This is a genomic window from Alcaligenes faecalis, assembly GCF_009497775.1.
Classification (GTDB): Bacteria; Pseudomonadota; Gammaproteobacteria; order Burkholderiales; family Burkholderiaceae_B; genus Alcaligenes; species Alcaligenes faecalis_D.
In genome coordinates, this window is record NZ_CP031012.1 from 3823621 (window position 1) to 4054306 (window position 230686).

Here is a 230686-nt window from a genome sequence, read left to right on the forward strand (position 1 = left end):
GCATGTGGCCCAAATCAGGGAAGAACCAGACGGTGGTGTGCCGTAGCTCCAGCTTTTGCAGGCCGGGTAGACGACGATCCTGATACCAGCAGATCGCCTCCCACTGCGGCAAGCTGCCGCTCCACTGTGGCCGTTGGGCGTGTAAATGGTGCAGTTCCCAGGAACTGTCTGCGGGCCAAGAGCTTTGTTCACGCCACCACTGATCCGGTTCGGCAGCATTGAAAAAATGCGGGTCCAGACTGTCCAGCATCATGCCGGGATCGCCTTGCTGCCAGGCGGGATCGTATCGACCCGCCAAACGAAAGCGGCGTGGTCGCAAAGGCGACACAGGCCCCAAACCTGCTGGACGCCCCTGCTGTCCCGAACGATACAGACGCCCTTCCCAAGGCTCTACCTGTGGCAAGCAAAGCGGCTCGCCCGGAATGGCTGCTTCCATTCCCATACCGGCAGGGTTGTCGGGATACTGTGGCCCGCCCCAGCTACGGCTGCCATCCAAAGGCACGCGGGTAAAAGGCTCTGCCTCGCCCGGCCTGCCTTGTCGCCACTGCCGTTGCCCAAATACCGCCAGTTGCTTTTCTATCGGGCCGACGCGCGCTTGTACGGCCAGTTGGGAGAGCGCCTCGCCGCCCGGCGCGCAGGCGTGGCCAGAGACCAGAAACTCTGCACAAGGTTTGGGCAAGGCCAGGTCCAGCACATCGTCGTCCTGTATCAGACCGGATACACTTTGCCACATGCGTGCATCGGTGCTCAAGCCATGCGGGGCATCCATGGAGCACCAAGCCTGTACCGACACGCTTAGCGCGTGTTGTCCGCGCCAGCTCCAGGGGCGCGCCAGAATACCCAAGCGCAAGGGTTTTACGATGCGCATGAAATTTGTCCTTTGGGAGAGCACGAGCAGGACTGGCTTGGAGCAAGAGCCCTGCCTGACTGCACCGGACCAGCGTGTGGGTCATCCCCGATCAACTGCAAAACCAGCGCCACCATCAATCAATCCCCATAGGAGTTGGCGGCGGGCTTCAGTTGCAAGGTCACCTGTTCACGGTTCAGAGCGCACAACTGAGCATTGGCCGGATCGCACAGTACGCTGACCCAATTACCCGGCTTGAATCGCTTGTTCAGTTCGGGCTGCACCAGCACATCAACATGGGTTTTCTGGCCATCCACGTCCAGGCCCAGACGCACTAGCGGATAAGCGGATTTGAAGACTTCTGGCAGCAGTTCATCCTGAGAGACGATCACCGCCTGTTGGGGTACGACTTCGGCACGGTGTAGACGCTGATACAAAAGCTCTTCGGGACGAGCACGCCAATAGCGCATGAAGCCCCTATATCCGGCCACAAAACCACCCACCGCGATCAACATGGGCAAGATGACCAGATAAGGCAGCCAATCTCGCCATTCCAGAGCAATACCAATCGAGATCATGATGGCTCCCAGCACAGCGCTGAAAGCCATCCACATAAACTGTCCCAGCATCGTCGCGGACGTCCTTAAAAAAAGATGTGCAAGCCGGACTTGGCCAAACGCAGCGCGGAACTGCCGACGCGCACCGCCTGCTTGCCCAGGTACACGGCACTGGTCTTGATGGCGGCGTAGGCCTTCTCGTCCTTGAAGGCCGAGTGGTCCATCTTCATGACGGCGGCCTGGAAATTGACCAGATAGCCCTGCGCCCGAATACCCCAGGCATCTAGAGAGGAAATCGTGCCGTTCAGGCGAAAGCCTGTCACCTTCTCCGTATGCGGAATCCACCACTGTTCAATACCCGTGACATTCACCTTCCAACTAGGCGTGGTGATGTTCACGCCCGTTGACGCGGTAATGTCCACGGGGCCGGAAATGCTTTTGGTCAGATTGCCGGTCAGGGTGTCGGTGACATTGCCGGTAGTAGTCAGGTCCACATCACCCGTAACGGTTTCTTTGACATCGCCCGTCACGGTGTAATCCACCGCGCCGGTGATCGTGCGGGTGTAATCGCCGGTTTGAGTGGAGTTGCGGGTGCCGGTGATGGCGTCCGTGACATCCCCCGTGACGGTATGGGTGACATCGCCGGTAATGGTTCGGGTCAGGTCACCTGTCAGCGTGTCGGTGACATTGCCCGTCACGGTGCGCGTCACATCGCCGGTGTGGGTGCGGGTCTGCTCACCTTCTATAGTTTCAACCAGATCCCCGATGACCGTGCGTACGACACCGCTATTGAATGTCTCGGTTTCCAGATCCTGCACTGTTGTCGTGCGGGTTGCCATGACACTCAAGGTGTCGTGGCCTGTGACGACAGTGGTTCGGTTGCCGTCTACGGTATGGGTTTCATCGCCCTCGACTTCTGTGTCCAGATTGCGCTCGGCATGCAGCCAGATACGCTCCTGCCCAGCTCTGTCCTCGAACATGAAGGCATTAGCGTTGCTTGGGTCGCCGTCCTTGGAGCGGCTTAAAAAACCGCTTTGCGTGGCATTGTCTGGTAGGTTCCAGGGCGGCATATTACTGGCGTTATACACGCGGCCAACGGCAATGGGCCGGTCCGGGTCGCCCCCCAGAAAGTCCACAATCACTTCGTCGCCTACACGGGGCAACTGAATGCCACCAAAGCCACCTCCTGCCCATGGACTAGAAACGCGCAGCCAGCAGGAGCTGTTTTCATTGGCCTGCCCATAGCGATCCCACAGGAACTGAACCTTGATGCGGCCATATTGATCGGTCCACAGTTGCTCGCCGCTCTTGCCCACCACCTTGGCGGTTTGCGGGCCGTAGGTACGCGGGATAGGTGTGCGCCGCAAAGGGCGATACGGCTGGCTGGACGGGATCACCAGAAAATCAATGAAGTAATGGCTGGCCATGCCGCTCTCGCCGGTATGGCCTACATCCAGAAAGTCGTAGTCAACCTGAGTCACCAGATAATCGCGGTTGTCCTCGGGGCGCGGATGATTGCGCACGGACAGCAAATAACCCGGAGCAACACCACGCGCATTGGTCTGGGCTTGTGCCTGGCTGCGTACCGCCTGCAAGGCTTCCAACCGTAAGCGGGAGTAATGCTCACCGTGTTGAGGCTCGGTATAACCACCGGCCCATTCGTAGACTTCCAGATCGCCCAAGGCGTGTTCAGCCGGGTTGCTGCGGGTAGCATCCAGGCTGGCTCCTGGCTTGCAATAGTCGTAGTCAGCCGTCGCGTAGCGGCCAGGAGTGACTTGCTCATACGGGTGCCAGGCGTGAATGTGCTCGACATCAGGGTGCGCCACCCGGTCGGGGGACACAAAGGGCAATTCAGACAGCCAGGGCGCAGCGGCATGTTGACCGGCATCGTCGGCCATCACCAGGGTATGCGCACCATTGCGATGCTCAAACCAGTAGTAAATCCCCTCGCGCTCCATCAAGCGGCTGACGAACTGGAAGTCGCTTTCCTGATACTGGACGCAATAGGTTTGACGCGGATAGTCCTGCGTCAGGCGCGACTCCCAGGCAAAAGGGTAACGGCCCAGCACGTCCTGCAGAACCTCGGGCACGGTCTTTTCCTGGAAGATCCGGCTATCCATGTTCTGGCTCAAGAACCAGAGCCAGGGACGCAAGGTCGCCCTGTAGGTGTAGAAGCGGTCGCTGCGGCCGGTTTTACCCATCAGGCGAAACGCGCTGATACGGCCATCCAGAAAACGCGGCACCGCAAAAGGCGTTTTGATTTCCAGGGTAAGGGACTCGCCCAGCAAGCTGCGCAAATCCAGCAAGGGGGTATTGCAGACCACGTCCACTTGCAATTCAAAAGGCTGGGACAAAGCTTCCCGACCTTGCAGGGCCTGAAACAGCAAGACTTCCGGCCCCAGCGGGCTATGCACTTGTACAAGGCGTTCTGTCAGCATGCTTACCCCATATGGATTTGGTCAGCGTCGACTTTGACCAGTTCACGAGCAGTCATCAAAGTATGGCGGGCATGCAAACGCATTTGATGCTGGGCCTGCACATCCATGCGGCCCCCACGCCAACGCTCTTCTTTCTCTGTCAGACGAAATACGTGATTGCACACTTGGGACAGGCGATCCGCCACGGTTTCCTGAACCCGCGACAAGATCCGCAGTGTGCCCGCTGTCAGGCTCATCTCCCGGCCGGATTGGCGTAAATGGCCACCTGCCTGCAAGGTCAGGTCCGCCTCGGACTGGATATGTACACCACCCTGCGCAGCCTGCACATGCAAGCCCTGCTCGGCCACCAAATGCAAGGCCCCACCCTGGGGTCGCTCCAGCACGGCGAACACATAGGCCTGCTCACCATCGGCACCACCTACCCAGACCTTGTCACCCACTTGCGGCTGTACCAGGCAACTGACGGCCTGCGGCACAATCCAGCAATGCTCGCCGCAGTCGACTTCAAACTGCCCCGACTCCAGACGGGCCTTGACCCGTCCCTGCCAGAACAGGGGGGGAACGTGCAGGCTGGACACCATGCGCGAGGGCAATCCCATACATCCTCCGTGTGATCTGTTCAACACAATGAAAAGGACTATGGCGCGAGCCCATGTCTACTCTATGACAACAACAAAACTTTACTTTTTTGACATTTAGCGGGTTTTAAGCAAATTTGCTTACACGTATTGCGCTATTGCCCGCCGATGCAAAGGCAGCCCAATAAAAAAGCCGCCCGAAGGCGGCTTTGTCCAGCAACGATAGAACAGCAGCAGATCAGAAATTATGTGCGCTCGAAAATCCCGGCAGCGCCCATGCCTGTACCGATACACATGGTGAGCATGCCGTATTTCAGCTGACGACGCTGCAAGGCATGAACCACGGTAGCAGCGCGCATGGCACCAGTTGCACCCAGCGGGTGGCCCATGGCAATAGCGCCACCCAGCGGGTTGACGCGCTCGGGGTCCAGGCCCAGATCACGGATCACCGCCAGAGATTGAGCAGCAAAGGCTTCGTTCAGCTCGATCCAGTCCATCTGATCTTGCTTCAGGCCAGCCAAGGCCAGCGCATGAGGCACGGCTTCTTTAGGACCGATGCCCATGATCTGTGGAGGCACACCACGGACCGAGAAGGTCACGAAGCGGGCCAGCGGCGTCAGGTTGTGCTCGCGCAGGGCGCGCTCGGACACAACCAGCAAGGCTCCTGCCCCGTCCGACGTCTGCGAGCTGTTGCCTGCCGTGACCGAGCCACGTGCTGCAAACACGGGACGCAGCTTGCCCAGCACTTCCAGGCTGGTATCAGGACGTGGACCTTCGTCACGATCAACCAATTGGGTTTTTACGGAGATTTCCTGAGTGCTCAGGTTCGGTTGACGACGTGTCACCGTTACAGGCAGAACTTCGCCCGTGAACTCGCCCGATTCCCATGCCTTGACGGCTTTCTGATGCGAAGCCAGGGCAAACGCGTCCTGATCTTCACGGGACACTTTCCACTGACGCGCCACTTCTTCAGCGGTCAGGCCCATGCCGTAGGCAATACCGTAGTTCTCGTCCGAGGCGAAGATCTCGGGGCTGAACGTGGTGTTCACACCCATCACCGGCACTTGGCTCATGGACTCCACGCCCGAAGCCACAATGATATCTGCCTGACCCGTACGGATACGGTCGGCAGCAATCGCAATGGCGCTCAAGCCCGAAGCGCAGAAACGGTTGACGGTCATACCAGCCACGGTGTGCGGCAGGCCTGCCAGCAAGGCAGAGATACGCGCCACGTTAAAGCCTTGTGGGCCTTCAGGCAGAGCGCAACCGGCTACCACTTCTTCAATGGCGGTTGGGTCCAGTTTGGGTACCTCGGCCAGCATGCCGCGAATGGCTTCCGCCAAGAGCTCGTCAGGGCGGTAGGACGAAAACACACCGCGAGGTGCTTTTCCGATAGGCGTACGCTTGGCAGCGACGATATAAGCTTGTTGTACAGTCATGTCTACTCCTTGATCCGCTCTAGTTACGCACTGGCTTGCCAGTGGTCAACATCCCAGTAATACGTTCCTGGGTCTTGGGGGAATTGAGCAGCTCCAGGAAAGCCTGCCGCTCTTGCGCCATCATCCATGCTTCATCCACCAGCGAGCCTGGATCCACATCGCCCCCGCAGATCACGGTTACGACCTTCTCGGCAATATGGAAGTCATATTCCGAGATGAAACCACCTTCTTTCATGTTCACCAGTTGAGCTTTCAGCGTGGCGATGCCATCGCGACCGGCAACCGGGAAGCGACGTGGCAATGGAGCACGCCAACCGGCGCTGGCCAGAGCCTGTGCCTGACGGACGGCCACGTAAACCAGTTCCTGACGGTTCATGACGATGGTGTCGGACTCTTTCAGGAAGCCAAGCTGACGGGCATCCAGAGCGGAGCGCGACACCTGGGCGCTGGCGATAGCCAGAGCAAAACGCTTCAGGTAAGCCAGCAGCGGGGCATCAGGTGCACCCATGGCTTGCAGTTCAGCCGAGCGGCGAGCCGAGTAAGCCAGACCACCTGCGCCTGGAACCAGACCCACACCCACTTCAACCAGACCAATATAGGACTCGAAGTGAGCGACTCGGTGCGCGCAATGCACGGCCAGTTCGCAACCACCACCCAGAGCCAGACCGGCAACAGCAGCCACCACAGGCACCTGGGCGTAACGGATACGCAGAACCATGTCCTGCATGGCGCGTTCTACAGGCTCAACCCCAGCCACGCCTTCTTTCTCGAACACGGGCAAGATGGCTTTCAGGTCAGCGCCAGCGGAGAATGGATCACCGTCCTGGGCCACAACCAGAGCCTGATACGAGGCTTCGGCCAATTCAATTGCCTTGAACATGCCATTGACCACACCAGGGCTCAACGTGTGCATCTTGGTCTTGAAGGACACGATCAGCACATCTTGTGGGTGCGGTGCAGGTAGCGTCCAGCAACGTACCGATTCGTCTTCAAAAACCGTCGTGGTTTCCAGAGACTCAACCTCGCCCACCAGCAAAGGTGTGCCAATGTGACGCAGGTAAACAGGCAGATCGCTACGGCCTTCAAAGCGGCTTTGCGAAGGATTCCAGGAACCGGCAGCGGTATGCACGCCTTGTGCTTCCCACACAGGACCACGAGTCGCCCAGTCTGGCAGCGGCTGGCTACTTAGTGTCTTGCCGTCTTTAATGTCCTGGTTGATCCACTCGGCCACCTGACGCCATCCGGCAGCTTGCCAGATCTCGAACGGGCCTTGCTTGTGACCAAAGCCCCATTTCAAGGCCAGATCCAGCTGACGTGCGTTGTCGGCAATGTCTTGCAGATGAATCGCGCTGTAGTGGAAGGTGTCACGCAGCACAGCCCACACGAATTGAGCCTGAGGCTTGTCGGACTCGCGCAGCTGGCGCAGGCGCTCAGCCGGGTCACGTACGGCCAAAATGGCGGCGACATCGGGGTCGATCTTCTGGTCAGCGGCGACGTAATCGCGCTGTTGAGCGTCAAAGCGCTGAATTTCGCGGCCCTTCTTGCGGAAGAAACCGGCGCCGGTCTTTTGACCCAAAGCGCCTGCATCAATCAGGCCTTGCACTTCTGACGGCAGGCCAAAGTGGGCCTTGAAGCTGTCATCGGGCAACTGATCCTGCATGGTGCGGATCACGTGTGCCAGGGTGTCCAGGCCAACCACGTCGGCGGTACGGTAAGTACCCGATTTGGCACGACCCAGGCGAGTACCCGTCAATTCATCAACCTGCTCGTAAGTCAGGGAGAAACGGCGAGCCTGTTCGAACACGGACAGAATGCCAAAAACACCGATGCGGTTACCGATGAAGTTGGGAGTATCTTTGGCGCGAACCACGCCCTTGCCCAGTTGCGATACCAGGAAGGTTTCCAGAACATCCAGCAGCTCCGGCTGGGTGTACTTGGTGGGGATCAGCTCCACCAGGCTCATGTAGCGTGGTGGGTTGAAAAAGTGCACGCCGCAAAAACGTGGGCGCAGCGCTTCCGGCAAAACGTCTGCCAGGGAAGTGATGGACAGGCCGGACGTGTTGCTGGCGATGATGGCATTAGGGTTCAGTGCTGGCCCGATCTTGCGGTACAGGTCCTGTTTCCAGTCCAGACGCTCGGCAATGGCTTCGATCACCAGATCGCAATCGGCCAGACGGTCCAGATTGTCTTCGTAGTTGGCGGGCTCGATCAGGTCAGCCAGGTCTGGCGTACCCAAGGGAGCGGGATTCATTTTGCGCAGATTGGCAATGGCACGGATGGCGATGCCATTTTTGGGCCCCTCGCGGGCGGGCAGATCAAACAGAACTACTGGTATGCCTGCATTCACGCAATGGGCGGCAATTTGCGCGCCCATGACGCCGGCACCGCACACGGCGACCCGACGCAAGGTACGGGCACTGCCCGTCACTGCACTGGCTGAACTAGATGTCATAGGTTTGTCTCCAGGAAACTGAAACCCCACGCAGCATAAGGTCCCAAACGGACGCTCTACGATGCGAGGCAATCGAATAATCGTACACGCACAACCGGTTTTACGACCATAAAGTCTTTTTTATTTTCAATCAAAGATGGGCATAGATCAAATCCATCTTCATAAAACTGTCCATGTTTGGATCCGTACCGGCCTGCCCAACCGCGTTAACACCCGGCTCTAAATTCAAACGATCGTTTCAATCCCTTTTATTTCAACAGATTGAACCCGTAAAAAGCCCATTACCCCCTTCATTAGTGGCAGGTGACGCCAGCCCTCTCAAGCTGGCATCACACATGGTTTCAAGTTATTTTTTTAATTTTTTTCTTATTTATTTCAATTCATTTTTTATTTAAATTTTGAATCTACTTTAATTAATTTTTTTCTTTAAACATTTCAAACAAATAAGAAGCGCCGGGGGGTAGAAAAAAATTTGAGCCATCCCTGCCTGACAGCCGATTTCCTGCCGATAAAGGCCCCGCAGCACCTCCGACAAGGAGGATCAGGCCCCTGCCCGAGCGCACAAGAGGGCAAAAACGGCTTAATTTGTATGCCAGAATGTTCAAACTTCCACTTTTGACGAGCCCTATCCGCCTTCATTGCCCTATGACCCGGTCTCAAGAAGCTGCCCCTTTATCCTTAAGCGCTCTGTTTCTGATCTTTGCCCGCATTGGCCTGACCAGCTTTGGCGGGGGCTTGAGTGGCTGGTTAATGCGCGAGTTTGTCGTCCAGCGACGCCTGATGAGTCAGGCAGACTTTCTGAGCGGCCTGGCCCTGTCCCAGGCTCTGCCCGGCATCAATGTAGTGAATCTCTCTATATGGATTGGTTACCGTCTGCTGGCCGGGCCTGGGGCTTTGGTTGCCACGCTGGGCATGGTGCTTCCCCCACTGCTCCTGGCCATTTTCATGCTGATTGGTCTGGAACAACTGACGGGCTCTACCCTGGTGCCTCAAGTCATGGCCGGGATTGCCGCCGCAGCCATCGGCCTGTCGCTTGAAATGGGCGTACGCTCGGCGCGCAGCGCAGCCACCGGAGTCGTGCCAATTGCGATCATGTTGGCGGTTTTTGTCGGCATTTTCGTCATGGAATGGAGCCTGATCCCCGTTATTCTGATCTGTGCGCCGCTGTCCGTCTGGTATGCCTGGCTACAACTTGGGGATTCATCGGTGGAGCAATCATGATCACGATTTTGCTCCAGCTCATGCGAGTGTTCGCGCCCTTGTCGTTTCTGACTATAGGTGGCGGGCAAAGCATCATCCCGGAGATTCACCGGCAATCGGTGGAAATCCATGGCTGGCTCAGCAATCAGGAGTTTCTGGATCTGTTCGCCCTGTCGCGCCTGACACCCGGCCCAAAATCCTTGCTGGTCACCCTGGTGGGCTGGAAAGCGGCTGGCTGGGCCGGTGCCCTGGCCGCATCCATCGCCATTTTCCTGCCCTCTGCCCTGCTGATCTATTACCTGGCGACGATATGGAAGCGCTATGAAGGCACGCGCATCATCCGCGCCATTGAGATTGGTCTGCTGCCCATTGCCGCCGGCATGATCCTGGCCGCCAGCGGCACAATCCTGAAAGCGGCCCAAGGTGGCCTGTGGGCCTGGGGCACGGCGCTGGCCTGTACGGCCATTCTGCTACTTAGTCGCATCAACCCTTTATGGTTGCTGGCAGGCGGCGGACTGCTGTTCGCCTTGATACAACCGGCTATCTAAACCAAATTCGACACATAAAAAGGGCAACTTCACCGCCAAAACCGGTTTGAAGTAAGTGGCTGTATCAAGAGCGACAAAATGGGTCATAAAAGCGTCACGATCCCGCGTCCATAAAGCGCAAGACATTGAGCCGTCAGACGCGCAAGCGGTACAATGGCAGGTCCTTTTATCCCCTTGTGCCCGCGACATGGCTGTAAATACTGACCAAGCCGTACTAAATCTGGACTCAGCCTCGCTGGGCTACGGTACCTTTACCGTGCTCGCGGACGTGTCCATGACCGTTCAGAAAGGCCAGGTTGTCGCCATGATGGGGGGGTCAGGTTCCGGAAAAACAACACTTCTACGTGCTGCAACCGGACAAATCCGTGCTCAGAAAGGGACTGTTACGGTTTTTGGCCAGGACCTGGCCAAGCTGGACGGCGAGGCCTTGCGCCAGGCACGTCAACGTATGGGCGTGTTGTTTCAGCAAGGTGCCCTGTTTACCGATCTGAACGTATTTGAAAACGTGGCTTTCCCCCTGCGGGAGCTGACGAACGACTCCGAAGCCGCCATTCAGGACCGTGTGCTGGACAAGCTGGACGCAGTTGGCCTGCGCGCCGCCGCCCATTTGGGGGTGAATGAAATTTCCGGCGGTATGGCTCGCCGGGTGGCTCTGGCCCGCGCCATTGTGCTGGAACCCGAGCTGATTCTGTACGACGAACCCTTTGCCGGTCTGGACCCCATTTCCATGGGCATTACCGCGCAGCTGATTCGCGACCTGACCGACCGCCTAAACTGCGCGTCGGTGCTGATTACGCACGATGTGGCCGAATCCTTTGCGATTGCCGACCAGGTCTATATTGTTGGTCAGGGACGTTTGCTGACCCAAGGTACGCCCACCGAGCTGCGCGCTTCCAAGGATCCTTATGTGCAGCAGTTCCTGCGTGGCGAGCCCGACGGCCCTATCGCCTTTAACTATCCCGTCACCCCGGCTTTTGAAGCCTGGCTCCAGAATCGGACGACGCGCTCATGAATTTCATCACCGCCCCGATTAGCGCGCTAGGCGCTGCGATACGCAACAGCATTTACGGCCTGGGTGCCTTCAGCCGCCTGTTCGTAGCCTTGCTGGCCCGCTCCTCCCTGCTATGGCGTCGCCCCCGCCTGGTTTCCCAGCAAATCCACTTTATTGGCAACTATTCGCTGCTGATCATTGCCGTTTCCGGCCTGTTCGTGGGTTTTGTGCTGGGCTTGCAAGGTTATTACACATTGAACCGCTATGGCTCCGAAGAAGCATTGGGCCTGCTGGTTGCCCTGTCCCTGGTACGCGAACTGGGGCCGGTTGTCACCGCCCTGCTGTTTGCAGGCCGGGCCGGTACTTCGTTAACGGCTGAAATCGGCCTGATGAAGGCCGGTGAACAGATTGCCGCCATGGAAGTCATGGCGGTAGACCCCTTGCGCCGCCTGCTGGTGCCGCGCTTTTGGGGCGGCATTATTGCCATGCCCATTCTGGCCGCCGTGTTCTCCATGGTCGGCATCTTGGGCGGCTATATCGTCGGCGTACAAATGATCGGCATTGATGCGGGCGCCTTCTGGTCGCAAATGCAAAACGGCGTCGATGTGATTGATGACGTACTCAACGGAGTGATCAAAAGCCTGGTATTTGGCCTGATCGTGACCTTGATTGCGTTGTATATGGGCTGGCACGCCAAGGCCACGCCCGAAGGCGTTTCTCGCGCGACCACACGCACGGTCGTCAGCGGCGCTTTGGCGGTATTGGGCACGGACTTCCTGCTCACCGCCCTTATGTTCAGTTAACTATTTAGGAATTGCTCAGCTATGAATCGCGAGAAAACCGATTTCTGGGTTGGCCTGTTTGTTTTGCTGGGGCTGGTCGCACTGGCATTCCTGGCCCTGCGTGCGGGTAACCTCAGTTCTTTTTCCTTTGCCAAAACCTACCAGGTATCGGCCAAGTTCGATAATCTGGGTGGCCTGAAACCACGTGCGCCCATCAAGGCCAGCGGTGTGGTCGTTGGCCGGGTCGGCTCCATTGGTTTTGACAATCAGGACTTCAAGGCCGTGGTCACCCTGGATATGGACGAGCACTACAAGTTTCCTGTCGATACCTCCGCCTCCATCCTGACGTCCGGCCTGCTGGGCGAACAGTACATTGGCCTGACGGCCGGTGGTGACGACAAGGACCTGCAAGGTGGCAGCACCATTACCTATACCCAAAGCGCGGTTGTGCTGGAAGAACTGATCAGCAAGTTCCTCTACAACACGGCCTCCAAGGACGGCGGCTCCAAATCGGAGTAAGCAAGCCCGTTCATGCTCATTACAGACGACACAACCATGAATACAACAACTCGCCGCTCTTACTCCCTGCCTCGTGGAGTCCGTTTGAGCCTGATCGGTGCCAGTGCTGCGCTTGTAGCCGGTTGCGCCAGTGTGCCCAACCCCAATCCCCAGGACCCCTGGGAAGGCATGAACCGCGGCATCTACGCCTTTAATGAAACCGTGGACGGCGCGCTGATCAAACCGATTGCAGAAGGCTATAACGCACTGACCCCGCAGCCTGCACGCACATGTATTAGTAACATTTTCAACAACCTGGGCGATGCCTGGTCGGCCGTCAACAGCTTCCTGCAAGGCGAGCATGTTGACTTCTTCAACACCCTGGGTCGCGTACTGTTCAACTCCACCATGGGCCTGGGTGGTTGTATCGACGTTGCCACCATGAACGGCTCCAAGCGCATCCCCAACGACTTTGGCGTGACGCTGGGCGTATGGGGCATCAAATCTGGCCCTTACGTGGTTCTGCCTTTCTTTGGCCCCAGCACCGTTCGTGACGGTGTGGCACGCGGTACCAGCTTCCTGGAGGGCTTCTCGTCCACTGGCCCGATCATGGCCATCAAGGATGTACCCGTACGCAACAGCATCATGGGCCTGTGGGCTCTGGATGCCCGCGCTGGCGTACTGGATGCAGAAAAACTTGTTAACGACATCGCCCTTGACCGCTACAGCTTCATACGCGACGCTTACCTGCAACGACGTCACGCGATGGTGCAAGCGCGCCGCACCGGTGGCGACACCAGCCAGGATTTGCCTGACTACTCGGACGCAGACGAATAAAAACGCCCTGCCCGCAGAACACTCATCTGGAGTTTTTTTATGATTTCCCGTCCCGCCTTGGGCGGGACTGCTTTGCAGTCCTCTCCCTCTCGCCTGATTTCCTGGATCCTGACCGCCTGTGCAGTGCTGGCCTTGTGTTTGCATGCGGTGGCCGCGCAAGCCCAAGCCGCTGACCCGAAAGGCGAGCCCAACAAATTTGTTGAATCGGTCGGTAATCAGGCATTGCACGTGGTCAAGGAAAGCGACGCCATCCGCAAGGGTGACCGCGCTGCCATCCTGGCTGCCGTGAACGAAAACATCATGCCTTACGTGAACCTGGAAAAGACGACACGTCTGTCCGCGGGCCGCTACTGGCGTCAAGCCAACCCCGAACAGCGTCAGAAACTGGTCGAAGCGTTCAAGGGAACCTTGGTTCGCACCTACAGTGGTGCCTTGTCCCGTGTGGATGACAAGACCCAGCTGACCATTCTGCCTTTCCGTGGCGATGCCAATGCGGACGACGTGGTGGTGCGCTCCTCGCTGACCCAGTCCAACGGTGGCCCGGTTGGCGTGGATTACCGCCTGGAAAAAACACCGGAAGGCTGGAAAATCTACGACTTGAACGTGGAAGGTATCTGGCTGATTCAAAACTACCGCAACCAGTTTGCCCAGCAAATTGAGCAAGGTGGTATTGATGGCCTGATTCAGGCACTGAACAAGCAAAACAGCTAAGACAGGCCGTGGCAAGCACGGGCGCTTTGGTCGGGCTTTCCTAAGCAGACCAGAGTCGTACTCTATAATAAAGAGCCTGATCACCCCCAAACAGGTCTACGCCCATGCGTAGGCCTGTTTAGTTAACAAAGACGCTACAGCGACGACTTCCACCGCCACACCCGCGTCAGGCCAACCCAAATTGCCATGTCCGCCTTCAAACTCGATAACGTCAGCAAACGCTTCGCTCCCCAAAGCCGGGGACTCAAAAGCCTGTTTTCCCCTCCCCGTTCCGATGCCGGTTTTCTGGCCGTCGATCAGGTCAGCCTGACTATCGAACATGGTGAATTTTTTGGCTTGCTCGGCCCCAACGGCGCTGGCAAAACAACCCTGATTTCCATGTTGGCCGGCCTGACCCGCCCCACCAGCGGCCAGGTCAGCGTCTGTGGTTACGATGTGCGCACCCAGTATCAGAAAGCCCGCCAATCGCTGGGCGTGGTGCCACAGGAAATTGTTTACGATCCCTTTTTCACCGTCCGTGAAACCCTGCGTCTGCAATCGGGCTACTTCGGCCTGAAAAACAATGACGACTGGATCGACGAAATTCTGGCCAATCTGGCCTTGAGCGACAAGGCCGATGTGAACATGCGCGCCTTGTCCGGCGGCATGAAGCGCCGCGTTCTGGTCGCCCAGGCGCTGGTGCACCGCCCCCCTGTCATTATTCTGGATGAACCCACTGCCGGTGTGGACGTGGACCTGCGCCGCACGCTGTGGGAATTCATCATTCGCCTGAATCAACAAGGCCACACCATCTTGCTGACCACCCACTATCTGGAAGAAGCCCAGGCCCTCTGTGGTCGCCTGGCCATGCTTAAAAGTGGCAAGATCGTCGCCCTGGATACCACGCAAGCCATTATGGAGCGCGCAGGCGGCCACGATCTGGAGGATGCATTTGTGCGCATCATGCACAACGAAGGAAAAATGGGAGTCGCCCTGTGAACCAGAACAACTCTCCCAAACACTGGGGCGTGCCTCAAAACACGGACGCTCCCGCTGCCAAGATCGGTACTTTAAGCCTGCCCCCGCAGCCCAAGATGGGGTCGGGCTTTCCTACGCTGCTGCGCAAAGAGCTGATGCGTTTCTGGAAAGTGGGCTTTCAGACCATTGCGGCGCCTGTACTGACGGCGCTGATGTATTTGCTGATTTTCGCCCACGTGCTGGAAGGCCGCGTCACGGTATACGACTCCGTGCCCTACACGGCCTTCCTGATTCCGGGCCTGATGATGATGAGCATGTTGCAAAACGCTTTTGCGAACCCGTCTTCATCACTGATTCAAAGCCGCATTACGGGCAATCTGGTCTTTATCCTGCTGCCACCGCTCTCGCACCGCGAAATCTTCGCCGCCTATCTGCTGGCGTCCATCGCCCGCGGCGTCTGTGTGGGCCTCTGTGTCTGGCTGGTGTCCCTGTTCTTCGTGTCCCTGCCTGTGTCCAAGCCTTTGTGGGTATTGGTCTTTGCCATCCTGTCTTGCGGCATCATGGGCACCCTGGGTCTGATCGCCGGACTGTGGTCCGAGAAATTCGACCAGTTGGCCGCGTTCCAGAACTTCCTGATCATGCCCGCGACCTTTCTGTCGGGTGTGTTCTATTCGATTCATAGCCTGCCGCCGTTTTGGCAAACTGTTTCACACTGGAATCCGTTGCTCTATACCATTGACGGGTTCCGCTACGGTTTTTTTGCCGCCTCGGATATTTCTCCCTGGTTCAGCCTGACCGTTGTCGCCAGCGTCTTTGTTGCGCTGTGTCTGATTTCGCTACGCCTGCTTGCCTCAGGCTATAAATTACGGAATTGATTTCATGTTGCCGACCCCCGAACAAGTTCACCAATACATTGCCGACAACCTGCCCTGTGAACACTTGCAAGTGCAAGGCGATGGTTCGCACTTTGAGGCCCTGATCGTCAGCGCCGCCTTTGAAGGCAAACGCCTGATTGCCCGTCACCAACTGGTCTACAAGGCCCTGGGCGACCGGATGAAAGCTGAAATCCACGCCCTGTCCATGCGCACGCTTACCCCCGACGAATACAAGGCCAATCCGAATGGATAAATTACGCATCACGGGCGGACAACGCCTGAATGGCGAGATCACCGTCTCTGGCGCCAAAAACGCCGCCCTGCCCATTCTGTGCGCCAGTCTGCTGACTGCCGACACGGTGTACCTGGACAATGTCCCGCGTCTGCGCGACATCGACACCACCCTGAAGCTCCTGGGTCAGTTGGGTGTTACCCAGGAACGCAATGGCACGTTGGAGCTGAATGCGGGCAATATCACCAATCTGGAAGCGCCTTACGAACTGGTGAAGACCATGCGCGCCTCGATTCTGGTGCTTGGCCCCCTGCTGGCCCGCTTTGGCGAGGCCCGCGTCAGCCTGCCTGGTGGTTGCGCCATTGGCCAACGCCCTGTGGATCAACACATCAAGGGCCTGGCCGCCATGGGTGCAGAAATCCATGTCGAGCACGGCTTTGTGAATGCCCGTGCCAAACGCTTGCGCGGTGCCGTGGTGCGCACGGATATGGTGACGGTTACCGGCACTGAAAACCTGATGATGGCGGCTGTGCTGGCTGAAGGCCAAACCATTCTGGAAAACGCAGCCCGCGAACCGGAAATTATTGATCTGGCTGAACTGCTGATCAAAATGGGTGCCAAGATCCAGGGCCACGGTACTGACCGCATCGTAATTGACGGTGTCGAGCGCCTGCATGGTGCCAAGCACACCATCTGCCCCGACCGTATCGAAGCCGGCACCTTCCTGTGCGCCGTTGCCGCTACGGGTGGCGAACTGACCTTGCGCAATACCGATGCTGACGCCATGGGCGCCACGCTGGACAAGCTGCGCGAAGCCGGTCTGCAGATTGAAACCGGCCCGGACTGGATCAGGGCCAGCATGAATGCTCGCCCCAAGGCGGTCAGCTTCCGTACCAGCGAATACCCCGGTTTCCCCACGGACATGCAGGCTCAACTGATGGCACTGAACACCATTGCCGACGGTACCGCCTCGGTTGTGGAAACCATCTTTGAAAATCGCTACATGCACGTACAGGAACTGAACCGCCTGGGTGCACAGATTGATATCGAAGGCCATATGGCCGTCGTTACCGGCGTTCCCTACCTGACTGGCGCCACTGTCATGGCAACCGACCTGCGTGCGTCGGCCAGCCTGGTCATTGCGGGCCTGGCCGCTCGGGGTGACACCACCGTCGAACGCATCTACCATCTGGACCGTGGCTACGACCGTATGGAAGCCAAGCTTCAAGCCGTAGGCGCCAACATCGAGCGAATCAGCAGCAAGGAAACCTAATGAGTCCCGCCGGTTTAAATCAACCTCTGACGCTGGCCTTGTCCAAAGGCCGGATTTTTGACGAAACCCTGCCTTTGCTGGAAGAGGCAGGCATCAAGGTGCTGGAAAGCCCGGAAACGTCGCGCAAACTGATCCTGCCCACCAATAATCCGGACCTGCGTCTGATTATTGTGCGTGCCACGGACGTGCCGACCTACGTGCAATATGGTGCTGCCCATATCGGGATTGCCGGTAAAGACGTGCTGTACGAGCACATGGAACAGCACCCCGGCGGTCTGTACCAGCCCGTGGACCTGAACATTGCCCGTTGCCGCCTGTGCGTGGCCGTGGCTGAAGGCTTTGACTACCATTCGGCCGTCAAGCAAGGTTCGCGCCTGCGTATCGCCACCAAATACACCCGTGCTGCTCGCGAACACTTCGCCAGCAAGGGCGTGTATGTGGACCTGATCAAGCTGTATGGCTCCATGGAACTGGCTCCGCTGGTCGGTCTGGCCGACGCCATTGTGGACTTGGTCTCCAGCGGCGGCACCCTGCGTGCGAACAAGCTGGTGGAAGTGGAAGACATCACCCCCATCTCCTCGCGTTTGATCGTCAATCAGGCCGCCATGAAAAACCGTGGCGCGCAGCTGCAACCCCTGATCGACGCTTTCTCGCGCGCTTCGGTGGACGAGTAAACCCACCCCTTCTTCCTGCAAGGGGCAAACAGCCTGACAATCCTGCTTAGGCAAAAGGCGCAGACCGCCTTTTGCCTAAGCGAAATGTTATACACTGGCCCTTGAACCTTAGCTTTTTCCTATAGCGACATGTCACTGATCCATCGCCTGAACTCCCAATCCGCCCAGTTCGATGCCGAACTGCGCACGCTACTGGCTTACGAAGCGTCCGAAGACGCGTCTATCGAGCACGCTTGTGCCGAGATTCTGCATCGTATCCAGCATGAGGGAGACACGGCTTTGCTGGATTACACCCAGCGCTTTGACCGACTGGCTGTTGAACAGGCCTCGGCACTGGAAATCTCCAAGGAAGAACTGTTTGCGGCTCTGGACAGCCTGCCTGCCGATCAGCGCAAGGCACTGGAACAGGCCGCCGAGCGCGTGCGCCGTTACCACGAGCACCAGCGCACCGAAACCTGGACCTACACGGAAGCCGACGGCACCGTGCTGGGCCAACAAGTTACCCCCTTGGACCGTGTGGGACTGTATGTTCCCGGTGGCAAGGCCGCTTACCCCTCCTCGGTTCTGATGAACGCCATCCCCGCCAAAGTGGCCGGTGTTCCTGAACTGATCATGGTCACGCCTACACCCGATGGCGTGCGCAACCCCATCGTGCTGGCTGCTGCCGCCCTGGGCGGTGTCGATCGCGTCTTCACCATTGGTGGTGCGCAAGCCGTAGGCGCTTTGGCTTACGGTACGGATACGGTGCCTGCGGTAGACAAGATTGTCGGCCCCGGCAACGCCTATGTGGCCGCTGCCAAGCGCCGCGTCTTTGGCGTGGTTGGCATCGACATGATTGCCGGCCCCTCCGAAATCCTGATCATCAGCGACGGCAGTGCTCCTGCCGACTGGGTGGCCATGGACCTGTTCTCCCAGGCCGAACACGACGAGCTGGCCCAGGCCATCTTGCTGTGCCCGGATGCTGACTTCCTGGATCAGGTTGAAGCCGCTATCGAACGCCTGTTGCCCACCATGCCACGCGCGGACATCATCCGTCGCAGCCTGTCTGGCCGGGGTGCCCTGATCCACGTCCGCGATCTGGACGAGGCCTGTCGGATCAGCAACCATATCGCGCCGGAACACCTGGAAGTCTCTACCCGGAACGCCCAGGACTTGTTGGGCAAAATCCGCCATGCTGGCGCCATTTTCCTGGGCCCCTACAGCTCCGAATCGCTGGGCGATTACTGTGCCGGGCCTAACCATGTCCTGCCGACGGCACGCACTGCGCGTTTCTCGTCACCTTTGGGCGTCTACGATTTCCAGAAACGCAGCAGCATCATTCAGGTTTCAGAATCAGGCGCCCAGACACTGGGACCCATAGCCGCTACGCTGGCTCAAGGCGAGGGGCTGTACGCCCACGCTGCCAGCGCGCAATTCCGATTGAACCAATCCTGATACCGGCCTTGCCGCCGGCTCTGATATGCGTACCGCCGAGATTACCCGCAATACCAATGAAACCCGCATCCGCGTGGCCGTTAACCTGGACGGCACCGGCCGTCACTCGCTCAACAGCGGCGTGCCTTTTCTGGACCACATGCTGGACCAGATTGCCCGCCACGGTCTGATTGACCTGGACGTGCACTGTGAGGGCGATACCCACATCGACGATCACCATACCGTCGAAGATATCGGCATTGCGCTGGGCCAGGCATTTGCCAAGGCTGTGGGCAGCAAAGCCGGCCTGCGCCGTTACGGCCACTCCTACGTGCCGCTGGACGAAGCCCTGTCGCGCGTAGTCGTGGACTTCTCCGGCCGCCCCGGTCTGTTTTATTTTGTGCCCTTTACCCGCGCACGAATCGGCCAGTTCGATGTAGACTTGGCACGCGAGTTTTTCCAGGGTTTTGTGAATCACGCCCTGGTTTCTATGCACATCGATAACCTGCGCGGCGAAAACGCACACCACCAGTGCGAAACCGTGTTCAAAGCCTTTGGCCGAGCATTGCGTATGGCTCTGGAGCTGGACCCACGTAGCGAAGGCGTGGTGCCTTCGACCAAAGGGGTTCTGTAAACGTCCTTCGGACACACATCGTGACCACTATCGCTATTGTCGATTACGGTTCGGGCAACATCTTCTCGGTTGCCCGAGCACTGCATGCCGCCGCACCTGATGCGCGCATCGTTCTTGCTCAAACCCCTCAAGCCATTCTGGATGCGGACCGGGTCGTATTACCCGGCCAGGGTGCCATGCCCGACTGCATGGCCCACCTGGACCAATCCGGTTTGCGCGATGCCTTGCTGACAGCCGCCCGCAACAAGCCCTTATTGGGCATCTGCGTAGGCGAACAAATGCTGTTCGACTCCAGTCAGGAAGGCAATGTCCCCTGTTTAGGTCTGATTCCCGGCCAAGTGCGCCGTTTTGAGGGCCCGAACTACAAAAGCAGCGACCACGCCTCCAGCGCCGGGCTTAAAGTGCCCCATATCGGCTGGAACCGCGTACACCAGACTCAGGATCATCCCTTATGGGCTGGCATTGAAGATGGCGCGTTCTTTTACTTTGTACATAGCTACTTTGTCGATCCGCTGCATATAGATCAAACTTGTGGTTCGACGCACTATGGCCAACGCTTTACCTCTGCGATAGCAAACGCTAATATTTTTGCGTTGCAATGCCATCCTGAGAAAAGTGCAGACAACGGCCTGCAACTGTTCCGGAATTTCGCCAACTGGAAGCCATGATTTTTCAATAAGCCTCCCCAGCGTTTTTCCGACTTTTTCCGACCCAGTATTTCTTACGTTTTTTACGGCTAAAGACCATGCTTTTGATTCCCGCCATCGACCTTAAAGACGGGCGTTGTGTGCGCCTTCGCCAGGGTGACCTGGACGATGCCACTATTTTCTCGGATGATCCGGCCAAAATAGCAACACAATGGCTGGAACAAGGGGCCCGGCGCCTGCATCTGGTGGACCTGAACGGCGCATTTGCCGGCAAGCCCAAGAACAGCGAAGCCATCAAATCCATTATTGCTGCCATCGACGGTGAAATTCCCGTACAGATCGGCGGTGGTATCCGCGATCTGGACACCATCGAGCGCTATCTGGACGCCGGCATGAGCTATGTCATTATTGGCACGGCCGCTGTCAAAAGCCCTGGTTTCCTGCAAGACGCCTGCAGCGCCTTTCCTGGCAGCATCATTGTTGGCCTGGACGCCCGTGATGGCAAAATCGCCACCGACGGCTGGAGCAAGCTGACCCGCCACGACGTACTGGATCTGGCCAAGAAATTTGAAGATTACGGCTGCGAGTCCATTATCTACACCGATATCGGCCGCGACGGCATGCTCACTGGCGTGAACATCGAAGCTACCGTCAAGCTGTCCCAGCACGTGAAGATTCCGGTCATCGCCTCCGGCGGAGTCACCAACCTGAAAGACATCGAAGACCTGTGTGCCGTAGAGCACGAAGGTATTGAAGGTGTGATTTTGGGTCGCAGCATTTACGAAGGCACCCTGAATTTTGCCGAGGCACAAACTTTCGCTGACGAGTACCAGGCATGAGCCAGGACGTCGCCAACGAATTAGCCTGCCGCATCATTCCTTGTCTGGACGTGACCGCTGGCCGTGTGGTCAAAGGGATCAACTTTGTGGATCTGGTCGATGCCGGTGACCCAGTCGAGATCGCCCGCAAGTACAACGACCAGGGCGCCGACGAGCTGACCTTTCTGGACATTACGGCCACGTCGGATAACCGTGATCTGATCCTGCCCATCATCGAACAGGTGGCCAGCCAGATCTTCATCCCCCTGACAGTGGGTGGCGGTGTGCGCGAAGTGGCCGACATCCAGCGCCTGCTCAATGCCGGTGCGGACAAGGTTTCCATTAACAGCGCCGCCATCAGCAACCCGGATCTGGTCCGTGCTGCCAGCGATCACCATGGCAAACAGTGCATGGTCGTCGCCATTGACGCACGCCGTGTCAGTACTGAGAACGAAGCACCACGCTGGGAAGTCTTTACCCACGGCGGTCGTCGTGGCACCGGCCTGGATGTGGTGGAATGGGCAGCCCGCATGGCCGAATACGGCGCAGGCGAACTGCTGCTGACCAGCATGGACCGCGACGGCACCAAATCCGGCTTTGATCTGGAATTGACCCGCGCCGTATCCGAGGCGGTCTCCGTTCCCGTTATCGCCTCTGGCGGTGTGGGCGGCCTGCAAGACCTGGCCGATGGCGTGATCAAGGGCGGCGCCAGCGCCGTACTGGCCGCCAGCATTTTCCACTACGGTCAACACACTATTGCCGAAGCCAAGGATTTCATGGCTGCGCAAGGTATTCAGGTGCGACGCTAATGGCTGACTTACCGGCCTGGCTGGCTGAAATCCGTTTTGATGAACAAGGTCTGATTCCTGCGATTGCGCAGGACCAGGCCACGGGCAAAATCTTGATGGTCGCCTGGATGAACCAGGAGTCCCTGCAAGAGACCGTCAGCACCGGCCGCGCCGTGTACTGGTCGCGTTCCCGCAAGCGCCTGTGGCGCAAGGGCGAGGAATCCGGCCACGTACAGCATGTCAGCGACTTGCGTCTGGACTGTGATGGCGACGTCATTTTGCTCAGCGTGGAGCAGGTTGGCCAGATCGCCTGTCATACGGGTCGTGAAAGCTGCTTTTATCGCCAGCTGCAAGGCCAGAGCGATCAGGCACAATGGGTGGCGGTTGACCCCGTCCTGAAAGACCCGGAGCATATTTACCGATGAGCGAACAACCTACTGTCGAGACCATCCTCGATCATCTTGGCCGCACCCTGAAGTCCCGTCTGCCCGCGCAAGGCGGGGACCCATCCTCCTCCTACTCCGCCAAGCTGCTGGCCAAAGGACCGGATGCATTCCTGAAAAAGATCGGGGAAGAAGCGACCGAGCTGGTCATGGCCGCCAAGGACGAAGAGCGCGAGCGCATTGTCTACGAAACCGCCGACCTGTGGTTTCATAGCCTGGTGGCACTGACTTACTATGGTCTGGAGCCCCGCGATGTGCTGACAGAACTGCTGCGCCGTGAAGGCACATCAGGACTGGAAGAAAAAGCTTCGCGCCCTAAGGATCAGGTGTAATTCTGTCATTTAGACGCGCTACACTGTCCTGATACCTAGATTTTTGGCACTTGCCCAGCAAGTGCTTCGCTACCGAGATTGTTATGAGCGAGAACTGTCTATTTTGTAAAATTGCTGCCGATCAGATTCCGTCCAAGAAAGTGTACGAGGACGAGGACTTTCTGGCATTTCACGACATCAACCCAGCTGCACCTATCCATATCCTGGTAATCCCCAAGAAACACGTCGTCTCCATGCAGGACGTATCGGGCCAGGATAGCGAATGGTTGGGTAAAATGATGGCTTTGGCACCTTCCCTGGCCGCAAAGGCTGGTTGTCGCCCCGGCCCTGAAGGCGGTTTCCGCATTGTCATCAACAACGGTTTGGATGGCGGGCAGGAAATCAACCATTTACACATGCACATCTTGGGCGGTGAGCGCCCATGGCAACAACGCGCAGCCATGGCTGCTTAAGGGAGATACATTATGGGTAGCTTTAGCATTTGGCACTGGCTGATCGTTCTGGTCATCGTTGCCCTGGTTTTCGGCACCAAGAAACTGCGTAACATCGGCTCGGATCTGGGCGGTGCAGTCAAAGGTTTTAAAGAAGGCATGAAGGACGTGGGTGAAGAAGAAAAAACACCCGAAACCGTCAGCCAGCGCGCTGCCGATCCTCAAACGATCGACGTGCAGGCCAAGGAAAAATCCGATCGCGCCTGATCCCCTTCTTGTGTGAGTCTGAATGTTTGATGTCAGCTTTAGCGAACTGCTCCTGATTGGAGTGGTTGCCCTGATCGTCATCGGTCCCGAACGTCTTCCCAAAGTAGCGCGCACTGTCGGCCATTTGCTTGGCCGCGCGCAGCGCTACGTGAACGAGGTCAAAACCGATATCCAACGCGAAATCAATCTGGATGAGGTGAACAAGCTCAAAGACCAGATGGAGGACGCCGCGCGCTCGGTGCGCAGTTCGGTCGAGGACACGGGCAAAAGCATCAGCCAGCCTCTGACAGAAGCCCGCGACACCCTGCAAAATGCGTCGGAGTCCGCGCGCAAGGCCTTCTCGGACAAACCCGATAGTGCCACTGCAACGCCCGACGCCGCTACTACAGAACCGGCTGCCAGCCAGCCGAGCACGGATGCAGCCGCCCCGCCAGCGCCCAGCGCGCCGGCCAGTGACGACGCTCCCCGTCCTACGGATGCTCCCGCCCACCCCGCTAAAGGACCTACGGCATGAGCACCGACGCGCCTCAAGAAGATACCTTCATCTCCCACCTGGTCGAGCTGCGCACACGCTTGCTGCGCGCAGTCATTGCCGTGGTCGGGATTTTTATCGTCCTGTTCACGTATCCGGGCGCTTCAGCCATTTATGATGTGCTGGCCCAGCCCATGATGAGCTCGCTGCCCGAGGGCACGCGCATGATCGCTACCGGGGTGATTACGCCCTTCATGGTGCCGGTCAAAGTGACGCTGATGGCAGCCTTCGTGCTGGCCTTGCCCATCGTGCTTTACCAGGCATGGGCCTTTATCGCTCCTGGCCTGTACAACCACGAAAAGAAACTGGCTTTGCCGCTGATCATGACCAGCACCCTGCTGTTCATCGCGGGCATGGCGTTTTGTTATTTTGTGGTGTTCCGCACCGTGTTCCACTTCATCGCCTCGTTTGCGCCGCAATCGATTACGCCAGCACCGGACATCGAAGCCTATCTGGGCTTTGTCATGACCATGTTCCTGGCTTTTGGCATTACTTTTGAAGTGCCTATCGCGGTGATTTTGCTGGTGAAAACAGGCGTTGTGACCGTCGCCAAACTGCGTGAAATCCGTGGCTATGTGATTGTGGGCGCTTTTGTGATCGCCGCTATCGTGACGCCACCCGATGTGGTCAGCCAGATTCTCCTGGCCGCCCCGCTCTGCCTGCTTTATGAATTAGGGATTCTGGCTGCCAGCCTGATCAAGAAACGGGAAGCGGAAAGCAGTGAAGGTCGCGAACTGGACCTGTAAGCAATAAAAGCATCACCAGTGTCTGTAAACGCTACGCTGCGTACAGACACAAAAATGGCTCTCTGGACTGCTCCTTTCGGGGCAAGACAAGAGAGCCATTTTTTTTAGATACCTTGCAAAGCCTTTGCGCCACTACGATCTGCAAAACAGCGTAGCCAAATGCAAGTCGCCGGGCCGCAGCAACATCAACACACTGACCGAAAACCTATACGGCCTGCAAGGCCCTGAGCGCTTCCCTACGCCCTTCGATGAATTCCAACGGGAAAGGGGAAGCTACCGACCTTACTTGCGCACCTGAGGCCGCATACCGACCTTAACGGGGACATCCAGTTCCTTGCCATCACGCAATACGCTCAGCGTTATGGTCTGCCCGGGCTGCACCGGACCAATCTGATTGAGCAGGCCAATTGAATCGGCCACTTGCTGACCATTCAAGCGCAACACAATATCGCCCACCAGCAAATGCGCCTCGGCAGCCGGGCCGTGGCGCTGCACACTGGCAATAATCACACCCGCGTCGCTCTTGAGCTTGAAGGACTTGATCAGGTCCGGCGTAATATCCTGCGGCTCCAGCCCCAGCCAACCGCGCGTCACCTCACCATTACGGATAATCTCGTTCATGATGGCCAGCGCCGTAGAAGCGGGAATGGCAAAACCTATACCCAGCGAACCACCTGTTTCGGAATAAATAGCGGTATTGATGCCCACCAAACGGCCAATTGCATCCACCAGAGCACCACCCGAGTTGCCGGGATTAATGGCGGCATCGGTCTGAATGAAGTTCTCGTAAATATTGATGCCCAGGCGATTGCGCCCCAAACCCGACACAATGCCCATCGTCGTGGTTTGACCCACTCCAAAGGGATTGCCGATGGCCAGCACCACATCGCCCACCTGCAATTGATCCTGTTCCTGGGTCTGAATCACGGCCAGCTTGGGCAGATCCACTTTCAGCACGGCCAGATCGCTTTCAGGGTCCGAACCAATCAGGCGCGCCTTGGCCTGACGCCCATCGGACAAGGCCACCTCGATGGCATCGGCCGCTTCAATCACGTGGTAATTGGTCAGGATATAACCCTGTTCATGTACGATCACGCCCGAACCCAGATTGATTGTGGAGCGACGCCCCATCAAATCAGGCAGCTCGCGAAACAGGCGCTGCAGATCGGGATCTTCCAGCAAGGGAGAATTGCCTTCCAAATGCTTGCTGGTGTACACATTAACGACAGCAGGCGCAGCACTGGTGACAGCCGAGGCATAAGACAGCGGGCCTTCCTGCGCGACAGGCGCAAGCAAAGAAGGAACCGGCGCAGGCAAGACCACCGTATTAGTCGTGCGGGCGGGTGCCTGGGGTGCTCCCACCCACTGCGGTCGCAATGTCACCACAATAAAAAAGCCCGCCAGACAGATCGTCACCGCTTGAGCAAACACTAGCCACAATCGACGCATAGCACTCTTTCAGATAAGGATTTCCATGACTCAGGTTTCAACGGCCGAACTGGCCAGCTGGCTCAATAGCACCTTGGATATCGCCCGTTTCAAGGACTACTGTCCCAATGGGCTCCAGGTCGAAGGCAAGCCATACATTGGCAAACTCGTCACCGGCGTGACGGCCTCGCTGGCACTGATTGATGCCGCTATTGCCCGCCAGGCGGACGCAATTTTGGTGCACCACGGCTGGTTCTGGAAGAACGAAAACCCGTGCATTGTTGGCACCCGAAAAACTCGTATCGAACGCGTCCTGTCGCATCAGCTTAACCTCTTGGGCTATCACCTGCCCCTGGATGCGCATCCCGAGTTTGGCAACAACGCTCAATTGGCTCGGCAGTTAGGCATTGAGGTGCTGCGTGACGAAAACGGCGTAGCACAAACCTGTGGTCCGGATGGACTGGTCTGGCTGGGCGAATTGCCAAGCCCCGTTTCCCTGGAAACATTCGGCCTGACAGTTTGCAATAATTTACAACGCAAACCGCTGATTGTTGGCGATTTACAACGGAAAATCCGCCGAATAGCCTGGTGCACAGGAGGGGCACAGGGCTTTATCGATAGCGCCATTGCAGCGCAAGCCGATCTTTACATCAGCGGCGAGGCGTCCGAACAGACTTTCCACAGTGCGCAGGAAAACGATATTGCCTTCATGGCAGCCGGTCACCACGCAACCGAGCGCTACGGTGCCAAGGCCTTGGGCGAAGAAATTGCGCGCCAGTTCGGCATTGAGGTGGAGTTCATCGATCTGGACAACCCGATCTGATTACGCCAAAAACCCGCACATATGACCTTGAACAAGCTTTAAAGCGCCACAGGCTAGACAAGCCCAGGCCATGAAAGGCTAAAATCAGGCATCCGGCGCGGGCGAACTTGACTCCGCCGGAAGGTTTACATAAACAAAAAGGTGCCGAAAGGCACCTTAAAGCTTTGATAAGTTTGGGCTTTTATTTTTTCAGCGAATCCCTGATCTCACGCAGCAAGATCACGTCTTCAGGGGTTGGTTCGGGTACGGCTTCAGCGGCCTCGGCCTTGGCCACAGTGGCGCGCATACGGTTAATCATCTTGACCATGCAAAACACCACGAAGGCCAGCAAGATGAAGTTGATCAAAATGGTCAGGAAGTTACCCCACGACAAAACAACAGCACCGGCCGCATTCAGAGCTTCCAGGGTTTCTGGGCCGGTAAAGCCCTCTGGTGTACGCAAGACCGTGAACTGATTGGTAAAATCCACCTCGCCGCCAAGGATGAAACTGATGACGGGCATGACGATGTCTTTTACCAGCGAGTCGATAATCTTGCCGAAAGCAGCGCCAATAATGACACCGACCGCAAGGTCCATCATGTTGCCCTTAACTGCGAACTCCCGGAATTCGTTAAGGAAACCTCGAGCCTTGTTCATATGTTCACCTTTGATCAAGTTATGCTGCGCTGGGTAAAGCGTATAATGTGCGGTTGAATAATATACCCAGGCCCAAATCCGTAAATTGTGGTATTGCCCGAGTCGGGCAGGAATAAGGATACTAGAATGAGTCAGAATACGACACAGCCCGATGCCATAGGCGCGGTTGATTTCAACCTTCCGCCCGATCCTTCGCGCCGCACCTGGGTCGCCACCGCCTGTGCATTAGGTGGTGTCGCTGGTGTGGCGACAGCTGTTCCCTTTGTCAGCTCCTTTGCCCCTTCCGAGAAGGCAAAAGCGGCCGGCGCTCCCGTAGAGGTTGATATCTCTGGTATCGCCCCCGGTCAGATGCGCACCGTGGAATGGCGCGGGAAACCTGTCTGGATTCTGCACCGCACCAAAGAGCAGCTGGACGCACTGCCCAAGCTGGACAGCCAGCTGGCCGACCCTGAATCGGATCGCCCTGGTTACACCCCTGCGTACGCCAAGAACGAATACCGTTCGCGTCGCCCTGAAATCTTTATCTGTATCGGTATTTGCACCCACCTGGGTTGCTCCCCTACCCCGCATCTGGCCGCTGGCGCTGGCGCCGGTCTGCCCGGTGGTTGGGAAGGCGGCTTTCTGTGCCCCTGCCACGGCTCCACGTTTGACCTGGCCGGCCGCGTCTACAGCAACAAGCCTGCTCCAGACAATCTGGAAATCCCGCCCTACGAGTTCTCGGCTGACGGCACGATGGTTACCATCGGCGTAGACGAAAACAACAAGGCCTAAGGCGGCTGTAACCCAATACGTACTATTTAAAAAGATAAAGGAGCCGTTTCATGGCTGGCGAGAAAACCGTCGAAACGACAGGACTCTTGGGATGGATTGACAGGCGTTTCCCCCTGACATCCATGTACAAAGAGCACATGTCAGAATATTACGCGCCGAAGAACTTCAACTTCTGGTACTTCTTTGGCTCTCTGGCACTGCTGGTGCTGGTTATCCAGATCGTGACAGGTATTTTCCTGGTCATGAACTACAAGCCTGATGCCAAGCTGGCCTTCGAGTCGGTTGAATACATCATGCGTGAAGTGCCCGGTGGCTGGATCATCCGCTACATGCACTCCACCGGCGCTTCCATGTTCTTCGTGGTGGTGTACCTGCACATGCTGCGCGGCCTGTTCTACGGTTCTTACCGCAAGCCACGTGAACTGGTCTGGATCTTTGGCGTTGCCATTTTCCTCTGTCTGATGGCTGAAGCCTTCATGGGCTACCTGCTGCCATGGGGCCAGATGTCCTACTGGGGTGCCCAGGTGATTGTTAACCTGTTCTCGGCCATTCCTTTCATTGGTCCTGACCTGGCTATTTTCATCCGTGGTGACTACGTGGTGTCCGACGCCACCCTGAACCGCTTCTTTGCCCTGCACGTGATTGCTGTGCCTCTGGTCCTGCTGGGTCTGGTTGTGGCTCACCTGATCGCTCTGCACGAAGTGGGTTCCAACAACCCCGACGGTATCGAAATCAAAGAAGGCCCCAAAGACGCCAAAGGCCGTCCTTTGGATGGTATTCCCTTCCACCCCTACTACTCGGTGCACGACATCCTGGGTGTGGCTGGCTTCCTGATTGTGTTTGCAGCGATTGTGTTCTTTGCCCCTGAAATGGGCGGCTACTTCCTGGAGTTCAACAACTTCAGCCCAGCCGATGCACTGAAGACTCCTCCGCACATTGCACCTGTCTGGTACTTCACGCCTTTCTACTCCATGCTGCGTGCCACGACCGCCGACTTTACCTGGGTTCTGGCCGGTGCTTCCGTGCTGGGTGCTCTGGTGCTGTTCGTCAAAGGCAAGTTGCCCGGTATCTGGCGTCTGGCCGTCCCCGCTATCCTGATCGGTGTTGCCGTGCTGCTGCGCGTTATTGACGCCAAGTTCTGGGGTGTGGTGGCCATGGGTGGTACGGTCGTGATCCTGTTCTTCCTGCCTTGGCTGGACAAATCGCCTGTGAAGTCGATCCGTTACCGTCCAAGCTGGCACAAAGTGCTGTACGCGATTTTCCTGGTCAACTTCCTGATCCTGGGTTACCTGGGCACGCAAGCTCCAAACGACTTGTTTAACTTGCTGAGCCAGATCGGTACGGTGATCTACCTGGCCTTCTTCCTGCTGATGCCGGTATGGAGCCGCATGGGTACGTTCAAACCCGAACCCGATCGCGTGACTTTCCGCCCTCACTAGGCCCCCAACAAGAAACGGAATGACCATGATTAAGAAACTGCTTGGCGCTCTGGCCTTGTCCCTTACCTGCACGGTGGCTGGTGCCGCCGGAGGTGGCTATGCCCTGGAGCGCGCGCCCGACCGCATGAATGACATGGCGGCGTTGCAAAATGGCGCAAAACTGTTTGTGAACTACTGTCTGAACTGTCATAGCGCCAACTCCATGCGCTACAACAAGCTGACAGACATCGGCCTGACCGAAGAAGACATCAAGAAAAACTTGCTGTTCTCCTCGGACAAGGTGGGTGATCTGATGAAGATCGCCATGACCCCGGAAATGGGCAAGAAGTGGTTTGGTGCTGCTCCTCCTGACCTGTCCGTAATTGCACGTGCCAAGTCCACCAACCTGGGCCCTAGCGGCGCAGACTACATCTACACCTACTTGCGTACGTTCTACCGTGACGCATCCCGCCCAACCGGCTGGGATAACCTGGTTTTCCCAAGCGTGGGTATGCCTCACGCCATGTGGGAGCGCCAGGGTGGCGTTACCTTGAACCGCACGACCGTGGCTGAAACCGCCAAGGACGACGGCACCAAGGAATGGGTCAAGACCACGGCCAGCTACGATCCAACCGGCTTTTCCTCCGTCAAGACCGAAGTTCTGGCCAACTACACCGGCCACGCAACTGACTCGGTCAAGCTGGAGCCTGTCAATGCCAAGATGGCTGCCAAGTACGACAGCGATGTCGCTGACCTGGCCAACTTCATGGACTGGATGGCAGAGCCTGTGCAGCTGGAGCGCAAGAAAATCGGCGTGGGCGTGATCCTGTTCCTGCTCTTGTTCTTTGCCGTTGCATGGCGCCTGAACAGCGTTTTCTGGAAAGACATCAAGTAAAACGCTATGCTAGACGGGCAGGCCTAACTAGCCTGCCCGGCTTTTTATTGTTAAAACCCCTTGCAGGGTTTTAAATTCTGAGCCGTGAGGCTCTTGTTTTTATTTCTACGACTGGAATCTCCTACCATGATGGTGCTCTACTCTGGAACAACTTGCCCATTCTCACAGCGCTGCCGTTTCGTGTTGTTTGAAAAAGGCATGGATTTCGAGATCCGCGACATCGACTTGTACAACAAGCCTGAAGATATCGCCGTCATGAACCCCTACGGACAGGTGCCAATCCTGGTAGAACGTGACCTGATCTTGTACGAATCGAACATCATCAATGAGTACATTGATGAGCGTTTCCCGCATCCTCAGCTGATGCCAGCGGACCCCACCATGCGCGCCCGCACACGCCTGTTCCTGTACAACTTCGAAAAGGAACTGTTTGTGCACGTGGCCGCCCTGGAAGACCGCCGCAACGCGGATGCCAAGGCACAAGAACTGGCCCGTCAACAAATCCGCAACCACTTGTCGCAGCTGGCTCCGATCCTGCTCAAGAACAAGTACATGCTGGGTGAAGAGTTCTCCATGCTGGACGTGGCGATCGCTCCCCTGCTCTGGCGCCTGGACCACTACGGTATCGAACTGCCCAAGAGCGCCGCTCCTGTGCAAAAGTACGCCGAGCGCGTATTCTCGCGTCCTGCTTACATTGAAGCACTGACTCCTTCCGAAAAAGTCATGCGTCGCTAATCCATCATGCAAGAGACCTCGACCAAGCCTTACCTGCTGCGCGCTCTACACGAATGGTGTTCCGACCACGGATACACCCCACACATTGTGGTTACAGTAGACGCCAACACCGTTGTTCCACGCGGCCATATTCAGGATGGACAAATCACCCTGAATATCGGACATCTGGCCACCAATGGCCTGATCCTGGGCAACGACTACATTGAATTCCAGGCCCGCTTTGGCGGTGTTACGGAAGACATTTTCGTGCCCGTGGCGGCTGTATCGGCCATCTACGCACGCGAAACAGGCGCTGGTATGGGTTTTGAAGTGATGGAGTCCGAGCCTTACGCTGAAGACGAGGCGCAAGATGCAGCTCCTGAAGCGGCACCGGAAGCGCCCGCTGCCAAGAAAGACGCTGACAAGGTCTCGCACCTGAAGATCGTCAAATAAGGCGCGTTCGACGCAGACAAAAATAGAGCCCCGCATGGGGCTCTATTTTTTTGGGTCTACTTGGCAGCAAGCATCCGAACGCTGGCTTTGGCAGATCAGTATCAGCTACTTAAAGCCAGTCCAGGGAATATTCAGTCATCTACAAGCACTGGAAATATTACCCAAACATCCAGCCCGCCCTTTACCCTTGCACCGCCTCAGCCTGATTACGGCGACGGCCAGCCGCCACACGCCACTCCAGCAGGCTCTTGAGCATCACCGACACAATCGCGAATACCGCCAGCAGTGCAGCCGCTGTAAAAGCCGCAGCCGCCTTGTTATCGTTATTCAGCTGATCCACCAGCAGAGACAAGGTCAAAGTCTGATTCATGATGGTGCCCGACACCACGGACACAGCACCAAACTCGCCAATCGCGCGAGCATTGGTCAGCACCACGCCATAGAGCAAGGCCCATTTGATATCCGGCAGCGTCACGTGCCAGAAGATCTGCCAACCATTGGCGCCCAGACTTAACGCTGCCGCCTGAGCATCCGAACCCTGAGCCTGCATGATGGGAATCAGGATACGAGCCACATAAGGCGTCGTCACAAAGATAGTGACCATCAGGATACCCGGCCAGGCAAACATCAATTGAATATCATGCGCGCTTAGCCACTGCCCCAGGGAAGACTCCACACCGTAGACCACCAGATAGCACAGGCCCGCTACCACAGGCGACACAGCATAAGGCAAGTCCACCAAGGTACTTAGCAAACGACGGCCACGGAACTGGTAATGCGTCAGACACCAGGCCAGCAAGATGCCAAAGACCATGTTCAAGGGCACAGTCAGCACCGCCACGAACAGGGTCAGCCCGATGGCGTGAAGCATATAGTCCTCTTGCAGATTGCTCCACAAGGCAGGCAAGCCATCACCCAAGGCTTTGGAGAAAATCAGCAGCAAGGGGACCACCAGCAGACCCAGTACCAACACAATACCCAAGGCCAGAATCAGGCGGTCGGCCGTGCTTTTAGGTGTTTTTCTCATGGTGCCCTCCGCTGCCAGCCCAATAGACGATTTTGCACCAGTTGCAAAGTGAACAAGAGCAGCAAGGAGGCGATCAGGATTACCGAGGCAATCGCAGCGGCAGCCGGGTAATTGAACTCTTGCAGGCGCACAAAAATCATCAGGGACGATACTTCGGTTTTGAAGGGGATATTGCCCGCAATCATGATGACTGCGCCAAACTCACCCAGGCTACGAATAAAAGCCTGAGAGGATCCAGTCACCAAAGCAGGAATCAGCGGCGGGAACACCACTTTGCTGAAAGTCTGCCAACCACTGGCACCCAGCGTGTGAGCAACCTCTTCATATTCGGCACCCAGCTCTTCAATCACGGGCTGCACAATACGCACCACAAAGGGCAAGCTGGTGAAGGTCATGGCCAGAACAATACCGGGGTATTGATAAGCGACCTTCCAGCCCTCCGGCAGAAACTGACCAAACCAGCCACCGGGTACAAACAGCGTCGCCAGGGTCAAACCCGCTACCGACGTTGGCAAAGCAAACGGTAGGTCTACCAAAGCATCAATCAGACGACGCCCCGGAAACTCAAAACGCGTAATGATCCAGGCGATGATAAAACCCACCACACTGGCAATCACGGTGGAATAAAAGGCAGCACTGATCGTGACCTGATAACTGCTGACAACGCGTTTATCAGTCACCGCACGCCAATAATCGGCCAGGCTCATGTCACTGACGTACATGAACAAGGCCGACAAAGGCAGTAGCACAATAATGGACAGGTACAGGACGCTAAAGCCAAAGCTCAGTCCAAAACCCGGCATGACGGGGCGGCGCAGAAAGAAGATGGGCTTTAGCGCAGTCTTCGCCCCGGAATCCTGCGCCTCGCCCACAAGAGTACGGCTCATGAATTACTTGGCCAGCAACTGGTCCAACACTCCGTTTGCAGCAAAGTGACGGCTTTGAATGTCAGTCCAGGAACCCAGAACGTCGGTAGGATTGATCAGCTTGACCGGCGCGTACTTGGACTCGAATTCCTTGGCCACGGCAGGATCCGTCACACGGTAGTTGAAGCCAGCCAGCAGACGTTGAATCTCGGGGGTGTACTGGAACTTCAGGTATTCGGTTGCTTCCTTGCGAGTGCCTTTCTGGTCAACCACACGGTCCACCACGGCGACAGGGAATTCGGCCAATACGCTGACAGGTGGCACCACCACTTCCAGCTCGCTGCCCTTGAACTCGTCGCTGGCAGCAATATTGATCACTTCGGATTCAAAGGTCAGCAACACATCGCCCTGACCGTTCTGGGCAAAAGCCACGGTCGCGCCACGGCCACCTGTGGGGAAGCTCTCTACATTACCCAACACCTTGCCCACAAACTCCTTGATCTTGGCTTCATCACCGCCAAAAGCCTCGTTGGCATACAACCAGGAAGCCAGGTAGGTGTAGCGGGCATTGCCCGAGGTTTTAGGGTTCGGGAACACCAGTTTCACATCGTCGCGCACCAGATCATCCCAGGACTTGATGTTCTTGGGATTGCCCTTGCGCACCAGGAAAGCAATGGTGCTGTAGTAAGGCGAACTGTTGTTCGGGAATTTAGTGGCCCAATCCTTGGCAACTGCACCGCGCTCGGCCAGGAACTCAATATCGGTGACCTGGTTGAAGGTGACGGTATCGACTTTCTTGCCCTGAATAATGTCCTGGGCCTGACGGGAAGTACCGGCAAAAGACTGGTCAATCTTGATGTCTTCACCCGTGGTGGCTTTCCAGTGCTCGATAAACTTGGGGTTGATCGCCGCAAAGGTCTCGCGCGCTACATCAAACGAGGCGTTCAGCAAAGAAACCTGGGCACTGGCTGTGCCCCCCAGCAAAGACGCCAACAACAAGGCAGAGCCAACAACAGACTTCAATTTCATGGTGTTCCCCAGAGTTCCCGGACGCGGCCTTCGGAGCCCGTCACTGATGTTCAATCGCGTGCTATCTATATAAGCGCAGCTTGGATAGATCAGATTATGGGTAGGGGAAAAGGCATTTAAAACGACATTTTCATCATGCTCTTATAACCAGAACCTATCTATTGGCTGGGCTGGCGCGGCGTGGGCCACAGCAATATTTTTCTGGTGATTGCTTCTTTACAAAAAACCCGGCTATAATCGTCAATTCGCCGGCTTAGCTCAGTTGGTAGAGCAGCGCACTTGTAATGCGAAGGTCGAGGGTTCAACTCCTTTAGCCGGCACCACGAATACCGCGGGTAACCGCACAAAAGGGTCATCAGAAATGATGGCCCTTTTCGTTTTTGGCTTCACCCATAACATTCTGCGGGATCGCAAAAGATCCCCTTGGTACAGCACACAGCTGTTCATTACCCAGTCGGTTTGGACCTGAGCCGACCCGCAACTTTCTTGCCGATACCGGCAGACTCACACCTGCACAATCCTGGCTTAGAGGCCAGGGCATCATCAAATAATTAAAACAGCAGGCTGTTGAAAGCGATGTAGCAACAAGCTTGTGCAGCCCACTGCCATTGCAAGCAATCACAATTGTCCGAGCAGAGCACAAACCGCTTCGTCTTTCTCCGTGAAAGAAAACGAAGGAATTTCTTTAGCCCTCAACAAAAATTAATAGTTAATTAAAAAACCATAATTTTCAGAAAAGAAAATATCTGAAGATTCATTTTTATTATTTCTGATAATTTATTTAAAAATTTGTTTATTTAAAATAAAAACAAAGATATATCTTACGATATAAATCAATTGATTTTTAACCAAAAATTATTAATAACGACCACTTATATAGAAAACACTTCTATTGGTTTTTAATTAGCCAGCAAAGGGCTTATGCAATATCCAAGGTTGTGGAGTATCATGCAATTTAGTAAAAAATCATGATCTCTCTTGTTTTTTTGTAACACTACTGCTGTATTAAGCAGCCGCCTTCGTTAACTTGTTTCATGTTTACTCTTAGACAATGATTCCCTCTACACAGAAGCCGTAGGGCCAACCCTGGCAACAAATAAATCAAGAATATTGAAATTTAAACCATGTGCAGGTTTTTCTGATTTAGCACCTTCTTTTCCCTATTTAGGCAGCTAAGACGGAAATGCTTTGTAGCCAAAAAACTGGCTCTCGCAGATGGATTGAAGCTCGGAACTTCGAACAGCCAAGCAAGCGATTCAAGATGGGACACAGTAGCCTGAATCACCCCCTCCTTCTGGGCCCAGGCCTACTCCGGTAACAGCTAAAGCTATCTGCTGAGATAGCGTGTAACCGCACTTCGTAGTTCGACATTAGGCATGCCGCCACATGGCTCCAAGGCAGCCCTGCTTCTCTCGTTAAACAGTTTAGGATTGCTCTCTAATGTCAGAATTTCAACTACGTAGCGCAGCGCAAGATAGCGATATCGATTTAGTGCAACTTGTTCAGAAGCTCTGGGAAGGACGCATTATCTTGTTGGGGTTTTTGCTCGCAGGCTTGGTGCTTTCAGCAGTCTATGCCTTGACGGCCAAGGAGCAATGGACATCTGTCGCCTATGTCAGCGCTCCCCGAGTGGAACAAATTAGCGCCTACCTTGATCAACGCCGCGCAATGGCACGAGTCACTGGCAATCAGTCAATTGATACCAGCGCGCTGAGTGCCTTGCTGTTCCACACCTTCGTTGCACAAGCGGCAATCTCAAGAAATCAATGGGCTTACCTCAGCGAAACTGAGTACTACAACCGCCAAAAGACGGCAGACACAAAAGCTGACCACATACTGTTGCTAGACCTGGTCGACCAGCTGAAAATCAAAACCCCTAGCGATGATGAGATCGCGCCGCATTACAAATTCTCCTTTAGCGCTGACACAGCGGAGCAAGCCCAGGAGGTACTAACGGGTTATCTCAATTGGATCAACAAGCTTTCATTCGACCAAGTTGACAAGGAGTTCAACGATCAACTGAATGCGCAGATACTCTCTCGGCAAACCGATCTCAACAACATCGAATTCAAGCTCTCAACAGACCGACAGCACAGCATCGACAATCTCAAGACGGCCCTGCATACCGCCAAACTTGCCGGTATTACGGACTACGTCGTAGCACGCCAGACAGGCGGCTCCACGATTATTGAGCTCAGCGATAGCAGACGCCTTTTTATGCTGGGTGAAAAGTATCTGAGCGCCGAGCTCGAAACCTGGGAAAACACCCCGATTATTTACCCACCCAACTACTACGAAATAAAGCACGAGCTTACACAGCTTGAGCCACTGCGAAACTACAAAATAGATGCTATCTCTTACTTCACTCAACGGGCTCCCACAGCACCGTTAAAACGCGACAAACCTCAGCGCCTACTCGTCGTAATTCTGGGAAGCCTGTTCGGTGGAATGATGGGGATCTTATGGATACTTTGTCGAGAGGCATTTCGACAAAAAACACCAGGAATGACTACGAAAAAAAAGCTGCTTAAAACCAGCCAGATCGAGCAGGCGAAAATTACCAAAACAGCCTGACCCGCAATCAGAGAAATAGCTTTAGGTAATTAATAATATAAACCTAAAAATTAAAGGTGGTGAGTCATTAAAACCGTGCGTTTGCATGATTAAAAAACTTGATTTTGTTTATCCAAACATCGACCCAAGCTAACTCAATAAGCTCGCGTGGTGAAGCGAGCTTAAAACTCAGTGCTTAGCTACGTCGAGATACGACATTCGGATAACTCATCAAGGCGACTCGCACCCAACAAAATCATCGTCCGCTCCAGCTCCTGAGCGATCAAGCCAAGCACTTGTGCAACGCCCTGCTCGCCGCCTTGCGCTAAACCATAAGCAACGGCGCGGCCCAAGAATGCGCCGCTTGCCCCACAGGCGATGGCTTTGGCGACATCCGAACCCCGCCGAAAGCCGCTATCGATAAATACCGGTATCTGCGTTTTGACGATATCCATGATCTGCGGGAGCACACTGATTGTTGAAGGTGCGCAGTCCAGTTGTCGGCCACCGTGATTGGAAACAATCAGCCCATCTACGCCGTAGCGCAGCGCCTGACCTGCGTCTTCAGGATGCAGCACGCCTTTGATCAACAAGGGGCCCTCCCATTTGGAGCGCAGCCAGGAGACATCGTCCCACACCAGACGGCGGTCCATGCTCCGCGCCAGCAGTGCCGCCTGTGCCTGTGCAGAGCTGGCGCCCTCTGTGGGCATCAAATTGACGAACTGGGGCTGCCCGGCCAAAGCCTGCCGCCACAGCCAACGGGGCTGCGACGCCATATCCAGCAACAAACGAGGACCTGGACGAAACGGCAACTTGAAACCGTGGCGTATGTCTTTTTCTCTATAGCCCCCTACGGGCACATCTACGGTCAAAACCAAAGCCTCAAAGCCGGCTTGACGAGCACGATCCAGAATGGAATTGGCCATACCTCTGTCTTGCATCACATACAGCTGCATCCAGCATGGGCCTTCGCAGGCTTCACGCACTTCTTCCAAAGGACTATTGGAGGCGGTAGACAGGATGTATGGCAAGCCAGCCTTGCCCGCTGCACGAGCAGCGAGCAGATCCCCACGAGGGCGCACAACGTCGATCAGGCCAACGGGGGCCACGCCAAAAGGCGCTGACCATCGGCGTCCAAAAACCTCTATCTCTGTTGAAAGCGCCGAGGTATCACGCAGACTGCGTGGCGCTAAAGTCCGTGCCTGCAAATCCGCTTGGTTACGGGCCAGGCAACGTTCATCCTCCGCCCCGCCTGCCACATAGTCATAGACAAAGCGTGGCAAGCTGCTTTGAGCCGCTAACTGAAAATCCTGAATGTTGAGCCGCATGATGCAAGCTGTCTCCCACCTGATGCCGGGCGTTCAAGACCCGATTCAATTTAATTATTTAAGCATCAAGTATATGACTGAAAACGCTGCGCCATGCAAAGAAAACAAGCCTGTCTCTGCTCAGCCAGAGGGGAAGGTTTTGCCAAAATCAGGCGATACACACGATCGATTGCTCATAAAAAAGCAGCGGTTCAAACCTGAAGCTTGAAACCGCTGTTTTTCTACGCCAACCCTTACAGGTTCACCGGTGTCACAAGCCCCCCTTCCGTGACGAAGCGCTCGACATTCCTCAGCACCAGTTCACACATGGCGGCTCGGGTTTCGCGGGTTGCGCTGCCTACATGGGGCAACACTACGACTCGCTCGTTGCTCAGCAACTCGTCGGGCACTTCGGGTTCGTTCTCGAACACATCCAGCCCGGCGCCGCCCAATTGGCCGTTTTCAAGCGCGGCGACCAATGCTTTTTCATCCACGACAGAGCCGCGGGCGACGTTGATGAGATAACCGTTGGGCCCAAGCGCTTTCAAGACCTCGGCAGACACCAGATGGTAGGTTTCCGGGCTGCCGGGGCAAGCCACGATGAGGAAATCGCACCACTGCGCCAAAGCCAGCAGCGAAGGCTCGTGCTGCCAAGGCAGCTCGGGTTTCGCGCTACGTGTGTGATAGCGGATCTCCATATCAAAGCCGATCGCACGACGTGCAATGACCTGGCCGACCCGACCCATACCCAGCATACCCAGGCGCTTGCCACTGACCCGAGTGCTTGGCATGGTAGGGCCGACACGCGGCCAGTCACCACGCCTAACATGGCGGTCGGAAGCAGAGATGCCCCGCACCGTATCTATCAGCAGACCCATGGCCAAGTCGGCCACACAGTCATTCAGAACGTCCGGAGTATTGCTCAGCATCACCCCACGCGCACGAACTGCATCCAGGTCGATAGCATCGTAGCCAACGCCCAGACTACAAATCGCTTTCAGGTTTGGCAGTGCATCAATCAACGCCTTGTCTGCACCCTGCGTTCCTGTGGTGATCAGCACCGTGAATTCAGCCCCGTGTTCACGCAAGAACGCTGCTTGGTCAGGCGCATCACTCAGGGTTTCGACGTGACACAAGGCAGGCAGTTTGCCCGCCAGCGGTGGCGGCAAGGGGCAGGCTTGGAGAATCTTCTGGTTCATGGTCATTATTCGCTCGTAAAGACGTCGAAATCGACTTGTTTCAGCAGTGCATTGCTCTGGCGTATGACATGGCCGGCAGCAGAGGCTTTGCGGCGGTAGGCCAACCAGCGAGGGTCAGCTTCCAGCGCGTTACGACGGGCTTCTCGGTCGGCCATATCTTCGTATGCCCACAGATGGACCACCTGATTCAGCTCGCCCACTTCCGTGGTGTAGTAGCCGTGGCAAGCGCCCAGATGCTCGATCTGTACGGCACGCCCTTCCGTCGCATACAGGGACAGGAAATCGCGCAGCAGGCCGGTGGGGATGGTATAGGTTCTTTGGTCGATAATCATGTTGCGAATCCGTTTTTATCCAAGGTATTTGGGCAAGAGCAGCGAGATGACCGGGAAGGCCAAAAGCACGGCCAGGCGGAAAACGTCGGCTACCACGAAGGGAATCACACCCCGATACAGCGTGCTCATCTTCACGTCGGGCAGCAGGCTTTTCAGAACCATCACGTTCATGCCCACGGGCGGAGTGATGAAGCTGATTTCAGTGACCACCACCACAATGATGCCGAACCAGATCAGGTCAAAGCCCAGGTGCTGCACCAGCGGGTAGAAAATGGGCACGGTCAGCAAGACCATGGACATGCTTTCCAGCACACTGCCCAGTACGATGTAAATCGCGCAAATCAGCAGGATCACCACGATCGGGCTCATGTCGAACTGCTGCACCCAATCCTGCAAGTCGCCAGGCATGGAGGTGAAGTTGATGAAGCTGGAAAACAGCAAGGCACCAATCAGCACCATGAACAGCATACCCGTGGTACGAGCCGACTCAACCAACACGTTGGAGAGGATTTGCCAGTTCAGCCGCCCACGCAGCAACGCGAACAGGAAGGCACCACAAGCACCAATCCCAGCGGCCTCGGTGGAACTGAAGATCCCGCCGTAAATACCGCCCATGACGATGATGAACAGCACCAACACACCCCAGACATCACGCAATGCGCGCAAACGCTCTTTCCAGCTCATGCGCTCGCCGGGAGGGCCCGCATTGGGGTCGCGCCAGATCGTCCAGCGCACCGCCAGAAGGTAGAAAACAATAGCCAGCAAGCCCGGTAAAATACCGGCGGCAAACATCTTGCCTATGCTTTGTTCGGTCAGGATGGCATAGACCACCATGACAATAGAAGGCGGAATCAGAATGCCCAGCGTGCCACCGGCAGCGATGGAACCGGAAGCCAGCGCACGGCTATAGCCCAGTCTGCGCATTTCCGGATACGCCACCTTGGACATGGTGGCCGCTGTTGCCAGACTGGAGCCACATACCGCACCAAAACCACCACAGGCCACCACTGTAGACATGGCCAAGCCACCTTTACGATGCCCCAGGAAGGCATACGCAGCGGCATAGAGTTCTTTGGACAACTTGGCTTGCGTAATGAAGTTACCCATCAAAATGAACAGCGGCAGCACAGACAGCAAATACTGAAAACCACTTTCACGTACCACTGCGCCGGTCATGGCGTAGGCAGAAGGCCAATTGCGCATGATGCCCACGCCAATAAAGCCCACCAGGGCCATGGAAAACGCCACCGGCACCCGCAGGAAGATCAAGAGGAGCATGGCTGCAAAGCCAATCAGTGCTTCAGTCATTCTGTGCCTCTTCTTCCAGATGGGCCGTGTCTGCGTTCAGGTCTCGACGAAGCTGAGCCAGCTCCACGATAGTGTTGACGAACAGCATGATGCTCATGAAATAAACAACCGGGGCCAGTGGCAGCCCCAGCAAGGTGGTCTGATCAGCGTACTCGGCCGCCGACTCGGCTTGTGTCCAGCTGACCATCGCCAGCAAGGCGCTGATTCCGGCGGCCAGCAAATGGCTGGCAACATGGACCACACGGGTGCCCTTCTCCCCTCCCGGAATGGGCACCAGATCCACCACCACGTGTTCGCGTTCCATCGTGGCAAACACGATGCCGCAGAAAATCACACCCACCATCAGTACTTCGGTCAGCTCTACCGCCCCCATGACCGATACGTTGAAAATGTAGCGCCCTAATACATCAGCCAAAGTCAGCAAGGCCAGCGCGACCATGCATAACTCAGTCAGACGTCGAAGACCCGCTCTTAATAAAGAGAGAATGGAGTTCATGCTTTGTAGCTCCGGGACTGCTGGCGCACGAGGCGCACAGCAGGTTCAAGACAGTCTGCGTGTGCTGATCAGTTGGCGCTTTCCCGCTGCTTCAGGTCGGCACGGAACTCGGCCAGCACAGCAGGCCCGTCTATGCCCTTGGCCTTGGCGGCATCCAGCCATGCCTGCTCGAAGGACGCTGTGCGCTCTTTGACGGCGGCAATCAGCTCATCGCTGGCAGGATGAAATTGCACCTTGTGCTCTTCCAGAATCTTCATGGCGGCTACGTCCGCGTCACCCCAGGCCTTGCCGCCCATGCGGGCAATATGCTCACCGGACAGGCTCATCAGGATCTCGCGGTCCTTTTCAGACAGCCGGTCAAAGGCGCTCGGGTTCATGATGATGCCGTGCAGATCGGCATAGAGGCCACCGGGGAAAACCGTGGCGTGCTTGACCACTGTATCCAGGCGGAAGGAAGCAACGGACTCGGGCGGGAACAGCACGCCATCCACCACGCCGGTGCTCAACAGCTCGTACGATTCGGAAGCCGGTTTCACAACCGCGTTCACCTTCAGCGCCTTGGACAGATCAGCCTGCATGCCACCACCAATGCGCAGCTTCAGGCCCTCGAAGTCGGCAATGTTCTGCACTTGCTTCTCGGTTGTGTAGACACTGCCTGGGCCGTGGCCATACAAGCCAAGCAATTTGATGCCGCGATGCTCTTTGGCATCTTGCAGGTACTTGCTGTAGATGTCCCAGGCCGCCAGCGAGGTGGACTCGGCGCTATTGCCCGAGAACGGCAGCATGGCAAATTTCATCAAATCGAAATTGCCGGGGTAATAGGAGTAGGAAATAAAGGCCAGATCCACAATGCCATTGCGCACCGCATCCAGGTGCCCAACCGGGTTGGTCACGGCCTTGGTCAGGAAGTTGATCTTGACGCGCCCTTCAGTGGCCTGCTCCACCTCTTTGGCCCAGGGCTTCATGAAGTTCGCCACCAGAACATGCGTTTGCGGAATCCAGGCAGAAAAAGTCAGCTCCACAGGCTTGTCCGCTTTTGCGGGACCAGCGGCCACTGCCAGGCTGGTTAAGGCCATACCCAACAGGCGAGAAATCCATCGGTTCTTCATGGGGAAATCCTTTTTGGTGGTAGATCGTTATAGGTATAGTTAGCCAGGCCCGTCAGGAGACAAGGGCCTGCTCAATCAAGGTTTTGGCATCGCCGTCATGATGCATGCCCAGCTGCGTGGCGATTGCCGTTGTCAAAGGCGGCCACTGGGCAAACTGCTGGTCAAACTGAGGGTTGGACTGAAAGCTCAATCCCGCATCGGCCCCCCGGCCATAGCGGGTTTTGGCAGCCTGTACCAGCTCTGCCACCTGAAGACGCTGGGCGGGAAGATTCCACACCCGACCAGCAGGCAAGCGAGCCGCTTCCAGGCTCGCTGTTGTCAGAAGGTGCCGCACACAGGCGGGCAAGGAAAGCAGCCAGATCCACCCTTGCGGGCCGATGGGGCACTCGTAGGTGCTGCCCGCAGCCAAGGCATGGATCAAAGAACTGGCAAAGGAAGACAGCGCCGTTTCGGCGGTCATGGGTCTGGCGACCACGGTAGGCAAGCGAACCGAGCGGCCATCCAGAAAACCCCGGCGGCTGTAATCGGCCAGCAGCAGTTCCACCATCCGCTTCTGCGTTCCATAACTTAAAGTAGGTGCGACGGGCGTGTCGTCGTCCACCTGCTGGGGTAGGGGCGTCCCAAAGACGCCGATACTGCTGGCATACACCACAACGGGGCACTGTCCTTGCTGTCGCAGATGCTCAAACAAGCCTATGGTGCCGTCTATATTGACGCGCAAACCCAGTGCGAAATTCTCCTCAGCCAGCCGACTGGTCACCGATGCCAGATGAAAAACCGTATCGGGTGCTGGCGACAACACTGCTTCCAGCACGGTTTTATCGGCCAGGTCACCACTAATGCAGCGCAGGCCAGGCACGTGGTGATGGCTTTGCTCTTCAAAGGCCAGATCAGTCAGCGTCAGGCTTTGAATCTCGTTGGCTTCAAGCAGTTTGGCCACCGCACGGGCAAGCGCTTGGCCGATGTAGCCGTTGGCGCCGGTAATCAAGACATGCTTCATGGCTTATCTCCCAGCAGCCTGCGTGCAAGCAGCATCACGGCGACGTGGCGCAGCCAGCACACCGCGATCCCGCAAAGGCTGACACCAGGCCAAACCTTCTGATGGCAGTCCGCGAGGCTGATACTCGCAGCCCAGCCAGCTGTCGTAAGCCAGGGCGGGCAAGGCCGCCACGCCTGCCAGCAAATCATGTTGTGCAAGATCCGGCTCGTAGCGCCCATCGGCACCCGCGATCTGCACATAGCCGATCCACGGCGCACAGGCCGCCACACTGGAAGGGACGTCCAGGCTTTCTTTGACGCAGTGGTAGTAGTCAAACTGCAGACGCAGGCGCGGGGAATTGAAGTGCTGGAGCACCTCAATCACCTGCTCGGGCAGATAGTAGAAATACCCGGCCATATCGCTGCGGTTGAGCGCTTCCAGCGTCAGCACCAGGTCATCCGCTTCAGCCAAGGCCAAAGCCTGTTCCAGATTGCCGAGCAGTGCGGCCCGACAGTCTTCCTGCGCGAAGGGGCTGACATCCCCCGCCATCACATGGATACGGCGGCAGCCGGTAACCTGTGCCACAGCACGGGCGCGATCAAAAGCTTCCTGGAACTGGGCCTGTGCGCCGGGAATGGCCGCCCAGCCCAATCTGCCCTGCCCCTCGCCTATAGGTGTATTGATCAGCGTCAGCTCCAGCTTGGCGGCTTGCAGCTGACTGGCATACCAGGCGGGAGAATAGTCATAGGGCAGCAAAATCTCGACGCCCTGAAAGCCATCGGCCGCCGCAGCCTCAAAGCGTTCGCTCCAGTCCATATGCCGATACAACCAGCTGAGATTAGCGGATAGTTGCATGGGGCCGCCTGTCTTACGCGTTGATCTGACGAAGGAAGGCGTCACGCTGCTCGGGCAAAACAACGCTGACCAAAGCAGACACTTCGGCCTGACCCAGACCCATGGCGCTTGCCACGCGCAACATTTGCTGCACGCTGGCCGCAACCGGCATAGGCGCACCGCTTTGTTGAGCATTGGCAATCAAGGTGTCGATATCCTTGAGCATGGTCGAGAGCGCACCAATGCTTTTTGCCTGGGCCTCTATCATGCGCGGGGCGAAGATCTGCAAGGGCTTGGAGTCCGCCCATCCACCCGCCAGCGCAGGCGCCAGCTTGTCCACATTGATGTTATTGCGCTGGGCAAAGCCAATGGCTTCAGCCAATGCCGCAATTGAGGTTGCCACGATGGCCTGGTTGCACAGCTTGGTTGCCTGCCCGGTCCCGGAAGGCCCCATATGGGTGATATTGCCGGCGTAGGCGCGCATGGCGGCCTCGGCTTCGGGCATATGGGTTTCGCTACCGCCTGTCATGATGGCCAGCGTACCGGCCTCCACGCCGGGAATGCCGCCGGACACCGGAGCGTCAATCCAGTCAGCGCCGCAGCTTTCCGCCAAACGAGCGGCCAGCTTGCGTGTGGCCTCGGGGTCGATACTGGAGTGATCCACCAGCCATTTGAGGCCCGCTGCCTGAGCAATACCGTCCGCGCCAAATACCACGGCCTCGGCAGCCTTGGCATCAAACAGGCATAACAAAACGCCGTCAGCGCCTTCAGCCGCTTCGCGTGGAGTGCTTACGACCTGCGCACCCAGCGCCGCCAGCGGCTCGGCCTTTTCTCTGGAACGGTTCCAGACTTTGACCTCGTGACCCGCTTTCAGCAGGCGCTGCACCATGGCAGCCCCCATCAATCCCAAACCGCAAAAACCGAGTTTCATCTTATACGTCCTCAAGCTGTTCTTGCGGCCACTCGGCAGCACCCGAATGGGTCACAGCCCCTTCATTGGTCGGTCCAACCAGGCGTGCGTATTTCTCCAACGCACCAGCCAAACGGTCTCGTATGTAGGGTTTCCATTGCGCCCGGCGTACGGCCAGTTCCTCATCGGACACATGCAGCTGCATGCTGCTTTGGGTAGCGTCGATGGTGATACGGTCGCCATCGCGCACCAAACCGATGTTCCCACCGGCAGCGGCTTCAGGGCTGGCATAACCGATACACATGCCACGTGTCGCACCGGAGAAACGGCCATCGGTGAGCAGTGCCACTTTTTCGCCATTGCCATGACCATAAATGGCGGCAGTGACACTTAGCATCTCGCGCATACCGGGTCCGCCTTTAGGGCCTTCGTTACGGATAATCAGTACGTCGCCAGCCTCATAGGCCTGCTTGGATACCACCGCCATACAGTCTTCTTCGGTTTCAAAAACGCGTGCGCGCCCGTCAAATACCAGAGACTTCAAGCCAGCAATTTTCAGCAAGGCGCCATCAGGGCACAGATTGCCCTTGAGTACGACCAGACCACCCGATGCATGAATAGGCTGATCGCTGCTGCGCACGATACGACCATCCACATCGGGGAAGCGCTCCAGAGCCTCGGCCAAGGTTTCGCCGGTAATAGTCAGCACATCGCCATGCAGGTGGCCGCTTTTCAAGAGGGCCTTAAGCACGACGGGCACCCCGCCGATCACGTCCAGGTCACGTGCCAGATAACGGCCACCGGGCTGCAAGTCGGCAATCAATGGCGTGCGGTTGAATACCTCGGCCATATCGTCCGTGGTGAAACGAATACCGACTTCGTGCGCAATGGCGGGAATATGCAAGGCCACGTTGGTCGATCCGCCAGTCGCGGCGACAGCAGCAGTGGCATTCTCCAGGCTCTTGCGAGTGATGAGATCACGCGGCAAAGGACCACCGTTTTCCAGAATCTCCATCACACGGCGACCGGCGCGACGAGCCAGCGCGTGTCGTTGGCTGTAGACCGCCGGAGTGGTCGAGGAACCCAGAAAAGACAGGCCCAGGGCCTCTGCCACCATACCCATGGTGTTGGCCGTGAACTGACCCGGACAGGAGCCCACGGTCATGGCACAGGTGCGCTCAATGCCGTGCAGTTGCTCCAGAGAAATCGAGCCAGTCTGGTAGCGGCCCACCCCTTCAATAGCAGTCAGCACCGTGTTTTCAGTGCCATCGGGCGAGTAGCCCGGCAACATGGAACCACCGTAAATGAAAACCGAAGGGACGTTGAGTCGCGCCATGGCCATCAAGGTGCCGGGCAGTGTCTTGTCGCAGCCGCCCAAACCGACCAGAGCGTCATAGGCATGACCACGCACGGCTATTTCCATGCTGTCGGCAATCATCTCGCGCGAGACCAGGCTCATGCGCATGCCAGCGTGGTTCATGGAGGTGCCATCGGACACGGAAATCGTGTTCATCATGACGGGTACGCCACCACCCTGGGCGACACCCAGGCGCACGCTGTCTGCCTGCGGGCCCAGCGATTTGGAACAGGGCGTGTTGTCTCCGGCGGTTCCAATGATGGCGACCATCGAGCGGTCCAGATCATCATCGTCCAGGCCTGTTGCACGCAGAAAGGCTCGGTGTGGGGTGCGAGTCACGCCCTCGGTCACTGCTTTTGATCTATGTTTTTTTAGCATGGTCTTTGGTGGTGATGAGTAGTTGAAAGATCGATTTAATCGGCCAGATCCAGGCGGTCGAATATCCAGGAAACATCTTCCTGAATGTATTGGCGCGCCTCGGCAAACTTGCCCGCGCGCAGCGCTTTGACGGTGGATTCGTGCAGTTGATCGGCGGAGTCTTCGTTGTGCAGTTGCTCACGGGTTTCACGCAAATACGCGCCCGACTGCAGCCACAGGCTCTCGATCATGGCGAGCATGACGGGAGACTGCGCGGCTCCGTAAATCGTGAAATGAAAGATCCGGTTTTTTTCCAGGCTGCTGGCCACGCCTTTGGGCGTGCGGCGCTCTTGTGTAATTTCTTGCGCCAGTTGTTCCAGCTGATCCAGCACGGACGAAGTAAGGAGAGGGCCTGCCCACTCGGTGACGGTGCCTTCGATCAACACGCGGGCGCGGCGAATATCGCTAAGGCAGGCTTTGGTGATCAAGGGAACACGGGTGGTGCCGTTAGGCAAAGGCTCCAGCCCTTGCTGCGCCACCAGACGGCGCAGTGCTTCGCGCACTGGCATGGTGCTGGTGCCCAGCGCATCGGCCAGGTACTGAATGCCAAGCACTTGGCCGGCACGGTACTCACCGTGCATCAGCTTGTTGCGTAGGGCTTGATAGACCGCTTCGTTGACGGATTGCCGAACGATGGGTTGAAAAGCTTCGAGCGGAGCGCTTGTGCTTGCAGCATCTGAATGTTTCATTAAATTCCGTCACAAAGTGAATTCGAGCAAAGATTTGTGATTTTTGATCAATTCTAAGGACGGACTTCTACGACAACAAATCAGAGCTAACCCTTAGCCACCTAATTCGTGATGAAAAACGCGGCTGGCCTTGTGAGCGAGCCACGTCTCCGGTTTTGCAAGGCAGTCAATCAGCCCACAGGGGCCGCCATTGCTGGGATCGGCAGCTCGTTAAGGCCCTTAAATTCCTGCAATGAAAAGCTGGTTTGCGCTTGCCGAACCCCTGGCAAACGATGCAATTTTCTTTGCAACAATTCCGAATAGCTGTCCAGATCCTTGGCCACGACCATCAGCAAAAAGTCGGCCGGACCGGCAATACCGTGGCACATCACCACCTCCGGAATATCGCGCACGGCCTCCACAAACTGCACCGAACGCTCTTCATTTTGGAAGTCCACACTGATGCTGACGAAGGCCACCACGCCATAGCCCAGGCCGCGCCGATCCAGCCGGGCGTGGTAGCCTGAAATAAGCCCGGCTTCTTCCATGCGTCGAATCCGGCGCCAGCAGGGCGACTGCGATATGCCCACTTTTTGCGCCAGCTCGCTCGTTGTCAGCCGGGCGTTTCGTTGCAGCTCGGCCAGCAAACTGCAGTCCACCTCATCCAGTTCTATTTGCATAAAAAAACCCGTTTTTTAAGTTTTTCAGAAAAAGTTATGCTTCTATAAAAAACAGCTTGGCGCAAGACCCTTAAATCCATAAGATCAACGCATAAATTTAAGTGGGATGAAATAATGAAACCACAGACAAATTTCAGCTTTACCCCTATGCCCGCCTACTCGGGTGACCGCATCCTGCCGCTGATGGAGACCTTCGGGCACGATGCACTGCAAGCTCCCCTCGGCGCGCAACGCGACTTTGGTTTTCTATCGACCCACGCGACCTGTTCCACACGTCGCACAGGTCATTATTAACGTACCGGGAACAGAACAAATGAATGCTTCCAAAGCATCGGCTGACAAGGGAATCGGCGAGACAGAGCGCATTGTTTCGGAAGAAAAAGCGCAGTTGGATTTCAGCCAATCCATGAGCTATGGCGACTACTTGCACCTGGACGAGGTGCTGGGCGCTCAACACCCGCTCTCGCCTGCCCACGACGAAATGCTGTTCATCATCCAGCACCAGACCAGCGAACTCTGGATGAAACTGATGCTGCACGAACTGAACGCGGCCACCGCCTCGGTCGCCGCCGACCGCTATGCCGACAGCTTCAAGATGCTGGCGCGTGTCTCGCGCATCATGGAGCAACTGGTCAGTGCCTGGACTGTGCTGTCGACCATGACCCCGCCGGAATACACCGCCATGCGGCCTTATCTGGCCAGCTCCAGCGGCTTTCAAAGCGCGCAGTATCGCTGCATTGAATTTGCTCTGGGCAACAAGAACGCCGCCATGCTCAAGCCACATGCGCACCGCCCTGACCTGCTCCGCCAGGTGGAAGCGGCCTACCGTGCACCTTCGCTGTACGACGAATCGCTGCGCCTGTTGGCCCGCCAGGGTTTCCACATTCCTGCCGAATATCTGGACCGTGACTGGACGCAGCCCTACGTGGCCAGCCCCGAGGTCGAAGCCGCCTGGCTGCAGGTTTACCGTGACCCGTATGCGCACTGGGATCTGTACCAGCTGGGCGAGAAACTGACCGACATTGAGGACGCCTTCCGTCTTTGGCGATTCCGTCATGTCACGACTGTGGAACGCGTTATCGGCTTCAAGCGCGGCACCGGTGGCACAGGCGGCGTCAGCTACCTGCGCAAGATGTTGGATGTTGTGCTGTTCCCCGAGATCTGGACTGTTCGGACCGCGCTGTAATGCAGGCTCCACACGACTTACTCTCCGCGCAGGAGCGCGAGCGCGAATATTCGCCCAGCTCCTGTATAGGCGGGAACTACGCGCCCTACATCGAGGACTACGCCACGCTTAGCGCAGCGGCTCTGCAAAGTGGATCGCGCCATGCCGAGCTTGCCTACGGCAGTGCCGCCGCGCATAAGCTGGACCTCTTTTTGCCTGCGCCGCAGGACTCGGAATCCCTCCCGCCGCTGCTGCTGTTTATTCATGGCGGCTACTGGCAGGAGCTGTCCAAGGCCTCCTCCTTGTTCTCGGCCCCGGATTGCACGGACGCGGGTATTGCCTTTGCCGCCATTGATTACACCCTGGCACCGCAAGCCTCTGTCCACGACATGGTGCTGGAGTGCCGCAAGGCACTGCGCTGGCTGCATCAACACGGTGAAGAACTGGGCTTTGACCCGCAACGCATCATCGTTTCCGGCAGTTCTGCCGGGGCGCATCTGGCGGCCATGTGCTGCTTGCGTGGGTGGAAGGATGATGCCGATTTGCCGGTAGGCGCGCCTGCAGCAGCAGTGCTGGTTTCCGGCATTTATGACTTGCAACCCCTGATTGGCACCAGCATCAATGAGGCACTGTCCCTGGATGTAGCAAGCGCACAAGCGATCAGCCCGCAACTGCTTGATCTGACGGGCTTTCCGCCCACCATCATCAGCTGGGGAGAAATTGAAACTTCGGAGTTCAAGCGCCAGAGCCAGACTTTTGCTGATGCGCTGAACGCACTCGGTGCCCAGTATCTGCCCCCCATCGAAATGCCAGCACGCAACCACTTCGATGTCATTCTTGACCAGGCTCGTCCCAACACCCGCTTGGGCGATGCCACGCACGCGCTCTTTGCGTCGCTGCCGGTCACCTCTACTCGGAGCAAGTGATGAAACAAGTTGTCGACGTCGGACTTCCGCCCCTGAAGCAAGCGTTTTCCTGGGCCGTCAAAGCCAAAGGGGAAATGCTGTTCATGGTGAACGGGCCTGTGCGGCCGGACGGCAGCATCGATACGGGAAGCATTGAGCAGCAAGCTCGCCTGACCTTTGCGAATATGCAGCGGGCCACGCAAGCGGCGGGTGGCAGCCTGGAAAATGTCACCCAAGTGCTGATCTACATGACCGATGTTGCCGACATGGACATCATCGACAAGGTGTACCGGGAGTTTTTCTCCGCGCCCTTCCCCAACCGCGCCAGCGTAGGCGTTGCGGCCTTGGTGGAGCCGGGCATGAAGCTGGAGGTGGTGGCTTACGCCATGATTCCTTGAAGCTGAAAAAGGCGGGCACGCTGCGGTCAAAACCTGGCAGCACCCGCCTGATTACAGCGAGTCGAATGGGTCCTGCGTGCTTGGCAAACCTGTGTCATCCCCCAGCACAAAGCGCGGGATGAATTGCAGCACATACTGCCGCATGGCTTCGACCAGACGTTGCGCATCAGGACGCAGTTCGCGGGATCGCAAGGACACCACGCCGACCATATAAGGCACGTGGATATCAATCGGGCGCAGCACGACGTTAGGCAGTGGCAGGCCGTGGGCGGTGAAAGGGTCAATCAAGGACACGCCTACCCCTTGGCTGGCCAGAACCAGGCCTTCCAGAGACGAGGCAACCTCGATATGACGGATATCTTCCGGGGCTTCCGGACTGGCACGTAGCAAGGCGGTTGCCAGGGTATGGCGCAAACGGTGGCGGTTCTGGATGGAAATCAGGGGTGTGCCCTGAATGTCACTAAGACGTACCAGTTCCTGTTTGGCCAGAGGATGGTTCACGGCCATGCCCAGCAGGCACGGGCTTTGCCCCGACCAATGCAAGGTGCAGCCATCAATGTCCAGCGGCAGACTGGTCACTGCCAGATCTGCTCGCCCTTCGTCGATGGCTTGCACCACTTCTTCCGGTTTCACCGTATCAATAATCAGCTTTTGCTTGAAGGCCGGATCGTGCTGCTCCATGATGCCCAGCGCTTGCGGCACCAGGCCAATCGCCAAGGCGTGAGTGGTCACGATACGCAGGGGCCGCAGGCCCCCACGGGCGATTTCCAGAGCACGGCTTTGCAGCACCTCCAGATTCATCAGTACAGGCCGGGCTTCCAGATAGAACTCGCGCCCTTGCTCGGTCAGGGTGACCTGCGGACGGGTGCGGGTAAAGAGCCTGAAGCCCAATTCCTGTTCCAGCTCCTGGATCTGGCGGCTAACCACGGGCTGGGAGCGGTCCAGCAGTCGGCCGGCAGCGGTAACACTGCCAGCAGACATCACCGCTGCAAAAGCTTCTAATTGGCGAATTTCCATGTCGTTCTATGTGAATGCCGCATTTATCAACACGGAATATTCTAATGCGGAATAGTTAGCCGGACTAGCGTTTCACACCGAAACATTGATCCAGCGTGGGGAAAGAACCATCACGCACTTCAGCCGCGTATTGACCGGCTGCCTGGGAGATCAAAGCGCCCACATCCGCGTAGGGTTTGGCGAATTTGGGGATCTTGCCATTGGTCAGACCCAGAATGTCTTCCGTCACCAGAACCTGGCCATCACATGCGGGGGAAGCCCCGATACCGATGGTTGGAATGGCGATGGTTTCAGTAATACGGCGACCCAGGCCTTCTGCCACGCCTTCCAGCACCACACCCCAGGCACCCGCCTGTGCGTGAGCCACGGCATCTTCCAGCACGCGCTGGGCAGCGGCATCTGTCATGCCTTGGGCTTTATAGCCACCCATGGTGTTGACGTACTGAGGCATCAAACCCACGTGAGCCAGCACGGGCACGCCGCGCTCGACCAGGAAGCGTGTGGTTTCAGCCATGGCCTGGCCACCTTCCAGCTTCACCGATTGGGCACCGCTGATGGCGAGCATACGCGATGCATTGGCAAATGCCTGCTGGGGTGATTCCTGATAGCTGCCAAACGGCATATCCACGACAATACAAGCATGTTGAGTCGCACGCACCACGGCAGCAGCATGGGCCGCCATCATATCGACCGTAATGCTTAGGGTGTCGGGCATTGCATAGCCCACCATAGCGGTCGAATCGCCCACCAGAATCATATCCAGGTGCTCGTCCAGCATACGTGCGATAGGCGCGATGTAGGCTGTTAACGAAGCAATTTTTTGTTTGCCCTTGCAGGCGATCAGGGCGGGAACGCTAACGCGAACCTGCGTGGTATGTACGCTCATACTTACTCCATCTGGAATCCCATAGAGCTAACGCTTATATGGGATTATGAATGATGCAGATTGCATCATCTTGAGAAAATATCCAGTCGGCGCCTCTATAATCGCCGCAGGACAAAAAACAATAAGCTAATTTCCTGCCTACGTACAAGCTTCACGTGTCCATCCCATGCGGATTCAGGTCCTTTTAAGGACATTTTCTTTGACACTGCCTGTACGCTAGAGCCCGATCGTTCCCAATGCGCGGTGGTTTCAGCAGCCATGTCCTGGCTGTTTTGCCGTGCACTCAACCGAGGAGAGACCTATGTCGACTACCCCCCCAACAATCACCTTCCACGACGATAACCGTGCGCCGCAACTGGGCATGGGCGTCTGGCAGGTACCTGCCGAGCAAACGGCCGATGTGGTGTGCAGTGGCATCGAAGCAGGCTACCGCCTGATCGATACCGCCGCCATCTACGGCAACGAAGCCGAGGTCGGCCAAGGGATTCGTCAGTCCAAGGTGCCACGCGAAGAGCTGTTTGTGACCACCAAGCTGTGGAATGACATGCATGGCCACGACAATACCCGTGCGGGCTTTGAAGAAAGCATGGACAAGCTGCAGCTGGATTATGTGGATCTGTACCTGATTCACTGGCCCGTGCCCAAGAACCGCCAGTACATCCAGACCTGGGAGACACTGATCAATCTGCGCAATGAAGGCCGCGTGAAGTCGATTGGTGTGTGCAACTTCCTGCCCCAGCACCTGCAAACCTTGCTGGACAAGACGGGCGTGTTGCCCGTGCTGAACCAGATCGAGCTGCACCCCGGTTTTCAGCAGGCCGAATCACGTCACTACCATGAAGACCACGCCATCCAGACACAAGCCTGGAGCCCGCTGGGATTGGGCACGCTGTGGGACAACCCGGTGTTGAACAAGATTGCCAAGGAACATGGCCGTTCCGTGGCGCAAATCATGCTGCGCTGGCAGATTCAGCTGGGCAATATGGTGATTACCAAGTCCAACTCCCCCGAGCGCCAGCGCGACAATATGGACATTTTCAGCTTCGAGCTAAGCGAAGCCGATATGGCAGCGATTGCCAGCCTGGACCAGGCCGAAGGCCGTCTTGGCCCGGATCCAGAACTGTTCCGCCTGCCCAAAAGCACCGTCCAAGGCTAGGCCTTGGGGCGCACCCGACGCGCAGGCCCGGACAAGAAGGCTGCAAGAAGGGGCGCCAGGGCAAACAGCCACAGCAGAGCCTGCGCCGACTGGCGTGCGCCCTGCACCCCACCGGGGTCCACAAAGCCCGAGGCTGTCGTGATGATCCCCGCCAAAGCCGCGCCCAATGCCATCGTGAACAACTGCAAGGTGGTAATGGCGGCCGAGGCAATATTCTCCTGCCCCTTGGGTGCGGAATGAAACACCCGCGTCAGCAGATGCGGCCAGGCCAGACCAATTCCGACACCCACTCCCAGCAAGGCCAGATACAGGGCCCAGGAATAGTCCGCGCCTTCGCTCAAGCCCACCCACGGGATGAAAACGCCCAAGGCGGCAAGCGACAAGCCTGATAACACCGGCCCGGCAATAATCAGCCTGTCCCCGGTTTTCAGCCCACGGCTGGAACTGGCAATAGAACCCAAGGTCCAGCCACCGGACATCAAGGCTGTCAGATAGCCTGCTTTCAGCGGACTCATGTGGTGGATGATCTGCAGGAAATACGGAATGAAGATTTCCGTTGCCACCGCCACGCTGACCAGACCAATACCGGCGTACAGACTACCCAAGGCCGTGCTGATGGAATAGGTGCCCTGCGGAAACAGGCGGCTGGTGGATTTGCTGTCGGCACGCGCCATCAAATACACCAACACAGCGCCGCCCACGACTCCGGCCAGATTAATCATCCAGGATGTAGACAGACTCCCCGCCGACATGACCAGCACAGAGGCGGTCAGCAGCAATACCTTGCCCAGGGTGGAGCCGGATTTACGAGTCTCAGGCGCACGCGCATCGCGCAATTGCGTCCAGACCAGAATAGCCAGCAAAGCGGCACACGGCAGGACACTCCAGAAGGCCAGACGCCACTGCCCCATCTGGGCAAACACCCCGCCAATCGCCGGGCCCGACAAGGTTGCCACGCCCCACATGCTGGACACCAGCGCCATGACGCGCGGCCAAAGTCGCTCTTCAAACACCAGCCGGATCGAGGAATAGCTCAGACCCAGCAGCAAGCCGCCGCCCAAGCCTTGAATCGTGCGGGCAAAGAGCAGGAAAGGCATGGAAGGTGCTGCCGCGCACAAGGTCGTGCCAATGGCAAAGAACAGCAAGGACAGCAAAAAGCTGTGTCGCAGACCCAGTTTTTCCAGGACTTGTGGCGACAGGGCCGAACCCAGAATCGAGGCCACCACGAACAAGGTCGTGTTCCAGGCGTAGTACTCCAGCCCGCCAATATCCTCCACCACCGAGGGCAGAATCGTGGTCGCCACGTAGACGTTGATCGCATGGACAGCCACGCCCCCGGCCAGGGCCAGCGAGCGCAAGCCATTACGGCCAGACAGTAATTCAGACCAAGACGCTTCTTGGGTATTTGCCATTTTTCTTTATCCAAACAAAGAGCCGGCAACAGTGCCGGCCCTTCCAACACACAAGTGCGCCAGTTGCACAGAGCACAACTGACGCACTGTTTGGCGTGCTTGCACACGCCCTGGCCTGCTGCCGGGCTTACGCTTTCAACAAGCCCCGCAAAACGTACTGCATGATACCGCCGTGACGGTAGTAATGCGCTTCGCTAGGCGTATCAATTCGGACCAGGGCCTCGAATTCGATATCGCCCGCACGCACTTTGACCTTCTCGGGGATCTTGTCCTGATTCAGGGCGCTAATGCCTTCGATATCAAAGACTTCATCGCCCGTCAGGCCCAGGGTTTCGGCATTTTGACCGGCCGGGAACTGCAAAGGCATTACGCCCATACCCAGCAAGTTGCTGCGGTGAATACGCTCGTAAGACTCGGCAATCACGGCACGTACACCCAAGAGCACCGTGCCTTTGGCAGCCCAGTCACGCGAGGAACCCGAACCGTATTCCTTGCCGGCCAGAATCACCAGCGGGATAGCGGCATTCAAGTAGTTGCGCGAGGCATCGTAAATCGTTGCCACCGGTGCACCATCTTGCGTGAAGTCGCGTGTGTAGCCACCTTCCGTGCCCGGAGCCAGCTGGTTACGCAGACGCACGTTGGCAAAAGTGCCGCGAATCATGACTTCATGGTTACCGCGACGCGAGCCGTAGGAGTTGAAATCCTGCGGTTTGACATCGTGATCCATCAAGTACGTAGCCGCTGGCGAAGTACGGGCAATCGAACCGGCTGGGCTGATGTGGTCAGTGGTCACCGAATCACCCAGCTTGGCCAGCACGCGCGCACCGCGAATATCCGAGACAGGGCTTGGATCGCGCTTCAAGTCAATGAAGTAAGGCGGTTTGCGCACGTAGGTGGAATCATCCTGCCATTCGAAACGATCCCCTTTGGGGGTAGGCAGAGAGCGCCAGCGCTCGTCACCGGCGAACACATCGGCATAACCATCACGGTACATATCCGAGGCAATCGCCTTGCTGATCACGTCCTGCACTTCAGAAGCGGAAGGCCAGATGTCTTTCAGGTACACGTCCTTGCCATCGCTGCCCTGCCCCAAAGGCTCCTGGAACAGGTCGATATCCATGGTGCCTGCCAAGGCGTAGGCAACCACCAGCGGCGGCGACATCAGGTAGTTCATCTTCACTTCGGGGTGAATACGGCCCTCGAAGTTACGGTTACCGGACAGCGTGGACACCACGGCCAGATCGTTCTGGTTAATGGCCTGGCTGACTTCTGGAATCAAGGGACCGGAGTTACCGATACACGTGGTGCAACCGTAGCCGACCAGATCAAAGCCCAGCTTGTCCAGGTAGGAGGTCAGGCCGGCACGCTGGTAGTAGTCCGTGACCACGCGCGATCCCGGAGCCAGACTGGTTTTCACCCAAGGCTTGCGGCTCAGGCCTTTTTCCACGGCTTTCTTGGCCAGCAGACCGGCGGCCATCATGACGCTGGGGTTGGACGTATTGGTACACGAGGTAATAGCGGCAATCACCACCGAACCGTGATCCAGCTCGCACTGGCTACCGTCAGCCAAGGTGAACTTCACAGCAGCTTTACGCGGTGCGGGTGGTTTGTGCGAAGGCACGTCCGACGCGGGGAAGCTTTCTTCCACAGCCTCGTCATAGGTGGCCACATCGTCGCCCAGCAGGTCACGCACCGAGGTGCGGAAGGCGGATTTGGACGAAGACAGCGCAATGCGGTCCTGTGGACGCTTGGGACCGGCAATCGAAGGCACAACGGTGGACAGATCCAGCTCCAGGCGCTCGGAATAGCGAGGCTCGTGCTGCGGATCGTGCCACAGGCCCTGAGCCTTGGCGTAAGCGCGTACCAGCTCGATCTGCTCTTTGCTGCGGCCGGTCAGTTCCATATAACGCAGGGTTTCCTCGTCAATCGGGAACATGGAGATGGTGGAGCCGTATTCGGGGCTCATATTGCCGATGGTGGCGCGGTTGGCCAAAGGCACCGCGCTGACGCCGGGGCCGTAGAACTCCACAAACTTGCCGACCACGCCGTGCTTGCGCAGCATATCGGTAATCGTCAACACCAGGTCGGTGGCGGTGGTGCCTTCAGGCATTTGACCTGTCAGCTTGAAACCCACCACACGGGGAATCAGCATGGAAATGGGCTGGCCCAGCATGGCGGCTTCGGCCTCGATACCACCTACGCCCCAGGCGACCACGCCCAGACCGTTCACCATAGGCGTGTGCGAGTCCGTGCCCACACAGGTATCGGGATACGCCAGCTGACGGCCTTGTTCGTCACGCGTAAAGACCACACGGGCCAAGTGTTCCAGGTTCACCTGGTGAACAATACCCGTGCCTGGAGGCACGACCTTGAAGTTATCGAAAGCACTTTGGCCCCAGCGCAGGAACTGGTAGCGCTCCATATTGCGCTCGTACTCGATCTGCACGTTGCGCTCGAAGGAACTGGGCTTGCCGAAGTCGTCCACGATCACCGAGTGGTCAATAACCAGCTCTACCGGTGCCAGGGGGTTAATTTTTTGCGGATCACCGCCCAAGGCCTGCATGGCTTCACGCATGGCGGCCAGATCCACAACGGCGGGCACACCCGTAAAGTCCTGCAGCACAACGCGTGCGGGAGTAAAGGCGATTTCACGATCGGGCTCGGCGGCAGGGTCCCAGGCGGCCAGGGCGCGAATATCATCGGCCGTTACATCGCCACCATCCTCGGTGCGCAGCAAGTTTTCCAGCAGGATCTTCAAACCATAGGGCAGGCTGGCAACATCCAGGCCATCTCCACGAACCGCATCCAACCGATAGTAGTCGTAGGACTGCCCGCCGACATCCAACTGGTGCAAAGCCTTAAAACTATCTACGCTTTTCATATCGGGATCTCCATGGAAAAGTGCCGGCCGATACCATCCAATTTACCCAGCCAGCGAAACACATGTGGTAATTGTCTATTGGTCTAGACCATTTCACATCTTACACTCTGACGAAATCCCCTGCCCCGCGCGGCGTCCCTCCTGTGGCCTTACGTCACACCTACATAAACTCCGAAACATTCTTTACGTATAATCATTTAGGTGCCTTCCACCCGTCTTTTGGCCTCATCGCCCCCTTTTCTTCGAGCACTCGCCCACCTCATGTTTTTTGTTGATCTGCGCCGGCTGATTCTCTTGCTGGCTACCGCCAGCAGTCTGCTGACCATGGGCTACACCCTGTATGGGGCCTATTCGGCTGAACGCTCCTTGCTGATCGAGCAAGCACTGGAGAAAAACCGTGCGTACGCCCTGAAACTGGCCAGCAGCACCGATGCTTTCATTGCCAACTTGCAGCAGCAACTCAGTTACAGCGCCAGCGTGCTCTCCCGCTCTCTATACCAGGGCGAGCTTTTGCTGGGTGATGAGGTCAGGCGCCTGAAGGAACAAAACAACAGTTTTAATTCAGTCCTGATCCTGAATGCCGAGGGCCGGGTTCTGGCCAATGCGCCCCAACAGCTCAGCCTGGTGGGCACGACACTGCGGGGAGAAGGCACGCAACTGGCCTTGAAAACCCAAAAACCCGTGGTCAGCCCGCCCTATCTGTCCGCAACCGGGCGCTTGCTGATCTTCTTGTCACACCCGATTTTTGATGCGGAAGGCAATTACAAAGGCCTGGTAGGCGGTTCCATCTACCTGCACGAGCCCAATAGCCTGAACGCCTTGCTGGGCGAGCATTTTTACCGCGATGGTTCCTACATTTATGTCGTCGACCAGCACAAACGGCTGATTTTCCACCGTGATGTGGCCCGGATTGGCGAAGTCATCCACGGCAACCCGGCCATTGACGCAGTCAGCCAGGGCGAGAGCGACGCGCTATCCCTGCGCAACGTGAAAGGCGTGGACATGCTGGCCGGTTTCGCACCCAGCAGCGATGTGAAATGGGGTGTAGTGGTGCAAAGCCCCACCAAAGTGGTGCTGGATGAGTTAACCGTCCTGCTGGGCAAGGTGCTGCGCAACTCCATCCCCTTTTTCCTGGCCGTGCAAATCCTGATCTGGATGCTGGCCATGCTGATCGCCAAACCCTTGCGACAACTGGCTCGCCAGGCGCCGCATCTGGACTCCGCCAAGGCCAGTTCGCGCATCGAGCAAGTTCACGCCTGGTATTTCGAGTCCCGCCAGATCAAGCTGGCCATGTTGCTGGGCTTGAAACGCGTGAATCGCAAAATGGGCGTCATGGATGTGGAACGCAATACCGACCCGCTGACCGGCCTGAATAACCGCCGTGGCATGGCTGTTGTGCTGCAGCAATGGAAAGAAACGGACACGCCCTTTTCCGTGCTGACAGTGGATATTGACCACTTCAAGCGCGTGAATGACACCTACGGGCACGATGTGGGTGATCTGGTGCTAAGCTTTCTGGCCGACACCATGCGGGCCTGCACCCGTGATACAGACCTGATCTGTCGGGTCGGGGGTGAAGAATTCTGTATTTTCCTGCCCGATCAGGATATAGACCAGGCCGTGCAACTGGCCGAGCGCCTGCGCATTCTGATCAGCGAAACCAATAGCCCAGCTGGCTCGCCCATTACGATTTCTATTGGGCTGGCGCACTGGCCCTTGCATGCCCGCGAACACAGCACAGTGTTGAAACTGGCGGATGAAGCGCTGTACAAGGCCAAGCGCAATGGTCGCAACCGGGTTGAACTGTGCGACCCCATTGCCAGCGACACGGACGTCAACCGCGCTTAAAGACGGCGCAGGACCTTGATACGCACATCCACCTGAAGATCCAGGCTCGTCAATTGACGAGCCTGTTCCCGCCCTTGTGCGCTGGCTCGGAACAAATGCGGCGTCATCAGGAGCAGATCGGCAATTTGCTCCTGTGAATCAAGGCTGATCTGACAACGAACGCGCTCGGTGGCTTCCAGACTGAAACCGGCTGGCGGTTCCTGGTCCTCGTCCTTATCGGCCTTCAAGGTCGGATAAATAATGCGGCGCAATTCCAGCAAATGCTCGGTGCCCGCTTCCACTTGCACCCAGATACCGCCCGGTTTCAGCGCCCGCAAAAACTCCTCGGGTACGGCAAAGCCAAACATGCACAGCAAGGCATCCAAAGCGCCATCTGGCACGGGCAACTGCGCATTACTACCCACCAGCCAACGAATGTCCGAGGAACTGCGCGCCGCCGCCATGACAGCCCATTTGGAGATATCCAGACCAATCAGGGCCAACTGCCCATCCTGATCCTGCTGACGTAGATAACGCGGGTAATAGCCTTCGCCACAGCCCGCATCCAGACAGGCATAAGGTGCCTCCCCTTCCAGGCCATCCATCAAGGCACGCCACACACCGGCAGCGATGGGCTCGTACACCCCCGACTCCAGATAACGGCGACGCGCCGCCACCATTTCCTTGCTGTCGCCCGGATCACGTGAACGCTTGTTCTGTACAGGAAGCAGATTGATATAGCCCTGGCTGGCCGTATCGAAACAATGGCCCGAGGGGCAGCGCCAGCTGGGAGCCTCAAACGAGAGCGGCAAGCCGTCCAGGGGACAGCACAATTTCTCGAACAGGGGCGGGGAAAGGTCAGACATGAATGAATCGCTCTACGGCCACCGTGGCCAAGGCGATAGTGTAGCGCCCCGGCCTGTCTGTGCCGGGGCTCAGGATGAATTTACGACTCGGTCGCGAAGGCCAGCGCGTCGCGCAGCAAGGCCTCGATCAGGGGCTGAATGTTGCGGGCGGCCTCTTCTTTGTAATCAAAGGGCCACTGCTCTTCCATGTAGCAGCACTGCGCCATTTCCAGCTGCACAGCATGGATGTTCTGCTCGGGACGTCCGTAGTGGCGCGTAATGTAGCCACCTTTGAAACGGCCATTCAAGACGCTGCTGTAGTCCTTGTTGGCCGAGGCCGTTTTCATCAGGCGTTCGCTCAAGGCAGGATCACAGCTCTCGCCATTGGCAGTCCCGAAATTCAGATCCGGCAGGCGGCCTTCAAAAAAGCGCGGCACCACCGAACGAATCGAATGCGCATCCCACAGGACCACACGGCCATGCAGAGCCAGCAGACGCGTCAACTCTTCTTCCAGCTTCTGGTGATACGGCAGCCAGATAGTCTCACGACGCTGGGCAATTTCACGCTCGTCCGGCTCCTGGCCGGGCTGGTAAATAGGCTCGTCGCCAAAGGTGTCCAAAGGACAGAGACTGGTCACGCTTTGACCGGGATACAGGCTGGCATTGTCTGGCGGACGGTTCTGGTCCACCACAAAACGCGAATGCGTCGCTACCAGCACGGACGCACCCAGTTTCTGGGCACATTCATACAAGCGGGGAATATGCCAATCCGTATCCGGCACCTGACGCGCTGACTCCGTAAAACGCGCCAGCAAGTCCGAGGGCACGTAGGTGCCCGAATGGGGCATGGAAATCAACAAGGGGGCCGTGCCCGGATAAAACTCAAAGGCAGCAGGAATGGTCATGGCAGACTCCAGTCTGTTTCAGCACACAATCAAGAAGGAATAGGATACAGATCACCCCGGCGGTGCTGCCAGGCCGGAAGTGACTCACGCATGCGCTGCACGCGAACGGGGTCCAGATCGGCGCAGATATAGCCTGGATGATCAGGCATACAGGCCACAACCGTGCCCCAAGGATCAATAATCATGCTGCGGCCCAGGCAAGGCATGGCAGGACCGGGACCACCGATCTGCGCTGCCGCCAGCACGTAGCACTGGTTTTCAATGGCGCGGGCGCGCAACAGCACTTCCCAGTGATCACGGCCGGTATGCACATTAAAGGCAGCTGGCACCACCAGCACATTCGCACCACGGGCACGCAAGGTACGGAACAGCTCGGCAAAGCGCATGTCGTAGCAAATGCTCAGGCCCAGATTCAGATCCCCGACCTGCACATTTTGCAGATGCTGGCCGTGGCAGAAATCATCAGACTCGCGGTATTCCAGACCGTTCACCACCGCATCGTACAAATGCACTTTGCGGTATTGCGCCACGATCTCGCCCTCTGGCGAAAACGTCACGCTCGTGTTGCCCAGGCGATGATCATCAGGACGGCGCTCGTGCATGGAACCCAGATGAATCCAGGCACCGGTATGGCGCGCCAGACTGGACATGTGATCCGTCACCAGACCCGGAATGGGCGTGGCGTTTTGCTGCAACCACTCCGTATCACCACGTACATCGCTGTACTCGGGGGTCACAATCAGTTGTGCCCCATCTTTGGCGGCGGCCAGCACCCAATGTTCTAGCTGGTCCAGATTGGTTTGGCGGTCGCGGCCGCTATCCAGTTGAACCAGGGCAACACGTGTCGTAGACATACTTTTATCCTTTCGGACCGGCTCAGTACTGCAGGGCGCGGGCCGTTTCCAAGGCCAGGCGGGACAGGACACCCGCCCCCTGGCCACCGTATAGAGAGGTGCTGGTGCGGCCATCGGTAAAGCCATCAGCCATCACGGCCAGCACCACACTGCGTTCGCCCATCGTCAGAATACCGGCGTCATGACGCAAGCCGGGCAAGGAGCCGGTCTTGTGAGCCAGTCGAGCGACAGAAGGCAAAATTGCCGCAAAGTGACCTCGCTCGCGCTGATCGGCCAGCATGTCCAGCCCCTGCTGACGCAGGTTTTCCGGCAAGGCAGGCGAATGCAGCAGGTACAACAAGGTCGAGCAGGCATCCTGAACGGTCGTCCAGTTGTCTTTACCAGCCTCGCGCGCCTTCATGTCCATCATGTGACGCTGCAAATCCGTATGCTGCAAACCGGCCTGGGCGCTCCAGGCGTTGATGTTATCCATGCCCAGCAAGTCGATCAGGGCATTGGTGGCGACGTTATCGCTCAGGATAATCATCAGCAGGGCCAGCTCGCGCAGGCTCAGGCTGGGCACGCCAGGCAACTGGCTCAAAATGCCGGTGCCGGGGGTACGGTCACCCTCGGGCAGAGGGTAAACCGTATCCAGTGACAGCTTGCCCTGGGCCACCTGTTCCAGCAGGCACAGGAGCATGGGCGTTTTGATCAGGCTGGCCGACGGCATGACGCGCTGCGCATGCCAGTCGAACAAGGAGGTACCGTCGGTAGCGTAGACCGCCATGGAAATACGGGCGGACTCCTGACTCAGCAAAGGCTCAAGACGTTCTTGCAAGCGCTGACGAACAAGCGGCGCATCCAACAACTCGCTTCCTAAGGTAAACATACAAACACTCCTTCAATACTTAGACCAGAATCAGGAACAGGCCGGCGAACATCAGTAAGTTGACCGCCATGACCGCCCAGCCGTTATACAACATGTACTTGAGCTGAGTGGAACGCGCCAGGCCCATCTGGCCGAACATATCTGAAGAAGGGAAAGGACCAAACCAGTCAATCTGCGAGCTGCCCAGAATCACGGCGGCAGTCGCTGCAGGACCCACACCAGCAGCCGCCAGCACAGGACCAAAAATCTTCGCGGTAAAAGTCATCTGCGCCACGGCAGCACCGGGAATGTGACCGACCACGTTAAAGGCCACAATCAACATGCACAGCACCGCGCCACTGATACCGATCAGGTACGGTTGTACCGAATCCAGCAAGGCGTGATAGGCGTTCAGTTGATCCACCAGTACCAGCACCGGGTTGAACAGCCAGAACAGGAAGAAAATCCAGATCAGCTTGCCCGCACCGGCATACATAGCCTGCAGAATTTCGCGCGGATTCATGCCACCGGCCAGACCAGTGGTGGCGCCCAGGGACACCATCACGATAATGGCGTAGGCAAAACCGGCTTTGGAGGCGATACCCACAGCAGCCAGACCCACGATAGTGATGCAGAAAGCCCAGGCAGCGCGCACAGCCTTGGGCGATGCCTTGGCATTCACGTCAAAAGCAGCCTGACCTTGCGAGGCTTCTTCGTACTGGAACTGATCCTTGGTCATCTTCTGGATACGACCGGACATGAACCAGCCCGTCAGCAAGGTGGCAGCGGCCATAGGCAGACCGGCAACCAGCAGGTAGTCGGTGTAGCTCAGACCTGTCAGACCCGTTACCGTCACCACGTTAGGGGTGAATGGGCCCAGTACCAGACCGGCGGAACCGGCACTTTGGAACAAGGCAGCCACAGCAGGGGGGGACAGACGCACGGCAGCAGCAATAGGAATCACCACCGCAGCAATAATGGCGTTACCGCCAGCCAGGGTACCCAAAGCGCCACAGATCAGGGTGGAAGCCACCATGATGCCCAGACGCACACGTACCGGATTGGACAAACCAATACGCTTCACAATGGCTCGCACCAATTGCTCGGCAGCACCTGTACGGGCGGCCACTTCACCCACCCCGGCGCCCAGCACAATAATCAAACCTACAACTGCAATGAACGAGCCCAGGGACTCGGCCAGCAGTTTACCCATGGCAATGGGCGTCGTGCTGGTCATGATGGCGCCCAATACAATCGCACCAATCGTGGCCAGAACAATGTCCACACCCAACAGGGCGATAAGCGCAAACACCACTACCGGCGTCAAGCCCCACAGGGAGCTTTCACCCGGCATGTAAAAGTGGGTGTACAAGGCAATCGCCATGCCAATTAAAAACACCACCATGGCAGCATTGCGCTTGCCCGTTGGCATTTGTTGCTGAATGACACTCATGTCGTCTCCTTAACGATCCTTCCTGGCCGGTTTTCAACAACCGGCCTGCATGTGATGCAATCGCCCCGCCCTGGTTGACCGCCCCAGATCACAGCGACTGTTTTCTTGTCCGACGCGCCGCTTATAGCGGGATAATCGGCGCATCCAGGCTTTGTGCCTGAGCGGCAAAGGCGCGATTAAGCACCTGGCCGGGCCGCTGCTCCGGGGCGACAGGGTGAACCTGCACGCCATTCACAAACACGGTCTGCACACCTTGAGACGGTAAGGTGGGCTCTTCCCAGGTGGCGCAATCTTGCACCGTTTCGGGATTAAACACCACCAGATCCGCCCAGGCGCCGACTTGCAACACGCCGCGGTTTTCCAGCCCGAAGACCGAGGCAGGCATGGCTGTCATTTTGGCGACTGCCTGCTCCAGGGACATCAGGCCATCTTCGCGTACGTACCGCCCTAGAATGCGCGTAAAACTGCCCCACAAACGAGGGTGGGGGTGCGCATCCGCAGGCAATCCGTCCGAGCCCACCATGCAACATGGGTGGCTGAAAATGCGCTGAACTTCTTTCTCGTCCATCGCAAAGTAAATCGCGCCAGCAGGCAGCAAACGCCGTGCGGCAGTTTCCCGGTCGCAGCCCCACTGCTCGGCAATCTCGGCCAGATACAGGCCATTGCACTCGGGGTGGGGCTCGGACCAGGTAATACGAATCTGGTCTATGGTGTGGGCGCGCTCGGGGATCAGGATCGTGGAGCTGCCCGAATAGGGATAAATATCCAGGGTGGCCTGCACGCCATCGGCGCGGGCCCGATCAATATTGGCCAAGGTATGGCTGCTGCGGCCCCAGTTGGCCGGCATCATGCACTTGTGGTGCGACACCAGGGTGGCGCACTGCGTCTGGCGGCCTACCGCCAGCACTTCTTCTACCGACTCCTGCACCGTGTCGCCTTCATTGCGAATATGGCTGGTGTGCAAGGAACCTTTGGAAGCGGCAACACGGGCCAGACCTTCCAGTTCGGCCGGTTCGGCCATGCAGCCGGGCTCGTAAGCCAGGCCGGTACTAAAGCCCACCGCACCTTCTTGCAGTGCCTGGGCCAACAAGGCTTCCATGGCCTGTTGCTCATCAGCATTGGGCTGGGACAAGGGGTCCTGCATCACGGCCATGCGCAAATTCGCGTGACCCACCAAAGCCGCCACGTTGATCATGGGCTTGAGGTTTCGCACGGCTTGCACGTACTGCGCCATGTCTTCAAACAAGGGAGAATCACCCAGCAAGGCCAAAGCCGCTGCCGAGTTGCCGGGCAAAGGAGCCGGGAAAGCGCTGACACCACAATTGCCAACCACAACCGTCGTAATGCCCTGGCTGGTTTTCCAGTCCAGAACAGGTCGTTCGATGAACATCAAATCATCATGGCCGTGTGTATCAATAAAACCGGGAGCCACTACATGGCCGCTGGCGTCTACCGATTGATCGGCGTGCCAGGCGCTCAGGTCGCCCACGGCGACAATCCGTCCCTCTCGAATACCCACATCACCACGCCAACGCGGGGTGGCCAAGCCATCAATAATCCAGCCATTGCTGATCTTGACGTCCAGCCTGCGGTCGTCTGTCTGCATCTACGTCTCCACTAACCCTCCCACAAAAAGGGGAGTTGACCGCATTATCCAAAGGTATTATTAATATGAAAAATTGTTTAAGTTAATTGATTAATCAGAAAATGATATGGACAGACTTCCCAAGCACATCACGCTCAAGCACTTGAACGCGTTTGTCGCCGTGGCCCAGGAGGCCAGTTTTACCCATGCCGCGCGTCGCCTTTTTCAAACACAATCCTCGGTCACGGGCCTGATCCAGCAGCTGGAAGTTGCCCTGAACACCACCTTGTTCAATCGCACCAGCCGCCGCGTGTCCCTGACGCCTATTGGCCTGGAGTTTCTGCCGCGCATCACCCGCCTGCTGGCGGACTTTGATGGCGCCATCAGCGATGTCATGCGTTATGGGGAATTGAAAAGCGGACGTGTCAGTGTGGCCGCTGCGCCCTCGGCCATTACGGACCTGATTGCACCGGCTGCCGCCAATTTCTCGCAGCAGCATCCGGCAGTGCGCCTGTATTTACGCGATGACAACTCGGGACGCATTCAGCGCCAGATCGTGGCGGGGGAAATCGACTTTGGTCTGACCAGTCCCTGGGCGGATGTCCAAGGACTAGACAGTCAGCCCTTGCTGGAAGACCAGTTTGGTGTGCTCTATCGCAGCGACGACAAGCTGATCAAACCGGATGCCAACAACACCGTCAGCTGGTCTGCCCTGCATGAGCGCAAACTGGTGGGCGTAGTAGACGAAACCGGCATCATGGCCGTGCTGCAATCGCGCCCGGATCTGCCTATCGAAGCGTCGGCCCCGTTTTACGAAGCCTCCAGTACCACCTCGCAAGCCGCGCTGGTGCAAAGTGGTCTGGCCATTGCTCTGCTGCCAGCCCTGGCCGCACAGCGTGTCCTGATGCCCGGTCTGACGTTTTCCTTGCTGCAGGCCCCCACACTGGTCCGTACCCTGTGCCTGATGTTCCATCAGGAGCATGATCTGACACCGGCCGCCGCCGCCCTGGTGGAAGAAGTACGAACCTACGTGAAAAAAGCCCCTTTGCCGCCGGGATGCCGCGCTCTGTAAGCATGTGCAAATATCGTGGGAGACGGCCTGCGGCTCGGTAACAATGAGGACGACAAGTCGCGTCCCGTTTTTTCGCGACTTGGCTCTGCCTGCTCGACCCTTTCAATGGATAGACGAACAGCAAAGCCGGACGTAGAATCGCCACCAAGCCTCGCCTGATCAGAATGCCGTCATGCCAGTGCTCCTTTTCTGGTATCGATCGCACACAGGGCGAGCCTGCAGCTCATCGTCCTGCTTACCAGGAGAAGCCATATGACGCAGTCCCCCGCGGCCGCCAAGCCGCTCCATATTGACGACATTACCGTCGTAGACAACAGCAAACTCAAAAAAGCCGTGACGGCCGCTGCCCTGGGCAACGCCATGGAATGGTTTGACTTTGGTGTTTACGGCTTTGTGGCCGCCACCTTGGGTAAGGTCTTTTTCCCCGACGCATCACCCGCCGTACAAACCATTGCCGCGCTGGGGACCTTCTCGGTGCCCTTTTTGGTGCGGCCTTTGGGCGGCGTGTTCTTCGGGCTGATGGGGGACAAGTTCGGTCGTCAGAAAGTGCTGTCCCTGACCATCATCATCATGGCGATCAGCACCTTCCTGATCGGTCTGATTCCCTCCTATCTATCCATCGGCCTTTGGGCTCCCATCTTGCTGCTGCTATGCAAGCTGGCCCAGGGCTTTTCCGTAGGCGGTGAATACACCGGCGCTGCAGTCTTTGTGGCCGAATACGCCCCCGACCGGCAACGCGGATTCCTGGGTAGCTGGCTGGACTTTGGCTCCATCGCCGGCTTTGTTCTGGGCGCCGGTCTGGTCGTGCTGCTGCAAACCTCTCTGACCGAAGAAACCTTCCAGGATTGGGGCTGGCGCATTCCCTTCCTGATTGCCGGTCCACTGGGTATTTTGGGCTTGTACCTGCGCCATGCGGCTGAAGAAACCCCTGCCTTTACCGAGCAGCTGGAAAAGATGGAAAAAGAGGACCGCGCCGCCCTGACAGAGCGCCCCACGGTTTCCTTTGGCGAGATCTTCTCCAAGTACCGCAAAGCCCTGCTGATTTGTATTGGCATGGTGCTGGTCACCAACATCACCTACTACATGTTGCTGACCTATATGCCTACCTATCTGTCCAGCAGCCTGGGCTACGCCGAAGAGCATGGCGTCTTCATTATTGTGGTGGTGATGATAGGGATGCTGTTCGTGCAGCCGGTGGTGGGTTTTGTCAGCGACAAGATAGGCCGCAAACCCTTTCTGATGGCTGGTAGTCTGGGCCTGCTTATCTTTGCGATTCCAGCCTTTCACTTTATTGGCAGTGACAGCAATGTACAGATCTTCCTGGGGCTGCTGATTCTGGCCGTTTTGCTGAATTGCCTGACCGGGGTCATGGCCTCTACCCTGCCCGCTCTGTTCCCGACCCGGCTACGTTACAGCGCCTTGGCCGCTTCCTTTAACATCGCCATCATTGTGGCGGGCCTGACACCTACCGTTGCGGCCTGGCTGGTGGAGCAAACCAACAACTTGCTGGTGCCTGCCTACTACCTGATGTTTGCCAGCGTCATCGGTTTGATCACCGCCTTGTTCCTGCCTGAAACGGCGAACCGCCCCTTGCGCGGCGATACGCCTACCGCCTCCAACCGCAAGGAAGCCAAGGAACTGCTGCAAGAAGCTTATGACCACATTGAGCAAAGCGTGCAGGATGTGGAAGAAGCCATCGCCAAGGCCGAGGAAGAGCTGGAAGCCTTGAAACAAAAACGCCAGCGTCTGGTGGACCGCCACCCTGAGCTGGATTAAAGGGAAGTCTGAACGCAGGCAGTGTGCGATCTACTCAATCCATAATGCCAACCGTTCACCTTCCCATCCTTTAACTCTCCACCTAAATACAAGCACATTAAAAACGGGCCTGAGCAAAGCGCTCAGACCCGTTTTTTTGTCGCCGGGCCGCCCCAAGGCAAAAACTCCCCCTCGAGGGGGCAGCAAGCCGAAGGCGTAGCGTGGAGGTTTTTTTGTAGCCAGTATCCATCACTACTAAATAGAAGCTGCCAACTAAAGGCTACGAACGATTCAATCCATGTCTACGCGGCATTAAACCGTCAAACCACCCGACACTTCCAGCGTCGTGCCATTGATAAAGCTGGCTTCATCCGAGGCCAAAAACGCATATACATTGGCGATTTCTTCAGGCTTGCCCATGCGGCGCAGCCAGCAATGGTCACGAAAGCCTTGCAGCACTTTTTCCGGGATGGTTTTCAGAATGTCTGTCTCGATAAAACCAGGACAGACGGCATTGACGCGAATCCCTTTGGGACCCAATTCCCTGGCCCAGGTTTTGGTAAAACCAATTACCCCGAACTTGCTGGCTGCGTAATTGGTTTGGCCATAATTGCCGTACAAACCCACCACGCTGGAAGCGTTCAGAATAGAGCCGCTTTCCTGCTCCAGCATCACCGCGGCCACGGCCTGGGTGAAGTTGAAAACCGCTTTCAGGTTTACATCAATCACATCGTCAAATTGCTGCTCGGTCATGCGGACCAGCTTGGCGTCTTTGGTGATCCCGGCATTGTTCACCAGCACATCAATGCGGCCAAACTTTTGCTTCACATCCGCCACCATGGCATCAATCTGCGTACGGTCCGTCACGTCCACGGTGTAGCCCACAGCGGTAACGCCATTGCCACTTAAAGACTGCGCTGCTTGATTGACGGCATCCGCATTACGATCGCACAACACCACAATCGCCCCTTCCTGGGCAAACTTCCTGGCCGTTGCCAAACCAATACCCGCTGCCGATCCGGTAACAACCGCCACTTTATCTTTCAATCGCATTCCAGCTACCTTTTAAAAATCGCTCAACGCTGTCGTGCAAACACAAGTTTTTACAGCACCCAAACAGGCCATGGCCTGCAAGCTCGTTCACACCAGCACACTGTTTTGTACTCCGATCACTGGCAGACCGCCAGTCAAGGTAGGCAAATTTCGTCCAAAAACAATGGCCCCCAAAGGGGCCATTCAGGCAGAGCATCAGGAGCACAATCAAGGTGCACAGCGGCCTTGCAGACCGCTCAATAGAATCAGGCGGTTTCCCAAGGCAAATCAGGGGCCTGCAAAGGATCGCCGTCATAGCCCTGCACCACACCAAAACGCTCATGGGCTGCACGCCAGTCGCGTTGTGCCTGAGTGATGACCTCCTTGTTTTGACCAACAAAGTTCCACCACAGGACCAGCTCATCGGTATAAGGCTCGCCGCCCAGGACGATGACTCGGCTGCCCGCGCTTAACTCCAGCGACAGCTGCGTCAAGCCACGACCTACATAAGCCAGTTCATTGGTCTGAAACTGCTCGGTGCCGATACCCACGGTGCCTTGCACCACCAGAAATCCATACTCGAACTCTGGCTGCAGGTTCAAGGTAATCTGCCCGGCCTTCACACTATTCAAATCCATGCCCATCAGAGGCGAATACAGCTTGCTGGGTGCCTGACGCCCCTCGTAACTACCGGCCAGCAAAGTGAAGTCGCACTCGCCTTCACGCCAACACGGCAAATCGGGGTGATGATCAAAGGCCGGTTCACAGGCGGCATCCTTGAAGGGCAAGGCAATCCACAACTGAACCGCATGCAGCTTGTCCTCGCCGGGCAAGGACTCTTCGGTATGGCTGATGCCCCGGCCTGCCGTCATCAAATTCACCTGACCGGGCTTGATCACTTGCACATGGCCCAAACTATCGCGGTGCAACACCTCGCCCTGAATCATCCAGGTGAAGGTCTGCAAACCAATATGCGGATGCGGCCCAACACGCAGACCGGGACCGGAAGTGAACACGGCGGGTCCAGCGTGATCCAGAAAACACCAGGCTCCCACCATACGCCGCTGCGAGGACGGCAAGATACGGCCAACAGTAATGCCCCCGCCCACTTGTGCACTGCGTGCAGGCACGCGCTGGATCTGCTTGTCGCCATTTTGGTCTTCAGGGCAATCAAAGGATACGGAGACTTCGGAACTGAGGGTACTCATGGGTCAAACTCCAAAAATGCGTGTGCAGGGGCCAGTCCTCAAACCAGCAAAAAACGCTGCCCACCAAAGTGGGCAGCGCTGCGCCAAGGCGCTTACTTGCCGGATGTGAACTTGGTGTGGCTGTTGATCAGGTTGCGGTAGTCAGGGATGTGGTTGGAGAACAAGGCACCCAGACCTTCCACGTCGTTACGCCAGTCGCGGTGCAGTTCGCACGCCACGCCAAACCAGGTCATCAGCTGAGCACCGGCAGCCGACATGCGATCCCATGCAGAATGACGAGTCAGTTCGTTAAAGGTGCCCGACGCATCGGTAACCACGAACACATCAAAGCCTTCTTCCAGAGCCGACAGGGCCGGGAACGCCACACACACTTCGGTTACCACACCAGCAATAATCAGCTGTTTCTTGCCAGTTGCCTTGATGGCTTTAACGAAGTCTTCGTTATCCCAGGCGTTGATCTGACCAGGACGAGCGATGTAAGGCGCGTCCGGGAAGGTTTCTTTCAGCTCGGGAACCAAAGGACCGTTAGGGCCTTCTTCAAAGCTGGTGGTCAGGATGGTGGGCAAGTTGAAGTACTTGGCCAGATCAGCCAGGGCCAGCACATTGTTCTTGAACTTGTCGGGATCAATATCACGAACCAGAGACAGCAGCCCGGTTTGGTGATCTACCAGTAGTACAGCGGCTTGGTCTTTATCCAGTCGTTTGTAAGGCGTAGTCATCTCAGTTTTCCTTAACGGTGATTGAAGGGGGTGGGTGCAGGAACTGCACCCGGCACTGCCACAGCGCTAGGGGTAATCGCGCTGCAAATCAAATCGGTGAAACCTGCCAGCGGGAGCGGTGAAGGCGGACCAGGCCGCCCTCACCCACTTGCTTTACGATGCCGCCGTAGGTGCCATGGCACCGAAGCGACCGCTATTGAAGTCATCCATCGCCTGCAGGATTTCCTGCTTGCTATTCATGACAAAAGGACCATGTCCCACAATGGGCTCATCAATGGGCTGACCGCTGATCATCAAGACCACGGCGTCGTTATTGGCCTCGATGCTGAACTGGCTACCTGCCCGATCCAGCACCACCAGTTGCCCTTCACGTGCCACGCTTTGACCATTGACCAGCACCGTGCCTTGCAGAACCACCAGGGCAGCCGTCCAGCCTTCTGGGTTTTCCAGCTCGGCAATCCCGCCCTGATTCAGACGCAGATCCCATACATTCATGGGGGTAAAGGTCTTGGCAGGGCCTGCGGCACCGTCCTTTTCTCCAGCAATCACACGCACCATGCCAGCGGCATCAGGCAGTGCGACCACAGGAATCTGCTGATCGGTAATGGCCTGATAGCCAGCGGGAGCGCTCTTGTCTTTGGCAGGCAGGTTCACCCACAGCTGCACCATTTCCAAAGTGCCACCCGAGCGGGCAAAGGCGTCGGAGTGATACTCCTCGTGCAAGATGCCCGAACCGGCTGTCATCCACTGCACATCGCCGGGGCCAATGGTGCCGCCCTTGCCGGTGGAGTCGTGATGCGACACTTCGCCCTTGTAGACGATGGTGACGGTTTCAAACCCCCGGTGCGGATGCTGTCCAACGCCACGCTTGTGATTGCTGGGTGCAAACTCGGCAGGACCGGCGTAGTCCAGCAGCAGGAAAGGGCTCAACTGTTTTGCGTGTGTGTGGTACGAAAACAGGGAGCGAACGGGGAAGCCGTCGCCCACCCAGTGAGGACGGGGAGCGCTGTAGATACCAAGAATTTTCTTCATGTCCATCTCCTTGTTTCAACATAAGAGACAGAATAAACTCGGGACAACGAAGCCAGTAGCCCCCGAAATCGGCCATCTATGTTCCATTTATGGAACGATAAAACTGCCATGCAAGATTTAAACGACTTGTACTTCTACGTTCAGATTGTGGATCACGGCGGCTTTGCCCCAGCCGGTCGCGCACTGGGTTTGCCCAAGTCCACGCTTAGCCGCAGGCTGGCCGCCTTGGAAGAACGCCTGGGGGTGCGGCTGATCCAGCGTTCCACCCGCCGCTTCACCGTGACCGAGATCGGCCAGACCTATTACGAGCACTGCAAGGCCATGCTGGTCGAGGCCGAGGCCGCACAGGCAGCAATTGAGCTGACACGTGCCGAGCCGCGCGGTGTAGTACGCATCAGTTGCCCCATCACCTTACTGAACGCCCATGTCAGTAATATGTTGGCCGACTTCATGGTCAGCTACCCGCATGTGTCCGTGCAATTGGATGCCACCAACCGGCGTGTGGACCTGATCGGGGAAGCGCTGGATATTGCGATTCGTGTGCGTCCCCCGCCGCTGCAAGACAGCGATCTGGTGATGCGCGTGCTGTCCGACCGTAGCCAATGTCTGATAGCCAGCCCAGAGCTGATTGCCCGTCATGGCATACCCAATTCGCCTGCTGATCTGGCGGACTATCCCAGCCTGGCCTTGGGTCTGCCGCAACAAAGCCATACCTGGACCTTGTATGGCCCCGATGGTGCACAAGCCGTGCTGCATCACACACCCCGTCTGATTACCACTGATATGACGGCCCTGCGCTGCGCCGCCTTGAAAGGCGTGGGTGTGGTGCAGTTGCCCACCCTGGTGGTCTGCGATCAATTGGCCGACGGTTCTTTGGTGAAACTGATTCCGGACTGGGCTCCACGGCGCGAGATCATTCATGCGGTGTTTTCGTCCCGCCGGGGACAGATGCCAGCCGTGCGAGCACTGCTGGATTACCTGGTCGAGCGTTATCAGGAGATGGATGAGGATTGAGGCTGATTTTGCGAAAGTGCCAATGAGCTTCATGGACAAGCCACACGAATGCACTTTCCCCGTACCGCCCTGCCGTACAAACAAAAACGCCCTGCATATGCAGGGCGTTTTGTATGCCTGGGCAATCAAGCCTGGGGATCAGGCGCCGCCATTAAAGTCGCGGACTTGCTTTTCAGCTTCTTCACGCGCAATGCCATAGCGTTCCTGAATTTTCCCGACCAGATATTCAGTATTGCCTTCCGCAACATCAATATCATCGTTAGTCAGTTTTCCCCATTTGGCTTGAATCTTGCCAGACAGCTGTTTCCATTTACCTTTGATCGTATCTTCATTCATAGTCGCTCTCCTGTTTTAACGGGAATTCACAATTAGGATTGATGACGGAACTTTTATTCCGGTTTTACTTTCAATCCCGACGAATCGACTTTCACAACGCCTTTCACACTTTCCGTTGCAGCAACGGCTTTTTTGTGCTCAATTTCGCTGGGCACGGTACCGGTCAATGTTGCGACACCATTATTGGTTTCAACAGAGATATCCGTGCTCTTCAAATCCTTGGTGCTGGCCAGATCAGCCTTGATCTTGGTGGTGATCCAGGTATCGCTGACAGCTTCACCGGTGGTTGCCGAATGATCCTGATTCACGGCTGGCTCATTAGCCATTGCGCCGCTTTGCAGACCAAAACTCAAGGCAGTAGCCATTAGTACGCTGGATAGGATGGCGGATTTTTTCATATATGCTCTCCAATATCAGAAAGGGAATTTTCAATTTCAAAAACCCTTGCCCCTGCTATTAAAAGAAGTCCAGTTCAATCAACAAAAATTTCGTTGTTTGCAATGGATGGTTCCACCGTAACATTCCCGACCAGGCTGAAAACTACGAAATGCTACAAGCGATTTCCTTATAAGAATTTTTCCTGCTTTCCATGAAACTCTATTCGCCCTGCTTATGACAGGCTGCTTGGTTTCGTCAGATTCTGGGCTGCATGCTGGCCAAGTTCAATCAACTCCCACCTACAACACGACTGGTTTTCACACGTTTTCAACGAAGATCCCATGCCCCCTTGAGACTGGCAATCCTGAGTGAGAACAGAGCAGTAAAGCAGGGCGTCGCTCTCTGCATAGGGTTCGTCCGGGCCAGATACATCAGGTAAAAAATTTAGCAAAACTTCTAACAAAACAAGCGCCCTGGCCACGGTGCTTGCAGTGCAGATACGCCTGCTGCAGCCGGTAAACACAAAAAAAACCAGATCATCAAATTGATAATCTGGCCAAAATCAGAACAAGGTGCAGACCCACACACCTCCACTCGAACAACAAGGACTCTACCCATCAACGCAGATGGTGCACCTCCTGCATCCCGTAAACCTGCACTGGCAAGCCTGCCTGACGCGCCTTGAGCTGCAAGGCCAGGTACTGGGAGTAATGACGCGACTGGTGCAAATTGCCGCCGTGGAACCACAGATTCGGCTGCTGGGTGGGCTTCCACATATTGCGCTGCTCGCCCTCCCACGGCCCTGGGTCTTTGGTGGTTTCCGAACCCAGACCCCAGCACTTGCCCACTCGGTCCGCCATTTCCTGGCCGGCCAGATCCGCCACCCAGCCATTCATGGAACCGTAACCCGTGGCATACACCACCAGGTCCGCAGGCAATTCCGTGCCGTCTGTCAGCACCACAGCGTTCTCGGTCAAATGGCTGATGTCGGTTCGGGATTTCAGCTTGATACTGCCATCGATAATCAGCTCGCAAGCACCCACATCGATGTAGTAGCCCGAGGCGCGGCGCAGGTATTTCATGAACAAGCCAGAACCATCGTCACCCCAATCCAGCATGAAGCCTGCTGCCTCCAGCTTCTGGTAGAACCCCGCATCGCGCTCGCGAATCTTGTCGTACACAGGAATCTGGAAGTCCGCCATGATGCGGTACGGCAGGGAGGCAAACAGCAAATCTGCCTTGCGCGTGGTGACTCCCGAAGCCAGTGCCCGTTCGGAATACAGATCTCCCAAACCGATCTCCATCAAGGAGTCGGATCGCACAATGTGGGTGGACGAACGCTGCACCATGGTGACGTCCGCGCCCGCCTCCCACAGTGCGGCGCAAATATCGTGCGCCGAGTTATTGGCCCCGATCACTACTACTTTCTTGCCCGCATACGCTTCCGGTCCGGGGTGCTGCGAAGAGTGCTGCTGCTCGCCCTTGAACACATCCTGCCCCTTCATGCTGGGCACGTTCGCCTTGCCGGACATACCCGTGGCAAAGACCAACTGCTGTGGCCGTAGGGTCATGGGCTTGCCATCACGCTCGATCTCCACTTCCCAGGTCTGGCTGGACTCGTCGTAGCGCACCTTCTTGCATACGGTGCTGCTCCAGTAATTCAGCTCCATCACCTTGACGTACATTTCCAGCCAGTCACCAATCTTGTCCTTGGGCGCAAAGACAGGCCAGTTGTCGGGGAAAGGCATGTAAGGCAGATGGTCGTACCAGACGGGGTCGTGCAGGCACAGCGACTTGTAGCGCTTGCGCCAGCTATCGCCAGGGCGGGCATGTTGATCAATGATGAGCGCAGGCACATTCAACTGCCGCAGACGCGCCCCCAGCGCAATACCACCCTGCCCGCCACCAATCACCAGCACATAAGGCTGCTCGGTCGTGCCCAGCTCGGCCTGCTCCTGCTGACGACGCTCCTGCCAGGTCTGGCGTCCACGTCGAATGCCATGCTCGGCCCCCATGGGGCGACGCACGCCCAACGGTTCCTCGTGCCCTTTCAGTTCCGACATGGTGGTCAGAAAGGTCCAGATCTTGCCGTTCTTGACGCGGATATGGCCGTAGCCACGCGCCACATCAGTTTCCACACGGAACCAGCCTTCCACCAGACCTTGACCATCGTCACTAACCGGCTCGGCACTATCGCGTTCAAACCTGGCTGACACGGCACCTTGTTGCTGCTGCGTCAGCATGTCGCGGATCTGATCGCACCCTTCCATGGTTCGGATATTCCAGGTGAACATGACCAGATCACGCCAAAAGCACTCTTCGGCAAACAGGGCTGCCGCATCGTCCGGTGCATTGCTGGCAAGCGCATGGGTCAACTGTTCAAGAACCGTGTCCAACTGTCGCGCAGACGGCTGCAGTTGCTGCTGTGTTTGCATGATTTGTCTCCATATCGTTTTAATGTTGCGCCGAGCTTTTGCTGCCCAGCTATGGAGTACATAGCAAACACCGTGCCAAACCGGGAACGGCTTGTTTTAAAGGGGTCTCGCTTGTTTCAAGACGGTGAAACTGTGCCAGCTGTGGCACAGGTGGTGCATCAGGTGTCGCAGCCTGTGTCAGGGGCCGAGTCTTGCTGAGCCACACCTGCCCGCTTGATATAACGATGCAAGGTGGACCGGCTGATACCCAGCTGCCGAGCCGCCGCGCTCACGTTATCGCCACAGGCTTGCAAAACCTGCTGCCAGGACGATTCCCCGGCAGAGAGAACGGCCGTCGGGCTGCCTGTTGATATGGCCAGACGCCGCTCGCGCAAAGCCTCCGGCAAATCCTGCACTTCAATGCAGGAACCTTCCGCCAAGGCCAGTGCCAGCACCAGCGCATTGTCCAGCTCGCGCAAATTGCCCGGCCACTCGTAAGCTTGCAGCGCTTGCCAGGCCTCGGGAGATAAACCCGGCACATCGCCCTTGTTACGCCGATGCAATATCTGCTGCACCAGCCATTCCAGATCACTGCGCTGACGCAAGGCAGGCAAGGTCAACACAGCCGCATTCAAGCGATACAGCAAATCCGCACGGAAGCGGCCTTGCTCTACCAGGGCACTTAAATCATGGTGGCTGGCTGAAATCACACGCAGGTCCACACGCTTGCCGCTGCGTGCACCCAATGGCATCACCTCGGACTCGGCCAGCACACGCAACAACCGGCTTTGCAGAGCCAGCGGCATATCGCCAATCTCATCCAGGAACAGGGTGCCGCCATCAGCCGCCTCGATCAAACCCGCACGGCCCCGTGCAGCGCCGCCGGTATAGGTGCCAGCCAGATAACCAAACAATTCGCTTTCAATCAGGCTCTCGGGCAGAGCGGCACAATTGACGGCCACAAAATTCCCGCGACGACCGCTAGCCGTGTGAATCGCACGGGCCAGATATTCTTTGCCCGAACCCGTCTCACCCTGCAACAGCACCGGCATTTCCCGCGTAGCCAAACGCGCGGCCTTCAACAGCATGGATTGCATGGCTGCATCCGTGCCTGCCAAGCCTCGCAATGCCTGCGGCAAGGCGGCATCCACAGCAGCCCCATCCATCCCCACAGACCGATTGTTCAACACCCGTCGGGGTTCAATGGCATGGGCAAACAGCACACTGCCATCACGCGCCATGACGACTCGCTCCTGTGTGGGGCGATAGCGCATCAAAGTCGGTAACTGATCCACTTCCAGATGCAGAAAGCGCATCAAACCCTGCCCCAGCAAACCCGCAGGATTGCGCCAGTCCACCCCCGCTGCCCGCGCCAGAATGCGAGCACCCGTATGGGTCATGCCTTTGATACGACCAGAGCCATCAATCGCAATAGCCGCTTCCGGATCAATATCCAGAAACTCCGGCGACTGCGACAAACATAGAATCCACTCCTGACGGTGGCAGGCCATCAAATTGGCCAGCTCAATACGACGGGTCGCCGCATTGGCAAGGTGCAGAGCCAAGCCCTGGCTGGCCTTGGCCTCCGGAGACTGCAACAAGGACAAATCCAGCACTGCGGCCAGCTCGCCGTCATAGTGATAAATAGGCGCCGCCGTGCAGGACAGGGGCGCATGCATATGATCGAAATGATCGTTTTGATGAATGGTCAGAGCCTCGCCCGTGTGCAGGCAAGTGCCCACCGCGCAGGTCCCCGCGCGCTCTTCAGACCATTCCGAGCCCATATACAGACCGGCCTGCCGCAAGGCATCGCGCTGGCCATCCGAACCCAGAAAATCCACCGTGACGCCCTTGTTATCGGACAGCAGCAGCACGTAATTCAGCCCGGAAACCTGCTGATAAAGACGCTCCAGCCCGGAGCGCGCAATATTGATCAGGGCTTCGGACTGCTGACGGTGCTCACGCAACTGGGAATCGGGCACGATATAGGCCTCACAAGCCTGCGCCGGGTCCAGCCTGTGATGCTCGATGCATCGCCGCCAGCTATGGACCACAGCCTGATCGCGCCGGGACAGGCTGCCCTGCCAAACAGCCGTGATCTCTTGGACGTGTGCCACATGTGAAGACTGCATCAGACCTCATCCCGAAAACAGGCCAGACCCCGGACGGGCGTGGCCTATTTTCCAGTGTGCCGCCTTGCTTAGCTGCCGTACATGGAGGTTTTCCTTGAGATGCGGTGCAGCAAAAAAGTGCATTCACGACTACTATGATTTTTATCATCAGGAATCTTATGCATCGATGAGCCATGGTCACCGCTAAATCAAGAACAATTCAAACCAAGCCATGAACAGCCAAAAAGACTGGACGAAAATTTCCCAGGCAAGTTCAAAGATAGAAAGAATGGAGGCGTTCTTTTCTGGCTATGGATTTTCGCCCCATCGACATGACACCTACGCTTTAGGCATCACCCTCAATGGTGTCCATCACTTCAATTACCAGAAATCAATGCGGCGCAGCCTGCCAGGCAATGCCGTAATCATCCACCCGGATGAACTGCACGATGGTGAGGCCGGAACCGAGGCGGGCTTTCACTACAAAATTCTTTATCTCCAGCCTGAAACGATCCAACAAATACTGGGCGGCAAACCCTTACCATTTATCCCCGGGGGGATCTCCTCAGACCAAAGACTGGTGTCTGCGATTGCCAATCTGCTCTCCAACCTTGACCTCCAGCTGGATAGTCTTGAGGAGGACGATGGAATTTATGACATTGCCCAAGCGCTTCATGGCGCATCCCAGCCCCATAAACAACGGAAAAAATTGAATTATCAAGCCGCTGAGCGGGCTCGACAATTCATGCTGGATACCTCCAACCAAGTAGTGACAATGGAGCACTTGGAGCAAGTCTCGGGTACAGATCGATGGAGTCTATCGAGAGATTTTCGTGCTTTATTTGGCACGAGCCCATACCGCTACCTGAGTCTGCGGCGCCTTGAAAAAGCCAAAAAGATGATCATCACTGGCAACGCATTAGCCGATGTTGCCGCTGCCTGTGGCTTCACTGACCAAAGTCATATGACACACCACTTCTCCAAAGTGTATGGGCTACCACCTGGCCGCTGGTCCAAACTGATGCTGCGCGCCTAGCAACCAACTTGCACGATCGTACAAGACCCTTTTCCGCCTCAGTAACTAGCATCTCTCTGGACTACTCAAGCATGTTTAGAACAGGGCAAGATCATGGCGAGCCGCAACACCACTACCGATGGCCTCCAAACACACAGCATCAGGCAAACTTTTATCAGAGTGCTCCCATCCGCACTGGCCATGATTCCCGTGAGCATGCTGTTCGGCGTTTTAGCGTATCGAGCCGACTGGAGCGTTCTTGAAATCCTGGCCGCTGGTTTGCTGGGATTTACGGGTAGCGGGCAGTTTGCTGTACTGCCGCTGGCTGAGTCCAACACCAGTTTTCTGACAATACTGATTATTTGCGCATCCATTAACTGCCGCTACTTTCCTATTGCCCTCACAACAGGCAAGCGGCTGCCCAAGCCCTTTGTCTCTCGGGTTCTGGTGTCGCACATGCTGGGGGACGAGGCGTATGCCACGGAAAGAAATAACGATACGGTGGCAGAGACCCTCTGCATACGACTCACCATATTCACATTCTGGGTAGTTTCAGGAGTGTTGGGAGCAGTCATTGCCAAGTCCATTCCCCCTGCCTGGCTAAGCACCAATATTCATCTTGGTTTTCCCGCCAGTGTGGTGCTCGTCTATCTGTCTGTCCTGCAACTGAAGGCAAGGATCATCGGCATTTACCGCAAGCAGATTGTGTTGATTGCTCTGTGCATGGCCTTGGCAATCGCGTTCTACTCCCTGTTTGGAGCGACTTATTTTTGGCTCCCTAGCGTAATGATCAGCGCCCTACTTTTAGATAAATGGAAAGCTCGTGAATGAAGGTATCAGTAGCTCCATCGCTGCACTCTTTTTGACCAGCCTGCTCGTTCGAGTCTTACCCGTGGCTTTCAATTTTCAGTTTCCTGATAGGTTTGCCAAATGGATGGAGACGATCTTACCTTCAGCTGTTTTTCTAAATTTCCTTGTTTATATGTTCATGCAGGAGATACAAATTGCAGCCATACCTGCTCTGCTTGCTCTCAGCGTCACCGCCCTTCTGGCTTACTGGAGTCGCGGCGGGCTGTTCCTTGGCGTGCTGGGCGGCTGCAGCTCGTACTATTTGTTGAGCACTGTGCTTATTTGATAGAAAGCCCTGGTCCAGCATGACGCCGAACCAGGGCTTCGCAAGTACCTCAAATCAACGCTTTGAGGCATTTCCCGGGCACGTCCGAGTCACTACACAATGCGCATGCGCCGCAGTCCTTCAGACAACCGCTCCTGCATCAGCGATTCCAGACGAGGTCCAAGCAGGAGGCGCACCTGATCAAATTGCCCTTCTATCCTGGCCAGCAGCCCGTCAAGCATCTCCGCCGCCTCTTCATCGCCTGACAAGCCAAAGGCTTTGGCATCATGTAACGCATTGGCTCGGCTGATCTGACGGCTTCCATGACTCAACTCCATCGCCAGATACTGAGGCGTGAAATCTGTATTAGGAACGACATCAAAAGCGGGCGTCAAACGCCATCGGCCCTGATCATGAAGATAATGGATTGCATGGTTGCGGGGATGATCATCGTCATTGCCAATAACTGCATTGAAAATCATGCGACAGAACAATTCAATGGCATCCTCCTGAGGGGCGCCTATCATCGTCAACGTTCTGGCCAAGTTGGGATAACTCCAGGCCGATGAGCCTGAATGACCGGGATACTCCGTCTGCAGCAAGGAGGCCGCACTCAATGTCATGACCCTAAGGCCATGTTGGCGATCAAACCTCAATGAGCGCATCACGCTCAGTGCAGAGTCCTCACCAAAACCCGTGTACGCGGTTTGGGCAAAGTTCAAGCCCACTGCCCGGCCCCACTCTTGAGTTGCATGTTCAAGACGCGGAATATCCTCGGTATCAGATGGCAGGATCGGTTTCACCAGCCAGAACTGATCACCATCACGAACGGTTGCTTTCGGTCTTGCTCCACCCATACTGGGTGTGGCCATCAGCCGGCGACGCAAATGCGGATCCACCGGAGGGCGGCGCAGCTGCATTGCTTGCAGCTCTGCACTCAGCTTTTCAATTTCTGCGATGGGCGGTGCGGACAATTCTGCGATCGAGGGCTTAGGCGAAGAGCCGACCGCCAGTGCTCCCCAACGCTCGGCATTACCAGCCTTCAGAAGATAAGCATGGTTTGGAGAGCTATCACTTAATCCGTGTTGCCTTTGAATGAGTAACCGGCCCCAGGCGTCGGGACAAGCATCACGTAGCGCATCATGCAGGCCACCATAGCGACTCGCCTGAATTGGAACAGAGCCACTCAGCGGTAAGTTAACCGGATCAATTGACCATGGTAGACCTGCATCCTGATAGCTAGGCGCATACATGAACTGGCCAAGCTTGGCTGACGAGTCGTGAATATACCGGCCAACAGTCACCCATTGACCCGTGTCAGGCCGCTGCAAATAAACGTATAAAGGCTTAGAAATACTCATCGTCATCTCTGCCCAATCTTGCACGCCCCTTCGTATCGCCGCTACTCCAATGAGCATCAGGCATTGGCACGATGGATTCGAGCAGACCGAGTGCTGCCAGAGCAGTCAAATAGCTCCCCATCGCCACAGCCGGATCGCCTCGCTCCATTCGGCGTAATGTACTTTCCGAGACCTCGACTCTTGAACTAAAGACTTGAGCTGTAATTTTCTGAGCAACACGTTGAGTACGAATGCAGCGCCCCCAAACCAGGGCCCGTGACTCGACGGCTGGCAAGTAAAAAGGGGTAGGGGCAAGTTTCTTGGGCATGGCACAGACAACAGCTATCGTTCATAGATAACTGTTTATATCATATAAACTATGATCTATGAATGCTTTTTAACTGATCCTCCTGACTTTCAGCCCCTCAAACAAGCTGAGAATCCTTAGCCAGCTCCGCCAAGTGTTGAGCAAAACCCCCTTCTGCCCCAGCGGCATTGATATGGTCGAAATACTCGTACCAGCCACTGGCTTTGATACCAGCCAGCAATGCCTTGCATGCCTGTTGATCCGGGAAGCGCCAAACACCCATAAAGCGGTGGTCGCTGGCGTGATCAATGTCGTGCTCAGTCGCTGTCAGGGACAGCACCTCGATACCCAGGCTGGAGAGGCCACCCATCGCTTCCTGAAGGCTGGTCAAAAAATGCTGACGCTGCTCTGCAGGCAGTGCTTTCCACTTGGCATTGGGCGAATAAAGCTCGATCAGATAGTGAGACATGGCGGATTTCCTTTAGCTGAAGATGTACACAAAGTACTGAACAATTTAATTTGATTAGATATCTAATCTTATAGATTCACACTAAATATCGCAAGCAGTCTACACACGTAAAAAAAGCCCGAGCTCGGCATGACGCCGACCCCGGGCTTGGACCCACCTTGTCAATCAGTCGTGCAGCATAGCTGCCTGCAAAACCAGCTTAGAACTGGATACGCACCATACGTTCTTTGGTCCCTTTTTCCTTGCTATTGCCGTCGTTCTTCACCGACACGTACAAGGCTTTTTCAGCGGGGATGTATTCCAGGCTGTTGGGGTGCGGAGCCAGCTCAATGGTTTGCAGTGGCTTGTAGTTCACCGTGTCGAAAACACTGACCGAGCCCTTGCCTTCTTTCTCGCGCACACCGCCGCGGTTAGCGACAAACAGACGCTGGGATTCGGCGTCAAACCGCACGCCAATCGGCACTTCGCCGGTAGGCATGGTTGCCAGGGTTTTGCCGTTGTCTGCGTTCAGCACAAACACTTGGTGGCCCGAGCTGCGGCGCTTGTATTCACGCTCCAGATGCAGGTTACGTGCATCATCACGGTCGATGCCTTGGTCCACACCGAACAAGCGGTTCTGGGCGGGGTCGTAGCTCAGATTCAGCAACTGGTCGGCTTCAATTTCCCAGACCTGATCAATGTTCAAGGTCTGGGTGTTCACGACCATCAGTTGGCCCTGCATATTGGACACAAACAGACGGTTATTGGCTTCGTCCAGGGTGATGCCCACGACGTTATAGCCAAAGCCGGGCAGCACTTTTTCCAGCTCCATGGTCTGGGTATTCACCACGAACAGCACGCTGTCAAAACCCAGGCCCAGGCCAGGCGCAAACACGCGGTGGTTTTTCTTGTCCACGACCAGTTCACGCGTCTTGTACTGGAAATCCTCGGTGATCTTGAAACGCTCCATCATCTTCAGCAAACCATCTTTGCGTGCCTGACCAAAGTCAGCAGCATTGATGGTGTCCTGGAAATTGATGGTGTCCTGCACCCGAATGCGCTTGATAACCTCGTTCTTGACGGTATCAACCACCGCAATCGTGCCGTTGAAACCTTGAGTCAGATACAAGCGGTTGGCGGCATCATCCAGAGCCACCCCAAAGCTCTTGGCTTCCATGGGAATCTCTTGCTTGATTTCCAGGGTCTTGGGGTCCAGCACTAGCGTGCGCGACAAGGTCTCGTCCTTCCAGTTGGGCGAGGACACGTACAAGCTGGATTGTGCAGGGCTGAAGACAATTTCCAGAACTTCGGCGGCAGTCGGTTTTTGCATGATCTGTGCTTGGGTAACGGCTTGGTAGCCCGCAGGGGCAGGAGTCTTGGCGTGTACGTAGCCGGCCGACAAGCTCATTGCAATAGCAAGGTACAGACCACGCACAAGATGGCGAGTAGTAGACGACGTCATAATTTAGGCTCGATAAAAGTGGGTGAAGGAATTACCACTGGTAATCAATGGACAGATGCACATTGCGCGGTGCGCCGTAACGTGCCCGGAAGATCACGAAGTTGTCGTAGTAACGCTTGTCAAAGAGGTTGTTGACGGTGAGCTTGGCATTCCAGTGCTGGTTCACGCGGTAATTGGCATGCAGGCCAACCAGGGCATAGCTGCTGTGGGTGTCTTCCAGCACCTTGCCATTGCTGGCGGTGTAAGGACGACCAGCCGTCCACAGATCACGCTTGCCGAACCAGTTCACGGTGGCACCGGCGCTCAGGCCTTGCAGCGCACCGGAGAATTGGTACATGGTGCCCAGACGGAAGGTTTGGCTGGGAATGTAGGTGTTGATCCGCTCGCCTTCACCGTTCTTGGTGCTGGCGTAGCTGTAGGAGGCAAACACGTTCCAGTTATTAGTCAGCGCGCCGTTCAGCTCCACTTCAAAACCCTTGGTCTTGTTGCCAGCACCCGAGGATACGTAGGGGCGGCTGCCATCGGGCAAGAGGAAGTCATCCGGCACCGAAGGGTCCAGCACGGCCAGGTTGTTTTGACGGGTCTCGAAAGCGGCCAGGGAGAACTGCAGGGCCTCCTCCATCAAGCTGCCTTTCAGACCAATTTCACGGTTAACCCCAGTAATGGGGTCCAGGAAATTCTCGTTGATATCCTTGTAGCTTTGCGGCTGAAACAGGCGGGTATAGCTGGCGTAGGCCGTCAGGTTCGGGTTGATGTCATACGTCACCCCAAAGTACGGCGTAATTTCATTGCGGTTACGCAGCTCGTTGGACACGCCGGTGAACTGGCCGTCTTTACCGTAGTTGTCGCGGTAGGTTTTGTAATCCGACAAGCGCATGCCCATGATCACATTCAGCGGATCAATAATATTCAGGCGCGTGCCTGCAAAGAAGCCGTATTCGCGTGTGTGGGCCCGGTTCCATTCACCTGTGCGGCTGACGCTGGGCTCGGGCATATAGCCGTCCCAGTCGTAAATATTAGGGATGAACCAGTTGCGGGTATCGCTAACCTGCATGGTGTACGTGGTGTCACGCTTGCGAGTGCCGTTAAAACCAAACATCAGTTGGTGCTCACGGCCAAACAGCTTGAAAGGACCATTGGCCGACAACTCCAGGTTGTCCTGCTGGCGATAGCCATTGGCGGCCAGATTGGCGCGAATGCCAATGCCGGATCCGTCCGGGCGCACCACGGGGTTCACACCCTGCCCCAAGCCAGTAATCAGGGCATCACCATCGTCACGCTGATGGCTGTAGCTGAGCTTGGCGTTCCACTTGTTTTCAAACTCGTGCTCGACCGAGAAGAAGGCGTTTTGATGCTTCTTGTCCCAGTAGGTCCAATCCGGCACCAGCGACATGGAACGCGAAACGTCGATACGGTCACCCTCGCTGGTAAACAGAGGTACGCCCATATTGCCTTCGCCTCGCAGCTTGGCGGTCTGGTAGTCGTAGCCTGCGGTCAGCAAAGTGCGGTCGGTCAGGTCATATTCCAGCATGCCGGACAGCAAGTCGTTCTTGTTGTCCTGGCCATCCATGAAAGAGTCCGCCTGCTTGCGGGAGCCAATAACGCGCATGCGCAAACGGCCGTCGTCGGTCAGCGGGCCGGTCACGTCTGCCGTCACGCGCTTGTCGTTCCAGGAACCGTATTGGGCGCTTAACTTGCCACCAAACTCGGCTTGAGGACGTTTGCGAATCAGGTTGATCAAAGCGGAAGGTTCGCCGGTAGGAGACAGCAAGCCTGTTGCACCGCGCACGACTTCTACGCGGTCGTATAGATCCATATCCAGAGAAATTGGGTTGAACGCACCACGCCCGGCAGCACGGTAGCTGCTTTGCACGCCATCTACCTGCACATTGCTGATGTCAAAGCCACGGGCCTGAAACTGAAACCCGCCACCCACGGCCGCCGTATTAGCGGTAACGCCAGTGGTGAAGTTCATCACATCATCGAAGCTGGTCAGGCCAAAATCATCCATTTGCTGGCGCGTCATCACACTGACCGATTGCGGCGTGTGCTGGGTGTCCATATTCAAACGGGTGGCGGTGCTGCTGGTGCCATTCAGTGTGTACAGGCCAGTGTCTTCAGTCGCGCGGTTCAGAGTGCCTTTAACACGCACGGGTTCCAGCTGAGTGGTTTCCGTGACCGGCCACAAATTCACCGTATTGGCATCACGCGAGTAACGAATGCCCGTGCCCGCAAGCAAGGTATCCAAAGCCTGCGCCACGCTGTAATTGCCTTTCAGGCCCGCGCTTTGCTTGCCTTCGGCCACGCTGCCTGCGCCAACCAGATAGACACCGCTTTCTTGCGAGAAGCGCATCAGCACGCGGCTCAAGGGGCCGGCTGGAATGTCATAACGCTGGGTCTTGTCTGCCGTCGGGCTGTTTTGCGTGGCCGCCTGGGCAGGCTGAGTACTCACGACAAAGGCACTACCGGCCATCAGCACATACAGGGCCAAGGCCAGCGGACGCAAAGGGGCGCAATGCGATCCTGCATCCTTGGACAGGGAAAGGGGATCGGGGCGACGATGCATAAGGAGACATCCTTCAAAAACACGGGTCAGTCACAATAAAAACGATGAACCTGAACGATGTTCTTGCGTTGATGTTCAGTACTGAGCGAGCACTGCAGCCCGCCTCCTGCTTCATTGGCCTCACGCCAATCAGGTCCTCTTACTGTCTAAAACCACCAAGTCTCCAAAACCCGGAACCTGCTTTTGCTTCTTTTTCGGGATTTTTTGCCCAAAGCTGGGCAAGCCTTTGAATTTAATCGGATTTTATTTTTATAATTTTTACGCCTATCGCTACTGAAACGCCCTGCTCAATCAATCCAGAGCTTGCACACTGGTCCACCAGGGCATGGGCTGATCGATACGAATCGGCAATGCCGAAGCCAGCATTTTCAGCACACGGTCCGTGTCATGGATGGGGAAGCTGCCATAGACCTTCAGGTCCGCTACGGCATCATCCACACCCAGATAGCCTTTGCGGTAACGGCCCAATTCCTTGATCACGCTACGCAAGGCGATGTTGTCAGCCACCAGTACACCTTTGGTCCAGGCCTCACGCGCCTGCTCGGCGTCCATGCTTTGCCGGATACGCTGCGCACTAAAGTGGACCTGCTTGCCCGCCTGTACCGTGGCGGTGTTTTGACCTTTTGCCGTAGACACCTGCACGGCCCCTTCATAGACCGCCAACTGCGTACAGTCCTTGTCCATACGCACATTGAATTGCGTACCCAGGGCACGCATATTGCCCTGCGGGGTTTGAACGGTGAAAGGTCTTTCCGTGTCGTCCTTGGCCGTCTGGATAAAGATCTCGCCCGAAATCAGAACGATATGGCGTGCCTGTGCGGTGAATTGCACATCAATGGCAGAGGCGGTGTTCAGCCACAAGCGGGTGCCATCGGCCAGCACAATCTGGCTCTGCTCGCCGGTTTGTGTGGAATGGTCGGCGGCCAAGGCCAGCACACTGGATGGCAGCCAGGACTGACGCCAGCCCAGCCAGCTGAGAACTCCCGTTCCTGCCAGCGCAGCCACACCGGCCAGAACGCGGCGACGCTGATGCAAACGCTCGTTGGCCGTATGCAGTTTCTCCACCACACGGCGTGAATCCGGCGCGCTACGCACAGGCTCAAAACTGCGGCTGACTTCCTCCACATAGCGCCAGGCGGTGCTGTGCGCCTCATCCTGCTTGAGCCAGCTCTGCCAGGCAGAACGCTGCGCCGCACTGGCTTTACCGTCGCGCAGACAGGCATACCATTCGGCGGCTTGCATCAAAACAGCGTGGGGAGGCGTGGACGAGGAAGAAAAACTGGAACCGTGCTTCATGAGACTTAGTACTGAGGTTCCTGACGCAATTCGGCTACGGTCTGGCAAGCATGCAGACTGATGCAGCCCAACATGGCTTGTGCCACGTACTTGCGCACCATGCGGCCGGAAATACCCATTTCTGCGCCGACCTCGTCGTCTGTCATATCGCAAATGACGGCCAGGGTAAACGCCTTGGCCGCTTTGGGAGACAGGCTGCTGAGCATGGCGCTGATCTCTTCCAGCGCCTGCAAAATCATGGCCTGACGTTCTGCCGAAGGGTAAAAGTTCTCGGGCGTAGCGGCCAGAATATCCAGCCAGGCCTGTTCAATTTCCTGACGTCGCCACAGATTGATGCACAGGTTTTGCGCTGTCTTGCGCAAGTAGGCGCGGGCCTCGCCAGGACTGGCAAATTGCCAGCGGGAACGGCTGCTTAACAAGCGTACAAAGGTGTCCTGCGCCAAGTCAGCCGCCTGATCTGCGCCACCCAAGCGGTGATGCAGCCAGCGCTGCAACCAACTATGGTGGTCGCAGTACAGTGACTCGACCGACTCGGCCGAATACATGCCTGACAAGGGAAGAACTGAAGATGACACGAGGGGTACTCCGCACTGCACATAATGAGAATCGTTATCAATTATTATATGTTGCTGTCTGTCCAGTTCGCTAGCGGTGTGGGTTTGGGGCGACACATGGCCTGGCTTTCAGGCATGGTCACCCTCTTCCACTGAGCTTGTTTCCCTATGAAAACCGCTCAGAAACGGTCTAGCAACGCGGAATGCAAAAAGAGCCGCTTATGCGGCTCTTTTCGGTCGATGTAGTCTGAAAAACTTATTCGACAGTCACACTCTTGGCTAAATTACGTGGCTTATCCACGTCCGTGCCGCGCGAGCAAGCCGTGTGATACGCCAGCAATTGCAGCGTCACGGTATGCAGGATTGGGGACAGCTTGCCGTAGTGTTCAGGCATGCGGATGACATGCACACGCTCGCTGCTGCCAATGCGTGTATCGGCGTCGGCAAACACATACAGTTCGCCACCGCGTGCATGGACTTCTTCGATATTGGATTTCAGCTTTTCCAGCAGCTCGTCGCGTGGGGCGATGGTGACCACGGGCATGGCTTCGGTGACCAGGGCCAGAGGGCCGTGTTTCAGTTCACCGGCGGGATAGCCTTCGGCGTGGATGTAGCTGATTTCTTTCAGCTTCAACGCGCCTTCCATGGCGATGGGGTAATGCATGCCACGGCCCAGGAACAAGGCGTTTTCCTTGCTGGCAAAACGGTCCGCCCAGGCCATGATTTGCGGCTCCAGAGCCAGCACGGCTGCGATAGCGGTAGGCAGGTGACGCAAGGCTTTCAGGTAGTCGCCTTCCTGCTCCTGATTCAGGTGTCCTTTGACTTGAGCCAGTGCGATGGTCAGCAGGAACAAGGCGGTCAGCTGGGTGGTGAAGGCTTTAGTGGAAGCCACGCCAATTTCTACACCGGCACGGGTGATGTAGGACAGCTTGCACTCGCGCACCATGGCGCTGGTGGCCACGTTGCAGATGGTCAGGGTTTGTTCCATGCCCAGGCTGCGGGCATGTTTCAAGGCAGCCAGAGTATCGGCAGTTTCGCCGGACTGGGAAATTGTCACCACCAAAGTGCGCGGGTTGGGCACGCTGTCGCGGTAGCGGTATTCGCTGGCAATTTCCACGTTGACGGGGATTTTGGCCAGAGACTCGATCCAGTAACGGGCGGTCAGACCGGCGTAGTAGCTGGTGCCGCAAGCCAGAATCAGCACATTGTCGATGTCCTGAAAAACCTTGTAGGCCTGGTCGCCAAACAGCTCGGGCGTGACACTTTCAATGTCTTGCAAGGTATCGCCCACAGCGCGAGGCTGCTCGAAGATTTCCTTTTGCATGAAGTGGCGGTATGGGCCCAATTCAGCGGCGGCGGTATGCAGATGCACGGTGTGTACCGGACGATCAACAGAGCGGCCATCCTTGTCCATGATCCACACTTTATTGATCTGCAAATCGATCACATCACCGTCTTCCAGGTAGATGATTTGATCGGTCGTGCCAGCCAAGGCCAGGGCATCCGAAGCCAGGAAGTTTTCGCTCTGACCCACGCCCACCACCAGGGGCGAACCATGGCGAGCACCAACCACACGGTGAGGCTCGTCCTGACAGAACACGGCAATCGCATAAGCGCCGGTCAATCGACGGATGACTTGCTGCACGGCTTCGAACAGATCACCGTTGTACAGATGGTCGATCAGGTGAGCGATCACTTCGGTGTCGGTTTGGCTCTCGAACACGTAGCCAATGCTTTGCAGCTCGACGCGCAGTTCGTCGTGGTTCTCGATGATGCCGTTATGCACCAACGCAATACGTGCTTTGCCCTTGCCGGAGAAATGCGGGTGAGCATTGTGAGTAGCAGGCGCGCCATGCGTTGCCCAGCGAGTGTGAGCAATGCCGGTAAAGCCTTGCAGATGATCTGCCTTGACCTGTTCTTGCAGCTCGGCCACGCGCTGTGTACTGCGTGCCCGCAACAACTGGCCCTGCGCATGAACAGCAACGCCGCAAGAATCGTAGCCCCGGTACTCCAGACGCTTCAAACCTTCCAGCAGCACGGGGACAATATCGCGTTGCGCCACAGCGCCAACAATTCCACACATAGCCAACTCCTGTTCATGGCCCCTTTCGGTGGGCCAACTAATCAATTCAATCCGCTTATTCTGATCTGAAACACGAAAAATTTTATATCTATTTTTTTTCTGAAATGAATTAAAATTTCATTTAATAATCAATATGAAAGAAAAACAAAATTTACTTTATTTAGTGGAATTTTATTTCATCATAGATAGATAAACATTGTCATGATTGAACTGGACGAGCTGGATTTACGCATTCTGGAGCAGCTGCAAAATGATGCTTCCATCAGCAATCAGGCGCTGGCTTTGCGCGTGCATGCCTCTCCCCCAACCTGCCTGCGGCGAGTGCGTCGTTTAAGTGAACAAGGGGTGATTCGCAGGCAGGTCGCCTTGCTGGACCCGGAGCAACTGGGCCCTAGTTTGACGGCGATTGTGGAGATCACACTGGACCGTCAGGGTGAAGAATACTTACAGCAGTTCGAGCGCCTGATGGCCCCGGAAGCAGCGGTGACGCAATGCTACCGCGTCTCTACCGGGGTAGATTTCATTGTGATTTTGCAGGTCAGCGATATGACGGCGTATCACAAGCTGGCTCATGCGCTGTTCACCAGCCAGGCGAATATCCGCAATATCCGCAGCTTCTTTTCGATTCATCAGGCCAAGTTCGAGACGCGAGTGCCTTTGCCTGCGCCTAAGGTATAAGCCGGGTTCAGGCCCGTACGCGTTGCTGTACCAGTTGCTGATACAGACGCAAATAACGCTGCACCATGACGGCAGGATCATGCTCCTGCTGCACCCAGCGATACGCCAATGCGGCTTGTTGACGCGCTGCTGTCGGATTGCTCAAGGTGTCATCCAAGGCCTGGGCGATGGCTTGTGCGTCGCCTACCGCGCACAAGTTGCCGCGTCCATTATCCAAAAGCTCACTTAAGCCACCGGCCATCGTGGCCGTAACGGGAACGCCGTACACGAAAGCATCCAGAACGCTGGAGCCCAAGGCTTCATGCCGGGAACTCAATACAAAACCATCCATCAGCCGGTAAGCCTGTTCGGGGCGGGCTTCAAAACCAGCCAGCTTGTAGCAGGACTCCAGCCCTAGCTGCGCAATCAGTTCCTGTGCCGCCGAGGACTCGGAACCAGGCGCACCAAAATGCAAAAAAACAAAGTCCTGACGACGCTGATACAGGGCATGAACCGCGCGAATCAGGGTCAGAGGATCTTTTTCTGCCGTCAGTGCCGCCATCGTCCCCAGAACGTGTAAACCTTGCGAATTCCAGCGCTGCCACAAGTGGTTCACATAGGCCTCATCCTGCTCCACGTACTCAATGGCGCTGGGAATCACATCGACAGAAAAACCCAGGCGACGCGGCTCGGCTGCCGCTGCCTGGCTGATGGCGACCAGGCGGTCTGCCTTGCGCCACTTCCAGCGCGTGCGGCGCTCTTTCGAGCTCAAGGGGCTGCTGGCTTGCCGCCCACTACGTTGCTCGATACGTTTACGGTCAACCGGGAAAGCCGTGCGACGCGTAAAGACCACCCGCTTGGGCAGCCAGAAATGCAGCAAGGCCAACCAGCTCATGCAGGACGCAGTTTGGGAATGAACGATATCAAAGCCACGACCATGCACCAGCAAATAGCGCAGCGCGGCACCCACAGAGGCGCATTCCACCACGCTCAAGCCCTGCTCTTTGGCACGTTTGGCCAGTTCTTCATCGCGCCGGGCCAAGAGACTGACCTGATGACCGGCCTGCTGCATCTGCTGAATGCTCAGCAAGGTTTGCCGCTCGCCACCGCGCCAACCGCGCTCGAAATTAAGCTGCAGAATGCGCATGGCGATAATCCAGAATCAGCCCATCCGGGCACTGTGTGCCACAAAAGCACGCAGCAATGCTCCCCTTGCAATGCAAGAGGAGAAATGCCAAAGAGGGGCTAACACACATCAAGATTTGCGGACCGGGCGCTTCCAGCCGGACACGCTGCGCTGTTCCGAACGCGACAAAGTCAGCTGATCATCCGGTGCATTGCGCACCAGGGTTGTACCCGCACCAATTGTTGCGCCACGACCTACAGTCACCGGGGCCACCAATTGCGTATCGGAGCCAATGAAAGCGTCGTCACCAATCACGGTACGGAACTTGTTCACGCCGTCATAATTGCAGGTGATAGTGCCTGCACCAATGTTCACACGCTGCCCCACATCGGCATCACCGATATAGGCCAGGTGATTGGCTTTGGAGCCTTCGCCCAGCTGGGTGTTCTTGATTTCCACGAAGTTGCCCACGTGGGTGTGATTGGCCAGAACAGCACCAGGACGCAGACGTGCGTAAGGGCCGATACGGGCTTCTTCGCCAACCTGAGCTTGCTGCAGATGGCTGAAGGCTTCGATTTGCGTACCAGCACCAATCGTCACGTCACGCAGAACACTGTGAGGACCAACACGCACGCCGTCTTGCAGCACAACCTTGCCTTCAAACACGCAACCCACATCAATGAACACATCACGACCACATTCCAGTGTGCCACGCAGATCAAAGCGGGCCGGATCGGCCAGTGTCACGCCTTTTTCCAGCAAGCGACGGGCCTGCTCGGCTTGCCACAAGCGTTCCAGCTCGGCCTGTTGAATGCGACTGTTCACACCCAGGGTTTCCCAGCCAGCAGCGGGTTGAGCGGCTTGCACGGACACGCCATCGGCAACGGCCAAAGCGATGATGTCGGTCAGGTAGTACTCGCCTTGCGCGTTGTCGTTGGTGATACGGGTCAGCCAGTCTTTCAGACGAGCCGTAGGTGCCACCAGAATGCCGGTATTCACTTCTTTCACGGCACGCTCGGCTTCGCTGGCATCTTTGTGCTCAACAATGCGCTGCACGGAGCCATCTTCACCGCGAATGATGCGGCCATAGCCGGTGGAGTCTGCCAGTGTTTCGGTCAGCACGGCCACGCCTTGGCCGCGTGCTTCCAGCAAGCGGCGCAAGGTGTCGGCCTGGACCAGAGGGACATCGCCATACAGAACCAGCGTAGCGTCATCTTCCTTGTCGCCACCGACCAGTTCAGGCACGGCCTGTTGCACAGCGTGGCCCGTGCCATGCTGAGGTTGCTGCAAGGCAAAGGCCAGCTCGGCCTGTGCGAAGGTTTGCTGAACGCGCTCGGCGCCATGACCCACCACGACCACAACTTTTTCCGGCTCCAGTTCACGTGCGCTATCAAGCACGTGGGCCAGCATGGGTTTGCCAGCGATAGGATGCAGTACTTTGGGCAGGTCAGACTGCATACGCTTGCCCATGCCTGCTGCCAGAATCACGATATTAAGCATAAAAATTTACCTACTAGGTTGGTCGATCAGTTCTTTTTGGTACTGCTTGGGGTACTGCGCGTGGCGGTCTTTTTGGCCGCCGTTTTGGTGGCTGCCTTGGCCGCGGTTTTAGTAGCGGCTTTCGCTGCCGTTTTTACCGGCTTGGCTGCTGCCGGAGCACTGGTCTTGGCAGACGTCTGGGCATTGGCAGCCGCCGGTTTGGGAGGCTTGGCCGAGCCAGCCGCTTTGGCCTTGGTCGCCTGCTGCCGATAGTTCTCCACCTGCTGCATTGATGCGGCTGTGGCGGTCGCCATGGCATCAAACTGCTGTTGCAGCATGTTCCACCACGCTTGCGCAGCGGGATTACCTGCACCGGCTTCCTGCTGGGCACCGGTCTGTTTATCTTTTGGAGCATCCTGCTTGGCAGCCGTTTCGGGCTGTGGCGCAGCTTGTTGAGGCTGTGCCGATGCGGGCTGGGAGGCCGTTTGCGCTGCCGCTTCCGGCTTGCTGGCCGCAGGCTTGGCACCCGCAGCCGCACTGTCCGCCGCTGCGGCCCCTGCCGCCATGGGGTTGAAGGCCATGAAGGCTTCAAACGGATTTTTTCCACCAGCAGCCTGCGTACCTTGCTGCGCCATGGTCTTGATGGCCGCTAGGGTGGAGCGCTGAATCTCCAGACCCTGGATGGTGGTGCCCAGCATGGACAGGTTCAGCTGCAGCCAGCTTTCCACCGCACGCAAGTCGCGAATACGACGATCCAGATCATCGGGGGACAAGCTGGGCATCATGCCCGAGCTCAAATCGCCCGCCCCGCCACTGGCCATGTTTTTCCAGGCCTGCGCCATCATGTCCATGCTGCGCAGCAATGGATTGTTGCCGCCGCCCAGGGCATTGAAATCAGGTATACCAAAAGGATTCGGGTTCATGCGTAGCTCCCATCGGGTTGATGCCTGCCCGGTGACTCCCAGGTTCAGGCCAGCTTGTCCAGATGCTGCTTGATGCTGTCGATCAGCACCACTTGCGCTTCCAGGGTGAACAAATCTGCTTCTATCATTTGCCAGGCTTCATCCAGCGTCAATAAGCGAAACTCACTAACCTCGCCGTCCATATTGCGGGGCCGCACATCGTCGGCCAGCACGCAATCGCTGACCAGGGCGTTCTCCACCTGATAGCCTTCCGGCAGGCGACGGTGCATGCGCAAGGACACGCGCAAGGGGGTGCAGTTATCCAGCACGGACTCGGCCAAACCCGCTTCTTCATAACTTTCGCGTATGAGGGAGGTATGCAGAGATTCACCGCTGACCGCCAGTCCACCGACCAGCGTGTCCCACATATTCGGGTCTGTCGATTTGGTGGGGGAACGACGCGCAGCCCAGATACGGCCATCTGTGGACCAGCCATTCAAATGCACGGCTTGTGTCAAAAAACCCAGAGGCCGCACCGCACCACGTTCAATTCGGGACAGGCATTGCCCTTCGCCGACCACGTCCAGCAACTCGTCACGCCAGGCCCGAATGCAACCGCCTTCCTGCAAACGCAGGGCGACCTGATCCAGGACCTGAGCCAAGCTCAATTCCTGGCTGGGGCATTCGCTCAGACGCAAGACATCTTCTTCAATCGAGACCCCAGGCAAAGGCTCGATACAACGAGCGGCCTTGGGGGTGATCCATCCGGCAACGCGCCCATCAACAGTGACAGGACGGCTGCCCGGCGGGGGCAATTGTTGCAGCTGACTGGTCAAGCTGGCCATGCGCTGACGCAGGGCCTGAGTAAGTGATCGGTTCTGGAACAAAGTCATAGTCGGCGATTGTAATTCAAGCCTTGCCCCATTACGGCTTTTGTAGCGTTTAGTCCAACCTTGTCTTCTAGGGACATACCCTGCCCTTGAAGGCTAAAGCAAGTTCTATATAATTTCCGTGAACAGATAAGCTACTAAAAACTTCGAGCGGACCAGCACTTAGCTGCAACAAGCCCGCCACTGCAACACAGCAGTTTCTTCCAGCGTTGGATTTTTCGGAGCGTTGACGCAGCCGAACCCCGGTTTGGCATGGCAACACCAAAAGAGGGACAACAATGAAGATGTGGAGAAGTTTATTTGCTCTGACCGCCTGTTCGACGGCAGGGCCAAGCCTGGCTCAGATCACCCACATGGAGGGTGGTCCCCGTGTCAATCAGCTCAATTTGCATAACGGGGTTACCCCCATCGCCCAGGACATTGCCTGGCTGCATTGGATGATGCTGATCATCTGTACCATCATCTTTATTGGCGTGTTCGGCGTGATGTTCTATTCCATCATCCGGCACCGCAAGTCCAGGGGCGCGATTGCCGCGCGCTTTCACGAACACCTGGGTGTGGAAGTAGCCTGGACCATCATCCCTTTCCTGATCGTGATCGGCATGGCCTTGCCCGCCACCAAAACCGTGGTGGCCATGAAGGACACCAGCAGCGCCGACCTGACCGTCAAGGTCACGGGTTATCAGTGGAAATGGGGCTACGAGTATCTGGACGGCCCGGCCACCGGCGTGAAATTCCTGTCCAACCTGTCCACCCCTCGCGCCCAGATCGAAGGCCGCGAACCCATCGGCCCGAACTACCTGATGGAAGTGGACAAGCCACTGGTAGTGCCGGTTAACAAGAAAGTTCGCGTCATGCTGACTGCCGAGGATGTCATCCACTCCTGGATGGTGCCCGAGTTTGGCGTCAAGCAAGATGCCATCCCTGGCTTTTTGCGCGATACCTGGTTCCGTGCGGACAAGGTCGGCACCTACCGCGGCCAGTGTGCCGAGCTGTGCGGCAAGGACCATGCCTACATGCCCATCGTGGTGCAAGTGATGGCGCAAGATGACTACGACAAGTGGGCCAAAGAGCAGAACGATCTGCTGACTGCCCAGGCCGACGATCCCAATAAAGAGTGGACCAAGGACGAGTTGACCGAGCGCGGCAAACAGATCTTTGCGCAGAACTGCGTGGCTTGCCACCAGGCCAACGGCAAAGGCATGCCCGGCACCTTCCCCGCTCTGGATGGCGATACGAAATTTGTGCTCGCCCCCAAGAAAGGCCAGATCGACACGGTGTTGAATGGTCACCCTGGCACCGCGATGGCCGCCTTCCGCAATCAGCTGACAGATGTGCAGATTGCCGCGGTCATTACCTACACACGCAACGCCTGGGGCAACGCTGGCAAAGGGCCTGACCCTGTCGTGATGCCCGCCGACGTCAAGGAACAGCGCTAAGTCTGCGCTCGCCGCCTATCACACTATCAATCTATCCCTGACTACGGCCAGGGGGAGTGCAGCAAGGAGTCAAGCATGAGTAGCGTCACCGTCGACCATGTAGCGAACCCGAGCGGACATGATGATCACCATCATGCCCATGCCACCCCTAGCGGCTGGCGTCGCTGGTTGTTCGCCACCAATCACAAAGATATCGGGACCATGTACCTGATCTTCTCCTTTGTGATGTTGCTGGAGGGCGGCGTGCTGGCTTTGCTGCTGCGTACCGAACTGTTCCAGCCGGGCCTGCAGTTTTTCCGGCCCGAGCTGTTTAACCAGTTCACCACCATGCACGGCCTGATCATGATTTTCGGCGCGATCATGCCGGCCTTTGTGGGCTTTGCCAACTGGATGATTCCGCTGCAGATTGGCGCATCGGACATGGCCTTTGCCCGCATGAACAACTTCAGCTTCTGGCTGCTGCCCGTGGGCGCGATTCTGTTTACCGCGTCCTTCTTTGTGCCTGGCGGCGCACCTGCCGGTGGCTGGACCATGTACGCCCCGCTGTCCTTGCAGATGGGACCGGGCATGGACTTCACGATTTTTGCGGTCCACATTCTGGGCGCGTCCTCCATCATGGGGGCCATCAATATTGTGGTGACGGTATTGAATATGCGCGCCCCCGGCATGACGCTGATGAAAATGCCGCTGTTTTGCTGGACCTGGCTGATTACCGCTTACCTGCTGATTGCCGTGATGCCCGTGCTGGCCGCTGCCGTCACCATGCTGCTGACGGACCGTCACTTTGGCACCCACTTCTTTAACGCTGCCGGGGGTGGTGATCCGGTTCTGTACCAGCACATCTTCTGGTTCTTTGGTCACCCCGAGGTCTACATCATGATCTTGCCGGCCTTTGGCATTGTTTCTGCCATCGTGCCTGCCTTCTCACGCAAAGCCCTGTTTGGCTATGCCTCGATGGTGTACGCAACCGCCGCCATCGCGATTCTGTCCTTCCTGGTGTGGGCCCACCACATGTTCTCCACCGGGATGCCAGTAACGGGGCAGCTGTATTTCATGTACGCCACCATGCTGATTTCCATTCCGACCGGGGTGAAGATCTTCAACTGGGTGGCTACCATGTGGCGCGGTTCGCTGTCCTTTGAAACGCCCATGCTGTTTTCCATCGGCTTTATCTTTGTGTTCACGATTGGCGGCTTTACCGGCCTGATTCTGGCCGTGGCCCCGATTGATATTGCGGTACACGACACCTATTACGTGGTGGCTCACTTCCACTATGTGCTGGTGGCCGGTTCCTTGTTCGCCCTGTTTGGCGGTGCCTACTACTGGCTGCCCAAGTGGACGGGCCGCATGTACAACGAGCGTCTGGGCAAGATCCACTTCTGGTCCACCATGATCTCGTTCAACGTGACCTTCTTCCCCATGCACTTTCTGGGTCTGGCGGGCATGCCACGTCGTTATGTGGACTACGCCGGTCAGTTCACGGACTTCCACCAGATTGCCACCATTGGCGCCTTCTGGTTCGGCCTGTCGCAACTGCTGCTGATCTACATCGTGATCCAGGCAGCACGTGGCAAGGGTGAAGTGGCCAGTGCCAAGCCCTGGGAAGGTGCAGAAGGACTGGAATGGACCGTGCCCTCGCCCGCCCCGCACCACACATTTGAAATACCCCCTGTCGTCAAGTAACACTGGAGGAACGCCGTATGACCCCCGAACAACGCCGTCGCAACCGCCGTCTGGGATTGCTCCTGGCCGTGTTCGTCATCGCCGTCATGGCCTGGACCTTTCTGAAAGGCAGTCAATTTTTAGGACAGTGATATGGATGACGATTTTCGGGACCTCACACGGCGCAAGCTCAGTTTTTTCCAGACATTGAAAGCCATTGCCTGGGGTTTTTTTGGAGTCCGTCGTGGCAGCGACCATGAACAGGACATTGCCAAGATCAATCCGGTCTATCTGATTATTGCCGCCTTGATCGCCACGGTTGTTTTCGTTGTGGGCCTGATTATGGTGGCCCGCTGGTTCATTGGTCAGGCCAGCTGAACCCTGGCCGGATACTGCGCCCCAGGGCACATGACCCGAAGGAGAACACTATGCATGTCGAGACTACGGCTCACCCGTCCAAGGCGCCGTATTACTACGTCCCCGGCTTGTCGGGGCACCCGGTACGCGCCAGCCTTTCCCTGTGCCTGACGCTGCTGGGTGCGGCTACCTGGATCAATAACTGGCCGGGCGGCTTCTGGGTGTTTCTGGTCGGGATTCTCAGCTTCTTGCTGGTCCTGTTCTTCTGGTTCAGCGACGCCGTGCGCGAATCCGAAACCGGCCTGAACAGCACACGCGTAGACGTCTCCTATCGCTGGAGCATGTCCTGGTTCATCTTCTCCGAAGTGATGTTTTTTGCGGCCTTTTTCGGGGCACTTTGGTACACCCGCGAAATTGCCACGCCGCTGTTAAGCGACCTGGATCACCGTGCTCTGCTCTGGCCCGACTTCACTGGCACCTGGCCTAATCAGGGCCCTGCTGGCACTGTCGCCCCATTCCAGACCGTAGGACCACTGTGGCTGCCTACGATCAACACGGCCTTGCTGCTGACCTCGGGCGTCACCCTGACCATTGCTCACCACGCCTTGCGTGCCAGCAAGCGTGGCGGCGCGATCTTCTGGCTGTTCATGACGGTTGCGCTGGGCTTCGCCTTTGTGGCCTGCCAAGCCTACGAATACATGCACGCCTACGCCGAACTGAACCTGAAGTTCACCTCTGGCGCATACGGGGCCTTGTTCTATATGTTGACGGGCTTTCACGGCTTTCACGTGATTATCGGCGCCACCATGCTGACGGTAATGCTGATACGGCTGATGCGCGGGCACTTTACCGCCGAACACCACTTTGGTTTTGAAGGTGCCGCCTGGTACTGGCACTTTGTGGACGTGGTGTGGCTGGGCTTGTATCTGTACGTGTACTGGTTCTAGTGATTCATGCTCCAGGCCCGTTTCTGCGGGCCTGGATTTTTACTTCAAGCCAAGGGCACTCCGGTGCTTTCAATCCAACCCAGGTAATGGGCCAGCAACACAAACAGGAACAGGGCCACGGACAAGCCCACTCGCCAGGTCAGAGCATAGGCCATGCGATTGGAATTACCCCGGTCCCGCATCAAATACACCAGGGCCGAACCCAGCGAAACAATAATCCCCAGAAACACGATCAGGACTAGCACACGCATTACGTATCCCCCGCTTCAGGTTGAATTGATGTCCAGCAACAATCCTCGTTCTTCTTCGACTCGATCCCTGCTTGCCCTGGTTTGTCTGGGTTTGCTGATGCTGCTGTTCATTAGCCTGGGGCGCTGGCAACTGAGCCGCGCACAGGAACGTCAAAGCTTGGCGCAACAAATAGAACAAGGCCGCCAACAAGCTCCCCTTCACATTGATTCCCAGGCCAGCCTGGATAAAGGTGCCTTGTGGCAGTCTGTCGCGGTGCACGGCTCCTGGCGCAGTGAGTTAACTGTACTCCTGGATAATCGCAATTTCAAAGGTAAGCCGGGCTACTGGATTGCCACCCCATTTGTGCTGGATGAGGGCGATTTGGCGGGCTCCAGCCTGCTTGTGCTACGTGGTTGGCTGGCTCGCGTACCGGGGCAAACCCCTAGCGTTCCGGCTGCACCTTCCGGCTCCGAAACCATTTCCGGCGAGTTGATGGAACGCGTACCGCGTCTGTTTGAGCTGGGCAGCAGTCCCTTGCCCGAGCACTTGCCCGGTCCTTCGGGCACGCCCCCTGTCGTGCAGAACCTGGCCCTGGAAGATCTGCGCAGCCGCATTGATCTGCCCGTATTGCCGCGCGTACTGGCCCAGACCGCTCCTGCCTCGGAACTGCAAACCAACTGGCCCGACCCGAATATCGACTTTGAAAAGAACCGTGGCTACGCACTGCAATGGTTCGGTTTTGCCCTGATTGCCCTGTGTGCCTGGATCGGTGTAGCGTGGAAATGGCTGCGACGCTCCAGGCCCAACTCTGCCCCTACAAGGAAAACCTGACGTGGACACGACTCAAACCCCTGCCCGCCCGCGTTCCATGGCCCCGCTGTATCTGCTGCTGGCGATCAGTCTGGCGCCCGTGCTGTTTGCACTGGCCGCCTACTACATGCCTTCATTGGGACTGCGGCCAGACGAGAGCAATGCCTACGGTCAATTGATTGAGCCCCAGCGCAGCGTGCCTGAACCCGCCGCCCTGCCCCTGCGCAATTTGCAAGGCGAGGCCTTTGATCTGCAATCGCTGCGCGGTCGCTGGGTACTGCTCAGCGCCGATGAAAGCGCCTGCCCCGAAAGCTGCGTGCGCAAGCTGTTCATCCTGCGCAACTCCCACGCCAGCCAAGGCAAGAACGTGGATCGCCTGGCCCGTGTCTGGTTTGTGACCGACCAGGGCCAACCAACCGAGCAAATTCTGGAGGCCTATCAAGGTACGCATATGCTGCGCGCCGATCCGCGCCAGCTGGCCGAATTTCTGACTCCTGACGCTGCTGGCAAGGCCCCCGAACAAGCCGTCAAAAATGGCATGTGGATCATCGACCCCAATGGCAATTTGATGATGCTGTTTCCCGGCGATGCCGACCCGCTCAAGGTTCGCACCGACATACGCAAACTGCTGAACAATTCACGCATCGGATAAGTTTATGGCCGATATCCGCCAACGCTACCGCAAGCTGGTTTACCTGACCTGGTTCCTGACTTTGGACCTGATCATGTTTGGCGCTTTTGTACGCCTGACAGATTCAGGGCTGGGCTGCCCGGACTGGCCCGGTTGCTATGGCAAGCTCACGCCGCTGGGTGCGGGCGCACATATCGAACAAGCCTATCAGGCCATGCCCTATGGCCCGGTCAGCTGGGGCAAGGCCTGGATTGAAATGATCCACCGCTACGTAGGCGCGGCCCTGGGCATGCTGATTATTGCCATTGTCTGGATGGCCTGGCGGCACCGCCATACGCTGGGACATTCGGCTCGGCTGGCTCTGTTCACCTTGCTGGCGGTGTGCGTGCAAGGAGCCTTTGGCGCCTGGACCGTGACCCACAAGCTGATGCCCATTATCGTCACCACCCACTTGCTGGGCGGCATGAGCGTACTGGCCTTGATGACCTGGCTGGCCGTACGCGAGAACCCCGGCCCGCCTGTGTCTCCAGTAACCCGCCGCTGGCGACCCTGGTTGATCGGCGCATTTCTCCTGCTGACCATTCAGATTGGTTTGGGTGGCTGGGTCAGCACCAACTACGCTGCGCTGGCCTGCATGGACTTCCCGCAGTGCCACGGCCAATGGATACCCGAGATGGATCTGCACGGCGGATTCTCGCTGTTCCGCGCGCTGGGCGAGCTACCTTCCGGTGAAATGATTTCCCAGGCCGCGCTGACCGCCATCCATTGGGTCCATCGCAATATGGCCTTTCTGGTGTTTCTGGTTCTGGGTTCCGTTGCGTGGAAATTACGCGCCGATCCCGTCTTGCGTCGCCCCGCAACGCTGGTCCTTTTGCTGCTGCTGGCCCAACTCATCACGGGGTTAACCACGATCTTTTTCCAATGGCCTCTTTTGATTGCCGTCCTGCATAATGGGGGAGCTGCCGGTCTCGTTTTATGCTGCGTCACCCTGTTGGTACGGCTTTCCCGCAAGTCGACTGTCCCCCAAGGAATACAGTATGACAAACACCGCTACCCTGGCTCCCGCCTCGCTCCTGCGCCAGTATCTGGTACTGACTAAACCAAGAGTCACCCAGCTGGCTGTTTTCTGTGCCGTTATCGGCATGTTTCTGGCTGCTCCCGGCCTGCCCGATCCGGGCACCGTGGTCGCAGGTACGTTAGGCATATGGATGCTGGCGGCTGCCGCCTTTGCCATCAACTGCCTGATCGAAAGCCAGATTGATGCCCGCATGTTGCGCACCGCCCGGCGCGGTACGGCACGCGGCACCATTACCCCACCTCAAGTACTGGCCATGTCCGGCTTGCTGGGCGGCATGGGCATGCTGGTGCTGTATTACTGGGTGAATCCGCTGACCATGTGGCTGACCTTGGCCACCTTCATTGGCTACGCGGTGATCTATACCGTGATCCTCAAACCCCTGACCCCACAGAACATCGTGATCGGCGGTTTGTCCGGTGCCATGCCCCCTGCTTTGGGCTGGGCTGCCATCGCCAACGCTGTACCGGCTGAAGCCTGGCTGCTGGTGCTGATCATCTTCATCTGGACGCCCCCGCACTTCTGGGCATTGGCGCTCTACCGCCAACACGATTACCAGCGCTCCGGCCTACCCATGCTGCCCGTCACCCACGGCAAGACCTTTACAACACTGCATGTGCTGCTCTACAGCTACATCCTGATGGCCTCCAGCCTGCTGCCTTTCATTATCCGCATGAGTGGTGTGCTGTATCTGGTGGCTGCGATCTTGCTGGGCGCGCGCTTCATTCAATACGCCCATCAACTGCACCGCAACTACAGCGACGAGCTGTCCCGCAAGCTGTTCCGCTTTTCCATTATTTATCTGGCGGTTCTGTTTGGGGCGCTGCTGCTGGATCATTGGGTACGCTTGATCTGATTGAACCTGCATAAAAAAAGCGAGCCGGAATTGGCTCGCTTTTTTTTATGCCTGCGCCTCGGAAGGCTCTGCCTGTGGCACCAGCTTGGGTGGCAAGGGCGGGCCTACAAAATTTTCAGCTTCACTCAAAGCATGAGCCAAACCAAACAGCGGTGGCAGTTCTTCGTGCTGGCGTTGGCCGGACTCGAACTCCTGCCAGACCTGGTAAGCCCGCTGGCGTTGGCGCACAACGGCTTCGATTTTTTCACTGAAGCTGGGATCTTTGCCACGCAAGGTATCGAAGTCGCGTTCGGTCAGCATCAGCAGGCGGCTATAGCCCAGGGAGCGCACTTCACCGGCATGGTCGCTGTGCTCCATGACATTCACTTCGCCAATGGTCTGGCCGGTTCCCAGTTCCACCAGACTACCATCGGGTAAGGTCAGTTCCAATGCTCCGGAAGCAACGAAGAACATGACTCGCATACCGCCATAGCGTAGATGAATTTTCTGATCTGGCAGAGCCAGACGCGGACGCAAGCGCCTTGCCAGGTCTTTCTTGGCTTGCTCGGAGATGCCATCGAACATGGGCACTTGGGCAATCAGCTCCATGGCGCTCATGGTCATGTCCAGAGTGGGACGCTCGTCCAGATAGCGCCAACGCTGCGTAATCTGTTTGACCAGATCCGCGTACATCTCGCTGGTAATCAGGGAGTGCGACAGCATGGTGCGATAGTGGGCCCGCTCTTGCGCTGCCGCCACCCGTGCCAGATAAGACTCTTGCAGCCACTGCGCAAACACCGGGTACTGCAGCGTCAGGGAGTGCAAGGCATCTTCCAGCTGAGACAAGCGCAGTTTATGAGCTTGCACGATTGTGCCTGTAGCCTGTTTGCCCAATAAGGGAGCCAGTTCGGTTTCGGCAAAACGTATCAGGCGCTGGGCCACAGAGCGCTTGGCGATCAGGTTCGAAAAACGCTTGTCCAGTTCCCGCACCAGCCAACCTTGGAAGCCAAACAGATAGTGCAAGCGCAAAGCGGAGCGGAAACCTCGGGAATAGCGCAGATCATTGGCAATGGCGGCCTCAAAACCAGCCAAGCCAGCCAGACGCACCGTATCGTTCATGCGTTCGGCCCGGCTCAACAAGGACTCGGCGGTTTTCCAATCCACAATCTGCGATTTCAGCAGCTCGTAAAACAGCTCCACCTCGCGGGCCGACAGAATCGCCATGCCCATTTTCACCTTCTGTGCTTCGGTCAAACTTTGAATCTGGCCGGATGCCACACCAGCCTGACTGGCATCAAAAACCGTACACAGGCGCTCGATAACTTGGGGCTTGATCTGCTCTTGCCGACCCAGTTCCTCGGTCTTGTCGCGCAGCTCTTCCAGGGCCAGACTCACCGCCTGATCGCGCAAATGCCGTTCCAGCGGTGTCAGCTGGTTCAGGCCCAAACGACGAATCAAGGGCCGCAAACTGATCCCGTTCACAAACAAGGTCAGCAGCACAAAGCCCGTCGTCGCCACACCGATGAACTGGCGCACATCATGCGGAATGGCGTGCTGTTCCGTAACGGCCAGGGCCAGTGCCAGAGAAACTGCGCCGCGCAGGCCACCCCACAGAATCACCACCCGATAGGGGCGACTGACTCGGGTGCCAAAGCGGGTACGCCCCAGCAAAGGCAGCACCGCAAACACCATGACGGCCCGCGCCAGCAAGGTCACCACGAACAGCAAGGCCACCAGGCCAATCTGCATCCAGGTGATTTCGGCCATCAGACGCGGAATCAGCATGGCGGCAAACAAGAAGATCAGGGAGTTGGCCAGAAAGCCCATCTGGGTCCAGGAGCTGCTAAGCAACTCGAAGGTCGCGGGTGACATGCGGGTACGCCCTGTGGAGCCCACCACCAAACCGGAAATAACCGTGGCGACCACACCGGATACACCCAGATAGTGTTCGGACACAAAAAAGGCCAGGTATGCCAAGGCGATGGTCAGCGTGACTTCAGCAGCAGGCCAACCGCGCAAGAGCACGAACATGCCACTGGCCAGACGCCCCATCAGGAAGCCTGCCACACCACCGCCCAAGAAGCTGAACAGGAAGCTGCCCAGCACGGTGCTGCCGCTTAATTCGCCACCACCCGTCAGCACGGCCAGCAGCACCGAGTACAAGGCGATCGACGCGGCGTCGTTGAACAAGGCTTCGCCTTCCACCAGCGTGGACAAGCGTTTGGGTGCGCCCACTTCACGGAAGATGCCCACCACGGCTACTGGGTCTGTGGTGGCCACAATCGCGCCCAGCATCAGACAGACCACCAGTCCATAGGAAGAAGCGGCGTTCAGGGCGTAGCCCACGGCAAAGGTACAGACCACCACCGCCACGATGGCCATCATCAGGATGGCGCCTATATCGTCGAGCAGGCGGCGCAAGTTCATGGCCAGCGACGTCTCGAACAGCAGGATAGGCAGGAAAGCGTAGAGGAAAGTCTCGGAGGAGATGTCGAAAGCCTGCAAGGTATTCAGGAAGTCCGACACCATCTTGGGGGCCCAGGCATGCAGATGCAGCAAGACACCCAGAGCAAAGCCGATCAAGGCCAGAAGTACGGAGTACGGCAGTCGCAAGCGTCCAGCCAAAGGCGGCATAAAGGCAACCAGCCCTAACAGGCCTGCCAATCCAAAAACAAACTGCCCAATCTGCATCGCGACATCCTTTGTCATCGGCATTGAGTCGATCGGCATGTGCATACGCATTCAGGCATGGGCAGGCCAGATCGGCACGGAAAATCCCCCCGCTTTCCGCATGAATCAGAATAGCGCCTTTTTCCGGACTCACAGCCGCCGAATTATCTTTTTCTCGCAAAATTTACGTTTTTTGGCCTCCGGGCCCGCATTCGGAAACACAAAGAGACGGTGATACGGCGGCAAGCCAAAATCTGCGCCAGCGCAAATTCGCCTCTGACATAACTGGTTATACTTTCGCATCATGAATTTCCCGCGCACCTTCTTCGCAGCGACTCACTGGCCCCATCGTCTGGGCCTGTGCTTGTTGTTGCTGGCGGTGGTGCTGCGCGGAATCGTGCCAGCGGGCTATATGCCCAAGCAGACCGATCAGGGTTATGCACTGGCCTTCTGTCTGCCTTCAGGACAAAGCCTGCCCCCTGAAATGATTCAGCACTGGGCGGCCTTGTTAGGCGAGGACAACAGCACCCATTCGAACGAGGCCACCACCAGCGCGACCTGTCCCTTCTTTGTCATGCTGCAAGCAGCGCTAACGCCTGCTCCTGTTGCAGTCGTCCCGCCCTTGAGCCTGGGTCATTTCCGGCCCTTCCTGCTTCCTCCTCTTAGCCCCGCCCTGGCGCAGGCCTTTATTCGCGGCCCGCCTGTGGGGCAGCGCGCCCCGCCCTCTCTTCTTCCTGCCTGATTCCCCGCGTTCGGCCCTGCCGCTACGCCTTTTCTCCTTTGTTGCTATCGCCCAAGCGGGTTTGCCGCTGGACGACGGCTGCTCTTCGGAATTTAGTCATGAAGAAATTAATAAACCCCGGCCTGATCAGCGCCGGTGTGCTGGCCTGCGTGCCCTCCATTGCCCTGGCCCAATCCACCGTTATTGAACAACTGAGCCCCATTGTGGTGACCGGGGTAGCTCCAGAATCCCCTTTGCAGTTCAGCACCAACCCCAAACTGCCCCGCCTGCCCTTGCCGGCCAGCGACGGCACGGATTACTTGAAAACCATTCCTGGCTTTGCCGCCATTCGTAATGGCGGTAGCAACGGGGACCCGGTACTGCGCGGCATGTTTGGCTCGCGCCTGAACATACTGACCAATGGCAGCTCCATGCCCGGTGCCTGCCCGTCGCGCATGGATGCGCCGACCTCCTACATTTCGCCCCAGTCTTTTGATGAACTGACCATCATCAAAGGTCCACAAAGCGTGCGCTGGGGCCCAGGGGCTTCTGCCGGGACGATACGTTTCGAGCGCAAAGCGCCCGGCTTTACCGAAAACGATGCCACGCTGGACGCCAGTATTCTGGGCGGCTCGGCTGGCCGTCACGCAGGCAATGTGGACTTTGCTGCAGGCAACGCCTCTTACTATGCCCGCCTGACCGCCAATCAAGATCGTGCTCAGGACTACAAGGACGGGGATGGTGAGCGAGTACCCTCGCGCTGGAAAAAGTGGAATACGGACGTTGCCATTGGCCTGACTCCGGATGCCGATACCTTGCTGGAGTTAAGCGCGGGTACGGGTGACGGCTATGCCCGCTATGCCGGTCGTGGCATGGATGGTACGAAATTCAAGCGTGAAACTCTGGGTCTGCGTTTCAAGAAAGACATGCACGAAGGCGTGCTGCGCAATGTGGAGGCCCAGCTGTATTACAACTACGCCGATCACGTTATGGACAACTACGGGCTGCGCACCTTCAAACCGGGTGGTGGCATGTCCATGCCTATGGCCTCCAATGTGGACCGCCTGACCTGGGGCGGCCGTCTCAGCATGGACTGGGCCTTGAGCGAAGACCTGACCCTAACCACGGGTGCTGATTTGATGCGCAGCCGCCATCGCAAACGCAGCGGTATGGGCATGCAGGATTACCGCGATCAGGATTGGGTGAAAGATGCCGAGTTCGACAATATTGGCCTGTTCACCGAAGCCCGTTGGGATCTGAACGACGCCAGCCGTTTGATTGGTGGTGCACGTGTGGATTGGGCCAGCGCCCGTGACCTGCGCCCCAGCCTGGGCAGCGGCATGATGAGCAAGCCTAACCCCGGTGCAAACGAGCGTCGTAGAGAAACCCTGCCCAGTGGCTTCTTGCGTATCGAACATGATCTGGATTCCCTGCCCTTGAGCCTGTACGCCGGTATTGGCCATGTGCAGCGCATGCCGGATTACTGGGAGCTGATTTCCCCGGCCAGTGGCCCGCAAGGCAGCGCCAGTGCCTTCCTGGGCATTCAACCTGAAAAAACCACACAGCTGGATTTTGGTGCCCAGTACAAGGATGAAACGGTATCGGCCTGGGCCTCCGCCTATATTGGCCAGATTCAGGACTACATCCTGTTCGACTACCTGCCCGGCGGCATGATGGGCATGAAAACCCAGGCCAGAAACGTCAAGGCCCGCATCATGGGTGGCGAGTTGGGTGCGGACTGGAAAGCGACTCCTAACTGGACTTTGGGCGGCAGCCTGGCCTATGCCTGGGGCCGCAACAGTACTGATGGCCGCGCCCTGCCGCAAATGCCCCCGCTGGATGTGCGTTTGACGGCGGATTATGTGCAAGGCCCCTGGTCCGCAGGCGGTGTCTGGCGCATTGTGGCCAAGCAAAATCGCTATTCGCAGGGACAAGGTAATGTGGTGGGTTACGACTTCGGGCCTACGGGTGGTTTTAGCACCCTGTCGCTGTATGGCGGCTACAAGATCAACCGCAATCTGTCTCTGACAGCCGGTGTGGATAATGTGTTCGACAAGACTTACGGCGAACACCTAAATCTGGCCGGGAACAGTGGTTTTGGTTTTGGCGCAGCAAGCCGCTTTAATGACCCTGGCCGCACCGTCTGGCTACGTGCCGCTTTGACCTTCTGATCGTTTTTGCCTGCCGGGCCGGGCTGACTCGGCAGGCAAAACAGCTGAAAAATCAGGACAAAAAAAAAGGGACACCTAGCTGGTGTCCCGTAAACATCCGCTTCAAAAGGGAGGGGAAGAGGAGAAGCCGAAGCGGATGCGCAAATGCCGAATTGCATAGGTGGCAAAAATCAGCAAATGTATTGTTTAGTCCGCGAAGATCAGCTTAAGTTCTTCGGATTCCCCGAAAAGTTGTAACTCTTTAAAACGGCTTAAACCGCGGCCGCCAAAGCGACGCGCAGCTTCTTGAATGCAGCCACTTCAATCTGACGGATACGCTCTGCCGACACGCCAAATTCGGCGGCCAGATCGTGCAAGGTGGCACCGCCATCGTCCTGCAACCAGCGGGCGCGCACAATGCGTTGCGAGCGCTCGTCCAGCGTGTCGATCGCCTCTTCCAGGCCGCTGCCTTCCAGCATGTCCTGGGCACGACGCTCCAGCACGCGTGTCGGTTCCTCGTGTCCTTCGTCAGACAGGTAGGAAATAGGCGCGAAGTTGTCATCGTCGTCGTTGGCCGGGGCTTCCAGAGCCATATCGTGGCCGGACAAACGCACTTCCATCTCGCTGACGTCCTGTGGACGCACATCGAGTTCACGGGCAATCGCGTCTACCTGAGCCGTATCCAGCGTTTGTCCGTCCGGACGCATGCGGCGCAGGTTGAAAAACAGTTTGCGTTGGGCCTTGGTCGTGGCCACTTTCACCATGCGCCAGTTGCGCACGACATATTCGTGGATCTCGGCCTTGATCCAGTGCACGGCAAACGACACCAGACGCACACCGCGATCGGGGTCAAAGCGTTTGACGGCCTTCATCAGGCCCACATTACCTTCCTGGATCAGGTCGGCATGAGGCAAGCCGTAACCCAGGTACTGGCGGGCAATGGAAACCACCAGACGCAGGTGCGACAAAATCAGTTCACGCGCAGCATCCAGGTCATCCTGGTCGCGCAGACGCTGACCCAGCTCGGTTTCGCGTTCAGCGCTGAGCATGGGCAGGCGGTTAACAGCAGAAATATACGCTTCGATCGTCCCCAGTGCGCCTGGATTAGACACGGCGGCGACGAGTTCATTACCAGACGTCAGGGCCAAAGCGTTCGCTTGTTGTGTCATGGAAAATCCTTCAAAAGTCAGCCGGCGAGAGCACTAAACAAGGCCCTCAAACCGCAGAAAACGTATTTCAACAATCATTGAGTTTAGCACTCGATGGTCTGGAGTGCTAAAAATTTCGAATACAGGAATAAGAGCGTCGCAGCAAGAAAAAGTTCACTACTTGGGGGAAAACTGCGGCAAATCGGTGGGCAGAACGCCACAAACAGGCAAAAAACTGTGGCTGCCTGAGAGTAACGCCTTAATGCCCACCTGAAAATAACAAAGTGCGACCTTGTTTATCCAGCGATCACAGTCGCTCGGCGTGGAAATTCAGATGGTCCTGAATGAAGGTCGAGATGAAGTAGTAGCCGTGGTCATAGCCATCGTGACGGCGCAGGGTCAAAGGCTGTTTGGCCTGCTCGCACGCCTGCTCGAATACTTCCGGATACAGTTGCTCGGCCAGAAAGCCGTCGCTCAAACCCTGATCCACCAGAATACCGGCGGGATACGGTGTACTGGCCTTGGCCATCAAGGCGCTGGCGTCGTGTTGTTCCCAAGCCTGACGATCCTGACCCAGGTAGGCACCAAAGGCTTTTTCGCCCCAGGGGCAGCGGGTCGGCGCAGCAATAGGCGCAAAGGCCGACACGGAGCGGTACTTGCCGGGATGGCGCAGAGCCAGCGTCAAGGCACCGTGGCCGCCCATGGAATGACCAAAAATACCCACACGGCTGGCGTCGCCGGGCAGAATGGTCGTGACCAGATCAAACAGCTCCTGGGTCACATAGCTTTCCATGCGGTAATTCTTGTTCCACCCAGGCTCAGTGGCATCCAGATAGAAACCGGCTCCGGTTCCCAGATCCCAGCCTTCATCCTCCCCTTCTACCCCTGCGCCACGCGGGCTGGTATCGGGAGTGACCAACATGATGCCGTGCTCGGCAGCGTAACGCTGGGCACCGGCCTTGATCATGAAGGTTTCTTCCGTGCAGGTCAGCCCTGCCAGGAAAAACAGCACAGGCACACGGCCTTGCCCGATAGCCTCTGCCAGACTGGCAGCCCCTTTCTGGGCGCTGGCCTGTAGTTGCGGCGGCATATACACAGAAAAACGCATGGGCAGGCCAATTGTCTGCGAAGCGTGTTGGTAGTAGCGCTGCCAACCATTAAAACAGCGGTGTTCGTTGAGCAGTTCCAGTGTCTGAGTCATAGCCCCCTCTTGTTCTCAATTGCAGATCCGGTCCAAAGTTTAGGGCACGCCCAAGGGCGGCAAGGAACTCTGGAACCGGGATAAAGGGTGCAGGCGGCTGCCTGCGCCCTCCTCAAGCGACGTCTATCAGTACATCACCACCGAACGGATGGATTTACCGGCATTCATCAGGTCAAAGCCTTCGTTGATGCGCTCCAGCGGCAGGGTGTGGGTGATCAGATCGTCGATATTGATCTTGCCATCCATGTACCAGTCCACAATCGTGGGCACGTCGGTACGACCACGAGCGCCACCAAAGGCGGAGCCCTTCCATTCGCGACCCGTTACCAGCTGGAACGGACGGGTGGAGATTTCGGCACCGGCCTCGGCCACACCAATAATGATGGACTGGCCCCAACCGCGGTGGCAGCACTCCAGTGCCTGACGCATCACCTTGGTGTTGCCGATACATTCAAAGGAGTAATCCGCGCCGCCATCTGTCAGTTGAATGATGTGGTCCACCACGTTTTCAACTTCATTGGGGTTCACGAAATCGGTCATGCCGAACTGGCGAGCCATGGCTTCGCGCTCGGGGTTGATGTCCACGCCAATGATCTTGCCAGCGCCGACCATCTTGGCGCCCTGTATCACGTTCAGGCCAATACCGCCCAAGCCGAACACCACCACGTTGGCACCCGCTTCCACTTTGGCGGTAAACAGCACAGCGCCCAAGCCTGTGGTCACGCCACAGCCGATGTAGCACACCTTGTCGAAAGGCGCGTCGTTACGAATCTTGGCCAAGGCAATCTCCGGCACCACGATGTGATTGGCGAAGGTCGATGTGCCCATGTAGTGGTGCACAGGCTTGCCACCAATGGAGAAACGCGAGGTGCCGTCGGGCATCAGGCCCTTGCCCTGAGTAGAGCGAATGGCGGTACACAGGTTGGTCTTGCGCGACAGGCAGGATTTGCACTGACGGCACTCGGGTGTGTACAGAGGGATCACGTGATCGCCAGGACGCAGGCTGGTCACCCCAGCGCCTACATCCAGCACCACGCCTGCGCCTTCATGGCCCAGGATGGCTGGGAACAAACCTTCTGGATCCGCGCCAGACAAGGTGTAGTAATCGGTATGGCAAATGCCCGTCGCCTTGATCTCGACCAGCACTTCGCCCGCTTTGGGACCTGCCAGATCGACCTCTTCAATCGTTAGCGGTGCGCCCGCTTTCCAGGCAACAGCTGCACGTGTTTTCATGTGGTCCACCCTCCGGGTAAAAGTAATTATGGTTACGGCAAACTCGGTCCTTCGGGACCAAACTCTTAAAGTATAGAGAGTATTTTATAAGGCTCGGCCCGGCTGGCGGCACCTTGTATGGGTAAAGACCCGTACAAATTGCCTGGCAGGCATCAATACAAGGACGATTTGCCCGTCAGAAGCACGCCCAGACGCAACATCCCGTAGGCCAGATAATCGCCCAGTCGGCTGAACAAACCCAGGCGCTGGTACTGCTCCGGGTAGACGCGGGCGGCATTGTGTTCGATCTCGTATTCCAGCTTGGCCTGCAAATCCTGGGTGAAAGGCACATCCTGAATCAGCACATTGGCCTCGCGCGCCAGCAGCAGGCTGAACGGATCCAGATTGGACGAGCCCACCATGGAGTAATCGTCGATCACGGCGACTTTGGCGTGCAAATAGCTGGCCTTGTACTCGTACAGCTCGATGCCATGATCCAGCAACTGCCCATACATGAATCTACAGGCCCGATATTGCAGGAAGTATTCAGCATGGCCTTGCAGCAACAAACGCACCCGCACGCCTCGTTCCGCCGTCTGCTCGATACGACGGCGCAAGGTCCGGCCCGGAAAGAAGTAGGCATTGGCCAGCACCACCTGCTCCTGCGCCTTGCCAAGCAAGTGCAGATACGCCTGCTCTATTTGCTGACGATGGCGCACATTGTCCCGCAGCAGCAAGCTGGCCCGTACCCCTTCAAACACCTGCCCGGCCTGCTCCGCCTTCTTACGGGCCTGACGCCGCTTGCGCCATTCACGCCACAGGGTGAAACGCTGGGTGAAGCTATCCCAGTCCTTGCGCCTGCGCCAGGCCATGCGCAGCCATAGTGCCTGCTGGGCACGCACCATATCGTCCACAATCGGCCCTTCGCAACGCACGGCAAAATCAAAGCGCGGCCTGCCCTGCCCGTTGATCAAGGGCACTTCATCAAAGTCATCCAGAATATTGATGCCGCCCACAAAGCCAATGCGCTCATCAACCACCAGCATTTTCCGGTGCAGCCTGCGCAGGCGTCGCAAGGACAGGCGCGGTTCACGCCACCCTTGGGGCTTGGGGCGATAAATCCGGTAGCGGGCACGCATGGCCTTCAGTTGCTCGGCAATCTGCAAGGCATGCACATCGCTGCCAAAGCCATCAATCACCACGCGCACGCGCACACCGCGCTCACAGGCGCGACGCAAGGCGTCCAGAACGCTGTGACCGCTGTCATCCAGGTTGAAGATGTAGGTTTCCAGATGCAGGCGCTTTCTGGCCTGATCGATAGCCTCGCAAATAGCCGGAAAGAACTCCTGGCCGTTTTGCAGCAGCGTGATTTGATTACCTTCGTGCCAAAGTGGATCGCGCTTCAGACTCGGCATGCTTGCTAGGCCTATGCGTTAAGAAACCACTGAACGCCCTTTAAGGCAGCTCCAGCTCGGTCAGGATGGGGGCATGGTCGGACAACTGTTTCCAGGGGTCGCCCACCAGCACGCGGGCATTACGCACCGCAAAACCACGCTGATAGACACGGTCCAGACGTAGCCAGGGGAATGCCGCGGGAAAGGTCCGAGGAGGTGGCGTCATGCGTGCGGCACCATTCACGCCCAGCTGAATGCCTTGATCCGGCACGACCAGCCCGCTTTTGCGCATGGTACGCAGCCACTTGATGGGCTGACGCAGACGGAAACGGTTATCGGCCTGACCACGAGGCGAGAAAGAAAACACCTCGTACAGATTCAGCTGCTGCACAAAGATGGGGGCCAGCCGGTTATTCCAGTCGTTGAAGTCGCCTGCGATCAGCAAGGGCTCGTCCGCAGGGACAATGCGCTTGATGCGATCGAGCAAGGCCTGGACCTGGCGAACCCGGCCACTGTTGAACAGCCCCAGGTGCACCACAATGCAATGCACCGGACGGCCACCGACGTCGATAATCGCATGGAGCAAACCGCGCTGTTCCATACGGTGGTCGGAAATGTCCTGGTTTTCGTACTGCAAAATGGGAAAGCGCGACAGCAAGGCGTTGCCGTGGTCCGTATGGGGACGAACCACATTGCACCCGTAAGCCGTATTCATGCGCAAGGCAGCGGCCAGCGATTCGTGCTGGGCGTCCAGACTGCCTTGCAGCTGATTACGCCCCTGCACTTCCTGCAAAAACAACAAGTCGGGAGACAGTCCGTAAAGTCCCAGGCGCAGATCCGCCAAAGACTCCCGTTTGCCCGAAGCCGAGCGGCCTTTGTGAATGTTGTAGCTAACTACCCGAATCACTGACACGCCGTCCCCCGATCTGACTTACTTGTTTTCAACAGCCCGCAGACGAATGTGCAACTCGCGCAGTTGCTGCTCGTCCACAGCCGATGGGGCCTGGGTCAGCAGACACTGAGCACGCTGTGTCTTGGGGAAAGCAATCACGTCACGAATCGAATCGGCACCGGCCATCAAGGTGACCAGACGATCCAGACCCATAGCCAGACCACCGTGTGGAGGCGCACCGTATTGCAGCGCATCCAGCAGGAAGCCGAACTTCAGTTGTGCTTCTTCAGGGCCAATATTCAAAGCGCTGAACACTTTGCTTTGAACGTCGGCACGGTGGATACGGACCGAACCGCCACCCACTTCCCAACCGTTCAGCACCATGTCGTATGCCTTGGCAAAGGCCTTGCCGGGATCTGTTTCCAGCAGGTCTTCGTGGCCGTCTTTGGGGCTGGTGAAGGGGTGGTGAGCAGCAAAGTAGCGGTTTTCGCCCTCGTCGTATTCGAACATGGGGAAGTCCACCACCCACAGGGGTTTCCAGCCGTCTTCGGCCAGACCGTTGGCTTTACCGAATTCGCTGTGACCGATCTTGATACGCAGGGCACCAATCGCGTCGTTCACGATCTTGGCCTTGTCGGCACCAAAGAAGATCAGGTCGCCGTTCTGGGCGCCCGTGCGCTCCATCACCTGTTTCAGAACCTCAACATTGATGTTCTTGACGATAGGCGACTGCAAGCCTTCAGGGATCGAGGTCACATCGTTGACCTTGATGTAAGCCAGGCCCTTGGCGCCGTAGATGCCGACGAACTTGGTGTAGGCGTCGATTTCGCTACGGGGCATGGCGCCACCGCCTGGAATGCGCAAGGCAACCACACGGCAGGATGGGTCGTTGGCTGGTGCGGAGAAGACCTTGAAGTCCACTTCACGCATCAGGTCAGCCACGTCCACGAATTCCAGCTTGACGCGCAGGTCAGGCTTATCCGAACCGTAGCGCTGCATGGCTTCCGTCCAGCTCATGGTGGGGAACTTGGGCAGTTCCACGTTTTGCACGGTGCGGAAAATGTGCGTGACCATGCCTTCAAAGATCTCGCGAATCTGCTCTTCGTTCAGGAAGGAGGTTTCGCAGTCGATCTGGGTAAATTCAGGCTGACGGTCAGCGCGCAAGTCTTCGTCGCGGAAGCACTTGGTGATCTGGTAGTAGCGGTCAAAGCCCGACACCATCAGCATTTGCTTGAACAGCTGGGGCGACTGGGGCAGTGCGAAGAATTCGCCTGCGTTCACACGCGAGGGAACCAGGTAGTCGCGAGCGCCTTCAGGGGTGCTCTTGGTCAACATGGGGGTTTCAATATCAATGAAACCCAGGTCGTCCAGGTAGCGACGGGATTGCATGGCCACTTTGTAGCGCAGCATCAGGTTGTTCTGCATTTGCGGACGGCGCAAATCCAGCACACGGTGCGTCAGACGCGTGGTTTCGGACAGATTGTCATCATCCAGCTGGAAAGCAGGCGTGACCGAGGCGTTCAGGATTTCGATTTCGTCACAAACGATTTCGATCTCGCCCGAGCGCAGATCAGGATTAACCGTGCCTTCAGGACGAGCCTGAACGCGGCCGGTAATGCGCAAGCAGTACTCATTACGGATACGTTCGGCCACTTCAAAGGCCTGCACGTTGTCGGGGTTGACCACAACCTGCGCCAGACCCTCACGGTCGCGCAGATCAATGAAAATCACACCCCCGTGGTCGCGGCGACGATGTACCCAGCCAAACAAATTGACCGTCTGGCCCAGGTATTCTTTGGAAACCTCGCCGGTATAACACGTACGCATCTAGGATGACTCCGAAATAGTAAAAACTGCAAATTGGAAAATTCAGGTTCCAGCCAAGGGAGGTGTCCCTTCGGGACCCTCCGGCTGGTCAGAAACAGGGGGCAAAGCGATCGGCTCGGTAGGGCTGACCACTCCCATGGATACGATGTATTTAAGCGCCGCATCCACTGTCATGTCGAGCTTGTGTACATCCGCCCGAGGCATCATCAGGAAAAAACCGGAAGTCGGGTTGGGCGTGGTGGGCACGTAGACGCTGACAAAGTCATCTCCCAGAATCTGCGCCACTTGTCCGCCCGGTGTTCCGGTCAAAAAGGCAATGGTCCAGGAACCGGCCCTGGGATACTGCACCAGAACGGCCTCGCGAAACGCCTGACCATCGGGTGCCAACACCGTATCACTGACTTGTTTGACCGAATTATAAATGGAACGCACCAAAGGAATACGCCCAAGTAGCAATTCCCAACGATCCACGACTGCACGGCCCAGATAATTGGCCGCCAGCAAACCCGTGCCAAACAACACGGCCAGCACCAGCACAATTCTAAAGCCGGGAATCCGCAGGCCGAACAGGGCCTGCGAAGAAAGAAACTCCGGCACCACGCTCTCCAGCGTTTCGATCAGCAAAGTCATCACCCATACGGTGATGACCAAGGGCACCCAGATGAGCAGGCCAGTGACGAAATAACGCTTGAAGGGGCGCATAGGGAATGGTGTTAGCTGGACGATGAGGAAGAAGGTGTCGTCGAAGCAGCGGGTGTGGACGTAGAACCACTATCCGCCGGCTTGCTGCCACCCTGGTTACGAAAATCCGTTACATACCAGCCCGTACCCTTGAGCTGAAAGCCAGCCGCCGTGACCTGTTTGGTAAAGGTAGGCTGATTACATTCTGGGCAGACCTCCAAAACGGGGTCCGACATTTTTTGCAGCACATCTTTTTCGTATTGGCACGAGCTGCATTTATACGCATAGATAGGCACGACTCATCCTAACAAAAAGCCGAAACAAACTTCGAGAGACAAATAAGTAGGGTCGATACCAGCAAATTTCAAGCTGGGGACCCGCTCAAACAGAACCCGCAAAGAGTGCCCAGGGGCACTTCTGCCGTGATTTTAGCCCTTTTGGCGTTCAATCGCACTGAACTTTGCCTCAGCCAGACGGGCCGCGCCAGGCGGCCATCCGGATCAAATCAAAAATAGGCAGGCGGCAATCAGGGTCGGGACAGCCGCACTGATCAGCAAACGCAGGGGCGAAATAGCCCCGTCCGGGAAGCTGCCCTTCAAAATGGAGAAACCCGCCGGGTTGGGTGCGTTGGCAATGACGGTCAAGCCACCACCCGTTACCGCACCGGCCACCAGCATGTAGCGCCAGATATCCGAGGTGCCTTCAACCAGAGAGCCCAGATAGGTCAGGGCAGCATTGTCGGTCACAGCGGTCAACGCCGTTGCGCCCCAGAACAGCACGGTGGGCGACAAGCCGCCCAGCAGATCCTGCAACCACCACTTTTGCAAACCGCCCAGCACCACCAGACCGGCCAGAAAGAAACCCACCATCAGGCCCTCGCGCACCAGCAAAGGGTTCTGGTAATGCTTGTAGGAGTGGGCGTAGCCAATGAACAGCATCAGCAAAGCCATGAACACAATGGGGTGATGCGCGCCCAGCACGATCGCCACCAAAAAGGCTACGTGAATGGCCATGACCGTAATAGGGACGGCGCGCTGAGCCTGTTTTTCTTCCGGTATGCCCTGGCCCATTTCCAGCAAGGCCTTACGACAGATCAGGGTTACCAGACTGGCATTGATCAGCACGGCCAGAACGGCACGCCAGCCAAAGTGCGTGGACATATATGCCGTGTCCCAACCAAAGGTACTGGCGACCATCAGCACGGGCGGTGCCGCGTAAGCCGTCAACACACCACCAATAGAGACGTTTACAAACAGCACACCCACAGTCAGGTATTTGAAACCGGCATGACCCTGATGACGAAAATAGGCTTTGCGTAGCAACAAGGCAGCCAGCGTCATGGCGGCCGGCTCGGTAATCAGGGAGCCCGCCAGCGGAACGACCGACATCGTAATCAGATAGGTGGAAATCTTGTCCTGCATGGGCAAGGCACGCGCCAAAACAGAAACAGTCTTGTTCACCAGCTCCAGAATAGGACGGCTGGCCGCCACCACCATGATCGCAAACACGAACATGGGTTCCGTAAAGTTGCGCCCTTCCAGGTATTCGATGGCCGAACTCAAATCAACAAAAACAGCCATATACGCCACCAGCACACAGGCCCAGACGCCAAAAACGGCCTCGACCTCGGACAACATGTGCCACAGCCCTGCATGGCTGCCGCCTTTGTTGGCTAAACGTGCAAACACTGGAACCGAGAAGGTGTGGACGATAGCAATGGCAAAGAGCGCCGTTGCAACATACTCAAGAGGAGAGGCCATTCTTCAAACCTTTAAAGCTTTAGGTAAATTGCTTGAACGCGTTTCAAGCCAGACTGATCGTGCCCGCCAAAGCGGCTACCACCAGCAACACACCAACCCAGATATTGGCGCGGAACAGACGCAGGCCCCGCTCGGGGTAACGCACGTCAAAGTGCCGCATCTGCCACAGCAGATGAATGGCAATCACTGCCATCACCACGTAGTACAAAATCCGCTCGTTCAGCAGAAAACCGCCTACCAGCCAGCAGGCCATCGCGGCGATGTAAAAACCGCTGATCCAGGTTTTGCCTGCCTCGCGGAAACGCAGGGCCGTAGAGTGCAGGCCCAGCTTGGTATCGTCAGCCACGTCGATATAGGCATAGATGGAGTCGTAACCCACCTGCCACAAAATCGCGCCCACCCACATCAGGATGGCGCCAAAAGGCACCATATTCTGCGTGTCGGACCAGGCCATCAGCATGCCCCAGTTAAAGCAGATACCCAGGACCACTTGTGGCCAGTAGGTAAAGCGCTTGCACAAGGGGTAGATCATCACAATGGGAAACAGGGCCAGCGCCAGCCAGCGGCTGTACTCATTAATGGCAAAAAGCAGCAAGGCACACACAGCCATCTGCGCCAGCACGAAAATCACGGCCTTGCGCATGGTGAGCTGGCCGCTGGTCAGGGGCCGGAAACGGGTGCGTTCAACCTGGTGGTCGAAATTACGGTCCGCCATATCGTTAAAGCAGCAGCCAATGCCGCGCATCAACAAGGCACCCAGGGAAAAGATCACCACACGCCACAAGGTAGGAATACCGTCTGCTGCCTGCACCAGAGCGGCCAGGGCGGGCAAAAGGGTCAACCACGTACCAACGGGGCGGTCCAGCCGGCACAAGCGGGCATACGGCCCCCAGGAAGCGGGAAGATAGCGGGCCACCCAATCATTGTTGGGGCGCATATCGGACAGATCAGGGCGCGGGGAGGATTCCGAAGCGGATGGAGATGTCATAGAGGTAAAACCTAAATCCAGGCCTTGGGCCGTAGACTGAAAACAGGCATACCCTCTGGCAGAGGGTATGCGGTGGATTCCGGGAACGTGCCCATGCTCCTGGAGCACAGAAAACTGGATGGGCGGCCCTTGAAAACCACAACGCTGGCCCAGCCAGCGCATGAAAAGACGCAGACCATCAGTCTGCGTCCAGTGCCTGCCAAACAGCCATCAGGCTTCTTTGATGAGTTTACCCAAGATGGCGATGCCTTCGCGAATTTTTTCCTCAGGCACGGTGGCAAAGCTCAGGCGCAAGGTATTGCGCTTGACGTCCTTGCCCGCGTAGAAGGGCTCGCCAGGCACAAAAGCCACCAGATTTTCAATCGCTTTTTGCAACAGGGCCGTGGCATCCACGTGCTCGGGCAAGGTCACCCAAATGAACATGCCGCCTTCAGGACGGGTCCATTGGGCTGTGTCCGGGAAGTTCTTGTCCATGGCGTCCAGCATGATGGCGCACTGTTTCTGGTAAATATCGCGCACTTTGGGCAGGTGCTGTTCCAGGAAACCGTTATGTACGGCTTCGTAAACCGCCATCTGCGTCAGTGTGGACGTATGCAAGTCCGTGGCCTGCTTGATCTGCACCAGTTTGTCGATGATCTTGGCAGGAGCCACGATGTAACCCAGGCGCAGGCCGGGAGCCAGCACCTTGGAGAAGGTGCCCAAACGGATCACGGTCGCACCTGCCTTGCGGCCCAGGGACAGCAGGCTAGGCAGACGCTCGCCGGCGTAACGCAATTCGCCGTAAGGATCGTCCTCGACGATAGGGATATGCGCGGCAGCACATCGCTCCACCAGATCCTGACGACGCTCCAAAGGCAGGCGCAGGCCGGTGGGGTTCTGGAAGTTGGGCAGTGCGTACAGCAGACGGGCACCCATGGCTTCAGGAGCCGACACGTACTCGGGGATCATGCCCTGGCCGTCGGTAGGAATAGCCACGAAAGAAGGATCGTACACGGACAGAGCCTGCAAAGCGCCCAGGTAAGTAGGCGACTCCACCAGCACCTTGCTGCCTTCGTCAATGAACAGCTTGCCCAGCATGTCCAGCGCTTGCTGCGAACCGTTCACCAGCAGAATTTCATCGGCGTCCACAGGGGCGCCTTCGGCGCTCATTTGCTCTGCCAGCCATTTGCGCAGGGGCAGATAACCTTCCGTGGTGGTGTATTGCAGTGCCACACGACCCTGCTCGCTCAGTACCTTATTGAACGCGCTTTGCATTTCCTCGACAGGAAAGCCGACTGGAGTGGGCAAACCGCCCGCAAAGGAAATAATCTCGGGACGCGCAGTGACCTTGAGAATTTCACGAATTGCGGAGCCACTCAGTTTCTGGGCACGTTGGGAAAAGGTAAAAGACTGCGAGAGGGTATCCATGATTCGGGGAAGTCCTGAAGAAGAACGATTAAATACTTCATATGCAAACTTTATAGCTTGCAATAAATAACGCAGGATGCCGAAAAAACCAGGCATCCTGCACCTTTGAATGAATTATGACTCGGGTTTATTAGCGTATACCTTGCCACCAAGCGGCTTGCAGCGCAAGTAGCCCAAGGGTTTGTGCTCGGGATTTACCCTGAAAAAACGGCCTGTCCTTCAAGACGATCGTCGTGCTTTGTCTATACTCAGCTATTGTATATACAATTAAAAATCCACCCGGAGCCATGCCACCATGAGCCAGCCCCACCCTGCCACTTTGCTTCGCCTGCTGAACATCAGCAGCCTGCTCGTGCAGCCCTGGAAAAACGGTGGCGGCACCACACGTGAAGTGCTGTGCCATCCCCAACATGCCGACTACGAGCACTTTGACTGGCGCATCAGCCTGGCCCAGGTCCAGACCTCCGGCGATTTCTCCCGCTTTCCCGGCATAGACCGACACATCATGTTGATCGAGGGCGACAACATGCAATTGATTCACAACGAGCACATCCATGTGCTGCATCCGTTCCAGCCCTACGCTTTCGCGGGCGAGGACAAGATGGCCTGTTTGTTACCACTAGGCCCGACACAGGATTTGAACCTGATGCTGCGCCGGGGCAGGGCCCAGGGCAGCTTGCAAGCATGGCAGGGACGGAACGACTCCATAAGCCTGGACGCTGGCACCCACTTTCTGTATGCGCCGCAAGGCGGCTATCAGCTCCAGACCGGCACACACAGCTGGACCCTGGACGCCGGGCAAGCCCTGATGGGCAGCACACCCGCCCCCTTGTCGCTGCTACTGCAAGCCGACCACGCTGATGCCCCGCTGGTCTACGCCTATATCGCTCCCACGGAATGAAATGATGAGCTACACACTTTGGACTGATTTACGCCTGGCCCCCAACGCCGACCCCGAACACGTCATCGAAGATGCCTGTCTGGTCGAACAAGCGGGCCGTATCGCCTGGATGGGCCCACGTCATGACCTGCCCGCGCAGTGGCAACACCCCACTTACGAACACAAGCTGGGAAATCGCTGGGTGACCCCCGGCCTGATCGACTGTCACACCCATCTTGTTTACGGCGACAACCGCGCCCAGGAATTTGCCCTGCGGCTGGCTGGGGCCTCCTATGAAGAAATCGCCCGCCAGGGTGGCGGCATTGTGTCCTCCGTCAAAGCGACCCGCTCCCTGAGCGAAGACGAACTACTGGCCCAAGCCCTGCGCCGTCTGGATGCCTTGCTGGACGAAGGCGTCACCGCGATTGAAATCAAATCCGGCTACGGCCTGAATCTGGATAGTGAGCGCAAAATGCTGCGCGTCGCCCGCCGTCTGGGCGAGCTGCGCCCGGTCACAGTGCGCAGCACCTTTTTAGGTGCCCATGCCCTGCCTCCCGAATTTGCCGGGCAAACCGATGCCTATCTGGATCTGGTCTGCGATGAAATGCTGCCCGCCCTGGCACAAGAAGGGCTGATCGACGCGGTTGACGTCTTTTGCGAGCGGATCGCCTTCGATCTGAAGCAGTCCGAGCGTGTCCTGAAAGCAGCCCAAGCGCTGGGCCTGCCCGTCAAAATGCACGCCGAGCAGTTATCCAATCTGGGCGGCACGGAAATGGCGACACGCTACCAGGCCCTGTCCACCGATCATCTGGAATATCTGGATGAAGCTGGTGTCATCGCCATGAAAAAAGCTGGAACCGTGGCTGTGCTGCTGCCCGGCGCCTACTACTTCCTGCGCGAAACCCAGTTGCCCCCGATTGAATTGCTGCGCAAACACGGCGTGCCTATGGCCCTGTCCACCGACAGCAACCCCGGCACCTCCCCCTGTGCTTCCCTGTTACTCATGCTGAACATGGGCAGCACACTCTTCAGGCTGACCGTTCCCGAAGCCCTGGCAGGCGTCACCCGCCATGCCGCCCAGGCACTGGGCGCCCCGGACATTAGCGGTGAACTCAGCATCGGGTCCCGCGCCGACTTTGTCGCCTGGGACATAGACTCCCTGCCCGAGCTGGTCTACTGGCTAGGCCTGCCGCGCTGCGCCCTGGTCGTGTACCAAGGCAGCATCAGCCGTGACCTGCGTAAGGAATCACCATGAGCATCCCCCGGCAATATGAAGCACTCTGGGCCCCGTGGGCCTATCTGGACGGCCAGTGGCAAGCCAATGTGCTGCTGCGCTGGGACCAGCACGGCACACTAACAGACGTTCTACCCGAAGCCAGCCAGCAGGATATAGACGCGGCAGGCTCCGTCCACACAGCTCAGGGTGCCGTACTGCCGGGCATGCCCAATCTGCACTCACACGCTTTTCAAAGTGCCATGGCCGGGCTGACCGAGTTTCGAGGCCAAGGCCAGGACAGCTTCTGGAGCTGGCGCGACCTGATGTACCGCTTCGCCGCCCGTCTGGAGCCCGAGCACATGCAGGCCATTGCCCAATGGCTCTATATACAGATGCTGAAAGCGGGCTACACCAGCGTGTGCGAGTTCCATTATCTGCACCACCAACGCGACGGCCAGAATTACGCCCCCATAGGCCTGCTGGCCCAAGGCGTCATGGAAGCGGCCAGCGCCAGCGGGCTGGCTATTACCATGCTGCCCGTGCTGTACCAGTACAGCGATTTCGGCAGCAAAGCGCCACGCCAGGATCAACAGCGCTTTTTGAACAGCCCTACACAGTTGCTGTACCTGCTGGAGTCCTTGCACGACAGCCATCCCTTGAATGCAGACCGGCGTTACGGTGTTGCGCCCCACTCTCTGCGCGCCGCCAATGTCGGTTCTATCAATACCCTGATCGACGGCCTGCACAGTCTGCCCTCGTGCCACCCGATTCACATCCACATTGCCGAGCAGATGGCCGAAGTGCTGGCCTGCCAGGACATCAAAGGCTGCAGCCCGGTGGCCTATCTATACGACAACTTCAATGTGGACGAACGCTGGTGCCTGGTCCACGCCACTCATATCGACGAACAGGAGCGCCACCAAATTGCCCGCAGCGGTGCAGTAGCAGGCTTGTGCCTGACCACCGAGGCGAATCTGGGCGATGGCCTGTTCCCCGCCGCCACCTTTCTGGCCGAGCAAGGACGTATGGGCATAGGCTCGGACAGCCATATCTGCGTGGACTGGCGCGCCGAGCTGCGCTTGCTGGAATATGGTCAACGATTGATCAACCAGCAACGCAATGTGCTGGCTTCGCCCCAACAGCCCTTTGTGGCGGACTACCTGTTTGAAACCTGTGCGGGCGGTGGTGCACAGGCATCCGGGCGAGCCAGTGGGCAGCTCAGCCCCGGCCATCAGGCAGATTTAATGGTGATTGATCTGGAACACCCCAGTCTGGCGGGGCTGGATAAGCAGCATTGGCTGTCGGCCCTGGTCTTTTCCGAACGCGCCCACGCCAACCCGATTCGTGATGTATTCGTCAGCGGAAAAGCCTGCATTAGGGACGGACATCACCCGCAGGAAGAAGCGGCCTTTGCCGCCTATCAAGAAACGCTGGGTAGTCTACTGAACAAGGCTTAGATACAAAAAATCAGATAATGGCCTGTAAGCCCTTGTCGGCAATGATGTTCAGCAACTTGAGCGCCGGGCCAGTAGGATGGGTTTCACCTTGCTCCCACTTGCGTATGGTCGATGCCGTGGTATGCAAATAAAGCGCAAATACCGGCTGGCTGAACTTCAAGCCTTCCCGCAGCCGCTTGATATCAACCGCATCAAACTCCCGAACTGGCGGCGGACAAATTGCGTCAAACTCGCGCATCGTCACCTTGCCGATCGCTCCTACCTCCTGGAGAGCCGCCAGGTCGCCGCGTAGCGATTCGATGATCTTGCTCACAATGCACCTCCAATAACACGTCAGCCTGCAATGCATTGAACAAGGCTTCCGGGGACAAGCCCAAAAACACCTTACCGACAAATTGCAGCGTTTTCTTCTCATCCTGCGTGATGTTCCCCTTGTCACTCTTGGAGAACCCATGCAGGAACACATAACGGCTACCTATTCGGGCCGAAAGCAAACTGCGATAGCCGCCGCTTTTGCCACCACCAGGACGAGCTACCCGCTTCTTGTATAAGGCGCCCCCCAAGTCCACATCGATCAGACCGCTTTCCATCTCCTGAACCGCCTTGCACAAGGCAATATCGGGCAGCTTCTCAGCCGCCTGCCATCGCGCAAAGTCTTTGCGCTTGAGAACGCGCGTCATATCGACCTCCAAACTATACCCGTATCGGGCATACTTATCAATCTCTCGTCGTGGAGCAGCCAATTCGCAACCCGCTCGCCCCATCCCACGCGGGCTTATCCTCCTTATGAACATAGCGCATACACATCGCCACAGCCATGTGACTTGTGAGCTTTATATCCATCTTGATTGGCACGCCTTAGCTAGCAATACAGGCCGTCATGAAACAAAAAAATCCCCGGCTTGGTGATCCAGGCCAGGGACAAATTCGTGGAGACAAAAACAATCAGCAGTACTTCATGAAAACTAGAACAGATCAGCCGCCGTCGCTGCCAGGCTCTCGTCCAGCACCAGGGCTTTCAGAGCCTCGATATCGGGAGCCAGATAACGGTCCTGATCGTAGAAAGGCACGGCCTGACGAATTGCATCCTGCACCTTCTTCAAGCGCTCGGACGTCAGTAAAGGGGCATGGAAATCAATGCCCTGTGCTGCGCACAGCAATTCAATCGCGATAATCGCAGCCGTGTTCTGTGCCATGTCTTCCAGCCTGCGCGCCGCAAAGGTTGCCATGCTGACGTGATCTTCCTGGTTCGCGGAAGTAGGCAGGCTATCCACACTGGCAGGATGTGCCAGCGACTTGTTTTCTGAAGCCAAAGCCGCCGCGGTCACATGGGCAATCATGAAGCCCGAGTTCAAGCCTGCGGATGGAACCAGAAACGGTGGCAAGCCGGAAATACTGGCGTCGATCAGCAAAGCCACACGGCGTTCTGCCAGGGCACCAATTTCAGCAATCGCCAGAGCCAAGCCATCAGCAGCAAACGCCACTGGCTCGGCGTGGAAGTTGCCGCCGGAAATTACCTGATCCGGCTCGCTGTTCTTGCCTGGGAACACCAGCGGGTTATCCGTGACGGCATTGGCTTCCGTCAGCAAGCTGCGTTCGTTCTGCGTGATCAGATCCTGAATCGCGCCCATCACCTGGGGCTGGCAACGCAAGCTGTAGGGATCCTGCACCTTGTTGTCATTGTCGCGGTGCGACTGACGAATCTGGCTGCCAGCCAGCAGTTCCCGATACAGGCGGGCTGCATAAATCTGCCCTGGCTGTCCACGCACCTCATGGATGCGCGCATCAAAAGGCGCATCACTGCCTTTGGCGGCGTCCACACTCAAGGCACCGGCCAGAATCGCATTGCGGAACAAGGTCTGGGTGCGGAACAAGCCATTCAAAGCCAGGGCCGTAGACACTTGCGTGCCATTGATCAGCGCCAGCCCTTCCTTGGCGGCCAGCACAATCGGGGTGATACCCGCCCTGGCCAAAGCCTGCTGGGCAGGCATCCATTCGCCTTGCCACTTGGCTTGCCCTTCACCGATCAGCGTCAGCGTCATGTGCGACAAGGGTGCCAAATCACCCGATGCGCCTACGGAACCTTTGGACGGAATGAAAGGCACCACGCCTGCATTCAGAATGTCCAGCAAGGTCGTGACCACATGCGAGCGTATGCCTGAAAAGCCACGCGCCAGACTGGCAATCTTCATAGCCATGATCAGCCGTGCCACCGCATCGGACACCGGCTCGCCCACCCCCACGGAGTGCGACAGGATCAGGTTCTTTTGCAGCTGTTCCAGATCGTGGTCGGGAATGCGTTGCTGGGCCAGCTTGCCAAAGCCGGTATTGATGCCATAAGCCGGATTACCTTCACGGATGATCTTGGCCACAATGGCCGAGGACGCATCCATGGCCCCGATCGCCTGTGGCGGCAGAGTCAGAACAGTCGGTTCCTGCCAGATTTGGCGCAGCTGTGCCAAAGTCAGTGCGCCGGGAGAAAGCTCGATACTCTTGCTCATTTATCTGTCCTGTTTTTCTTACTTGATCATGGGCAGTGTCAGCCCGAAATTCTTGGCCGTTTGAATCGCCAGCTCGTAGCCTGCATCCGCATGACGCATCACACCACTGGCGCAATCGTTAATCAAGACCCGCTCCAGACGGGCCGCCGCCTGCTCGCTACCGTCGGCCACAATCACCATGCCAGCGTGCTGGCTGTAGCCCATGCCCACCCCGCCCCCATGATGCAGCGAGACCCAGCTGGCCCCGCCTGCGGTATTCAGCAAAGCATTCAACAAAGGCCAGTCCGACACGGCATCCGTGCCATCACGCATGCTTTCGGTTTCGCGGTTGGGGCTGGCTACCGAGCCGGTATCCAGATGGTCGCGACCAATCACAATCGGCGCTTTCAGCTCGCCCTTGCGCACCATTTCGTTAAAAGCCAAACCGGCACGATGACGCTCGCCCAGACCCAGCCAGCAAATTCGTGAAGGCAGGCCCTGGAAAGCAATACGTTCCTGCGCCATGTCCAGCCAACGATGCACGTGCTGATTGTCGGGGAACAGCTCTTTGATCTTTTGATCGGTTTTGTAGATGTCTTCCGGGTCGCCTGACAAGGCCACCCAACGGAACGGGCCTTTGCCCTCGCAAAACAAGGGGCGAATATAGGCAGGTACAAAACCGGGGAAATCGAAGGCATTGGCCACGCCTTCATCAAACGCGACTTGGCGAATGTTATTGCCGTAGTCCACAACCGGAATACCCATTTTCTGGAAATCCAGCATGGCCTGTACATGAACGGCGCAGGACTTGGCAGCGGCTTGCTGAATACGGGCGTGTTGCGCCGGGTCTTTCTGCGCCGCCTGCCACTGCTCCACCGTCCAACCCGAAGGCAAATAGCCATTGAGCAGATCGTGGGCGGACGTCTGGTCCGTCACCAGATCAGGTTTCAAACCACCAGCTTGGGCACGTCGCACCAGTTCAGGCAGTACGTCGGCAGCGTTACCCAGCAAGCCAATCGACACAGCCTCCTTGGCGGCCGTGTGCTGGGCAATCAGTTCCAGCGCATGGTCCAGATCGCGCGCCTGCTTATCCAGATAACGGGTCTGCAAACGGAAGTCGATACTGCTTTGCTTGCATTCAATTGTCAGCGATACCGCCCCGGCAAAGCTGGCAGCCAAAGGCTGTGCGCCACCCATGCCACCCAGGCCAGCAGTCAGAATCCAGCGCCCAGCCAGCGAACCACCAAAATGCTGACGACCTGCTTCGGCAAAAGTCTCGTACGTGCCTTGCACAATGCCCTGGCTGCCAATGTAGATCCAGCTTCCCGCCGTCATCTGCCCATACATGAACAGACCGGCCTGATCCAGCTCGTGGAACTTCTCCCAGGTGGCCCATTTGGGCACCAGATTCGAGTTGGCCAGCAGCACGCGTGGTGCATCACTATGAGTACGGAATACACCCACCGGCTTGCCGGACTGAATCAGCAAAGTCTGGTCGTCCTCCAGCTGGCGCAGGCTGGCCAGAATCTGGTCATAGCACTCCCAGTTCCGCGCCGCACGCCCAATGCCGCCATACACCACCAGATGCTGGGGATTCTCGGCCACGGCCGGGTCCAGATTGTTCTGAATCATGCGGTACGCCGCTTCCGCCACCCAGTTCTTGCAACTGAGCTTTGTGCCCGTCGGGGCATGAATCTCCCGCGCAGGATCGAAACGGGGATCTTGGCTGGCCGCCGAAGTGTGATGATCAGGCATGGTGATGTCCTCCATCTGAGGTGTCTCTGGATACGCGTTGGTTCTATCTGGCAGGCTGTTTCCATACACGGAAGGCAGGTCCAAGCGCCGACAAAACAACGGTTTTCTTGTAAGCTCATGCCAATGTATAGTCATTTTCCCAAGTTGTCTATACATATAAAAGAGAGCCTTGCATAAGCCAGTGAATGTAAGCATGGCAAGGCATCACCCGCGGCCTGGTGCACGACCTCAGATCTGGCCTGCGCGAGACTCTTTTGCGTGAGAACACGTCCTACAGGAAAGCATAAAAATGGATGTCCCCCAGACGAGTCATTCGTCAACTGAACCAAGCATGCCTGCCTATCTGCAAATCAAGAATTTTGTGCTGGAAAAAATCCAGTCCGGCCAATGGCGTGAAGGTGATCTGATCCCCACCGAACTGGCTTTATGCGAGCAGTTTGGCGTGTCGCGCATGACGGTCAACCGCGCACTGCGGGAACTGACGAACGATGAGCTGCTGGTCCGCATCAAAGGCTCGGGCACCTATGTCGCACAGCCCAAATTCCAGTCCACCCTGATCGAGATACGCAGCATCGCGCAGGACATACGGGAGCGCGGCCACCAACACAGCTGTCAGGTGCTGAGCATGGAGCGGCTGCAGGCCAGCCCGGCTCAAGCGCGGCTGTATGGCATTGCACCGGGCGCGGCGCTGTTTCATTCCATTATTGTTCATGCTGAAAACGGCCTACCCATCCAGTACGAGGATCGTCTGGTGGATGCGCAAATGGCACCGGATTACATGGAGCAGGACTGGAGCCAGATCACGCCTAATGAGTATCTGGTGCGGGTTGCTCCCCTGCCGACCGGCTTTTACAGCATTGAAGTGCTGGTGCCGCCCACCGGAATCGCACAGGCCCTGCACATGCAAGAGCAACAGCCCTGTTTGGTGATGGACCGCCGCACTTTTTCCAGCGAGCAGTTCACTACTCATGCCAGACTCTGGCATCCCGGCGATCGCTACAAATTCACGGGACGGATGTAAACCGCTCCCTGGCAACTGATCCCCCATGCCCAATTCCCTGACTCACTATCTGCAGCTCTGGAATCTGAACGCGGATGGCCCCACCTTTACCAGCGGCAATGCGCACTTGCTGCCGGTGCAATGGCACGGCCAGGCCGCCATGCTGAAAGTCTCGACCTCTCCCGAAGAAATCCAGGGCTACGATCTGCTGGAGTGGTGGCAAGGCCAAGGGGCCGCCAAGGTACTGGCCCGCGCGAGCAATGCCCTGCTGATGGAGCGCGCCACAGGAACCCAAAGTCTGGTGGCGCTAAGCCATGCCGATCAGGATGAACAAGCCAGCCGAATTATTTGCGATGTCGTCGCCCAATTGCACCAGGCATCATCAAGGGCCGAGAACCCTCAAAACCCCCGTGCAGCTCCCGGCACACTGACCCCGCTACACGACTGGTTTCAGCCGCTTGAGCACGTTGATACCAGCCTGCACCCTCTCCTTTCCAGCGCTCGCCACACTGCACGGAAACTGCTTGCCCAAACACGCGACATCGTGTGTCTGCACGGCGATATTCATCATCACAATATTCTGGATTTTGGACCACGCGGCTGGCTGGCTATCGACCCCAAAGGCTTGATCGGGGAACGCGCTTTTGACTACGCCAATCTGTTCTGCAATCCGGATACTGAAACCGCCCTTGATGCTGATCGATTTCTGGCACGGGTGAACACCGTATCCCACTATGCCCAACTGGACCGGCAACGGCTCTTGCAATGGATTCTGGCTTGGTGCGGCCTGTCGGCCACCTGGCATTTTGAAGACGAAAGCGATCCGGCTACTGCACTGGGCATTGCAGCGCTGGCCGCACAGACCTTGTCCTGAAACCTTAAGCCCGCCCGCTCTCGACTTCTTCGCTCTTGCGATAGCGGGTCAAAGACAGCCCTGTGTGGCGCTTGAAATAACGGCACAGATAGGACGGATCCTCAAAATTCAGCTGATCGGCAATCTGCCCGATCGCCAGCTGGCTGTAGGAAAGCAGCGCCTTGATCTCCAGAACCACTTGCCTGTCGATCAAGGCCTTGGGGCTGTCGTTGAAAAACTCTTTGGTCAGCTGAGACAGATAAAACGGGGTGATGTTGAGCGCATCCGCATAACACTTCACCTCCCTATGCTCCCGACATTGCTGGCCAACCAGTTCCCAAAACCGCCAGCTGATCATTTCCTTGCGGCTGAACTGCTGGCTGCCCTGGTATTCAGGCGGAATCTGCTCGGCAATGCGCAGAAAGAAATTCTGCAGCTGATTGCGCAACATGATGTGCTGATACAGCGTGCGGGTCCGCACAATCTCGCGCAGTTGCACCAGCCAGGCCGCCAGCAAAGCTCGGTCCTTCTGCGGCGGCACACACAGCGGATTGTCGTGCAGGAACACAAACAAGGGATTAGGCAGCTGATACGCCACTTCCGAGGCCAGATTCTTGGGCATCAACAGGAAAAACACCTTGAAACCGCGCGAACGCCGTTTCAGCAGCGCAATCGTGTCTTCCGCCAGCACCAGCACATCATGGGGCCGTACGACCTGATCCTTGAAGTTCAGGCTGACCAGGGCGCGGCCTGACAGGCAGATCATCAAGGTCATATAGGCATGACCAAAAGACAAAGGCATTCCCACACCTTCCGCCAGCGTTGTCTCGCCTGTCAGCCAGCTGTCTTGGGCGCTGAATAATTGTGGGATCTGATGCATGGTGTTCGTCTTTCCTTTACGACCCGACAATCCGCAGGACTTGCTAAAAGTACCGAAACTGCCAAGGTACTGCTCTGTTCCCCCAAGCCGCCAGGTTCTATTCTGTTTTCTGCTTAATTGTGAGTAAAGAAAATGAAACTCCAAACAGAAAGACTTATTTTACGCCCCTGGCAGGACAGCGACGCCGAGGATTTGTACGAATACGCCAAAGACGAGCGAGTCGGCCCGATTGCAGGTTGGCCGGTTCATACCAGCGTTGAGGAAAGTGCCGAAATTATCCGCACAGTTTTCAATATGCCCGAAGTGTATGCCGTCGAGCACAAGGACAATGGCCGGGCTGTCGGTTGCATTGGCATCCTGATCGGCAAGAACAGCAACTTCGAGATCAGTGAAGAAGAAGGCGAAATTGCCTATTGGATTGGCGTCCCTTACTGGGGTCAGGGCTTGATCCCCGAGGCCGTGCGCGAAGTGATGCGACACGCTTTTGAAACGCTGAAGCTGAAGGCCCTGTGGTGCGGCTACTTTGCCAACAATGCCCAATCGCAGATTGCGCAAACCAAGTGTGGCTTTCGCCATCATCACACCGAAGAAAACAAGTACAACCAGTTCCTACAGGACTACCGGACTGAACACATCAGCCGCATTACCGCTCAGGAATGGCTGGCCTTGCCCAAACGACAGGCCTGAACACCTGTCGTAACCCACACCCACGCCGCCGCTCTGGGTGTAGAACGGCCCCCAAAACCTGGATACCTGTCCCAGGCGTTTGGGGGCCGTTCACCTTGGGCATCGCGTGCAGCGCACGCGGTGTCTTCTAGACCGTCTGCAAAGCGTGCTTGGGCTGTCGCAACAAGACAAAGAGCAGACCGGCAATCAAGGCCGCCAGGCCTGCCAGCGCATGCAGCACCGTCAAAAATGAAGCGGCATAACTGGCAGCCAATTGCGCTTCCAAACCAGGCAGCTGTTGCGCGGCCAACTGCAATTCACCCAAAGCCGCTCGACTGGCTGCTTCCAGAACCGCCGCTTGTGTAAACGCAGTGCTGTCCACACTCAGGTGATGCTGAATCAAGGTAGCCAGCAGCACGCTGACCACGGCAATGGCCACACCATCCGCAGAGATCCGCACCGTATTGAAGATACCCGTGGCCATTCCGACCCGATCCGGGCTGACCACACTGACCGCCATCCCGTCCATCAAACCCCAGGGCAAACCGATACCCACGCCGATCAGCAATAAAGGCAGATGCAGGGCTGGACCGCCACCTGCATCAAAGCCTTCCGCCAGAGTCCACAAACCCACGGCTACCAGAAGCAAACCCAGGCTGGACAAGGTGCCTGCCGATAGCCAGCGAGTTAGCAAGGCCGCCACAAAAGGCACGATCAACAAGGGCGCGGCCAACCAAACCATCATCTGCCCGGCCTGCAATGCGCCGTAACCATCAATCCCCATAAAGCGACCGGGCAACAACACAATCAGCACGATGAACAGGAATGCGGGGGCTGCGGCCAAAGCCTGCACACCCACAAAGCCGGGGTCACGAAAGAAACTCAAATCAATCATGGGCTGCGCAACGCGGCGCTCTATACAGACAAAGCCCACAAAGGCGACAACAGAGGCCAGCAGGGTGGACAGCACCCAGCTATCGGACCAGCCCCGCTCCGGGATCAGCAACATGCCATAGGTAAACAGGCCCAAAGCCAGCGTAAAGCTGATGGCACCCGGCCAGTCCAATGCACCCTGCGAGCCGCCCTGACTGGGCTTGGTGCTGATCAGAACCAGCAGCAAGCCGACCACGCCAATAGCCCCGGTCGCGTAGAACACGCCTTGCCATTGCAGCGCCTCCACAATCCAGCCGAAAAACCAGGGGCCAAAAGACAGGCCCAGGCCGAAAGACGTACCTAACAAGCTGAACGCCCGCGCCCGTGCACGCCCTTCAAACAAGGGAGCCAGAGAGGACATGGCAGCGGCAAAAGCGGCGGCACCGCCCAGGCCCTGCATCATGCGCAAGATATCAATCCAGAACACGGAGGGCATGAAAGGAATGGCGATGGTGAAGGCGCAAAACCACAACATGCCAATCAGCCAGATGCGGCGCTGACCGTAAATGTCCGTCAGGCTGCCCGACACCATCATGGCACCGCCGTAACTCAGAATGTACGCGTTCATGATCCAGCTCAGTTGCGCGGCGCTGCCACCCAATTCCGCACTGATGGCCGACAGCACCACTGCCGGGCCGGTGAAGCACAAGGGGATCAATAAAGCCGTTAAACAGGCTGACAATAATTGCAGCCGACGCATGGCCGGCGAGGAAGAAGAGGAAAGCATGGTTCTCGTTGACTGCTAAAGCGTGCGTGCCCAACAGAAATGGACACGGTATGAAATACCCGCATGATCGGGGTCGATTTCAGGAGCTTAAGCGTCACCGCATCAAAGAAAAATACACTACAGTTATTAATACTTAGGAAATAAATTCTTAAATAAAGTCGGCACCATGATGGAAAACCTGAGCAATATCGGCCTGTTCGTGCGCGTGGCGGAACGCCTGAGCTTCTCGGCCGTGGCCCGCGAATCCGGCCTGTCGCCCTCCACAGTAGGCAAGTCCATCGCCCGTCTGGAAGAGCGGCTGAAAGTGCGCCTGTTTCACCGCAGCACCCGCACTCTGGCCCTGACTGCCGACGGCAAGATTTTTCTGGAGCGCTGCAGACGCATCTTGAGTGAAATCGAGGCAGCAGAACTGGAAATGTCCCAAGCCAGTGAAATGCCGCGCGGCACCCTGCGAATCAGCTTGCCGCGCTACAGCGGCCTGTTTCAGCAGGCCATCAGCCACTTCATGCAGCGTCACCCGGCCGTGGAACTGGATATGGATTTTTCCGACCGTCTGGTCGATGTGATTGGCGAGGGTTTTGATGCGGCCATCCGTGCCAGCGCCTTGAGTGACTCCGGCCTGATGCGCCGCCGTCTGTGCACCTTCCGCCGTGTCCTGGCCGCCTCCCCCGAGTATCTGCAGGAACGTGGTCGCCCTCTACAGGCCAAGGACCTGCAACACCATGCCTGCCTGCACTACCGCTTTCCCAATACCGGGCGGCTGGAACAATGGCCAATTTCCGAGACACAGGACATGCCCGAGCTACCCCGCACACTGGTCTGCAATAGCGTGGAAATGCGGGTGCATCTGACCCTGCAAGGGCAAGGCATCGCTTGTCTGCCGGATTTCACGGTGGGGGAACATTTAAGCAGCGGGCAGCTGCAAACCATTCTGGATGAATACACCCATAACACCGTGCCACTGTGGATTGTCTGGCCAGCCAGCCGCAACCTCTCGCCCAAGCTGCGCGCCTTTATTGACTGCATGAGCGAGGCGGTTTTCCAGGCCTAGCCCGGCACACCCTGCGACTGCGGCCCGGCTATCAGCCCCCGGTCAGCTCGGAAGCGGCATCCTGGGACTGGCTCACACACAAGAACAGCTCCTGAGCTTCTTCGCGGCTTAATGTCAGGCCCAAGCGTGTCTGCAAGCATTCGGCCCAGGCGGTCGCATCCGTGTATTGATGCCGTTGCGACAGGCCCGCATTATCCCGCTGCGTATACGTGTCATTGACCATCAGCTCGCGGATACCGGGCTGGGTGCGGCTGATCAGCAGGCTATTCAAGAACACCGACTGCGGATAGGTCGAGGTGTACCAATTACCGATTTCAAAATCGATCTGCGAGGCCGGAGCCAAGCCGTACTGATACACCGTCTGCCAGCCGCTACGAGTTTGGAACTGCAAGCTCAGCACCTCTCCGGCCTGCGTAATCCGATACATGCCGTGTGGCGTTGTTTGCGGCGTATCCAGCACAAATTCCAAAGGTGCCGTTTGCGTGGTGGAGCCAAAAGCCACATCCGCAAACCAGCTACGGCCTTCAATCTCGACTCGCAGCAACATATGCGTCAGGCCAGTTTCCACCTCGGCGGGGACTTGCCAGCGCACGCGGGCAATCAAGGGCGTAACGTTAAAGCCCATCTGCTGCAAAACCGCCAGAAACAGCGTGTTGTGCTCAAAGCAATAACCACCTCGTTGACGCTGAATCAACTTGTCCACAATGGCCTCCAGATCCAGAGGCACACTGTCTCCCCGGTAGGGCGCAATGTTCTCAAACGGGATCGCTTGCGGGTGCAGCACATGCAGCTGTTGCAACACTTCCAGGCTCGGTTCCACCGGCCCCTGATAGCCGATACGGGCAAAGTAAGAATCAAGAAAAGCCGCTGTAGAAATGGCAGTCATCTGACACCTCAAAAAATCGCGATTATGAAAAACGGCGGTCTGCTCCACCTGTTTATACAGGCAAAACGACCGCCCAAAGCTGTCTTGCACCCGGTGAGCCGGGCCTGCCACTCTACCGACACCCCATTGCCAGCAAAGCGACAGACCCTTGGTGGCTCAAGCGCTATGCTGACTGACGAAGTTCAGCAAATTCTGTTTGGGAACCGCACCCACCAGGCGGTCAATGACCATGCCGTCCTTGAACAGCAACACGGTCGGAATGCTCTGGACACCATAGCGCACGGCCAGATCAGGCGACTTGTCCAGGTCCACCTCGCCAAACTGGGCGCGGCCCTGCATATCGTCCGCCAGAGCATTGAAAATGGGTGCCATCACCCGGCATGGGCCACACCATTGCGCCCAGAAACGCACGGCATATACATGGGATGCCTGGCCCAGCTCGGCATCAAAATTGTCGTTATTAAGTTTCTTGAGCATGAATGAAGACTCCATAAAGTAAGGGCAAAAAGCCCGCGCCAGATCGCCACGATATCGTGGCGATCCAAGGCAATAATCAGGCAGGCAAACAACGTCCCAGCAATTGGCCGGGCCAGTCTTCTACCTGGAAAGTAGCAAGGCGTTCATAGCCACAGGACTCGTAAAAACGCACTAAAGCCCCGGTACCACCGCCGTAACAGTCCACACGCAATTGCGCGACACCAGCACGTCGGGCCTGATCATCTGCAAAGCCCAGTAAGCTGCGTCCCAACCCCTTTGCCTGCGGGTCTCGCGAGCAAATCAAGACGCGCACATACACCTCCGGCTCGGTCGCGGCGGGCACATAGGGCATGGACTCACCCAGAATCAAGGCACCCTGAACACGACCTGCCTGGTCTTCAGCCACCCAGGCTCCAGGCAAGGCACAGGCCTCGCGAATTCGGGCAATCTGGCGCTCTTGAGTTGACCAGGGCTCTGTGCCCCACTGCCCTTGATTGCCAATCTCCGTAAACCAGGCAATGGCTTCATCAAACAGGGCAAGGACAGCCGCGACGTCCTGCTCCGTCGCGCGACGTACCAGCCAAGGCCCCATGTACATACCGATATTGTTCATTGCTTTACTCCTGACTCTAATAAGGACCCTGGGCAGTAAAACACAGTGTGTTATGACCCTGCAGAGGGGTTTCAAGCCTCCAGAATCTGCCCATCCGTCTGCTAGCAGACACAGCGGTGCTCAGGCGTGAGCCGACGTCCGGCTTAGCCGTGCATCCAGTCCCGCCAACAACAAGGAAACCACCGCGATGATGACGCCTACCCAGGCAACCGAGGCCAAGCCATAGCCCAGGCTGATCGGGATACCGGCCAGCAAAGGTGCCAAGGTCAAACCAGCCTGAAAAGCGGAGGCGTTGGTGGCCCCTGCCAACATGGGTGCATCCGGTGCCAACACATACACACGCCCCCACACTGCCGGGTTCAATAGAAAACCTGCCAGGCCCAGCATGAACACCATGGCAACCGTTGCCCACACCGAAGCGGCAAACAAGGCGATGATGGCCGAGCTGATAATCAGGCCAATAATCCCCGCGACCAAAGTTCCACGCGGCTGACCATCAGCGGTACGGCCACCTATCGTCAAACCGATAAAGGCACCGACACCGAACAGGATCAGGACCGCTGGCAACCATTCCGCATTCAAGCCACTGACTTCCATCAGCAAGGCGGCGATATAGCCAAAGGTGCCCATGTACGCAGCCGTGGTGAACATGGTGGTGGCATAGGCCACCCACAGGGCGGAACGCTTCATGGCACGCAATTCAGTGACCAGATCCGGCTCTTTTGCATCGCTGGCAGTGTGCTTGGGCAAGGCCAGCAGGACGGCGACTGCGGAAATCACGGTGACGGCAATCACCGCCCAGAAACCGCCTCGCCAGCCTGTCGCCTCACTGATGTATGTCCCCGCCGGGCCGCCCAGCACCATGGCCACCGTCAAACCACTGACCACAATGGACAAGGCCTTGGCGCGGCGATCCGGTGGCGACAACTGCACAGCCGTGGCCGCTGCCACGGACCAGAAACAGGCATAGGCCAAACCCATGCCAAAGCGCGCCAGCAAAATGGCCCAGTAGCCCTGTGCCAGCAAACTGACCACCGTAGCCGCAATAAAAGCCAGCTGACTGATGAACAAGGCACTGCGGCTAGGCCAGCGCAAGGCCAGGATCGCAAAAGGCGGGCCACCAATCAGCGCCCCCACCGCAAAGGCTGAAATCAGGGTGCCTGCGGTAGGCAAGGAAATGCGCAGATCCTCCGCAATCATGGGCAGGATGCCGCCCATCAGAAACTCGGCACTGCCCATGGCAAACAGGCTCAGGGCAAGCAGATAGACGGCAGACGGAATGGTTCCAGTGGTTTTCAGGCTACTCATGACAGGTGTCCCAACAAATTACAGCGCCTTAGGCCACTTGCTTGATCAGCAAGGCCGCAAGGTACATACCCAAACCAAAAATCGCGTGTGTCAGCAAGCTGCGCAAACGATTGATCCAAGGCGTAGGGGTACGCGATGCAGCCACTCCGGCTCCCATGGCGGGCTGCATGACAAAAAAGGGCATCACGACCGTCACCGTGCCCACAATGACGGCGGGCAGCCAGCGGGGATCTTGCAGCCACGCGGTGCCATAGACCGCAACCAGCAAAAAGGCGAAAACAATGCCCACGGCATAGTGAATGAACCAGCCCAGGGCAGACTCCCCCGCAATCGGTTCAGCCTTGCCGATATTGCTGTGCGCGATCTGACCACGCAGCAAATATCCGGCCCAGCGGCCCACCATGGCGTAGTTCAGCGTGGCAACGCCCATCGCCTTTTGAATCAGGCCCCAGATATCCATAAAGATGGTGGCTCCGACCCCGATCAGAATCACATGCACCCACTCATTGATCGATAACATTGGCAATCCTTTCCGTTGATAAGCACATCGTTTTGAGCGATCATAGAAGTTGAAGTCAACTTCAAGTCAATAGGTGCAAGATGGATATTTCAGAAGTCGCCAAACAAACAGGCTTGCCCTCCTCCACCGTGCGCTATTACGAGAAGGAAGGCCTGATCAGCGCGGTCAGCGCTCCCGGAGAACGGCGTCGTTTCACCCCACAAGTGCTGGATCAACTGGCCTTGATTGCCTTGGGGCAAGCGGGCGGTTTGTCGCTGGAAGAAATACGGGCCATGCTGCCTCCCGATGGCTCTCCGCAGGTAGACAGGCAGTTGCTGCTGTCCAAGGCCGATCAACTGGATGCCACCATCAAGCGCCTGAAAGCCATGAGCGAAGGCTTGCGCCACGCCGCCCACTGCCCCGCCGCCAACCATACGCAATGCCCTCAATTCCAGCGCTTGCTAAAGGCTGCCGCCATCCGGGTGAAGAAGAACAAGACGGGCAACTCCAGCGAGGCGGTGTCACGTCTTGCCAAAACCTTGTAGGGCAAAAAACCAACAGCCGTCACGGGCCGAGGCTTCAAGGCTGTAAAAACCTCCCCCTATAATGAACAGCTGTCGCGCCACATCCCTTTGGACTGCGCCAGACGCAGCCATCAAGCGTTTCCCCCGCGACACATCTGCAAGCTATTTATGTGAGGAGCCGTCTGCATGACGAGCACTGAGTCAGCAACTGAGTAAGCCGCAACAAGCTCTTGTCTTGTTGCGGCGTTCTGTACTTCCAATCCCGCTGATTGATAACAAACAGACGCCGCCCGATCTCTTTTTCGAGTGGTAATTTTGTTATGTCTTCCTCACGCTCTTCCTGGGCTTATACGCTGCCAGCCACCCTGCTGCTGATGGCGCCCTTCGACATCCTCGCTTCCCTGGGGATGGATATTTACCTGCCTGTCGTCCCGGCCATGCCGGAGCTTCTGGGCACAACCCCAGCCGTCATCCAGCTGACTCTTAGCCTGTACATGCTGCTATTGGGTGCGGGGCAACTGATCTTTGGCCCCCTGTCGGACCGCATAGGCCGACGACCTGTTTTGCTGACAGGTGCCGCTCTGTTCGTGCTGGCTTCAACAGCCGCTGCCTTGTCCAGCTCCGCCTGGGCTTTTGTCGGTTTTCGGGTGCTGCAAGCACTGGGGGCCTCGGCCACCCTTGTGGCCCTGTTTGCCACGGTGCGCGATGTGTATGCCGACCGCCCCGAGGGCGTGGTGATCTACAGCCTGTTCAGCTCCATCCTGGCATTCGTACCCGCATTGGGGCCTATTGCAGGTGCTCTGATTGCCCGTGCGGGCGGGTGGCAAGCCATCTTCCTGAGCCTGGCCGGAATGGGGCTGCTGGCCTGGATCCATGCGCTGTTCCGTTGGCATGAAACCCGGCCTGCCAAGCCAATGCATTCACAGCAGTCCGCACTGGCCGTCTTCAAAAGCCCGGCGTTCTGGGTCTATACCCTGGGTTTTTCCACCGGGATGGGAACATTTTTTGTCTACTTCTCGACCGCGCCACGAGTCCTGATCGGACAAGCAGCTTATTCAGAAATGAGCTTCAGCCTGGCCTTTGCCAGCGTTGCCCTGGTGATGATTGCCACCACCCGCCTGTCCAAAACCTTTGTGGCTCGCTGGGGCACAGCGGGAAGCCTGAAACGCGGCATGGGCTTGATCGCCCTTGCCGCCCTATTGCTGGCAACAGGACAGCTCTTGCTGAAACCCTCCTTTGCCAGCTTTATCCTGCCCATGTGGCTGGCCGCCATTGGCATTGTGATGACCGTATCCGTCACCGCCAATGGCGCCTTGGCCCAGTTCAACGACGTGGCCGGTTCCGCCGTGGCAATCTACTTTTGCGTGGAAAGCCTGATCGTTAGCGTGATTGGCACCTTGGCAGTGACCTTGCTGGATGGGGATACTGCGTGGCCGCTGGTGGTGTTTGGTCTGGGGATGAGCAGCATGGTTTTGCTTGCTTTGATGCTGCTGGAGGCAAGGAGCAAACGCGAGGCTTGAAGTCAAAAAAGGAAGGCTTTCGATAAGCCTTCCCTTCATTTGGACCACCCGTCGCCACTGCTCATGAGTCATTTCAGGACCGAGCTACGACGGACAACAATGCAATCAAGCGTACCCATGTCCGTAATCCCAGTCCCAAGTACACATAAGGACTGGGATTACGGACATTAAGTCAGCAAGCCGTCCCCAGGTTCAAGTCATACGTCACCCACGCTGTTGCCTGAGCCAGACCATCGTATAGCCTGCGCGCCTGCGCATTGTCCTGCGCCGTAATCCAGCGCAGAAACGGCCAACCTTGTTCCTTGCCAGCCTGGGCGACAGCCTCAATCAAGCGGCGACCCAGCCCGCTGCCTCGCTGTTCAGGCGACACAAACAAGTCATCCAGAAAGCCAGCATCCTTGCCCAGCAAGGGCTCCGGGAAAGGACGGTAATGCGCCAAACCCAGCAGCGCACCATTCGCCGGAACTACCACCTTCCCCTGCAAAGGATGCTGCGCATCCAGCAGCCAGGACTAGGTACGAGCCAGGATCTCTTCATTCATGGGCTCTTTGTAAAACTCGGCGTACTGCCGATACAGCAGCTCCCAAGCGGCCCGGTCTTGGGGCTGCAAATCCCGGATCTGAATACCATCGGCTACTGGCTGTTCTGAACTGCTAGTCATGCTTGTCTTCCCCTGTCGCTACCATGCTGTTGCAAGGGCAGGCTGTTCCTGATGAGAGGCAAAATGCGGCAGCACATATTCAGCCAGCTCCTGGATAATTTCCGCCGCAGGTCGCTGCGCAAACTGAATACCCAAAGCGGCATGATTCACTCCGGCTGCCTGCCATTCCTCCAACAAGGTAATCAACCCCTTGCGCCCGGTACGCAGTGTAAAGCCACCTCGCAAGGGGGTGCGTGGATAATCCGGGTCGTCCACCAGATCCAGCCATTCATTGGTCATGTGCGGGCGGAAACCGCCATCGGGAATCCGCGCTCGCCATGCCTGAATTTTGGCAGCCAGCCTTTGCGGGCCCAGCGGTGTATGTGTGGCTTCCGGGTAAGTCAGCCAACCATCGGCATGCTCTGCAATCCATTCGGGCGACTGCCCCGAGGAACTGGTGACAATCAGGGGAATGGAGCCATGCACGGGCTTGGGTAACAGCTCTGCCGTATCGAAGCGGCCTAGCGGAGAGTCGATATTCAGTTGCCCCGCTTGTGTTAACTGACGGAAGTAGCTGACAGCCTGTGCAAATCGCTCTGCCCGTTCGGCTCGCTCCACACCATAGGCAGGAAACTCCACGGGTCTGTCCCCGGAAGCAATACCCAGCACCAAGCGTCCGCCGGACAACTGATCAATGGTGAAGGCGGATTTGGCCAGGTCGATCGGGTGACGCAAGGAGAAAATCGTGCTGCCCGTGGCCAAAGCCACCCGCTTGGTGCGAGCAGCCAGAAAAGCCAGATAGGTAAAGGGGTCGAACACCTGCCCCGCATCGCCAAAGCTGGGGTCATACAAAGGTACGTCTCGTACCCACACCGCTGCAAAATCCTGGCGGTCTATCTCCTCTACCAGCGCTGCCTGCCCAGCCAGCACACTCATATCGCCTTCATAAAAACGCAGAGGCAGGAAGATACCCATGGTCAGGCGACCCGGCGCAAACATGCGGCTATAGCCAGGGTGATTGGCAAAGGCAGGGAAAGATGCGCCTTGAGTCAGGCTTTTTTCAATCGTCATGATGTTTTCCCCTCAAACGCCGGTAGCGGGTTCAGGCAAGGTGATGCCTTTGCGAACTGCGGGGCGCTGGGCCACACGTTCATGCCAGGCGCTCATATGTAGGTACTGGCTGAAATCAAAGTCGATAATCCGCGCAATATGCGTCCAGCCAAAATGCGCAATATCGGCAATGGAGTAGTCCTGTCCTGCCAGATAAGGATGGTCGGCCAAGCGTGTATCCAGCACGGTGAACAGATCATTCACCAGACGGCGGTAGCGCTCGATAGCGGCCGGGATCTTCTCTTGGGCAAACAGCTCGAAATGCACGCGCTGGCCCAGAATCGGCCCCACGCTGGAGGCGTGAAACTGCAGCCACTTGATCGTTTCCCAGCGCTGAATGGGGTCTTTTGAAAGCAATTGGCCGGTTTTCTCCGCCAGATACAGCAGGATCGCGGCGGACTCGAACAGGACAATACCTGTTTCATCATCCTTCATCACCGGGATACGCCCATGCGGATTCAGAGTCAGAAACTCCGGCTGCTTATGTTCGTTCGCTTCAATACGCACGTGATGCAGGCGATACGGTAGCGCCAGCTCTTCCAGGGCGATGGTCGCCTTAAAGCCGTTAGGCGAACTATCGGTGTACAGATCAATCATGGTGTGGCTCTCAAACTGAAAGTTCGCTCTTCTTTTGTATATAGATAAGCTAAACTTTAAAAACGATACAGAAGCCTATTTTCCCCAGCTATAAAGACAAAGAAAAACGATTAAATCTGCTTTATAGATTTAGATAAACTAAACCATGAATCCTGTCTTTCCTTTGCAGGCTCTGCGCGCCTTTACCGAAGTCGGACGCCACGGCAGCATCAAGCTGGCCGCCCAGTCGCTGGGTGTGACCTCGGGCGCAGTCAGCCAGCAAATCCGGCTGCTGGAAGATCGCTTGGGCGTGACACTGTTTGTGCGCAGCCACCACAAAATGAGCCTGAGCGAAGCAGGTGAACAGGTCTACCCTGTCCTGCTGACGGCGTTTGACCAGATCGAACAGGCCATGCACACGCTGGAGGCCACCAAGCAGCGCAAGACACTGACGATCAGCACCGTGCCTTCCTTTGCCGCTTCTTGGCTGATTCCCCGGCTGGCCGATTTCAAGCAGCGCCATCCCGATATCGAAATCCGTGTGGAGGCCTCCCCCACGCTGGTGGACCTGCGTCGAGACAAAGTCGATATCGCCATTCGCCACGGCTTGGGCGTATACCCCGGCTTGCAGGCCGAGCCCTTGATGGCCCCTGTCTTGCTGCCTGTAGCCAGCCCTGCGTTGCTGAAAGGCAAGCCAGCTATTCAGGAACCAGCAGATTGCCTGGAGTGGCCACTGCTACAAGATGCCGACCGAGCCGACTGGGCCCTCTGGCTGTCTGCCCACGGAGTGGAGGACGATGCGCGCGCCGATAGAGGCACGGCTTTCGAGGATGATTACCTGCTGATACGCGGCGCAATTGCGGGCCTGGGGTTGGCCTTGATACCGCAAGAATATGCGCAGGATGAAATAGCCGCAGGCCGCTTGATGCAAGTGCTGAACAAGCCCTGGCCAGCCCGCTTTGCCTACTATCTGGTGACCTTGCCCGATACGACGCAAAGAGCAGAGGTCCGTGCCTTTAGTGATTGGATAGTCGAGCAAGCCCAGTTATAGCAAGGTAGCCAGGCTTCTTCCTGCTGCTGCTGCTGCTGCTGCTGCTGCTGCTGCTGCTGCTGCTGCTGCTGCTGCTGCTGCGGTGGTGGTGGTGGTGGCGACGGTGGCGGTGGTAACGATGACCGCTATCGCACAGCGGTAGGGAAAAGCAGAAAGCACTTAATCGCCTCCCGATCCGGCCTATGTAGGACCACCACTTCAACAGACCTCATTTCGACGCCCCCCTGCTCCAGACCTCAAGAATCAGCCTGACTTCCAACAAGGAAGCATATGATTTTTTGAAAAAAAAGCCCCGTCCAAAAGGGACGGGGCAAACCTCAACAAGCAAGTGAAAAACTCTTAGGGCAATTCCACGGCCACCGGCCCACGGGGACGGGAACAGCACAACAAGACTTTGCCCTCTGGCACAGGGTCCAGAGGCTCTTCAAAATAATCGACCTCGCCCGATACCAAGGTGCACATGCAGGTATTGCACAGGCCTGCACGGCAATTAAAGTCCGGGTTCAAGCCCGTTTCTTCAGCCAGATCCAGCAAGGAAGGACAATCCTCATGCCATTGGGCCTGACGACCGTCGGGCAAGAACGTCACGGTCTGCGTGGCATCTGCGGCGGTTTCATCAACTGCTGCAAGCGACTCGGGTTCTGATGCACTTGCAGTCGCACTGCCAAGCACGGCAGGCGCTGTCGCTGGCTGCTCTGGCTGAACAAGGCTGGCCGCAACATCACCAGCCAAGGTCTTTTCCAGCACCGTGGCCGGGCCAAAAAACTCGTAGTGAATGCGTTCGCGCGCCACCCCCAGACTACGCAGCACACCGTAATTACTCTGCATGAAGGCACCAGGCCCACACAGGTAAAACTCGTAATCATCCAGTGGCAGCCAACGCTGCAACTGCTCACGTGTAATCAGTCCCGCCACATGGTGCAAACCGGCTTGCTCATCATCTTCAGTCGGGTTGCGATAGCAGAAGTAAAGCTGCACGCCTTCGCGCTGCGCCACCAGCTCGCGCATCTCATCCGCAAAGGCATGCACCACGCTGTTATCACAGGCATGGATCACATACACCTTACGCTGACTGCGTTTAAGCAAACGATGCAGCATGGCCAGCAAAGGGGTCTGGCCCACGCCGCCGCTTAGCAGCACCACAGGCCGCTGGCTGCTCTCGTCCAGCACAAACTCACCCATCGGTCCGGCCGCGCTCAGCACATCGCCCGGCTGCACCTGTTGATGCAGATAGGAGGAGGCCAAGCCATCAGCCACGCTTAATCCTGCCGGGGCCTTCTCGTGTTTGACGGAAATGCGCAGACGCTCCGTGCAGTCGGGATCCCCCGACACGCTGTAATTGCGCAGCACGGTTTGCCCGTCAATCTCCAGACGGAACACCAGATACTGACCCGGCTGATAAGGCGGCATAACACCGTCCACCGGCTGCAGTACAAACGAAGTAATCACTTCGCTTTCGCGCTGCTTTTCCAGTACGCGATAGTCCCGGAAACGGCGGCTGGCCGTAGCCTCGGTGGACGCAGGTGATGCAGTCGTATTCATCACACTCAAGCCGTTGCGGTCTCGCTGGCGACGGCTTGCTCGGCCTGGATCATCTGGCTGATCTTGCGACGGAAGCGCAAGGGGCCGGAATCCAAGGGCAAGTCCAAAGCGGCAGGACGCTCTTTCAGGGCCTTATGCACTTCTTCCAGAACCACTTTGTCTTCCAGGAAAGCGTGGCGCACGTCTTCATTAAAGACCTTGGAGATGGCCTCATCATCCGGGCTGAAATTGCGCAGTTGGAACCAGAAGTAGCGGGTGTGTTCCTCGTCGATAGGCGTCAGGAAGTTATAGGAGTCCATCAGGAAAACGTCCTGGTGGTACTCGCTGGGTTCCTCGGTGGCGGCACCGGCGGGCAGGAAGATAGCCTTGATTACGGCCAGCGATGGGAAGCGCACTTCGTATTGCTGCTTACGGTCGCAATTGCCTTCAAATTTCACAAATTGCTTGTAAAACGGCGCAACTTCCACATTTTTAGACCAGCGCGAGACCGTCACGCCATTGTCTTCAACCTTGACGGTCAAGGGCAGGCCGATGATGTCGGGGCTGCCAAACGAGCTTTGGTGTACCCAGGACACGTGCGAGGGGTCCAGCAAATTGTCGGTGACGTACAGGTAATTGCAGTCCAGCTCCATGGCATCGCCACGGTTCACACCCCATTCGGCGTTGTCCCACTCGGGGATGTCGATCAGTTTGGACGGATCAGCCAGTTCAGGATCACCCATCCAGACCCAGACCAGGCCAAACCGCTCCGTACAGGGATAGCTGCGCACCACCGCACTTTTAGGGATTTGCGCCACACCGGGCGCCTTGGTACAGGAGCCGCTGCAATCAAATGTCAGGCCGTGGTAGCCACACTCCACCTGATCGCCAATCAAACGGCCTTTGGACAAAGGCAGGCGACGGTGCGGACAGGAATCTTCCAAAGCCACAGGCTGGCCGTCTTCGCGGCGATACAGCACCAGGTTTTCGCTAAGCATACGCACAGGCTGCAAGCTGCGACCGAGCTGCGTAGCCAATGCGCCTACATACCAGGCATTGCGTACAAACATGATTTACCCCCAACTCTGAATGCGGTGCATGATGGCGGAACGAGCCCACTCATGCTCTATTGTTTGTCATGATAGTCGCAATCAAATTCAGCCTACCATCCATATCGTTTAGAATTTCTAAAGTTAAATTACTTTTCTGGACGGGGTTTGACCATCATGGATACCTTGCCTCCCTTACGCGCGCTGCAAGTCTTTGAGACGCTGGGCCACAGCCAAAGCCTGCAAGAAGCCGCCCGTCGTCTGAAAATTACTCCCGGTGCCATCAGCCAGCAATTGCGCCTGCTGGAAGACACGCTGGGCTGTAGCCTGACCTACAAAGAAGGCAAACGCTTGCGGCTGACAGCGGCGGGGGTGCGCTTTCATGAAATCTGTACCCAGGCGTTTGAGCTGTTGCGCGACGGCCAGCAAGAAATGGAGCGTTCGCGCAACACCAGCCTGCTGTCCATCAGCGCTTTGCCGTCCATGCTTAAAACCTGGATGGCTCCACTGGCGTTTCAATGGCAGGAGCAGTACGACCCGGAGCTGACCCTGCACCTGAAAGGCAGCCATGCCGAGCCCGATCTGGAGGCCGAGCAAATCGACTTTCGGATTACCTACGGCCAGGCCGCCGCCCGCCCCCGCAGCTTTACCGAGCTTTATACAGACCGTGTCGTGCCCGCTTGCAGCCCGGCCCTGCTCCAAGGGCAAGCCGCCTTGCGGCATCCTCGTGATCTATTGAGCTATCCCTTGCTGTCCTCGGACTGGCAGCCACGCTTTACTTCACCGCCATCCTGGCGCGACTGGTTTGAGTCTCTGGATATAGACATAGGCGATACACCCCTGGATCGCTTCCGCGTGTTTTCCCTGTCGCATATGGCGCTGGAGTCTGCAGTGGCAGGTCAGGGTTTTGTATTGGCGCAATGCTCGATGATAGAAAAGGAAGTGCGCAGCGGGCAGTTGGTCCTGCCCTTCTCCCACTCCTTGCCCCTGCCCTGGCCCTATGTGCTGACTAGGCGAGCGGGTGCGTTTGAATCGCCCCATAGTCAGGACTTTCATCGTTACTTATTGAACCGGGCGCGGCAGCAGGAACAGATCAATCAGGAGTTGTTATTGCAAGCATGGACCTGAGCAATGTCGCAGTACGACGAAGCACGGCTGGATCAGACAAGTACGTATAAGCGCTTGTTACCACCCGATCAAAGCACCTGCAGACTACATTTCCAACACCCACAAAAAAGCGTGTTTACCGCCCCCGAAGGGGCCATAAACACGCTCTTTAATCCTGCCGGAAAGACTTCAGTGTCTTAGGCCACCACAGCAGCCAGCGACTCCGCGAAGTAATCCACGTTGGATTGGTTCAGGCCTGGCACGCTGATGCGGCCCGACTCCAGAATGTACACGCCGAAATCGTCACGCAATTTCTGGATCTGCTCTTTTGTCAGGCCGGTGTAGCAGAACATGCCTTGTTGTTTGACGAAGTAGCTGCTGTCGTACTGGGGAGCCAGTTCTTTCAGACGATCGTGCACACGCTTGCGCATGGCGGCGATACGCTGACGCATGGTTTCCACGTCTGCCGTCCACTCGGCCAGCAAGGACTCGTCGGACAAGATGGTGGCAATGGCCTGACCACCGTGCGATGGCGGGTTGGAGTAGATGCGACGCACCACAGCTTTGAGCTGACCCAGAACGCGGTCAGCTTCGTCCGCGCTCTGGCACACCACCGACAAGCCGCCGCAGCGCTCGGAGTAGTAGGAGAAGTTCTTGGAAAAGGAATTGGCCAGCAGGAAAGTCAGGCCTGCATCGACCATGGCGCGCACGGCGAAGGCATCTTCATCCAGGCTACGACCAAACCCCTGGTAAGCCATGTCCAGGAAAGGAATCAGCTTGCGCTGTTGCAGCACAGGAATCAGTTGCAGCCACTGCTCATCGCTCAGATCAGCCCCGGTGGGGTTATGACAGCAGGGGTGCAGCAGGACAATGCTGTGCTCGGGCAGGACGGAGATATCTTCCATCAGGCCGGTGAAATCCAGGCCGCGAGTGGCTGGATCGTAGTAACGGTAGGTGTGAGTAGGAATGCCCGATCCACGGAAAATGGAGTGGTGGTTATCCCAGGCTGGATCGCTGATCCACATTTCGCTATTGGGGTAGGCGTCGTGCAGGAAGTCGCCACCCACTTTCAAGGCACCCGAACCGCCCAGTGTCTGAATGGTCGCAACACGACCTTCTTGCAGCACTTTGCTGTCGGCACCAAAAACCAGTTTTTGCACGGCGCTGCGGTACGAAGCCAAGCCTTCGATAGGCAGGTAGCCACGTGGCTGGCCCTTGGCCGCCCATTGTTCTTCAGCCCGGCGAGCCACATCCAGCAAAGGCAGACGGCCTTGCTCGTCGTAATACAAACCAATGGTCAGGTTGACCTTGCGATCGCGCGGATCGGCGTGAAAGGCCTCGTTCAAACGAAAAATCGGATCGCCACCATAGGCCTGCAAATGCTCAAACATGCTTGTTCCTTGAAAAATTACGGTTGTGGGCCGCCCGGTCTGGTCGACGGTCTATTCAAATAACCATTGACCTTATACCTTGGGCCTACTTTAGCCAATATCCTGGGGATCTTTTTGCAGCACATGAGCACACGAGCGATGCGTGAATGCGTCATCAGACTTGTCCCCCCTTGGCGCGGCGCGGCACCTGTTCTTGTCTAGTCGGTGCAGGCGGTCAAACACCAGCGTCACCATGAAGTCTGTTCACAGTTCCAGTAAACCGGAGGTTCAAGAACGTGAACGCGGTGTACCAGCTTGTCTGCCTGGGCCTTGCCAGCAACGAATATACATGGCTTTCTGACGATACAGAACCGTGCACTTGCATTCATTCTGCTTTTGGTCCGCCCGTACTCCCCACGTGTCACCGCACTGTCATATGCAGATTCCGCTCAAGACCGTTAACATGGGACTTTCACCGTTTCATCAGGAGTCCGCCGTGTCCGTATCGCCGCTGCCCAGTTCCGTATCCTGCCCTTTAGAAGGGGCCAGCAACTTCCGTGATATTGGCGGCTATGCCACAGACTCCGGCTCCTTTCGTAAAGGTCGCGTCTACCGTTCGGACCATTTGGCGGATTTAAGCAGCCATGATCTGGACACTCTGCAAGAGCTGGGCATCGCCCGTTCCCTGGACTTTCGCGGAGCACACGAGCGCAAACGCTCGCCTTATCAGTACAGCTTTCTGACCAGCCACGCGCTGACCGTCGAGCCTACCGTCCTGCCGGATTTTATGGACATGCTGGCTAAAGGCCAGGTGGATGTAGAAGCGGCACACGGCACCATGAACAAGACCTACACCGAGTTCGTGACCGGCCATGCCGCCACTTTCGGACAAGTCTTTGATCAACTACTGCAAGCCGATACGCCGGTGGTCATGCACTGCACTGCGGGCAAAGACCGCACCGGCTTTGCCGTCGCCTTGCTGCACCGCGCCGCTGGCGTGCACCCTGACGATGTCATGCACGACTATCTGCTGACCAATCAATTCTTCCGCCGCCCCAATCTGCCCGATAACCGTGGCATCAGCGACGAAGTGCTGGATATCCTCTGGGGCGTCAAGCCCGAGTTTCTGGAAACCGCCTTCAAGACGATTGATGAAACGTACGGCAATCTGGAGAACTTCTTTCAGAACGCCTTGAAGCTCAGCCCCGCCCGACGCGAGGCCTTGCTGGAACGCTACACCGCCTAAACCACGCCTACGGAGGTCGCTGGCAACTCCCAGTGACCTTCCAGGCTCAAGGCCGGTCCCATCACATTGCGCCAGGTCGGCAAATCATGCATTTGCGTGAACAAAGGCATGCAATAGCGCGGCTGCACCATATCCACCAGCCAACGCAAATCTGTCAGACGCGGGTGCACATTCCAGCACAAGGTATGCGTGCCACGGGGCGCATGGGGGGCCACATAGCCGGTGTGAATCAACAAGCGCTCGCTGGACTCGGCATTGCGGTCCGCAGCCCGCGCCTGATGCTCCCGAATCAACTCCCCTGCCTTGCCCTGACAACCGTCCGGCTCACCCGCCAGCAGCAGGTGCGCTTGCGGATCAAACGTAGCGGCACGCGGCATCAGTTCACGCAAGGATTGCTGCACACCCGGCAACAACAAATCACTGCTTTGGCTGATCATGCGGGTCAGGTTTTCGTAGCAGGACGCGTCCATGCTCCAATCCTCAAAACCTTGCTGCTGACGCCACAAGGCAATCTCTATCGCCCGACCTGAAGGCGGCACGGGCAACAAGGCCGGCTGAGACTCCAGCAAGGACTCCAGAATGCTCCAGGCCACGTGATGGGACTGGTCGTACAAACCGTAAGACGCATCCAGCAAAGCCAGGTAGGCAGGGGGTGGCAAATCAAAGGGGAACAGCAAGGATTCGCAGGAAAAATCCCCGCTATAAAACAGCCCGCCGCCCACATCCAGATGCAACCAGACACCACCCAAGGCATGGCCGGACAAGCCGGTACGCACGGCAATATCGCCAATGTAAGTCGTGCCGCGGGTTGGGAGCTCCCGCCAGATCCGCCCCGCAGGCAAGCTGCGCGCCGTCGAGGCCGTGGCATAAACAGGAATATGTTCAGGCAGCTTGGATAAGGAGCCAATATGATCCTGATGATCGTGCGTCACCAGAATGGCATCCACCTCCAGCCCTTCATACCAATCACACACCTGCCCAGGGTACAAAGGCCCGCCCGCATCCAGCAGCAATCGCAAGCCACAAGCCTGCACGAGAATGGCGGCTGGCGCTTTGCCTCCATAGCCGCTTAACACCGTCACCAGGGTCTGGTTCATGCTCCGTCCCCCACAAGGCATTCAGGCCAATACATCACCAAGCCACACCCGGCATCCTGCTTTGCAGCACGGCGCAACACCGGGCACAAAAGCAAAGCATCAATAAGCGCAATGGGCCGCAGCTCACGCTGCCGGACAGAAGAAGGCATCAACTTAAAGAACCAGAGTCACCGAAGTGCCCTGCCTTAAAAAGACTACGACAGGCTCAGGTTAAACAAGTGTTCTTTCAGCCCTGTTACAGTTTTATGGCAGTTCGATGGCAGTGAGCTGCCCCGTGCAAAACAGGCAAAACAAAAAAAGAGCGCCAACCTCAGCGCTCCTGAAAAGGGGGGACTACAAACAGGAACTCAGATAATCAAAGGCGTCAAAAATACGGCCAGAATCACTGCCGTCACCAAGCGCATCACGATGCCCAGAACAGCCGCCATCATGACTTCTTTTTCATTCAGATCCGAGCACTCGGCCCAGACCACCGGAATCTGTCCAAATACAGCTGACAGTGGCAATCCCGACGAGGCCAGGACGAAGGAACCCACCACCAACGAGGGATCCAATGTTGAAGCCATCGCCTGCAACTTACCCATCGCCAAAGTCGGGCTGACCAGCATCGCCAGCACGCCTGTTTCGGGATGAATATTCAGCGCCAGCAAACCGCGCTCCAGCACATCGCTGACAGGTGCCCAAATACCCATGTGTTCAAGCAAGCCAATGACACAGAACACCAAAGCCACGGCTGGAATCAGAATCAGCAGCAACAACTCCACCCCTTCGCGGGCGGCCTTGAACAGCATGGGTGCAAAATCAATATTCGGTGTGAAACGAGGCGCTGCCAGCAAATCCACCGAGCGAACATTGCGGTAGACCAGCCGTGACAGCAATAAGGGGGACAGCAACAAGGGGCCGAAGATCGCAATCAGCACCACGGCAAAGACATTCACCCCGGCAAAGGTCAAGGCCATCATGCCCAGCATGAAGGTCGAGAACGATTGCTGTGACTGCACCATCGTGGCCACCGCAATTTTCTGCTCGTCCTTGGTAGCTCCTGCCTGGCGCAGCAAGGGGCCTGAAATACGGCCAGCCGCGTTGATATCACCAAAAATGTTGTACACGCTGGGAATGATGACGGCCGGATTGATTCCAATGGCCCGCATCGCTGGCATAAAGACCCGCATCATGGCGTCAGTAAAACCCAAACGCTCCAGCAAGCGTCCAATGATGACGCTGATAATGACAGCCACCCCAACCTGCCCGGTCAAAAATACATCCACCACCACGGGCTTGACCTTGTTGAGCACCGTATCAAACGCGCCCGACAAGGTCGCGGGAAAGAAAAACAGCGTCAGCATGGCCACGGCCAGCAAGCTCAGGCCTACCGCCTCGATACGTTCCAAGGGGCGGCGGCCCGCAGGCGGTGAATGCACTACCTTATCGATTTCTATTGTTTTGTTATCCATGTCTCTCTCCGTTCAGGAAGCTGGACTTACTGGAAGCTCAACACATTCTTGCCCATCAAATGGGCAGTCGAAAAATGCTGGGCGTATTCACGCAGGCGGGCCCCACCCACTTGATGCACAGGTGTCGATGTCACCCGGTCGCGGAACATCACCACCTCGACACCATCGAGCAAAGCGCTCAGGGCATACGCCAAGGGCAACCCATTTTCCAGAATTTCCAGTACATGACTGTTGCCCACCAGGAAATTCAGGCCTAGTTCACGCGCGCATTCGATAAGCGCATGGCCGTCGTAGACCCGGCTGATGGAAGCCAGCACCGTGTCAACGCCCGGGTTCTCGGCCACCGCCTGACGCAGATGGTCGGGGCTGAAACCGGTATGCGGAAAAATGTGCAAAATACGACCGACTCGACTACTACGCTCGCCCAGCCGAATGGCTCCCCGCGTCAGAGTACTGGTCTCCAGAATGTTTTCATTGCCCTTGATACGGCGTTCAGCCTGCAAGACCTGATCCTCCAGATCCAAGCCCATGAAACCGTCAAGCCGATCCAGCATATCGCCCAAGGTGTTCACCCCTTCCAGGGGCTCGCCCACGAACATCACATTGCCATGAATGCCTCCATAAGCGATATCGCTTTTGCCCACTTTGTGGCCATGCAGATACGCAATACCCGGATGCAAACCATGAAACGCTTCGTGGCACTCCAGCGCAGCGATGCCATACAAGTCCAGATAATCCTTCAGGGTCACGCCCCCGCAACTAGCAGCGTCAGCGATCGGATGATGCGCAACAATGGCATCCACCCCGGTTGCGCCGGCCAGCTCAATGCTCAGCTCGGACATGGTCATGCACACCGCCACCTTGCGCACTTCCTTGTTGGGATCCCCATGAATCAGCCCCGGGATCTCCAGTACTTCCTTGCCGTAAATTCCAGAGGACTTCCAGATCACGAAGGGATGATGGCCGCATTTGACCTCATCCATACAGGACACCATGCGTCCCCCCGTAATTACGTTCAATGCATCCAGCAAATCGGCTACATAGGCCATGATTTTGTCTCCAAATAAAAAGCCGGCCTCGGGCCCTGGGAGTTCCCAGGGCCCGAGGCCGGCGGTATGCGAGCACTTCCTGTCGGCAACTTCCCCAAGCGGACCGGTCAGGGTCTGGGCTCGGTTCCAGAGCACACTGCCCACAAGGCAATCCACTCCGGACGGAAGGACAACAAGACTGTCTACCAGTCAGCTTCTTTTTATCGATTCGGAATTCAGGACATCGGCTCTCACCAATGTCACTGCATTCACACTCCTTTGTGCAACAACACCATGGTGGAAGACAACTGCGCCGTCGCGTCGTAATCCTTGAAAATGGCCACGACGTCCAGGCCATACTCTTCCACCAAAACCTGCTTCATCTCTTTTTTGAACGCCTTGATCAGATACAGATCTGCCAAATCAGCGATATGCGCGTTTTCACGGCTCAGCGTCTGCAGGGCAGGCTGTCGTTTGTGAACGGCCAGCATGCTGATCCTGTCCTCGAGCACATCAATCTTTAGCGTCACCACACCTGAGGCAAAAATACTGCTGTTAATGCGGTTGTAGTCCCGGGTCAGTGCCTGCTTGAGTTCGCCTATAGAAGAAAAGCCTGCCATCACCATTGCCTACCCCCAACATCTTTGAATTATTGTCGTTTATCCGTGTTCAGCGACCGTCTCCTGTGCCATCTTGCTTTGCTGATAACGGCGATACGCCAGACCAGCAACAGCAATATCTTCAATCGCCACACCCACTGATTTATACACGCAAATCCCCTGTGCGTCGTAGCCTTCTCCACGGTCCAATTGCAACCAATCGCTTAGTTCGCACAGCTTGTTGTGGATGGCGCAATCAGGTGCAGCCAGAATCAGGTCTCCGGCCTCGGCCAGCGTCTGCTCACCCCACTCCACCACAATCTTGCCAGCCCGCTCCAGGCAGGCATCATCCAGTTCCCGCGCTGTCGGCAAGCTGGAGCCGACAGCGGCGACAAAGCAACCCGGCTTCAGGCTGCGTCCATCAAACAAGGGAGTGCGACTGCGACTGGCTGTGACCAGAATATCTGCCTGTGCGGCGATCTCTTCTGCTCGGGCAGCTCGCACAGGCACGCCGCATTCCAGCTCCAGTTGATGGCAGCGCTTCTCATCGACACTCGGGCTCCAGACCAGCACGCGATGTAAATCAAAGGCCTGGCAAAACTGCACGGCATGCGCCATCCCCTGAGCTCCCAAACCCAACACGCCCAAGGTTTGAGAGCGGGGATTGGCGCCACGCTGCGCCGCCAGGACCGAGCACGCCGCAGTACGCCACTGCGTAATCGCCCCGGCATCCAAAGTGGCGAGCGCCTGACCGCTAAGCGCATCAAACAGCACGATGACAAAATTGAATGCGCCGTGCACGGTCGTATAAATCTTGGCGCCAGCCACTTGCTGGCCTGGAATGACCGCGCCCAAGGTCGACAAGCGGGTATCCCCCACCTGCGTGCGCACACGACGCTGCTGAGCCGCCTGGCCCTGCCCAAACTCGATGAAAGCCTGCTCCAGCACCTCCTGTACCGCAGGCGCATCAAGCAGCTCGTGTAGTTGCTGATCGGTCAAATGCAGCATGGGCCGCTCCTCTTACCAACTAACCGTAACGTCACCACGAACAAAGGTCTGGCACGCCATGCGAAACCCGTCTGCCAGATCCTGTTCGGACAAATGCTTGTGTTCCTTGGCCTTGACCTCATCCGTATTGTCCAAGCCCTCGGTAATGCGGCATTTGCATGTCCCGCAGATACCGCCTCCGCACTTGAACGGAATGCCACCCCGCTCCCGAATCGATACCCGCAACAAATTGCTGTTTTCAGCGGCGGACACAACCAAATCATTGTTCGATGCAAATGTAATCTGAACCATATTCTGCTACCTCAGGATTGCTGCTGTACCGGGGCCTGGGCCCCAGCCTTGTGACCGACGACCTCACACTGACGCAACTCGGCCTGTATGCTGCCAAACTGTGTCAATCCGGCCAGCTCTTCATAAGCCTGCTCGGCTGTCGCAAACTTTTCCATTTGCCGGGTAGGAATGTCATTGATCGTGCCGTTTGGCGTCTCTTCCACAATGCGAACGCGCGACCCTTCCTGAATGCGTGCAATGGCAAACACCGCTTTGAAACGTCCCTGAAAATGGTATTCATACGCTGCCACCATTTCCACGCCCACTCCCGGCTCCGTGCGGTATTCTCCCGGCTTGCTCGTCAGCACCACATACATCACTGCACCTCCTGTGTTTCTGCCTGCTCCAGAACGATGTCCTGGTTAATCCACAGCTGGCACGCCAGCCGCCAGCCCTGATCCAGTCGCTCGCCCAACTGCTTTTTCTCTTTCCAGTTGGCGGCAGGCAGATGCTCGGCCCCCTCCAGCACACGACACGCACATTTGGCGCACTTGCCCATGCCGCAACCGTAGGTCAAATGAGGAAAGGGGAATTGCTTGATGCCCGCCCTGACCACCAAATTCGTGTTCTCCTGCACTTCGCCCACATGAGTCTGGCCGTTTTTATGAAAAGTAATGGTTGGCATAAGACCTCCTGCTTGCTGCCAATGATGCGACCGGATTGCGAGCCCTGACCGCCTGAAAAAACCAAGAACGGTATACCAAGTCAAAAAATGCGCTTTCCCCGCAACAGATTTCCTTGGTTTTAGACACAGTTTTCCGTCAATTTGAGTAGAAACCCCTATTGCGGTATACTTAATTCAATTCAAACCCTAAACGAGATTGCCATGAAAACCCCCGTCGAACTTCGCTATTTGCAGCGTCCTGTCGGCGAGCAGTTGCTGCCTCATTTGGCTCAGCGCAAGCATCTGCGCCGTCGTATTCCACTCATCAATCTGCCCTCGCTCACTGAGCTGTTTGGCAGCCGAAAAAAGTGCGACCCTGAAGCGGCCCAGGATCAGCTCCCGCACAGTGCCTAGGCAAGAGAAGGCTCTGCCGAGCTGGTATCGGACTGAAAGTTGAAGGCATCGGCATACATGAACTGCTCATTGGCGCCATGCTCCTTGAACAGACCACGGGCCTGCTCAATCATCACGGGCGAGCCGCACAAGTAAATGGCATGCTCTGACAGGTCAGGTTCATCTCGACACACCTGTTGCTGCACATAGCCGCGCGCGCCTTGCCAACTCTCGTCAGCATGAGAGAGCACAGGGACGAAACGGAACTCGCACAAGCGGTCCGCCCAAGATTCGATTTCCTGGGCCAGATACAAATCCTCGGGTCGGTTCATCCCCCAATACAGGCTGACAGGCGGGCAATCGTCCTTGTCCAGCAAGGACTCCAGAATCGCCTTGATCGGTGCAATGCCCGTACCAGTGGCCACCATGACCATGGGCCTCCAGTCTCGCTCGCGCCAATAGAACACGCCCAAGGGCAGCTCCAGCAGCAGCTCGTCTCCGGCTTTCAGCGTCGGCAGACATGCCTGGGTGAAACGGCCGCCTTCCACTTCCCGCACATGCAGTTCAATACGACCCTGTGCGGCATCGGCATTGGCCATGGAAAAACTGCGTGCACGCCCGTCCTCGAACAGGATGTTCAGATACTGACCAGGACGAAACTGCACTGGCACGTCCTGGGGCAACTGCAAGGTCAAGCGCCAGATGCCCTGACACGCCCGCTCCACGCTATGAACCTGTGTCCTGACTTGCTGCGCTTCAGGCAACTCGTCACGATGAGCGGCCAGACTGATTTCAATATCGGCATCCAGTCGAGCCTGGCAGGCGGCGGCATGGCCCTGCTCGTGTTCTTCATCAGCAATGCTCATGGGCAGGCAGTCATCCTCATAACAAACCTTCCCGCGAGTGACCTGAATACGGCAGGTACCGCAACCGCCAAACTCACAGTCGCTATAAATGCGCACGCCTTGGCGCTGGGCGGCCTGCAAGATGGTCTCTTGCGGTTCTACCCAGAACTGCTCGCCGGTTTCCTTGATGTCGACACGATGGGCCATGACCCGTCCTCCTGATGCCACTATTTCTTGATGTCCGCCTGAACCAGCACGTCCAGACCCTCTGCCTTCAAGGCCTCGGCCAAGGCCTGCAAGCCGGCCACACCGGCTGCCGTGTCCTGCTCGCCGTTACCGCCACTCAGGCCTATACCACCAATGACCTCGCCATTGACCACAATGGGATAGCCGCCCACAAAGGCCGCAAAACGTCCTTCAAAGCTCAACTGAATCCCGAAGGCCTCATTACCCGGCAAGGCGGGACCATTGGGCGGCGTGGTGAACAAATGGGTGGAGCGCTTGTGGCCGGCAGCGGTAAACGCCTTGTTCCAGGCAATCTGGGCGCCGGTAATACGAGCCCCGTCCATGCGCTCCATGACGATGGGATAACCCCCTTCGTCAACCACACAAACGGTCTCCAGCACGCCAATCTCTTTGGATTTGGCAATCGCCGCGTCCACCATCAAGCGCGCTTCGCGCTGTTCGAGACGTAGGATTTTTTTCATAAGTCTTCTCAGTATTTCGGGTTAATAAAATTCAGATACCGCGATACACGGTCTTGATCTGGGTATAGAACTCCAGGCCCGCCCGACCCGACTCACGGAAGGTGGAGGTGCTGGACTGTTTCAGTCCACCAAAAGGAGCATTGATCAAGTTGCCGGTTGTCGTGCGATTGATCTTGACCGTCCCGGCCTCAATGTCATTGGCAAAGCGATGCGCATATTCAGCACTGCGCGTCACAATGGCGGCAGACAAGCCGTATTCGGTGTCATTGGCCATGGCCAGTGCCTGCTCGTAGGAATCGATTTCCAGCAAGACAATCACCGGGCCAAAAATCTCTTCGCGGGCAATACGCATCTGCTGGGTCACGTCCGTAAACAAAGCCGGGCGCATGAACAGGCCGCGTGCGTAGTCACCGTCAGTCAAGCGTTCACCGCCCAGTAAATGGGTGGCTTCCTGCTTGCCGATGGCCACATATTCCAGAATGCTTTCCAGTTGGCTTTCGGTGGCGATCGGGCCCAGATCGGGGTTGCCATTCAAACCATTACCCACGGTCAAAGCGCTGACTTTCTCTACCAGGCGCCGTGTGAATTCTTCTTTGACCTGACGATGCACCAGCACACGGCTGGTTCCCGTGCAGGCCTGACCGCTCAAGGAAAATCCGCCTTGAACCACCAGTTTGACGGCCAGATCCAGGTCGGCGTCTTCCATGACAATCAAGGGGTTTTTTCCGCCCAGCTCCATTTGGGTCCGAGTGCTCATGCGTGCCTGACGACAAATGTTTTCACCCGCCTGGGTCGAGCCAGTAAACGAAATGGCGCGTATCTGAGGGGATTGCACCAGCGTGGCCCCCACTTCACTGGCCCTGCCATGCACCAGGTTCAGCACACCCGCCGGGACCCCTGCTTGTGCAAAGGCTTCGCACAGGTAGTAGCCGGTCAAGGGCGTGTCAGACGACGGCTTGAAAACAACGGTATTGCCGGTGATCAAGGCGGGGGCAATTTTGCGTGCCGGGATGGAGATGGGGAAATTCCAGGGCGCAATCACGGATACCACACCCAAAGGTTCACGCTGGGTATAGACCAGTTGCTGTGCATCGTCCTGAGGGAATGTTTCGCCGGTATAGGTCTGGCCTTCAACCGCATAAAAACGCAGGGTCTGGGCCGAGCGCCCAACTTCCATCTTGCTTTGCGCCAGCGTTTTGCCCTCTTCCCGCGTCAGACCCTGAGCGATACGGTCCACATTGGCATCAAGCCAGGCTGCTGCTGCATTCAGCACACGGGCCCGAGTAGAGATAGGCGTTGCTCGCCATCCCGCAAAGGCGGCCTGAGCAGCAGCAACGGCGGCCTGCGCGTCCTCAGCCGTGGACAGAGGGAAAGCTCCCACCACATCGTCCCGATCGGCCGGATTCAGATTAGGCGTCGTGCGCCCGCTCTGGCTGGGCAGCCACTGCCCATCAATGTAATTGTCGAAAACGACGTCCTTGAGATTGTCCACCGCTGTACTTCCTTGTTTCTAGGTCGGCGGGCAGCCCATCTGCCCGCTCGGCTTTCTGGCTCAGGCTGCTTCCAGCTGCAGTTCTTGCAGACTGATCTCGTCTTTGACGTAATCGTTGTACAGGGAGGTGGTATACAGTAGACGCATCTCGGCACCAATTTCGCAGATACGCAAGCAACGCTGCTGCAGTTCCACAGTGTTCGCATGCTCAAGCACGATCTGGTAGCCACGCTCGCCGTGGATTTCGTCCGACACAATGTGCAGGTCGAAAAACTCCACTTCTTCGTCCGTGAAGCCGTATTTTTCGCGCAAGGTTGGGGTCTGCTTGCGGTAGATCGAGGGCACTTGGGACTCCAGGCCAACCACCAGCCCCGCCACCGCAACAACCGGATCTTCGCGCATGGCAATGGCGTAACACCAGGCCTGCAAGGCTCGGGTGGTGGCATTCATGTTGTCGGGGTCTTCAATACGTGCCCGTGTCGTGCCGCAAGCTTCGCCAAAGCGGATCAGCAGATCTGTGTGTCGGTCACCGCCAATTTCCTCTTCGTACATATTGGCCAGCAAAAAGTCTTTGGCTTCCACGTACTCGGCGGGAGTGCGGGCATACAGATAACCCAGGTAATCGGCAAAAGGGCCGACATAGTGATAGTGGTTTTCAGCCCAGCGAGCCAGATGCTCACGGCTTAACTTGCCGCTGGCCCAGGCAATACTGAAAGGGGAAGTATTGGCACTTTTCCCTTTAATGGCGGTTTCCAGTGCGGTGCGAAATTCATCGCGATTCAGCAGTTTTTCCATGACTGTTTCCTTGTTGAAAGACGTCGCCTTGATAGCAGCCGACGAAAGATGAGGTTTGGACTATTTAAGTATATTGTATACCGTCTACTATTTTAGAAAGTAGGGAATAACCCTGCCCGTTTATCAGGCCAGCGCCACGCAACCATCCTTACGAGGGTCAGAAACAGCCTGCAAACGGCCGTCTGCCAAACGCTCAACCGCCTGAGCCCCGCCAAAGTCGCTGCGGCCAGCCAGTTCGCCTACGCCTTTATCAGGCGGCACATACCCGTGCTCACGCAGAAAGGCCGTACGGTTCGCATCAAAACCATCCTCCAGGGCCAGACGCCCGGCCCCCTCCAGACGCCAGCGCGGTTCAAACATCGCTTTATCCAAAGGCCAGCCATCGCGCAAAACACGGGTCCATATCTGTATCTGGCCTTGGGGTTGCATCAAGCCGCCCACCACACCCAGTCCCATATGGAACTGGCCGGACTTCAAGGCCAAAGACGGGACCACCGTGTGATAGGGCCGTTTGCCCGGCCCAGGGCCATTCACATGCCCTGGCTCGGAGAAACCGAATCCCCGGTTTTGCAGCACAAACCCACAGCCGGGCACGGCATAGCCTGACCCAAACCGTTTGAAGATGCTGGACATGAACGTAACGGCCAGCCCGTCCGCATCGACCACAACGGTGCAGACCGTATTCCCGGCCGGATCACACACGACTCGTGAAGCCTGAGCCATTGCGGCTTCCGTCGCCTTGACCAGCGCCAGCTCCGCCGCATCCTGGTCAACGGGGTGTTTCCAGGCGCGTTGCACGGCCTCCAGAACCGCCACCCCATGCGTGTTGGGAGGACATTCATAAAGGCTGAACTCACCCAGCGATGCGCTGACAGGTTCACAGAAGAACCCTTTATGACGGCGAAAGTCCTCAGCCCTCAACAATCCCTGCACCTGTTCCATTGCCTGTTCAGCGTGCTGCGCGGGGCGACCCAGATAAAAGGCATCTGGCCCTTGCGCGGCTATCTCCTCCAAGACAGCCGCCAGCTCCGGATTCCGGTACTGCTCCCCTGCTTTGGGCGGCTTGCCCGCACTATAAAGGGCGGCACACACGGGATCGCGATGCAGCACAAAATCGAAGATTTGCCATTCACGCGCCGCCACCGGCGCTACCGCAAAACCTTCCCGCGCTGCCTGAATGGCAGGCTGCAACAAGCGCGCCCAATCCAGGCGGCCGTAGCGCTGGTGCATATCCCACCACCCTCGCACCAGACCGGGCGTGGTAATGGACAACACATGACGCTCCGGAATCCGTCCCTCAGGCAAAGCCTGAACATGCTCAGCCTTCAACAGCAGGGGTGCCGCGCCGCTGCCGTTGTAAGCCACTGGCATACTGTCGGGCGGTGCAATCATGGCCAGCAGATCGCCACCAATGCCTGTCGCCATAGGCTCAACGACACCCATGACGGCATCGGCAGCAATAGCCGCATCCACTGCACTACCCTTGAGTTCCAGCATGGCCTGCGCGGCCCTCACCGCCAAGGGGTGCCCGGCAGCAACGGCCCAATGAGTCCCCAAACCCTGTTTTTCACCTGCGCTATAGGCTGTCGTACCCATATCGCTCATCCGAATATCAGCACGGCACAAATTGTCGACAGCGCCATCCCCGCCAGCACAGGAACCGTCAGGGCTCGCACCAGATCCAGCACATGCACTCGGGCAAAGCCCGCCACGGCAATCAATGAAGACCAGGCAATCAGCGTGCCGCCTCCGGTCCAGATGGCGCCGATCTGTCCTACCGCAGCCAGAGTTTCCACCTCCAGCCCGGACACCGGACTCAAAGCCGACGCCAGCGTGCCCGTCAATGGCAGGCCCGAGAAGCCCGAGCCATCAATGCCCGAGATCATGCCTACCAACAAAACACCAAAAGCCACCAGAAAATGATTGTCCGGAATCAGATGCTGACCCGCCGAGATCAGCTCGAACAGAAGGCTGGGCGTTTGCTCCAGGGGGGTACCCAAAATAGCAGACGTTGCTTCACTGGCACCCAGAAAGAAGAAGCCGGCGATGGGCAGCACCGAACCCATGGCGCGAAAGGCGAATACAAAGCCATCGGTCATATGGTCCGGGCAAGTGTCCAGCATGCGGCGTGGACCTTCTGCCATACAGGTGGCAATCATCATCAGCACAAAGGCCACACCCCCAACCAAACCGGCGGCATCTCCACCACGCAGGACTGGCAAGGACGGGATAAAGCGGGGCAGCAGCATGATGCCAATCACCGCCAGGAACGCCAGTGGCGTAATCCAGGCCAGAATGCGTGAGTAGCGCTCTTCCTTGGCACTCAAACCGGCATGCACCGTATGTTCATTCCCTGCCGTGCCACGGGCAATCTCCGCCTTGTCATAGGTCCCTTGAGATTCCATTTCATCCAGGGTGCTATCGGGCGCCTGGCGCATCCAGGCATCCAGCAAACGACTGTCGGCCGGTTTGAAATGGCGGCGCATCAGCAGAAATGCCAACGTCAGCGCAACACCACCTGTAATCCAGGAGAGCACCAGAGCACGATCAGCCAGCACGGCCACATCGGCACCGACACCTGCCGCCTTGGCGCTGATGCCCGGGGCAACCCCAATTATGTAGTCCGACGATAGCGCCATGCCCTGCCCACAGATGGCGATAGCCATCGCACCGACCAGTGGCGGCAAGCCAGCAGCAATAGCCGCCGGCAGCAAAATAGCCGACACCAGAGGCACAGCAGGTGTAGGCCAGAAGAACAGCGAAATAAAGTAGGTAGCCGCTGCAATCATCAAAAAGGACGAGCCACTATTGACCATGACCTTGCGGAAAGGGGCCACCATCTTCACATCGGCCTCCAAGCGCTTTAACGAGTTCAGCAAGGCAGTCATGAACGTGATCACCAGGAAAATATTGAACAGTTCCTGAGCGGCCACAAAGCTGGCAGAAAAAATACTGATGAAGCCCTGAATCGGACTGCCCGTCATGGCAGTGACAACCGCCAAAGTACCAATCACGGATGGCACCACCACGTTGGCCCGAAAAATCATCGTAATGATGATGACCAGAACGCTGATCAAATAAGCCCAGTGCGCCGCACTGAGCACCACGTCGCTTTGCATGTATCCCCCTTTCCTTCTCTTTTTTCTGAATATTTAGCATTCCTGAAACGGTATACTATCTTCAATTAATGATCGAAATCAGAAAAAACTATCAAAAACTGGGGAAAACTCTAAGAATTTCACGCTTGAAACACTTAGATTGAATACCTTATACAAATTAAGAGGGAGCTATGGCGGCTTTGATTGATCTTGTGGACCCGCTCTCCTGGCTGCTCATGGCCCTGCTGATTGTGCTGGCTGCCTTTTTGCAAGGCGTTGGTGGAGTCGGGTTTGCGATGCTGGTCGCGCCAATTGCCGCCTTGGTATTTCCGCAGTTGGTTCCAGGCCCCCTACTGGCCTTGGGTGGCAGTGTCTCTTTGCTGGCCGCCTTGCGAGAGCGCCAACATATCGTGCCCGATGTCGTTGTCTGTGCACTGGGTGGGCGTGCCACCGGATCGATCATTGCCATACTGGCCATGACGCAACTCCCCATAGAAGCAGTCAACCTGGGTTTTGCCCTTGCCATTCTGGTGGCAGTCACACTGAGTGCCTGGGGCTTGCGTATCCTGGCCTCCAAACGAAACATGATCCTGGCTGGCATCGCCTCAGGCATCATGGGGACCTTGACTTCAGTAGGCGCTCCCGCTCTAGCCATTGCCATGCAAAATCTGGCTCCTGCACAGCTACGGGCTTCATTGGGTCTTATTTTGTTTTTGGGCGCAAGCCTGTCCTTGGTCCTGCTTATTGTGGCGGGCCTGTTCTCCGTGCAACAGGCAATGCTCAGCATCGTGCTCTACCCCTTCATGCTGCTGGGCTTCACGTTATCGGGGCAACTACGTCATAAAGTCAGTCTGCCGCTGATGCGTAGACTGCTATTGGGAATTTGCTCTCTAAGTGCCGTGGTCTTGATTACCCGCACGCTGTGGCAATAATGCTTAGGCCGCAAACTGTATACCATATTCAGAAAAGTGCGTTCACACCGTATAATCGTGTCTGGCCCTTCTGCCCGATTGCACAGGTCGCACCATGAATATCCCCAGTTTCCACCTCCCCCATTCCCTTGGCGATACAGATAACCGTCGCTTGGGCGATCAGCACGCGTCACTGTTTGCGGTGATACGCGACCAGTTACGTGAACGTATCCTGAGTGGTGAATTCCATCCAGGCGACCGTCTGGTGGAAGGAAAATTGGCGAGCGAGCTGGGTGTGTCGCGTATTCCTGTACGAGAGGCCCTGCGCGAGCTGGCCTCCGAAGGACTGGTCACTATCGAACCACGACGTGGCGCCTCTGTGGCCGTCCTGTCGGCAGAGATTGCCTACAACATGGCTGAAGTGCGTGCCACGCTGGAAGGCTTGAATGCAAAACTGGCCGCCCAGCGCCGGGACCCGGCCAATATCGAAAAGCTGCAAACCATTTTGAGCCAGGGCCATGAAGCCATGGATGCCGGCAATCTGGATCTGCTCAAATCACTGAACCGACAGTTTCATGAAACTCTGGCCACCATGTCGGGCAATATCGTGCTGACCGAGCTGATGCGCTCTCTGCGAGATCGCACCGCCTTGTTATTTGCACCCAGCAATTTGCAGCGCATCCGCCAGAACTGGGAAGATCACTCCCAGATCCTCAATGCGGTTGTGGCCGGTAATGGCGATCTGGCCAACCTGTTGGCCACCCAGCACGTGCACAATGCGGCCAAAGCCTATCAGGACGCGCAAAACGGCGAGAAGGTCTGATCAAGCAGGGCGGCCCATTCTCAATGCCGCCTCAAAGACTAGCCAAACCGATTCCAGACGCCGCTGGTACTTGCGCGCACCACCAAATAACAGCTCGCTTTGCAGGCTGTCGATCAAGGCCATGTAAGTCATGGCCAAGGTATCTACACTCAAACCTGTTTCCGGCCTGGCCAGGGCAGACTGTGCCAGGGCCCGATGGATGATGCCTTCCAGATCCGCCATGAACACATGCATGGGTTCCATCACCACATCGTACAAATGCACAGGCGGCGCAAACAAGGTGCGAATCCAGAAACGTACTTGATGCGATTGCTCAAAACGCTCCTGTATCCCTTCCAGATACGCCCGCAACTGCTGCTTGATGCCATCGCCTCCGTGCAGAACCTGACGGGCGTGGTTCAGTTCATCATCCACAATCTTCGGAATCAAGCTCAGGAACAGCTCGTCCTTGTTGCGAAAATGGGCGTAGACCGAGGGCTTCTTGATGCCGACATCAGCGGCAATCTCGTTCATGGTGGTGGCATCAAAGCCCTGAACAGCAAAGCGCGCCAACGCGGCATCCTGCAGTTTTTCAGTAGTGGTTTTGCTCACAGTCCAACAAGCTCTCAGTCAAAGGCCAATGATCAGGGCCGCCTTCGCGGCCCGCAGCAACTGCTTATTTTACAGCTCCCAGTTCACTGACTGAGCGTGTCACCGTGCGACAACGGCCAGCCAGAACATACAGCAAAATAGCCAGCAGACCGCAGCCGCCAATCGCCAAGGGCAAAACCTGTGGTCCAGGCACTGCCAGGCTGACGATATAGCCCACCACTGCCGAAATCAGGTAATGGAACATGCCCATCAAGGCGGCAGCCGTCCCTGCCTGTGGACCAGCCACATCCATGGTCAAGGCCGTCACGTTACCAAACACCATGCCCAAAGAGCCCACCGAAACGGCAATCAAGGCGGCATACAGGATCAGACCAGCCACATCTGCCTGCACCACGGCATACAGAAGCAAGGCCGAGGCCGTATGGACAATCAGCCCCAAGGCCAGCACCCGAGAGGTGGGCATGCCGGCCTTCAACAAGTAATTGCTGATGACCCCGCCCAGCACCAGCGCCACCGAGTTACCGGCAAACATATAGCTGAACACGGCAGGCGACAAGGAAAAATGCTGCGTGAACACAAAGGCCGAACCACTGATATAGACAAACAAGGCCGCCAAGGCGAAGCCACCGGAGCCGGTATAGGCCATGAAAGCCTTATTGCCCAACTCGCGACCATAGGCTCGAACAATATGGCCAGGATTCAAAGGAACACGCTGTGTCACTGGCAGGGAGTCCGGGATGGCCTTCAGCCCCCACAACAAACCCAGCGTTCCTAAAAAGGCCAGCATCCAGAAAATGGCACGCCAGTCTGCATGGGTCAGCAGATAGGCACCCAGAATGGGCGCCACAATCGGTGCGATCATCATCACCTGCATCAGCAGGGAAAAGATGCTGGCCGACTCTTTGACATCACACAAGTCCGCCACAATGGCACGCGGAGTGACCAAGCCTGCTGCAGCGCCCAAAGCCTGGATAAAACGCGCTGCCAGCAAAGCTTCAACCGATGTGGCCAAAGCACCAAAGACCGAGCCCACCACAAAAATAACCACGCCCAACAGCAAGGGCACTCGACGCCCGAAGCGATCCAGCAATGGGCCGTAAATACCTTGACCCAGAGCCAGGCCTGCCAGAAACACGGACAGAGTTTGCTGAATCCGGCCAGGAGAAGCCCCCAGTTCCTGCGCAATCGCAGGCATGCCCGGCAAATACATATCAATGGCCATGGCATCCAGTGCCGTCAGCAAAGCCAGCAACAAGATCAAGGGCCAGGCCAGGCTTCTGCTACGTGACAGCTCGCTCATGTCACGCTCTCTACAGTGCGGAAAAACTGAAAATCAAACACGCTCACACCCCCGGATATAGCGCAATTCATTAAAACTACCTACCGATAGGTAGGAAAGCCGCTACTGTACTCCTTTCAAGGATTCAGGCAGAAAAAAACCCCGGAAAATACCGGGGTTTTTGTAAGCGTCTGTGCAAATAACTTAAATATCCAGCAAATCGCCCATATCGTCGGCGTGCTCTTCCTCCACTGCCATGATTTCAACCAGCATCTGGCGGGTGGTCGGGTCGGTATCGCCAATACGCTCGATCATCTGGCGATAGGACTCGATGGCAATACGCTCGGCAATCAGATTGGCGCGAATCATGGATTTGATGTCGCCACTATCGTCATATTCCGCGTGACTGCGCTCAGACAGATGTTTAGGGTTGAAATCCGGCTCGCCGTTCAACTGCACAATACGTTCGGCAATGCGGTCCGCATGCTCGGCTTCTTGCTGGGCATGTTCCAGAAACTCGGCTTTGATAGGCTCATTGTTCAAGCCAGTAGCGGTGAAGTAGTGGCGCTTGTAGCGCATCACACAGACCAGCTCGGTGGCCAGGGCCTCGTTGAGCATCTGAATGATTTCTTCGCGATTGCCCTTGTAGCCGGATGCCACCGCCCCATCGTCCACAAACTTCTTTGCAGCTGCGCGGATCGCGGCAACATCGATTGGACCTTGGCTTGGTTTGACAGCTTTCTGCTTACTCATTGCATTCCTCCGTATTGATTCCCACCGCGAAAGCGCGGCGCTGTATCGCACAACAACCGGAAACGAACACACTGACTCCATAACCAACAAGAGCTTGTCCAAAGACAAACGCTTTACCTAAACCTGGGCTTGAAGTCTGCACGCTGCTTGTGGTTGAGACCGGTCGTGCAAGAAACTGAACAAAGTGGATAGGTGCTTTCATGGTAACGATTGCGCCCCGGCTTGGAAAGCGCAAAACGGCTGGTTTCCTTCCCTGAAAGGCGGCTGTTTCCGGATAGAAAAACCGGGAAATCCCTTACGTCCAAATCGCCAGGAATCACAGCACATGCGGCTTGGACGAAGAAATTGTTACTGGGAATCGCTACTTGAAATTGGCTGGATTCTGTTCAAGCCGGGATACAAGACCAAACACTTGGATACATACCCACAGTCTCGAACGGCTTTCTCAGTTCTTCTTTTCAGAATCACCTGATTCGATTAATATGAAACGATCGTTACTTTTAATCCGTGATCATGACTTCAATGAGCTGGCTGCTTCTAACCTACAAAGTCCCCTCTGAACCCAGTGCGAAACGGTTGGCTCTATGGCGACGTTTGAAAGCCCTGGGCGCGGTGTACCTGCAAAACGGGGTATGCGTGCTGCCCAAGACAGACGAGCATGTACGCCGCCTGAAAGTGCTGGAGAACGATATCGCCACCATGGAAGGCGAATGCGTCTTGCTGGAAACCATTGCGCTGGACAAGGCCCAGGAGGATAAAGTCATCGCCCGCTTCACCGACGACCGCAACGAGCAATACCAGGAGCTGCTGGGCCGTTGCAAGGACTTCGAGGCCGAGATCGACAAGGAAATTTCGATTCAGAAATTCACCTACGCCGAGCTGGACGAAGAAGAAACCGATCTGAAGAAGCTGGAAAACTGGTACGAGAAAATCCAGAAGCTGGATTTTTATGGCGCCCCCCTGGCACAGGTTGCTCAAGAGCGCCTGCAAGAGTGCAAGGCACGGCTGGATGCGTATGCCCAGATGGTCTATGACGCTCATGAAGAAAACCGCTAATCCCGCACCCACACCGGCAGCCGACACCTCCCGAGCCAAAATCCACCGCAGCGTCTGGGCGCTGGGTTTTGTGTCCATGTTCATGGACATTTCTTCGGAGCTGATCCACGCTCTGCTACCCATTTACATGGTCACCGTCATGGGTACGTCGGTACTGGCGGTCGGCTTTATCGAAGGCATTGCCGAAGCCACGGCGTCCATCATGAAAGTGTTTTCCGGAGCGGTCAGCGACCGTTTTGGAAAGCGCAAACTGCTGGCCGTGATTGGCTATGGTCTGGCCGCCCTGACCAAGCCCATTTTTCCATTGGCGAATTCGCTGGACTGGTTGGTTGGTGCCCGCTTCGTGGACCGCATCGGCAAAGGCATACGCGGCGCACCGCGCGACGCTTTGGTCGCCGATGTCACCCCACCCGAGTTGCGCGGCGCAGCCTATGGCTTGCGGCAAACGCTGGATACCATTGGTGCCTTTGTGGGCCCCCTGCTGGCCATCGCCCTGATGTGGTGGACCGCAAACAACTACCAACTGATCTTTTGGGTTGCCGTGCTGCCTGCCTTTGCAGCCATCGCCGTTCTAGTGTTCTTTGTGCGCGAACCCAAAATGCCTGCCACCACCCGCCCCCGCAAACTGCCCCTGAACCGGGAAGACCTGGGCCGATTGGGTTCCCGTTACTGGTGGGTTGTGGCGATTGGTCTGGCCTTTACCCTGGCCCGTTTCAGCGAAGCCTTCCTGATACTGCGCGGCGAATCCAGCGGACTGCCGCCCATGTGGGCTCCGGCCGTGCTGGTCGTCATGAGTGTGGCTTTTTCCCTGTCCGCCTACCCGGCTGGTGTGCTGTCGGATCGCATGCGTAAAACCGACCTGCTCCTGATCGGCGTGGCCTTGTTGATTGCTGCAGACCTGATCCTGGCCTTCGTTCCCGGCTTGCTGGGTCTGGGCCTGGGCGTTGCTCTGTGGGGCCTGCACATGGGCTTTACCCAGGGCCTGTTCAACGTCTTGATCGCCGATAACGCCCCTGCCGAACTACGCGGCACTGCCTTTGGCATGTTCCACCTGCTAACCGGCATCGCCCTGCTGCTGGCCAGCGTCATCGCCGGTGTGCTCTGGGATACCATAGGCTTCCAAGGCACCTTTGCCGCCGGTGCGATCTTTGCGGTTTTAACTGGCGCAGGTTTGATCACCTTGCGACGTTCCGCTCAAGGCGCGTTCTGAATAAAAAAGGCCGACATGAAGTCGGCCTTTTTTCATTTCATCATTCCGCGACAGCGGCGATGCATTCAATTTCCAGCAGAAACAAGGGGTTCCCCATATCCGCCGCAATCGTGGTACGGGCCGGGTATTCGCCGTCCTTGAAGTAGGTGCGATAGATCTCGTTCATGCGGGCAAAGTCACCGGCGTTCTTCAGAATCACATTGGCTTTGACGATATGGTCCAGGCTGGAGCCTGCTTCTTCCAGCAAGGCTTTCACATTGGCCATGACCTGATGCATCTGGGCGTCGAAGTCGTTTTCAGCAATCTGACGATCGTCAAAAAAGCCTGGCTGGCCCGACACAAACACAAAGCCATTGGATCGCACGGCAGGCGACAAGGGGGCACGTGGGGGAGTCACTTTGTCGGACCGGATAATTTCTTTAATCATATTCATCTCCTGGTTAGTAGCTTGAGCTCTCTGGGCTCTTTCGTATTGGTTAACGGTTTACTGCACGCTGGCGCCGGAGGCTTTTACCACTTTGGCGGCCATTTCCATTTCAGACTTCAGATACTCGGCAAACTCGGCCGAAGTCGTACCCGCAGGTTCCAGACCTTGAGCCAGCAAGCGCTCGCGAATTTCAGGCATGTTCACAATACGGACAAATTCAGCACTCAGCTGTTCCACAATCGGTGCTGGTGTGCCGGAAGGCACGATCACGCCATACCAGGAGTTGGAGTTCATATTGTCCACGCCTGCTTCTTTGAAGGTAGGCACATCCGGAATGGATTCCAGACGAGTGTCATTGGCCAGTGCAATGGCACGCAGCTTGCCGGATTTCACGTGGGGCAAAACATCGGGCGTGTTGGCAAACATCATGTCCACATGACCGCCGAGCAAATCGTTCAAAGCCGGGGCCTGGCCTTTGTACGGGATATGCAGCACATCAATCTTGGCTTCTGACTTCAAGCGCTCAATGGCAATATGCGGCGATGTACCTGCACCAAAGGACGCAAAGGACAGCTCACCCGGTTTGGATTTCGCCGTAGCAATGACATCCGCCAGACTCTTGACCGGCACATCCGGGTTCGCCACCAGCAGGTGCGGCGTGTAGGCCACCCAGCTAACCGGCGTAAAGTCTTTCACCGTGTCGTAACGCAGGTTGTCGTACAGGCTGGGATTGATGGCAAAACTGTTCGCCACCATCCCCAGGGTGTAGCCATCCGGCGCGGCGCGGGCCACGATTTCAGTACCAATCACCGTACCAGCACCGGGTTTGTTGTCGATGATGACGGGCTGCTTGAAGTCATCCGACATTTTCTGCGCCAGACTGCGGGTCAGGTTATCCAGCGTGCCGCCCGCCGGGAAGGGAACAATGATGGTGATGGGTTTGGTGGGATATTCCTGTGCCGCCGCAAGCGATGGCACAGCCGTTAAAGCGCTTAATACAGCCACGCCTGACAGAATTAATTTAAAGCGCATAGTCGTCAACCTTACTCAATAGTAGTGACCAGCTCGCCTATAGCGGGGATGCGAGCTTTGATGACATCGCCTGGTTCCAAAGAGCGTGGGGGCTGCATGGCAAAGCCCACCCCGGAGGGCGTGCCTGTCGCAATAATGTCTCCCGGCTCCAAGGTCATGCCCGCCGACAACTGGGCGATGATGTTGGGCACATCGAACAACATGTCCGAGGTATTGGCCGATTGGCGCAATTCGCCATTCACTTCCAATTCAAGATCCAGCGCGTTGGGGTCTGCAATGGACGTTTTCAATGCCACTACCGGCCCAATCGGACAGGTACCGTCCAAGGACTTGCCCTTGAACCACTGGCCATGCAGTGCTTGCAGATCGCGCGCCGTAATATCGTTGATCACCGTGTAGCCAAAGACGTAACCCAGCGCGTCTTCAACCGGAATGTCCCGGCCTTCCTTGCCGATCACAATGCCCAGCTCCACTTCGTAATCCAGCATCTTGGTGTGGGCCGCATGGCGGCTGACCAGGGCCTGATGCCCCACTACCGTGGTAGGTGGCTTGCTGAAAAACTCCAGTGCTTTGGGGAAGTCATCCGCAGCACGACCACGTGCCAGATTGCCTTCCACGATATGGGCGCGGTAATTGCGGCCTACACAGAAAATGTTTTTGGCCGGGTTGGGAACAGGAGCCAGAAAGCACAGGTCCTGAGCAGCATGGATGGGAGCCTTGGCCTGGCTTGCCTGCTCCATCAAAAGCTGCAGGCTGATCAGGATCTCATCACCCATAAAAATGGCGTCGATAACTTCAGTAGGAGCTTGCCGAGCACCTAAAGGATGTTCGTACATCCCCCAGGCTTGCGTCAGGTCCACTACCCGATCATCGTCCAGCATTCCGCCCAAATGCGTTTCCCCTGCGTCAACAAAGGTCAGTAACTTCATGACAGCAAACCTCCTTATCGGATGTTGTTGGAACTATTCAAGGTTTGCGTCAGCAGCCCTTGAACGTGCTCGCGCGCCAGACGATCTGCCAGCGCCGCGTCCCGTTTTTCAATAGCGTCGATCATGGCCAGATGCTCGGCCAAGGATTCATGCGCACGCTTCAGGCGTTCGATAGTCTTGGTCTTGAGCATGTCGCGGTGTCCAAAGGACTTCCACACCTTCTCCAGCAAGCTGTTTGCAGCCAGACGCATGATGGCGGCGTGAAACTCCACATTGGCTGCTGCGTATTCGCTGACACGCTCTTCCACATTGTCTTGATTGAAGGGCGCAAACAGAGCGCGCAAGGCATCCACGTCCCGCTGCGAGGCATTCAAAGCAGCTTCACGCGCCGCAAAGGCTTCCAGTTCAATACGCAGCTTCAGCCATTCGATGTAGTCCTGCTTGGTCAAAGGCGAGAGCAAGGCACCACGCCGAGGCTCCATGGTCAAAATGCCTTCCTGCCCCAGGCGCAGCAGCGCTTCACGCACCGGCGTACGGCTGACATTGAGCATCTTGGCCAGTTCTTCTTCCCGAACCCGTACGGGTTCATCAATATCCTTCACCAAGCCAAGAACGTGAGCACGCACCGACTCATACACCCCATCGCTGTGACTTGCTGTTTTGATCGTGGTCATTGCTTTCCTATTTTGCATTCATTTTTTATGGATTGTATACAAGATTGAATATTGGTACACATTGGTATTTGTACGAACGAAAAAAAGCCCTGGCAAGCAGATGCTTGCCAGGGCCTTGATCTTGAGTCCCGCTAGGAGCTAGGCCTTAGAACGGAATATCGTCATCCATATCGGCCAGATTGTCCGACATAGGCGCGTTATTACGTGGAGCCTGTTGCTGTTGTTGCTGCTGGGGAGCAGGACGCTGAGCACGTTGCGGAGCTGGTGCACCACCGCCGCCGCCACCGTATTCGCCACCACCCATGCTGCCGCCGCCCATATCACCACCGTCACGGCCACCCAGCATTTGCATTTGCTCGGCAATGATCTCGGTCGTGAAACGCTCCTGACCGTCCTGGCCTGTCCATTTACGGGTGCGCAGGCGACCTTCTACGTAGACGGGACGGCCTTTGCGCAGGTACTCACCCGCGATTTCAGCCAGACGGTTGTAGAACACCACACGGTGCCACTCGGTTTCCTCACGGCGCTCGCCGGAGGTACGGTCTTTCCACTGCGAAGTCGTGGCAATGGAAATATTGCAGATGGCCGAGCCTTCTGCGCTGTAGCGTACTTCTGGGTCGCGGCCAAGATTGCCCACCAGAATGACTTTATTTACCGATGCCATGAAAAAAATCCTGTAGTCAAAAATTCTAAATCAAGCCGTATTATCGTGGATTCGTGCCTTAATTAACACTCCCTCCCCACTCCAGGAAGGGCAGTTTTATCCATGCAAACGATCCCGTTACGGCACCTTGAACAGCGTATATGGCGGAGCACCTGGCGGTGTCACCTGTTACGCCCAGCTCTTGATTCTTGAGGCCAATCCGGCCACTTTACTTGTTGCTGCCTGCCACGTCTTTGCACAAGCGTAACAGGCTATGCCTTTTAATATTTATCTTTGAAACCGCGCGCTGTCAGCAGCCAAAGCAAAGCCAAGGCTGCGCCGGTCCACAAGACCCATTGCGTGTGCCCTCGCCCAGCCAGGATGCCCCCGATCAGGCCACCCGCAAACACCCCCAGGGACTGGGAGGTGTTGTAAAAACCCAGCGCCAAACCTTTGTATTCTGGCGGTGCCACGCGGGACACCAAGGAAGGCTGCAAGGCTTCCAGCACGTTAAAGCCGATGAAGAAAAAGGTCAGCGCAGCCACCATGGGAACCAGCGAATCGCGCGCCCATGGCATCACGGCCAGCACCACAATCAGCAGCAACACAGACAGTTCCAGCGCATGTTTGTGACGCTTGCGGGTCTCTGTCCAGAACACCGCAGGCACCATCATCACAAAGGAAACCAGGATAACGGGCAGGTACACCTTCCACAAATCCTGCGTACCGTAGCCGCCCAGGGTAGCCAGAATACCCGGCACCACGATGAACAGGGACATCAGGATGAAGTGCAGACAGAACACGCCAAAGTTCAGGCGCAGCAAGTCCATATGACGCAACACCTGTCCGGCAGTGACCTGCACAATCGAGGCTGGCGCTTTAGGTGCGCTGGGCACCACAAAAGCGGCGATCAACAAGCAGACAAAGCCCAGCAAGCTGATGGCCCAGAACAATCCCGACAGACCAAATTGCCCCACCAGCACTGGCGAGAGCACCAGCGATACAGCGAAAGACAGACCAATCGAGCCGCCCACCATGGCCATGGCGCGTGTACGTACTTCGGGACGAGTGGAGTCGGCTACCCAGGCGGAAATGGCTGCTGACACCGCCCCCAGACCTTGAATACAGCGGCCTACCGTCACCCAATCAATATTCTGGGCCAGGGCGGAGATCACCCCGCCGATCACGAACAAGGCCATGCCGATGACGATAATCGGTCTGCGTCCAAAACGGTCCGATGCCATCCCCAAGGGAATCTGCAAGACAGCCTGCGTCAGACCATAGGCACCCAATGCAAGGCCCACACGGGCGGCGTCGTTACCGCCGGGCAAGGAATGGGCTGCAACCGCAAAGACCGGGGTCAGCAAAAACAGACCCAGCATTCGACAGGCAAACAACAGGGCAAGCAGGATGCTGGCCTTGCGCTCTTGCTGAGTCAGACTCAGACGCTCCGGGCGCGATCCGGCCGTATTCATGGTTTGGTGTGTACTCATTTAATACTCTGTCACAACTGGGCTAGCAGAGAGCCCGGATACCCGTTCACATAAATTCTGACGCAACGCGCTATAGTAGCAAGTTGCCTTTTGACAAGCCTAAATAAAGCGATGGAAGCCATCCGCATTCGTGGTGCCCGTACCCACAACCTGAAAAACGTCTCCGTAGACCTGCCACGCCACCAGTTGGTCGTGCTGACGGGGCTGTCCGGTTCTGGGAAATCCTCTCTTGCCTTCGACACTTTGTATGCCGAGGGCCAGCGGCGCTATGTGGAAAGCCTGTCCGCTTATGCACGTCAGTTTTTGCAACTGATGGACAAGCCAGATGTGGACTTGATCGAAGGTTTGTCGCCTGCCATTGCCATCGAGCAAAAGGCAGCAGGCCATAACCCGCGCTCCACCGTGGGAACCACTACCGAAATCCACGATTATTTGCGTCTATTGTACGCGCGCGTCGGAACTCCTTACTGCCCGGAACACCACTTGGCCTTGCAGGCTCATAGCGTGAGCCAGATGGTAGACCAGATTCTGCAATGGGAGCCTGAATCCCGTATTGCCGTGTTGGCTCCCATGCATCGTGGCCTGGTGGGTGATCTGCAGCTGGAACTGCGCGGCCTGCAAGCCCAGGGCTTTGTGCGGGTGCGGGTAGACGGCGAGATTTCCAGTATTGAAGACCTGCCTGCGCTTGATGCCGCACAGGCGCATGATCTGGATCTGGTGATAGACCGGCTGCGTATCCGGCCCGATAGCCAGCAACGTCTGGCAGAGAGCCTGGAAACCGCCCTGTCCACCAGCAATGGCCGTTGTCTGGTGGTGAATCTGGATACAGGTCTGGAACAACCTTATTCCAGCCACTATGCCTGCCCGGTCTGTGACTACTCCTTGCCCGAGTTGGAGCCGCGCCTGTTCAGCTTCAACAATCCGGCAGGTGCCTGCCCGGACTGTAGCGGCCTGGGGCAAGTGGATGTATTTGATCCCGAACGCGTGGTGGCCTTCCCGGAACTGAGTCTGGCAGGCGGTGCCATTGCGGGCTGGGATCGACGCAATGCCTTTACCTACACCTTGCTGACCAGTCTGGCGGCCCACTATCACTTTGATATAGAGGCTCCCTTCGAGTCCCTGCCCGAAGAGCTGCGTCGTACCGTGCTGTATGGCTCCGGTGCGGAAGAAATCCCCTTTCTCTATTTGAATGAGAAAGGTCGCACCACGGTGAAAACTCACCCATTTGAAGGGGTGATTCCGAATCTGCAACGTCGCTGGGCGGAAACCGATTCCAGCGCTGTGCGCGAGGAACTGAACAAGCTGCGTCGCACCCAGACCTGCCCGGCCTGCCATGGCGCACGCCTGCGTCTGGAGGCGCGTCACGTCCGTATTGGGGACGATGCAGTTCCCAGCCATGCGGAGTGCCAGCATCATGCAGGCACCGCGTCTGCCAAGTCGGCAGCCATCACTGTCGACACGCTGTCTGACAATGCTGCGCAGTGCACACAAACAAGCTCTACAACTCAGGGACAAGCCAAGGGTCTGGCCATTTATGAGGTTGAGGCCTTGGCTCTGTCTGACTGCCTGGCTTGGTTCGAGCGTCTGTCGCTCACCGGCGCGAAAAAAGAGATTGCCGACCGCATCGTGCGTGAAATCCGCCTGCGGCTGGAGTTTCTGAACAATGTGGGTCTGAATTATCTGTCTCTGGACCGCAGCGCCGACACCATTTCCGGTGGCGAGGCCCAGCGTATTCGTCTGGCCAGCCAGATCGGTTCCGGCCTGACCGGCGTGATGTATGTGCTGGACGAGCCTTCCATTGGCCTGCACCAGCGCGACAACGACAAACTGATCCAGACCCTGCAACACCTGCGGGACCTGGGCAATAGCGTGATCGTGGTCGAGCACGACGAGGACATGATACGCACCGCCGACTATGTCATCGACATGGGCCCTGGCGCTGGCGAACATGGTGGTCAAATCACGGCTCAAGGCTCGCCCGCCGAGCTGGCCCGGAACCCCGATTCTCTGACTGGCCAGTACCTGTCCGGCAAGCGCCAGATTGCTGTCCCCAAACGACGTCCAGTGGATGACAGCCTGAACTGGCTGCGTCTGTACGGTGCCAGCGGCAATAATCTGAAGTCCGTTGATTTGGCGATTCCGGCTGGGCGACTGGTCTGCATTACGGGCGTATCCGGCTCGGGCAAGTCCACGCTGATCAACGACACGCTGGCAACCGCTTTCTCGCATTTGCTGCACCGTGCCCATGCCGAACCGGCGCCCTACGAGCGCATGGAAGGTCTGGAACATTTCGACAAGATCATCAACGTCGATCAAACCCCGATTGGTCGTACTCCGCGCAGTAATCCAGCCACCTACACGGGCATGTTCACCGCCATTCGTGAGCTGTTCGCCAGCGTGCCAGAGGCACGTTTGCGCGGGTACGATCCAGGCCGCTTCTCCTTTAACGTCAAAGGCGGCCGCTGCGAGGCCTGCCAGGGCGACGGCGTGGTCAAGGTAGAGATGCACTTCCTGCCCGACGTCTATGTACCTTGTGATGTCTGCCAGGGCCGTCGCTACAACCGCGAAACGCTGGACATTCGCTACCGGGGACGCAATATCAGCGAAGTACTGGACCTGACGGTTGAGCAGGCACTGGAGTACTTTGATGCGGTCCCTGCGGTTGCGCGCAAACTGACCACCTTGATTGATGTGGGCCTGTCCTACATCCGCCTAGGTCAAAGCGCGACCACCCTGTCGGGTGGTGAAGCGCAGCGGGTGAAATTGTCACTGGAACTGTCCAAACGCAGCACCGGCCAGACGCTGTATGTGCTGGACGAACCGACAACCGGCCTGCACTTTCAAGATATTGCTGTCTTGCTGGAAGTCCTGGACAAGCTGGTTGAGTCCGGAAATAGTGTGGTCGTGATTGAGCACAATCTGGATGTGATCAAGACCGCAGACTGGATTGTGGACATGGGGCCGGAAGGCGGCCAGGGCGGTGGGCAGATCGTGGTGCAAGGCACCCCGGAGACTGTTGCTGCCTGCGAGCAAAGCCATACAGGGCGTTATCTGAAGCCTTTATTACAGCGCTAAAACCCCTCTGCGCAGGAGCCAAAGCTGTCAATGGGACTTAGGGAGCGGGCCACGCCCTGGAGACGGGAAAGCGTGTTGCTGATTGCAATAATGATCATTGCCGTCACGACGTTTTATCGACCTGAATGACACAAAGGCCGATAAAACATACAGCTCCAACACGCTCATCAAACAAGTCGTGCAGCCTCGCCAGGCTTCAGCGTTAAAGCAAAACCTACATCTTGAAGATAGCGTCGTGCTCGCGGATGGCGTGGCGGTCCGTCATGCCAGCGATGTAGTCAGCTACAGCACGAGCCTGTGCAATCGGGTCTTCGCGCCTATGTTCGGCTGCTAATAGACGCGGATCATCCACAAATGCCTGAAACAGGTCACGCACGATGTGTTGTGCCTTGTTCATCATGCGCACCACTTTGTAGTGACGGTACAGATTAGCGTGCAAAAAGCGCTTGAGCTCATCCGCCTGAGCGCGCAGCTCTGGCGAGAAGCCCGCCAGACGCGGCAGATGCCGGATTGCATCCACACTATCGGGACGATGCTCTTCCAGCTTGGCGCGCGTGGTTTCCGTTAGATCCACCACCAGGGTGTTGATCATGCCGCGGATGATTTCAGCCACCAGCCGCTGACCGCTCAAGCCCGGATACTGAGCCTGCACATGCTCGTAATGATCACGGAACAGACGCAACTCCAGCAATTGCTCCAGACGGATCAGGCCGGAGCGCAAACCGTCATCAATATCGTGATTGTTGTAAGCAATTTCATCGGCCAGATTGGCCATTTGGGCTTCCAGCGACGGCTGGGTGCGATCAATAAAGCGCTGGCCAACCTCGCCCAATTCACGCGCATGCTTGAGGGAACAGTGCTTCAAAATCCCTTCGCGGGTTTCAAAACACAGGTTCAAGCCATTGAAGGCGGCATAGCGCTCTTCCAGCTCGTCCACTACCCGCAGACTTTGCAGATTATGTTCAAAGCCCCCGGCCTCTGGACGCAACTCCTGCATACAGCTATTAAGCGTATCCTGGCCGGCATGGCCAAACGGGGTGTGGCCCAGATCATGGGCCAGGGAAATGGCTTCGATAAGGTCTTCGTGCAAGCCCAGATTGCGGGCAATGGCCCGCGCCAGCTGGGCCACTTCCAGACTATGCGTCAATCGTGTTCGGAATAAATCACCTTCGTGGTTAATGAAAACCTGGGTTTTGTATTCCAGCAAACGAAAGGCATTGCAGTGAATGATCCGGTCGCGGTCCCGCTGAAAGGCGTTACGGCCTTGGGGCGCTGCCTCTGCATAACGCCGACCGCGGGACTGTTCAGGGTGACAGGCATAAGCGGCAAGCATTTGCATAGGTTTTACTCCTGTTCCACCGTTGTAAAGCGGGCCAATGCCTGGCGCACCACATCAGGCGCTACCGCCTGGACCTTGGCATGGCCTAATTTATCCAGCAGCACAAAGCGCAGCTGGCCACCTTCATTTTTCTTGTCCACCTGCATCAATTCCAGCCAGCGATCCGCAGGCCATTGTGGTGGAGTGATCGGGCATCCGCTGGCTTGCACCAGGGCTTTGATACGAGCCACATCCTGAGCGGGCAAGCCGCAAACCAGGGCGGATAGCTCGGCAGCCATAATCATGCCGCAGCCCACGGCTTCGCCATGCAGCCATTGGCCGTAGCCCATGCCGGACTCGATCGCGTGGCCAAAAGTGTGACCAAAATTCAAAATGGCGCGCAGGCCAGATTCGCGTTCGTCCTGGGAAACGACTTCGGCCTTGACCTCGCAGGAGCGGCGAATCGCATAGACAATTTGCTCTTGCGCCAAAGTACGCATGGGGTCGATCTGCTCTTCACACCAGTTGAAGAAATCCAGGTCGTAAATCATGCCGTATTTGATGACTTCTGCCAGACCGGCGGAAATCTCGCGATCCGGCAAAGTCTTGAGTACGTCTGTATCCACTTCCACGGCGATAGGCTGGTAGAACGCGCCCACCATATTCTTGCCCAGCGGATGGTTGATGGCTGTCTTGCCGCCCACCGAGGAGTCCACCTGCGCCAGCAAGGTCGTAGGCACTTGTACAAAGCGCACACCACGCATGAAGCAGGCTGCAGCAAAACCGGCCATATCGCCAATCACGCCACCGCCCAGGGCCACGATCAGGGCCTTGCGATCCAGGTGACCGCCCAGCAGCGCGTCAAAAATCAGGTTCAGGGATTCCCAGTTCTTGTAGGCTTCGCCATCAGGCAGTTCGATCACATGGACAGGCTTGCCCGTTGCGGCCAGGGCTTCCTGTACAGGTGCCAGATACAAGGCGGCCACCGTAGGATTGGTGACGATGGCAATGGCAGACGTATCGGCGGGCACCGTGTCTGCAAGATGCGCCAGACGCCCGGCGGCGATATGGATGGGATAAGCGCCACCCTGGGCGTCAACATGCACTACAGACATTTAGCAACCTCGTTCTTTCAACAGGGACAATAAGTGGCGCACCGCATGATGAACTGGCGCCGAGCCAGTTTCAAAGCGGACATCTGCCACTTCTTCATAGAGGGGTTCGCGCGCTTGCAACAGTTCCTGGATGCGGGCGCGTGGGTCCGCTGTTTGCAACAGCGGCCGGTTACGGTCTCGGGCCACGCGACGGTACAGCTCGTCTACGGTGGCGCACAAGTACACTACGATACCGCGATCCTTGATGATCTGGCGATTGGCCTCGGACAAAATGGCCCCGCCCCCCGTTGCCAGCACAATACCGGTCTGGCGCGAACAAATATCAAGCACCGCAGATTCACGTTTGCGGAACCCTTGCTCGCCTTCGAACTCAAAGATAGTGGCCACTCGCACGCCGCTACGGGCTTCCAGCTCGTGGTCCAGGTCCATGAACTCGCGCTTGAGTTCCCGCGCCAATTGACGACCAATGGTCGTTTTACCGGCACCCATCATGCCCACCAGAATAATGGGACGTGGGCCAGTTTGTTGTAAATGGAGCAGCTCGGCGTCTGTTAAGGGATCAGGATGTTCTACAGGCATCAGCTCGGCGGGTAAAGAGTGGTTCATTTGTGTATTATCCCATTAGCCTTCCCTAAGCACAGTCCGCTTGCTTAGTATTATTTTGTTACATTGATACTTAGTTTGAGGCCCAGTCCTGCTGCGTTTGGACTTTAAAATCAGCCCTAATGAGTTCCTCTTCCCGCTCCCCCAATTCTAAACCCGAGCAAAGCTCCGGTTCCTGGCTTGCCCGCCTCATCATCAAGACCTCGGTCTTTTTTGTGGGGCTTGGTCTGTGTGCCGTCCTGCTCGGGTCGCTTGCGCTGGCTTTGGCCTGGCCAAACCTGCCCGATCTAAGCGCCATGATCGACTACCGCCCCCGAGTGCCGCTGCGCATTTACACGGCGGATAAGGTGCTGATCGGCGAATTTGGTGAAGAACGCCGCAATGTGTTGCGTTTTGACGAAATCCCCGATGTCATGAAATCGGCCATTCTGGCGGCTGAGGACGATCGTTTCTACCAGCACGGTGGGATTGACTGGATGGGTGTTGGCCGCGCTGCCCTGGCCAATATGACCCATATGTCCAAGACCCAGGGTGCCAGTACGATCACTATGCAGGTAGCACGTAACTTCTACCTGTCGTCAGAAAAGACCTATACCCGCAAGTTCTACGAACTGCTGCTGACGTTCAAGATTGAAGCCACGCTGTCCAAGGACCAGATTCTGGATCTGTACATGAACCAGATCTATCTGGGTCACCGCGCCTATGGTTTTGCGGCAGCGTCACGAACCTATCTGGGTAAACAGCTTGGCGAGATCACAACAGCAGAAGCCGCCATGCTGGCAGGTATCCCCAAAGCGCCTTCGCGCTTTAACCCGATTGCCAATTTCGAGCGCGCAAAAACCCGCCAGGGCTATGTGCTGGGCCGTATGCGCACGCTGGGTTACATCACCGAACAAGAATATCAGGATGCTCTGGCCCAGGAAATCGTTGTGAAATCGGCCTTGGGTACCCCTGCCGGTGGCTACGCCATCCACGGTGAATACGCGGCTGAACTGGCTCGCCAACTGCTGTACGGCGTCTACCAGGACAATGTGTACTCGCGCGGTTTCAATATCTACACCACGATCAAGTCCACCGACCAGGAAGCCGCTTACCTGGCCGTGCGCAACGGTATTCTGGATTACACCCGCCGTGCTCCTTACACCGGCCCGCAAGGCCAGGTGGATCTGCCCGCTGGTATTGAAAACGATCACGCCCAGCTGGATTCCATTCTGGACGACTTGCAGGACAAGTACCCCGACACGGGCGATCTGCTGACCGGTGTGGTGCTGGACGCCAACCCCAACCAGATTCGTGTTGCCCGTACCGCCCAGCAGATTATTGATGTCAACGACAAGCGCGCCCTGAAGATCGTCGCTCGTGGCCTGGTGAACAACGCCAAGGCAGACGTGCGCATTCAGCGCGGCTCCGTGGTCTATCTGTTCCGCAATGGCGATTACTGGGAAGTGATCAATATGCCTGCGGTACAAGCGGCGTTTGTGTCGGTACGCCCACAAGACGGCGCGATCCAGGCCATGGTGGGTGGTTTCCACTTCTCCGACGGGAAGTTCAACCGCGTCACGCAAGCCTGGCGTCAGCCCGGCTCGGCCTTCAAGCCCTTCATCTACGCTTCCTCGCTGGAACGTGGCTTGACACCTTCCACCCAGATTTCGGACGAACCTTTTGTTCTGACTGCGGCCCAGACCGGCTCCAAGCCCTGGACGCCCAAGAACTATGGCCGTACCTACGAACCCATGCTGACCATGCGTCAAGGTTTGTACAAGTCCAAAAACATGGTGTCCATCCGTATCATGCAGGCCGTCGGTCCCAAGTACGTGCAGGAATACGTAACGCGCTTTGGTTTCGACAAAGCCCGTCAGCCTGCCGTGCTGCCGCTGGCTCTGGGCGCAGGTAGCGTAACTCCCCTGCAAATGGCCGGTGCCTACTCGGTCTTTGCCAATGGCGGTTACCGTACTGAACCCTTCCTGATCGACTACGTGACCGACAGCACCAACAAGGTCATCATGCGTGCCAAGCCAATTGTGGCGGGTGATGCCGCTGCCCGCGCCATCGACGCCCGTACGGCTTACGTCATGAACGACTTGCTGCGCGGTGTGGCTACCTCCGGTACAGGCGCCCGTTCCTCGCGCGAATTGAAGCGTACGGATATCGGCGGCAAGACCGGGACCACCAACGATTCGCAAGACGCCTGGTTTGCCGGTTATACGCCAGACTTGGTCGGTATTGCCTGGATGGGCTTTGACAAGCCACGCAGCCTGGGTTCGGGTGAAACCGGCGGCGGTGCTTCCATGCCTATCTGGATCAACTACATGCGCGCTGCGCTTAAAGACAAGCCCATCGTGCCTCCCGGCCCTATGCCTTCCGGTCTGTCGCGCATCAACGGGGACTTCTACTTTGACGAATTCCCGCCCGGACAAGCGATTGCCCGTGTTGGTCTGCCCGCTCCGGGTGACGGTGCCCTGCAACAAGGCGGTGGGGATGCAAACGACGGTATTGGCGACCTGCTGCGGCAACTGGACTCTGACTCCGGTTCCTCGGGTGCCCAAACACAACCTTTCGTCCCCTTCTAATTATCTGTACCCAAACGCCGGCCTAGCCGGCGTTTTTTATGCTTTGCCCTTCCCAATGGCATAATGCTCTGTATTGTCTGCACTAGCTCACCACTTATGAACAAACTACGTTCTTCCCGCCTGCTGGCCTTGCTGGCACTTAGCGTTTTTCTTAGCGCTTGCGGCTACAAAGGCCCCCTGTACCACCCTCCTGCGCAGGAAGCAGCGGACGCCCAAACAGCACCGCGCTGATTTCCGCCCTGCTCGCTTAACCTCTGTTATTTGACGACACCATGACCGTTGCACCTCACTTCCAATTTCAGAACAACACGCTGCACGCCGAGCAAGTTCCCCTGAACAAGCTGGCTGAAGAATTCGGCACCCCTCTATATGTGTATTCCCGCCAAGCCTTGCGCGACGCCTGGGAGTCCTATCGAGTGGCTGGCCAGGACCGCAAGTTGTTGGTGTGCTATGGCATGAAGGCCAACTCCAATCTGGCCATTCTGCAAGAATTTGCCCGCCTGGGTACCGGCTTTGACATCGTCTCGGGCGGTGAACTGGCCCGTGTCATCGCCGCTGGTGGCGATCCAGGCAAAGTGGTGTTCTCCGGTGTCGGCAAACAGGTTTGGGAAATTGAGGCCGCCCTGAAAGCAGGCGTGAAGTGCTTTAACGTCGAATCCGAAGACGAGCTGGAGCGCGTTGCCCAGGTTGCTGAACGCTTGAATGTGAAAGCGCCTGTTTCCTTGCGCGTGAATCCGGACGTGGATGCTCGCACCCACCCCTACATCTCCACTGGCCTGAAAGACAATAAGTTCGGTGTGCCTATTGACCAGGCTCCCCGCATCTACGCACGCGCTCAAGAGCTGCCTAGCCTGAACATTGTGGGTGTGGACTGTCATATCGGCTCGCAGATCACCGAAGTCAGCCCCTATCTGGACGCGCTGGACAAGCTGATCAAGCTGATCCTGGCCCTGAAAGAACAAGGCGTGAACCTGATTCACCTGGATCTGGGCGGCGGCTTGGGCATTCGCTACACCGACGAAACCCTGGTGACCCCCACCCAACTGCTGACCGAAGTCTTTGCCGCTCTGGACAAGAACGGCCTGGGCCACCTGGAAATCGTGCTGGAACCCGGCCGCTCCATGGTCGGCAACGCCGGTGTGCTGCTAAGCCGCGTGGAATACCTCAAGCATGGCGAGACCAAAAACTTCGCCATCATTGATGCCGCCATGAACGACTTGATTCGCCCCACACTGTACGATGCCTGGCACGACGTGGAAGCGGTAGAGCCTCGTCCAGTGACCGAGGCCACTCCCCACTACGATCTGGTTGGCCCTATCTGCGAAAGCGGCGACTGGATGGCTCGTGACCGTCAGCTGGAGCTGAAACAAGACGATCTGATCGCCATCATGTCTGCCGGTGCCTACGCCTTTACCATGGCCAGCCAGTACAACACCCGCCCCCGTGCGGCTGAAATTCTGGTCGACGGCAAGCAGGTTCACGTAATCCGCCCCCGCGAAGACCTGGAAAGTTTGTTTGCCACCGAACGATTGCTGCCTTAAAGGCGGGCAAGAATGCAGGTAACAACCATTCAGCCTTAAAGAACTCTCGAATCTGACCGTAAAACAGGCCGGGACTGCGCTGCCATCAGCAGGCATCGCAGTCCCGGCCTGTTGCGTCCTGTCCTAGCCGGGAAAGCACAGATTTCGCTGTCAGTGGCCAGACAGTTCGATGGTAAGCGCTGGAGGCTGTACCACCATCATGACCACCCCAGGGATACCGACACACGGCTTTGAGCCTGTTACTTCGGCCAGCGAGCGCCTGATTCGCGGCTTAAGTCTTTACGTCATCCCTTTGTTTCTGATCATGCTCACTTTATGGGCATTACTGTTCCTGCCGAATCGCTACCCTACCGTTCCCGGTCAAAGTTTGGGCATTCAGGCGCTGGCCAGCCAGCAAGAGCATGCGGATCCAGAGTTACTGACGCAATTGGAAAGTGCCCCGTCCCGGCAACGGTTGCACCTGAGCGAGCCTCATTGGCTATTGCTGACCTTGCCTGCTCCTTTCCCCCAGCAGGACCAGGTTCTGCACTTTCCCGCCTCCCCGATTTCCTCGCTGCACTGTCAAGACGCCCGCAGCGGCCAGGCCCTGCGCAATAGCGAACTGGACCCGCCTACCCCGCTGTCACCCGCCCCGGTCAAAAGCTACACCCTGGAACTGGGCCAGGCGAACCACCCTGACACCGTGCTGTGCCGTGTCGAGACCTCCCGCCCCACCCTCTTGCAAGCCCAGCTCTGGGCCAGCGCTGATGTCACCAACTCCTCGATCCGCCTTAGCCGTGGCATAGGACTGCTGGAAGGCGGTTTGCTGACCATGGCCATGTTCATGCTGGTGCTGGCCGCCACCAACCGCGCCTGGATATACCTGCTGCTGTCGGTCTGGCTGATTGGTAACCTGCGCTTGGGTTCGATGGCCATGGGTTGGGACACCCAGTGGCTAGGCCAGATCCTGCCCTCACAGTACATGCCGGTGCTGCGCCAGGTCACCATCGCCTGCTACTTCATCCTGAGCTATTCGCTATTCACCGTCTTGCTGGGCAACTCCATCACCACCGCCCGCCTGCAACGCCTGCTTCCCACCGTCGGCATTCTGGGCCTGATCCTGCTGCCCGTGTCCCTGCTGGCCCCGGCCTCGGTCTTCCAGCCCGTGATGTGGATCAGCACCATCTACGCACTGTGCTGCGTCTCTGCCGTGCTGCTGTCCATACTTCTGCACACCCGCTCGCGCATCCTGCTATGGCAACTGGTACTGCTGAGCATGGCCCTGTGCATGCTGATTTCAGCCATCTTTCTGGTGGCCTTTGGTCGCTCCAGCTTTGTGGAGAACTTCAACGGCGTCATCGCCTTCCTGCTCTCCAACCTGATGGTGGCCCTGGCCGTGGGTGAGCGCTTGCGAGAAGACCGCAGCGAATCCCTGCGCGCCCGCAACGAGCTGATGGCCCATTACCTGCTGACCCCCGTTGGCATGTTCACCCTGAACGAGTCCGGTGTCTTTCTGCGCATCAGCCCCATCCTGGCGCGCATGCTCAACATAGACGCAGACCCGAACGAAAGCACCATTCACTGGACCAACTTCTTCCCGGAACAAGACTGGAAAGCCGTCGCCCAAAGCACGCAAAATGGTCAGGACGTGACCATTATCCACTACGACGCCGACGCCCAGCCCTGCCAATTCGCCTTGCGCGTGGCCATCGTCAACCAGTGCATCGAAGGCTCCCTGCAAGACATCACCGCCCGGGCCGAGACCTACCGTCAACTGCGCCTGATGGCCGACAACGATCCAGTCACCAACGTCCTGAACCAGCGCGGCATCGAGAAAGCACTGGACGGCCTGCTCAGCCGCAGCCAGGACGACAAACCCTGCCTGCTGGCCTATCTGGACCTGAACCACATCAAATATGTGAACGGCACCTTCGGCCATTCCTCCGGGGATGCCCTGCTGCTGAAAGTCTGCGAACAACTGGAATCGGTCCTGCGCAGCAAAGACAAAATAGGCCGTATCGGCAGCGACGAATTTGTCATCATCTTTGAAGACTGCGAACCCGACCAGGCCCGCGTTCTGGCCAATAGCGTGCTGGAATCACTGAACAAAAGCCCCTTGCTGGCTGGCAACCGCAGCTTCAACCTGCGCAGCACACTGGGACTGGTCGAAGTCGCACCCGGCATGGCTCCACAAGAAGCCATCTCCGCCGCCAGCCGGGCCGCCCGCGACGCCCGCCGCCTGCATCAAGACATGATCATCTACGAGCAGGACTCCAACGCCCTGCAAGAACACGCCGAAGAACTGCGCTTGTTCGAAGAACTGGAAGGTGGCTCATCTCGCGCGCTGTACCTGGAAATGCAGCCCATCGCGGCCCTGCGCCGCCCCATGGACAGCCTGAACTTCGAGGCCCTGCTGCGCGTACGGGACTCCTCCGGCCAGCTCATCCCCACCGGCCGCATCATTGCGGCAGCCGAAGAAAGCGGCACCATCACCATCATCGACAAATGGGTGTTCTCGGCTACGCTGGAGTGGATGTCCAAACATGAAGCCCAACTGACAAAAACCCAATGGGTCACCATCAACCTGAGCGGCGTGTCCCTGAACGACGACACCTTCATCCAATGGTTCTTCGACATCCTGACCCGCTTTGAACACCTGGCCCGCCGCCTGTGCGTAGAAATCACCGAAGGCGTGGCGCTGGATGACCTGGAACACACCCGCAACTTCATGCGCCGCCTGCAGAAAATGGGCGTACGCATCGCCCTGGACGACTTTGGAGCGGGCTACACCTCCTTCTCCTACCTGCGCGAACTGCCCGCCGACGCCATCAAAATCGACGGCGCGCTGATCTGCGACATGCTCAAAAAAGAGACCAACGTCGCCATCGTGCGCACCATCGTCGAACTAGCCAACAACCTGGGCATGATCAGCATCGCAGAATGGGTGGAAGACGTCCCCACCCTGAAAGCCCTGCAAGAACTGGGCGTGGACTACGTACAAGGCTTCATCATCTCCAAAGCCTGCACCCCCGCAGACCTGCTCAAAGCCAAATCCATGCCCGACCTGGTCAACGACCCAGCAGCCCGCCAGTTCCTGATCGAGTCACAAGATAAATTCCCGCCAGCCATGTAAACCAATAGCCACCCAAGCCCCATAGAGAGCCTGGGTGGCGAATAACAGGGCCTCCGTCACCTGCCCGACGCGCGCCTATCTCAAATGCCATGGGGAAGCTATCAATGCTTTCCTAATGCCATTGCCATCACCCTAACTCCTAAGAAAGCCATCTCAGAGCCCTGAGTCAACTGGCCCCTTCGCCTCACTTACTATCGCGTGATACCCAACTCTAAATTTTGCATTTCGGACTGGTTACCGCTCCGAGTACAGACGCGTATCTAAGGCAAAAGCAGTAAATAGATCTGAGGGTCGATACAGACATCCCGCTAGCTTTGGCTTTGACGGCCTGGGGTTTGGGTTTAGATCTAGAACTAGATCTAGTTCCTGGTCTAGGTCTAAGTCTTGACCTGAATCTGGCCATGACTAAGCCAAGCCATCTCGATACAACACGCTTCCGATCAACGCCTGCCCTAGAAGCCACGATCACACTCCCCAGAAACCCACTCACCACCTACCCAGTTCCAAAGTCAGGGGCGACATAAATAAACATTGTGAGCCGCTGGTGTGCTGGGCGGGGGTGTCGGGGCGATTCGGAGAGCTTGCCGCAGGCAGAAGATCGCGTAGGGATGCAAGCATCCTGCTGTTTGAGCACGGCGCTTATAGTTTGTCCGGGGGACAAACTATCGTGCGAGTTCAGGATGCGCCCTACGCGATCTTCTGACCAGGGCACCGGTGCGCAGCACCGGCAAGCGCTCAAGCCCCGCCGCCCCCGCCCAGCACACCAGCGGCGTCTCCCAGCGCTTATTCCCCCTACAAAGACCTCCCCACCAAGCGTCCGAAACAAGCGACCACAAAAAAACCCGAGTCCGGCATCCAGCCAAACTCGGGTTTCTCAATTCTAAAACCACCATTCCGAAGCCCAAACACAAGCACCTCAGAACAAGAAGAAACTTACAGCTCCCCGTAGGAATGCAACCCCGACAAGAACATATTCACGCCCAGGAACGCAAAGCTGGTAATCAGCAGCCCACCCAGCGCCCAGTACGCCGCCATCGTGCCACGCAGGCCTTTAAGCAAACGCAAGTGCAACCAGGCCGCATAGTTCAGCCACACAATCAAGGCCCAAGTCTCTTTCGGGTCCCACTGCCAGTACGTGCCCCAGGCATCAGCGGCCCACAAAGCCCCCAACACCGTAGCCACCGTAAAGAAGGCAAAACCCACCGCAATCGCCCGGTACATGATGTCATCAAGCACCTCCAGCGAAGGCAGCTTGCGCGAAATCGGACCACGGAAATACAGAATCGTCCCCACGATCACACTACCGATACCGAAATACAGCATCCAGGTAGGCGACAACTCGCGCGAACCAAAAATCATGGGCTCGGCACACAGAATCGCGCCCAGCAAAAACACCGGAATCAGCTTGGCACGCGAACGCGTCTCGCCATTTTCCTTAACCAGATACGCAAAGCCCACCATGGCCGCCAAGGAGAACGTACCGTAACCAATAAAGTTGGCCGGTACATGCAACTTCATCCACCAGCTTTTCAGCGCAGGCACCAAAGGCTGAATCTGATGCGCATCACGCGTGAAGGAATACCACAGCAGGAAAATAACCAGCGAGCTGATCGCCAACAGCACAAAGCCACCCAGGGCACGCGTGTTGTAACGACGCTCGTAATACATGTAGAACAAGGCCGTAATCAGCGCCAGCAGTACAAACACTTCATACAGATTGCTGACCGGAATATGACCAATATCCGGACCCAGCAAGTGACCTTCGCGCCAGCGCACCAGCAAACCCGTCATCCCGGCGTAGACCGCTGCCCAGGTCAGCCCCGAGCCCATCCAGGCTGCAGTACTGCTGAAAAAACCAGCCCAGTACATCACCGTCGCCAGAATGAACAGCGCACACATCCACAAAATAGCGGACTGGGAAGAGAACAAGTACTTCAGCAGAAAAACCGAATCGGCCTTTTCAATATCGCCTGTACTGAGACCATCGCCCGTACTGTACAGCCAGACCGCCAGCAAAGCCGTCAGACCCGAGAGCACCAGCAGCGTGCGCAGCGGACGCCACAACCACCCCAGCCAGGCCACAAAGGGCACGAACGCCACCAGAATGATCTTCTCGTAGTAATCCATGCTGGTGCTGTACACATTGAGCGCATACGCCGCGCCCAAAGCCAGCACGATCAGATACAGCACATCCGTCCAGTCCGGACGGCCACGGATACCGCGCCGGTCACCACTGGAAGCGATATTGTCTTGCCACATCGAAGGAGTGGCCGAAGAAAGGGTCTGCGCCATAGTAGCTACACCTTGTCAGACAGATAGCCGGTTGAAAGCCGCTTTCAGGCGATCAAACTCGAGGTTAAAGTCCAAGTTACGACGTTGAGATGTCATGGCAGCCATTACGCTGCTGCCTTGGTTGTGAGGGCGGATCCAGACCCACACGCGGCGATCCCGGATATAGAACATCGAGAACACGCCAATAATCAGAAACAAGCAACCCAAGTACACAATGTACATGCCCGGACTGCGCGCCACCTGGAATACGCTGGCCTGAACTTGCTCAAAGCTGTCCAAGGTCAACATAACGGGCGCCGGGTAGTCAGGCAGGTTGGCAAACGCCAGTACAGCAGACTGAATCCAGCGATTGGCATCGCTATTTTCCTGACTGTAATCCAACTCTGGCAAACCTTGTTGCTGCCTGAGCAAATCACGCAATTCCGACAGTGTGAACTGAATCATGGGAATCGCAAAACCCAGAATACGCTCGCGCTCGGACTCGGGAACACGGCTGATCAAGCCATCAAAACCGGCACGCACAAAAGTCTGCAAGGCAGTTCTGGAAGCGGAGAGCATCAGCTCTTTTTGCTCGGGCGAAGAAGAATTACGTTCGGCAAAGCGCTCGGCTGCCTGGGTCACCAAGGCCTCGTTCTGCGTAGCCGCACGCAAATCCATGAATTCTTTCAGGGAACCCTTGTCGTCAGCCGGGAAACGCACATAGCGGAACGGCTCGGCGGGCGAGAAACGCATACCGGCCAGAAACACCAGGGTGCCATCCAGCTCCACAGGCAGCATGTAGTTCACAAACTCGCGGGACTGGCCTTGATCGTCGATCAAGCGATAGTTCACGCTGGGGCCGACGTTCTTCAGATGCTGATCTTTCTTGTTGGCAGCACTACCGGTAACAGCAGCCACGTGTTCAATCATGGCCTTGGGCTGAGGATCGCCCTCAGACAAGTTTTCCACGTTGATGGGGCGCAGCTCGGTCAGTTGCACCGTCAAAGCATGTTCGTTGGGGCTTTCCTGGGCCGCAATGCCCACGGTCTCGCCCACTTTGCCGTTCAGAGCAAACGTCTTGGAACCAGTACCAACCAAGGGATAGCCCTTCAGGCTGAGAATACTGCCGCCATCGTCAAAGCCGGACTGGTAAACCGTGACGCCCTTGTAGCGCAGCGGCTCGTTCACCTCGATGGTGCGCTCGAACGTATCGCCCGTAACGGGATCGGTAACTTCCACTTCGCTCTTGAAGCTGCTGGGCATGCCGGTCGAGTAGTACTCCACCAGGAAACGCTTGAGCTCCAGGGCAAACGGCAGGGGCTGAATCAGGACGCCGTCACCGGAGTTAATGACTGCGGTGGCGGTACGGGCACCCTCGGGCACCAGCATATTGGCACGGAAGCTGGGATTGCCCAGGCCAAGTCGACCCGACTCGGGCACCTGGGAAATCAGCATGTTTTCAGTAATAGGCTGTTTGCCGCCCAACCACACTTGCAGGCGCACGGGCAATTCGCTGTCGAGCAGGCCGCCCACACAGATCACCACAATCGCCAAGTGAGCAAAAATGTAACCCAGCTTGTTGGCGCTACCCTTCTTGGCCGCCATCATCATGCTGCCGTCGTCATCCTGACGCACGCGCACGGCGTAACCCTGGGACTGCAACCAGCCTTGCACTTGCTCGCGGCTATGGGCGGGAGCACCGGCACTTTCCAGTTCAACACGGTGGGGGAAGGCTTTCAGACTGCCGCCGCGCACATGTTCTTTGAACGTGCGCATTTCGCGGATCATCTTGGGAGCATTACGAATGACGCACAGCGTGGTCGAGACCACCAGAAACGTCATGATGACCATGAACCAGCCACTGTTGTAGATGGACCAGATCGAGAAATGGTCGAAAAACTCAAACCAGTACGGCCCGAATTGATCGATATACGTATTAGCCGGCTGATTTTGCGCCAGAACAGTGCCGATCAGGCTGGCTACGCAAATGAACATCAGCAAGCTGATGGCAAAGCGCATCGAACCGAGCAATTCCAGGAAATCGGCCGCAAAGCGACGCACGGGGGATACTTTTTTCACAAAGGCTAGCTTAGGAGGTGGGGGGTTTCACCGGAAACATCCAGACTTTGAACGCAGAACGCGCACAAAGTTCGATCGCTGGACAAAACACCAACACGAGACCCGGCCCAAATCGGCACTGCCCGTTGTTAAGGCCCCCAAACTGCCACGACTATCAGGAAGCTGGGGCCAAAAAGCGAATGTCAGGCTTCAGACAGTCAGGGGGCCGATGGCCCCCTTGGACTGATTAACGCAGGCCAGCTGCGAAATCTGACACGGCTGCAATGTCGGCGTCCGACATGCGATCCGCGATGTCATGCATCATGGGGCCATTGGCACGGTCGCCGCTGCGGAACAATTTGAGCTGTTCGGCAATGTAGGCAGGGTGCTGGCCAGCCAGACGGGGGAACTGACCGGGCATACCAGCGCCATCAGGCGAGTGGCAAGCGGCACAGGCAGCTACACCGCGCTCGGGCAAACCGCCGCGCCAGATCTTCTGGCCACGTTCCATGGTGTCTTCTTTGGTGGCGTTAGCCGCCTGTTCCCAGTCCACGGACTGTTGGGACAGGAAGAAAGCCACGTTTTTCATGTCTTCTTCGGTCATGCCGGCCGCAATGGCGGTCATCAGGCTGTTGGCGCCTTCAGGGCCGCGGCGGGAAGGAACAGACTTCTCGTCCTTGGCACGGAAATCGTGCAGCTGCTTGACCAGGTACTCGTACGGCTGGTGAGCCAGCGACGGGTTGACCGGAATAATACTGTTGCCGCCATCCCCGTGACAGGTCACACAGGCCAGCACGCCACGCGACATCTCACCTTGCAGGTAGAGCTGCTCGCCTTTGGCGGCATCTGGCTTGGCCAGACCGGCTGCATTGGCCACGTTAGCGGTAAAAACCACAGAGCAAGCCATCGTCAGGCTGCTTGCGATAACGACTCGGGAAAGCGCACGCTTCATTTGGACCTCGATAATCGCGAATCAATCGGGGTGCCGCATGCGCCCCGCAAAAGCCACCGTAAGCCGCTGGTCAGTACCCAGTGGACTACGACATTACTGTTTCAAATCGAGAGATTATACAATAGGCGCTGAACCAATATGGAATTACGCTGCAACCATGTCGATACTGCACCGCGCTCACTTCACGATTTCAGCTGCTCAGATCGATCAGCTGCCTCCTCCCGGACCGCCAGAGGTCTGTTTTGTGGGGCGCTCCAATGCGGGCAAATCCTCCGCCATCAATGTGTTGGCCAACCAACGGAAACTGGCTTTTTCCAGTAAAACGCCGGGACGAACACGTCTGATCAATATGTTCGGCATCCCCGATCCGCTCTCGCCGGGCGACTTTCTGGGCCACCTGGTGGACTTGCCTGGCTATGGCTACGCCGCCGTGGCCCGCCACGAAAAGCAGGACTGGGCCGAAATTCTGGGCGACTACCTGGTCACCCGCCCCTCGATTGCCGGCATTGTGTTGCTGATCGACATCCGCCGCGGCGTGACCGATCTGGATATGCGTCTGGCCGACTGGATTGCCCCCACCGGCAAACCCGTACTGGCGCTTTTGACCAAGGCCGACAAACTGCCGTATGGTCAACGCATCAAGGCGGTTGCCGAAGTGCGCCGCCAACTCCGGGAAATTGGCGCTCTGCATGCGCTGCCCTTCTCCTCCACTGATCGTATCGGCTTGCCCGAAGCGACCGAATGCATCGAAAACTGGATTTCTCCGAAGGTTGTTCCATGACTCGTTTTATTCCTCCTGCCGACTTTCCTAATACTCGCTTGCGCCGTAACCGCCGCGACGAGTTTTCCCGCCGTCTGGTGCGTGAAAACCGCCTGTCCACAGACGACCTGATCTACCCGGTCTTTGTGCGTGAAGGCGAGAAAGTTCAGGAGCAAGTTGGCTCCATGCCAGGCGTCATGCGCTATTCGCCTGACGAACTGATGCGCGTGGCCGAACAGTGTCTGAAGCTGGGCATCCCCGTGCTGTCCCTGTTCCCTTCCATCGACCCGTCCCTGAAAACACCGGATGGCAGCGAAGCCGCCAACCCGAACGGCCTGATCCCCCGCGTGGTGGGCATGCTCAAGCAGCAATTCCCCGAGCTGGGCGTGCTGACTGACGTGGCGCTGGACCCCTACACCAGCCATGGCCAGGACGGCATTCTGGACGAAGCCGGTCACATCCTGAATGAAGAGACGGTCGCCATGTTGATCCGTCAGGCCCAAACGCAAGCCCAGGCTGGCGTGGACATTGTGGCCCCCAGCGACATGATGGACGGCCGTATCGGCTCCATTCGCGCCGCTTTGGACAAGGACCAGTTCATCCACACCCGCATCATGGCTTACTCGGCCAAGTACGCCAGCGCCTTCTACGGCCCCTTCCGCGATGCGGTGGGCTCGGCTGCCAATCTGGGGCGTTCCAACAAGAACACCTACCAGATGGACCCCGCCAACCGTAACGAAGCCCTGCGCGAAGTGGCCGCCGACATCCGCGAAGGCGCCGATATGGTCATGGTCAAACCTGGCCTGCCTTACCTAGACATCCTGCGCGACGTGAAAGACGCCTTTGGCATGCCAACCTACGCCTACCAAGTCAGTGGCGAGTACGCGATGATCAAGGCCGCCGCCCAGAACGGTTGGCTGGATCACGACAAGGTCATGATGGAATCTCTGCTGGCATTCAAACGTGCAGGCGGCGACGGCATTCTGACCTATTTCGCCATCGAAGCCGCCAAGCTGATGCGCGAACAGAACTGCTGATTCACATCAATCAGAACGCAAAAAACGCAGCCCGTGAGCTGCGTTTTTTGTTGTGTGTACGCGACGATCTATCGTCTGTTAGACCCTGATAAGCCCGATTTCGGGCAAATCAGAGACTTCAGGCACCGGCCAGAACCTCATCCAGCACCTTCGAAAAGCGGCTGGCGTCCTGAAAACCGATCACGCGCAGTTGTTCCAGCTGTTTCCCCTTGGAATCGAAAAACATGATGCCAGGAGGGCCAAACAGGCGGAAATGTTTCAGCAATTCCCTATCCTCGGGGGTATTGGCTGTCACATCCACCTGCAGCAAATCAAACTGCGCCATACGCTGTGCAACCGCAGGATCACTAAAGGTGAAGTTCTCCATTTCGATGCAGGACACGCACCAGTCTGCGTAGAAATCCAGCATTACAGGGCGAGTGGTCTTGGCCAGACGCTCTTCCAGCTCCTGCAAGCTGCTGACTCGCTGAAACTCCACCTTGCTTTGAGCAGCGGCCACCGTACCGGACGATTTCAGCCCTTCCAAAGGACGAATCACGCTGGGGCGACCCAGGGCAATGCTGATCATCATCATGATGGCCCAGACCGCCAGCATCATGCCTACGCCCTGTCGCAAGGCCGACCACGGCGTGCGTGCAGCCGTACCGCGCCCGAATGCGCCCAGCAAGGCAGCGGCCCACAAGGCCAGAACGACCCAGCCAAAGACGGCGATCGTGCCGGACATCAAGGGCGAGACCATCCACCAGGCAGTAGCCAGCAACAAGACACCAAAGGCGGTCTTGACGCTTTCCATCCAGGCACCGGCCTTGGGCAAGACACTGCCCGAACCCGCACCCACAATCAGCAGCAAGACGCCCGAACCCCAGGCCAAGGCAAACAGGGCCGAGCCGCCCAGGACCACATCACCCGTCTGCGAGATAAACAGCAGCACGCCCGCCAAAGGCGCTGCCACGCAAGGGCCGACAATCAGCGCAGACAGCAGGCCCATCAGGAACACGCCACCCATCTGCCCGCCCGGCAATCGGTTCATTGTGTCGTTCAGGCGATTTTGCAGTGCCGCCGGAGCCTGTACCGTAAACACGTCCAGCATGGACAAGGCTAGCACCACCAGAATCAGGGCAAACAGACCCAAGACCCATGGATTCTGCAACCAGCTTGCCAAGCCTGCACCCAGCAAGCCTGCCGCCACACCCAGCAAGGTGTAAACCAGAGACAAGCCCAGCACAAAGGCAAAGGCCATTTTCAGACCATGCCAGCGCGATGGCGCGGGCTGATTACGACCCGCAATGATGGACAGCAAAATCGGCACCATCGGCAGGACGCAAGGCGTAAAGGACAGCAGCAAGCCGAACACAAAGCTCAGCAGCACGATCTGACCCCAGCCAGCCTGCTTGAGGTAATCAGCCAGGCCCACATCACTGAGACTCAATGCCGACGCTACGCCACCTGTGCTGGCAGCTGTGGCGGTAGATGTTGTTGCCGTGTCTGTTTTCTGGCCCGAGCCTTCACCGGGCGCAGGCACCGATAGCACGCCAAAGGGACCGGCCACTTCCCAGCCCTGTCCGGTGGGAATCAGGGTCAGCGTTTGCGTAGAGGGGGAGTAACACAGGCCAGCATCGGCACAACCCTGACTGACCACATCAATTTTCAGATCCTGGCCAGTGCCGCTATCCGCCAGAACGGGCACTCGCAGGGTGACCGAATTCCGGTAGACCTCCATGACTTCGTCAAAAGTAGGGTCGTACACCTTTTCGCCATCGGGAAGCTGGGGGCTACCCAGATGCTCGGCCTTCTCGGTCGAGATCCCGAAGCGCTTGCGATACATATAGTATTCAGGCGCGATCTGGAAATGGATATCCAGCTGATCGGGCTGGCTCATGGCCGCGGTCAGTACAAAAGCCTGTTCCGGGTCCAGAAACTCTTCCTCTGCCTGCGCCGTCAAAGGCGTTGCCAGCCAGGCCAGCATCAGGACAAGGAAAACAGCAAACCACGCGCCAAGACGCTGGGCAGAAAACGGGGAACGCTTCAAAGACAAAGGCACAAATCTATTCCGGTTTTTTAGGCTGGGCTATCTGAGATCACGCAGGACGCGTCTGGGTGCGGACCCAATCCAGATAAGCGGTGAAACCACCAACAACCGGAAGCACAATCAATTCAGGCAGTTCGTAGGGATGCTGCTCTCGCAAGCGATCTGCCAGTTCCGGTAGCCGGGCCACTGTGGTTTTGAAAGTCAGCGTGATTTCCTCATCGCCCTGTAACTCCCCTTGCCACATGTACATAGACAAACTGGCGGGCGCAAGGTTCGCACAAGCTGCAATTCCATCCTCAACCAAGTGATGAGCCAGGTATTTGGCCAGCATCATATCGGGCACCGTGGTCTGCACCAGCACCAATTGCTGTGCATCGAGATCGGGCAAGGTCAAAGCCAGTTTGGGTTTGGAACTGGAGGAATTCTCAGAGGACATGCAGGGCTCCTAATCAGAGCCCTTAGTGTAGCGCCGGATGCCTGCGCTTAGACGCCGGATCGAGGTCGACTCAGGCCACTTAATGTTTCAGAGGGGCGCTCGCCATAGCTATGCCTATAGTCGGCCGAGAATTGCCCCAAATGGGTAAAGCCACAGGCCAGGGCCACCTCGGTAACCGACATGCCACCTGCCTGCAAATATCGCCGGGCGGCTTCCAGACGCATCTGCTTCAGACGCGCCATGGGTGCGACACCCAGATGCTCCCGGAATCCGGCATACAGGCTGCGCACGCTGACACCCGCCGCCTGGGCAATATCGCCAATAGTGATGGGCTGGCCGGTCTGGCTTTCCATGAAATCCAAGGCGCGTCGCAACACATGCGGCAAGGCTGCCGCGGTCTTGTGAGTGGGCTGATTGTGCTGATGCAGCTCGAACAAGGCATAAATCAGAGTCTGCTCGAACTGGCGTACCTGACGCGGCTGATCAAACAAGGTGCCATCCGACACTTCGGCAAACTGCCAATCCAGCAAGCGGCGCAAACTCGCTCCACCGGGTGCATCCAAAGGAATGGAAGGCTGAAACTCCAGCGGACCGCGCACAGGCTGCGCAAAATAATCCTGATAATGGCGCTCCAGCCCTTGGCGCCCGATACGCACAAACAGCTTATCGGCCTCCAGGCTATGTTCCATGCTGAAGGCTTGAGTCGGGCTGATGATGGAAGCCAGGCGCGAAGTAGACGCGAAACGTCCATGCGCCGTATGAATCTGCTCTTGTCCCGACAAAGGGATTTGCAAGAGATAGAAATCATCCAGAGGCTGGGGTTGAATCTGCACCTGCGCGCCATAGCGCAAGCGACCATAGGCCACATCCTGGCCTTGGCGTAGATACAGGCGTGCATTCAGGCGCTGACGGGTATCCGCCAAGGTCAGACTATGCGGGCAGAAAACCTGGGAGATATAGTGCTGAACGCAGTCCACATCCTGCGAATGCAGCTGGGCATAGCGATTCAGTATGGTGGTCATGAGCGTCGCAACAGGCGATAAAAAAGCTGTGCCTTAGTGTGGCACAGCCTCTCGCACTGCAACATCGAGACTATCCCTAGGCCCGGCTCAGGCGCCAGGTCAGGGACAGCAATCCCGACGATTTACTGGCCCTGAAAGCGGCCAAAGCGTCCCTGCCAATACAGCAAAGGCGAATCCTGTTCCTGCTCGGCATGGTGTACCTGCAAGACACGGCCCAGTACCAAAGCGTGGCTGTGACGTTCAATCACTTCCACAATCTGGCAGGCCAAGGCGGCGGGAGCCTGTCGGGCCAGCCAGATGCCGTGCTCGGTACGCAGCCAATCGTGCCCGGCATAACGCGCATCACCTTGCTCGCCTTTGAAACCGGCAAACTGCAAAGCCATGCCTGCCTGCTCGACACCCAGAATGTTCACACCAAACAGACCGCTGTCGCGCATCAAAGGCCAGGACGAGGAGCTTTGATTCACGCAGACCAGCACCTCTGCCGGATCTGCGGCTACCGAGGTCACCGAAGTCGCGGTCAGTCCGCTGCGCTGGCCCTGATGTTCGACCGTAATCACATTGGCCGTGCCACCCAGATGGCGCATAGCAAGTTTGAACTGCTCGGCAGAAACTCCAGGCGCGTGTAGCGCTTGGTCTGTCGGCAAGGAAGCCAATTCCACAGGCATGATTCACCTTTTCTAATCTTATGGGCAGCACCGTCATCAGGACGATGCTGCCTGCGTGGCGTATGTGAACTGGCTATCCCCCTGAGCAAACCAAAGCCTGCCCGATAGCCAGAAAATCGCTCTTAGCGAATGCCACGCTGCTGCAACAAAGGCAGCACAGTATCACGGAAATAAGGGAACTCCTTTACATAGTCCACAAAGGACAAGGTTGTTCCCCGGAAACCGGCTTCGTGCAGTGCACACAAACCGTCGGCCACTTGCTCGGGTGTACCCACCAGCGGGAAACCGCCGTGGCCAGCTGCCATGCGCTCACGGATCTGCTCCAGCAGCTCGTGCGGGAAGGAATGAGCGTGGGCAAACTGCAAATTCATCAGATTATCCACAGCACCATTGTCGATATTGGCCATGATGCGTTCCCACTCGGCCTTGGCCTCGGCTTCCGTAGGACGGCAAACCACGTGCGAGAAGGTCATCACATCAACCTTGCGGCCTTGCGCTTCGCCTTGTGCCTTTAGCTCAGCCACTTCTTTCCTGGAGCGCTCCAGCTCCATGGCAGGGGTGAACAGGAAGTTGGCATTGCGGCTGGCAAACTCACGGCCTTGACCGGAACCGGCAGCATTAAAGATAGGCGGGTCAAATTCAGGGCGGGGGTTGCCGTAGACACCCTTGGCCTGGAAGTACTTGCCATCCCAATCGAAACGGCCATCGTGGTGCCAGATCTTCTTGATCAGATCGAACCATTCTTGCGCATAGCCGTAGCGGGTTTCGTGGTCATCAGGCAGCTTCACGCCCAGAGCGTCGTACTCGGGCTTGTTCCAGCCGGCCACGATATTCAAACCGACCCGGTTGCCGCTCATCTGGGCCATGGTGGCGATTTGCTTGGCGATCACCACAGGGTGGTTGGCAACCGTGTGCACAGTGGCAAACACGCTGATATTGCGAGTATTGGCCAGCAAGGCAGTCGCCCAGGTGACGGTTTCCAGCACGTAGCCGTGGAAATCAGTTTCGCCACCGTAACCAATCCAACGGGCGATAGGCAGCATGAAGTCGATGCCAGCATCGTCCAGCAGCTTGCCCAGCTTCAGATTGTTTTCCCACGTAGCTTGCCAGCGATCCGGCAAGGTCGATACCGTCATACCACCACCGCAGTTGGTGGCAAAGGTTCCCAGCAGAAACTTATCGTGTGTGAGCAATGTATTCTGTGCCATCGCCAGTCTCCTGAAAATCGTCGTTCTTTACAGCTCGCCACCATGGCGAAGCTGACATAGCGCAGATTTTAGGGAGCGGCCCCAAGGCCCACTATCGGATCACTGCCGGTTTTATCAATTGCCTGCAATTATTTGAACTTTAAAGCTATGCAGCCCGCAAACCTTGGTAAAAACCCTTACATAACAGTGCCTTGCCATGACTTTGGCAAGCATCTGGCCAATAAAAAAACGGACTCCTGAGAGTCCGTTTTCAATACTACTGTAGAAACAAGCGGCGCTTATTCAGCAGCGGCTTCTTCCTGAACTTCTGGACGATCCACCAGCTCCATGAATGCCATAGGAGCGTTGTCACCCTGACGGAAACCCATTTTCAGGATGCGGGTGTAGCCGCCGTTACGCTCTTGGTAACGTGGGCCGAAAACTTCAAACAGCTTGGTCACTGCATCGCGGTCGCGCAGACGGGCGAAAGCCAGACGACGGTTTGCCAAGGTTGGGTTTTTAGCCAAAGTGATCAGAGGCTCAACCACGCGGCGCAGCTCTTTAGCTTTAGGCAGGGTGGTTTTGATGGCTTCGTGAGTCAGCAGGGACACGGACATGTTGCGGAACATGGCCAAACGGTGGCTGCTGGTACGATTCAGTTTACGTAGACCGTGACGGTGACGCATGATGATTTTCCTAAATAATGAATCTAATGGGCACGTCGCTTATGCGACATGCGTAAATCCGGTTCTTCTATCAGCTAAGCTGCGGACCAGATGGACAGCGCAAAACAATAGCACATTTTCAGCCGCCACTCACACTTTTTGCAGGTGTACAACACCAGAAAAAGTGTAAGCGGCGTCTAAGAAACGTCTGTCTTGCTTACTACTTATGGACGCTCAAGACCCAGTGGTGGCCAGTTTTCGAGCTTCATGCCCAAAGTCAGACCACGTGCAGCCAACACTTCCTTGATTTCGTTCAAGGACTTGCGGCCCAGGTTTGGAGTCTTCAACAGTTCGTTTTCGGTACGCTGGATCAGATCGCCGATGTAGTAGATATTTTCGGCTTTCAGGCAGTTTGCGGAACGAACAGTCAGTTCCAGATCGTCGACAGGACGCAGCAACACGGGATCGATCTGTGGAGCGCCACGTACTGGAGCTTCGTAGGCATCGCCCACACCTTCCAGAGCAGCAAACACGGAGATTTGATCCATCAGGATGCGAGCGGACTGACGAACGGCTTCCTCGGGCGAGATCACGCCGTTGGTTTCGATGTCCAGAACCAGCTTGTCCAGGTCAGTACGTTGTTCCACACGGGCGTTTTCGACCGCGTAGCTAACACGACGCACTGGGCTGTAAGACGCGTCCAGCACGATACGACCGATCGTGTGGGTGCGGTCATCAGCCAGGGCACGAACGTTACCAGGCACGTAGCCACGGCCTTGTTCAACCTTGATCTGCATTTCCAGCTTGCCGTCGTCGGTCAAGGTGGCAATCACATGATTGGGGTTGATGATTTCAACGTCGTGCGGCAATTCGATGTCGCTAGCCAGAACCTGGCCGGCGCCTTCCTTGCGCAGGATCAGGGTGACTTCTTCACGGCTGTGCAGCTTGAAGACCACGCCCTTCAGGTTCATCAAGATATCAACCACGTCCTCGCCCACGCCTGGCAGCGTGGAGTACTCGTGCACCACACCGGTAATTTGCACTTCAGTGGGTGCATAGCCGGTCATGGAGGACAGCAAGATACGACGCAGTGCGTTACCCAGAGTGTGGCCGTAGCCGCGCTCGAAAGGCTCCATGATCACCTTGGCGTGATTTTTGCTGATCGGTTCAACTTCGATGGAACGGGGTTTCAAAAAACCTTGAGACATTCGATTTCCTTTTCAATACCCTCGGCTCGTTACACCGATAAGGCTGACGGAAACTGGCCTAAGCCAGCAGAAAGTATCGCAAAGCCCACTTGCCGAAAAACGGGAAGTGGGCTTGCTTTACTGCATTGTGTAAGCGGTCTTCGCGTAAAAGATTAACGCGAGTACAACTCAACAACCAGCGATTCGTTAACGTCTTGAGCGACGTCAGCGCGATCTGGAGCTTGCTTGAACACGCCGGACAGCTTGGCAGCGTCAACTTCCACCCACTGAGGCAAGCCAATGCCAGTAGCCAGATCCAGGGATTCCTTGATACGGCCTTGGGATTTAGCTTTTTCGCGGACGGAAACAACGTCACCGGCCTTGATCAGCATGGAAGCGATGTCAGCGGTGTGACCGTTGACTTCGATAGCGCGGTGGTTAACCAGCTGGCGAGCTTCAGCACGTGTAGAGCCGAAACCCATGCGGTACACCACGTTGTCCAGACGCGATTCCAGCAATTGAATCAGCGTTTCACCGGTGTTGCCACGGCGGCGGTCAGCTTCAACGTAGTATTTGCGGAATTGCTTTTCCAGCACGCCGTACATACGCTTGAGCTTTTGCTTTTCGCGCAGCTGCAGACCGAAGTCAGACGTACGAGCACCGGAGGTGCGGCCGTGCTGACCAGGACGCGATTCCAGTTTGCACTTGGAATCCAGCGAGCGACGGGCGCTCTTCAAAAACAGATCGGTACCCTCGCGACGCGAGAGCTTGCATTTTGGTCCAATATAACGAGCCACTTCGCTTCCCCTTAGATGCGACGACGCTTGGGCGGACGGCAGCCGTTATGCGGAACCGGTGTGATGTCTGCAATGCTGGTGATCTTGATACCCAGAGCATTCAGAGCACGCACAGACGATTCACGGCCTGGACCGGGGCCCTTGATGCGAACTTCAAGATTTTTAATACCGTATTCCATGGCAGTACGGCCGGCTGTTTCAGCGGCAACCTGCGCGGCAAACGGCGTGGATTTACGAGAGCCTTTAAAGCCCGCGCCACCCGACGTAGCCCAGGACAATGCGTTGCCCTGACGGTCAGTAATGGTGATGATCGTGTTGTTAAAAGAAGCGTGGACGTGAGCAATCCCGTCCGACACGCTTTTTTTGACTTTCTTGCGTGCGCGTGAAGCGCTGCTAGAAGCTTTGGCCATCTTCTATTCCTCGATTATTTCTTCAGGGACGCGGCGGCGCGACGCGGACCTTTACGGGTGCGAGCGTTAGTGCGTGTACGTTGGCCGCGCACTGGCAGACCGCGACGATGACGCATGCCACGGTAAGTTCCCAAGTCAGCCAAACGCTTGATCGAGAGCTGAACTTCACGACGCAGGTCACCTTCTACGGTGAACAGGCCGATCTGTTCGCGAATGCGCTCGAGTTCCGCGTCGGTCAGATCTTTGACCTTCTTGGAGTATTCAATACCCGATGCTTCGCAAATCTTGCGAGCGCGGGTGCGACCGATGCCGAAAATCGCGGTAAGACCGATTTCGGCGTGTTGATGCGGCGGGATGTTAATGCCGGCAATACGGGCCATGGTTATTCCTTGTTAAATCGGTTGCGTTTCGGCAACTTAGCCTTGACGCTGCTTATGACGTGGATCGGTGCAGATGACACGCACCACGCCATGACGTTTAATGATTTTGCAGTTGCGGCAGATCCGCTTTACTGATGCCATTACCTTCATGGTTTGACTCCTAGTTTCCTGTAACCGGCCGCTTATTTGGAGCGGAACACAATTCGTGCTCGGGATAGATCATAGGGCGTGAGCTCCACAGTGACCTTATCGCCCGGCAGAATCCGGATATAGTGCATACGCATTTTGCCTGAAATGTATCCGAGCACTACGTGACCATTTTCCAGCTTGACGCGAAAAGTTGCGTTGGGAAGGTTCTCAAGAACCTGTCCCTGCATTTGAATGACGTCGTCCTTTGCCATTTTCGTGAATTACCGCATCGGCAAGCTCGAGCCTTTGAAGTTAGCCTTCTTGAGCAGCGAGTCGTATTGTTGTGACATGACATAGGCCTGGGCCTGCGCCATGAAGTCCATGGTTACTACAACAATAATCAGCAAGGATGTGCCGCCAAAATAGAACGGTACATTCCAGCGCATTTGCAAGAACTCTGGCACCAGACATACCAAGGTAATGTAGATTGCACCGGCCAACGTCAAACGCATCAGGATCTTGTCGATATAACGCGCTGTCTGATCACCGGGACGAATCCCTGGTACGAAAGCTCCACTCTTTTTCAGGTTGTCTGCAGTTTCGCGGCTGTTGAACACCAGGGCCGTGTAGAAAAAGCAGAACAAAATGATCAGCGCGGAGAACAAAGTAATGTAAAGCGGCTGACGCGGCGACAAAGCAGCCTCGATTTCACGCAACCAACCCAGACCGGGTGTGCTGGAGAACCAATTAGCAATTGTCGCTGGCAACAGAATGATGGACGAAGCGAAGATCGGAGGGATCACGCCAGCCATGTTCAGTTTCAGCGGCAAATGCGAGCTTTGACCACCATAGATACGGTTACCTACTTGCCGTTTGGCGTAGTTCACCGTGATACGACGCTGACCACGCTCGACAAAGACGACGAAGTACGTGACGGCGGCTACTAAAACGAGGATAAACAGTGCCGATAGAATCGACATGGAATCCGTACGCACCAGATCAAGCATACCGCCCAAAGCATTAGGCAGACCCGCTACGATACCGGCGAAGATCAGGATGGAAATACCATTACCCAATCCACGTTCAGTGATCTGTTCACCCAGCCACATGACGAACATGGTGCCAGTGACCAGTGTTACCACTGTCGTGAAGCGAAACAGCATCCCTGGGTCGATAACCAGACCGGGCTGCGATTCTAGAGCGATGGAAATCCCAACTCCCTGGAACAAAGCCAAAAAGACCGTTCCGTAACGGGTGTATTGCGTGATCTTGCGACGACCCGACTCACCCTCTTTCTTGATTGCTTCCAGCGTGGGCACCACAGCGGTCATCAATTGCATGATGATGGACGCAGAGATGTAGGGCATGATTCCCAGTGCGAACACTGAGAATCGCTCTAAAGCACCACCGGAGAACATGTTAAACAAACCCAGAATACCACTCTGGTTTTGAGTAAACAGTTCGGACAAGGCATCAGGATTGATGCCTGGTACCGGAATGTGCGTACCCAAGCGGTAGACAATCAGGGCGAGCAACAGGAAAACGAGACGACGTTTCAAATCGCCGTAGCGCGGACCCGACTTACTCTGTGCCTGAGCTTTTGCCACCGTGACCCCTTTTTATTCCAGCGAGCCGCCGGCTGCTTCGATCACGGCGCGAGCGCCGGCCGTTGCATTAATGCCTTTCAGCGCAACTTTACGGGAAAGTTCACCGGACTTGATGACTTTAGCGTAACGCACCATTTGGCCAACCACGCCAGCCTGCTTCAGTGCCTGGACGTCGATAACTTCGGCATCCATTTTTTGCAGTTCGGACAGACGTACTTCTGCGTACAGGTGGTCGTCCAGGGTGGTGAAACCACGCTTGGGCAAACGACGTTGCAAAGGCATTTGACCGCCTTCGAAACCGACTTTATGAAAACCACCCGAGCGGGATTTTTGGCCTTTATGGCCACGTCCGCCGGTTTTGCCCAAGCCGGAACCGACACCGCGACCAACACGACGTGCTGCGTGTTTGGCGCCAGCGGCGGGCTTGAGATTGTTCAATTGCAATTCAGACATCCCGATTCCTTTCAGGCTTCCGAGACCGTAACCAGATAATCCACCTTGCGGATCATCCCACGAACCTCAGGAGTATCAACCAATACACGGCTGGTGTTGACTCGGCGCAGACCCAGGCCGCGAACGGTGTCGCGATGGCTTTGCTTTGTGCCGATGACGGAACGCACCAACGTAACTTTGATTTGTTTCTGTGCCATGACTTACCCCAGAATTTCTTCAACTGTCTTGCCGCGCTTGGCAGCAATGTCAGCAGGTGTCGAGCAAGCACGCAAACCGTTCAATGTAGCGCGAACCATGTTGTATGGGTTGCTGGAACCCAGGCTCTTGGCTACGACGTTGCGAACGCCCATCACTTCGAAGATAGCGCGCATTGGGCCACCAGCGATAACGCCAGTACCTTCAGCTGCGGGAGAGATCAGAACGGTGGCTGCACCGTGCTTACCAACTACGGTGTGATGCAAGGTGCCGTTCTTCAGAGGCACTTTGATCAGACCACGACGGGCCTGTTCCATTGCCTTCTGAACAGCAACGGGTACTTCGCGGGCTTTGCCCTTACCCATGCCGATGCGACCATCGCCATCACCGACCACGGCCAGCGAAGCAAAGCTCATGGTGCGACCACCTTTAACGACTTTGCTGACGCGGTTGACCGCAATCATCTTTTCTTTCAGGCCGTCATCGCGCTCTTGCTCTGGAGCCTGTCTGCCTTGTGCTTTAGCCATTTGATAATTCCTTTAGAATTTCAAGCCGGCTTCACGCGCGGCCTCGGCCAGCGCTTTCACGCGGCCATGGTAACGGAAGCCCGAGCGGTCAAAAGCAACCGTCTCGATGCCCGCAGCCTTCGCCTTTTCGGCGACGCGCTTGCCAACCAGGCTGGCTGCCGCTACGTTGCTGCCAACGGCCAATTCTTTGCGAACTTCGGTCTCGACAGTGGAAGCACTGACCAGAACGCGGTCGCCTTCGGGCGAGATGATGCTCGCGTAAATATGCGTATTCGTGCGATGCACCGACAGGCGGTGTACGCGCAGTTCGGCGATCTTGCGGCGAGTAGCCACTGCACGACGCATACGGGATTGTTTCTTGTCCATGATTCGTCCTTGCCTGCGGGCTTATTTCTTCTTGGTTTCCTTGAGGATGACGCGTTCGCCGACGTAACGTACACCCTTGCCTTTGTAAGGCTCTGGTGGACGATAGCCACGAATTTCTGCGGCAACCTGACCAACCACCTGTTTGTTCGAGCCCTTGATCACGATTTCAGTCGGAGTGGGGCACTCGGCTTTGATGCCTTCAGGCAGGTCGTGCACGATGTCGTGCGAGAAACCAAGTTGCAACTTCAAGGCATTACCCTGGACGGAGGCACGGAAACCCACGCCAACCAGACTCAGCTTGCGTTCGAAACCGGCGCTCACGCCAACAACCATGTTGTTGACCAGTTGGCGCACGGTGCCGGACATTGCGTTTGCGTGACGAGTTTCGTTCGCAGGCACAAAAGACAGCTGACCGTCTTGAAGTTCAATGGTGACGTCGCCAGTCAGAGTTTGAACCAAAGTGCCCAGAGGGCCTTTGACCGTGATCTGATCAGCGGCAATGTTCGTTTCTACGCCTTTAGGCAGGGAAACGGGATACTTAGCGATACGTGACATATGATGTTCTCCTTATGCCACGTAGCACAGCACTTCGCCACCGACGCCAGCTGCACGTGCTTTGCGATCGGTCATCACGCCGCGAGACGTGGACACGATAGCAACACCCAAGCCGTTCATGACTTGAGGGATGTTTGTGCTGCCTTTGTAGATGCGCAGTCCAGGACGCGAAACGCGGTCGATGCGCTCGATGACTGGCTGGCCGGCATAGTATTTCAGGGTGACTTCCAGTTCTGGCTTGGCTTTTTCGCCAACGATACGGAAATCTTCGATGTAGCCTTCGTCTTTCAGCACAGCAGCAATAGCTGCTTTCAGCTTCGAGGAGGGCATGCTAACCGATGTCTTGTTGACCATTTGCGCGTTACGCACGCGGGTCAACATATCGGCGATTGGATCGCTCATGCTCATGTGTATTTCTCCTACCAGCTGGCCTTGGTCATACCGGGGATCTCGCCGCGCATTGCCATTTCGCGCACTTTATGGCGAGTCAAACCGAATTTCTTGAAAACACCACGAGGGCGACCGGTGATAACGCAACGGTTGCGTTGACGGGTCGGGTTCGCGTTGCGTGGCAATTGTTGCAACTGCAAACGAGCTTCGTAGCGCTCTTCGTCAGACTTGGACTGGTCGTCAATAGTCGCTTTCAGTGCTGCACGCTTGGCGGCGAATTTCTCAGCCAGCTTGGCGCGCTTGATGTCGCGATTGATGAGGGAAAGTTTAGCCACGTTGCGCCCCTTAGTTGCGGAACGGGAAGCTGAACGCGCTAAGCAGCGCCTTGGCCTCTTCGTCCGTCTTGGCAGAAGTAGTGATGCTGATGTTCAGACCACGCACTGCGTCGATTTTGTCGTACTCGATTTCGGGGAAAATGATTTGCTCTTTAACCCCCATGTTGTAGTTGCCACGGCCGTCAAACGCACGACCCGACACACCACGGAAGTCACGAACGCGTGGCAGAGCCACAGCGACCAGACGATCCAGGAATTCGTACATGCGTTGACCGCGCAGGGTCACCATACAACCGATCGGGTAATCTTCGCGAATCTTGAAACCGGCAATAGCTTTGCGGGTTTTCGTGATAACGGGCTTCTGACCAGCAATTTTGGTCATGTCCGATACCGCGTTCTCGATAATCTTCTTGTCAGCAACGGCTTCCGAGACACCCATGTTCAGGGTGATCTTGGTGATGCGCGGTACTTCCATGATGCTCTTGTACTCGAACTGCTTTTGCAGATCGGCAACCACTTTTTCGCGGTAGAACTCTTGTAAACGTGTCATGTTATCCGCCCCTTATGCCTTGGCGCCAACGGCTTTGCCGCTGGAACGATAAATACGCGTCTTCTGACCGTCGATCACCTGGATACCAACGCGGTCGCCCTTGCCGGTTTCTGGGTTGAACAGAGCAACGTTCGAGATATGGATAGGCATGGTCTTGTCGACGATCCCACCTTGCGTGCCAGCCATAGGATTGGCTTTAACGTGTTTTTTGACGACATTGATGCCTTCCACGATAACGTGGTCTGCATCGACGCGTTGCAGTACGGTGCCACGGCGTTTTTTATCACGGCCGGTCAGCACAATAACTTCGTCGCCTTTACGAATTTTTTGCATTTTTCGCGCTCCTTACAGCACTTCGGGAGCCAGGGACACGATCTTCATGAACTTCTCGGTACGCAGTTCACGCGTCACGGGTCCGAAGATGCGGGTGCCGATAGGCTCCAGCTTGGCATTGAGCAATACGGCGGCATTGCCACCGAAACGAATCAGCGAACCGTCTTTACGGCGCACGCCCTTAGCGGTACGAACCACTACAGCGTTGTAGATTTCGCCTTTTTTGACGCGTCCGCGCGGGGCCGCTTCTTTAACGGTAACTTTGATAACGTCACCAATTGCGGCATAACGGCGCTTCGAGCCGCCCAGCACCTTGATGCACATTACAGAACGCGCACCTGTGTTGTCGGCCACGTCCAGCGTGGTCTGCATTTGAATCATGATTTTTCCTGTTCCAACTTAATTGCAACGATCCAGTCAAAATGACTGGGTCACACAACCAGTTTTGGTCCCGTCAGATTCGGATCCAGCCAGTTCGATACCGTAAACCCGATCTCGATCTGGTCCGGCAAGCCGAACCCTAGGTTGAAATCTTGCGAGAGACAAAACGTTGTATTACCAACTTCAATCCGGATAGGCGACTAAAGCCTCTCCGGTCAAAATAAAGAGGTAAGCCACATATACTAGCAAATAAGCCTCAAAAAAACAAGGATTTATTTGCTAAGGCCTTGGCACGACGGCGTTTTCACGCAACAACTCGTCCAACTGGGCACTATTGCTGGCTCGGGTTACCCGGCGCAAACCAATCCCCAATTCCTGCAAACTTTGCAGGAACGCCGTCAGCAAATGCCGGCCACCCACTTCGGCCTGTAGCGTCTGGGCACGCTCATCATCCAGAACGATATATTTGAGTGCCATCATGTGCAGCCACAGAATCGATTCGGGTTGTTCCAGAACGCGACGCAGACCAAATTGCACACCCAAGGGGCGCAATTTATCCACAAAAGCGACCGTTTCCACATCATGTTCGCTCAGGCAATAGGCATCCAGTTCGATAATCAGACGCTGGGCCTTGTCACCGGCCTTGGCCAGAACCTCGGCCACCTGATCCGCAAAACCGGGCTTGATCACCGATGCCCAGGAGACACGAACACTCAAACTGCCCTCATTGCTGGCCAACCAGTCGCCTGCCAGTTCCATCGTGCGCAAGTCACACTGCCACGACAGACCAAGACGCACCGCCACCGGAATAAACAAATAGGCGGGCAAACTGGCCTGACCCGGCTGCTCAGGCAACAAATTCAAGGTGGCATCGTGGATCTGACCTGCCTGACCCCAGACTTCGACGCCCGGTTTCACATTCAGTTCAATTCGGCCTTGGTCCAGACCGCGCTCAATACGTGAATGCCATTCCTGCTCACCAATGGAAGAACCTGCCTCGGAGTGAGCCCCTTCAGACGGACGGTATTCCACTTCCTGGTGCCCTGCCCCTTCGGCGCGCATCAAGGCATTGTCCAAACGCGTCATCACGGCACTGAGCGAGTCCTGACCTTCGTAGTTCGTCATCGCCATGGACCAGCGGCACAAGCTGCCGTCAGGCAAAGGCTGACGCAATTCCTGCAAGGCGGTCCGCAGTTCCTGGGCAAAACCCATCACTTGAGGACCCGTCTGGCCTTTGAGCAGCACAATAAAATCAGAGCCATTCAAGCGGGCCAGATTACCCGCGTCCATGCCATTTTTCTGCAATAGCTCGGTACAGCGCTGAGTGACCAGTTTCAGCCAGGCGTCCACGGCGTCGCGCGACAAAGAGGTGTTCAATGGCAGCAAGTCCCGCTGACGGAACAGCAGTACGTGACCGCCCTCCTCCTGTTGCAGCACCTGACGGAACATATTCACAAAGTACTTGCGATTGGCCAGGCCCGTCACCGGATCGCAGTTCAACTCCAGTTGCAATTGCTCGATCCGGGCATTTTGCTCCTGGCTGCTGACACGGATACGTTTTTGCACCGTGCTTAAAGTATGTGTGACGGCTTCCAGCTCGGGGATCGTGCGTACTTTCTTGCGGCTGGGTACAGACTCGCTTTGATCCATCTGTTGCAGCTCGAACTGTACGTGTTCACGCAAAGCCCGGCGCAACCAGGCCATCACCATCAGGACAAACACGCCCCAGGCAATCCCGGCGCCCAGCACCAGCAAGGTGACGCGCACAAAACTTTTCCACAAACTGGCGCGGGCATACTCGTCAGCAGGTTTTACTTCGATCGCGCCAATCTGGTTCCAGCCATTACTGACATGGGCCGAGGCCACAGGTACATCAATAGGCAAGGAGTTGGCGAACCACGCAGGCGAAGATCCGCTGACCTGCGTTTCTTGCTGAGCACTACGTTCCACCAGCACTGTATCGGAGGTGTCAACAAAGCGGATGCGCTCAAATTGCCCGGTATCGTACAAGGCGGCAATCAGCAGCTCCTGCGTCACCGGGTCCTGGTTGCTGGGCTGGGACAAGGTCAAGGCCAGCGAGGTCGCGGCCGACTCACCCTGAGCCTGCAACTGACTGCTCAAGTACTGCCTTGCCGAGTCAACGCTGAACCACAGCGTGCCAATCAAGATAGCAAGAATCGCGCACGAGACACTTAGCAGGAGCTGTTTAAGTAAAGACATAGCGCTTCCGTATATTCCATAAATTCTGGTCTAGCCCACCCGACAAGGGTGTCCTGGAGTCTGTTTCCGATCAGTGCTCAAGCCCACGGGCTGGCATCTCATCAAGGAACAAAACCTTCCTTACGCATTTTTTCCAGCAAACCCCGCCAACGACTGATACTGTCTACCGAGCCTTTCTGGGCGTTACCCACATACACCCCTTGCGAGTTGAAGCTGAACACAGGGGTCAAATCAGGACGCTGGCTGGCGGGGCGAATCGAGCCACTTAAATTATCCAGCAGCAAAGGCTCGGCTTGCGGCGTGGGATAGTAGCCCAGAACCATGTGCGCAATGCTTTGGCCGCCTACTTGAGCTCGTACATAAATCAATCGCAGTTTTTCATTGGGCACTCCCAGGTGCAACAAGGAAAAATACTTGCCGATGACAAAGTCCTCACAGTCACCCGCCGCTTTACCCAAGGTCTCGATAGGCGTGGCCCAGTAATCCAGCTGGCCCCAAATATGAATGTCCTCGCCAGCCATCACATTCATATTCCAGAAATCATTGACGGCATCGAGCTGACGACGCTCGCTTAAACCACGGGCGGACTCCAGATTGGCCATCCACCGATCCACGGCAGTCCCGGCACGGGCGCCAAAGCGGGCAACAGCGGTCTGACGAATCTTGCTGACCTCGAACTGCAAGGCAGGCGCCGACAAGGGCAGCCACACCACAAACAGCAGTGCGACCAGCACAAACAGCGCAATCCTAGATCGAAGAAAAAGGCGTAGCCAGGCAAGAGACAAGAGCACGTCAATCCCAAATAAGCAAACCCTTATAACGGCGTTATAGCTTGCCTATTTAGTGAACGCTTGGCAATCAACAAAGCGCCTAATCCCTCTATATATAGAGCAGGCCGTTAAACGGTCTCGAACCACCCCTGCAAAAAGAAGCAGCTGGTCTGCAAAACTGCAGAACCACTACTAGGCAGCTCAGTCTGGCCAGCTGTCCTGCGGCATGCGCCCTCTTTCCTGCGCCACATCACGATCATAGTCACAAATGCCAAGCACCCACTATTGGCGCTGACGACAAGCTGCAGACATAAAAAAGCCCCACAAACCCGAAAAGGCTTGTGGGGCTTGAGCACTACCCGCAGGTAGTGCCTATCCGGTGAACAGCTTAGAAATCAGTGGATTTCAGGGTGCCGTCTTTCAGCGAGTTGGCGATCTGAGCTGCCTTCTCTGCGTCAAAGTCGATGTTGTCCAGAATGATCTTCTGATCGACCTGGCCATTACCTTGAGAGCTGATGCTGATCTCCATCTTGCCGCTATCCGAGCGTCCTACCGTCAGGTACTGGCTCAGGTTACCGTCGTTGATGTCGTGACCCGACAGCAGATCAGTGATATCCAGGGTGTCGAGACCCGAGTCACCAAAGTCCATCACGTGATCCACAGCCGGCTTGCTGGTCGTGCCTTGATCACCCTTGTTCCATACAAAGGTGTCATCACCCTCACCACCGTACATGATGTCGTCACCGGCACCACCGATCAGGATGTCATTGCCACCTTGACCGTACAGGATGTCGTTACCTGCGCCACCATCCAGGGTGTCGTTACCACCGCGCTTGTCGCCTTCAACGTTGAATTCGGCGTGGTGTTCCTTGATGTAGTCGTAGATATCGTTACCGGTAGCTGGAGTACCGCCGTTCTTCATCTGCAAGAACACTTCCAGCGCCTTCAGGCCGGAACCGTCAGGCAGGTGATCAGGACGGCCACCCACTTCATGCCATGGCAACACATCGCCATCGGTGTTGATCGTGTCACCAAAGATGATGTCGTCACCGTCACCACCAATGATGTGGTCGTTACCAACCGGCGCTGGATCGTTCGTTACCGAACCACCCTTCAAGGCTGCATCCAGGTCTTCCTTGGTGTTGACGATGTCGACCTTGTTCTCCTCTCTCCAATCACTTGGGTTACCAGAGGACAACAGCGTGACGTCATCAATGTAGACCTTGTAGTTGCTGCTGCTGGAACGATCATCCACCAGGAACTCGAAGCGATACTGGCCTTCGCCTACTGGTTTGGTCGTGATGGTGCCGGAGCTACCTGGGCGACCACCTTCCTGCACAACTTCCCAGTTACCTGTTTTCTCGTTGTACTTCTGCAGTTGCCACTTGAACACGTCCTGGCTATTGCGACCGCTTTCAGCATAGGTAAAGCTAAGCTTGCCATAGCTACCAGCGGCTACTGCCATACCGGGGCCACGAACTGTCGTGGATGTATCGTTCCTATTGCTATAGGTATCCGTGATTTCCAGACGCGATCCGTACCACCAGTCGTTGTTGACGCCGACAGTGCCACCACCGTTGACCTTCGTCCAACCGTCATGACGGCCGTTTTCAAAGTCAGTAACTTCCTTGGTACCACGGATAACATCAACAATCTCAGTACCGGTGTTGTCGTACTTGCGCAGAACATCCACGCTGACGTCGTTACCAATACCCACTGCGTACACCTTGCTGCCCGAAGAAGTAACCAGGCTGTCGTAAGCAGTCTTACCGCGTGCATCAGCCGTAGCGTCGTAACCGCTACCCGCACCCTGTCCATTACCGTACTGCGTTGGGTTACCGTCAGTCAGGAAGTACGTAACGTTTTCATAAGCGTTGCCGTTCTTGTCGACTGCAGGTGCATCGCCAGTCTTGAACCATGCTTCAGCTGCCTTGAAGGCTGCTTCATAGTTGGTACCACCAACGTTGGAGTTCCAGTTGGAGTTGTAGCCATTCAAGGTGTCGATCGAGTTCAGCAACTTGACCAGATCAGCATGCGTCAAATCTTTGAAGACCATAGGCTTATCAGCGTTGGTACCAAAGCCAATAATGCTCAGGTTCACCGTGCCGCCTTCGTGGTTAGCCAAGCTTTCAGCCAAGGTCGTCAGCGCGGCCTTCAGCAACTGCATACGGTTCATATTGTCCGTACCAGAGGCTTCCTTCATGCTGTTGGAACGGTCAACCAGGATGGCAATGTTGTAGCTCTGGCCGTGCACGATGTTCTCTTGTACACCACCGCGGTCACCAATAATGATGTCGTCACCCACGCCACCATTCGGATTGCCACCACCGTTACCATCAACAATCAGCTGATCCACATCCAGCGTGTATGGGCCAGAATCGTTGGCAGAAGCGCTGTTACCAGCCGAGTCTGTCGTCGTTACCTTGGCATCAACCGTATCGTTCTTCAACAGATCCTGTACAGGCACTGGGATCTTGAAGGTCAGATCATTGCCAACGGTACCGGTGTATTCCTTGCCACCGATCGTCAGAGTCACGGTATCGCCAGGCTGTACATCCTTGCCAACCGTACCGGTCACGTCAATCGTGCCCTTGCCGTCGCCAGCTTCCTGGTGATCCAGCACACCGTCACCAGCGATCGGATCCAGAGTGATCTCGGCTTCAGGCAATGTGGTCTGCACACCGTAGTCGCGGTCGGCTTCAGCGCTAGCGCTGTTACCGGCATCGTCCTTGGTCTCGACCTTGGCGTGGACGTTGTCATCCAGAGCCAATTCGGAACCAGGAACGTTCACACTCCAGGTCTTGCCATCGGTATTAACCGTGGTTGTGTAGTCCTTGCCGTTCACGGTCACAGTGACCTTGTCACCAGCCTTGACGTCTTGACCAACCGTACCCGTCAGGGTGATGTTGGATTCGGACTCAGCCTTATTGATCACGTCGTCACCAGCAATGGTGTCGATAGCGATCTCAGCCTTAGGCAAAGCAGTCTGAACGTCGTAGCCGCGGTCGGCTTCAGCCGACGCTGGGTTACCAGCGGCGTCTTCGGTCTCAACCTTGGCGTGGACGTTGCTGTCCTTGGCCAGTTCGGCACCAGGAACGTCCACGTTCCAGGTCTTGCCATCAGCGTTAACCGTGGTCGTGTAGTCCTTGCCGTTCACGGTCACAGTAACCGTGTCGCCAGCCCTCACGTCCTTGCCAACTGTACCCGTCAAGGTCACGTTGGACTCGGACTCGGCCTTGTTGATCACGTCGTCACCAGCGATGGTGTTGATGGTGATCGAGGCTTCAGGCAGATCGGTGTCTACGCCGTAGCCACGGTCAGCTTCAGCCGACGCTGGGTTACCAGCGGCGTCTTTGGTCTCAACCTTGGCATGGACGTTGCTGTCCTTGGCCAGTTCGGCACCAGGAACGTCTACGTTCCAGGTCTTGCCATCGGCGTTAACGGTGGTCGTGTAGTCCTTGCCGTTCACGGTCACAGTAACCGTGTCACCGGCCTTGACGTCTTTACCCACGGTACCGGAAATGGTCACGTCGGACTCGGACTCAGCCTTGTTGACCACGTCGTCACCGGCAATGGTGTCGATCGTGATAGCAGCTTCGGGCAGATCGGTATCGACACCGTAGCCACGGTCAGCTTCAGCCGAAGCTGGGTTACCAGCGGCATCTTCCGTTTCCACCTTGGCGTGAACATTGCTGTCCTTGGCCAGTTCAGCACCGGGAACGTCCACGTTCCAGGTCTTGCCGTCGGCGTTAACGGTGGTCGTGTAGTCCTTGCCGTTCACGGTCACAGTAACCGTGTCGCCAGCCTTCACATCCTTGCCAACCGTACCCGTCAAGGTCACGTCGGACTCGGACTCAGCCTTGTTGATCACGTCGTCACCGGCAATGGTGTCGATCGTGATAGCAGCTTCGGGCAGGTCGGTATCCACACCGTAGCCACGGTCAGCTTCAGCCAAAGCAGGGTTACCGGCGGCGTCTTCAGTCTCAACCTTGGCGTGAACATTGCTGTCCTGGGCCAGTTCGGAACCAGGAACGTCCACGTTCCAGGTCTTGCCATCGGCGTTAACCGTGGTCGTGTAGTCCTTACCATTGACCGTTACGGTCACGGTGTCGCCAGCCTTGACGTCTTTACCCACGGTACCGGTGATCGTCACGTCGGACTCGGACTCAGCCTTGTTGATCACATCGTCACCGGCAATGGTGTCGATCGTGATAGCGGCTTCGGGCAGGTCGGTATCCACACCGTAGCCACGGTCAGCTTCGGCCGAAGCAGGGTTACCAGCGGCGTCTTTGGTCTCAACCTTGGCATGTACGTTCGAATCTTGGGCTAGTTCGGTACCAGGAACATCCACGTTCCAGGTCTTGCCGTCAGCGTTAACGGTGGTCGTGTAGTCCTTACCATTGACCGTTACGGTCACGGTGTCACCGGCCTTGACGTCTTTACCCACGGTACCGGTGATGGTCACGTCGGACTCGGACTCGGCCTTGTTGACCACGTCGTCGCCAGCAATGGTGTCGATCGTGATAGCAGCTTCTGGCAGGTCGGTATCCACACCGTAGCCACGGTCAGCTTCAGCCGAAGCGGGGTTACCGGCGGCGTCTTCGGTCTCAACCTTGGCGTGAACATTGCTGTCCTGGGCCAGTTCGGTACCAGGAACATCCACGTTCCAAGTCTTGCCGTCAGCGTTAACGGTGGTCGTGTAGTCCTTGCCGTTCACGGTCACAGTGACGGTGTCGCCAGCCTTGACGTCTTTACCCACGGTACCGGAAATGGTCACGTCGGACTCGGACTCAGCCTTGTTGACCACGTCGTCGCCAGCGATGGTGTCGATCGTGATAGCGGCTTCGGGCAGATCGGTGTCAACACCGTAGCCACGGTCAGCTTCAGCGCTGGCTGGGTTACCAGCCGCGTCTTCGGTCTCAACCTTGGCGTGAACATTGCTGTCCTGAGCCAGTTCGGAACCAGGTACGTCCACGTTCCAGGTCTTGCCATCGGCGTTAACGGTGGTGGTGTAGTCCTTGCCGTTCACGGTCACAGTGACGGTGTCACCGGCCTTCACATCCTTGCCAACCGTACCACTCAGGGTCACGTCGGATTCGGACTCGGCCTTGTTGACCACGTCGTCACCGGCAATGGTGTCGATCGTGATAGCGGCTTCTGGCAGGTCAGTGTCTACACCGTAGCCGCGGTCAGCTTCAGCGCTGGCTGGGTTACCAGCCGCGTCTTCCGTTTCCACCTTGGCGTGAACATTGCTGTCCTGAGCCAGTTCGGAACCAGGTACGTCCACGTTCCAGGTCTTGCCATCGGCGTTAACGGTGGTCGTGTAGTCCTTACCGTTCACGGTCACAGTAACCGTGTCGCCAGCCTTCACATCCTTGCCAACCGTACCCGTCAAGGTCACGTCGGACTCGGACTCAGCCTTGTTGACCACGTCGTCACCCGCAATGGTGTCGATCGTGATAGCGGCTTCGGGCAGGTCGGTATCCACACCGTAGCCACGGTCAGCTTCAGCGCTGGCTGGGTTACCGGCGGCGTCTTCCGTTTCCACCTTGGCGTGAACATTGCTGTCCTGGGCCAGTTCGGTACCAGGAACGTCCACGTTCCAGGTCTTGCCGTCGGCATTAACCGTCGTCGTGTAGTCCTTGCCGTTCACGGTCACAGTGACGGTGTCGCCAGCCTTGACGTCTTTACCCACGGTACCGGAAATGGTCACGTCGGACTCGGACTCAGCCTTGTTGACCACGTCGTCGCCAGCGATGGTGTCGATCGTGATAGCGGCTTCGGGCAGATCGGTATCGACACCGTAGCCACGGTCGGCTTCAGCACTGGCTGGGTTACCAGCCGCATCTTCGGTCTCGACCTTGGCGTGTACGTTCGAATCAGCAGCCAGCTCGGAACCGGGAACATCCACATTCCAGGTCTTGCCATCGGCATTAACCGTGGTCGTGTAGTCCTTGCCGTTCACGGTCACAGTCACCGTGTCACCGGCCTTGACGTCTTTACCCACGGTACCGGTGATCGTCACGTCGGACTCGGACTCAGCCTTGTTGACCACGTCGTCACCGGCAATGGTGTCGATCGTGATAGCGGCTTCGGGCAGGTCGGTATCCACACCGTAGCCACGGTCAGCTTCGGCCGAAGCAGGGTTACCGGCGGCGTCTTCAGTCTCAACCTTGGCGTGAACATTGCTGTCCTGAGCCAGTTCGGTACCAGGAACGTCCACGTTCCAGGTCTTGCCGTCAGCGTTAACGGTGGTCGTGTAGTCCTTGCCGTTCACGGTCACAGTGACGGTGTCACCGGCCTTGACGTCTTTACCCACGGTACCGGAAATGGTCACGTCGGACTCGGACTCAGCCTTGTTGACCACGTCGTCACCGGCAATGGTGTCGATCGTGATAGCGGCTTCGGGCAGATCGGTATCGACACCGTAGCCACGGTCAGCTTCAGCCGAAGCGGGGTTACCGGCGGCGTCTTCAGTCTCAACCTTGGCGTGTACGTTCGAATCAGCAGCCAGCTCGGAACCGGGAACGTCTACGCTCCAAGTCTTGCCATCGGCGTTAACGGTGGTGGTGTAGTCCTTGCCGTTCACGGTCACAGTGACGGTGTCACCGGCCTTGACGTCTTTACCCACGGTACCGGAAATGGTCACGTCGGACTCGGACTCAGCCTTGTTGACCACGTCGTCACCGGCAATGGTATCGATCGTGATAGCGGCTTCGGGCAGGTCGGTATCCACACCGTAGCCACGGTCAGCTTCAGCCGAAGCGGGGTTACCAGCGGCGTCTTCGGTCTCAACCTTGGCGTGAACATTGCTGTCCTGGGCCAGTTCGGTACCAGGAACGTCCACGTTCCAAGTCTTGCCATCGGCATTAACCGTGGTCGTGTAGTCCTTGCCGTTCACGGTCACAGTCACCGTGTCACCGGCCTTCACATCCTTGCCAACCGTACCGGAAATGGTCACGTCGGCTTCGGATTCAGCCTTGTTGATGATGTCATCTTCAGCGATCACGTTGATCGCAATTTCAGCTTCTGGAGGCGTTACGTCTACGTCGTAAGGCTTCTCGTCAGTAGCGGTTGTGGTGTTGCCAGCGTCGTCAGTTGTAGTGACTTTGGCTTCAACCTTGTCGTTGTTGACCAATTCGGAACCGGGAACGTCCACGTTCCAGGTCTTACCATCCGGGTTAACGGTGGTTTCGTATTCTTTGCCGCCAACGGTCACGACAACCTTGTCGCCAGGTTTGACGTCTTTACCAACCGTACCGGTGATGGTGACATCACCGCCCGATTCTTCCTTGTTGATAACGTCGTCGCCCGTGATCGGATCAATCTTGATCTCGGCTTCGGGAGGCGTAACGTCTACGTCGTAAGGCTTCTCGTCGGTAGCGGTTGTGGTGTTGCCAGCGTCGTCAGTTGTAGTGACTTTGGCTTCAACCTTGTCGTTGTTGACCAGTTCGGAACCGGGAACGTCCACGTTCCAGGTCTTGCCGTCCGGGTTAACGGTGGTTTCGTATTCTTTGCCGCCAACGGTCACGACAACCTTGTCGCCCGGTTTGACGTCTTTACCAACCGTACCGGTGATGGTGACATCACCGCCCGATTCTTCCTTGTTGATAACGTCGTCGCCCGTGATCGGATCAATCTTGATCTCGGCTTCGGGAGGCGTAACGTCTACTTCGTAAGGACGCTCGGTAGTGACGGTCGTGCTGTTGCCAGCGTCGTCAGTCGTGGTGACTTTGGCTTCAACCTTCTCGTTGTTGGCCAGTTCGGAACCAGGAACGTCCACGCTCCAGGTCTTGCCGTCCGGATTAACGGTGGTTTCGTATTCTTTGCCACCAACGGTCACAGTGACCTTGTCGCCGGGCTTGACGTCTTTGCCAACGGTACCCGTGATGGTCACGTCGCCTTCGGACTCTTCCTTGTTGATCACGTCATCGCCAGAGATAGGATCGATGGTGATTTCAGCTTCTGGAGGCAGAGTGTCGACCGTAGTCGTGTCTTCACCGCCGTTACCTGGGGTGCCCACTTCGTTGGTGTAGCTGCCGTCAGGTACTTTGACGGTGATTTCCCCTTCGTAGTTCGGTGGGGGAACCAGCGTACCGGTCCAGGTCTTGGGATCTTTGTTGTCTGGAGTCAGACCTTCGATGCGACCGCCGCCGGTGACCACGATATCTTCGATATCGAAGCCAAATGGCACTTCAGTAAACGTGAAGGTAACGGTGCCGTCGTCGTTGATCTTGACGGTAACGGAGGGAGGAACCAGAGGACCGGCCTCTTCTTCGCCAGTACCGCTGTAGCCGCCCAGGCGCACGTTTTCAACGGTCGGCACGCCAGGACGTGGGTATTCCAGCGCCAGGGGACGTGTGGTTTCCACAATGCTGACCAGACGGGTGAAGCTGCTGCCACCGCCTTCGCCACCGCCGGTCAATACGGCAGCGGTTGGGTCAAGTTGGGAGAATGGGTCATCGCCAGCTTCCAGGGCGGCCAACACAGCGGTAATCGCTGGATCGTTGGGGTTGGCCAGAGCGGCAGCTACGGGGTCCACATCGGTTTCTGCGATATCGCCGCTGACCAGGAAGGAGCGGTTATCGGAAATGGTCATCGATGGGCTGCCTGGGATCTCAAGCTCGACGCTGGCGCCGGTCTCGGTGATGATCTCGGCATTAACAGGGACGCGCATCCCTTCTTTGACAGCTACTTTGGAGCCATCAGCGGTACGGATCCATGCCGTACCTTCAACTCGTGTCACTAAAACAGTATCCAGTGCCATGCCTGTCTGATTCCTAAAAAAAGACTGCCGCCAAGCAGCAGTCAGAAATGGACTTTCTTTGATCAGAGAATAGCGAGTTGGTCCGTTACTCGATATTGGCGTCGCCGCCAGTTCGCTGTTTTATTTATTGTTATTGACTTAACTTGACAATACGAACGGGACGGCGAGCAGGGGTTTAGGCTATGCCGTGTACTTTTAGCGCCAACATCAAACGATCTGTTACATCCAACTTCTCAAAAACCGCTTGAAGATGGGCGCGAACCGTTCTCTCGGTGATTCCCAGGTCGTTTGCAATCAGCTGATTGGAGTGACCCAGCGAGGCGCGTTGCGCAACCTCGACTTCACGGCTGGTCAGGGTACTTTCCCAGCCTGCCTTGGGTTCCAGGCGACGAGTAACATCGCTGAGCAAACGGCTCAGCAAAGACTCTCCGACCCAGACCTGTCCGCTGGCCACATGGTCCAGCGCTTGCACCAGCAAGGGCGACGAGCTGTAGGCGTGAATGTAACCACGAGCCCCCAGAGCCAGTACGGCCTGTCCTTCGGTATCCAAAGGACGAGGGCTGGCGACAATAATCTTCATGCCCTGTACCGCCTGGGCCCATTGGGGATGGTTCCACAAAGCCAGGGCACTATCGATCACTACCAGATCACGCTGCTGTTGTTTCCAACGCAATAAATCGTCCATGCCCTGCCCTCTGGCGGGCAGCCAGGTGACCGAATCCAGATGACGCCAATGCTGCCACAACGCCTCATCGGCAGTCAGAAATAAAACCGAATTTACTTGTCGCATACCGCTTTTCCCTTACTGGTAACACGAGCTATAAGCCATCAGCTCTTGGTCTGACTCGGGTGTTACACCTCTATCGTCAGCGCTACTCCCCCAACGGACCAATCAGCCTTAACGCTCCCTGAATGCGTTGGATCTGGCCCTGAGAATAGGTTTGAGTAAGTACTGCATAACAGTCCGCTTGCCGGTCATGATGTGCACTTCGGCCACCATACCGGGCAAGATTGGGCGGTTATCGTCACCGACATACACCGTGTCAGTACGTACTTTAGCTATATAGAATGAATTGCCTTTTTCATCGGTAATGGTGTCGGCACTGGTCTGTTCCAGCACGCCAGGCAAGCCGCCATAAACGGCAAAGTCATAGGCGGTGAACTTGACCTCGGCAGCCTGGCCCGAGTGCAGAAACCCGATGTCGCGCGGGTTGATGCGCACTTCCAACAGCAGGGTGTCGTCAGTGGGCACAATTTCCAGAATGTCTTTACCGGGCTGCACCACACCGCCCACCGTATTGGCGGACAGGGTCTTGATGGTGCCGCGCACTGGCGAACGCACTTCTGCCAGTCGCACACGGTCAGCCAAGGCACGTTGGCCTTGTTCCAGCGAAGCCAGCTTGGCACGTGTTTCAGCCAATTCGGTACGAGCCTGGTTGCGGAAGGTAATTTCCACTTCACCAATCCGGTTCTGGGCTTCCTGAATCGAGGCCTGAATACGACTGATCTGTGCAGTGGCTGCTTTTTGCTCACCGCAGTAACGAGCCACATCACGCTGCAAACGCAGCAAGTCCACTTCAGACACCGCCCCGCTCTTGAGCAGAGGACGTGTCATTTGCAGTTCTTGCGAGGTCAGCCCGCAACTGGACGCGGCCTGATCACGATTGGCCTGCGTTTCACGCAATTCTTGTTGGCGCTGGTTCAGCTGTTCCTGAGCCACCGAAATATTGGAGCGCAACTCTTCAGTACGAGCCTGCCAGACGCGGCGTTCCATTTCGGCCAGATCCGGGGCCTTTTCCAGCACTACGCTGGGCATGTCAAAGGGCTGATCGGCAGCAATTGCTTCCAGACGAGCCGCCTTGGCCTTCAAGGACAAGGACTCGGCTTCGTTCTCGCCCAAGGAGGACGAGGCACGGGTTGGGTCAATACGCAACAGCACTTCACCCGCTTCCACGGATTCGCCTGGGCGCACCAGAATTTCTTCCACCACACCACCGTCCAGACTTTGCACAATCTGGACCTGGCGCGACGGCACAACTTTGCCTTCGCCACGCACCACTTCATCAATGCTGGCAAAACTTGCCCAGACAATCAGCAAGCTGATGGCCAGCAAGGTCAACCAGATCAGCAGCGTGGAGCCCCGTACATCTTGATAACGAGCCGTCCACGATGCGTTTTTGAGCATATTGCTGCCAGGAGGTGGTGCACTGGTGTCCTGGAGTTGCGCACGCACCCAATTTGTCAGGTTCTTTATCTTCATGCTGCACTCCGGGCCTTACCAATCTGCCCACTACGCAAGGCGGCAATGACCTGATCCTTAGGACCGTCGGCCACAATACGCCCCATATCCATCACGATCAGACGATCCACCAGCTCCAGCAAGGCGGTACGGTGTGTCACCAGCACCACTGTCTTGCCTTCACACTCTTTATGCAGGCTGCGACGCAGGGCCGATTCGCTCTGGTTATCCATATTGCTGCTGGGTTCGTCCAGCAACAGAATGGATGGATTACCGATCAAGGCACGCGCCACGGCGATAGCCTGACGCTGACCACCCGAGAGGGATTCGCCGCGTTCGCCAATCATCATGTCGTAGCCATCCGGATGGCGTCGTGCGAAATCATCCACCCCTGCCTGACGAGCCGCCGCCAACATTTGATCGTCGGTTGCGTAAGGCATACCCATCAGCAGGTTGTGCTTCAAGGTGCCATAGAACAGCGTGGGGTCCTGCGAGACATAGCCCATGGAGCGGCGCACGTCTGCCGGGTCAATCTGCTGGCTATCAATTCCGTCCAGCACAACCGTGCCACCCGTCGGTTTGTACAGACCCAGAATCAGCTTGGACAAGGTGGTTTTACCGGAGCCAATACGGCCGATAATCCCAATCTTCTCGCCAGCCTTCAAGGAGAAGCTGACCTTATCCAGCACGTTCTGGGTGGTGCCGGGATAGTTGAAGCTGACGTTACGGAACTCGATGGAGCCTTCCAGATAAGGACGTGGCACAAAGTGACGCTCTTCAGGATGCTCTACCGGCATAGTCATGTACGAATCCACCGAACCCAGGGAGGTACGTGCATTCTGATACTGCATCATCAAGCCAGCCACTTGCCCCAAAGGAGCCAGGCAACGGCCTGCAATCATGGAGGAAGCAATAATGCCCCCCATGGACAATTTGGTTTCCTGAACCAGATACACCCCGATAATCACCACGCTAATAGTGACCATCTGCTGCAGCATCTGCACCGTGTTCACCGTTAGTGTGGACGTCATCTTGATGCGCGCACCCTGACGAGCCAGGTACTCGGTGGACTGCTCCCAGTCACGCTGAGCATTGCTTTGCGCATTCAGGACTTTCAAGGTTTCCATACCAGCCAGAGATTCAACCAGACCGGCGTTACGCTGAGCAGCAGCCTGGAAGGTCTGTTTGGTCAGGCGCTCCATACGTGCTTGAGCAAACCAGGAAATACCCAGGATGATCACAATCGCCACCACTGGCGGGATCAGCATCCAGGGCGAAATCCAGGCCAGCACAGCCAAAAACAGCAGCACAAATGGCAAATCGACCAGTGTCGTCAAACTGGCCGAAGCGATGAAGTCACGCACCGATTCAAAGGAGCGCAGATTGGCAGCAAAAGAGCCCACCGACGGCGGTCGGTTCTCCATGCGCAAGTCCAGCACCCGCTCCATGATCCGCGCAGATAACTGTATATCCACCCGTTTACTGGCGGCATCGACCACATAGGCTCGCACACTGGAGAGCACCATGTTCATGACCAGCACCAGCCCAATCCCGATCGACAGCACCCACAGGGTTTCAATCGCTTTATTGGGAACCACCCGGTCGTACACGTTCATGGTGTAGAGCGGAATGGCCAGCGCAAACAGGTTGATCAGCAAGGCAGCGCCAATGGCATCGCGATACAGACGCCAGTTTTGCACCACGGCAGTCCAGAACCAGTGCTTGCCCTTCATGGGGGCTACACCATCTTTGGCACGCGCTTCGACACGGAAATCCGGTTGCACCACGGCCAACAGCCCGGAGTACTGCGCTTGCAGATCTTCCAGGCTGATTTCGCTGGGGCTACCACTTTCCGGGAAATGCACCCGGGCACGCTCTTCTTCCAGGCCCAACAAGACACATGCCCGGTTATTGTTCAGCAACAAAATAACCGGGAACAGATTGGTGTCGAGTTCGGTAAAGGCACGGCGCCACACTCGGGCCGAGCAGTGACCACGCGCGGCCGCTCGACTGAGCAAAGCAGGCGTCAAACGCCCACGCTGCAAAGGCAAGCCTGCAGACAAGTGCTGCGGCGTACAGGGATTACCGTGGATACGGGTAATCTCTGCCAGGCAGGTCAGAAGAGGATCATCATGCGTCAGATGAGGCGGGATACTGTATTCCCCGCTTGCTTGTGTCGTGCTGTCAGATGAGTGGTTCATCGTCATTAATCAAATCCAGCGAATCCCGCAGGCGCTGGCGGGTCAGTTTGCGCTCATTCAATTTGGCCAAGGCCTGTGGAGGCAGATCAGTCATACGAAGCACACCGTTAGCAACCAGTGCGTCAATCAAATCCTCCAGCACCCGGATAAAACTGGCATCCGAGACTGAAAGCTCTTGTTTGTAGTCATCTTCGTTCTGACTCATACGTGCCTCCCTTCACTATCTAATCACGCCAAGAAGCAGCTACTTACAGCCCGGCTGGTTTCTCGCGCAGGACTGGCGGAGCCATGCCGTCGCGGTAATCAACAGAAACCGGAGTCAGGTTGCTGGTATCTGGAACAGGCGTCATGCAAGCCTTGAATGCCTCTTCGGGGAAGTCCAGCTTGGCGGCCTCTTCAGGCTGCTCCGAGTAAGGCTGGGACAGGCCAACTGCCGACACCAGACGGTGCGACAAGGTCAACCAACGGTATTCGGCTTGTTGCAGGTCGTACGTGGCGTTGGCCAGAGCACGACGGGCATCAAACAGTTCGTTTTCCGTATCCAGCAAGTCCAGCAAGGAGCGCTGACCGATCTGGAACTGCTGCATGTAAGCAACGCGAACCTTGGAGGTAGCCAGTTCGTGTTGTTTCAGGAATGGCAACTGAGCACGCAGGCGCTCGATGTTGTTCCAGGCCACGGCCAGATCCTGCTGCACGTTGCGGCAGGTGTAATCACGCACGTCGCGGGCAGCGTATTGCTGAGCCGTGGTTTGACGGATGCGAGCAGCATCGGCACCACCACGGAACAGGTTGTACGACAGCATCAGCTGTACGTTGCTGCTTTGCGAGTTGCGGTAGGCGGAACCGGGAGGATCGTTCTTGTCCTTGCCGGTTGCAGCACGAAGTTCCAAGGTAGGCGACATGCGGCCCTGGGCCACGTGCTTGCCCGACTCGGCAGCCTGATACAAAGCCTGCTTGGCCAGAATCACAGGGCTGGTGCGCAAGGATGGCAAGAAGTCGGTGGTGTTGGCAGGAATCGACTCGCTCAAACTAGGAGCGGTTTGCATGACTTCAGGAGCAGCCACACCCACGATACGACGGTAGCGTTGCAGCACGTCGTTCAGGTTGCCGGCCTCGGTCATCATGTTGCTTTGAGCCAGGGACTGGCGGCCATAAGCCTGTTCCAGGTCCACGCC

General features: G+C 57.0%; 222 protein-coding genes, 1 tRNA gene and 1 pseudogene (2 of these 224 running past the window's edge). 80 read left to right on the top strand and 144 right to left on the bottom strand.

Annotated features, from left to right (window positions below; all coding sequences use genetic code 11):
• From DUD43_RS17490 to DUD43_RS17515, 6 genes are all read right to left on the bottom strand, one after another.
• On the bottom strand, positions 1–868 hold the beginning of the coding sequence (locus DUD43_RS17490; protein WP_153231283.1) for a DUF2169 family type VI secretion system accessory protein. Its footprint begins 1655 nt before the window's first position; the window shows 868 of its 2523 coding nt (coding positions 1–868); it begins with the start codon at positions 866–868; the stop codon falls past the left edge of the window.
• 119 nt (positions 869–987) lie between these two features.
• The gene (locus DUD43_RS17495; protein ID WP_086061187.1) at positions 988–1476 is read right to left on the bottom strand and encodes a hypothetical protein; all 489 of its coding nucleotides are present in this window, start codon (positions 1474–1476) and stop codon (positions 988–990) included.
• A 14-nt stretch (positions 1477–1490) separates the two neighbouring features.
• On the bottom strand, positions 1491–3842 hold the full coding sequence (locus DUD43_RS17500; protein WP_153231284.1) for a type VI secretion system Vgr family protein: 2352 nt from the start codon (positions 3840–3842) through the stop codon (positions 1491–1493).
• Between the two features lie 2 nt (positions 3843–3844).
• Positions 3845–4441 carry a DUF3540 domain-containing protein gene (locus tag DUD43_RS17505; RefSeq protein WP_153231285.1) on the bottom strand — a complete coding sequence of 199 codons (597 nt, stop codon included), beginning with the start codon at positions 4439–4441 and terminating at the stop codon, positions 3845–3847.
• Positions 4442–4665: 224 nt separating this feature from the next.
• Positions 4666–5859: an acetyl-CoA C-acyltransferase gene (locus DUD43_RS17510; protein ID WP_153231286.1), complete on the bottom strand. Its 1194-nt coding sequence runs from the start codon at positions 5857–5859 to the stop codon at positions 4666–4668.
• A gap of 19 nt (positions 5860–5878) precedes the next feature.
• Positions 5879–8233 (bottom strand): 3-hydroxyacyl-CoA dehydrogenase/enoyl-CoA hydratase family protein, encoded by a 2355-nt coding sequence (locus tag DUD43_RS17515; RefSeq protein WP_265588075.1) that lies wholly within the window; start codon positions 8231–8233, stop codon positions 5879–5881.
• 723 nt (positions 8234–8956) lie between these two features.
• Between DUD43_RS17515 and DUD43_RS17520 the strand changes: the two genes are divergently transcribed.
• From DUD43_RS17520 to tatC, 23 genes are all read left to right on the top strand, one after another.
• On the top strand, positions 8957–9532 hold the full coding sequence (locus tag DUD43_RS17520; RefSeq protein ID WP_153231288.1) for a chromate transporter: 576 nt from the start codon (positions 8957–8959) through the stop codon (positions 9530–9532).
• Entirely contained in the window at positions 9529–10059 is a 531-nt protein-coding gene (locus DUD43_RS17525) for a chromate transporter (RefSeq protein ID WP_153231289.1), read from the top strand. The genes DUD43_RS17520 and DUD43_RS17525 overlap by 4 nt, the downstream gene beginning before the upstream one ends.
• A gap of 187 nt (positions 10060–10246) precedes the next feature.
• Complete coding sequence (locus DUD43_RS17530; RefSeq protein ID WP_153231290.1) at positions 10247–11071, top strand: ABC transporter ATP-binding protein; 825 nt, start codon at positions 10247–10249, stop codon at positions 11069–11071.
• Entirely contained in the window at positions 11068–11853 is a 786-nt protein-coding gene (mlaE, locus tag DUD43_RS17535; protein ID WP_194273416.1) for a lipid asymmetry maintenance ABC transporter permease subunit MlaE, read from the top strand. The genes DUD43_RS17530 and mlaE overlap by 4 nt, the downstream gene beginning before the upstream one ends.
• A 21-nt stretch (positions 11854–11874) precedes the next feature.
• Positions 11875–12351 (top strand): outer membrane lipid asymmetry maintenance protein MlaD, encoded by a 477-nt coding sequence (gene mlaD / locus DUD43_RS17540; protein WP_009455494.1) that lies wholly within the window; start codon positions 11875–11877, stop codon positions 12349–12351.
• A gap of 36 nt (positions 12352–12387) precedes the next feature.
• Complete coding sequence (locus DUD43_RS17545; RefSeq protein WP_051316296.1) at positions 12388–13167, top strand: VacJ family lipoprotein; 780 nt, start codon at positions 12388–12390, stop codon at positions 13165–13167.
• A 39-nt stretch (positions 13168–13206) separates the two neighbouring features.
• Positions 13207–13878 carry an MlaC/ttg2D family ABC transporter substrate-binding protein gene (locus DUD43_RS17550; RefSeq protein WP_153231291.1) on the top strand — a complete coding sequence of 224 codons (672 nt, stop codon included), beginning with the start codon at positions 13207–13209 and terminating at the stop codon, positions 13876–13878.
• Between the two features lie 186 nt (positions 13879–14064).
• Positions 14065–14856: an ABC transporter ATP-binding protein gene (locus DUD43_RS17555; protein WP_009455490.1), complete on the top strand. Its 792-nt coding sequence runs from the start codon at positions 14065–14067 to the stop codon at positions 14854–14856.
• A 95-nt stretch (positions 14857–14951) separates the two neighbouring features.
• Positions 14952–15710, top strand: coding sequence for an ABC transporter permease (locus tag DUD43_RS17560; protein ID WP_153231679.1), 759 nt, complete (start codon positions 14952–14954; stop codon positions 15708–15710).
• A 4-nt stretch (positions 15711–15714) separates the two neighbouring features.
• A complete protein-coding gene (locus tag DUD43_RS17565) occupies positions 15715–15963 on the top strand; it encodes a BolA family protein (RefSeq protein ID WP_153231292.1) in 249 nt (82 codons plus the stop codon).
• The gene (murA, locus tag DUD43_RS17570; protein ID WP_153231293.1) at positions 15956–17215 is read left to right on the top strand and encodes a UDP-N-acetylglucosamine 1-carboxyvinyltransferase; all 1260 of its coding nucleotides are present in this window, start codon (positions 15956–15958) and stop codon (positions 17213–17215) included. Before DUD43_RS17565 ends, murA begins: the two co-directional genes overlap by 8 nt.
• Positions 17215–17889, top strand: coding sequence for an ATP phosphoribosyltransferase (hisG, locus tag DUD43_RS17575; RefSeq protein WP_009455485.1), 675 nt, complete (start codon positions 17215–17217; stop codon positions 17887–17889). The genes murA and hisG overlap by 1 nt, the downstream gene beginning before the upstream one ends.
• Before the next feature lie 129 nt (positions 17890–18018).
• Positions 18019–19323: a histidinol dehydrogenase gene (gene hisD / locus DUD43_RS17580; protein WP_153231294.1), complete on the top strand. Its 1305-nt coding sequence runs from the start codon at positions 18019–18021 to the stop codon at positions 19321–19323.
• Between the two features lie 25 nt (positions 19324–19348).
• Positions 19349–19936: an imidazoleglycerol-phosphate dehydratase HisB gene (hisB, locus tag DUD43_RS17585; RefSeq protein WP_094197990.1), complete on the top strand. Its 588-nt coding sequence runs from the start codon at positions 19349–19351 to the stop codon at positions 19934–19936.
• A gap of 20 nt (positions 19937–19956) precedes the next feature.
• Positions 19957–20604: an imidazole glycerol phosphate synthase subunit HisH gene (gene hisH / locus DUD43_RS17590; RefSeq protein WP_153231295.1), complete on the top strand. Its 648-nt coding sequence runs from the start codon at positions 19957–19959 to the stop codon at positions 20602–20604.
• 77 nt (positions 20605–20681) lie between these two features.
• Positions 20682–21422, top strand: coding sequence for a 1-(5-phosphoribosyl)-5-[(5-phosphoribosylamino)methylideneamino]imidazole-4-carboxamide isomerase (hisA, locus tag DUD43_RS17595; protein ID WP_153231296.1), 741 nt, complete (start codon positions 20682–20684; stop codon positions 21420–21422).
• On the top strand, positions 21419–22210 hold the full coding sequence (hisF, locus tag DUD43_RS17600; RefSeq protein ID WP_153231297.1) for an imidazole glycerol phosphate synthase subunit HisF: 792 nt from the start codon (positions 21419–21421) through the stop codon (positions 22208–22210). The genes hisA and hisF overlap by 4 nt, the downstream gene beginning before the upstream one ends.
• Positions 22210–22614, top strand: coding sequence for a phosphoribosyl-AMP cyclohydrolase (gene hisI, locus DUD43_RS17605; protein WP_153231298.1), 405 nt, complete (start codon positions 22210–22212; stop codon positions 22612–22614). The genes hisF and hisI overlap by 1 nt, the downstream gene beginning before the upstream one ends.
• Positions 22611–22964 carry a phosphoribosyl-ATP diphosphatase gene (locus DUD43_RS17610; protein WP_153231299.1) on the top strand — a complete coding sequence of 118 codons (354 nt, stop codon included), beginning with the start codon at positions 22611–22613 and terminating at the stop codon, positions 22962–22964. The genes hisI and DUD43_RS17610 overlap by 4 nt, the downstream gene beginning before the upstream one ends.
• Before the next feature lie 83 nt (positions 22965–23047).
• Positions 23048–23416: a histidine triad nucleotide-binding protein gene (locus DUD43_RS17615; protein ID WP_026483636.1), complete on the top strand. Its 369-nt coding sequence runs from the start codon at positions 23048–23050 to the stop codon at positions 23414–23416.
• Between the two features lie 12 nt (positions 23417–23428).
• Complete coding sequence (gene tatA / locus DUD43_RS17620; RefSeq protein WP_021447245.1) at positions 23429–23662, top strand: Sec-independent protein translocase subunit TatA; 234 nt, start codon at positions 23429–23431, stop codon at positions 23660–23662.
• 22 nt (positions 23663–23684) lie between these two features.
• Positions 23685–24176 carry a Sec-independent protein translocase protein TatB gene (gene tatB, locus DUD43_RS17625; RefSeq protein WP_042485721.1) on the top strand — a complete coding sequence of 164 codons (492 nt, stop codon included), beginning with the start codon at positions 23685–23687 and terminating at the stop codon, positions 24174–24176.
• Positions 24173–24940 carry a twin-arginine translocase subunit TatC gene (gene tatC, locus DUD43_RS17630; RefSeq protein ID WP_153231300.1) on the top strand — a complete coding sequence of 256 codons (768 nt, stop codon included), beginning with the start codon at positions 24173–24175 and terminating at the stop codon, positions 24938–24940. Before tatB ends, tatC begins: the two co-directional genes overlap by 4 nt.
• Positions 24941–25222: 282 nt before the next feature.
• Here the strand turns inward: tatC and DUD43_RS17635 are convergent, their stop codons facing one another.
• On the bottom strand, positions 25223–26389 hold the full coding sequence (locus tag DUD43_RS17635; RefSeq protein ID WP_153231301.1) for a S1C family serine protease: 1167 nt from the start codon (positions 26387–26389) through the stop codon (positions 25223–25225).
• Positions 26390–26414: 25 nt separating this feature from the next.
• On the opposite strand from DUD43_RS17635, the gene DUD43_RS17640 reads away from it, so the two are divergent.
• Positions 26415–27191: a Nif3-like dinuclear metal center hexameric protein gene (locus tag DUD43_RS17640; protein WP_153231302.1), complete on the top strand. Its 777-nt coding sequence runs from the start codon at positions 26415–26417 to the stop codon at positions 27189–27191.
• Between the two features lie 181 nt (positions 27192–27372).
• On the opposite strand, the gene mscL is transcribed toward DUD43_RS17640, so the two are convergent.
• Positions 27373–27828, bottom strand: coding sequence for a large conductance mechanosensitive channel protein MscL (mscL, locus tag DUD43_RS17645; protein WP_153231303.1), 456 nt, complete (start codon positions 27826–27828; stop codon positions 27373–27375).
• A gap of 126 nt (positions 27829–27954) precedes the next feature.
• Here mscL and petA point away from each other — a divergent pair, with 126 nt between their 5' ends.
• The 5 genes from petA (at position 27955) to DUD43_RS17670 (ending at position 32079) form a co-directional block, all read left to right on the top strand.
• Positions 27955–28599 carry a ubiquinol-cytochrome c reductase iron-sulfur subunit gene (gene petA / locus DUD43_RS17650; RefSeq protein WP_153231304.1) on the top strand — a complete coding sequence of 215 codons (645 nt, stop codon included), beginning with the start codon at positions 27955–27957 and terminating at the stop codon, positions 28597–28599.
• Between the two features lie 50 nt (positions 28600–28649).
• The gene (locus DUD43_RS17655) at positions 28650–30038 is read left to right on the top strand and encodes a cytochrome b (protein ID WP_153231305.1); all 1389 of its coding nucleotides are present in this window, start codon (positions 28650–28652) and stop codon (positions 30036–30038) included.
• A gap of 19 nt (positions 30039–30057) precedes the next feature.
• Complete coding sequence (locus DUD43_RS17660; protein WP_153231306.1) at positions 30058–30912, top strand: cytochrome c1; 855 nt, start codon at positions 30058–30060, stop codon at positions 30910–30912.
• 126 nt (positions 30913–31038) lie between these two features.
• Positions 31039–31647 carry a glutathione S-transferase N-terminal domain-containing protein gene (locus tag DUD43_RS17665; protein WP_009455466.1) on the top strand — a complete coding sequence of 203 codons (609 nt, stop codon included), beginning with the start codon at positions 31039–31041 and terminating at the stop codon, positions 31645–31647.
• Between the two features lie 6 nt (positions 31648–31653).
• Positions 31654–32079 (top strand): ClpXP protease specificity-enhancing factor, encoded by a 426-nt coding sequence (locus DUD43_RS17670; protein ID WP_153231307.1) that lies wholly within the window; start codon positions 31654–31656, stop codon positions 32077–32079.
• Positions 32080–32260: 181 nt separating this feature from the next.
• On the opposite strand, the gene cysW is transcribed toward DUD43_RS17670, so the two are convergent.
• Genes cysW through cysP form a run of 3 tightly spaced genes read right to left on the bottom strand, consistent with a single transcriptional unit; the run spans position 32261 to position 35001 of the window.
• Complete coding sequence (gene cysW, locus DUD43_RS17675; protein ID WP_153231308.1) at positions 32261–33106, bottom strand: sulfate ABC transporter permease subunit CysW; 846 nt, start codon at positions 33104–33106, stop codon at positions 32261–32263.
• Positions 33103–33993 carry a sulfate ABC transporter permease subunit CysT gene (gene cysT, locus DUD43_RS17680; RefSeq protein ID WP_153231309.1) on the bottom strand — a complete coding sequence of 297 codons (891 nt, stop codon included), beginning with the start codon at positions 33991–33993 and terminating at the stop codon, positions 33103–33105. Before cysT ends, cysW begins: the two co-directional genes overlap by 4 nt.
• A gap of 3 nt (positions 33994–33996) precedes the next feature.
• A complete protein-coding gene (cysP, locus tag DUD43_RS17685; RefSeq protein WP_153231310.1) occupies positions 33997–35001 on the bottom strand; it encodes a thiosulfate ABC transporter substrate-binding protein CysP in 1005 nt (334 codons plus the stop codon).
• A gap of 247 nt (positions 35002–35248) precedes the next feature.
• On the opposite strand from cysP, the gene DUD43_RS17690 reads away from it, so the two are divergent.
• Positions 35249–35324 (top strand) — tRNA-Thr (locus tag DUD43_RS17690).
• A 1117-nt stretch (positions 35325–36441) separates the two neighbouring features.
• A complete protein-coding gene (locus DUD43_RS17695) occupies positions 36442–37575 on the top strand; it encodes an LPS O-antigen chain length determinant protein WzzB (protein WP_153231311.1) in 1134 nt (377 codons plus the stop codon).
• 179 nt (positions 37576–37754) lie between these two features.
• Here DUD43_RS17695 and DUD43_RS17700 read toward each other — a convergent pair whose 3' ends face one another.
• Complete coding sequence (locus tag DUD43_RS17700; RefSeq protein WP_153231312.1) at positions 37755–38882, bottom strand: alpha-hydroxy acid oxidase; 1128 nt, start codon at positions 38880–38882, stop codon at positions 37755–37757.
• On the opposite strand from DUD43_RS17700, the gene DUD43_RS17705 reads away from it, so the two are divergent.
• Positions 38881–39090 (top strand): hypothetical protein, encoded by a 210-nt coding sequence (locus DUD43_RS17705; protein WP_153231313.1) that lies wholly within the window; start codon positions 38881–38883, stop codon positions 39088–39090. The genes DUD43_RS17700 and DUD43_RS17705 overlap by 2 nt on opposite strands.
• A 25-nt stretch (positions 39091–39115) precedes the next feature.
• On the opposite strand, the gene DUD43_RS17710 is transcribed toward DUD43_RS17705, so the two are convergent.
• The 11 genes from DUD43_RS17710 to DUD43_RS17760 form a co-directional block, all read right to left on the bottom strand.
• Positions 39116–40066, bottom strand: coding sequence for a 2-hydroxyacid dehydrogenase (locus DUD43_RS17710; RefSeq protein ID WP_153231314.1), 951 nt, complete (start codon positions 40064–40066; stop codon positions 39116–39118).
• Positions 40066–40392, bottom strand: a complete 327-nt coding sequence (locus DUD43_RS17715; RefSeq protein WP_153231315.1) for an NIPSNAP family protein — start codon at positions 40390–40392, stop codon at positions 40066–40068. The genes DUD43_RS17710 and DUD43_RS17715 overlap by 1 nt, the downstream gene beginning before the upstream one ends.
• A 15-nt stretch (positions 40393–40407) precedes the next feature.
• Positions 40408–41700 carry a TRAP transporter large permease gene (locus DUD43_RS17720; RefSeq protein ID WP_153231316.1) on the bottom strand — a complete coding sequence of 431 codons (1293 nt, stop codon included), beginning with the start codon at positions 41698–41700 and terminating at the stop codon, positions 40408–40410.
• Positions 41693–42196 (bottom strand): TRAP transporter small permease, encoded by a 504-nt coding sequence (locus DUD43_RS17725; protein WP_228125844.1) that lies wholly within the window; start codon positions 42194–42196, stop codon positions 41693–41695. The genes DUD43_RS17720 and DUD43_RS17725 overlap by 8 nt, the downstream gene beginning before the upstream one ends.
• A gap of 68 nt (positions 42197–42264) precedes the next feature.
• A complete protein-coding gene (locus tag DUD43_RS17730; RefSeq protein ID WP_153231317.1) occupies positions 42265–43305 on the bottom strand; it encodes a TRAP transporter substrate-binding protein in 1041 nt (346 codons plus the stop codon).
• 52 nt (positions 43306–43357) lie between these two features.
• Positions 43358–44305, bottom strand: coding sequence for an NAD-dependent epimerase/dehydratase family protein (locus DUD43_RS17735; protein WP_153231318.1), 948 nt, complete (start codon positions 44303–44305; stop codon positions 43358–43360).
• A gap of 3 nt (positions 44306–44308) precedes the next feature.
• The gene (locus DUD43_RS17740) at positions 44309–45139 is read right to left on the bottom strand and encodes a hydroxypyruvate isomerase family protein (protein ID WP_153231319.1); all 831 of its coding nucleotides are present in this window, start codon (positions 45137–45139) and stop codon (positions 44309–44311) included.
• Between the two features lie 13 nt (positions 45140–45152).
• Positions 45153–46049: an NAD(P)-dependent oxidoreductase gene (locus DUD43_RS17745; RefSeq protein WP_153231320.1), complete on the bottom strand. Its 897-nt coding sequence runs from the start codon at positions 46047–46049 to the stop codon at positions 45153–45155.
• A gap of 1 nt (position 46050) precedes the next feature.
• Entirely contained in the window at positions 46051–47763 is a 1713-nt protein-coding gene (ilvD, locus tag DUD43_RS17750) for a dihydroxy-acid dehydratase (RefSeq protein ID WP_153231321.1), read from the bottom strand.
• A gap of 35 nt (positions 47764–47798) precedes the next feature.
• Positions 47799–48491, bottom strand: coding sequence for a GntR family transcriptional regulator (locus DUD43_RS17755; protein ID WP_153231322.1), 693 nt, complete (start codon positions 48489–48491; stop codon positions 47799–47801).
• Between the two features lie 170 nt (positions 48492–48661).
• Entirely contained in the window at positions 48662–49150 is a 489-nt protein-coding gene (locus DUD43_RS17760) for an Lrp/AsnC family transcriptional regulator (protein ID WP_153231323.1), read from the bottom strand.
• Positions 49151–49264: 114 nt separating this feature from the next.
• Here DUD43_RS17760 and DUD43_RS17765 point away from each other — a divergent pair, with 114 nt between their 5' ends.
• Genes DUD43_RS17765 through DUD43_RS17780 form a run of 4 tightly spaced genes read left to right on the top strand, consistent with a single transcriptional unit; the run spans position 49265 to position 51618 of the window.
• A complete protein-coding gene (locus tag DUD43_RS17765) occupies positions 49265–49444 on the top strand; it encodes a hypothetical protein (RefSeq protein ID WP_153231324.1) in 180 nt (59 codons plus the stop codon).
• Positions 49445–49463: 19 nt separating this feature from the next.
• Entirely contained in the window at positions 49464–50336 is an 873-nt protein-coding gene (gene kynA, locus DUD43_RS17770) for a tryptophan 2,3-dioxygenase (protein WP_042485651.1), read from the top strand.
• Positions 50336–51241: an alpha/beta hydrolase gene (locus DUD43_RS17775; RefSeq protein WP_153231325.1), complete on the top strand. Its 906-nt coding sequence runs from the start codon at positions 50336–50338 to the stop codon at positions 51239–51241. Before kynA ends, DUD43_RS17775 begins: the two co-directional genes overlap by 1 nt.
• Positions 51241–51618, top strand: a complete 378-nt coding sequence (locus DUD43_RS17780) for a RidA family protein (protein ID WP_045929449.1) — start codon at positions 51241–51243, stop codon at positions 51616–51618. The genes DUD43_RS17775 and DUD43_RS17780 overlap by 1 nt, the downstream gene beginning before the upstream one ends.
• Before the next feature lie 51 nt (positions 51619–51669).
• Here the strand turns inward: DUD43_RS17780 and DUD43_RS17785 are convergent, their stop codons facing one another.
• Both DUD43_RS17785 and panB read right to left on the bottom strand, forming a co-directional pair.
• The gene (locus DUD43_RS17785) at positions 51670–52635 is read right to left on the bottom strand and encodes a LysR family transcriptional regulator (RefSeq protein ID WP_009456820.1); all 966 of its coding nucleotides are present in this window, start codon (positions 52633–52635) and stop codon (positions 51670–51672) included.
• 64 nt (positions 52636–52699) lie between these two features.
• The gene (gene panB, locus DUD43_RS17790; protein WP_009456821.1) at positions 52700–53521 is read right to left on the bottom strand and encodes a 3-methyl-2-oxobutanoate hydroxymethyltransferase; all 822 of its coding nucleotides are present in this window, start codon (positions 53519–53521) and stop codon (positions 52700–52702) included.
• Between the two features lie 301 nt (positions 53522–53822).
• Here panB and DUD43_RS17795 point away from each other — a divergent pair, with 301 nt between their 5' ends.
• Positions 53823–54677 carry an aldo/keto reductase gene (locus DUD43_RS17795; RefSeq protein WP_153231326.1) on the top strand — a complete coding sequence of 285 codons (855 nt, stop codon included), beginning with the start codon at positions 53823–53825 and terminating at the stop codon, positions 54675–54677.
• Here the strand turns inward: DUD43_RS17795 and DUD43_RS17800 are convergent.
• Entirely contained in the window at positions 54674–56089 is a 1416-nt protein-coding gene (locus tag DUD43_RS17800) for an MFS transporter (protein ID WP_153231327.1), read from the bottom strand. The two genes, DUD43_RS17795 and DUD43_RS17800, sit on opposite strands and share 4 nt — an antisense overlap.
• 127 nt (positions 56090–56216) lie before the next feature.
• The gene (acnA, locus tag DUD43_RS17805; protein ID WP_153231328.1) at positions 56217–58970 is read right to left on the bottom strand and encodes an aconitate hydratase AcnA; all 2754 of its coding nucleotides are present in this window, start codon (positions 58968–58970) and stop codon (positions 56217–56219) included.
• A gap of 261 nt (positions 58971–59231) precedes the next feature.
• Between acnA and DUD43_RS17810 the strand changes: the two genes are divergently transcribed.
• A complete protein-coding gene (locus DUD43_RS17810; RefSeq protein WP_228125845.1) occupies positions 59232–60818 on the top strand; it encodes a diguanylate cyclase in 1587 nt (528 codons plus the stop codon).
• Here DUD43_RS17810 and DUD43_RS17815 read toward each other — a convergent pair.
• The 6 genes from DUD43_RS17815 to DUD43_RS17840 form a co-directional block, all read right to left on the bottom strand.
• The gene (locus DUD43_RS17815; protein ID WP_153231329.1) at positions 60815–61663 is read right to left on the bottom strand and encodes a putative RNA methyltransferase; all 849 of its coding nucleotides are present in this window, start codon (positions 61661–61663) and stop codon (positions 60815–60817) included. The genes DUD43_RS17810 and DUD43_RS17815 overlap by 4 nt on opposite strands.
• An 80-nt stretch (positions 61664–61743) precedes the next feature.
• Positions 61744–62547 carry an N-formylglutamate deformylase gene (hutG, locus tag DUD43_RS17820; RefSeq protein ID WP_153231330.1) on the bottom strand — a complete coding sequence of 268 codons (804 nt, stop codon included), beginning with the start codon at positions 62545–62547 and terminating at the stop codon, positions 61744–61746.
• Positions 62548–62576: 29 nt separating this feature from the next.
• Complete coding sequence (locus DUD43_RS17825) at positions 62577–63401, bottom strand: carbon-nitrogen hydrolase family protein (protein ID WP_153231331.1); 825 nt, start codon at positions 63399–63401, stop codon at positions 62577–62579.
• 22 nt (positions 63402–63423) lie between these two features.
• The gene (locus DUD43_RS17830) at positions 63424–64269 is read right to left on the bottom strand and encodes a serine hydrolase (protein ID WP_153231332.1); all 846 of its coding nucleotides are present in this window, start codon (positions 64267–64269) and stop codon (positions 63424–63426) included.
• 19 nt (positions 64270–64288) lie between these two features.
• Complete coding sequence (locus DUD43_RS17835) at positions 64289–65701, bottom strand: gluconate:proton symporter (RefSeq protein ID WP_153231333.1); 1413 nt, start codon at positions 65699–65701, stop codon at positions 64289–64291.
• Positions 65702–65822: 121 nt separating this feature from the next.
• Entirely contained in the window at positions 65823–67307 is a 1485-nt protein-coding gene (locus DUD43_RS17840; RefSeq protein WP_153231334.1) for an N-acyl-D-amino-acid deacylase family protein, read from the bottom strand.
• Between the two features lie 106 nt (positions 67308–67413).
• Between DUD43_RS17840 and DUD43_RS17845 the strand changes: the two genes are divergently transcribed.
• Positions 67414–68358: a LysR family transcriptional regulator gene (locus tag DUD43_RS17845; protein WP_153231335.1), complete on the top strand. Its 945-nt coding sequence runs from the start codon at positions 67414–67416 to the stop codon at positions 68356–68358.
• Between the two features lie 252 nt (positions 68359–68610).
• Complete coding sequence (gene proP / locus DUD43_RS17850) at positions 68611–70134, top strand: glycine betaine/L-proline transporter ProP (RefSeq protein ID WP_153231336.1); 1524 nt, start codon at positions 68611–68613, stop codon at positions 70132–70134.
• Between the two features lie 291 nt (positions 70135–70425).
• Here proP and fabG read toward each other — a convergent pair whose 3' ends face one another.
• The 4 genes from fabG to DUD43_RS17870 all read right to left on the bottom strand — a co-directional run bounded on the left by fabG (position 70426) and on the right by DUD43_RS17870 (position 74104).
• The gene (gene fabG, locus DUD43_RS17855; protein WP_153231337.1) at positions 70426–71166 is read right to left on the bottom strand and encodes a 3-oxoacyl-ACP reductase FabG; all 741 of its coding nucleotides are present in this window, start codon (positions 71164–71166) and stop codon (positions 70426–70428) included.
• Positions 71167–71411: 245 nt separating this feature from the next.
• The gene (locus tag DUD43_RS17860; RefSeq protein ID WP_153231338.1) at positions 71412–72353 is read right to left on the bottom strand and encodes a pirin family protein; all 942 of its coding nucleotides are present in this window, start codon (positions 72351–72353) and stop codon (positions 71412–71414) included.
• A 92-nt stretch (positions 72354–72445) separates the two neighbouring features.
• The gene (gene ycaC / locus DUD43_RS17865; protein WP_045929437.1) at positions 72446–73072 is read right to left on the bottom strand and encodes an isochorismate family cysteine hydrolase YcaC; all 627 of its coding nucleotides are present in this window, start codon (positions 73070–73072) and stop codon (positions 72446–72448) included.
• A 153-nt stretch (positions 73073–73225) separates the two neighbouring features.
• Positions 73226–74104, bottom strand: coding sequence for a pirin family protein (locus DUD43_RS17870; RefSeq protein WP_153231339.1), 879 nt, complete (start codon positions 74102–74104; stop codon positions 73226–73228).
• A 108-nt stretch (positions 74105–74212) separates the two neighbouring features.
• On the opposite strand from DUD43_RS17870, the gene DUD43_RS17875 reads away from it, so the two are divergent.
• The gene (locus tag DUD43_RS17875; protein WP_153231340.1) at positions 74213–75118 is read left to right on the top strand and encodes a LysR family transcriptional regulator; all 906 of its coding nucleotides are present in this window, start codon (positions 74213–74215) and stop codon (positions 75116–75118) included.
• Positions 75119–75256: 138 nt separating this feature from the next.
• On the opposite strand, the gene DUD43_RS17880 is transcribed toward DUD43_RS17875, so the two are convergent.
• From DUD43_RS17880 to DUD43_RS17895, 4 genes are all read right to left on the bottom strand, one after another.
• On the bottom strand, positions 75257–75454 hold the full coding sequence (locus DUD43_RS17880; protein ID WP_009456875.1) for a CsbD family protein: 198 nt from the start codon (positions 75452–75454) through the stop codon (positions 75257–75259).
• 53 nt (positions 75455–75507) lie between these two features.
• Positions 75508–75852 (bottom strand): BON domain-containing protein, encoded by a 345-nt coding sequence (locus DUD43_RS17885; RefSeq protein ID WP_153231341.1) that lies wholly within the window; start codon positions 75850–75852, stop codon positions 75508–75510.
• A 597-nt stretch (positions 75853–76449) separates the two neighbouring features.
• The gene (locus tag DUD43_RS17890) at positions 76450–78267 is read right to left on the bottom strand and encodes an NAD(P)/FAD-dependent oxidoreductase (RefSeq protein ID WP_153231342.1); all 1818 of its coding nucleotides are present in this window, start codon (positions 78265–78267) and stop codon (positions 76450–76452) included.
• 158 nt (positions 78268–78425) lie between these two features.
• Entirely contained in the window at positions 78426–80378 is a 1953-nt protein-coding gene (locus DUD43_RS17895) for a sigma-54-dependent Fis family transcriptional regulator (RefSeq protein ID WP_153231343.1), read from the bottom strand.
• 211 nt (positions 80379–80589) lie between these two features.
• Between DUD43_RS17895 and DUD43_RS17900 the strand changes: the two genes are divergently transcribed.
• The 3 genes from DUD43_RS17900 to DUD43_RS17910 all read left to right on the top strand — a co-directional run bounded on the left by DUD43_RS17900 (position 80590) and on the right by DUD43_RS17910 (position 82507).
• The gene (locus DUD43_RS17900; RefSeq protein WP_153231344.1) at positions 80590–81393 is read left to right on the top strand and encodes a helix-turn-helix domain-containing protein; all 804 of its coding nucleotides are present in this window, start codon (positions 80590–80592) and stop codon (positions 81391–81393) included.
• Positions 81394–81486: 93 nt separating this feature from the next.
• Positions 81487–82203, top strand: a complete 717-nt coding sequence (locus DUD43_RS17905; protein ID WP_153231345.1) for an AzlC family ABC transporter permease — start codon at positions 81487–81489, stop codon at positions 82201–82203.
• Positions 82196–82507 carry an AzlD domain-containing protein gene (locus DUD43_RS17910; RefSeq protein WP_153231346.1) on the top strand — a complete coding sequence of 104 codons (312 nt, stop codon included), beginning with the start codon at positions 82196–82198 and terminating at the stop codon, positions 82505–82507. The genes DUD43_RS17905 and DUD43_RS17910 overlap by 8 nt, the downstream gene beginning before the upstream one ends.
• Before the next feature lie 92 nt (positions 82508–82599).
• On the opposite strand, the gene DUD43_RS17915 is transcribed toward DUD43_RS17910, so the two are convergent.
• The 7 genes from DUD43_RS17915 to glmS all read right to left on the bottom strand — a co-directional run bounded on the left by DUD43_RS17915 (position 82600) and on the right by glmS (position 92542).
• Positions 82600–83847, bottom strand: a complete 1248-nt coding sequence (locus tag DUD43_RS17915) for a type II toxin-antitoxin system HipA family toxin (protein WP_228125846.1) — start codon at positions 83845–83847, stop codon at positions 82600–82602.
• A 404-nt stretch (positions 83848–84251) separates the two neighbouring features.
• Positions 84252–84602 carry a DUF6616 family protein gene (locus DUD43_RS17920; RefSeq protein ID WP_153231348.1) on the bottom strand — a complete coding sequence of 117 codons (351 nt, stop codon included), beginning with the start codon at positions 84600–84602 and terminating at the stop codon, positions 84252–84254.
• 199 nt (positions 84603–84801) lie between these two features.
• On the bottom strand, positions 84802–86043 hold the full coding sequence (locus tag DUD43_RS17925; protein ID WP_228125847.1) for a YncE family protein: 1242 nt from the start codon (positions 86041–86043) through the stop codon (positions 84802–84804).
• Positions 86044–86074: 31 nt separating this feature from the next.
• Positions 86075–88609: a TonB-dependent siderophore receptor gene (locus DUD43_RS17930; RefSeq protein ID WP_153231349.1), complete on the bottom strand. Its 2535-nt coding sequence runs from the start codon at positions 88607–88609 to the stop codon at positions 86075–86077.
• Between the two features lie 291 nt (positions 88610–88900).
• Complete coding sequence (locus DUD43_RS17935; RefSeq protein ID WP_153231350.1) at positions 88901–89905, bottom strand: FecR domain-containing protein; 1005 nt, start codon at positions 89903–89905, stop codon at positions 88901–88903.
• A gap of 5 nt (positions 89906–89910) precedes the next feature.
• Positions 89911–90480, bottom strand: a complete 570-nt coding sequence (locus DUD43_RS17940) for a sigma-70 family RNA polymerase sigma factor (RefSeq protein WP_311044643.1) — start codon at positions 90478–90480, stop codon at positions 89911–89913.
• A 235-nt stretch (positions 90481–90715) separates the two neighbouring features.
• Positions 90716–92542: a glutamine--fructose-6-phosphate transaminase (isomerizing) gene (gene glmS / locus DUD43_RS17945; protein ID WP_153231351.1), complete on the bottom strand. Its 1827-nt coding sequence runs from the start codon at positions 92540–92542 to the stop codon at positions 90716–90718.
• A gap of 201 nt (positions 92543–92743) precedes the next feature.
• Between glmS and DUD43_RS17950 the strand changes: the two genes are divergently transcribed.
• Entirely contained in the window at positions 92744–93220 is a 477-nt protein-coding gene (locus DUD43_RS17950) for an Lrp/AsnC family transcriptional regulator (RefSeq protein WP_153231352.1), read from the top strand.
• A 7-nt stretch (positions 93221–93227) separates the two neighbouring features.
• Here DUD43_RS17950 and DUD43_RS17955 read toward each other — a convergent pair whose 3' ends face one another.
• From DUD43_RS17955 to DUD43_RS17970, 4 genes are all read right to left on the bottom strand, one after another.
• On the bottom strand, positions 93228–94346 hold the full coding sequence (locus tag DUD43_RS17955) for a glycosyltransferase family 4 protein (protein ID WP_153231353.1): 1119 nt from the start codon (positions 94344–94346) through the stop codon (positions 93228–93230).
• A 108-nt stretch (positions 94347–94454) separates the two neighbouring features.
• Entirely contained in the window at positions 94455–95825 is a 1371-nt protein-coding gene (gene glmU, locus DUD43_RS17960; RefSeq protein ID WP_153231354.1) for a bifunctional UDP-N-acetylglucosamine diphosphorylase/glucosamine-1-phosphate N-acetyltransferase GlmU, read from the bottom strand.
• Positions 95826–95851: 26 nt separating this feature from the next.
• A complete protein-coding gene (locus tag DUD43_RS17965; RefSeq protein WP_153231355.1) occupies positions 95852–96727 on the bottom strand; it encodes a PhaM family polyhydroxyalkanoate granule multifunctional regulatory protein in 876 nt (291 codons plus the stop codon).
• A 44-nt stretch (positions 96728–96771) separates the two neighbouring features.
• Positions 96772–97599: an NUDIX hydrolase gene (locus DUD43_RS17970; protein ID WP_153231356.1), complete on the bottom strand. Its 828-nt coding sequence runs from the start codon at positions 97597–97599 to the stop codon at positions 96772–96774.
• Positions 97600–97874: 275 nt separating this feature from the next.
• Between DUD43_RS17970 and coxB the strand changes: the two genes are divergently transcribed.
• The 5 genes from coxB to DUD43_RS17990 all read left to right on the top strand — a co-directional run bounded on the left by coxB (position 97875) and on the right by DUD43_RS17990 (position 102001).
• Positions 97875–99035: a cytochrome c oxidase subunit II gene (coxB, locus tag DUD43_RS17975; protein WP_153231357.1), complete on the top strand. Its 1161-nt coding sequence runs from the start codon at positions 97875–97877 to the stop codon at positions 99033–99035.
• 75 nt (positions 99036–99110) lie between these two features.
• Positions 99111–100718 carry a cytochrome c oxidase subunit I gene (gene ctaD, locus DUD43_RS17980; RefSeq protein WP_153231358.1) on the top strand — a complete coding sequence of 536 codons (1608 nt, stop codon included), beginning with the start codon at positions 99111–99113 and terminating at the stop codon, positions 100716–100718.
• A gap of 17 nt (positions 100719–100735) precedes the next feature.
• The gene (locus DUD43_RS19295) at positions 100736–100849 is read left to right on the top strand and encodes a cytochrome oxidase small assembly protein (protein ID WP_009457495.1); all 114 of its coding nucleotides are present in this window, start codon (positions 100736–100738) and stop codon (positions 100847–100849) included.
• A gap of 1 nt (position 100850) precedes the next feature.
• Positions 100851–101075, top strand: coding sequence for a DUF2970 domain-containing protein (locus DUD43_RS17985; RefSeq protein ID WP_153231359.1), 225 nt, complete (start codon positions 100851–100853; stop codon positions 101073–101075).
• A 50-nt stretch (positions 101076–101125) separates the two neighbouring features.
• On the top strand, positions 101126–102001 hold the full coding sequence (locus DUD43_RS17990) for a cytochrome c oxidase subunit 3 (RefSeq protein ID WP_153231360.1): 876 nt from the start codon (positions 101126–101128) through the stop codon (positions 101999–102001).
• 44 nt (positions 102002–102045) lie between these two features.
• Here the strand turns inward: DUD43_RS17990 and DUD43_RS17995 are convergent, their stop codons facing one another.
• Positions 102046–102252 carry a twin transmembrane helix small protein gene (locus DUD43_RS17995; RefSeq protein ID WP_042485541.1) on the bottom strand — a complete coding sequence of 69 codons (207 nt, stop codon included), beginning with the start codon at positions 102250–102252 and terminating at the stop codon, positions 102046–102048.
• Between the two features lie 28 nt (positions 102253–102280).
• Here DUD43_RS17995 and DUD43_RS18000 point away from each other — a divergent pair, with 28 nt between their 5' ends.
• The 4 genes from DUD43_RS18000 to cyoE are packed head-to-tail and all read left to right on the top strand — an operon-like array spanning position 102281 to position 105604.
• Positions 102281–103063, top strand: a complete 783-nt coding sequence (locus DUD43_RS18000) for an SURF1 family protein (RefSeq protein WP_153231361.1) — start codon at positions 102281–102283, stop codon at positions 103061–103063.
• A 37-nt stretch (positions 103064–103100) separates the two neighbouring features.
• Positions 103101–103694 carry a hypothetical protein gene (locus tag DUD43_RS18005; protein ID WP_194273527.1) on the top strand — a complete coding sequence of 198 codons (594 nt, stop codon included), beginning with the start codon at positions 103101–103103 and terminating at the stop codon, positions 103692–103694.
• A gap of 4 nt (positions 103695–103698) precedes the next feature.
• Positions 103699–104772, top strand: coding sequence for a COX15/CtaA family protein (locus DUD43_RS18010; RefSeq protein WP_153231363.1), 1074 nt, complete (start codon positions 103699–103701; stop codon positions 104770–104772).
• Positions 104711–105604 (top strand): heme o synthase, encoded by an 894-nt coding sequence (gene cyoE / locus DUD43_RS18015; protein WP_042485530.1) that lies wholly within the window; start codon positions 104711–104713, stop codon positions 105602–105604. The genes DUD43_RS18010 and cyoE overlap by 62 nt, the downstream gene beginning before the upstream one ends.
• Before the next feature lie 45 nt (positions 105605–105649).
• On the opposite strand, the gene DUD43_RS18020 is transcribed toward cyoE, so the two are convergent.
• Positions 105650–108274 (bottom strand): cation:proton antiporter, encoded by a 2625-nt coding sequence (locus tag DUD43_RS18020; protein WP_153231364.1) that lies wholly within the window; start codon positions 108272–108274, stop codon positions 105650–105652.
• Positions 108275–108557: 283 nt separating this feature from the next.
• Between DUD43_RS18020 and DUD43_RS18025 the strand changes: the two genes are divergently transcribed.
• Both DUD43_RS18025 and DUD43_RS18030 read left to right on the top strand, forming a co-directional pair.
• Entirely contained in the window at positions 108558–108995 is a 438-nt protein-coding gene (locus DUD43_RS18025; RefSeq protein ID WP_153231365.1) for a DUF2946 family protein, read from the top strand.
• Between the two features lie 98 nt (positions 108996–109093).
• Entirely contained in the window at positions 109094–111145 is a 2052-nt protein-coding gene (locus DUD43_RS18030) for a TonB-dependent copper receptor (protein WP_153231366.1), read from the top strand.
• A 251-nt stretch (positions 111146–111396) separates the two neighbouring features.
• Here DUD43_RS18030 and rpoH read toward each other — a convergent pair whose 3' ends face one another.
• The 11 genes from rpoH to DUD43_RS18085 all read right to left on the bottom strand — a co-directional run bounded on the left by rpoH (position 111397) and on the right by DUD43_RS18085 (position 123634).
• On the bottom strand, positions 111397–112293 hold the full coding sequence (gene rpoH, locus DUD43_RS18035; protein WP_153231367.1) for an RNA polymerase sigma factor RpoH: 897 nt from the start codon (positions 112291–112293) through the stop codon (positions 111397–111399).
• 286 nt (positions 112294–112579) lie between these two features.
• A complete protein-coding gene (gene fghA / locus DUD43_RS18040; protein ID WP_153231368.1) occupies positions 112580–113473 on the bottom strand; it encodes an S-formylglutathione hydrolase in 894 nt (297 codons plus the stop codon).
• Between the two features lie 126 nt (positions 113474–113599).
• Entirely contained in the window at positions 113600–114706 is a 1107-nt protein-coding gene (locus DUD43_RS18045; RefSeq protein WP_022983664.1) for an S-(hydroxymethyl)glutathione dehydrogenase/class III alcohol dehydrogenase, read from the bottom strand.
• Between the two features lie 152 nt (positions 114707–114858).
• Positions 114859–116100: a cardiolipin synthase ClsB gene (clsB, locus tag DUD43_RS18050; RefSeq protein WP_153231369.1), complete on the bottom strand. Its 1242-nt coding sequence runs from the start codon at positions 116098–116100 to the stop codon at positions 114859–114861.
• 40 nt (positions 116101–116140) lie between these two features.
• Positions 116141–116992, bottom strand: a complete 852-nt coding sequence (locus tag DUD43_RS18055; RefSeq protein ID WP_153231370.1) for an endonuclease/exonuclease/phosphatase family protein — start codon at positions 116990–116992, stop codon at positions 116141–116143.
• Between the two features lie 18 nt (positions 116993–117010).
• On the bottom strand, positions 117011–118798 hold the full coding sequence (gene aspS, locus DUD43_RS18060; protein WP_153231371.1) for an aspartate--tRNA ligase: 1788 nt from the start codon (positions 118796–118798) through the stop codon (positions 117011–117013).
• Between the two features lie 42 nt (positions 118799–118840).
• A complete protein-coding gene (locus DUD43_RS18065) occupies positions 118841–119500 on the bottom strand; it encodes a DUF502 domain-containing protein (RefSeq protein ID WP_153231372.1) in 660 nt (219 codons plus the stop codon).
• A gap of 11 nt (positions 119501–119511) precedes the next feature.
• On the bottom strand, positions 119512–119715 hold the full coding sequence (locus tag DUD43_RS18070; RefSeq protein ID WP_332840192.1) for an FmdB family zinc ribbon protein: 204 nt from the start codon (positions 119713–119715) through the stop codon (positions 119512–119514).
• 264 nt (positions 119716–119979) lie between these two features.
• Positions 119980–121239: a putative Na+/H+ antiporter gene (locus tag DUD43_RS18075; RefSeq protein ID WP_153231373.1), complete on the bottom strand. Its 1260-nt coding sequence runs from the start codon at positions 121237–121239 to the stop codon at positions 119980–119982.
• A 43-nt stretch (positions 121240–121282) separates the two neighbouring features.
• A complete protein-coding gene (ubiA, locus tag DUD43_RS18080; protein WP_045929775.1) occupies positions 121283–122227 on the bottom strand; it encodes a 4-hydroxybenzoate octaprenyltransferase in 945 nt (314 codons plus the stop codon).
• A gap of 210 nt (positions 122228–122437) precedes the next feature.
• Positions 122438–123634, bottom strand: a complete 1197-nt coding sequence (locus tag DUD43_RS18085) for a PLP-dependent aminotransferase family protein (RefSeq protein WP_086061620.1) — start codon at positions 123632–123634, stop codon at positions 122438–122440.
• A 295-nt stretch (positions 123635–123929) separates the two neighbouring features.
• Between DUD43_RS18085 and DUD43_RS18090 the strand changes: the two genes are divergently transcribed.
• Genes DUD43_RS18090 through DUD43_RS18100 form a run of 3 tightly spaced genes read left to right on the top strand, consistent with a single transcriptional unit; the run spans position 123930 to position 127187 of the window.
• Complete coding sequence (locus DUD43_RS18090) at positions 123930–124535, top strand: HutD family protein (RefSeq protein ID WP_153231374.1); 606 nt, start codon at positions 123930–123932, stop codon at positions 124533–124535.
• A 4-nt stretch (positions 124536–124539) separates the two neighbouring features.
• Positions 124540–125769, top strand: a complete 1230-nt coding sequence (gene hutI / locus DUD43_RS18095; protein ID WP_153231375.1) for an imidazolonepropionase — start codon at positions 124540–124542, stop codon at positions 125767–125769.
• Complete coding sequence (locus tag DUD43_RS18100) at positions 125766–127187, top strand: formimidoylglutamate deiminase (protein WP_153231376.1); 1422 nt, start codon at positions 125766–125768, stop codon at positions 127185–127187. The genes hutI and DUD43_RS18100 overlap by 4 nt, the downstream gene beginning before the upstream one ends.
• A gap of 10 nt (positions 127188–127197) precedes the next feature.
• Here the strand turns inward: DUD43_RS18100 and DUD43_RS18105 are convergent, their stop codons facing one another.
• The 4 genes and pseudogenes from DUD43_RS18105 to hutU form a co-directional block, all read right to left on the bottom strand.
• Positions 127198–127500, bottom strand: a complete 303-nt coding sequence (locus DUD43_RS18105) for a helix-turn-helix domain-containing protein (protein ID WP_153231377.1) — start codon at positions 127498–127500, stop codon at positions 127198–127200.
• Positions 127487–127867, bottom strand: a pseudogene (locus DUD43_RS18110) (type II toxin-antitoxin system RelE/ParE family toxin); the annotation flags it as partial. The pseudogene DUD43_RS18110 and the gene DUD43_RS18105, both read right to left, overlap by 14 nt.
• A gap of 285 nt (positions 127868–128152) precedes the next feature.
• Positions 128153–129688 carry a histidine ammonia-lyase gene (hutH, locus tag DUD43_RS18115; RefSeq protein WP_153231379.1) on the bottom strand — a complete coding sequence of 512 codons (1536 nt, stop codon included), beginning with the start codon at positions 129686–129688 and terminating at the stop codon, positions 128153–128155.
• An 18-nt stretch (positions 129689–129706) separates the two neighbouring features.
• Positions 129707–131437, bottom strand: coding sequence for a urocanate hydratase (gene hutU / locus DUD43_RS18120; RefSeq protein ID WP_153231380.1), 1731 nt, complete (start codon positions 131435–131437; stop codon positions 129707–129709).
• 316 nt (positions 131438–131753) lie between these two features.
• Between hutU and hutC the strand changes: the two genes are divergently transcribed.
• Entirely contained in the window at positions 131754–132443 is a 690-nt protein-coding gene (hutC, locus tag DUD43_RS18125; RefSeq protein ID WP_228125849.1) for a histidine utilization repressor, read from the top strand.
• Positions 132444–132468: 25 nt separating this feature from the next.
• A complete protein-coding gene (locus DUD43_RS18130) occupies positions 132469–133296 on the top strand; it encodes an aminoglycoside phosphotransferase family protein (protein WP_153231382.1) in 828 nt (275 codons plus the stop codon).
• A 4-nt stretch (positions 133297–133300) separates the two neighbouring features.
• On the opposite strand, the gene DUD43_RS18135 is transcribed toward DUD43_RS18130, so the two are convergent.
• Positions 133301–134155, bottom strand: coding sequence for a helix-turn-helix domain-containing protein (locus DUD43_RS18135; protein WP_153231383.1), 855 nt, complete (start codon positions 134153–134155; stop codon positions 133301–133303).
• Positions 134156–134287: 132 nt separating this feature from the next.
• Between DUD43_RS18135 and DUD43_RS18140 the strand changes: the two genes are divergently transcribed.
• Positions 134288–134842 carry a GNAT family N-acetyltransferase gene (locus tag DUD43_RS18140; RefSeq protein WP_153231384.1) on the top strand — a complete coding sequence of 185 codons (555 nt, stop codon included), beginning with the start codon at positions 134288–134290 and terminating at the stop codon, positions 134840–134842.
• 127 nt (positions 134843–134969) lie between these two features.
• Here DUD43_RS18140 and DUD43_RS18145 read toward each other — a convergent pair whose 3' ends face one another.
• Positions 134970–136481 carry an MFS transporter gene (locus DUD43_RS18145; RefSeq protein WP_153231385.1) on the bottom strand — a complete coding sequence of 504 codons (1512 nt, stop codon included), beginning with the start codon at positions 136479–136481 and terminating at the stop codon, positions 134970–134972.
• 169 nt (positions 136482–136650) lie between these two features.
• Here DUD43_RS18145 and DUD43_RS18150 point away from each other — a divergent pair, with 169 nt between their 5' ends.
• A complete protein-coding gene (locus DUD43_RS18150) occupies positions 136651–137532 on the top strand; it encodes a LysR family transcriptional regulator (RefSeq protein ID WP_194273528.1) in 882 nt (293 codons plus the stop codon).
• 31 nt (positions 137533–137563) lie between these two features.
• Here the strand turns inward: DUD43_RS18150 and DUD43_RS18155 are convergent, their stop codons facing one another.
• The 5 genes from DUD43_RS18155 to DUD43_RS18175 form a co-directional block, all read right to left on the bottom strand.
• Positions 137564–138418: an arylamine N-acetyltransferase family protein gene (locus DUD43_RS18155; RefSeq protein WP_153231387.1), complete on the bottom strand. Its 855-nt coding sequence runs from the start codon at positions 138416–138418 to the stop codon at positions 137564–137566.
• 156 nt (positions 138419–138574) lie between these two features.
• Positions 138575–138895 carry a thioredoxin gene (gene trxA / locus DUD43_RS18160; RefSeq protein WP_153231388.1) on the bottom strand — a complete coding sequence of 107 codons (321 nt, stop codon included), beginning with the start codon at positions 138893–138895 and terminating at the stop codon, positions 138575–138577.
• 76 nt (positions 138896–138971) lie between these two features.
• Positions 138972–139508: a GNAT family N-acetyltransferase gene (locus DUD43_RS18165; RefSeq protein WP_228125850.1), complete on the bottom strand. Its 537-nt coding sequence runs from the start codon at positions 139506–139508 to the stop codon at positions 138972–138974.
• Positions 139509–139628: 120 nt separating this feature from the next.
• Positions 139629–140816, bottom strand: a complete 1188-nt coding sequence (locus DUD43_RS18170) for an MFS transporter (RefSeq protein WP_153231389.1) — start codon at positions 140814–140816, stop codon at positions 139629–139631.
• 28 nt (positions 140817–140844) lie between these two features.
• On the bottom strand, positions 140845–141336 hold the full coding sequence (locus DUD43_RS18175; RefSeq protein ID WP_153231390.1) for a DUF2938 domain-containing protein: 492 nt from the start codon (positions 141334–141336) through the stop codon (positions 140845–140847).
• Positions 141337–141416: 80 nt separating this feature from the next.
• Here DUD43_RS18175 and DUD43_RS18180 point away from each other — a divergent pair, with 80 nt between their 5' ends.
• Together DUD43_RS18180 and cml are read left to right on the top strand one after the other, a co-directional pair.
• The gene (locus tag DUD43_RS18180) at positions 141417–141860 is read left to right on the top strand and encodes a helix-turn-helix domain-containing protein (protein WP_153231391.1); all 444 of its coding nucleotides are present in this window, start codon (positions 141417–141419) and stop codon (positions 141858–141860) included.
• A gap of 299 nt (positions 141861–142159) precedes the next feature.
• The gene (gene cml / locus DUD43_RS18185; protein WP_153231392.1) at positions 142160–143359 is read left to right on the top strand and encodes a CmlA/FloR family chloramphenicol efflux MFS transporter; all 1200 of its coding nucleotides are present in this window, start codon (positions 142160–142162) and stop codon (positions 143357–143359) included.
• Between the two features lie 172 nt (positions 143360–143531).
• Here the strand turns inward: cml and DUD43_RS19300 are convergent, their stop codons facing one another.
• From DUD43_RS19300 to DUD43_RS18200, 4 genes are read right to left on the bottom strand one after another with little or no spacing between them, the layout of a single operon-like run.
• Positions 143532–143831, bottom strand: a complete 300-nt coding sequence (locus tag DUD43_RS19300) for a GNAT family N-acetyltransferase (protein ID WP_228125851.1) — start codon at positions 143829–143831, stop codon at positions 143532–143534.
• Between the two features lie 39 nt (positions 143832–143870).
• Positions 143871–144020: a hypothetical protein gene (locus tag DUD43_RS19305; RefSeq protein WP_228125852.1), complete on the bottom strand. Its 150-nt coding sequence runs from the start codon at positions 144018–144020 to the stop codon at positions 143871–143873.
• Positions 144021–144038: 18 nt separating this feature from the next.
• Entirely contained in the window at positions 144039–145070 is a 1032-nt protein-coding gene (locus DUD43_RS18195) for an LLM class oxidoreductase (protein ID WP_153231393.1), read from the bottom strand.
• 12 nt (positions 145071–145082) lie between these two features.
• Positions 145083–145706 (bottom strand): glutathione S-transferase family protein, encoded by a 624-nt coding sequence (locus tag DUD43_RS18200; protein WP_153231394.1) that lies wholly within the window; start codon positions 145704–145706, stop codon positions 145083–145085.
• A 145-nt stretch (positions 145707–145851) separates the two neighbouring features.
• Between DUD43_RS18200 and gcvA the strand changes: the two genes are divergently transcribed.
• Positions 145852–146736 (top strand): transcriptional regulator GcvA, encoded by an 885-nt coding sequence (gcvA, locus tag DUD43_RS18205; RefSeq protein WP_153231395.1) that lies wholly within the window; start codon positions 145852–145854, stop codon positions 146734–146736.
• Here the strand turns inward: gcvA and DUD43_RS18210 are convergent.
• The 3 genes from DUD43_RS18210 to DUD43_RS18220 all read right to left on the bottom strand — a co-directional run bounded on the left by DUD43_RS18210 (position 146731) and on the right by DUD43_RS18220 (position 149327).
• Positions 146731–146895, bottom strand: a complete 165-nt coding sequence (locus DUD43_RS18210) for a hypothetical protein (RefSeq protein ID WP_153231396.1) — start codon at positions 146893–146895, stop codon at positions 146731–146733. The two genes, gcvA and DUD43_RS18210, sit on opposite strands and share 6 nt — an antisense overlap.
• Before the next feature lie 180 nt (positions 146896–147075).
• Positions 147076–148278, bottom strand: a complete 1203-nt coding sequence (locus DUD43_RS18215) for an FAD-binding oxidoreductase (protein ID WP_153231397.1) — start codon at positions 148276–148278, stop codon at positions 147076–147078.
• Positions 148279–148283: 5 nt separating this feature from the next.
• Positions 148284–149327, bottom strand: a complete 1044-nt coding sequence (locus tag DUD43_RS18220; RefSeq protein ID WP_153231398.1) for an aromatic ring-hydroxylating dioxygenase subunit alpha — start codon at positions 149325–149327, stop codon at positions 148284–148286.
• A 156-nt stretch (positions 149328–149483) separates the two neighbouring features.
• Between DUD43_RS18220 and DUD43_RS18225 the strand changes: the two genes are divergently transcribed.
• Entirely contained in the window at positions 149484–150434 is a 951-nt protein-coding gene (locus DUD43_RS18225; protein WP_153231399.1) for a LysR substrate-binding domain-containing protein, read from the top strand.
• A 176-nt stretch (positions 150435–150610) separates the two neighbouring features.
• Here the strand turns inward: DUD43_RS18225 and DUD43_RS18230 are convergent, their stop codons facing one another.
• On the bottom strand, positions 150611–151804 hold the full coding sequence (locus tag DUD43_RS18230) for an aromatic amino acid transaminase (protein ID WP_153231400.1): 1194 nt from the start codon (positions 151802–151804) through the stop codon (positions 150611–150613).
• A 475-nt stretch (positions 151805–152279) separates the two neighbouring features.
• Here DUD43_RS18230 and DUD43_RS18235 point away from each other — a divergent pair, with 475 nt between their 5' ends.
• A complete protein-coding gene (locus tag DUD43_RS18235) occupies positions 152280–153029 on the top strand; it encodes a tyrosine-protein phosphatase (RefSeq protein WP_153231401.1) in 750 nt (249 codons plus the stop codon).
• Here DUD43_RS18235 and DUD43_RS18240 read toward each other — a convergent pair.
• From DUD43_RS18240 to DUD43_RS18275, 8 genes are all read right to left on the bottom strand, one after another.
• A complete protein-coding gene (locus tag DUD43_RS18240) occupies positions 153026–154126 on the bottom strand; it encodes an MBL fold metallo-hydrolase (RefSeq protein ID WP_153231402.1) in 1101 nt (366 codons plus the stop codon). The two genes, DUD43_RS18235 and DUD43_RS18240, sit on opposite strands and share 4 nt — an antisense overlap.
• Before the next feature lie 347 nt (positions 154127–154473).
• On the bottom strand, positions 154474–155580 hold the full coding sequence (locus DUD43_RS18245) for a hypothetical protein (protein ID WP_153231403.1): 1107 nt from the start codon (positions 155578–155580) through the stop codon (positions 154474–154476).
• 26 nt (positions 155581–155606) lie between these two features.
• The gene (locus DUD43_RS18250; protein WP_153231404.1) at positions 155607–156629 is read right to left on the bottom strand and encodes a Nif3-like dinuclear metal center hexameric protein; all 1023 of its coding nucleotides are present in this window, start codon (positions 156627–156629) and stop codon (positions 155607–155609) included.
• 248 nt (positions 156630–156877) lie between these two features.
• Complete coding sequence (locus tag DUD43_RS18255; protein ID WP_042485420.1) at positions 156878–157228, bottom strand: Na-translocating system protein MpsC family protein; 351 nt, start codon at positions 157226–157228, stop codon at positions 156878–156880.
• Between the two features lie 39 nt (positions 157229–157267).
• Entirely contained in the window at positions 157268–158215 is a 948-nt protein-coding gene (locus tag DUD43_RS18260; protein ID WP_153231405.1) for an ornithine cyclodeaminase family protein, read from the bottom strand.
• A 12-nt stretch (positions 158216–158227) separates the two neighbouring features.
• A complete protein-coding gene (locus DUD43_RS18265) occupies positions 158228–158506 on the bottom strand; it encodes a 2Fe-2S iron-sulfur cluster-binding protein (RefSeq protein WP_045929391.1) in 279 nt (92 codons plus the stop codon).
• An 11-nt stretch (positions 158507–158517) separates the two neighbouring features.
• Entirely contained in the window at positions 158518–158862 is a 345-nt protein-coding gene (locus DUD43_RS18270; protein ID WP_045929390.1) for a hypothetical protein, read from the bottom strand.
• On the bottom strand, positions 158862–159170 hold the full coding sequence (locus DUD43_RS18275) for a 2Fe-2S iron-sulfur cluster-binding protein (protein ID WP_042485411.1): 309 nt from the start codon (positions 159168–159170) through the stop codon (positions 158862–158864). The genes DUD43_RS18270 and DUD43_RS18275 overlap by 1 nt, the downstream gene beginning before the upstream one ends.
• Positions 159171–159371: 201 nt before the next feature.
• On the opposite strand from DUD43_RS18275, the gene DUD43_RS18280 reads away from it, so the two are divergent.
• On the top strand, positions 159372–159563 hold the full coding sequence (locus DUD43_RS18280; RefSeq protein ID WP_060185513.1) for a hypothetical protein: 192 nt from the start codon (positions 159372–159374) through the stop codon (positions 159561–159563).
• Here the strand turns inward: DUD43_RS18280 and DUD43_RS18285 are convergent.
• From DUD43_RS18285 to DUD43_RS18310, 6 genes are all read right to left on the bottom strand, one after another.
• Entirely contained in the window at positions 159560–160594 is a 1035-nt protein-coding gene (locus tag DUD43_RS18285) for a 2Fe-2S iron-sulfur cluster-binding protein (protein WP_153231406.1), read from the bottom strand. The two genes, DUD43_RS18280 and DUD43_RS18285, sit on opposite strands and share 4 nt — an antisense overlap.
• Positions 160595–160614: 20 nt before the next feature.
• Positions 160615–161094 carry a GlcG/HbpS family heme-binding protein gene (locus DUD43_RS18290; protein ID WP_022983673.1) on the bottom strand — a complete coding sequence of 160 codons (480 nt, stop codon included), beginning with the start codon at positions 161092–161094 and terminating at the stop codon, positions 160615–160617.
• A 31-nt stretch (positions 161095–161125) separates the two neighbouring features.
• A complete protein-coding gene (locus DUD43_RS18295; RefSeq protein ID WP_153231407.1) occupies positions 161126–162586 on the bottom strand; it encodes an aldehyde dehydrogenase family protein in 1461 nt (486 codons plus the stop codon).
• A 60-nt stretch (positions 162587–162646) separates the two neighbouring features.
• The gene (locus DUD43_RS18300; RefSeq protein ID WP_022983674.1) at positions 162647–163381 is read right to left on the bottom strand and encodes a TenA family transcriptional regulator; all 735 of its coding nucleotides are present in this window, start codon (positions 163379–163381) and stop codon (positions 162647–162649) included.
• A gap of 123 nt (positions 163382–163504) precedes the next feature.
• Positions 163505–164986, bottom strand: a complete 1482-nt coding sequence (locus tag DUD43_RS18305) for a gamma-glutamyltransferase family protein (RefSeq protein ID WP_153231408.1) — start codon at positions 164984–164986, stop codon at positions 163505–163507.
• A complete protein-coding gene (locus tag DUD43_RS18310; protein ID WP_153231409.1) occupies positions 164983–166500 on the bottom strand; it encodes a hypothetical protein in 1518 nt (505 codons plus the stop codon). The genes DUD43_RS18305 and DUD43_RS18310 overlap by 4 nt, the downstream gene beginning before the upstream one ends.
• Positions 166501–166670: 170 nt before the next feature.
• Here DUD43_RS18310 and DUD43_RS18315 point away from each other — a divergent pair, with 170 nt between their 5' ends.
• Together DUD43_RS18315 and DUD43_RS18320 are read left to right on the top strand one after the other, a co-directional pair.
• Positions 166671–167411, top strand: a complete 741-nt coding sequence (locus DUD43_RS18315; protein ID WP_153231410.1) for a sulfite exporter TauE/SafE family protein — start codon at positions 166671–166673, stop codon at positions 167409–167411.
• 94 nt (positions 167412–167505) lie between these two features.
• Positions 167506–168213 carry a GntR family transcriptional regulator gene (locus DUD43_RS18320; RefSeq protein WP_042485392.1) on the top strand — a complete coding sequence of 236 codons (708 nt, stop codon included), beginning with the start codon at positions 167506–167508 and terminating at the stop codon, positions 168211–168213.
• Here DUD43_RS18320 and DUD43_RS18325 read toward each other — a convergent pair whose 3' ends face one another.
• The 3 genes from DUD43_RS18325 to DUD43_RS18335 form a co-directional block, all read right to left on the bottom strand.
• Positions 168214–168804, bottom strand: a complete 591-nt coding sequence (locus tag DUD43_RS18325; protein WP_153231411.1) for a TetR/AcrR family transcriptional regulator — start codon at positions 168802–168804, stop codon at positions 168214–168216. It lies immediately after the preceding gene.
• Between the two features lie 64 nt (positions 168805–168868).
• Entirely contained in the window at positions 168869–170104 is a 1236-nt protein-coding gene (locus DUD43_RS18330; protein ID WP_153231412.1) for a multidrug effflux MFS transporter, read from the bottom strand.
• Positions 170105–170287: 183 nt separating this feature from the next.
• Positions 170288–170836, bottom strand: a complete 549-nt coding sequence (locus tag DUD43_RS18335; RefSeq protein WP_153231413.1) for a ferritin-like domain-containing protein — start codon at positions 170834–170836, stop codon at positions 170288–170290.
• A 522-nt stretch (positions 170837–171358) separates the two neighbouring features.
• On the opposite strand from DUD43_RS18335, the gene DUD43_RS18340 reads away from it, so the two are divergent.
• Positions 171359–171892, top strand: a complete 534-nt coding sequence (locus DUD43_RS18340) for a Chromate resistance protein ChrB (protein ID WP_153231414.1) — start codon at positions 171359–171361, stop codon at positions 171890–171892.
• Positions 171876–173102, top strand: a complete 1227-nt coding sequence (locus DUD43_RS18345; RefSeq protein ID WP_153231415.1) for an MFS transporter — start codon at positions 171876–171878, stop codon at positions 173100–173102. Before DUD43_RS18340 ends, DUD43_RS18345 begins: the two co-directional genes overlap by 17 nt.
• Before the next feature lie 40 nt (positions 173103–173142).
• On the opposite strand, the gene DUD43_RS18350 is transcribed toward DUD43_RS18345, so the two are convergent.
• The 6 genes from DUD43_RS18350 to DUD43_RS18375 all read right to left on the bottom strand — a co-directional run bounded on the left by DUD43_RS18350 (position 173143) and on the right by DUD43_RS18375 (position 178300).
• Positions 173143–173529: a RidA family protein gene (locus tag DUD43_RS18350; protein WP_009461960.1), complete on the bottom strand. Its 387-nt coding sequence runs from the start codon at positions 173527–173529 to the stop codon at positions 173143–173145.
• 57 nt (positions 173530–173586) lie between these two features.
• Positions 173587–174561 carry a Bug family tripartite tricarboxylate transporter substrate binding protein gene (locus tag DUD43_RS18355; RefSeq protein WP_153231416.1) on the bottom strand — a complete coding sequence of 325 codons (975 nt, stop codon included), beginning with the start codon at positions 174559–174561 and terminating at the stop codon, positions 173587–173589.
• 11 nt (positions 174562–174572) lie between these two features.
• Positions 174573–175490: a fumarylacetoacetate hydrolase family protein gene (locus DUD43_RS18360; protein WP_153231417.1), complete on the bottom strand. Its 918-nt coding sequence runs from the start codon at positions 175488–175490 to the stop codon at positions 174573–174575.
• Positions 175491–175504: 14 nt separating this feature from the next.
• Entirely contained in the window at positions 175505–176164 is a 660-nt protein-coding gene (locus tag DUD43_RS18365; RefSeq protein WP_042485360.1) for a GntR family transcriptional regulator, read from the bottom strand.
• 145 nt (positions 176165–176309) lie between these two features.
• Positions 176310–176828 carry a single-stranded DNA-binding protein gene (ssb, locus tag DUD43_RS18370; RefSeq protein WP_063692165.1) on the bottom strand — a complete coding sequence of 173 codons (519 nt, stop codon included), beginning with the start codon at positions 176826–176828 and terminating at the stop codon, positions 176310–176312.
• A 260-nt stretch (positions 176829–177088) separates the two neighbouring features.
• Positions 177089–178300, bottom strand: a complete 1212-nt coding sequence (locus DUD43_RS18375) for an MFS transporter (RefSeq protein WP_153231418.1) — start codon at positions 178298–178300, stop codon at positions 177089–177091.
• A gap of 111 nt (positions 178301–178411) precedes the next feature.
• Here DUD43_RS18375 and uvrA point away from each other — a divergent pair, with 111 nt between their 5' ends.
• Complete coding sequence (gene uvrA / locus DUD43_RS18380) at positions 178412–181375, top strand: excinuclease ABC subunit UvrA (RefSeq protein WP_153231685.1); 2964 nt, start codon at positions 178412–178414, stop codon at positions 181373–181375.
• A 214-nt stretch (positions 181376–181589) separates the two neighbouring features.
• Here the strand turns inward: uvrA and DUD43_RS18385 are convergent, their stop codons facing one another.
• From DUD43_RS18385 to DUD43_RS18395, 3 genes are read right to left on the bottom strand one after another with little or no spacing between them, the layout of a single operon-like run.
• On the bottom strand, positions 181590–182714 hold the full coding sequence (locus DUD43_RS18385) for a deoxyguanosinetriphosphate triphosphohydrolase (RefSeq protein WP_153231419.1): 1125 nt from the start codon (positions 182712–182714) through the stop codon (positions 181590–181592).
• 5 nt (positions 182715–182719) lie between these two features.
• A complete protein-coding gene (gene aroB / locus DUD43_RS18390) occupies positions 182720–183808 on the bottom strand; it encodes a 3-dehydroquinate synthase (protein WP_153231420.1) in 1089 nt (362 codons plus the stop codon).
• A complete protein-coding gene (locus DUD43_RS18395) occupies positions 183809–184414 on the bottom strand; it encodes a shikimate kinase (RefSeq protein WP_009461975.1) in 606 nt (201 codons plus the stop codon). It abuts the gene before it with no gap.
• Between the two features lie 119 nt (positions 184415–184533).
• Here DUD43_RS18395 and DUD43_RS18400 point away from each other — a divergent pair, with 119 nt between their 5' ends.
• The 4 genes from DUD43_RS18400 to DUD43_RS18415 all read left to right on the top strand — a co-directional run bounded on the left by DUD43_RS18400 (position 184534) and on the right by DUD43_RS18415 (position 191634).
• Positions 184534–186981 (top strand): penicillin-binding protein 1A, encoded by a 2448-nt coding sequence (locus tag DUD43_RS18400; RefSeq protein ID WP_153231421.1) that lies wholly within the window; start codon positions 184534–184536, stop codon positions 186979–186981.
• Positions 186982–187077: 96 nt separating this feature from the next.
• Positions 187078–187212 (top strand): LPS translocon maturation chaperone LptM, encoded by a 135-nt coding sequence (gene lptM, locus DUD43_RS18405; RefSeq protein WP_080655585.1) that lies wholly within the window; start codon positions 187078–187080, stop codon positions 187210–187212.
• 41 nt (positions 187213–187253) lie between these two features.
• Entirely contained in the window at positions 187254–188522 is a 1269-nt protein-coding gene (lysA, locus tag DUD43_RS18410) for a diaminopimelate decarboxylase (RefSeq protein WP_153231422.1), read from the top strand.
• Between the two features lie 169 nt (positions 188523–188691).
• Positions 188692–191634, top strand: a complete 2943-nt coding sequence (locus DUD43_RS18415) for a putative bifunctional diguanylate cyclase/phosphodiesterase (RefSeq protein WP_228125853.1) — start codon at positions 188692–188694, stop codon at positions 191632–191634.
• 933 nt (positions 191635–192567) lie between these two features.
• Here the strand turns inward: DUD43_RS18415 and ccsB are convergent.
• From ccsB to DUD43_RS18430, 3 genes are all read right to left on the bottom strand, one after another.
• On the bottom strand, positions 192568–193926 hold the full coding sequence (gene ccsB / locus DUD43_RS18420) for a c-type cytochrome biogenesis protein CcsB (protein ID WP_153231423.1): 1359 nt from the start codon (positions 193924–193926) through the stop codon (positions 192568–192570).
• A gap of 15 nt (positions 193927–193941) precedes the next feature.
• Positions 193942–195984: a cytochrome c biogenesis protein ResB gene (locus DUD43_RS18425; RefSeq protein WP_153231424.1), complete on the bottom strand. Its 2043-nt coding sequence runs from the start codon at positions 195982–195984 to the stop codon at positions 193942–193944.
• A gap of 226 nt (positions 195985–196210) precedes the next feature.
• Positions 196211–196915, bottom strand: coding sequence for a c-type cytochrome (locus DUD43_RS18430; protein ID WP_194273418.1), 705 nt, complete (start codon positions 196913–196915; stop codon positions 196211–196213).
• 157 nt (positions 196916–197072) lie between these two features.
• Here DUD43_RS18430 and yihA point away from each other — a divergent pair, with 157 nt between their 5' ends.
• Together yihA and hemB are read left to right on the top strand one after the other, a co-directional pair.
• A complete protein-coding gene (gene yihA, locus DUD43_RS18435; protein WP_153231425.1) occupies positions 197073–197696 on the top strand; it encodes a ribosome biogenesis GTP-binding protein YihA/YsxC in 624 nt (207 codons plus the stop codon).
• Positions 197693–198712, top strand: a complete 1020-nt coding sequence (gene hemB / locus DUD43_RS18440; RefSeq protein WP_153231426.1) for a porphobilinogen synthase — start codon at positions 197693–197695, stop codon at positions 198710–198712. The genes yihA and hemB overlap by 4 nt, the downstream gene beginning before the upstream one ends.
• Positions 198713–198830: 118 nt before the next feature.
• On the opposite strand, the gene dsbD is transcribed toward hemB, so the two are convergent.
• The 31 genes from dsbD to DUD43_RS18595 all read right to left on the bottom strand — a co-directional run.
• Entirely contained in the window at positions 198831–200753 is a 1923-nt protein-coding gene (dsbD, locus tag DUD43_RS18445; protein WP_153231427.1) for a protein-disulfide reductase DsbD, read from the bottom strand.
• Positions 200754–200790: 37 nt separating this feature from the next.
• The gene (cutA, locus tag DUD43_RS18450) at positions 200791–201177 is read right to left on the bottom strand and encodes a divalent-cation tolerance protein CutA (protein WP_009459966.1); all 387 of its coding nucleotides are present in this window, start codon (positions 201175–201177) and stop codon (positions 200791–200793) included.
• 47 nt (positions 201178–201224) lie between these two features.
• Complete coding sequence (locus DUD43_RS18455) at positions 201225–202199, bottom strand: AraC family transcriptional regulator (protein ID WP_153231428.1); 975 nt, start codon at positions 202197–202199, stop codon at positions 201225–201227.
• 122 nt (positions 202200–202321) lie between these two features.
• Positions 202322–202867 (bottom strand): flavin reductase family protein, encoded by a 546-nt coding sequence (locus DUD43_RS18460; RefSeq protein WP_063689755.1) that lies wholly within the window; start codon positions 202865–202867, stop codon positions 202322–202324.
• Positions 202868–202989: 122 nt separating this feature from the next.
• A complete protein-coding gene (locus DUD43_RS18465) occupies positions 202990–204075 on the bottom strand; it encodes an LLM class flavin-dependent oxidoreductase (RefSeq protein WP_153231429.1) in 1086 nt (361 codons plus the stop codon).
• 278 nt (positions 204076–204353) lie between these two features.
• Positions 204354–204740: a 50S ribosomal protein L17 gene (gene rplQ, locus DUD43_RS18470; RefSeq protein ID WP_003805334.1), complete on the bottom strand. Its 387-nt coding sequence runs from the start codon at positions 204738–204740 to the stop codon at positions 204354–204356.
• 203 nt (positions 204741–204943) lie between these two features.
• The gene (locus tag DUD43_RS18475) at positions 204944–205927 is read right to left on the bottom strand and encodes a DNA-directed RNA polymerase subunit alpha (protein WP_003805337.1); all 984 of its coding nucleotides are present in this window, start codon (positions 205925–205927) and stop codon (positions 204944–204946) included.
• A 152-nt stretch (positions 205928–206079) separates the two neighbouring features.
• Entirely contained in the window at positions 206080–206703 is a 624-nt protein-coding gene (rpsD, locus tag DUD43_RS18480; protein ID WP_153231430.1) for a 30S ribosomal protein S4, read from the bottom strand.
• A gap of 11 nt (positions 206704–206714) precedes the next feature.
• Positions 206715–207113: a 30S ribosomal protein S11 gene (rpsK, locus tag DUD43_RS18485; protein WP_003805343.1), complete on the bottom strand. Its 399-nt coding sequence runs from the start codon at positions 207111–207113 to the stop codon at positions 206715–206717.
• Between the two features lie 14 nt (positions 207114–207127).
• Positions 207128–207493, bottom strand: a complete 366-nt coding sequence (gene rpsM / locus DUD43_RS18490) for a 30S ribosomal protein S13 (RefSeq protein ID WP_003805346.1) — start codon at positions 207491–207493, stop codon at positions 207128–207130.
• A 36-nt stretch (positions 207494–207529) separates the two neighbouring features.
• Positions 207530–207643: a 50S ribosomal protein L36 gene (gene rpmJ, locus DUD43_RS18495; protein WP_003805360.1), complete on the bottom strand. Its 114-nt coding sequence runs from the start codon at positions 207641–207643 to the stop codon at positions 207530–207532.
• 32 nt (positions 207644–207675) lie between these two features.
• The gene (gene infA, locus DUD43_RS18500; protein WP_003805361.1) at positions 207676–207894 is read right to left on the bottom strand and encodes a translation initiation factor IF-1; all 219 of its coding nucleotides are present in this window, start codon (positions 207892–207894) and stop codon (positions 207676–207678) included.
• Positions 207895–207903: 9 nt separating this feature from the next.
• The gene (gene secY, locus DUD43_RS18505; protein WP_003805363.1) at positions 207904–209229 is read right to left on the bottom strand and encodes a preprotein translocase subunit SecY; all 1326 of its coding nucleotides are present in this window, start codon (positions 209227–209229) and stop codon (positions 207904–207906) included.
• Positions 209230–209241: 12 nt separating this feature from the next.
• Positions 209242–209682, bottom strand: a complete 441-nt coding sequence (gene rplO, locus DUD43_RS18510) for a 50S ribosomal protein L15 (RefSeq protein ID WP_094198139.1) — start codon at positions 209680–209682, stop codon at positions 209242–209244.
• Between the two features lie 11 nt (positions 209683–209693).
• Entirely contained in the window at positions 209694–209879 is a 186-nt protein-coding gene (rpmD, locus tag DUD43_RS18515; RefSeq protein WP_003805366.1) for a 50S ribosomal protein L30, read from the bottom strand.
• Positions 209880–209882: 3 nt separating this feature from the next.
• Positions 209883–210404, bottom strand: coding sequence for a 30S ribosomal protein S5 (rpsE, locus tag DUD43_RS18520; protein WP_003805367.1), 522 nt, complete (start codon positions 210402–210404; stop codon positions 209883–209885).
• Positions 210405–210416: 12 nt separating this feature from the next.
• Positions 210417–210770: a 50S ribosomal protein L18 gene (rplR, locus tag DUD43_RS18525; RefSeq protein ID WP_009459977.1), complete on the bottom strand. Its 354-nt coding sequence runs from the start codon at positions 210768–210770 to the stop codon at positions 210417–210419.
• A 21-nt stretch (positions 210771–210791) separates the two neighbouring features.
• Complete coding sequence (gene rplF / locus DUD43_RS18530) at positions 210792–211325, bottom strand: 50S ribosomal protein L6 (RefSeq protein ID WP_153231431.1); 534 nt, start codon at positions 211323–211325, stop codon at positions 210792–210794.
• Between the two features lie 12 nt (positions 211326–211337).
• Positions 211338–211733, bottom strand: a complete 396-nt coding sequence (rpsH, locus tag DUD43_RS18535; protein ID WP_026484822.1) for a 30S ribosomal protein S8 — start codon at positions 211731–211733, stop codon at positions 211338–211340.
• Positions 211734–211744: 11 nt separating this feature from the next.
• On the bottom strand, positions 211745–212050 hold the full coding sequence (gene rpsN / locus DUD43_RS18540; RefSeq protein ID WP_042489405.1) for a 30S ribosomal protein S14: 306 nt from the start codon (positions 212048–212050) through the stop codon (positions 211745–211747).
• 10 nt (positions 212051–212060) lie between these two features.
• Positions 212061–212600, bottom strand: a complete 540-nt coding sequence (gene rplE / locus DUD43_RS18545) for a 50S ribosomal protein L5 (protein WP_042489408.1) — start codon at positions 212598–212600, stop codon at positions 212061–212063.
• A gap of 12 nt (positions 212601–212612) precedes the next feature.
• On the bottom strand, positions 212613–212933 hold the full coding sequence (gene rplX / locus DUD43_RS18550; RefSeq protein ID WP_153231432.1) for a 50S ribosomal protein L24: 321 nt from the start codon (positions 212931–212933) through the stop codon (positions 212613–212615).
• Between the two features lie 12 nt (positions 212934–212945).
• A complete protein-coding gene (gene rplN / locus DUD43_RS18555; RefSeq protein WP_153231433.1) occupies positions 212946–213314 on the bottom strand; it encodes a 50S ribosomal protein L14 in 369 nt (122 codons plus the stop codon).
• A 279-nt stretch (positions 213315–213593) separates the two neighbouring features.
• Positions 213594–215534: a LapD/MoxY N-terminal periplasmic domain-containing protein gene (locus tag DUD43_RS18560; RefSeq protein WP_153231434.1), complete on the bottom strand. Its 1941-nt coding sequence runs from the start codon at positions 215532–215534 to the stop codon at positions 213594–213596.
• A gap of 101 nt (positions 215535–215635) precedes the next feature.
• Positions 215636–216268 carry a transglutaminase-like cysteine peptidase gene (locus DUD43_RS18565; RefSeq protein ID WP_153231435.1) on the bottom strand — a complete coding sequence of 211 codons (633 nt, stop codon included), beginning with the start codon at positions 216266–216268 and terminating at the stop codon, positions 215636–215638.
• A 424-nt stretch (positions 216269–216692) separates the two neighbouring features.
• Entirely contained in the window at positions 216693–225071 is an 8379-nt protein-coding gene (locus tag DUD43_RS18570) for a retention module-containing protein (RefSeq protein ID WP_153231436.1), read from the bottom strand.
• A 175-nt stretch (positions 225072–225246) separates the two neighbouring features.
• Positions 225247–225861 carry a response regulator transcription factor gene (locus DUD43_RS18575; RefSeq protein ID WP_153231437.1) on the bottom strand — a complete coding sequence of 205 codons (615 nt, stop codon included), beginning with the start codon at positions 225859–225861 and terminating at the stop codon, positions 225247–225249.
• A gap of 108 nt (positions 225862–225969) precedes the next feature.
• Positions 225970–227256 (bottom strand): HlyD family type I secretion periplasmic adaptor subunit, encoded by a 1287-nt coding sequence (locus DUD43_RS18580; RefSeq protein ID WP_228125975.1) that lies wholly within the window; start codon positions 227254–227256, stop codon positions 225970–225972.
• Positions 227257–227327: 71 nt separating this feature from the next.
• Complete coding sequence (locus DUD43_RS18585) at positions 227328–229511, bottom strand: type I secretion system permease/ATPase (RefSeq protein ID WP_416202936.1); 2184 nt, start codon at positions 229509–229511, stop codon at positions 227328–227330.
• On the bottom strand, positions 229495–229716 hold the full coding sequence (locus tag DUD43_RS18590) for a hypothetical protein (protein WP_153231439.1): 222 nt from the start codon (positions 229714–229716) through the stop codon (positions 229495–229497). Before DUD43_RS18590 ends, DUD43_RS18585 begins: the two co-directional genes overlap by 17 nt.
• A 43-nt stretch (positions 229717–229759) precedes the next feature.
• Positions 229760–230686, bottom strand: the 3' portion of a protein-coding gene (locus DUD43_RS18595) for a TolC family outer membrane protein (RefSeq protein ID WP_153231440.1). 591 nt of this gene lie beyond the right edge of the window; only the last 927 of its 1518 coding nucleotides appear in the window; the start codon falls outside the window, past its right edge; its stop codon occupies positions 229760–229762.

Bases quoted from the DNA above. Each gene is read 5' to 3' on its own strand.
- DUD43_RS18305 (WP_153231408.1), bottom strand. From the start codon at position 164,986: ATGAGCGATATGGGTACGACAGCCTATAGCGCAGGTGAAAAACAGGGT.
- DUD43_RS18580 (WP_228125975.1), bottom strand. From the start codon at position 227,256: ATGCTCAAAAACGCATCGTGGACGGCTCGTTATCAAGATGTACGGGGC.
- DUD43_RS17870 (WP_153231339.1), bottom strand. From the start codon at position 74,104: ATGAAGAAAATTCTTGGTATCTACAGCGCTCCCCGTCCTCACTGGGTG.
- DUD43_RS17990 (WP_153231360.1), top strand. From the start codon at position 101,126: ATGCATGTCGAGACTACGGCTCACCCGTCCAAGGCGCCGTATTACTAC.
- hisB (WP_094197990.1), top strand. From the start codon at position 19,349: ATGCGTACCGCCGAGATTACCCGCAATACCAATGAAACCCGCATCCGC.
- DUD43_RS18200 (WP_153231394.1), bottom strand. From the start codon at position 145,706: ATGATTGATCTGTACACCGATAGTTCGCCTAACGGCTTTAAGGCGACC.
- trxA (WP_153231388.1), bottom strand. From the start codon at position 138,895: ATGCTCAAGAAACTTAATAACGACAATTTTGATGCCGAGCTGGGCCAG.
- DUD43_RS17860 (WP_153231338.1), bottom strand. From the start codon at position 72,353: ATGAGTACCCTCAGTTCCGAAGTCTCCGTATCCTTTGATTGCCCTGAA.
- DUD43_RS17565 (WP_153231292.1), top strand. From the start codon at position 15,715: ATGTTGCCGACCCCCGAACAAGTTCACCAATACATTGCCGACAACCTG.
- DUD43_RS17495 (WP_086061187.1), bottom strand. From the start codon at position 1,476: ATGCTGGGACAGTTTATGTGGATGGCTTTCAGCGCTGTGCTGGGAGCC.
- DUD43_RS18180 (WP_153231391.1), top strand. From the start codon at position 141,417: ATGGATATTTCAGAAGTCGCCAAACAAACAGGCTTGCCCTCCTCCACC.
- DUD43_RS17985 (WP_153231359.1), top strand. From the start codon at position 100,851: ATGGATGACGATTTTCGGGACCTCACACGGCGCAAGCTCAGTTTTTTC.
- infA (WP_003805361.1), bottom strand. From the start codon at position 207,894: ATGGCAAAGGACGACGTCATTCAAATGCAGGGACAGGTTCTTGAGAAC.
- DUD43_RS18430 (WP_194273418.1), bottom strand. From the start codon at position 196,915: ATGAAGCGTGCGCTTTCCCGAGTCGTTATCGCAAGCAGCCTGACGATG.
- DUD43_RS17780 (WP_045929449.1), top strand. From the start codon at position 51,241: ATGAAACAAGTTGTCGACGTCGGACTTCCGCCCCTGAAGCAAGCGTTT.
- DUD43_RS17520 (WP_153231288.1), top strand. From the start codon at position 8,957: ATGACCCGGTCTCAAGAAGCTGCCCCTTTATCCTTAAGCGCTCTGTTT.
- DUD43_RS18465 (WP_153231429.1), bottom strand. From the start codon at position 204,075: ATGGCACAGAATACATTGCTCACACACGATAAGTTTCTGCTGGGAACC.
- DUD43_RS18320 (WP_042485392.1), top strand. From the start codon at position 167,506: ATGAATATCCCCAGTTTCCACCTCCCCCATTCCCTTGGCGATACAGAT.
- DUD43_RS17930 (WP_153231349.1), bottom strand. From the start codon at position 88,609: ATGCATCGTCGCCCCGATCCCCTTTCCCTGTCCAAGGATGCAGGATCG.
- DUD43_RS17800 (WP_153231327.1), bottom strand. From the start codon at position 56,089: ATGGCAAATACCCAAGAAGCGTCTTGGTCTGAATTACTGTCTGGCCGT.
- DUD43_RS18400 (WP_153231421.1), top strand. From the start codon at position 184,534: ATGAGTTCCTCTTCCCGCTCCCCCAATTCTAAACCCGAGCAAAGCTCC.
- DUD43_RS18375 (WP_153231418.1), bottom strand. From the start codon at position 178,300: ATGAGTACACACCAAACCATGAATACGGCCGGATCGCGCCCGGAGCGT.
- DUD43_RS17610 (WP_153231299.1), top strand. From the start codon at position 22,611: ATGAGCGAACAACCTACTGTCGAGACCATCCTCGATCATCTTGGCCGC.
- DUD43_RS18345 (WP_153231415.1), top strand. From the start codon at position 171,876: ATGAAGAAAACCGCTAATCCCGCACCCACACCGGCAGCCGACACCTCC.
- DUD43_RS18170 (WP_153231389.1), bottom strand. From the start codon at position 140,816: ATGAGTAGCCTGAAAACCACTGGAACCATTCCGTCTGCCGTCTATCTG.
- DUD43_RS17500 (WP_153231284.1), bottom strand. From the start codon at position 3,842: ATGCTGACAGAACGCCTTGTACAAGTGCATAGCCCGCTGGGGCCGGAA.
- cml (WP_153231392.1), top strand. From the start codon at position 142,160: ATGTCTTCCTCACGCTCTTCCTGGGCTTATACGCTGCCAGCCACCCTG.
- DUD43_RS17830 (WP_153231332.1), bottom strand. From the start codon at position 64,269: ATGTTTACCTTAGGAAGCGAGTTGTTGGATGCGCCGCTTGTTCGTCAG.
- yihA (WP_153231425.1), top strand. From the start codon at position 197,073: ATGTCGATACTGCACCGCGCTCACTTCACGATTTCAGCTGCTCAGATC.
- DUD43_RS18075 (WP_153231373.1), bottom strand. From the start codon at position 121,239: ATGGCCTCTCCTCTTGAGTATGTTGCAACGGCGCTCTTTGCCATTGCT.
- aroB (WP_153231420.1), bottom strand. From the start codon at position 183,808: ATGTCTGTAGTGCATGTTGACGCCCAGGGTGGCGCTTATCCCATCCAT.
- DUD43_RS18340 (WP_153231414.1), top strand. From the start codon at position 171,359: ATGAGCTGGCTGCTTCTAACCTACAAAGTCCCCTCTGAACCCAGTGCG.
- lysA (WP_153231422.1), top strand. From the start codon at position 187,254: ATGACCGTTGCACCTCACTTCCAATTTCAGAACAACACGCTGCACGCC.
- DUD43_RS18165 (WP_228125850.1), bottom strand. From the start codon at position 139,508: ATGAACAATATCGGTATGTACATGGGGCCTTGGCTGGTACGTCGCGCG.
- DUD43_RS17815 (WP_153231329.1), bottom strand. From the start codon at position 61,663: ATGTCTGACCTTTCCCCGCCCCTGTTCGAGAAATTGTGCTGTCCCCTG.
- DUD43_RS18000 (WP_153231361.1), top strand. From the start codon at position 102,281: ATGTCCAGCAACAATCCTCGTTCTTCTTCGACTCGATCCCTGCTTGCC.
- DUD43_RS17760 (WP_153231323.1), bottom strand. From the start codon at position 49,150: ATGCAAATAGAACTGGATGAGGTGGACTGCAGTTTGCTGGCCGAGCTG.
- DUD43_RS18585 (WP_416202936.1), bottom strand. From the start codon at position 229,511: ATGAACCACTCATCTGACAGCACGACACAAGCAAGCGGGGAATACAGT.
- mscL (WP_153231303.1), bottom strand. From the start codon at position 27,828: ATGAACAAGGCTCGAGGTTTCCTTAACGAATTCCGGGAGTTCGCAGTT.
- murA (WP_153231293.1), top strand. From the start codon at position 15,956: ATGGATAAATTACGCATCACGGGCGGACAACGCCTGAATGGCGAGATC.
- DUD43_RS17810 (WP_228125845.1), top strand. From the start codon at position 59,232: ATGTTTTTTGTTGATCTGCGCCGGCTGATTCTCTTGCTGGCTACCGCC.
- DUD43_RS17665 (WP_009455466.1), top strand. From the start codon at position 31,039: ATGATGGTGCTCTACTCTGGAACAACTTGCCCATTCTCACAGCGCTGC.
- DUD43_RS18575 (WP_153231437.1), bottom strand. From the start codon at position 225,861: ATGCGACAAGTAAATTCGGTTTTATTTCTGACTGCCGATGAGGCGTTG.
- DUD43_RS18330 (WP_153231412.1), bottom strand. From the start codon at position 170,104: ATGAGCGAGCTGTCACGTAGCAGAAGCCTGGCCTGGCCCTTGATCTTG.
- rplR (WP_009459977.1), bottom strand. From the start codon at position 210,770: ATGGACAAGAAACAATCCCGTATGCGTCGTGCAGTGGCTACTCGCCGC.
- DUD43_RS17835 (WP_153231333.1), bottom strand. From the start codon at position 65,701: ATGAGTGTCATTCAGCAACAAATGCCAACGGGCAAGCGCAATGCTGCC.
- rpoH (WP_153231367.1), bottom strand. From the start codon at position 112,293: ATGACACAACAAGCGAACGCTTTGGCCCTGACGTCTGGTAATGAACTC.
- DUD43_RS18085 (WP_086061620.1), bottom strand. From the start codon at position 123,634: ATGGATACCCTCTCGCAGTCTTTTACCTTTTCCCAACGTGCCCAGAAA.
- DUD43_RS18230 (WP_153231400.1), bottom strand. From the start codon at position 151,804: ATGTTTGAGCATTTGCAGGCCTATGGTGGCGATCCGATTTTTCGTTTG.
- DUD43_RS18475 (WP_003805337.1), bottom strand. From the start codon at position 205,927: ATGTCTCAAGGTTTTTTGAAACCCCGTTCCATCGAAGTTGAACCGATC.
- DUD43_RS17785 (WP_009456820.1), bottom strand. From the start codon at position 52,635: ATGGAAATTCGCCAATTAGAAGCTTTTGCAGCGGTGATGTCTGCTGGC.
- DUD43_RS17660 (WP_153231306.1), top strand. From the start codon at position 30,058: ATGACCATGATTAAGAAACTGCTTGGCGCTCTGGCCTTGTCCCTTACC.
- DUD43_RS19295 (WP_009457495.1), top strand. From the start codon at position 100,736: ATGACCCCCGAACAACGCCGTCGCAACCGCCGTCTGGGATTGCTCCTG.
- DUD43_RS18155 (WP_153231387.1), bottom strand. From the start codon at position 138,418: ATGACTGCCATTTCTACAGCGGCTTTTCTTGATTCTTACTTTGCCCGT.
- DUD43_RS17670 (WP_153231307.1), top strand. From the start codon at position 31,654: ATGCAAGAGACCTCGACCAAGCCTTACCTGCTGCGCGCTCTACACGAA.
- DUD43_RS17765 (WP_153231324.1), top strand. From the start codon at position 49,265: ATGAAACCACAGACAAATTTCAGCTTTACCCCTATGCCCGCCTACTCG.
- rpmD (WP_003805366.1), bottom strand. From the start codon at position 209,879: ATGGCACAGAAACAAATCAAAGTTACGTTGGTGCGTTCCGTCATCGGC.
- uvrA (WP_153231685.1), top strand. From the start codon at position 178,412: ATGGAAGCCATCCGCATTCGTGGTGCCCGTACCCACAACCTGAAAAAC.
- DUD43_RS18260 (WP_153231405.1), bottom strand. From the start codon at position 158,215: ATGCTGCATTTGACCGATCAGCAACTACACGAGCTGCTTGATGCGCCT.
- hutI (WP_153231375.1), top strand. From the start codon at position 124,540: ATGAGCTACACACTTTGGACTGATTTACGCCTGGCCCCCAACGCCGAC.
- DUD43_RS18045 (WP_022983664.1), bottom strand. From the start codon at position 114,706: ATGAAAACACGTGCAGCTGTTGCCTGGAAAGCGGGCGCACCGCTAACG.
- rpmJ (WP_003805360.1), bottom strand. From the start codon at position 207,643: ATGAAGGTAATGGCATCAGTAAAGCGGATCTGCCGCAACTGCAAAATC.
- DUD43_RS18140 (WP_153231384.1), top strand. From the start codon at position 134,288: ATGAAACTCCAAACAGAAAGACTTATTTTACGCCCCTGGCAGGACAGC.
- DUD43_RS17510 (WP_153231286.1), bottom strand. From the start codon at position 5,859: ATGACTGTACAACAAGCTTATATCGTCGCTGCCAAGCGTACGCCTATC.
- ubiA (WP_045929775.1), bottom strand. From the start codon at position 122,227: ATGACATCTCCATCCGCTTCGGAATCCTCCCCGCGCCCTGATCTGTCC.
- DUD43_RS18215 (WP_153231397.1), bottom strand. From the start codon at position 148,278: ATGAATACGACTGCATCACCTGCGTCCACCGAGGCTACGGCCAGCCGC.
- DUD43_RS19305 (WP_228125852.1), bottom strand. From the start codon at position 144,020: ATGACTAGCAGTTCAGAACAGCCAGTAGCCGATGGTATTCAGATCCGG.
- hisI (WP_153231298.1), top strand. From the start codon at position 22,210: ATGGCTGACTTACCGGCCTGGCTGGCTGAAATCCGTTTTGATGAACAA.
- rpsE (WP_003805367.1), bottom strand. From the start codon at position 210,404: ATGGCTAAAGCACAAGGCAGACAGGCTCCAGAGCAAGAGCGCGATGAC.
- DUD43_RS17925 (WP_228125847.1), bottom strand. From the start codon at position 86,043: ATGACGTCGTCTACTACTCGCCATCTTGTGCGTGGTCTGTACCTTGCT.
- tatA (WP_021447245.1), top strand. From the start codon at position 23,429: ATGGGTAGCTTTAGCATTTGGCACTGGCTGATCGTTCTGGTCATCGTT.
- tatB (WP_042485721.1), top strand. From the start codon at position 23,685: ATGTTTGATGTCAGCTTTAGCGAACTGCTCCTGATTGGAGTGGTTGCC.
- DUD43_RS17970 (WP_153231356.1), bottom strand. From the start codon at position 97,599: ATGACTTTGTTCCAGAACCGATCACTTACTCAGGCCCTGCGTCAGCGC.
- DUD43_RS17880 (WP_009456875.1), bottom strand. From the start codon at position 75,454: ATGAATGAAGATACGATCAAAGGTAAATGGAAACAGCTGTCTGGCAAG.
- mlaE (WP_194273416.1), top strand. From the start codon at position 11,068: ATGAATTTCATCACCGCCCCGATTAGCGCGCTAGGCGCTGCGATACGC.
- DUD43_RS17795 (WP_153231326.1), top strand. From the start codon at position 53,823: ATGTCGACTACCCCCCCAACAATCACCTTCCACGACGATAACCGTGCG.
- DUD43_RS17700 (WP_153231312.1), bottom strand. From the start codon at position 38,882: ATGCGGCTCAACATTCAGGATTTTCAGTTAGCGGCTCAAAGCAGCTTG.
- DUD43_RS17905 (WP_153231345.1), top strand. From the start codon at position 81,487: ATGGCGAGCCGCAACACCACTACCGATGGCCTCCAAACACACAGCATC.
- DUD43_RS18355 (WP_153231416.1), bottom strand. From the start codon at position 174,561: ATGCGCTTTAAATTAATTCTGTCAGGCGTGGCTGTATTAAGCGCTTTA.
- DUD43_RS17920 (WP_153231348.1), bottom strand. From the start codon at position 84,602: ATGTCTCACTATCTGATCGAGCTTTATTCGCCCAATGCCAAGTGGAAA.
- DUD43_RS17755 (WP_153231322.1), bottom strand. From the start codon at position 48,491: ATGAAACATTCAGATGCTGCAAGCACAAGCGCTCCGCTCGAAGCTTTT.
- DUD43_RS18350 (WP_009461960.1), bottom strand. From the start codon at position 173,529: ATGATTAAAGAAATTATCCGGTCCGACAAAGTGACTCCCCCACGTGCC.
- acnA (WP_153231328.1), bottom strand. From the start codon at position 58,970: ATGAAAAGCGTAGATAGTTTTAAGGCTTTGCACCAGTTGGATGTCGGC.
- fabG (WP_153231337.1), bottom strand. From the start codon at position 71,166: ATGCGATTGAAAGATAAAGTGGCGGTTGTTACCGGATCGGCAGCGGGT.
- DUD43_RS17615 (WP_026483636.1), top strand. From the start codon at position 23,048: ATGAGCGAGAACTGTCTATTTTGTAAAATTGCTGCCGATCAGATTCCG.
- DUD43_RS17560 (WP_153231679.1), top strand. From the start codon at position 14,952: ATGGGGTCGGGCTTTCCTACGCTGCTGCGCAAAGAGCTGATGCGTTTC.
- DUD43_RS18310 (WP_153231409.1), bottom strand. From the start codon at position 166,500: ATGCAAAGCGACGTGGTGCTCAGTGCGGCGCACTGGGCTTATTTGATC.
- DUD43_RS17965 (WP_153231355.1), bottom strand. From the start codon at position 96,727: ATGAACCCGAATCCTTTTGGTATACCTGATTTCAATGCCCTGGGCGGC.
- DUD43_RS17825 (WP_153231331.1), bottom strand. From the start codon at position 63,401: ATGTCTACGACACGTGTTGCCCTGGTTCAACTGGATAGCGGCCGCGAC.
- DUD43_RS17505 (WP_153231285.1), bottom strand. From the start codon at position 4,441: ATGGGATTGCCCTCGCGCATGGTGTCCAGCCTGCACGTTCCCCCCCTG.
- DUD43_RS18030 (WP_153231366.1), top strand. From the start codon at position 109,094: ATGAAGAAATTAATAAACCCCGGCCTGATCAGCGCCGGTGTGCTGGCC.
- aspS (WP_153231371.1), bottom strand. From the start codon at position 118,798: ATGCGTACGTGTTATACCGGCGAGGTTTCCAAAGAATACCTGGGCCAG.
- DUD43_RS17730 (WP_153231317.1), bottom strand. From the start codon at position 43,305: ATGAAGAACCGATGGATTTCTCGCCTGTTGGGTATGGCCTTAACCAGC.
- DUD43_RS18455 (WP_153231428.1), bottom strand. From the start codon at position 202,199: ATGACCACCATACTGAATCGCTATGCCCAGCTGCATTCGCAGGATGTG.
- coxB (WP_153231357.1), top strand. From the start codon at position 97,875: ATGAAGATGTGGAGAAGTTTATTTGCTCTGACCGCCTGTTCGACGGCA.
- DUD43_RS17775 (WP_153231325.1), top strand. From the start codon at position 50,336: ATGCAGGCTCCACACGACTTACTCTCCGCGCAGGAGCGCGAGCGCGAA.
- DUD43_RS18560 (WP_153231434.1), bottom strand. From the start codon at position 215,534: ATGTCTTTACTTAAACAGCTCCTGCTAAGTGTCTCGTGCGCGATTCTT.
- hutH (WP_153231379.1), bottom strand. From the start codon at position 129,688: ATGAGCAAGAGTATCGAGCTTTCTCCCGGCGCACTGACTTTGGCACAG.
- DUD43_RS17955 (WP_153231353.1), bottom strand. From the start codon at position 94,346: ATGCGCATTCTGCAGCTTAATTTCGAGCGCGGTTGGCGCGGTGGCGAG.
- DUD43_RS17845 (WP_153231335.1), top strand. From the start codon at position 67,414: ATGGACAGACTTCCCAAGCACATCACGCTCAAGCACTTGAACGCGTTT.
- DUD43_RS18460 (WP_063689755.1), bottom strand. From the start codon at position 202,867: ATGCCTGTGGAATTGGCTTCCTTGCCGACAGACCAAGCGCTACACGCG.
- panB (WP_009456821.1), bottom strand. From the start codon at position 53,521: ATGAGCGTACATACCACGCAGGTTCGCGTTAGCGTTCCCGCCCTGATC.
- proP (WP_153231336.1), top strand. From the start codon at position 68,611: ATGACGCAGTCCCCCGCGGCCGCCAAGCCGCTCCATATTGACGACATT.
- DUD43_RS18335 (WP_153231413.1), bottom strand. From the start codon at position 170,836: ATGAGTAAGCAGAAAGCTGTCAAACCAAGCCAAGGTCCAATCGATGTT.
- DUD43_RS17875 (WP_153231340.1), top strand. From the start codon at position 74,213: ATGCAAGATTTAAACGACTTGTACTTCTACGTTCAGATTGTGGATCAC.
- DUD43_RS17635 (WP_153231301.1), bottom strand. From the start codon at position 26,389: ATGCGTCGATTGTGGCTAGTGTTTGCTCAAGCGGTGACGATCTGTCTG.
- rpsH (WP_026484822.1), bottom strand. From the start codon at position 211,733: ATGAGCATGAGCGATCCAATCGCCGATATGTTGACCCGCGTGCGTAAC.
- DUD43_RS18270 (WP_045929390.1), bottom strand. From the start codon at position 158,862: ATGTATGTGGTGCTGACGAGCAAGCCGGGAGAATACCGCACGGAGCCG.
- DUD43_RS17515 (WP_265588075.1), bottom strand. From the start codon at position 8,233: ATGGGCGCGCAAATTGCCGCCCATTGCGTGAATGCAGGCATACCAGTA.
- cyoE (WP_042485530.1), top strand. From the start codon at position 104,711: ATGACAAACACCGCTACCCTGGCTCCCGCCTCGCTCCTGCGCCAGTAT.
- ilvD (WP_153231321.1), bottom strand. From the start codon at position 47,763: ATGCTAAAAAAACATAGATCAAAAGCAGTGACCGAGGGCGTGACTCGC.
- DUD43_RS17935 (WP_153231350.1), bottom strand. From the start codon at position 89,905: ATGAAGCACGGTTCCAGTTTTTCTTCCTCGTCCACGCCTCCCCACGCT.
- kynA (WP_042485651.1), top strand. From the start codon at position 49,464: ATGAATGCTTCCAAAGCATCGGCTGACAAGGGAATCGGCGAGACAGAG.
- hutG (WP_153231330.1), bottom strand. From the start codon at position 62,547: ATGACCATTCCTGCTGCCTTTGAGTTTTATCCGGGCACGGCCCCCTTG.
- rpsK (WP_003805343.1), bottom strand. From the start codon at position 207,113: ATGGCCAAAGCTTCTAGCAGCGCTTCACGCGCACGCAAGAAAGTCAAA.
- DUD43_RS18100 (WP_153231376.1), top strand. From the start codon at position 125,766: ATGAGCATCCCCCGGCAATATGAAGCACTCTGGGCCCCGTGGGCCTAT.
- DUD43_RS18145 (WP_153231385.1), bottom strand. From the start codon at position 136,481: ATGCTTTCCTCTTCTTCCTCGCCGGCCATGCGTCGGCTGCAATTATTG.
- DUD43_RS17740 (WP_153231319.1), bottom strand. From the start codon at position 45,139: ATGCAACTATCCGCTAATCTCAGCTGGTTGTATCGGCATATGGACTGG.
- DUD43_RS17705 (WP_153231313.1), top strand. From the start codon at position 38,881: ATGATGCAAGCTGTCTCCCACCTGATGCCGGGCGTTCAAGACCCGATT.
- ssb (WP_063692165.1), bottom strand. From the start codon at position 176,828: ATGGCATCGGTAAATAAAGTCATTCTGGTGGGCAATCTTGGCCGCGAC.
- DUD43_RS18240 (WP_153231402.1), bottom strand. From the start codon at position 154,126: ATGAACCAGACCCTGGTGACGGTGTTAAGCGGCTATGGAGGCAAAGCG.
- DUD43_RS18150 (WP_194273528.1), top strand. From the start codon at position 136,651: ATGGAAAACCTGAGCAATATCGGCCTGTTCGTGCGCGTGGCGGAACGC.
- rplN (WP_153231433.1), bottom strand. From the start codon at position 213,314: ATGATTCAAATGCAGACCACGCTGGACGTGGCCGACAACACAGGTGCG.
- DUD43_RS18010 (WP_153231363.1), top strand. From the start codon at position 103,699: ATGGCCGATATCCGCCAACGCTACCGCAAGCTGGTTTACCTGACCTGG.
- DUD43_RS18175 (WP_153231390.1), bottom strand. From the start codon at position 141,336: ATGTTATCGATCAATGAGTGGGTGCATGTGATTCTGATCGGGGTCGGA.
- hisG (WP_009455485.1), top strand. From the start codon at position 17,215: ATGAGTCCCGCCGGTTTAAATCAACCTCTGACGCTGGCCTTGTCCAAA.
- rplE (WP_042489408.1), bottom strand. From the start codon at position 212,600: ATGACACGTTTACAAGAGTTCTACCGCGAAAAAGTGGTTGCCGATCTG.
- ctaD (WP_153231358.1), top strand. From the start codon at position 99,111: ATGAGTAGCGTCACCGTCGACCATGTAGCGAACCCGAGCGGACATGAT.
- cutA (WP_009459966.1), bottom strand. From the start codon at position 201,177: ATGTCCTCTGAGAATTCCTCCAGTTCCAAACCCAAACTGGCTTTGACC.
- DUD43_RS17995 (WP_042485541.1), bottom strand. From the start codon at position 102,252: ATGCGTGTGCTAGTCCTGATCGTGTTTCTGGGGATTATTGTTTCGCTG.
- rplO (WP_094198139.1), bottom strand. From the start codon at position 209,682: ATGTCTGAATTGCAATTGAACAATCTCAAGCCCGCCGCTGGCGCCAAA.
- DUD43_RS18365 (WP_042485360.1), bottom strand. From the start codon at position 176,164: ATGACCACGATCAAAACAGCAAGTCACAGCGATGGGGTGTATGAGTCG.
- DUD43_RS17885 (WP_153231341.1), bottom strand. From the start codon at position 75,852: ATGAAAAAATCCGCCATCCTATCCAGCGTACTAATGGCTACTGCCTTG.
- DUD43_RS18285 (WP_153231406.1), bottom strand. From the start codon at position 160,594: ATGGCCCATCGTGTCGACATCAAGGAAACCGGCGAGCAGTTCTGGGTA.
- DUD43_RS18130 (WP_153231382.1), top strand. From the start codon at position 132,469: ATGCCCAATTCCCTGACTCACTATCTGCAGCTCTGGAATCTGAACGCG.
- DUD43_RS18265 (WP_045929391.1), bottom strand. From the start codon at position 158,506: ATGGTTCAGATTACATTTGCATCGAACAATGATTTGGTTGTGTCCGCC.
- DUD43_RS18225 (WP_153231399.1), top strand. From the start codon at position 149,484: ATGGATACCTTGCCTCCCTTACGCGCGCTGCAAGTCTTTGAGACGCTG.
- rplX (WP_153231432.1), bottom strand. From the start codon at position 212,933: ATGCAAAAAATTCGTAAAGGCGACGAAGTTATTGTGCTGACCGGCCGT.
- hutC (WP_228125849.1), top strand. From the start codon at position 131,754: ATGCCTGCCTATCTGCAAATCAAGAATTTTGTGCTGGAAAAAATCCAG.
- DUD43_RS18275 (WP_042485411.1), bottom strand. From the start codon at position 159,170: ATGCCAACCATTACTTTTCATAAAAACGGCCAGACTCATGTGGGCGAA.
- rpsM (WP_003805346.1), bottom strand. From the start codon at position 207,493: ATGGCCCGTATTGCCGGCATTAACATCCCGCCGCATCAACACGCCGAA.
- DUD43_RS18415 (WP_228125853.1), top strand. From the start codon at position 188,692: ATGGTAAGCGCTGGAGGCTGTACCACCATCATGACCACCCCAGGGATA.
- clsB (WP_153231369.1), bottom strand. From the start codon at position 116,100: ATGCCGAGTCTGAAGCGCGATCCACTTTGGCACGAAGGTAATCAAATC.
- DUD43_RS18280 (WP_060185513.1), top strand. From the start codon at position 159,372: ATGAAAACCCCCGTCGAACTTCGCTATTTGCAGCGTCCTGTCGGCGAG.
- DUD43_RS18005 (WP_194273527.1), top strand. From the start codon at position 103,101: ATGGCCCCGCTGTATCTGCTGCTGGCGATCAGTCTGGCGCCCGTGCTG.
- DUD43_RS17555 (WP_009455490.1), top strand. From the start codon at position 14,065: ATGTCCGCCTTCAAACTCGATAACGTCAGCAAACGCTTCGCTCCCCAA.
- DUD43_RS18290 (WP_022983673.1), bottom strand. From the start codon at position 161,094: ATGAAAAAAATCCTACGTCTCGAACAGCGCGAAGCGCGCTTGATGGTG.
- DUD43_RS18135 (WP_153231383.1), bottom strand. From the start codon at position 134,155: ATGCATCAGATCCCACAATTATTCAGCGCCCAAGACAGCTGGCTGACA.
- DUD43_RS18250 (WP_153231404.1), bottom strand. From the start codon at position 156,629: ATGGCCTATGTAGCCGATTTGCTGGATGCATTGAACGTAATTACGGGG.
- DUD43_RS17715 (WP_153231315.1), bottom strand. From the start codon at position 40,392: ATGATTATCGACCAAAGAACCTATACCATCCCCACCGGCCTGCTGCGC.
- DUD43_RS17525 (WP_153231289.1), top strand. From the start codon at position 9,529: ATGATCACGATTTTGCTCCAGCTCATGCGAGTGTTCGCGCCCTTGTCG.
- rplF (WP_153231431.1), bottom strand. From the start codon at position 211,325: ATGTCACGTATCGCTAAGTATCCCGTTTCCCTGCCTAAAGGCGTAGAA.
- DUD43_RS18020 (WP_153231364.1), bottom strand. From the start codon at position 108,274: ATGCAGATTGGGCAGTTTGTTTTTGGATTGGCAGGCCTGTTAGGGCTG.
- DUD43_RS17640 (WP_153231302.1), top strand. From the start codon at position 26,415: ATGACTCAGGTTTCAACGGCCGAACTGGCCAGCTGGCTCAATAGCACC.
- petA (WP_153231304.1), top strand. From the start codon at position 27,955: ATGAGTCAGAATACGACACAGCCCGATGCCATAGGCGCGGTTGATTTC.
- DUD43_RS17900 (WP_153231344.1), top strand. From the start codon at position 80,590: ATGAACAGCCAAAAAGACTGGACGAAAATTTCCCAGGCAAGTTCAAAG.
- DUD43_RS17725 (WP_228125844.1), bottom strand. From the start codon at position 42,196: ATGAACTCCATTCTCTCTTTATTAAGAGCGGGTCTTCGACGTCTGACT.
- hisD (WP_153231294.1), top strand. From the start codon at position 18,019: ATGTCACTGATCCATCGCCTGAACTCCCAATCCGCCCAGTTCGATGCC.
- ycaC (WP_045929437.1), bottom strand. From the start codon at position 73,072: ATGACTACGCCTTACAAACGACTGGATAAAGACCAAGCCGCTGTACTA.
- fghA (WP_153231368.1), bottom strand. From the start codon at position 113,473: ATGACTCAGACACTGGAACTGCTCAACGAACACCGCTGTTTTAATGGT.
- DUD43_RS17895 (WP_153231343.1), bottom strand. From the start codon at position 80,378: ATGCAGTCTTCACATGTGGCACACGTCCAAGAGATCACGGCTGTTTGG.
- DUD43_RS17710 (WP_153231314.1), bottom strand. From the start codon at position 40,066: ATGACCATGAACCAGAAGATTCTCCAAGCCTGCCCCTTGCCGCCACCG.
- gcvA (WP_153231395.1), top strand. From the start codon at position 145,852: ATGAATCCTGTCTTTCCTTTGCAGGCTCTGCGCGCCTTTACCGAAGTC.
- hemB (WP_153231426.1), top strand. From the start codon at position 197,693: ATGACTCGTTTTATTCCTCCTGCCGACTTTCCTAATACTCGCTTGCGC.
- DUD43_RS18300 (WP_022983674.1), bottom strand. From the start codon at position 163,381: ATGGAAAAACTGCTGAATCGCGATGAATTTCGCACCGCACTGGAAACC.
- DUD43_RS18195 (WP_153231393.1), bottom strand. From the start codon at position 145,070: ATGACGATTGAAAAAAGCCTGACTCAAGGCGCATCTTTCCCTGCCTTT.
- hisA (WP_153231296.1), top strand. From the start codon at position 20,682: ATGCTTTTGATTCCCGCCATCGACCTTAAAGACGGGCGTTGTGTGCGC.
- DUD43_RS17745 (WP_153231320.1), bottom strand. From the start codon at position 46,049: ATGAAACTCGGTTTTTGCGGTTTGGGATTGATGGGGGCTGCCATGGTG.
- DUD43_RS17720 (WP_153231316.1), bottom strand. From the start codon at position 41,700: ATGACTGAAGCACTGATTGGCTTTGCAGCCATGCTCCTCTTGATCTTC.
- DUD43_RS18245 (WP_153231403.1), bottom strand. From the start codon at position 155,580: ATGGATAACAAAACAATAGAAATCGATAAGGTAGTGCATTCACCGCCT.
- DUD43_RS18025 (WP_153231365.1), top strand. From the start codon at position 108,558: ATGAATTTCCCGCGCACCTTCTTCGCAGCGACTCACTGGCCCCATCGT.
- hutU (WP_153231380.1), bottom strand. From the start codon at position 131,437: ATGGAGGACATCACCATGCCTGATCATCACACTTCGGCGGCCAGCCAA.
- DUD43_RS17950 (WP_153231352.1), top strand. From the start codon at position 92,744: ATGATTGAACTGGACGAGCTGGATTTACGCATTCTGGAGCAGCTGCAA.
- DUD43_RS18360 (WP_153231417.1), bottom strand. From the start codon at position 175,490: ATGAAGTTACTGACCTTTGTTGACGCAGGGGAAACGCATTTGGGCGGA.
- DUD43_RS17840 (WP_153231334.1), bottom strand. From the start codon at position 67,307: ATGCAGACAGACGACCGCAGGCTGGACGTCAAGATCAGCAATGGCTGG.
- DUD43_RS18065 (WP_153231372.1), bottom strand. From the start codon at position 119,500: ATGCGCCCCTTCAAGCGTTATTTCGTCACTGGCCTGCTCATCTGGGTG.
- DUD43_RS18315 (WP_153231410.1), top strand. From the start codon at position 166,671: ATGGCGGCTTTGATTGATCTTGTGGACCCGCTCTCCTGGCTGCTCATG.
- DUD43_RS18090 (WP_153231374.1), top strand. From the start codon at position 123,930: ATGAGCCAGCCCCACCCTGCCACTTTGCTTCGCCTGCTGAACATCAGC.
- DUD43_RS18395 (WP_009461975.1), bottom strand. From the start codon at position 184,414: ATGAACCACTCTTTACCCGCCGAGCTGATGCCTGTAGAACATCCTGAT.
- DUD43_RS17530 (WP_153231290.1), top strand. From the start codon at position 10,247: ATGGCTGTAAATACTGACCAAGCCGTACTAAATCTGGACTCAGCCTCG.
- DUD43_RS18070 (WP_332840192.1), bottom strand. From the start codon at position 119,715: ATGTCGGACCCCGTTTTGGAGGTCTGCCCAGAATGTAATCAGCCTACC.
- lptM (WP_080655585.1), top strand. From the start codon at position 187,078: ATGAACAAACTACGTTCTTCCCGCCTGCTGGCCTTGCTGGCACTTAGC.
- DUD43_RS17550 (WP_153231291.1), top strand. From the start codon at position 13,207: ATGATTTCCCGTCCCGCCTTGGGCGGGACTGCTTTGCAGTCCTCTCCC.
- DUD43_RS17695 (WP_153231311.1), top strand. From the start codon at position 36,442: ATGTCAGAATTTCAACTACGTAGCGCAGCGCAAGATAGCGATATCGAT.
- ccsB (WP_153231423.1), bottom strand. From the start codon at position 193,926: ATGGCGCAGACCCTTTCTTCGGCCACTCCTTCGATGTGGCAAGACAAT.
- glmS (WP_153231351.1), bottom strand. From the start codon at position 92,542: ATGTGTGGAATTGTTGGCGCTGTGGCGCAACGCGATATTGTCCCCGTG.
- DUD43_RS17545 (WP_051316296.1), top strand. From the start codon at position 12,388: ATGAATACAACAACTCGCCGCTCTTACTCCCTGCCTCGTGGAGTCCGT.
- DUD43_RS18220 (WP_153231398.1), bottom strand. From the start codon at position 149,327: ATGTTTGTACGCAATGCCTGGTATGTAGGCGCATTGGCTACGCAGCTC.
- DUD43_RS18590 (WP_153231439.1), bottom strand. From the start codon at position 229,716: ATGAGTCAGAACGAAGATGACTACAAACAAGAGCTTTCAGTCTCGGAT.
- DUD43_RS18255 (WP_042485420.1), bottom strand. From the start codon at position 157,228: ATGGCAGGCTTTTCTTCTATAGGCGAACTCAAGCAGGCACTGACCCGG.
- DUD43_RS17735 (WP_153231318.1), bottom strand. From the start codon at position 44,305: ATGAAGCATGTCTTGATTACCGGCGCCAACGGCTACATCGGCCAAGCG.
- DUD43_RS18570 (WP_153231436.1), bottom strand. From the start codon at position 225,071: ATGGCACTGGATACTGTTTTAGTGACACGAGTTGAAGGTACGGCATGG.
- DUD43_RS17890 (WP_153231342.1), bottom strand. From the start codon at position 78,267: ATGCAAACACAGCAGCAACTGCAGCCGTCTGCGCGACAGTTGGACACG.
- DUD43_RS17655 (WP_153231305.1), top strand. From the start codon at position 28,650: ATGGCTGGCGAGAAAACCGTCGAAACGACAGGACTCTTGGGATGGATT.
- glmU (WP_153231354.1), bottom strand. From the start codon at position 95,825: ATGCTTAATATCGTGATTCTGGCAGCAGGCATGGGCAAGCGTATGCAG.
- cysT (WP_153231309.1), bottom strand. From the start codon at position 33,993: ATGAGCCGTACTCTTGTGGGCGAGGCGCAGGATTCCGGGGCGAAGACT.
- DUD43_RS18385 (WP_153231419.1), bottom strand. From the start codon at position 182,714: ATGCAAATGCTTGCCGCTTATGCCTGTCACCCTGAACAGTCCCGCGGT.
- cysP (WP_153231310.1), bottom strand. From the start codon at position 35,001: ATGAAATTGAAGTCTGTTGTTGGCTCTGCCTTGTTGTTGGCGTCTTTG.
- mlaD (WP_009455494.1), top strand. From the start codon at position 11,875: ATGAATCGCGAGAAAACCGATTTCTGGGTTGGCCTGTTTGTTTTGCTG.
- rplQ (WP_003805334.1), bottom strand. From the start codon at position 204,740: ATGCGTCACCGTCACGGTCTACGTAAACTGAATCGTACCAGCAGCCAC.
- hisF (WP_153231297.1), top strand. From the start codon at position 21,419: ATGAGCCAGGACGTCGCCAACGAATTAGCCTGCCGCATCATTCCTTGT.
- tatC (WP_153231300.1), top strand. From the start codon at position 24,173: ATGAGCACCGACGCGCCTCAAGAAGATACCTTCATCTCCCACCTGGTC.
- DUD43_RS17915 (WP_228125846.1), bottom strand. From the start codon at position 83,847: ATGAGTATTTCTAAGCCTTTATACGTTTATTTGCAGCGGCCTGACACG.
- cysW (WP_153231308.1), bottom strand. From the start codon at position 33,106: ATGAGAAAAACACCTAAAAGCACGGCCGACCGCCTGATTCTGGCCTTG.